Below are 230,686 nucleotides of genomic sequence, written 5' to 3'. Positions count from 1 at the left end.
CGCAGGCCGCCGAGCGGGTCTACGCGATCGCGGCCGGTCTGATCGAGCTGGGCGTGCAGCCCGAGCAGCGCGTGGCACTCGCCTCCTCCACCCGCCTGGAGTGGATCCTGGCCGACCTCGGCATCATGTGCGCCGGCGCCGCGACGACCACCGTCTACCCGCAGACCAACGCCGACGAGTCGGCGTACATCCTCTCCGACTCCGAGAGCCGGGTGCTGATCGCGGAGGACGCCGCGCAGCTGGCCAAGGCGAAGGAGAGGCGGGCCGAGCTGCCCGACCTCACCCACGTCGTGGTGATCGACGCGACCGGCGCCGACACCTCCGAGGACTGGGTCCTCACCGTCGACGAGCTGGAGCGCCGGGGCGCCGCCCGCTTGGAGAAGGACCCCGAGCTGGTCAGGAAGCGGGTCGGCGCACTCACCAAGGACCAGCTCGCCACCCTCATCTACACGTCCGGTACCACCGGCAGGCCCAAGGGCGTCCGCCTCCCGCACGACAACTGGTCGTACATGGCGAAGGCGATCGCGGCGACCGGCCTGGTCACCAAGGACGACGTGCAGTACCTGTGGCTGCCGCTGGCGCACGTCTTCGGCAAGGTGCTCACCTCCGGCCAGATCGAGGCCGGTCACATCACCGCCGTCGACGGCCGCGTCGACAAGATCATCGAGAACCTTCCGGTGGTCCAGCCGACCTACATGGCGGCCGTGCCCCGCATCTTCGAGAAGGTCTACAACGGCGTCGCCGCCAAGGCCCGTGCGGGCGGCGGGGCGAAGTACAAGATCTTCCAGTGGGCGGTCGGCGTGGCCCGTGAGTACGCCAAGGTCACCCAGGACAACTTCAAGCGCACCGGCACCGCGAGCGCCCCCGCCGGCCTGCGCACCAAGCACGCCGTCGCCGACAAGCTCGTCTACGCCAAGATCCGCGAGGCCTTCGGCGGGAACCTGCGTGCCTGCATCTCCGGGTCGGCCGCCCTCGCCCCCGACATCGGCTACTTCTTCGCCGGCGCCGGCATCCACATTCTGGAGGGCTACGGCCTCACCGAGTCCTCCGCGGCCTCCTTCGTCAACCCCGGCGAGGCCTACCGCACCGGCACGGTCGGCAAGCCGCTGCCCGGCACCGAGGTGCGCATCGCCGACGACGGCGAGATCCTGCTGCGCGGCCCCGGCATCATGGAGGGCTACCACAAGCTGCCCGAGAAGACCGCCGAGGTGCTGGAGTCCGACGGCTGGTTCCACACCGGCGACATCGGCGAGCTCTCGCCCGACGGCTACCTGCGCATCACCGACCGCAAGAAGGACCTCATCAAGACCTCGGGCGGCAAGTACATCGCGCCCGCCGAGGTCGAGGGCCAGTTCAAGGCGGTATGCCCGTACGTCTCCAACATTCTGGTCCACGGCGCCGACCGGAACTTCTGCACCGCGCTGATCGCCCTCGACGAGATCGCCATCACGCAGTGGGCGAAGGAGAATGGGCTGGCGGGCAACGCGTACGCGGAGATCGTCGCGGCCCCCGCGACCGTCGAGATGGTCGACGGCTACGTCAAGCAGCTCAACCAGGGCCTCCAGCGCTGGCAGACCATCAAGAAGTTCCGCCTGCTGCCCCGCGACCTGGACGTCGAGCACGGCGAGATCACGCCGAGCCTGAAGCTGAAGCGGCCGGTCGTCGAGCGGGAGTACAAGCACCTGATCGAGGAGATGTACGAGGGGTCGCGGGAAGCGTAGCCCGGGCCCGGACGTCGTGATCCGTACGGCGAATGCCCGAAACCGTCCGGCTTTCGGCCACTTTCGAGTGTTCGCCTACCACGAATCTCACCCATGGCGGTTCACTTCGGTAACTCCGCGCTTATGGGCGGGGCCGGTCTGTCACTCTAGTCGGCACTGACTGCGAAGCATGCGCACGCACTGCCCGGGGAGCCGTCCATGGGGGCCATTCCGACGCAACGGGAGATCGTCTCCCGCGCCACTGGTGCGCCCGCGCGCCCTGCCGGCGCATCCGTCAAGGAAAGCGCGCGGGCGCACGTGACCCTGCTCGGCAGCTCCCTGGCCCCGGGCGCCGCCCGCGCGATGGTGCGGGCCGCACTCGCCGACTGGTCCGCGCTCGGCCTGCCCGGCACGGACCAGCTGACCGAGCATCTCACCGCCGACACCTTGGTGGCCGTCAGCGAACTGGTCACCAACGCCGTCGTGCACGCCGGCACCGACGTCGAGGTGGTCTGCCGGCTGGAGGAGACCGGCACCCTCGTCGTCGAGGCCACGGACCACCACCCCTCCCGGGCGCCGAGGAGCGGCGACCAGGAGACGCCGCAGGAGACTCCCGAGTACGGCAGGGGCCTGCGGCTCGTCGCCGCGCTCGCGGAGGCCTGGGGCATCACCTACCGCCCGGGCACCAAAACGGTCTGGGCGCGGCTGCGCGCCACGGGCGCCGATGCGGAGACGACGGAAGCCGCGGAGGCGGCGTACGCGGTGCGGACCGCCGCGCGGACCGAGGCGTACGAGGAGGAAGACGACCCGCGGTTCACCGGAGCCGCGGCCGGTCCACCGCCGGGGCGGGAGACCGGGACGGGCCGGCGCGGCATCCGCGACCGCGAGTGGCTGGGCCGCGGCGCCCTGTCCTTCCTCGCCGAGGCCTCCGATCTGCTGGCCGGGCAGCTCGACGAGGACCTGGTCGCCTCCCTCGCCGGTCAGCTGATCGTGCCGCGGCTCGCCGACTGGTGCGCGGTGTGGCTGGAGGACGAGTCCTTGGGCCGGGGGGCCTGGAGCGACGCCCCGGGGGCGGTCGTGGGGGCACGGCTGGCCCGCGTCTGGCACGGCAGTGAGAGCCTCATCGAGGAACTGCGCCGCGCCCTGGAGAAGGACCCGCCCCGCCCGCGCGACCCGTGGCGCTCCGGACCCGTCGCCCACCCCTGGCCCGGCGAGGCGCTGGGCCCGGACGGCGTCCACGGCGCCGCGCTCGCCTACCGCCTGATCGCCGGGGGCCGGCCGCTCGGCACCCTGGTGATCGGACGGACCGGTACCGCCGGCTTCCCCGACGAGATCACCGGCCTGGTGGAGGACCTCAGCCGCCGTGTGGCACTCGCCATCGGCGCCGCCCGTCAGTACGCCCGCCAGGCCACCATCAGCGCCGTCCTCCAGCGCGGCCTGCTGCCCGGCGCCGTCGCCGAGATCCCCGGCGTGCGCAGCGCCCTCGTGTACGAACCGTGCGACAAGGGCGGCCCCAGCGGTGACTTCTACGACCTCTTCCCGGCCGGTGACGGCCGCTGGTGCTTCGCCGTCGGAGACGTCCAGGGCAAAGGTCCCGAAGCCGCCGTCGTCATCGGGCTCGCCCGGCCCTGGCTGCGGCTGCTGGCCCGCGAGGAGTACGGCGTCCCCGACGTCCTGGACCGCCTCAACCAGCTCCTCCTCGACGACGCCACCGAGGCCGCCGACGCCGCCGCACGCGCCCTGGTCGCCGTCGGTGGCCCACCGGTTGCCCCGGGCGACGGACCGCAGACCCGTTTCCTGTCCCTGCTCTACGGCGAACTGGTCCCGCACGACGGCGGCGTCCACTGCACCCTCGCCTCCGCCGGGCACCCGCTGCCCCTCCTCCTCGGCCCGGACGGCGCCGTCCGGGCGGTCGCCGAACCGCAGACCCTGCTCGGCGTCGTCGAGGACGTGACGTACACGAGCGAGACCTTCGAGCTGTGCTCCGGCGACACCCTCCTCTGCGTCACGGACGGGGTCACCGAGCGGCGCAGCGGCTCCCGCCAGTTCGACGACGGGGACGGGCTCGCCGCGGCGCTCGCCGACTGCGCGGGCCTGGACGCCGGGCTGGTCGCGGAGCGGATCAGGCGGCTGGTGCACGAGTTCGGGGCGCGGCCCCCGGAGGACGACCTGGCGCTGCTGGTCCTGCAGGCCGAGTAGGCGAGCGGCCGAGCGGGGCGGGCAACCGAACTGCAGCGGCCGTGCGGGACAATGGAACGCATGCCCTCCGCACTCCCCGACGGCGAGCCCGTCCCCGCCGACGGCGCCCTCCCGGCGTCCGCGCTCGCCGGCGCCGCCGACCGCCCCCTCGGCTTCTACCTGCACGTCCCGTACTGCGCGACCCGCTGCGGCTACTGCGACTTCAACACCTACACCGCGACCGAGCTGCGCGGCACCGGCGGCGTCCTCGCCTCCCGCGACAACTACGCCGATACGCTGACCGACGAGATCCGCCTCGCCCGCAAGGTGCTCGGCGACGACCCCCGCGAGGTCCGCACGGTCTTCGTCGGCGGCGGTACGCCCACCTTGCTGGCCGCCGGTGACCTGGTGCGGATGCTGCAGGCGATCCGCGACGAGTTCGGCCTCGCGCCGGACGCGGAGATCACGACGGAGGCCAACCCGGAGTCGGTCGACCCGGCCTACCTCGCCACTCTCCGCGAGGGCGGCTTCAACCGGATCTCCTTCGGCATGCAGAGCGCCGAGCAGCACGTCCTGAAGATCCTGGACCGCACCCACACCCCCGGCCGCCCCGAGGCCTGCGTGGCCGAGGCCCGCGCGGCGGGCTTCGACCACGTCAACCTGGACCTAATCTACGGCACCCCCGGAGAGAGCGACGACGACTGGCGCGCCTCCCTGGACGCGGCCCTCGGCGCCGGACCCGACCACGTCTCGGCGTACGCCCTGATCGTCGAGGAGGGCACCCAGCTCGCCCGCCGCATCCGGCGCGGCGAGGTCCCCATGACCGACGACGACGTCCACGCCGACCGGTACCTGATCGCCGAGGAGACCCTGTCGGCGGCGGGCTTCGACTGGTACGAGGTGTCCAACTGGGCCACCTCCGACGCCGGGCGCTGCCTGCACAACGAGCTGTACTGGCGGGGTGCCGACTGGTGGGGCGCGGGTCCCGGAGCGCACAGCCACGTGGGCGGGGTGCGCTGGTGGAACGTGAAGCACCCGGGGGCGTACGCGGGCGCGCTGGCGGCGGGGAAGTCGCCGGGCGCGGGGCGCGAGATCCTGACGGACGAGGACCGGCGGGTGGAGCGCATCCTGCTGGAGCTGCGCCTGCGGGAAGGCGTCCCGCTGTCCCTGCTGCGGGAGACGGGGCTCACGGCGTCGCGACGGGCGCTGTCGGAGGGACTGCTGCAGGAGGCGCCGTACGGGGAGGGGCGTGCGGTGCTGACGCTGCGCGGGCGGTTGCTGGCCGATGCCGTGGTGCGGGATCTGGTCGACTGATCCCTCGGGCGAGTGAATCGGTGCGCAGGGCCAGGGAGATGCGCGCCGTGGACGAACGCGGGATCACCAAGTACTTCGAGGAACTCGAACCTCCCGAGGGCGTGAAGGTGGAGCATCTCCGGGGGGGGTGATCGTGATGACGGCCGGCCCTGACATCGTGCACCGCAGGATCGTTGCCGATGTGCAGGAGGTCCCGCGGCGGCGCCGGTCCCGTCGGGGACCGCCTGCCACTGGAAGCTGCGAGGTCCGAGCTGGACACCGGCGAACCCGGCACCTTCCCCGGCGTCAGGCCCCACCGCCACCCGTGACGAAATCGATCAACTCCTCCACCCGCCCCGACAACGCCGGCTCCACATCCTTGTACGACCCCACCCGCGCCAGGATGGCCTGCCACACCGCCCCCGTGTTCTCGGCCGGCCACCCCAGCGCCCGGCACACCCCCGTCTTCCAGTCCTGACCGCGCGGCACCCGGGGCCAGCCCTCGATCCCCAGCGACGACGGCTTCACCGCCTCCCAGATGTCGATGTAGGGATGGCCCACGACCAGCGCGTGCTCGCTCGTCACCGCCTGCGCGATCCGCCATTCCTTCGAACCCGGCACCAGGTGGTCCACCAGGACCCCCAGCCGAGCGTCCGGCCCCGGCGCGAAGTCGTCGACGATGGACGGAAGGTCGTCGACGCCCTCCAGGTACTCCACCACCACGCCCTCGATGCGCAGGTCGTCGCCCCAGACCTTCTCGACCAGTTCGGCGTCGTGCCGCCCCTCCACGTAGATGCGCCCGGCGCGCGCCACCCGGGCGCGGGCCCCCGGGACCGCCACCGACCCCGACGCCGTACGGGAGGGCCGCACCGGAGCGGAGGGCGACGGCCGCACCAAGGTCACCACCCGCCCCTCCAGCAGGAAGCCGCGCGGCTCCATCGGGAACACCCGGTGCTTGCCGAAGCGGTCCTCCAGGGTCACCGTGCCGGCCTCGCAGCCGATCACCGCGCCGCAGAACCCGGTCCCGGGCTCCTCGACCACCAGACCGGGGTCGGCCGGAACCTCCGGCACCGGCTGCGATTTCTTCCACGGAGGGGTCAGATCGGCGGAGTACTGGCGCATTCTGATGACGATACGAGGAGCGGGCGCGCCGAGATCAGCACGACACGCCGAAGCGCGCGGCCAGCGCGTCCCGTTGGGCCCGCACGAACGCCGCGTCCACCACCGCGCCGTGACCGGGCACGTACACCGCGTCCTCGCCGCCCAGATCGAGCAGCCGGTCCAGCGCGGCCGGCCAGTGCGCCGGAACGGCGTCGGGGCCCGCCTGCGGCTCGCCGGACTCCTCGACCAGGTCGCCGCAGAAGACCACCTCCGGATCTCCCGGCACCAGCACCGCGAGGTCGTGGCCGGTGTGCCCCGGGCCCACGTCGGCCAGCAGGACCTGCCGGCCGCCGCCCAGGTCGAGCGTCCACTCGCCGCACACCTCGTGCGGGACGCGGACCAGCGCGTCGGCCGCCTCCTCCGCCGCCCGCGCGTCCAGCCCCTCCGCCACCGCGTCCGCGCGGAGCGCCTCCGGCCCGTGTCCGCCCCGCGCGAACAACGTGTCGGTGCCCACCGCCCCGTACACGTCCACGCCCGCGAACGCCGCCGCGCCGAAGACGTGGTCGAAGTGCGGGTGGGTCAGCGCGAGATGCGTCACACGGCGACCGGCGAGCGCCTGCGCCGCCGCGCGCAACCGGGCGCCCTCACCGAGGCTCGACCCGGCGTCCACGAGCAGCGCGGCGCCCGTGCCGACGACCAGCCCCGCCGTGCAGTCCCACACCGGGAGCCGGCACCGGCCCACCCCGGGCGCCAGCCGCTCCCACCCACGGTCCTCCCACATCACGCTCATGACCGCGACGCTATCGGTGGGCACACCCGCGGGCACGGCGGCGGCGAACCGGCCTTGCCGTGGGCGTACCCCACGGCCGTACACTGGGCCGGGGAAGTCTGGCACTCGAACACGGTGAGTGCCAGGGAGAACACCGGGCGGACGACTTCTGGAGGTGTGCGCGATGCTCAGTGAACGCAGGCTGAAGGTGCTGCGCGCCATCGTTCAGGACTACGTCGGCACCGAGGAGCCCGTCGGCTCCAAGGCCCTCACCGAGCGGCACCACCTCGGCGTCTCCCCGGCCACCGTGCGCAACGACATGGCGGCCCTGGAGGACGAGGGGTTCATCGCCCAGCCGCACACCAGCGCGGGACGCATCCCGACCGACAAGGGCTACCGGCTCTTCGTCGACAAGCTGGCCGGCGTCAAGCCCATGACCGCGCCCGAGCGGCGCGCCATCCAGAACTTCCTGGAGGGCGCCGTCGACCTCGACGACGTCGTGGCCCGCACGGTGCGGCTGCTCGCGCAGCTGACCCGGCAGGTCGCCGTCGTGCAGTACCCGTCGCTGACCCGCTCGACCGTGCGCCACGTCGAGCTGCTCTCGCTCGCGCCCGCGCGTGTGATGCTCGTGCTGATCACGGACACCGGGCGGGTCGAGCAGCGTATGGTCGACTGCCCGGCGCCGTTCGGCGAGGCGTCCCTCGCGGACCTGCGGGCGCGGCTCAACAGCCGAGTGGCGGGACGGCGGTTCGCGGACGTGCCGGGCCTGGTCGAGGACCTCCCGGAGGCCTTCGAGGCCGAGGACCGGGGTACGGTCTCCACCGTGCTCTCCACTCTCCTGGAGACGCTGGTCGAGGAGAACGAGGAGCGGCTGATGATCGGCGGCACCGCCAATCTCACCCGCTTCGGGCACGACTTCCCCCTCACGATCCGGCCGGTGCTCGAGGCGCTGGAGGAGCAGGTCGTGCTCCTCAAGCTGCTCGGCGAGGCGAAGGATCCGGGCGTGACCGTCCGTATCGGTCACGAGAACGCCCACGAAGGACTCAACTCCACGTCCGTCGTGTCGGTGGGCTACGGTTCGGGCGGCGAGGCGGTTGCCAAGCTCGGCGTGGTCGGACCGACCCGCATGGACTACCCGGGAACGATGGGAGCGGTACGCGCAGTGGCACGGTACGTCGGACAGATCCTGGCGGAGTCGTAGGTGGCCACGGACTACTACGCCGTACTCGGCGTGCGCCGCGACGCGTCCCAGGACGAGATCAAGAAGGCGTTCCGGAGGCTCGCGCGCGAGCTGCACCCGGACGTCAACCCCGATCCGAAGACCCAGGAGCGGTTCAAGGAGATCAACGCCGCCTACGAGGTGCTGTCGGACCCGCAGAAGAAGCAGGTCTACGACCTCGGCGGCGACCCGCTGTCCCAGGCGGCGGGCGGTGGCGGAGCCGGCGGCTTCGGCGCGGGCGGCTTCGGCAACTTCTCGGACATCATGGACGCGTTCTTCGGCACGGCGTCGCAGCGCGGACCGCGCTCGCGCACCCGCCGCGGCCAGGACGCCATGATCCGCATCGAGGTCGAGCTGGACGAGGCGGCCTTCGGCACGACCAAGGACATCCAGGTCGACACGGCCGTCGTCTGCAACACCTGCAGCGGCGAGGGCGCGGCCCCGGGCACCTCCGCCCAGACGTGTGACATGTGCCGCGGCCGGGGTGAGGTCTCGCAGGTCACCCGGTCCTTCCTGGGCCAGGTCATGACCTCCCGCCCCTGCCCCCAGTGCCAGGGCTTCGGCACCGTGGTCCCCACCCCGTGCCCGGAGTGCGCGGGCGACGGCCGCATCCGCTCCCGTCGCACGCTCACCGTGAAGATCCCGGCCGGTGTCGACAACGGCACCCGCATCCAGCTCGCGGGCGAGGGAGAGGTCGGCCCCGGCGGCGGCCCCGCCGGTGACCTGTACGTCGAGATCCACGAGCTGCCGCACTCGACCTTCCAGCGCCGCGGCGACGACCTGCACTGCACGGTCACCATCCCGATGACGGCGGCGGCCCTCGGCACCAAGGTGCCGCTGGAGACCCTCGACGGCATGGAGGAGGTCGACATCCGTCCGGGCACCCAGTCCGGCCAGTCGATCCCGCTGCACGGCCGGGGCGTCACCCACCTGCGCGGCGGCGGCCGGGGCGACCTGATCGTCCACGTCGAGGTGACCACCCCGACCAAACTCGACCCAGAACAGGAACGCGTGCTGCGCGAGCTCGCCAAGCTGCGCGGCGAGGAGCGTCCGCAGGGGCAGTTCCAGCCTGGTCAGCAGGGCCTCTTCTCGCGTCTGAAGGACGCCTTCAACGGGCGCTGACGGGCACCGGGCACGGCTTGTCGCCAGGGGCTCCGCGACGCGGATGCTCCTGGCGTATGCCAACGGAAGCCCGGATTCGGACTCGTTCCGAGGACGTGACAACATGCGCTCATGTCCTCCGCACTGACCGATCTCTTCCCCTGCCCGATCGTGCAGGCGCCCATGGCGGGCGGCGTCTCCGTGCCGCAGCTCGCCGCCGCGGTCTGCGAGGCGGGTGGGCTGGGATTCCTCGCCGCCGGGTACAAGACCGCGGACGGGATGTACCAGGAGATCAAGCAGCTGCGGGGGCTGACGAACCGCCCCTTCGGCGTCAACCTCTTCATGCCCCAGCCGGAGACGGCCGACCCCTCCGCCGTCGGCGTCTACGCCCACCAGCTGGCCGGCGAGGCCGCCTGGTACGAGACGGAACTCGGCGATCCGGAGTGCGGCCGGGACGACGGCTACGACACCAAGCTCGCGGTGCTGCTGGACAACCCGGTGCCGGTGGTGTCGTTCCACTTCGGCGTCCCGAGCCGCGAGGTCGTCGACTCCCTGCACCGCGTCGGCACCTTCGCGCTGGTCACCGCCACCACCGCGGACGAGGCCCGGGCCGTCGAGCTGTCCGGCGCCGACGCGGTGATCGCGCAGGGCACGGAGGCCGGCGGACACCAGGGCACCCACCGCGACAACCCGGGCACCGGCGGTACCGGCACGGGACTGCTGTCGCTGGTCGCCCAGGTCCGGGAGACGGTGAGCCTGCCGATCGTCGCCGCCGGCGGCATCATGCGCGGCGGGCAGATCGCCGCCGCCCTCGCCGCCGGCGCGAGCGCGGCCCAGCTCGGCACCGCCTTCCTGGCCACCCCCGAGTCCGGCGCGCACGACCTGCACAAGCAGGCCCTGACCAACCCCTTGTTCGTTCGCACCGAACTGACCCGCGCCTTCTCCGGCCGCCCCGCCCGCGGCCTGGTCAACCGCTTCCTGCGCGAGCACGGCCCGTACGCCCCCGCCGCCTACCCCGAGGTGCACCACCTCACCGCACCCCTGCGCAAGGCGGCGGCCAAGTCGGGCGACGCCCAGGGCATGGCCCTGTGGGCGGGACAGGGCCACCGGATGGCGCGGGAGCTGCCCGCCGGGCAGCTGGTGGAGGTGCTGGCCGCCGAACTCGCCGCGGCCGGGACAGCGTTGTCGGGACTCGCGACGGGAGGTACGGGCCGATGACGGCACCGGTGTTCGTGGTCGACGCCCTCGGGCCGGGGGACCTGCCCGGAGGGGAGTACGTCCTCGACGGCCCCGAGGGACGGCACGCGGTCTCCGTGAAGCGGCTCCGGCCCGGCGAGGACGTCGTCCTCACCGACGGACGCGGACGCTGGGCCGAGGGCGTGGTGAAGGCCGCCGAGGGCAAGGACCGGCTGGTCGTCACGGACCTGACCGTCCACGGGGAAACGCCGCAGCAGCCCCGCATCACCGTCGTCCAGGCACTGCCCAAGGGCGACCGGGGCGAGCTGGCCGTCGAGACGATGACCGAGGTCGGCGTCGACGCGATCGTGCCCTGGGCGGCGTCCCGCTGCATCACGCAGTGGAAGGGCGACCGGGGCCTGAAGGCGCTCGGCAAGTGGCGGGCGACGGCCCGCGAGGCCGGCAAGCAGTCCCGCCGGGTCCGCTTCCCCGACGTCGCGGACGCGGCGACGAGCAAGCAGGTTGCCTCCCTTCTGGCCGACGCCGACTTCGCCGCCGTACTCCACGAGAGCGGCGAAGAGCCCCTGGCCGCCGCGGAACTCCCCACCACCGGCGACATCGTGCTCGTGGTCGGTCCCGAAGGCGGCGTGTCCCCCGAGGAGTTGGCGCTCTTCGCCGAGGCCGGTGCCCGGCCCTACCGCCTGGGACGCAGCGTCCTGCGCACCTCCACCGCGGGCACCGCGGCGACCGCCGTCCTGCTGGCCCGCACCGGCCGCTGGTCCTGACGGCCCCGGGTCAGCCGTCCGCCTCGCGGGCGGCGACCACGGCCGGGAACAGCTCCCAGCCGTCGAGGTCCGCGGACCGGTCCAGCAGGCCGCGCCGGGCCGCCTCGTCGACGAAGGCCCGTACGACACCCGGTTCGTGCAGGTTGAGAGCGGCGTCCCCCAGCGCCACACAGCCCGAGGGCAGGAAACCGTCGGGGACGTGCCGTCCCCCGCCGCCCGGGAACAGCAGACGGGTCCGCGTCCCGTCCCGGGACAGGGTGAGCACCTCCTGGCAGGGCTCCGTGACACTGTGCCGGTGACGCACCGACCACACGTAGGCGGTGGCCGCCTCGTCCACCACGAGCCGTCTGAGCCGGCGTCCGTCGCGCATGGGCCCACGGTAGTGAGGAGTGGCCGTATGCGCCCTACCGCCGGCCCCGTACCGGTGGCAGGCTGCCCCGCATGGGGGCATCGAGGCGGATTCGGCGTATTGCTCCGGCGGTCGTCGGTGTGGTCGTCGCCGTCGGCGGAGCGGTCGCGTGCGAGCCGGGCGGGCTCAGTTCCGCGTCGGTGGCGTTCACGACCGACCGGACGGTGACGCGTGAACTGGAGCGGCAGAAGGCGGAGGTGAGGTGGCTGACCTGCACCGCCTCCTACGGCGACGAGGCCACCGGCGCTTCCGAGAACGCCGTCGCGACGGTCGAGTGCGAGGGCAGGACGGACGACGGGAAGGACATCACCGTCGACGGCAAGGTCACCCGCGTCGTCAACGGCGCCTGCGTGCGCGGCGAGTTGACCGCGAAGGTGGACGGCAAGGAGTGGTTCCGGGTCGACGGGCTGGGCAACTGCGAAGCCACCGGCGGCCCTTCCGCGAACGAGCCGTCGCAGCAGCAGCCCCGCCCCACCGTGACCGTCACCCGCACCATCTGGTGCCCGGACGACCCGCACTGCCGGCCGGTGGAGGGCAAGTAGCCGCACCGCGCGCGGGCCGTGGCCGGTATGTGATCCAAACCCCTGTCGGCGGGCCCCGCCCCTGCATAGGGTGAAAGGGTGACACAGCCCGCAGCGCCTGCCTACCTCCGCTTTCCGCACCCACACGGCGAGTTGGTCGCCTTCACCGCCGAGGACGACGTGTGGCTCGCCCCGCTCGACGGCGGCCGGGCCTGGCGGGTCAGCGCCGACAACGTGCCGGTGAACCACCCGCGCATCTCGCCCGACGGCACCACCGTCGCCTGGACCTCCACCCGCGACGGCGCTCCCGAGGTGCACATCGCGCCCGTCGACGGGGGCCCCGCCCGGCGACTCACCCACTGGGGCAGCCTCAGGACCCAGGTCCGCGGCTGGACCAGGGACGGTCGGGTCCTGGCCCTGACCACCCACGGGCAGGCCAGTTCGCGCCGCACCTGGGCCCGCGCCGTCCCCCTCGACGGCGGCCCCGCCGAAACCCTGCCCTACGGGCCCGTCGGCGAGGTCGCGGCCGGCCCGCACACCGTGCTGCTGTCCGCGCCGATGGGCCGCGAGGCCGCCTGGTGGAAGCGCTACCGGGGCGGCACGGCGGGCAAACTGTGGATCGACGCCGAGGACGACGGTGAGTTCGTACGGTTGCACAGCGACCTCGACGGCAACATCGAGTACCCCTTCTGGGTCGGCGACCGCATCGCCTTCCTCTCCGACCACGAGGGCACCGGCGCCCTCTACTCCTCCCTCGCCGACGGCTCCGACCTGCGCCGGCACACCCCCCTCGACGGCTTCTACGCCCGCCACGCCGCGACCGACGGCACCCGCGTCGTCTACTCGTCCGCCGGCGAACTGTGGACGCTGGACGACCTCGACGGCGACGAGCCGCGCCGCCTCGACATCCGCCTCGGCGGCCCGCGCGTCGACCTCCAGGCCTACCCCGTCAACGCCGCCCGCTGGTTCGGGTCGGCGTCCCCCGACCACACCGCGCGCGGCAGCGCCGTCGCCGTGCGCGGCGGCGTCCACTGGGTCACCCACCGCTCCGGCCCCGCCCGCGCCCTCGCGGCGACGCCCGGCGTCCGCACCCGGCTGCCGCGCACCTTCCGTGCCGACGGCGAGGAGTGGGTGGTGTGGGTGACGGACGCCGAGGGCGACGACGCCCTGGAGTTCGCGCCCGCCACCGGACTCGCGCCCGGCAGCAGCCCGCGACGGATCGCCGCCGGGCAGCTCGGCCGGGTGCTCAACCTCGCCATGGCACCCGACGGCAGCCGCGCCGCCGTCGCCTCGCACGACGGACGCGTCCTGCTCGTCGAGCGCGCTACCGGCGAGGTCCGCGAGGTCGACCGCAGCGACGACGGCGACGCCTCCGGCCTGGTCTTCTCGCCCGACTCCGCCTGGCTCGCCTGGTCCCACCCCGGCCCCGACCCGCTGCGCCAGCTCAAGCTCGCCAACACCACCGACCTGTCGGTGAGCGAGGCGACGCCCCTGCGCTTCAAGGACTACGCGCCCGCCTTCACCGTGGACGGCAAGCACCTCGCCTTCCTCTCCACCCGCTCCTTCGACCCGGTCTACGACGAGCACGTCTTCGACCTGGCCTTCGTCGAGGGGGCCCGCCCGTACCTGATCACACTCGCGGCGACCACCCCGTCGCCCTTCGGCCCGCAGCGCCACGGCCGCCCCTTCGAGACCTCGGAGCGGGAGGAGACCCCCGACAGCGAGGGCACCCCCACCACCCGGATCGACATCGAGGGCCTCGCCGACCGCATCGTGCCCTTCCCCGTGGAGGCCGCCCGCTACTCCGGGCTGCGCGCCGCCAAGGACGGTGTGCTGTGGCTGCGCCACCCGGTCACCGGTGTCCTCGGCGCCTCCCGCGCCACGCCGGACGCCCCCGACCCGCACACCGAGCTGGAGCGCTACGACCTGGCCCAGCAGCGCGTCGAGCACCTCGCCGGCGACGCCGACCACTTCGAGGTCAGCGGCGACGGCAAGCGGGTGCTGCTGTGGACGGACGGACGCCTCAAGGTCGTGCCCAGCGACCGGCGGGCCTCCGGCGACGAGGACAGCGACACCAACATCACCGTCGACCTGGCCCGGGTCCGGCAGACCGTCGACCCGGCCGCCGAGTGGCGCCAGATGTTCGACGAGACCGGCCGCATCATGCGGGACCACTTCTGGCGGCCCGACATGAACGGCGTCGACTGGGACGGCGTACTCGACCGCTACCGGCCCGTCCTCGACCGCCTCGCCACCCACGACGACCTGGTCGACCTCCTGTGGGAGGTGCACGGCGAACTCGGGACCTCGCACGCTTACGTCACCCCGCGCGGCGGCCACGGCTCCGGCGCCCGGCAGGGCCTGCTCGGCGCCGACCTGTCCCGCCACGACGACGGCACCTGGCGCGTCGACCGCGTCCTGCCCTCGGAGACCTCCGATCCCGACGCCCGTTCCCCGCTGGCCGCGCCCGGCGTCGCGGTGCGGGCCGGGGACGCGATCGTCGCGGTCGCGGGACAGCCCGTGGACCCGGTCACGGGACCCGGCCCGCTGCTGGTCGGCACGGCGGGCAAGCCGGTCGAGCTGACCGTCTCCCCGGCCGGCGGCGGCGAACCCCGGCACGCCGTCGTCGTCCCCCTCGCCGACGAGGAGCCCCTGCGCTACCACGCCTGGGTCGCCGACCGCCGCGCCTACGTCCACGAGACCTCCGGCGGCCGGCTCGGCTACCTCCACGTGCCCGACATGCAGGCGCCCGGCTGGGCCCAGATCCACCGCGACCTGCGCGTCGAGGTGGCCCGGGAGGGCCTGGTCGTCGACGTCCGCGAGAACCGCGGCGGCCACACCTCCCAGCTGGTCGTGGAGAAACTGGCCCGGCGCATCGTCGGCTGGGACCTGCCGCGCGGCATGCGGCCGTCCAGCTACCCCCTGGACGCGCCCCGCGGCCCGGTCGTCGCCGTCGCCAACGAGTTCTCCGGCTCGGACGGCGACATCGTCAACGCCGCGATCAAGGCGCTCGGCATCGGTCCGGTCGTCGGCACCCGCACCTGGGGCGGCGTCATCGGCATCGACAGCCGCTACCGGCTGGTCGACGGCACGCTGATCACCCAGCCCAAGTACGCCTTCTGGCTGGAGGGCTACGGCTGGGGCGTGGAGAACCACGGCGTAGACCCGGACGTCGAGGTCCCGCAGCGCCCGCAGGACCACGCGGCGGGCCGCGATCCCCAGCTGGACGAGGCGATCAGGCTGGCGCTGGCGGCACTGGAGGAGACCCCGGCGAAGACGCCGCCGAGCCTGCCGTAGTCGGCCGGGGGCGGGTGTCGCGGCCCCCCGCGACGCAGGGCCCCCGTGCCGCCCTCGGCGGCACGGGGGCCACGGCCCGATGGATACGATGCCCGTAGAAGATCACCGGCGTGAGGAGGCCCCCCATGACAGGCGAGCCACAGGACGACTGCCTGTTCTGCAAGATCGTCGCAGGCCAGATCCCCGCGACGATCGTCCGTGAGACCGAGACGACCGTCGCGTTCAGGGACATCAACCCCCAGGCCCCCACCCACGTCCTGGTGATCCCCAAGGCCCACTACCGGGACGGCGCCGCCCTCGCGTCCGGTGCCCCGGAGCTCGCCGCGGACGTCCTGCGCGAGACCCAGGCGGTCGCCGACGAGGAGAAGCTGGACAGCTATCGCATCGTCTTCAACACCGGCACCGGCGCCGGCCAGACGGTCTGGCACACCCACGCCCACGTCCTCGGCGGCCGCGGCCTCGAATGGCCCCCCGGATAACCCGGACGACCCGGATCAACCACGATGTCCGTACGTGAACTCGTCGTCCTCGGCACCGCCAGCCAGGTCCCGACCCGGCACCGCAACCACAACGGCTACCTGCTCCGCTGGGACGGCGAGGGCATCCTGTTCGACCCGGGCGAGGGCACGCAGCGCCAGATGCTGCGCGCCGGGGTCGCCGCCCACGACTTGAACCGGATCTGCGTCACCCACTTCCACGGCGACCACAGCCTGGGCCTGGCCGGCGTCATCCAGCGCATCAACCTCGACCAGGTGCCGCACGAGGTCACCGCCCACTACCCGCGCTCCGGGCAGCGCTTCTTCGACCGCCTGCGCTACGCCACCGCCTACCGCGAGACGGTCGCCCTCACCGAGTCCCCGGTCGCCACGGACGGGCCCCTGGCCGTCACCCCCGCCTACACCCTCGACGCCCGCAAGCTCTCCCACCCCGTCGAGTCCTACGGCTACCGCCTCACCGAACCCGACGGCCGCCGCATGCTCCCCGAACGCCTCGCCGCGCACGGCATCACGGGCCCCGACGTCGGCCGCATCCAACGCGAGGGCTCCCTGAACGGCGTACCGCTGGACGAGGTCAGCGAGGTGCGCCGCGGCCAGCGGTTCGCGTTCGTCATGGACACCCGGCTGTGCGAGGGCGTGCACGCGCTCGCCGAGGGCTGCGACCTGCTGGTCATCGAGTCCACGTTCCTCGACGAGGACGAGACCCTCGCCACCGACCACGGCCACCTCACCGCGGGCCAGGCGGCGCGGGCCGCCCGGGACGCGGGGGTCCGGCACCTGGTCCTGACCCACTTCAGCCAGCGTTACTCCGATCCCGAGGAGTTCGAGCGGCAGGCCCGGGCGGCCGGCTACGACGGCGAGCTGACCGTGGCCCGCGACCTCACCCGCGTCCCGGTTCCGAAACGTCGGTGAAACAGTCGTACGATGCTTCGATGCCCCTGCCCAAAGCTGAACTGCACCTCCATATCGAAGGCACCCTGGAACCGGAGCTGGCCTTCGCGCTGGCCGCCCGCAACGCCGTGTCCCTGTCGTACGCGGACACGGACGCCCTGCGCGAGGCGTACCGCTTCGAGGACCTCCAGTCCTTCCTGAACCTGTACTACGAGCTGATGGCCGTCCTGCGCACCGAGCGGGACTTCGAGGACCTGGCCAACGCCTACCTCGCCCGCGCCGCCGCGCAGGGCGTGCGGCACGCGGAGATCTTCTTCGACCCGCAGGCCCACCTCGCCCGGGGCGTGGAGATGGGCACGGTGGTCGAGGGCCTGTGGCGGGCGCTGAGCACCAGCCGGGAGAACCACGGCGTCTCCACCCGCCTGATCATGTGCTTCCTGCGCGACGAGTCCGCCGAGTCGGCCCTCGCGACGCTGGACGCCGCCAAGCCCTTCCTCGACCGCATCACCGGCGTCGGCCTGGACTCGGCCGAGGTCGGCCACCCGCCGGTGAAGTTCCGCGAGGTGTACGAGGCCGCCGCCGCCCTCGGGCTGCGCCGGGTCGCGCACGCGGGCGAGGAGGGGCCGCCGGAGTACGTCACCGAGGCCCTGGACGTCCTCGGCGTCGAGCGGATCGACCACGGTCTGCGCTCGGTGGAGGACCCGGCGCTGGTCGAGCGGCTGGTGCGCGACCGCGTCCCGCTGACCCTGTGCCCGCTGTCCAACGTCCGGCTGCGCACGGTCGACACCCTCGCCGACCACCCGCTGCCCGCGATGCTCGACGCCGGTCTGATGTGCACGGTCAACTCCGACGACCCGGCCTACTTCGGCGGGTACGCCGGCGACAACTTCGACGCGGTGCGCGAGGCCCTCGGCCTGACCGAGGACCGGCTGCGCGAGCTGGCCCGCAACTCCTTCCTCGCCTCCTTCCTGGAGGACGACGAGGAACTGCGGGCGCGCTACCTCGCCGAGGTGGCGGCGTACGAGTTCCCGACGGCGTAGGGTTCAGCCCGTCCCGGACCCCGGTGTGCCCGCGGCCTGCCGGGGTCCCGCCGTGCCGTAGGCACCTTGGACGGCCACGGCCGGGGCGTCCACGTCGATCTCCACGACCGGCTGCTCCACGGCGCCCACCTCGGGCACCGCACCGCTCGGCGTGCCGGTGGCGGCGGCGACCAGCGCGGCCGGGGTGCCGCCGCGGCGGCGGATGGCGCCGGGCAGCAGCGGACGCCCGCCGGTGTGCAGGGCGACGGCGGTCATCGGCGCGGCCACCAGCAGCAGACCGCCGGCCAGCACCAGGCCCATGCCCGCGTAGCCGGCCTGCTCCGACAGCACGCTGCCGGCCAGCGGCCCGGCGGCCGTCCCCAGCGAGGACGCCGAGCCGACTAGCACCGCCCACCTGCCGCGCGGGTCGAGCGAGGCGGCGAGCCCGATCAGGTACGACAGCACCACCGGGTACAGCGTGTTCCAGGCGATCTCCCCGGTCGCGAAGGTCAGGGGCGTGGTCGCGGACGCGGTGAGGGCGATGCAGACGGCGATGACCGAGGTACCCGCCCCGATGGGCATCGCCCGCCCCAGCCGTGGTCCCAGCGCGCCTGCCACCAGGACACCCACCAGCCCCGCGCCCAGCGCGACGGCCAGGACGACCCCGAGAGCGGCGTCGCCCAGACCGGCCTGCGTCAGCCCGATCCGGCCGCTCACGCCCCACAGGGAGTTCTGCGCGAGGGACCAGCACAGCACCGTGACGGCGAGGACCAGCCCGGAACGGCGGCGGGGGAGCGGGGTGTCGGTGTCGGTGTCGTGCCCGGCCGGTGACATGGCCGTCCCGCCCGGCAGCCGGCCGGTCAGCGGCCACACCGCGAGCGCGGCCAGCGCGATCGCGGCGAGCGGCAGCCCGTGCGACCGCCCGAGGTGCGGCACCGTCAGATACACCGCGCCGGCCAGCGCGGACACGCTCAGCAGCCCGGCGGTGGAGGCTCGGTGGGGATCCTTCTCGGCGGCGATCCGGGTGGCGGCGACCGTGATGGCCGTGCCCGACCCGAAGCCGCCGAGGACCGCGCCGGCGACGACGGCGGGGACGGCGGTGGTCAGCGAGGCGGCGCCGTAGCCGAGGACCGTCAGGGAGAGGCCGAACCGGGCCAGCGCGCGGGCGCCGATCCGCCGCACCCGGGAGGCCAGCAGGAAGCCGGCGGTCGCCGAACTGAGCAGCAGAGCACTGCCGACGGCCCCCGCCTGCGTGGTGGTCAGCGGAAGGCTGGTGTCGAGTCTGCCGACGGTGGTGGGCAGCAGATACGGAGGAAGGTACCCGGCCGTGAAAAGGGCGACGAGGGGCCAGGCAGTGGTGCGGGCGAACACGGGCGTTCCCAGGGCGTGCGAAAGGAGGGTGGGGAAGGCAGGGGGCGACGACCGTCGAATGATCGGAACGCGCGCGCAATTTGTATCAAGCGCGGGGAGCCGGAAAACAGCCAGGCAGATGTGATCTGAGTCACATTCCGGTTTGGAGTTCCGAAGGCTGGGTAACAGTGTTCGCTACCGCCAGTGAACTGCCCCGCCCACGGCCGGAATTGACGCCTCCACCTTCGCCCTGATCTCTCGCATCACCGCGACGATCCGCGCCTCGTGATCCGGCGTCAGCCGGGCCACCGGCACCGAGCAGCTGATCGCGTCAAGCGCCGGATCCTCGTACCGCAGCGCGAAGCCGAAGCCCACGATTCCCCGCACACCCTCCTCACGGTCGACGGAGTAGCCGCGCTCCCGGGTCCGGGCCAGGTCGGCCGCCAGGGACTCCCGGTCGGTGAGGGTGTTCGCGGTCAGCGCCTCGTACGGTCCTTCCGGCAGTTCCGCGTCCGGCCGCTCGGCCAGCAGCGCCTTGCCCAGCGCGCCCACGTGGGCGGGCAGTCGGCGCCCCACCCGGCTGATCGTGCGCAGGTATTCGTGCGACTCGCGTGTCGCCAGGTACGCCACGTCGTGCCCGTCCAGCCGCCCCAGGTGGATCGTCTCGCCCAGTGCCTCGGACGCCTCGTCGAGGTACGGCCGCACCACCCGCACCCGCGGGTCGGAGTCCAGGTAACTGGTGCCGGTGAGCAGGGCGTGGATGCCGATGCCGTACAGCGAGCCGGTGACGTCGGTGCGGACCCAGCCGCGGGAGATCAGGGTCTGGAGCAGCGCGTACATCGAACTGCGCGGCACGCCCAGCTCGTCCGCCAGCTCCTGGAGCCGGGCCGGGCGGTCCCCGCGCGCGGCCAGCACCTCCAGCAGCTCCACCGTGCGCGCCGCGGACTTCACCTCACGGACGCCGCCTGCCGCGCCCCCTGTCTCGGACATGTGCCGATCGTAAGCGGATGCCGCCGACCCATTGACGCCTCCCGGTCATCTCTCTAGCCTCCATCTTCATACGTGGATGCCATCTACATACGGAGACAGGGGACGGTTGAGATGACGAGCGTGGGCCCCGACACCGGCGCCGCACGGACGGCCGTGGTCCGACGGCTGCGCGAGGGAATGGCGCGGAGCGTGCTGTCCTTCCCGCTGACCAGCTTCCGCGACGACGGTTCGCTCGACCCCGGCGGCTACCGCGCCTACGTCGCCGAACGGCTCGCCGCCGACCCCGGTGCCCTGTTCCCGGCCTGCGGCACCGGCGAGTTCTTCTCCCTGGACGAGGACGAGTACCGGCAGGTCGTCACCATCGCCGTCGAGGAGAGCGCCGGCCGCGTGCCGGTCGTCGCCGGGACCGGGTACGGCTGGGCGCAGGCCCTGCGGTTCGCCCGCGTCGCCGAGGAGGCCGGCGCCGACGCCCTGCTCGTCATGCCGCACTACCTCACCGCCGCCCCGCAGGAGGGCCTGGTCGCCCAGCTGGAGCGGATCGCCGCCGGCACCCGGCTCGCGCTCGTCGCCTACCAGCGCGGCCAGGTCGCCTACACCGCCGAGTCCGTCCGGCGCATCGCCCGCGTCCCCGGCGTGATCGGCCTCAAGGACGGCCACAGCGACCTCGACCGGCTCCAGCGCACGGTTCTCGCCGCCCCCGAGGACTTCCTCTTCTTCAACGGTGCCGCCACCGCCGAGGTTCAGGCCCGCGCCTACGCCGCCGTCGGCGTCCCCGCCTACTCCTCCGCCGTGCACGCCTTCGCCCCCGAGATCGCGAACGCCTTCCTCGCCGCCCTGCACGGCGGCGACACCGGCACGGTCGACAAGCTGCTGCGCGACTTCTACGTCCCGCTCGTCGAACTGCGCGACCGCGTCCCCGGATACGCCGTGTCCCTGGTGAAGGCGGCGGCCCGGCTGCGCGGCTGCCCCGTCGGCCCCGTCCGCGCCCCCCTCACCGATCCGTCCCCCGCCGACCTGGCCGAACTCAAGACCCTGCTCGCCACCGGACTCGACCTCGTAGGAGCCGCCCCGTGACCCGCGACCTCACCATCACGGCCGTCCGCCTGACGCCGATCCTGGTCGCCGACCCGCCCCTGCTCAACACCCAGGGCGTGCACCAGCCGTACACCCCCCGTCTGATCGTCGAGGTGGAGACCACCGGCGGTGTCACCGGCGTCGGCGAGACCTACGGCGACGCCAAGTACCTGGAACTGGCCCGCCCCTTCGCCGACAGACTGGTCGGCCGTCAGGTCTGTGACCTCAACGCCCTGTTCACCACCGCCGGCGAGGTCGCCGTCGACTCCTCCCGCGTCTCCGGTCAGGTGGACGTCGGCGGGCTGCGCGGCGTCCAGACCGCCGACAAGCTGCGCCTGTCCGTCGTCTCCGGCTTCGAGGTCGCCTGCCTCGACGCCCTCGGCAAGTCGCTCGGCCTGCCCGTGCACGCGCTGCTGGGCGGCAAAGTGCGCGACGCCGTGGAGTACAGCGCGTACCTCTTCTACAAGTGGGCCGACCACCCCGAGGGCGTGGCCGCGGAGAAGGACGACTGGGGCGCCGCCCTCGATCCGGCCGGCGTGGTCGAGCAGGCACGCGCCTTCACCGAGCGTTACGGCTTCACCTCCTTCAAGCTCAAGGGCGGCGTCTTCCCGCCCGAGGAGGAGGTCGCCGCGATCAAGGCCCTCGCCGAGGCCTTCCCGGGCCACCCCCTGCGCCTGGACCCCAACGGCGCCTGGTCCGTGGAGACCTCACTCGCGGTCGCCGCGGAACTCGGGGAGGTGCTGGAGTACCTGGAGGACCCCGCGCTCGGCACCCCGGCGATGGCCGAGGTGGCCGCGAGGACCGGCGTGCCGCTGGCGACCAACATGTGCGTGACGACGTTCGCCGAGATCCAGGAGGCGTTCACCAAGGGCGCCGTGCAGGTCGTGCTCTCCGACCACCACTACTGGGGCGGGCTGCGCCACACCCAGCAACTGGCCGCCGTCTGCCGCACCTTCGGCGTCGGCGTCTCCATGCACTCCAACACCCACCTGGGCATCAGCCTCGCCGCCATGACCCACGTGGCGGCCACGGTCCCGAACCTCCACCACGCCTGCGACTCCCACTACCCCTGGCAGTCCGAGGACGTCCTCACCGAACGCCTCACTTTCGACGGCGGCAAGGTCGCCGTCTCCGACGCGCCCGGCCTCGGCGTCGAACTCGACCGCGACAAGCTGGCGTTCCTCCACCGTCGCTGGCTCGACGACGACGGCACGCTCCGCGACCGCGACGACGCGGCGGCCATGCGGATCGCCGACCCCGACTGGGTCACCCCGTCCGTCCCCCGTTGGTGAACCGTCCCCGTCGGTGAAACACCCGTGCAGCACCCCTTCCCCCCCCCCTTCCTCTTGCCACGACCGGAGCCGCTCGTGTACGCAGCAGCGAGTCCCGAGGTGCATTCCCCAGCAGTACAGTCGGCCGTCCGCAAGATCTTCCGCCGCGTGGTTCCCCTCTTCTTCGTCATGTTCGTGGCGAACTACATGGACCGCGTCAACCTGGGCTTCGCCCAGGACGAACTCCGCGCCGACGTGGGCCTGTCGGCCGCCGCGTTCGGCCTCGGCGCCGGCGTCTTCTTCATCGCGTACGCCATCTTCGAGGTCCCCTCCAACATGCTGATGGAGCGGTTCGGGGCCAAGGTGTGGCTCACCCGCATCATGATCAGCTGGGGCGTCGTCGCCACCGCGATGGCCTTCGTCGACAGCGTGGAGATGTTCTACGCCCTGCGCTTCCTGCTGGGTGTCGCGGAGGCCGGCTTCTTCCCGGCCGTCATCTACTACTTCAGCCGCTGGCTCCCCGACTCCCACCGGGGCCGCGCCACGTCCGTCTTCCTGATGGGGTCCGGTACCGCGACCGTCATCGTCGGCCCGATCTCGGGCGCGCTGATGGAGATGCACGGTATCTGGGGCCACGCCGGCTGGCAGTGGATGTTCTTCATCGAGGGCATCTTCTCCGTCGTCCTCGGCTTCGTCGTCTACCGCTTCCTCGACTCGGGCGTCGAGCAGGCGACGTGGCTGACCGACGAGGAGAAGACCGGCCTCGTCGCGGCCATCGACGCCGAGCAGGAGGAACGGGACGCGCGACGCGGCGGCAAGGCGGCGAAGGTCTCCCGGTGGAAACTGCTCGCCGACCCCCAGATGCTGCTCTTCCTCTGGATCTACTTCGCGATCAACGTCGCCCTGTACGCGGTGACCTTCTGGCTGCCCTCGATCGTGGACGACATCGGCGGGGTGAGCGACTTCCAGGTGGGACTGCTGACCGCCGTGCCGTGGCTGTGCGCCCTGGTCGCCCTGTTCGTCAGCGGCCGGATCTCGGACCGCATCGGCAGACGCCGGCCCGTCCTGGTCGTCCTGCTCCTGCTCGGCGGCTGCGGCACCCTGCTGGCCGTGTTCGTCTCGCCCTGGGTCGGGCTCGGCGCGCTGTGCCTGGCCGCCATGGGCTTCAAACCGGCCTCCCCGGTCTTCTGGACCATCCCGCAGAGCTACCTCGACGCCCGCGCAGCGGCCCCCGGCATCGCGCTGATCAACTCCATCGGCAACCTCGGCGGGTTCGTCGCCCCCACCGCCTTCGGCATCATCGAGGACACGACCGGCTCGACCAAGGGCGGCCTGGTCGGTCTGACCGTCGTCGGTTTCCTGGCCGCGCTGAGCGTACTGCTGGTGCGCGGCGGCGGGCGCAACGACCGCGTCCGCACTCGCCCGGCGAGGGCGGCGGCGGCCCCGGCCCCGAAGACCACCCCGGGCGCCGCCCGGACCGCGCACCCGGGACCGGCCACGACCTGACGCCGGGCCGGACACCGCCGCACTGGCGGTGGCGTGGTGCACACTGGCGGGGTCCGCACCATGCCAGGGAGCGCACCGTGACAGCGTCCACCGTGTCCACCGACGTGCCCGACGTGCCGTCCTCGCCCGTCGTACCGGCCGACCAGAGACCACACCGCCACGTCCCGCCCGAGGGATCGCAGCGCCACCCCCGGATCGATCCCCTCGCCGCCCTGCGCACCCCGCAGGACCCGCCCTGGGACGTCTACCTGACCGGCACCGTCTTCCTCGACGTCGTCTTCACCGGGCTCGACTCCGCCCCGGTGCGCGGGACCGAGTCCTGGGCCCGGGGCATGGGGTCGAGCCCGGGCGGCATCGCCAACATGGCGACCGCGCTCGCCCGACTCGGCCTGCGCACCTCGCTGGCCGCGGCCTTCGGCGACGACCACTACGGCGACTACTGCTGGGACGTCCTCGCCCGCGGCGAGGGCATCGACCTCACCCCCTCGCGCACCGTGCCCGGCTGGCACTCGCCGGTCACGGTCTCCATGGCGTACGAGGGCGAGCGCACGATGGTCTCCCACGGCCACGAACCGCCGCCCGAAGAGCCGTCCCCCGACTGCCCGCCCGGCGCCCGCGCCGCCGTCGCCTCCCTCACGCCCGGTGTCAGCGCCCCGTGGATCGCCCGGGCCGCCGCTCGCGGCACCCGCGTCTTCGCCGACGTCGGCTGGGACGACACCGGTGCCTGGGACCTGGCCGCGCTGCCGGACCTCGCGCACTGCGAGGCCTTCCTGCCCAACGCGAAGGAGGCCATGCGCTACACCGGCGCCCGCTGCCCCCGCGCCGCCGCGCACGTCCTGACCGACCACGTGCCGCTCGCCGTGGTCACCCTCGGCGCGGACGGCGCGTACGCGGTGGACCGGCGGACGGGGGAGAGCGCCGAGGTCCCGGCCATCGAAGTCGAGGCCCTGGATCCGACCGGCGCCGGGGACGTGTTCGTCGCCGGCTTCGTCACCGGCACCCTCGCCGGCTGGCCGCTCGCGGACCGCCTGGCCTTCGCCGGGCTGACCGCCGCCCTCTCCGTCCAGGAGTTCGGCGGCTCCCTGTCGGCGCCCGGCTGGTGCGAGATCGCGACCTGGTGGCGCAAGGTCCAGTCACTGGAGGACCAGGACCCGGTGGCCCTGAGCCGCTACGCGTTCCTGGCGGACCTGGTTCCGGAGGACCCGTCCGGCTCGTGGCCCCTGCGCCGCGCGGTCCCGACCATCGGCTTCCGCCCCCCGACGGCCTGACCGGAGAGCCTCAGAACCCGAGCCGCCGCAGCTGCTTCGGGTCGCGCTGCCAGTCCTTGGCGACCTTCACGTGCAGGTCCAGGAAGACCGGAGTACCGAGCAGCGCCTCGATCTGCTTGCGGGACTTGATGCCGACGTCCTTCAGGCGCTTGCCCTTGGGGCCGATGATGATGCCCTTCTGGCTGGGCCGCTCGATGAAAACGTTGGCGTGGATGTCCAGGAGCGGCTTGTCGGCGGGACGGTCCTCGCGCGGGAGCATCTCCTCCACGACCACCGCGATGGAGTGCGGCAGCTCGTCCCGTACGCCCTCCAGCGCGGCCTCCCGGATCAACTCGGCGACCATCACCTGCTCGGGCTCGTCGGTCAAGTCGCCCTCGGGGTAGAGCGCGGGGCCCTCGGGCAGCAGCGGGGTCAGCAGGTCGGCGAGCAGGTCCACCTGCTTGTTCCCGGTGGCCGACACCGGGACGATCTCCGCCCACGTGATCCCCAGCTCCTGGCCGAGCTGATCGACGGCGATCAGCTGCTCGGCCAGCGTCTTGCCGTCCACCAGGTCCGTCTTCGTGACGATCGCGACCTTCGGCGTCTTCTTGATCCCGGCGAGCTCCTTGGCGATGAAGCGGTCACCGGGGCCCAGCTTCTCGTCGGCCGGCAGGCAGAAGCCGATGACGTCCACCTCGGCCCACGTCGTGCGCACGACGTCGTTGAGCCGCTCGCCCAGCAGCGTGCGCGGCTTGTGCAGCCCCGGGGTGTCCACCAGGATCAGCTGCGCGTCCTCGCGGTGCACGATGCCCCGCACGGTGTGCCGGGTGGTCTGCGGACGGTTCGAGGTGATCGCCACCTTCTGCCCGACCAGAGCGTTCGTGAGGGTGGACTTGCCCGCGTTGGGGCGGCCCACGAAGCAGGCGAAGCCGGCCCGGTGAACAGCCTCGGCCGGTTCTTCGGATGACTGGGTACGAACGCTCATGGCGCCCATTGTCCCTGATCCCCGGAGCCGCGCCGTACCACCCGCCGTACTGCCCCGGGCGACCGGACGAGGGGGTGAGGAAACGACCGGACCCCGGCCACCCCGCGTGTGAGGGGGGAGGCCGGGGCCCGGAGGTGCCACCGGGGCCGGGAGGTCAGCCGAGGGCCTTCACCTTGCTCCAGTCCGCCGACAGGACGTTCTTCACGGCGGGGTTCGTGTTGGTCCTGGAGGGGTGGTAGATCCGCATCTGGCCGTCGCTGCCGTAGCGGGCCCAGATGTCGGGGATGCCGTCGCCGCTGACGTCGGGGATGCCGAGGGCCGTCGACACGTTGGCCTCGGTCCAGGACGTGCCGTAGGACACGTCGCCGTTGAGCGAGCCGGCGGCCAGCTTGAGCGAGACCAGGTCGACGCTGCCCTTGACCGGACCGGGCTTGCCGTGCCGGACGTACATGTTGCCGTTGTCCAGGTTGCGCCACAGCAGGTCGGGCGTGCTGTCGCCGTTGATGTCGGCGACGTTGACGATGTCGCGGCGGGCCCAGGCGTTGCTGTTCATCAGCGTGGCCTCGCGGAAGGAGGCACCGCTGTAGCCGGACAGGGCCCAGAACTCGGCTCCGGCGCGCAGGACCAGGTCCGGGTGCTTGTCGCCGGTGATGTCGCCGACGGCCTTGATCTGCGTCCAGGTGGCAGGCGCCGGGGTGCCCGACGGCAGCCGGACCTCCAGTCGCTCGCCGACGTCGAAGCTGCCGTAGCCGTCACCGGGGTAGAGCCAGAAGCGGCCGTCCGGGGTGACCGCGAACAGGTCGGTGGCACCGTCGCCGGGGTAGGCGTCCTGGTAGTGGGTGATCAGCGCGGCCTTGCCGGTGCTCGGGTCGTACCAGTGGTCGGCCGGGTGCAGCTTCTTGTCCGGTGTGTACGCAGCTCCGAGACAGCTGTACAGCTCGCCCTCGGGGGCCCCGACGCAGTTGAACAGGTTGCCGCTCTCGTTGACGATCAGCAGGTCGGGGAGGCCGTCGCCTCCCGTGTCACCGGGGCCGTCGGCCGTGTCTCGCGGCGGGACGTAGAAGTTGTAGTCGGAGCGGACGCTCTTGTTGCCGTGCGTGTCGTAGGCGTGGACGCCCAGCCAGTTGGGGCCGGCGTGGGGAGGCTTGAGGGCCGTGACGGTGGCGACGCCGTCGGCGTCGGCCGTCACGTACGTCCAGTTCTGTCCGTCGATGGCGTACTGGAACTTGGTCGCGCCCGCGGAGGTGAAGGTCACCGAGCCGGTCGCCCCGAACTTGACGTTCGCCCAGGTCTGGCCGTCGGACGTGGCCTGTGGGAAGTCCACGCTCTCGATCTCGGGCTGCGGCGGAGCGGTGGCGTCGACGGTGAGCCGGCAGGGTTCGGTGCCCGGCGGGAAGTACGTGGAGACCGCGTCCGAGGTGTCCAGGGAGCGCACGTCCCACGAGTAGGTGGTCTTGTCGGTCAGCGGCAGGGTGGCGGGTATGACCACCCGGGCGGTGCCGACGGAGTCCGGCTTCGCGGTGTAGGTGACCGGAGTCCCGCCGGTCTTCCAGAAGCGGAACTGCAGCGACTCCAGGTTGCCGTCCGGGTCCTTGGCGTTCGCCGACAGGGTGATGTTGGTCTTGCCGATGGTCACGCCCGCGCCCGGACCCGGGGAGCAGGTCCCGCCCGGGGACGACTTGCCGCCGGTCGGCTCGCTCGGCTTGCGGTTGTAGACGACCGTCAGCGTCGCCGACGTCGCCCGGAACTTGCGCCAGGTCTGGGTGTCGGACTCGCTGGTGGCCCGCATCCCGAAGGTGATGTTCGACCAGCCGCTGTCGGCGCCCTGCTGGGCCGCCGCGTCCACCTCGAACGACTCGTACTCGTCGGGGCAGGAGCTGGAGGACCAGCCGTGCGCGAAGGAGTTCTTGTCGAGCGACTTGTTCCAGCCCGGCTGCTTGTTCCACGTGGTGCCGGACGAGATCGACCCGGTCAGCCAGAACTGGAACTCGCGCTTGGTGCAGGACCAGGAGTGGTTGTTCAGCACCTTGAACTTCGCGTCGGTGACCGTCGCCCCCTTCAGGGAGCTGCTGAACCTCATGCGCCAGAACGACCGCGCCGTGCCGTTCGTGTCGTCCTCGTGGCCGACCCGGGCGTCCGAGGTCCCGGAACTGAAGTTGGTCCCGTTCCAGAAGCTGCTGTTCGGGTACGGCTTGTACGCCACCGTCCACGCCTGCCAGGGACCGTTGAGAGTCGGGTCGACGAACACGGGGTAGCGGGTGTCCGCGTCGGTGAGCAGGTCGGTCCCGCCCAGACCGAGGTCCATCCGGGCCGACTTCGTCCGGTCCCCCGCCAGCCGCACCGGCAGCTGCGTCTGCCGCGCCCCGGGCTCGATACCGCTCAACCCGGACAGCTTCAGTACGTCGGCGGAGGTGGCCACGGAGGTGCGGGTTGCGCCTTCGGGCGACTCGGGGTCCCGGCCGCTTGAGTCCCAGGCGAACGGTGTCGGGACGGAGCCGATCTCCTTGCCGTCCGCGTCGAGCACCAGCACCCGGCCGCCGTCCGCGGCGTACTGGAAGACGGCCGTGCGGGAGCGCAGTCCGTAGGAGACCTTCGTCAGCGCCTCGCTGCGCGCCGCCTCGCGGTCCTTGACGATGAGCAGCTGGGCGAATCCGCCCTCCTCGCGCGCCACCAGGAGCAGGTCGACGCCGGGCAGGACCTCCGGATACAGGGCCCGGGGGCCGTCCAGCACCGGCTCGGGCAGCTCGCCCGGCCAGGTGTAGGCGACGGTGTGGCCGTCGATGTCCAGCTCGGCCAGCACGGTCTCCGGCGCGGCGGGTCCGTCGGCCAGCGGCAGCCGCGTGTAGGAGCGGTCGGCGCGGTCCTTCCCGCCGGGGGTGCCGCTGGCGAACCGAACCGGCATCGCGGGGTTGACCGGGCGGACGCCGAGGGTGTCACCGGCCTTCCCGGTCCGCCGCAGCCGGTTGTCGATCGGCGCCCACGCCCCCTCGGCGTTCTTCGCCCGCTGGGGCAGCGCGGTCATCTCGGTGCGCATCCTGCCGTCGGGCAGCGCCCAGGTCCGCGAGGTGGCGGTGGTCGCCGTGTCGACGGGCACCTGCTTGCGGGTGCGCCGGGCCTCGGACGCGGCGGCGGCCTCGTCGCGGGGGCCGGTCGCCGCCGGCTTGGCGTCCGCGGGCCGGTTCGCCCGTGGGGCCGGCGAGTCGTCGGGCAGCCACCACGGCAGGAGGGTGGCGGTCAGGGCGGCCAGGACGAGGCCGAGGGTGAGGGCCAGCCTGGTGCGCGTGCGCACGAGGGGGCTGAGGAAACGGGGCGGCGCGGACACGGCGGTGGTCACTCCCGTGTGGACCAGGCGGATGGGGGCAGCACGGACAGCCCCGGACGGCGGGCCGCGGGGCATGGGCGCGCACACGATCACATGATCCGCATGGGCCGTCCATATATGAAGAATTTATGAACTTGTGATGCCCTTGCTGTGACCGTGTGTGACCGTGTGTGACCGGAATTCGGATGTCGCATGTACGGCTTTTGATCACCTGTTGTGCGGCGATGAGTGCGGTTTTTCGTCATACGGCTGACCGGTCACGAGAAATGACGTTCTGATGCGGCATCAGGCGTGCCGCAGATCACAGGAGTCGCGTCACGGGTCGATCTGCCGATCTTGAAGCCTGTGGCGCTCATGACAGAAGGTGCGGGCACATTCGTTTGCCTGGGTGGGAGTCGACGCGCATGCGTGCTCATAGTCCGCTGTCCTGGCTGGGGCGTAGGCGCCCGGCCCTGACGGAGTCACAACGACGGCGTCGGCGGCACGGCCGCGTGGCGACCGTCCTCCTTTTGTCCTCGACGATGACGGTCACGACCCTCAGCGCGCAGGCATGGGCGGTACCGGGCCCCGGCATGAGCCGAGAAGCGGCGATCGACCTCCCCGACCTGCCCGAGAGCACCTCCCTCGACGGAGACGAGGAGGCGGAGAAGAACCTCACGACCGCCCCCGTCGTCCCCGTCGACCCGTACGCGCCGACCGCCGTGACGCCCTGGACGGAGAGCAGCGGCACCGCCACCCTGGCCGAGGACGCCCCCGCCGGCACCACGGTCCCGGTCTCGGGCGGCCTGCCCGTCGCGATCGGTGTGCCGGAAGGAACCGACGCCGCCGACGTCGCGGGTGAGTGGAAGGTCGACCTGGCCGCGCCGTCCGCCTCCCAGGAAGCCGGCGTCTCCGGCCTGATCATGCAGGTCACCCCGCCGGCCACCGCGGACCCGGCCGCACAGGTCGCGCTCGCCGTCGACACCACCTCCTTCGCGGACCTTTACGGCCCGCAGGCCGCCGACCGCTTCGGCCTCGTGCTGCTGCCCGAGTGCGTGCTGACCTCCCCCGACAGCGGTGACTGCGCCGCCGAGGGCGGCGCGCAGACCATGTCGGGGAAGGCCGGTGACAGGGCCGAGCGGCTGCCCAGCACGGTCGAGGTGGTGCCGGCGAAGGAGGCACCCACCAAGGCGAAGAGCCCGCGCAACGTCACCACCCACAAGGTCCTGACCGGCTCCGTACCGGTCGCCGACCTGCTCGGCGGCGAAGCGACCGCCCGGCAGGTCCCGGAGACCGGCACGGAGCAGACCCCCGAGTCCGCCCCGAAGCCGTCCGGCGCCTCCGCCCGCACCGCCTCCGCCCGCACCGCCGCCCTCCAGGCCGTCGACGCCTCCGGCCCGCAGGTGATCGGCGCCATGGACACCGGCGCCTCGGCCGCCGGCGACTTCACCGCGACACCGCTGCTCACCTCGGGCGCCTGGTCCGCCGGAGCCTCCTCCGGCGCCTTCACCTACGGCTACGAGGTCCAGGTCCCCGAGACCGCCGGCGGCCTGATGCCGAAGATCGCGCTGGGCTACTCCTCGCAGACCGTGGACGGGCGCACCTCCGCCACCAACAACCAGGCCTCCTGGATCGGCGACGGATGGGACTACAACCCGGGCTCCATCACCCGCACCTACGCCAACTGCCGCCAGGACTCCAAGAAGACCGGATCGAACAACGCCACCCACCGCACCGCGGACCTGTGCTGGGGCTCCGACAACGCCACCCTGTCGCTCGGCGGCACGACCACCGAGCTGGTGTGGGACGAGGACCAGGGCAAGTGGATCACGGCCAACGGTGACGGCGCCGAGGTCGAGCGCATCGAGGACCCCGACACCGAGAACGGCGCCCGCAACGGCGAGTACTGGGTCGTCACCACCCGCGACGGCACCCGTTACCACTTCGGCAAGCACCGGCTCCCCGGCTGGGCCGACGGCAAGGCGGTCACCGACTCGGTGCTGACCGTCCCCGTCTACGGCAACCACCCGGGCGAGGACTGCTACAAGGCCGGCGACTGGGCCGGCTCCTGGTGCACGCAGGCCTGGCGCTGGAACCTCGACTACGTCGAGGACGTCCACGGCAACGCCATGTCCCTGTGGTGGAAGACCGAGCAGAACCACTACGCCCGCAACTTCAACTTCAAGGCCCCCGTCGTCTACGACCGCGGCGGCTACCTGTCCCGCATCGACTACGGCCAGCGCAAGGACAGCATCTTCTCGGCGCCCGCCCTGGCCCGCGTCAACTTCACCGTCGACGAGCGCTGCTTCTCCGAGGGCTCGCTGACCTGCTCCGAGGCGAACTTCACCGACAAGGACCCGGGCAAGTACCGCATCTGGTACGACACCCCTGCCGACCTGCGGTGCACGTCCGGCAAGACCTGCTGGAACGCGGGCCCCTCCTTCTGGAGCCGCAAGCGCCTCACCGAGATCCAGACCTCCGCCCAGCGGCGCACCGACACCGACGCCCGCCAGGTCGTCGACCGGTACGCGCTCAAGCAGAGCTTCCCGGTCCTGAAGACCGGCCCGAACACCGCCCTGTGGCTGGAGTCGATCCAGCGCACCGGCTTCGCCCGCAACGGCTCCACCGACGACAGCGTCGAACTCAACGCGGTCCGCTTCGAGTCCAACGCGGACGACATGCCCAACCGGGTCATGCGCCCGAACGACCCGCGCCCCGGCTTCTCCCGCCTGCGCATCGCGCGCGTCATCAACGAGTACGGCGGCGAGACCGTCGTCACGTACAAGCCGGCCACGGGCGACTGCGCCACCGGCACCGGACTGCCCGGCAAGTCGGACACCGCCGCGCTGAAGTCCAACACCCGCCTGTGCTACCCGCAGTTCTGGAGCCCCGACCCCGAGGCGGAGGAGATCGACTGGTTCCACAAGTACGTCGTCGACTCCATCGAGGAACTCCCCAACGTCGACGGCTCCTTCGGCACCCGCACCGCCTACGCGTACGAGAACGCCGGCTGGAAGCTGTCCGAGTCGGAGTTCACCAAGAAGTCCACCCGCACCTACTCCCGATTCGCCGGGTTCGAGCAGACCACGGTCATCACGGGCACGGACGAGCCGAGCATCGGCAGCAAGAAGTCCAAGGCCGTCACCCGCTACTTCCGCGGCATGGGCGACACCGTCCCGGTGAAGGACATCACCGGTGCCGAGATAGCCAAGGACCGCGAACCCTTCGCCGGCCGCATCGCCGAGGAACTGACCTACACCAGCGCCTCCGACGCCGACACCGACTGGCTCTCGCGCAGCGTCACCGTCCCCGCCGCCACCGAACTGGGCCGGCGCGACCGCGACGACGGACTGAGCCCGCTGCGCGCCTGGCGCGTCACGGAGCCCAGGGAGATCGCGTACACCAAGTCCTCCGGCACCGGTGACGACGACCGCACCGAGCGGGTCGTCGAGACGAAGACGGAGTACGACTCGACGTACGGCCTGCCCACCCAGGTCGAGTCGCTCGGCGACACCGGCAAGGCGGGCGACGAGTCCTGCACCCGGTCCGAGTACCTCCACCACCCCGGCAAGAACCTCATCGGCCTCACCAAGCAGGTCCTGGTCTCACCCACCACCTGCGCGAACGCCGACTTCTCCGACCTGTCCACCCTCACCGGCGCCACCCGCACCGCCTACGACGGCACCGGCTACGGCACCGCCCTCGCCGCCGGCACCCGGGGCCTGGCCACCCAGACCTGGTCGCTGAACGGCGCCGGCACCGGCTTCCAGACCAACGGCACCAGCCAGTTCGACGCCGTCGGCCGGGTCGTCAGGCAGACCGACCCGGACGGCAGGTCCGGCACGATCACCTACACCCCGGCCACCGGACAGGTCTTCGAGGTCACCGAGACCAACGCCGCCGGCCACACCCAGAAGCGGGTGCTGGAGCCGGGCCGCTCCACGACCCTGAGGACCACCGACGCCAACGGACACGTCAGCGAGGCCAAGTACGACCCGCTGGGCCGCCTCCTGGAGGCCTGGGGTCCGGGCCGCACCCCGTCCAGCTCGTCCGTCCCGGACTTCAGGGCCGTCTACACCGTCCCGAAGTACGACCCGGAGAACCCTGACCGCAAGCCCCCCTTCGTCACCAGCTACACCCGCGGCCACAACGACCGCGTGGAAGCCTCCGTCACCCTCTACGACGGCCTCGGCCGCGAGCGGCAGACGCAGGAGGAGGCGGACGGCGGCGGCCACCTGATCACCGACACCCTCTACAACAGCTCGGGCGAGATCTGGCAGACCAACAACGCCTACCTCACCCACGAGGCCGAGCCCGGCGAGCTGTTCACCCCGCTCGCCGACACCGCCGTCCCCAACATCACCCGCTACACCTACGACGGCCTCGGCCGGGTGGTGGAGGAGACACCCGTCCTCAAGGTCATGAACCCGGAGACCGAGGAGGCCACCTCCCAGCCGGTGCCGGCCAAGGCGACCCGCTACGAGTACGGCCAGGACTGGTCCAAGGTGATCAACCCGGCCGGCACCTCCTCCTACCGCGTCTACACCGACGCGCTCGGCCGCACCTCCCGCGTCGACACCTTCAACTCGGCGCCCAGCGGCTTCACGTCGATGCGGTACGCGTACGACAACCGCGGCCACCTCGTGAAGGCGACCAACTCCGCCGACCCCACGCACCCGTACACCTGGACGTACGACCACCGCGGCCGGCAGACCAGCGCCACAGACCCGGACACGGGCACCACGCGCACCACGTACGACCACCGCGACCGGACGCTGACCACCACCAACGCCCGCGGCGTCACCGTCTGGAACGGCTACGACGTCCTGTCCCGCCCGACCCAGCAGCGCCTGGACAACGCCACCGGCAAGCTGCTCGCCGACCTGGGCTACGACTCGGCCCCCGGCGGCAAGGGCATGCCGGCCACCGCCACCCGCTACACCGACGGCGAGGCCTACACCCAGCGCATCAACGGCTACACCAAGGACTACGAACCGACCTCGACGACGCTGACCCTGCCGCAGTCGCTGGCCGACACCTGGGGTCTGCAGACCAGCTACACCTACGGCTACACCTACAACGACACCGGCGCCCTCAAGGAAGCCACGCTGCCGGCCGTCGGCCGCTTCGACGCCGAGAAGCTCGTCGTCCGCTACAACAAGTACGGCAAGCCCCTCTCGGTCTCCGGCAAGGAGTGGTACGGCGCCGAGACGGTCTACGACTCCTACGGCCAGGTGCTGCGCTCGACGCTGGGCGCCCAGCCGTACCGGGTGTGGACGCAGAGCACGTACGACGAGTCCACCGGTGAGCTGAAGGACCAGTCGGTCTACCGCGAAGGGACCGGCGACCAGAGCGTGGTCTCCGGCCACCTCGTCTCCAACCGCTCCTACACCTACGACCCCTCCGGCAACGTCACCTCGATCCGCGAGCACTCGGACGGCATCGCCGAGCGCCAGTGCTTCGCCTACGACCCGCTCGGCCAGCTGAAGACGGCCTGGACCGCCAAGGACCAGACCGCCTGCGCCGGCCCGAAGAACGCCGACGGCACCCTTGACGTGGCCGCGGGCAAGGACGGCTCCGGCTACTGGCAGGAGTACGAGTACGACCTCGTCGGCAACCGCACCGAGCTGACCGAGAAGGACCTCACCGGCGCCACCGCAAAGGACGCCACGACCACCTACTCCTACGGCAAGGCCGACGGCACCCAGCCGCACACGCTGACCAGGGTGTCCAAGACCTACACCACGCCGCAGGGCGCCCAGGTCAAGGCCGAGGCGGAGCGCCTGTACGAGCTGACCGGCGAGACGAAGTCGGTCACCTCCGTCGAGAACGGCGACAAGCAGGAGCTGACCTGGACCTACGACGGCAAGATCGACCGCATCAAGGGCCAGGGCAGCGGCGGCAAGACCCCGTACGTGGGTCTGGCCGAGAAGTGCCTCGACCTGAAGGGCGGCACGGCGGCGGCGGGGCAGCCCGTCCAGCTGTACTCCTGCAACGCCTCGGTGGCGCAGAGTTGGCGCTTCGCCCCCACCGCGGCCCAGACCGACCCCGACCGGGGCGCCATGGTCATCCACGACGACTGGTGCGCGCAGCCCGCGGGCAACACGGCCGGCTCGGCCGTCCAGCTCCAGAAGTGCGACGGCTCGGCCGCGCAGGAACTCAAGCGCAACGCCTCCGGTCAGCTGACCCACATCGCGTCGGGCCTGTGCCTGGCGGTCAGGAACGCGGACTCGGCGAACTCGACCCCGATCGTGCTCGCCACCTGCGACGCGACCAAGGCCGAGCAGCAGTGGTCCGCGCAGAACGACACCCGCTACATCTACGGTCCCGACGGCTCCCAACTGCTGCGGATCAAGGACAAGCAGGCCACCCTGTACCTGGGCGAGGCCGAGGTCACCGTCCGCCCGGGCGGCGTCCTCGTCCACACCCAGCGCACCTACGCGGCCCCCGGCGGCGCGGTCATGCGCTACGCCAACGGCAACGGCGGGGAGGCCCTGGTCGCGCTGGCCGGCGACCACCAGGGCAGCACCTACGCGGAGGTCGCCCTCTACGGCGACATGGCGGTACGCATCCGCAAGCAGGACCCGTTCGGCAACCAGCGCGGCACCGACACGGTCGGCCACGACCTGCAGACCCACTCCGGGTTCCTGGGCGCCACCCGCGACGACTCCTCCGGCTACCAGCCGCTGGGCGCCCGGCTGTACGACCCGGTGGTCGGACGCTTCCTGTCCGCCGACCCGGTGCTGGACCTGAACGACCTGCTCCAGTCCAACGGCTATTCCTACGCGCACAACAACCCGGTGACGATGTCCGACCCGACGGGTCTGGCCATCTCCCTGACAGCCTCCGAACGGGCCGCGGCCCTCGCGGGAGCGGGGCTGTCGGCGGCACAGGTCTCGCAGGCGCAGGCCACCATGGGCAAGTCCCTGACCTCGGTGATCCTCGGCGCAGCGTGGAGCACGCTGAAGGACTTCATCGGCATCAGCGACGCCATGGCCTGCTTCGGCGGTGACATGTGGTCCTGCGCGGGCATGGTCCTCGGGGCGATCCCGTGGTTCAAGGCCGGCAAGATCCCGGGCGTCCTCAAGGCCATCGACCGCACCATCGACGCCATCCAGGCCTTCCGCAAGGCCAAGAAGGCGGCCGAGGCCGTGCTCAAGGCCGCGAAGGCGGCCGAGGCGGCGGCGCTGAAGGCCAAGAAGGCGGCGATCGAGAAGGCGAAGAAGGAAGCCGCGCAACGCGCCAAGAAGAAGGCGGCGGAACAGGCCAAGAGAACCGCCGACAAGGCCGCGGCCCAGGCCAAGAAGACCGGCAACGCGGTCCAGAAACGGGCCCAGGCCAAGGCCGCACCGAAGGTGTCGTCGGTCAGCAAGGCCTCCGGCGGCGGCAAGAAGGCGGCCTCCAAGCCGGGCGGCAACTCCGGCGGCTCCTCCCGCAGCAAGGGCGGCAGCAGCGGAAGCGGCGGCTCCGGCAAGGCGGACGGCGGCTCCTGCCCGATCAACAACAGCTTCGTGCCGGGCACCCACGTCCTGATGGCCGATGGCACCACCAAGCCGATCGAGCAGGTCAGGGCCGGCGACAAGGTCGTCGCCACCGATCCCGAGACCGGCGAACGCCGCATCGAGACGGTCACCGCCGAGATCAAGGGCGAGGGCCTGAAGCACCTGGTCAAGGTCACGATCGACACCGACGGCAAGACGGGCACGAAGACGGCCGAGGTCACCGCGACCGACGGCCACCCCTTCTGGGTCCCCGAGCTGGGCAAGTGGCTCGACGCCACCGACCTCAGCGCCGGCCAGTGGCTCCGGACCAGCGCGGGCACGCACGTCCAGATCACCGCGGTGGAGCGCTGGACGAGCCCCGGATCGACGGTCCACAACCTGACGGTCGGCAACGTCCACACGTACTTCGTGGTGGCGGGGGCGGCGCCGGTACTGGTCCACAACTGCGGTACCGGTGGGGCTGACCCCGACCACCTCCAGGACATGGTCGACGACATGACCGACCTGGCCGGGGGAGGCGCGGGCTGGCGCACCATGGGCGCGTTGCACGCGGACACCCCGAGTGGAGGGCTGGACCTCGTCGCGGTTGGTGCGCGCGCTGACCTCACGCAGCGCCAGTGGACGTCTCTCCCGTCGCTCGGCAGTGGCACCCTCGCCATCCGTGTTCCGCAGCCGGCGAGGACTGTCGCCAAGGACGATCTGTGGCACGCCGAGGTCAAGCTGTGGACGGAAGCGGCGGGTATTCTCCAGATCCAGCCGCGTCTGCTCGTGGTCAGCAGACCTATCTGCCCCGCGTGTCAGAACTTCCTGACAAGACGAGGCGCGAGCATCACCTCAGACACCACAGCACAGTGGTGAGCGACTGATGAGGGCTGTGGGGGGAGCGAAGACGATCGCTCCCCCCACAGCCGTAGTGACCGTCCGAGAAGGAGTAAGTACATGCAGGACACGGCCCGCGGCGTTGCCCTGGCCTTCAACGCCTCTGCGGTCCTGCGGATAGGGGGCGCGGTCTTCGCCGCCTGTCCGGACGAACGTCTCCGGTCCCTGTACTACCGGATGGACGCCGGGATGCGAGCCGTCTGGCGCCACCTGCGCGGCTCCGACATCCATCCCCGGGTCGTGGCCGAGGCCGAGGACGCGAATCGTGCATTGGGGGAGCAGTCCCGGGCGCTCGGTCTTCCCGAGGAATTCCTCCGGGGTCACCGCGACCTCGCCGCCACGGCGCTCGCCCATTTCGCGGGGCGGGAGGAGGCGTCACAGGAGGACATGTCCGCACGGGCCGTGGAGACGGCCGGCTTCCTGGAAGCCGGAGTGGGCAGCGCGCGGGGGGCGGTGGACTTCGAGCGCTCGTGCCAGGTGGCCGCCCAGTCGTTGCTCCAAGGCTGGGCCGATGACCCGCTGTCCACGATGAGGGAAGTACGTCGCGAGACCGGCGTGTGGGCCCTGGCCTACCAACGGTTCGTCACCCCGGTGCCCGGAGCCGAACCTGACATCGCGGACTGACCCGCTCCGGACAGCGGGCCGGTCCGACGGCCCGAGAGACAGGCATACGGCCTCGGTCAGCCCGCGCTGACCGCGCCTCGCACCGTCCCGTCAGGCGAAGCCACCAGCACCGGCGTCCCCGCACCCCCCAGGTCCCGTACCGCCGCCCGGTCCTCCTCCGACGCGGACTCAGCCTCCGTCACCACCGCCGCCGCCTCCAGCGACTTCGCGCCGGACGCCACCGCCATCGCCACCGCCGTGCGCAGGGCGCTGAGCTTCAGCGAGTCCAGGGCGACCGTGCCGGCGACGTACGTGCGGCCGGTCTCGTCGCGTACGGCGGCGCCCTCGGGGACGCCGTTGCGGGCCCGGGCGGAGCGGGCCAGGGTGACGATCTTGCGGTCCTCGGGGTCGAGGTCGGGAGTCTCGGTCATGAGGCGAGCATACGCAGCCGAGCCGGCCGCCCGGAGGTCAGGGACGGTCGAGGCGGAGCCGCTCCGCGCGCGGCAGTCCCGCGACCACCAGGTCGTACGAGTCCTCGACCAGCTCCCGGGCGAGACGGTCCGGGAGCGCGCCGTCCGGATCGCCGGCCAACGTCACCGTGTTCCAGTGCCGCTTGTTCATGTGCCAGCCGGGGACGATCAGCCCCGGGTGGTCACCGCGCAGCCGGATCGCGTCGTCCGGGTCGCACTTCAGGTTGACCGTGAGCGGGTCCCCGTCCAGGAAGGACAGCGCGAACATCTTCCCCAGCACCTTGAAGACCGAGATCTCCGGGCCGAAGGGGAAGTCCTCCACGGCGGCGTCGAAGGACAGGCAGAAGTCGCGCAGCTCCCCGGGGGTCATTCGGACGCGGCCTCCTCGGCGGGCCGCGCCGCGTCGACCGGCTCCACCAGCACCGTCACGATCTTGTTCCGGCGGCCCGCCGCGGCCTCCGCCGTCAGGCGCAGCTCACGCCCGTCGGGCAGCTCCACGATCGAGGAGGCGCCGGCGATCGGCACCCGGCCGAGCGCCTTGGCGAGCAGGCCGCCCACCGTCTCCACGTCCTCGTCGTCGAACTCCTCCAGGCCGTACAGCTCGCCCACGTCGCCGATGTCGAGGCGGGCGGTGACCCGGAAGCGGCCCTCGCCCAGCTCCTCGACCGGCGGGAGCTCCCGGTCGTACTCGTCGGTGATCTCGCCGACGATCTCCTCCAGGATGTCCTCGATGGTGACGATGCCGGCCGTGCCGCCGTACTCGTCGATGACGACGGCGACGTGGTTGCGTTCCTTCTGCATCTCGCGCAGCAGGTCACCGGCGTTCTTGGTGTCGGGCACGAAGGACGCGGGACGCATCGCCGTGGAGACCAGGTCGCTCTCCGCCTCCCGGCTGATGTGCGTCCGGCGGACCAGGTCCTTCAGGTACACGATGCCGACGACGTCGTCCTCGCTGTCCCCGGTGACCGGTATCCGCGAGAAGCCGGAGCGCAGGGCCAGGGTGAGCGCCTGGCGGATGGTCTTGTAGCGCTCGATGACGACGAGGTCGGTCCGCGGGACCATGACCTCACGCACCAGCGTGTCACCGAGCTCGAACACCGAGTGCACCATGCGGCGCTCCTCGGCCTCGATCAGGGACTCCTTCTCGGCGTAGTCCACCAGTGCCCGCAGCTCCGCCTCGGAGGCGAAGGGGCCGCGACGGAAGCCCTTGCCGGGCGTGAGCGCGTTGCCGATGAGGATCAGCAGCGACGGGATCGGACCCATGATCCGGTCCAGCGGCACCAGCACGTACGCCGCCGCCGTGGCCGTGTTCATCGGGTGCTGTCGGCCGATGGTGCGCGGTGACACCCCGACGGCGACGTACGAGACGAGCACCATCACCGCGATGGCGATCAGCAGGGCCTCGGTGGTGTTGGCGAACTCCTGCAGGCAGGCATAGGCGACCAGCGCGGCGGCGGCCATCTCGCAGGCGACGCGGACCAGCAGCGCCACGTTGAGATAGCGCGTCGGGTCCGCGGCGACCTTGGCGAGCTTCGCGCTGCCGCGCCGCCCGGACCGCACGGCCTCCTCCGCGCGGAAGCTGGAGACCCGGGCGAGTCCCGCCTCCGCGCACGCCGCGAGCCAGGCGATCACCACCAGGGCGACCGCACCGGCGACGAGGGGGAGGCTCATGAGACGGTCGGGGCCGGGGACGGGCCGGTCAGGCCCTTCTCCGCACGCCAGCCGTCCACGATGGCGGCCTGCAGCGAGAACATCTCAGCCTTCTCGTCCGGCTCCTCGTGGTCGTAGCCGAGCAGGTGAAGCACCCCGTGGACGGTCAGGAGCTGGAGCTCCTCGTCCATGGAGTGCTGCGTCGGCGCCTCGGCGCCCTGCTTGGCGGCGACCTCCGGGCAGAGCACGATGTCGCCGAGCAGCCCCTGCGGCGCCTCGTCCTCGTCCTTGCCCGGCGGACGCAGCTCGTCCATCGGGAAGGACATCACGTCCGTGGGGCCGGGCAGGTCCATCCACTGGATGTGGAGCTGCTCCATGGCGTCGGCGTCCACGACGATCACCGAGAGCTCGGAGAGCGGGTGGATGCGCATCCGCGCGAGCGCGTAGCGGGCGATGTCGAGGATCGCCTGCTCGTCGACCTCGGTTCCGGACTCGTTGTTGACGTCGATCGACATGGTGGTGCTGGTCTACTTCCCCTTGGCCTTGGCACCGCTTCTGGGTGTCCGGCCGCCGTTGTGGCCGCCGTTCTCGGTGCCGTTCCTGCTGTCGTACTGCTCGTAGGCGTCGACGATACGGCCCACGAGCCTGTGCCGGACGACGTCCTGCGACGACAGCCGGGAGAAGTGGACGTCCTCGACACCCTCGAGGATCTCCTGCACCTGCCGCAGACCCGACTTCGTGCCGCCGGGCAGGTCGACCTGCGTCACGTCACCCGTGATCACGATCTTCGAGTCGAAGCCGAGGCGGGTGAGGAACATCTTCATCTGCTCGGGGCTGGTGTTCTGGGCCTCGTCCAGGATGATGAACGCGTCGTTCAGCGTCCGGCCGCGCATGTACGCCAGCGGCGCGACCTCGATCGTCCCGGCCGCCATCAGCCGGGGGATCGAGTCCGGGTCGAGCATGTCGTGCAGCGCGTCGTACAGCGGGCGCAGGTACGGGTCGATCTTCTCGTAGAGCGTGCCCGGCAGGAAGCCGAGCCGCTCGCCGGCCTCGACCGCCGGGCGGGTCAGGATGATGCGGTTGACCTGCTTGGACTGCAGGGCCTGCACCGCCTTGGCCATCGCCAGGTAGGTCTTGCCGGTGCCCGCCGGACCGATGCCGAAGACGATCGTGTGCTTGTCGATCGCGTCGACGTACCGCTTCTGGTTCAGCGTCTTGGGGCGGATCGTGCGGCCGCGCGAGGACAGGATGTTCTGCGTGAGCACCTGGGCCGGGGTCTCCTGGCCGTCGCTCTCCCCGTTCTCGCTCGCCTTGAGCATGGCGATCGAGCGTTCCACTGCGTCCTCCGTCATCGGCTGCCCCGTGCGGAGCACCAGCATCATCTCGTCGAACACGCGCTGGACCAGGGCGACGTCATGGGTGTCGCCGACCGCGCTGATCTCGTTTCCCCGGACGTGGATGTCGGCCGCCGGGAAGGCCTTCTCGATCACGCGCAGGAGGGAGTCGCCGGATCCCAGCACGGTCACCATGGGGTGCTGGGCGGGGACGGTGATCTGTGCTCTGGCCTGCCCCTGCGCGGGGGTGTGAGCTGAGGGTGTCTGAGTCATGGGCCGGCGCTCGAGGCCTGCTCGTCCTCCTCTGCGGCGTGCGCCGCGTGACGGGTGTGTCTGCTGTCTCCAGCGTACGACTCCCCGCCGACAGCACCGAGACCTTTTATCGGACCGGTGTTCCCCGCATCAGCTCCTCGATGCCCTCCGGGTACCGCCCGCTCAGCACCGGGTCGGCGAACATCCGGTTCAGCAGGACGTCGCAGAGCTCCGTCGCCCCCCGGTCGGCCGCCGCCCCGGAGGCCGGACAGGCGGGCCCGTGCGAGTTGGCGATCCCGATGTCCGAGGCGCCGGACGCGCGCAGGGCGCGTACCGCCAGGCCGCGCGCGAGGAGCTGGTGGTGGGGCACCGGGAGGGCGTCGAACGGCAGCCGCTCGCCCGGTGCGTGCACGCCGAGCACGTGATCGAGCAGCGTGTGCTCGGCGGGCTCGTTCGGGGTGCTCCCCTTGCCGACGCGGTCGCCGAGCCGGTCCGCGACCCGGGACACGTACTCCGCGGACCGCGACGCCGTGTCCCGCTGCCGCCAGTCCAGCCCGGCCGACAGGCCCCAGTGGAGGAGCGTCGGCACCGGCCGCACGCCCGCCGCGCAGACCTCGTCGACCAGGCGGTCGTAGAAACCGAGGCCGCCGGGGGAGTCCGCCCGCGGCCAGGAGACCGAGAAGCGGTAGGCGTCCACGCCCAGCCCCGCCAGCAGCGCCACGTCCTCGCGGTAGCGGTGGTAGTGGTCGCAGGCCACCGCCGCCGTCGAGCCGTCCCTCACCCGTCCCGGAGCGGCGGTGAAGACGTCCCACACGGACGGCCCCCGCAGCTCGGCCGCCCCCTCGATCTGGTGGGCCGAGGTAGACACGCCCCACAGGAAGCCGTCCGGGAACCGTGGCATCGCGTTCGTGTCCGTCTCGGTCGCCGTGGGCGGATCCGTACCGCCGGTGAGGGAAGTCAACGCCCGTGCACGGCACCGGCGTCACGCACCCTCCTTCAGCACCCGCGAGATCAGCCTGCGCTGCTCCTCCGTCAGCCGTGGATCGGCGGCGTACACCGTCCTGCCGTCCACGGTGATCTGGTAGCTGAACCCGTCCGGCACCCCGATGGGCGGCGTGCCCCGCCCGTCGGCGACCGCCCGCTCGGCCAGGGTGTGCCACTCGGCCGCGTCGGGGCGTCCGGCGGTCTCGACCTCCGCGTGGCGCTCGATGCCCGCGAAGCCTCCTGTGCGCCTCACCTGAATCCGCATGGACCCGTGTCTAGTACGGAATCACAGCGTCCGCACCCCGACCCGTTCCCAGGCCTTGCGCACCGCCTCCAGCTCCTCCGCGTCCCCGTACCGCTCCCGGGCCGCCTTCACCGTGAGCGTCGCGAAGTCCGCGAACAGCGCGTCCTGGGCCAGCTCGCCGCCGGTCAGCACGTCATACCAGATCAGTCCCGCCCGCTCCCAGGCGTGCCCGCCGAGCGCGGTGGCGACGAGGTAGAAGGCGTGGTTGGGGATGCCGGAGTTGATGTGGACGCCGCCGTTGTCGCGGCCGGTGCGCACGAAGTCGTCCATCGTCGCGGGCTGCGGGTCCTTGCCCAGCACGTCGTCGTCGTACGCCGTGCCCGGCGCCTTCATGGAGCGCAGCGCCACTCCCGTCACGCGCGGGGCGAGCAGCCCGGCGCCGATCAGCCAGTCGGCCTCGGCCGCGGTCTGGCCGAGCGAGTACTGCTTGATGAGGGCGCCGAAGACGTCGGACACCGACTCGTTGAGGGCGCCCGGCTGGCCGTAGTAGGTCAGGTTGGCGGTGTGCTGGGTGACGCCGTGGGTCAGCTCGTGGCCGATGACGTCGAGGGGGATGGTGAAGTCGAGGAAGACTTCCCCGTCCCCGTCGCCGAAGACCATCTGCTCGCCGTTCCAGAAGGCGTTGTTGTACTCCCGGTCGTAGTGGACGGTCGCGTCCAACGGCAGTCCGGCGCCGTCGATGGAGTCGCGCCCGTACACCTTCAGGAAGTGCTCGAAGGTGGCGCCGAGACCGGCGTAGGCCCGGTTCACTGTGGCGTCCTTGCCGGGCTCGTCGCCCTCGCCGCGCACCTTCTTGCCCGGCAGGTCGGTGCCGTGCCGGGCGTCGAAGACCGTGCGCTGCGGCTTCTCGGGCCCGGCGCCGGCGCGCGGGGCGACGGAGGGGGCGCCGATGACCGTGGTGAGCTGCCGGTGGGTGCGCTCGAAGGCGTCGCGCTGGAGGGTCCGGCGGGCGGGCCCGGCGAGCACGGGGTCCTCGTGCTGGGCGAGCTTGTCGAGGACGTGGGGCGGCACGATGGTGCAGAAGACGGGCTGGAAGCCCCCGTATGTCATCATGTCCGGCACCATCGCACTGTGTGACGTCGCTGTCACCACCCGCAACCACGATTGGTGAAAACCGGCACCAAGGCGGCCCCGTGACCGGCGGGGAGTGGTATACGGCACTTTTTGTCCCGGTTATCCCTGCGGTCCCGCATACTGATACACACCCGCGTGACCGGCGTGACTCGGCTAAGGTGCTGGGCATCATGCGATTCGGGCTGCTTCTCCTTAGCTGCCGCGGCGAGGGCCTGTAAATAGGCCGACTCCCTCCCCGCGGTGCTGAGTGGTGCGCGTCGGCCGTCCTTCCGGACACGCGGACACCGCGGACATCACGAGGAGCCCACGCCACCATGGTCAACCGCCAGCAGCCCAGCCCCATGCCGACCGGCAAGTACCGCGGCTACGAGCAGGTCGACATCCCCGACCGCACCTGGCCGAACCAGCGCATCACCACCGCCCCCCGCTGGCTCTCCACCGACCTGCGCGACGGCAACCAGGCGCTGATCGACCCCATGTCGCCCGCCCGCAAGCGCGCGATGTTCGACCTGCTGGTCAAGATGGGCTACAAGGAGATCGAGGTCGGCTTCCCCGCCTCCGGTCAGACCGACTACGACTTCGTGCGCTCCATCATCGAGGAGCCCGGCGCCATCCCGGACGACGTCACCATCTCCGTACTGACCCAGGCCCGCGAGGACCTGATCGAGCGCACGGTGGAGTCCCTGAAGGGCGCCAAGCGGGCCACCGTCCACCTGTACAACGCCACCGCCCCCGTCTTCCGCCGGGTCGTCTTCCGCGGCTCGCGCGACGACATCAAGCAGATCGCGGTCGACGGCACCCGGCTGGTCATGGAGTACGCCGAGAAACTGCTGGGCCCGGAGACGGAGTTCGGCTACCAGTACAGCCCCGAGATCTTCACCGACACCGAGCTGGACTTCGCCCTGGAGGTCTGCGAGGCGGTGATGGACACCTACCAGCCCGGACCCGGCCGCGAGATCATCCTCAATCTGCCCGCCACGGTGGAGCGTTCCACGCCGTCCACGCACGCCGACCGCTTCGAGTGGATGGGCCGCAACCTCTCCCGCCGCGAGTACGTCTGCCTGTCCGTCCACCCGCACAACGACCGCGGCACGGCGGTCGCGGCGGCCGAACTGGCCGTCATGGCCGGCGCCGACCGCGTCGAGGGCTGCCTGTTCGGGCAGGGCGAGCGCACCGGCAACGTCGACCTGGTCACCCTGGGCATGAACCTGTTCTCCCAGGGCGTCGACCCGCAGATCGACTTCTCCGACATCGACGAGATCCGCCGTACGTGGGAGTACTGCAACCAGATGGAGGTCCACCCGCGCCACCCGTACGTGGGCGACCTGGTCTACACGTCCTTCTCCGGCTCCCACCAGGACGCCATCAAGAAGGGCTTCGACGCGATGGAGGCCGACGCGGCCGCCAAGGGCGTCACCGTCGACGACATCGAGTGGGCCGTCCCGTACCTGCCGATCGACCCGAAGGACGTCGGCCGCTCCTACGAGGCGGTCATCCGCGTCAACTCGCAGTCCGGCAAGGGCGGCATCGCCTACGTCCTGAAGAACGACCACAAGCTGGACCTGCCGCGCCGGATGCAGATCGAGTTCTCGAAGATCATCCAGGCCAAGACGGACGCCGAGGGCGGCGAGATCACCCCCACGGCCATCTGGGACGTCTTCCAGGACGAGTACCTGCCCAACCCGGACAACCCCTGGGGCCGCATCCAGGTCGCCAACGGCCAGACCACGACCGACCGCGACGGCGTCGACACCCTCACCGTCGAGGCCGCGGTCGACGGCCAGGAGACCACCCTGGTCGGCACCGGCAACGGCCCGATCTCGGCGTTCTTCCACGCCCTGCAGGGCATCGGCATCGACGTACGGCTGCTGGACTACCAGGAGCACACGATGAGCGAGGGCGCCTCCGCGCAGGCCGCCTCCTACATCGAGTGCGCCATCGGCGACAAGGTGCTGTGGGGCATCGGAATCGACGCGAACACCACACGCGCCTCGCTGAAGGCGGTCGTATCCGCCGTCAACCGTGCTACGCGCTGACCAGTCGAAACGGTGGTTCGAGGCCCCGCCCGCCGGAAAACGGCGGGCGGGGCCCCGTCGTATACCGGCCATTTCCGTGTGCAGGTCACGGAAAGGCCTCTTCCCGGGTACTGACTCCACGTCGGTGATGTGGCTAACATCACGCCAGCGCGACGATGCTGTCACGCGGTTACGGAGGTGCGACGTGCTGCCTGGACGGGGACGAAACGGCCGAGCTGCCCGGCTGCCACACATCCTGGGCACCCGCACCGCGTGGACACCCGTCGGCGACGGCGAGTTCTTCTGCCCCGGCTGCGGGGGCGACCGCAACTACCAGCGCCTGACCGGCCGCCGCCGCTTCACGCTCCTCGGCGTCCCCGTGCTGCCGCGCGGCGAGTCCGCCCCCGCCGTCGAGTGCGCCGCCTGCCGCCGCCACTACGGCACCGACGTCCTCGACCACCCCACCACCACCCGCTTCTCCGCCATGCTCCGCGACGCCGTCCACACCGTCGCCCTCGCGGTCCTCGCCGCGGGCGGCGCCTGCTCCCGCACGGCACTTCAGACGGCGGCCGTCGCGGTGCGCGCGGCCGGCTTCGAGGACTGCACCGAGGACCAGCTGAGCGCGCTGGTGGAGGCGCTGGAGGCGGACACCGGGCGGGTCCACGGTGAGCCCTGCGTGCCCGGTCTGGCCATAGAGCTGCACGAGGCGCTGGACCCGCTGGCCCCGCACCTCGCCGCCGTCGGCCGCGAATCGATCCTGCTCCAGGGTGCCCGCATCGCCCTCGCCGACGGCCCCTACACCCCCGCCGAACGCGACGCCCTGGCGACGATCGGCGCGGCCCTGACCATCTGCTCCGACGACGTGACCCGCCTCTTGGAGTCGGCGGGCACGCCCTCCTAGCCGGGCCTCCCCGCCCGGTCGCCCTCCCGGCCGGCGGCCCTAGTGGTCCAGGTCCAGCCGCATGATCTGCCGGTGCATGCCCGGGCCGAAGTAGTCCGGGCGCAGCCCGCCGTCGGGCTCCTCCGGGCGGAACCCGAGGTCGCGGTAGAGGAAGATGGCCGCGAGGTTGGCGGGCTCCACCGTCAGGCGCACCACCCGTATGCCGTCCCGGCGCAGCCGGTCCAGCACCTCGGTCATCAGCTCCCGTCCCAGCCCGTGACGCCGGCGGTCCTGCGTCACGCACAGGCCGAGTATCCAGCTGTCCGCGCCCAGCGCCCTCGTGGCCGCCAGCACGTAGCCGCGCAGCCGGCCCGTGCCGTCGTCCAGCACCAGGAAGTTCTGTTCGTACATGTCGAAGAGCTGGCGCAGCAGGAAGCCCGGATAGGCGACCTCCTGGAAGACCTCCTCGTCGAGCCGCCGCAGTTCGGGCAGGTCGGATTCCCGGGCCGTCCGCAGGACCAGTGGTTCGTCGGGATGGGGGGTGAGATGCGTGAGCTGGTCGCGGTGGTCGAGGGAACGTTCCAGTGGTTCGGCGGTCATGCAACCCCCCAGTCGGGACGCGCGAGGTCAACTCGACGGATGCGCTGTTCATTCGTCAGGAGTACCGGCCTTCGTGTGGCGGCCGGTGACTCCTTCTGGCTAGAGTGAGCGTCCAACTTCTCCCGTGCAAGGGCGAGTTAGGGTGTGCGACAGTGCGCCTGACGTGCGCCCGGCGGATGAGGGCTGGCGTGTTTCCGGCTGTCTCGACGTGTCCTGGTGGCCTACCGTGCACGGCACTGGGGCTTGTCCGGAACCGAAGGAACGCGGCAGGGTGACTATGGATCGCAACGCCGACGCACCGTGGTCGAAGTTCGATCCAGAGGTGTACGTCGACAACAACTACCGGACGCCGCTCGAAGTCGACCTGCTGATCGTCCGGTTGATGCGCGACTGGTTCAGCCGCTGCTTCACCGGAGCCACCCCCGGCACCGCCCGGGGCATCGACGTCGGAGCCGGCGCCAACCTCTATCCCGCGCTCTCCATGCTCCCCTGGTGCGAGAAGGTGCTGCTGCTGGAGTACGCGCGCCCGAACGTCGAGTACCTGGAGCGGCAGGTCTCCTCCGGCGGGTACGACACGGCCTGGGACGCGTTCTGGAACGAACTCCGCCACGCCCCCGCCTACGCCGCCGCCGATCCCAGGAGCCGGTTCGGCGAGATCGTCAGGGTGGAGCGCGGCAACCTGTTCGACCTGGAGAACGGAAGCCGCCGCTGGGACCTCGGGACGATGTTCTTCGTCGCCGACTCGATGTCCGAGTGCCCCGACGAGTTCCACCGGGGCGTGCGCTGCTTCATGAACGCGCTGGGCGAGGGCGCGCCGTTCGCCACCGCCTTCATGAAGGAATCGGTCGGCTACCGCGTCGGCGACCACGACTACCCGGCCTACCGGGTGAACGAGGACCAGGTCAGGGAGAGCCTGGAGCCGTTCACGGGAGAGCTGGAGATCCACGATCTGCACCACATGGTGCGGCCGGGACACGAGGGAATGATCCTCGCTCTGGGGCGGCGCAACGCGGTGGTTGCCGCCCCGTAGGAACGGGGACCATGCTGGAACACAGGGCAAGCGGATCTGTACGAGGGGTGCGGGGATGCAGATCAAGCCACGCCAGCATCTGCTGGACATCTGGCAGGCCATGGCCCGTCACTCGTTCGACGACGGGAAGCTCGTCCGGGGGGACACCGACGGGCTGAGCAGCGTCGCGGACGCCGAGCGCCTGCTGTGTCTGCTGTATCCGGCGACCGAGGTCCCCGCCTTCCGGCTCGACCAGCCGGACACCACCGAACGCGACGTCCTGCGCGCCCTGGACCGGCTCGGCAGCCGCCTGGAGATCCCGCCCAACCTGATCACCGCGCTGACCCAGTTCATGCGCACCCACACCGGCACGGACGACAGCCCCACCTTCGCCGGCGGGCACTACTTCCGTCCCGCCGAACCCGACGGCCGGATCACGCACGAGCAGGGCCAGCTGGGCGTGGTCGACTCCTACTCCATGTCCGTCACGCTCTGCCTCGCCACCCTCGGCTTCCTCAAGGTCTACGAGACCACCACCACCCGCCCCGAGGTGCACCGGTCGATCGCCGAGCTGCGCGAGGCCACCAACGCCCGGCTGACCGCCGCCATGGTCAGCCTGCTGCGCTCCTTCACCGTCAACGTCTTCGACGCCGAGTCCGAACAGGGCAGGAGACTGATCCAGGTCGTCGGACAGGGCAGGCAGTCCGACCGGGCCGTCCTCCAGCAGTTCTCCCGCCGCTTACGCCCCCTGCGCGCCACCATCATCGAGAGTCTCTCCCGCGGCATCGAGGTCGACGAGGGCATCCGCGACGAGAGCCAGCTCTTCGAGTGCGGCTGGGCCTGGGGCATCGTCCAGGACGCCCCCGAGATCACCGACCTGGACGTCCCGGTCCGCGGCCAGCCCGCCGGGATCGCCGACCGCCTGCCCTACGTGTACTTCACCGTCGTCGCCCTCGACGGCATCCAGGACCTGTTCTCCGACCGCACCCTCACCCTCGGGCTGCTCGACGCCGACCAGCAGAAGCTCGCCGAGGCACTACGCCTGCGCTGGGAGCTCAGCCAGCAGTACTGGTCGGCGATCGCCCGCTTCGGCACCGAGCGCTGGCCCCTGGAGGACCTGCCCTGGCAGACCACGGGCCTGCGCCTTGAGTCCGAGTACTTCTCCCTCACCGTCGCCGCCATCCTCGTCCACGACCTGGTACGCCGGAAGGCCACCGACGACGACCTCACCCGCACCGTCGCCGTCATGGAACGCCTCGCCGACCGCGGCCGGGTCACCAGCCGGATGACGAGGAACGACCCCACCATCGCCCTGCACAACCCCGGCGTCACCATGCCGCTGGCCGGCAGCGACCGCACCGGCGGGCTGCTGCTGTGGCGGATGACGGACTTCTCCGCCCAGCTCCTCAAGCGGATCATCCAGCTCGCCGAACTCTCCCGGAACATCGGCGCGCAGGACCGGCTGCTGCGTCTCGCCGAGCAGGCCTTCGAACACCTGTGGAACCGGCGGATCGACGACGAGGACGGCGCCGGCCTCTGGGACAACGTCCAGGCCGTGTACCCCGAGGCGCACCACGCCGAACTGCGCATGTCGTGGAGCATCACCGAGCGCGTCACCGAATGCCTCGTCGCCGCCCGCAACCTCTACGAGCAGCAGCCCATCCGCAGCCCCGAACTCGCCGAGCTGGCCCGCGAACTGCTCAGCGAGGCCACCCACCTGTTCGGCAAGGAACAGCTGGAGGCGTCCGCCGCCGCCGACGGCAGCAGAGCCCGGGCCATGCGCAGCATCGAGAACCGCCTCGACCACGCCCGCAGCCTGGTCGACGACCGGCCCGCCACCGCCTTCGCCCTGGCCCTGCCCGTCCTCCAGGAACTCGACACTCTGGCCCAGGCCAGGGGCGCCGCCGCACAGGAGGTGTGAGCGTGCTCGTCTTCGCCGCCTCCGACAAAGGAGGCACCGGGCGCTCGGTGACCAGCGCCAACCTGGCGTACCAGCGCGCCCTCACCGGCGACCACGTGGCCTACGTGGACTTCGACTTCGGCTCGCCCACCGCCGCCGCCGTCTTCGACGTGCCCGGCGCGATGCGCGGCACCGAGGAACGCGGCCTGCACTCCTACCTGGAGGGCGAGGTCGCCGAGCCCGCCCGGATCGACGTCTGGCGGCAGACCGAACACCCCCTGCTGCGCGCCCGCCCCAACCAGTCCGGCCGCCTCGTCCTGTTCCCCGGTGACGCGGGCGGCGGCGAGTTCGCCATCGGCGAGGAATCCCTCCAGCGCTGCATCGACCTGTTGCTGCGGCTCAACGGAGAGTTCGACGTCACCGTCGTCGACCTCAGCGCCGGCCGCAGCTACGCCGTCGACATGGTGCTCGCGGCCACCGCCCACCCCCGGATGCGCAACGTCCCCTTCCGCTGGCTCGTCTTCCACCGCTGGACCCGGCAGCACGTCATCGCCGCCTCCGGGCTCGTCCACGCCGACCACGGCATCATCGGCGGCGGCGTCGAACGCGGCCACGACAAGGAGGCGCTGGAGGCCGCGATCCGCTTCGTGCGGGCCGCCGTACCCGACCCCGAGTCGCCGCTGTGGTCCCAGGGCTCACCCGCCCAGGCCGCCTGGATGCAGGCCTGCGACGAGGCGCTGCGCCGGCTCGCGGCCGAACACGCCATCGGCGACAGCGTGGTCCTCGGCATCGTGCCGCTGGAGCCCATACTCCAGTGGCGCGAGCAGCTGATCACCGAGGAGGACGTCCTCGCCACCCAGATCGCCAACAAGGAGACCCTGGAGGCACTGGAGGAGATCGCCCGGCGCCTGACGGACGACGCGCACTGGGGGCGGCCGTGACGGACGCAGTCTTCCGCGAGACCGCCGCCGAGCCGCGCAACCGGTCGGTGCCGCTGGCCCACCTCTCCCTGGAGCTGGGCCACCTCTACATGGAGGACTTCGAGGCCGGCCCGGAACGCCTGCGCAGCCACTTCGCCGAAGTACGCCCCTGGGCGGAGGCGGCCCGCGCCGCCGCCGCCGCCCGCACCGGCGGCACACGCGCCCGGATCAGCACCTGCTTCCTCATCGACGACTACTTCACCCGCTTCTCCACCCCCGCCGAGGTCGTCCCCATGCTCCTCGCGCAGGCCGAGCGGGCCGGGCTGAGCGTCGACTACCTGGCCCGCGAGTCCGGCTGCGCCGTCACCGGGAAGGTGCCCGTCGCCGAGGCGGTCGCCGGACGCATCGTGGAGTCACCGCCGCCCGGCAGCTACGGCCTGCGCCCGCCCGCCGCGCAGACCGGCTGGCTGGCCAACGGCGAGCGCAGCCCCGTCGCCCGCGCCCCGCAGGCCATGAAACGGGCCGTCGAGTGGCAGCCGCCCAAGGAGACCGCCGCCCGCCGCCACTCCGTCTTCCTCGACGTCGAACTGTGGAGCGACGACGCCGACGGGCACCGCACCTGGTCCTGCCCCTTCCTGGCCGCCGTCTGGCAGCTCGCCCGCCTCGGCCTGCTGCGCAACGAGGGCGAGGCCGTCCTCGTACCGCAACCGCACACCACCGCCGGCTTCCCCGACGACTGGGACGAACTGCCCTCGCTGCTCCGGCTCAACGACCGCGCCGACCCGTTCGCCGCCTACCGGACCTGCTCGGTCCTGCCCACCCGCTTCCTCCCGGTCGAACACGCCGTCCGCGTGATCCTCGACCAGATCGAGGTCGACCCCGGCGCCCTGGAACAGGTCGCCGAACGCTCCGGCCGCGAACGCACGCCCGTCCCCGACTCGGTCGCCGACCGCGTCTCCTACGTCTACTACCCGGGGCTCTGACATGGCGCCGCGCGAGAGCACACGCACACCGCGCGCCGTACTCGCCTGCGGTGAGATCCGCACCTGCCTGCTGCCCGCCCGGCAGGCCCTCGACATCCGGGCCGCCGCTCAACTCCTGGCCCTGCGCGCCGACGAACGGGCCCTGACCTCCGAACGCCCCGGCCTCTACGCGCGTTCCTCCGACACCCTCACCGGCGTCGACTGCCCGCTGCCCAGCGCCAACGGTGCCCGCGTCCGCGCGGTCGGCACCGTCGCCGCACGGGCCGCGCTCACCGAGGGCCGCGTCCTGCAGACCTCCGCCCGCTTCCACCTGCCCGCCACCGGCCCCGACCGGCGCCGGCCGTGGGGCGAGTACCTCGTACGGCCCGGCGTGGTCGAGCCGCTCGGGAAACTGCCGCACGAGGCGGTCGCCCAGGGCGTCCTCGGCGGCGGACGCACCGGCGACCTCGACGCCGGACTGATCGCCGAGGGCCTGCTCACCCGGCTGCTGCGCCACCCCCTGCTCGACCAGCGCCCGCCCTTCCGCTCCCGCCCCACCCGGCTGCGCTGGGCCGCGCTGCCCGCGGCGCCGGGCGAGGGATTCCGCCTCGAACGCTTCACCCTCGCCGAGGACGAACTGCGCACCGTCCGCCTCCGGGTGCCCGAGGACACCCCCGCCGCCGGTCTCGCCGCCCTCTGCGAGGACCTCGCCCTGCACGACTGGCTGCTCACCACCGTCGTCCGCATGCTCGACGGCGTCCGCCTGGGCACCGGCGCCGCCCGGGACACCGGCGCCGTCGTCCGGACCCTGCGCCCGGCCGTCGACCACCTGCTGCACCTGTGGATGCCACGCGCCCGGGTGAGCCCGGAACTGGCCGCGCTGTGGGACCCGCTGGAGGAACGCCCCGGCTTCACCCGGCAGTGGCGGACCCTGGTGCAGCGCATCCGCGACCAGCTCACCCTGCACGCCATTCCCACACCTCACCAGGAGGTGGAACCGGTCCCCTGACCGGGCGCCGGCGCCTCCCACGCACATCCCCGCACCTCGATCGACCCGATCCGACGCGTATCCCAACGGGGGGAGAAGCGAGATGAGCACGGCACAGTCACCCCGCCCCGACGACACGAACCACCCGCCCGGCCCGGCCGCCCTGAAAGGGGAGTCGCCCTGGGCACGCATGCTGCTGATCGCCCTGGTCGTCGGCGCCCTCTTCTGGAGCGTCACGGCACTGCTGAGCCCCGACGACGGAACACTGCGGCAGTTAGCGGCCGCCGTGCTCTGCGCCGGCGCCGCGCTGCTCGTCCAGTACGTCATCGGCCTGACCCCGCGCCCGGGGCACGCCCGGCTGGAGGAGCACACCCGCCGGGTGGAGAACGCGCTGGCCGAGAACACCGCCGCCGTCCGGGAGGGGTTGAACCGCTACGACGACGAGCTGAAGACCGGCCTGACCCGGCACACCGAGGACGTGAAGCAGCTGGTCGAGACCCATGTCACCCGGGTCGACCACGGCGCCGCCGAGGCCCGGCCCCAGATGGACCCGGTCCGCATCGACAGCGTGCCCGACCTCGCCAAGGGCTTCGCCGACGTCCTGCTCCCGGAACCCTCGATCCTGCACACCTTCGTCCACCTGGAGATGGCGCGGGTCGTCGGCCACATGGCGGACCTCACCAACCTGAACGCCGAGTGCCCCGGCGAGAACCACGACTGGATGCTCACCCTCACCCGCGCCGCCGAGCACTCCATCTGCGCCACCAGCACCTCCGTCGACCGGGAGTTCTGGAACAGCGAGCCCGCCGGCCGTTATCTCGACGCCCAGCAGCAGGCGATCGACGAACAGGGCTTGACGGTGCGCCGGCTCTTCCTCCTGGAGAGCGCCCGCGAGCTCGACGACCGGCTGCTGCGCCTGTGTGAGGAACAGGAACTGCGACGGATCGACGTACGCGCCGCCGTCCTGCCCGAACTGCCCCCGCACCTCCAGCGCGGCACCACCAACGACTTCATCCTCTACGACGAGGCGGTGTCCTTCGAGATCGAGCAGGACCTGCGCGACGTCAACGTCCGCACCCGGCTCACCGCCCGCCAGGACTACGTCCGGGACCGGCTCAAACGCTTCCGGGAACTGTGGGACGCGGGCATGGGCCTGCGCGAGCTGGAGGTACGGGTCGACGCCGAGGAGGACGGCAACTGGATGGTCGACCGGGCCTGACCGGCCGCCCGCCTAATCCCCGGGGAGTAAGAGCGCCCGGCTGTCACCCGGGGCAGTACCCGGCAACTCGCCCCCGGGCCCGACGCGACGGCGCTCCGCCGCCGGAAGTCTGGAGACACCGAACCAGACTTCCGACCGGAGGAGACCGTCCCATGGGGGCTGCAAGGACACGCGGGGGGACAGACGGAGGGATGCGCTCCGGGCGGCGCCGGGCCGTGCCCTGGCTGGTGCTCGGCCTGTGGGTCGCCGTACTGGCGATCGCCGCGCCGTTCGCGTCGCAACTGTCCGACGTGCAGCGCGACCGCGCCGTCGACTACCTGCCGGCGAGCGCCGACTCGACCCAGGTGGCGAAGATCCAGGACCGGCTGCCCGGCGGCGAGGCCACCGAGATGGTCGTCGTCTACCACCGCGACACCGGACTGACCGCCGCCGACAAGGCCACCGCCGCCGACCAGATCGCCGGGATCGCGTCCGCGCACCCGCTCACCGACCGCCCCTCCGGCATCCCGTCCGAGGACGGCACCACCCTCATGTACCCGGTCGCCAGCACCGAACCCGGCCAGGACGAGGAGGCGCGCGACGCACTCGTGGGCGCCGTTCGGGAGATCGCCGAGGGCGGCGACGGGCTGAGCGTCGACGTCGGCGGCGCGGGCGCCCTCGCCACCGACGCGGGCGAGGTCTACAACTCCCTCGACGGCCCGCTCCTCTACACCACGGCCGCCGTCGTCGCCCTCCTCCTGATCCTCATCTACCGCAGCCCCTTCCTCTGGCTGGTCCCGCTCGCCGTCGCCGGAATGGCCGACTACCTCTCCATGGGCGTCGCCTACGGCCTCAACCAGTGGTTCGGCACCTCGGTCTCCGGTCAGAGCACCGGCATCATGACCATCCTCGTCTTCGGCGTCGGCACCGACTACGCGCTGCTGCTGGTCTCCCGCTACCGCGAGGAGCTGCGCCGCATCGAACGCCCCCGCGACGCCATGCTCGCCGCCCTGCGCGGCTGCGGCCCCGCCGTCCTCGCCTCCTCCGGCACCGTCGCCGCCGGCCTGCTCTGCCTGCTCGCCGCCGACCTCAACTCCAGCCGTGGCATGGGCCCGCTCGGCACCGTCGGCGTGCTCTGCGCGCTGGCCGCCATGCTCACCCTGCTCCCCGCGATCCTGGTCCTGCTGGGCCGCCGCGTCTTCTGGCCCCTCGTACCCCGCTACGGCAGCACGCCCAAGGCCCGCAAGTCGCTCTTCACGGCGATGGGCGGCTCCGCCGAACGACGCCCCCGCGCGGTCCTGGTGGGCGGCGCCCTCCTGCTCGGCGCACTCGCCCTCGGCTCCCTCAACCTCCCCGGCACCCTCAAGCAGGAGGACTCCTTCACCTCCAAGCCCGAGGCGATCGCCGCCATGGAAACCCTCGCCGCCGCCTACCCGGAGCGCGGCACCCAGCCCATCACCGTCATCACCCCGACCGACGGTGCCGACGCCGCCCTCGCCGAGGCCCGCGACACACGGGGTGTGGTGAGCGCCGAGCGGGGCCGCAGCGGCGACGGATGGACCGAGCTGACCCTCCTGGCCTCCGCCCCGCCCCAGTCGGCCGCCGAGACCGCCACCATCGAGGACCTGCGCGACCGCCTCGACGGCTCCTACGTCGGCGGCCCCAGCGCCCAGCAGATCGACCTGGAGGACACCAACGCCCGGGACACCGTCATCGTCGTCCCGCTGGTGCTGCTGTCGGTCCTGCTGATCCTCGTCGTCCTGCTCCGCTCCCTGGTCGCCCCGCTGATCCTGGTCACCGCCGTGGTCGCCGTGTGGGGTGCGGCCCTCGGTATCGGCGGCCTGGTCTTCGGTCCGCTCTTCGGCTTCGAGGGCACCGATCCGGGCCTCGGCCTGCTGTCCTTCGTCTTCCTGGTGGCCCTGGGCGTCGACTACGGCATCTTCCTGATGCACCGGATGCGCGAGGAGTCCCTGCACGGCGCCGAACCGACGCGGGCCGCGCTCACCGCACTGCGCACCACGGGCGGCGTCATCGCCTCCGCCGGGCTGGTCCTCGCGGCCACCTTCGCGGTGCTCACCAGCATGCCGATGGTGCAACTCGTCGAGCTGGGCTTCGTCATCGCCGTCGGCGTCCTCCTCGACACCTTCCTCGTCCGCACCTACCTGGTCACCAGCGCGAGCGTCGCCCTGCGCCGCCGGCTGTGGTGGCCGGGCCGCCTCTCCCGGGGACCCGAGGAGCCGGCACCGGCCGGTGAACGGGAGCCCGTCGGTGTCTGAGCCGGCACCCCCCGACCGGAGTGCGCCCCTCCTCTCCCGGAGGGGCGCGCCCGTCGCGGAGGATGGGCGGGTGCAGGCAATTACCCCCACCCCTCCGCCGGGGCCCGGACCCCGCCTCGGCGAGCGGATCATGGCCGCGATCAACCGCGACCCGTCGGCCGCCCCGCACGCCGACCGCAACGACACCGTCCTCGCCGCGGTCCTCTTCACCGCGGCGGCCTGCATCGCCCTGCTCGCCGACGAGGGCCGTCGCCCCGACGCCCTGGGCTGGGCCCTCCTGCTCGCCGGCCACGCGCCGCTGGCACGGCGCAGGCGCCGCCCCATGCTGAAGTTCTGCCTGGTGGCCGCCCCGGTCGCCGCCTACCACGCCCTCGACCACAACCACTCCGCGCCCGTCCCCGCGACCATGGTGGCGCTCTACACCATCGCCACGACCGGCACCGTGCGCCGCACCCTGGCCACCGGCGGCACCGTCATCGGGGTGGGGCTGGTCATGAACGCCCTCACCAACCCCGAGGGCACGATCGAGCTGCTCCGGATCACCGGCTGGGTCGTCGCCGTCCTGTTCTGCGGCATCGACGTCCGCTACTACCGCCAGTACGTCGCCTCCATCGTCGAACGCGCCGAACGCGCCGAACGCACCCGCGAGGAGGAGGCCCGGCGCCGCGTCGCCGAGGAACGCCTGCGCGTCGCCCGGGACCTGCACGACCTGCTCGCGCACAGCATCACCCTGATCGGCGTGCAGACCTCCGTCGCCGCCCACGTCCTGACCGCCGACCCCGAGCGCCTGGACCGCGCCGCCGTCGCCAAGGCCCTCGACGACATCGCCGAGACCTGCCGGTCGGCGCGCGGCGAACTGCGCACCACCCTGGAGGTCCTGCGTGCCCAGGACACTCCCGACGCCCGAGGCGCGCTGCCCGGCCTGCACGGCCTGCCCGACCTGGCGGAGGCGGCGCGCCTGGCCGGAGCGAGGGTGGACCTGTCGGTACGGGCCGACGACGTCCCGCCCGCGGTCGGCGCCGCCGCCTACCGCATCGTGCAGGAGGCGCTGACCAACGCCGTACGCCACGCGGGACCCGAACCGTCCGTCCAGGTCGAGGTGTGCGCCGAGCGGGGCGCCCTGCGCCTGTCCGTCACCGACGACGGCACCGGCCATGACCCGGCCGGCACCCCGGGATTCGGTCTGGTCGGGATGCGCGAGCGGGCCCGCAGCGTCGGTGGCACACTCGACGCCGGGCCGCGCGGGACGGGCACCGGCTTCGAGGTGACGGCCGTACTGCCGACACCCCCCACACCCATGCCGACGACCACGACGACGATCACCGCGGAGAGAGCCGGATGACCATACGCGTACTGCTCGCGGACGACCAGAACCTCGTCCGAGCCGCGTTCGCCCTGCTCGTCGCGTCGGCCCCCGACATGGAGGTGGTCGGCGAGGCGGGCACCGGCCGCCAGGCCGTCGAACTGGCCCGTACCGAACGCGCCGACCTGGTCGTCATGGACATCCGCATGCCCGACCTCGACGGCATCGAGGCGACCCGGCTCGTCGCGGCCGACGAGGACCTGGCGGGCGTGAAGGTACTCGTCCTCACCACCTACGACACGGACGAGAACATCGTGGAGGCCCTGCGCGCGGGCGCCTCCGGCTTCCTGGTCAAGGACACGAGACCCGCCGACCTCCTCGACGCCATCCGCACGGTGACGGCGGGTGACGCGCTCCTGTCACCCGGCCCGACGGCCCGCCTGATCGAACGCTTCCTGCGCTGCCCTGCGACGCCCGTGGGGGGCGGTGACGGCCCCGACTGCCTGTCCGACCGCGAACGGCAGGTCCTCACCCTGGTCGCCCGGGGCCTCAACAACACCGAGATCGCCGACGCCCTGGGCCTGAGCCCCCTCACCGCCAAGACCCACGTCAGCCGCATCATGGGCAAGCTGGGCACCCGGGACCGGGCCCAACTGGTCATCGTGGCGTACGAGTCGGGCCTGGTGACACCCGGCACCGGTCAGCGGCAGTAGAGGTCCGAGTCCGGACGGTCCCCGGTCGCCAGGAAGCGGGAGACGACGCGGTCGCCGCAGGCGTTGCCGTTGGCGAGGTAGGCGTCGTGGCCGGTGGAGTCCACGGTGACCATGACCGCGCGGCGCCCGAGCGCATCCCGCATCTTCAACGCGCCGGTGAGCGGGGTGGCGACGTCCCGCTCGTTCTGCACCAGCAGGACGTTGGACGGGCCGTGGTCGGTGATCCGCACCGGCGCCTCACGCGGCGGGTACGGCCAGGAGGCGCAGAGCATCGCGTTGCGGGGCATGCCGGCGGTGAGCGGGTACTTGGCGCGGCTCTCGGCGACGCCCTTCTCGTACACGGCCTGGGACTCGGGCCACGCCACGTCGTTGCACAGTGTCCCTGCGCCGACGCCTGCGACGTTCTGCAGCACTTCCTCGGGCGGCGCCTCGGGCGCGGGCGGCACGGTGCCCTGCCGGGCGGCCCGCATCAGCTGGGCGAGCGCCGGGTAGCGGCCGGGCCGGTAGAGGCCGTCCAGCAACGCCTGGCGCAGCACGTTGCCGTTCAGCTCCTCCGGATTGGCGCCGGGCCACGGGATCGGCTCACGGTCGAGCCGCGCGGCGAGCCGCAGGAACATCGGCCGGACATCGGCGGCCCGGCGCGCCAGGCGGTCCGGGTTGCCCGGCCTCGAGGCCCATGCGGCGAAGTGCGGGAAGGTGTCCTCGACGCCCTGCTCGTGCCCGGCGAGCCAGGCCCGGTTGACGCGGTCGGGGTCGGGGTTGTCGACGCTGTCCAGCACGATGCGATCGGTGCGGTGGGGGAAGAGCTGCGAGTAGACCGCGCCGACGTACGTCCCGTACGAGACACCCCACGCGGAGATCTTCCGCTCGCCGAGCGCGGCCCGGATGCGGTCGATGTCGCGGGCCTCGTTGGCGGTGCTGAGGTGCTTGATCAGTTCACCACCGTTGCGTGCGCACGAGTCGGCCATACGGCGGGCGGTGGCCATGTTCCCGTCCACCGAGCCGTCGGGAGCGGGCCAGGGGCGGAGCTTTGAGGTGGCGAGGTCGCCGTACTCCAGCCCGCAGGAGACGGGGGAGGACGGTGCGAGCCCGCGCGGGGCGAACCCGATGAGGTCGTGGGTGTCGCGGACGCCCTGCGGCAGTTTCTGCCCCTTCCCCGACGGGTCGTTCAGGCTGGAGCCGCCCGGCCCGCCGGCGATGAGCAGCAGGGCGCCGCGCCGGGCGTCCGGATCCTCGGCGGGGATGCGCGAGACGGTGATGTCGATCCGTGGGCTGTCGGGGTCGGAGTGATCCACGGGGACCTGGAGGGCGGCGCACTGCTGACGGGGGTCGACGGTGGCGCCCTCGCAGGCGGTCCAGGACAGGGGCTCGGTCCCGGGCGGGCCGCCGGTGGCCGCGGAGGCGGTCACGGGCGCGGTGGCGGCGAGGAGGGCGGTGGACACGCCGACGAGGGCGGCGTTACGGAGGATGCGCGTGCGCTGCGTCATGCGACGAGCCTCGCGGATGCGCGGGGGGCTCCCCATCCGGACAACGCCCCGAAACGCCGGGGGGCTTACCCCAGTGTGCGGCTCAGGGTCGCCGCAGGCGTCGGCCCTGGGGCCGCCTGCTGGTGGAGTGCCCCGACGGTACGTACGAACTCCGTCCAGGCCACCGACCCGACGACGACCACCGGCCCACCGGCCACCTTGCTGTCCCGGACGGGCACGACGCCGGGGACTCCGTCGGCCACTTCGACGCAGTTGTCTCCGTCACCGTTGCTGTAGGTGCTCTTCGTCCAGCGGGCGTTGCTCAAGTCGAACGCGCGCATCGTCTGAAGGCCTCCGCCGCCGATTCGATCAGGGCCAGGGACGCCTCCGGCGACAGTGCGGCGGCCCTGAGCAGATCGTATGTGCGCTGCGCGTGCATCACCACGGCCGGATCGTCGATGAGTGTGCCCGAATACTCCGTCTCCGTACATGCCACCGGCGGGGCCTCTTCGAAGTCCATGAGCTTCAACATCCCGCCCATGGCCGCATGCGCCCCTGCGTCGTACGGGAGCACTGTCACCACCGCAGTGCGGTCACGCATCAGCCGTGCGATGTGACCCGACTGCGCCGCCATGGCCTGCGGACCGCCCACGCCAATCCGCAGCACGTTCTCATGCAAGGTCACCCAATACTCGGGCCGTGCAGCGTCGTCGAGGATGAGCGATCGCTCCGAGCGGGCGGTGACGATCTCGTCGACGTAGGAGTCCGGCTCGAACGGATTCGCGGCGATCGTGACCGCTCGTGCGTACTCCTTCGTCTGCAGCAGGCCCGGAACAACCGTCGGCGCGAACTCGCAGATCCGCGTATCGCGGATCGTCAATCAACTTCCGGCACAACCGCCCTCGTCAATCCTCTGCGCCACGTCCAACTGCGGCTTACGAATAGCCTGTTCGAACCGCCCGATGTAGCCCCCCGACACGAAAACCCGAGCCCCGAGCTCGACTTGGGTGATTCCCGCATCCTCGCGCCGCCGTTTCAGTTCCGTTCCGAAGAACTCCCACGCCGCCTGCCGTGAACCATTGGCCATAACCAACCCCTGCGCGCGGAACCCCACTTGTAGTGCGCATATTCCCGCCGAGTGTAGTCATCGCACGGCATTCTGGAGGCGCGAAGAGTGAAACCGTAAAGCGGAGGGGAACACGGTGGAGGCACCACACTCGGCGCTCTGCGTCGAAGAAGCGGAGGACACGGTGAAAGAATTGCGCGCGGCGCTCGCGGAGGCCGGAATTACTCTTCCCTCCCTCGGGCTCGACCCGGTGAGTCTTGCGCGGGAGGCACCCTGTCCCCTCGTCGAATTGGGCCGGTGTTCCGTCGGGACCGCGCGGCGCCTCGCGGCGGTGCTGCGATGACCTACCCCCCGCCCGTCGGCACCTACGCCATCGACATCCGCACCGGGCGCGTCGGCCTCGTCATGGGGCACGAGGGCCCGTACGTCCAGATGCGGCCGTACGGCGGTGGCCGGGAGTGGGACGCCGAGCCGGGTGACGTACGCCACGCCACCCCGGCGGAGCGCCTCAGCGCGGCGACGGCCTACACCAATGCCAGAAGCCGGGGCGAGGTGCCCTGACGCATGCGCGAGAATGGACGGCATGAGTCTGTTCCGCGACGACGGCATCGTGCTGCGCACCCAGAAGCTGGGTGAGGCGGACCGGATCATCACGTTGCTCACACGCGGTCACGGACGCGTACGCGCCGTGGCGCGCGGAGTGCGGCGGACGAAGTCGAAGTTCGGGGCGCGGCTGGAGCCGTTCTCGCACGTCGACGTGCAGTTCTTCTCGAAGGGGAGCGAGCTGGTCGGACGCGGGCTGCCGCTGTGCACGCAGAGCGAGACCATCGCGCCGTACGGCGGTGGCATCGTGACCGACTACGCCCGGTACACCGCCGGGACGGCCATGCTGGAGACGGCCGAGCGGTTCACCGACCACGAGGGCGAGCCGGCGGTGCAGCAGTACCTGCTGCTGGTCGGCGGGCTGCGGACCCTCGCCCGGGGCGAGCACGCGCCGAACCTCGTGCTGGACGCCTTCCTGCTGCGCTCGCTTGCCGTGAACGGGTACGCCCCGACCTTCGGGGACTGCGCGAAGTGCGGGATGCCCGGTCCGAACCGGTTCTTCTCGGTCGGATCGGGCGGTTCCGTCTGCGCCGACTGCCGGGTGCCCGGCAGCGTCGTACCCTCGCCGCAGGCCCTGGAACTGCTCGGGGCGCTGCTCACGGGAGACTGGGGGACCGCGGACGCGTGCGAGCCGCGGTACGTCCGGGAGGGGAGCGGGCTGGTCTCCGCCTACCTGCACTGGCACCTGGAGCGCGGCCTGCGCTCCCTGCGGTACGTAGAGAAAACCTGAAGCCGAAGTCACCTGAAGGAGACGAGAGACACATGGCGGTACGCGGATTCCTGGGGCGTCAGCGCCGGGAGTACAGGACGCCGGAGCCGCACCCGTCCGGCGCGCGGCCTCCTAAGCTCGGTGAGCTGGTTCCGGAGCATGTGGCGATCGTCATGGACGGCAACGGGCGCTGGGCCAAGGAACGCGGGCTGCCGCGCACCGAGGGGCACAAGGTCGGGGCCGAGCGGGTGCTCGACGTGCTCCAGGGCGGCATCGAGATGGGCGTGAAGAACATCTCCCTGTACGCCTTCTCCACCGAGAACTGGAAGCGGTCGCCGGACGAGGTGCGCTTCCTGATGAACTTCAACCGGGACTTCATCCGCAAGACCCGCGACCAGCTCGACGAGCTGGGGATCCGCGTGCGCTGGGTCGGGCGGATGCCGAAGCTGTGGAAGTCGGTCGCCAAGGAGCTCCAGGTCGCCCAGGAGCAGACCAAGGACAACGACCTGCTCACGCTGTACTTCTGCATGAACTACGGCGGGCGGGCCGAGATCGCCGACGCGGCGCAGGCCCTCGCCGAGGACGTGCGGGCCGGGCGGCTCGACCCGTCGAAGGTGAACGAGAAGACGCTCGCCAAGTACCTGTACTACCCGGACATGCCGGACGTGGACCTGTTCCTGCGGCCGAGCGGGGAGCAGCGCACGTCGAACTACCTGCTGTGGCAGAGCGCCTATGCCGAGATGGTCTTCCAGGACGTGCTCTGGCCCGACTTCGACCGGCGCGATCTGTGGCGGGCCTGCCTGGAGTTCGCCTCGCGGGACCGGCGGTTCGGCGGCGCGATCCCCAACGAGGAACTCCTCGCCATGGAGGGCCGGACGGAAGGCTCCAGCCCGTCCGGAGTTTGACGACGAGGCCGTTCAGGCCGGCAACAGGGGCCCGGGGCAAAGCCCCGGCCCCATCGGCTCAGCCGCCGGTGGCACCCGCGCAGTCCGCGCACGTGCCGAAGATCTCCACGGTGTGCGCCACGTTGACGTAGCCGTGCTCGGCGGCGATGGCCTCCGCCCACTTCTCCACGGCCGGTCCCTCGACCTCCACCGCCTTGCCGCAGGTGCGGCAGACCAGGTGGTGGTGGTGGTCGTCGGTGGAGCAGCGGCGGTAGACGGACTCGCCGTCGGCGGTGCGCAGGACGTCGACCTCGCCGGCGTCGGCGAGGGACTGCAGGGTGCGGTAGACGGTGGTGAGACCGACCGAGTCGCCCTTGTGCTTGAGCATGTCGTGGAGCTCCTGCGCGCTGCGGAACTCCTCGACCTCCTGGAGGGCCGCCGACACGGCGGCCCGCTGCCGGGTGGCGCGGCCCTTCACGGGCGGTCCAGCGGTCGTCACCGGATTCCTCCTCACGTCTGCGGCTTGCCGGGCCATTGTGCCAGCCCGGCCCGCCGACGGTCAGACGCCGACCTCGTCGGTGGTCCCCCGGGTGGCCGGAATCTTGCATTCTGCGGGATCGGCGGCGGGCTGCGCCGCCCTGAGCGCCCGCGCGCGCCGCCGGGCCAGCGGTGCGGCCAGCGCGGTCATCAGGACGAACGCCCCGATGGTGAGCAGCACGATCGTCGCGCCGGGCGGCACGTCCTGGTAGTACGACGTGACCGTGCCGCTGATGGTCACCGTGACGCCGATCGCGACGGCCACGGCGAAGGTTGCGGCGAAGGAACGGGTCAGCTGCTGCGCGGCGGCCACCGGGACCACCATCAGCGCCGACACCAGCAGCAGCCCGACGACGCGCATCGCGACCGTCACCGTCACGGCCGCCGTGACGGCCGTCAGCAGGTTCAGAGCGCGCACCGGCAGGCCGGTGACCCGGGCGAACTCCTCGTCCTGGCTGACCGCGAACAGCTGGCGGCGCAGGCCGAGGGTGACGAGGACCACGAAGGCCGCCAGGAGGCAGATCGCGGTGACGTCGGAATCGCTCACCGTCGACAGGGAGCCGAAGAGGTACGAGGTGAGGTTGGCGTTGGAGCCCGTCGGCGAGAGGTTGATGAACATCACGCCGCCGGCCATGCCGCCGTAGAAGAGCATGGCGAGGGCGATGTCGCCGCGGGTCTTGCCGTACCAGCGGATCAGCTCCATGAGGACCGCGCCGAGGACGGAGACCAGGGTCGCCATCCACACCGGGGACCAGGTGAGCAGGAAGCCGAGGCCGACGCCGGTCATCGCCACGTGGCCGATGCCGTCGCCCATGAGGGCCTGGCGGCGCTGGACCAGGTAGATGCCGACGGCGGGGGCGGTGATGCCGACCAGGACGGCCGCCAGCAGCGCACGCTGCATGAAGGCGTAGTTCAGGATTTCCATCAGCTCAGCAGTCCCGTGCGGATCGGTTCGGCGCCCGCCGGTGCGTGCGGGTGTACGTGGTCGTGGCCGGGCAGGGCGTGCTGGCCGACGGCCTTGGGGGGCGGGCCGTCGTGGACGACACAGCCGTCGCGGAGGACGACCGCCCGGTCGATCAGGGGCTCCAGGGGTCCCAGCTCGTGCAGGACGAGGAGGACGGTGGTGCCGGCGGCGACCTGGTCGCGCAGGGTGTCGGCCAGGACCCCCTGGCTGGCCAGGTCGACGCCGGCCATCGGCTCGTCCATGATCAGCAGCTCGGGTTCGGCGGCGAGCGAGCGGGCGATCAGCACCCGCTGGTGCTGGCCGCCGGAGAGGGCGTTGACGGAGTCCTTGGCGCGGTCCGCCATCCCGACCAGGTCGAGGGCGCGGCGGACCGCCTCGCGGTCCGCCTTGCGCAGCACGCCGAAGCGGGCGCGGGAGAGGCGGCCGGAGGAGACGACCTCGGTCACCGTGGCGGGGACGCCGCCCGCGGCCGTCGTGCGCTGCGGGACGTAGCCCACGCGCGCCCAGTCGCGGAAGCGGCGCCGCGGGGTGCCGAACAGCTCGATCTCCCCGGCCGTGACGGGCACCTGGCCGATGACCGTGCGCACGGCCGTGGACTTGCCGGAGCCGTTGGCGCCGAGCAGCGCCACGACCTCACCGCGGCCCACGGTGAGGTCGATGCCGCGCAGGACGGGGCGTGAGCCCAGCTCGGCGCGGACGCCGCGCAGGGAGATGACAGGCTCGTCGCTCACGATGCCCTCCGTAACGATCGGTGCGCTCACTTGGCGCCGAGGGCGGCCTCGAGCGCCTTGAGATTGGACTCCATGACCGCGATGTAGTCGTCGCCCTTCGACTTGTCGGTGATGCCCTCCAGCGGGTCGAGGACGTCGGTCTTCAGGCCCGCGTCCTTGGCGAGGGTCTTCGCGGTCTTGTCGGACACCAGTGTCTCGTAGAAGACGGTGGTGACGCCGTCGGCCTTGGCCTCGTCCTGGAGTTCCTTGATCCGGGCGGGGCTGGGCTCGCTCTCCGGGTCGAGGCCGTTGATGGCCTCCTGGGTCAGTCCGTAGCGCTCGGCGAGGTAGCCGAAGGCGGCGTGGTTGGTGAAGAAGACCTTGGTGTCGGTGTTCGCCAGGCCGTCCTCGTACGCCGTGTTCAGGTCGGCCAGCTTCTTCGTCAGCGCGTCGGCGTTCTTGCGGTAGTCCGCGGCGTTGTCCGGGTCGGCCTTCTCGAAGGCCTTGGCGACGCCCTCGGCGATCTCGGCGTACTTCACCGGGTCCAGCCAGACGTGCGGGTCGAGGGCGTGCTCCTCCTCGGAGTGGGCCTCCTCCTCGGAGTGCGCCTCCGCGGCGTGCTCCTCCTCGGAGTGGCCCTCGGACCCGTGGTCGTGGTCGTGCTCGACGCTCCCGTGGTCCTCGAGCTTCGTCAGCGTGGCCGTGTCGATCTTGGTCTTCACGTCGGCCTGGCCGACGGCCTCGTCCACGGCGGGCTGGAGGGACTTCAGGTAGAGCACCGCGTCCGCCTCGCCCATCTGGGCGGTCTGCTTGGCGCTGAGCTCCAGGTCGTGCGGCTCCTGGCCGGGCTCGGTGAGGGTGGTGACGTTCACGTGGTCACCGCCGATCTGCTCGGCGAGGTACTGCATCGGGTAGAACGACGCGACGACGTCGAACTTGTCCGTGTTGCCCGCCGCCGCGCTGTCGCTGGAGCAGGCCGAGAGGGTCCCGAGGCCGACTGCGGCGGCCGCGGCGACTGCTATGCCGGATATGTGGCGTCGTCGTACGTTCATGGCATTCATTTTCAACAAATATGGAAACCGTTGTCAACTAAGTGGGGCGGTGCAGGGAGGCCCCGATTTGGTCGAGGGGCGGCCCACGCCGGTAACCTGAGGCATTCTCTGGAAGCATCTCGCTTCGTCGCCCGTCGTCGTAATGAAGAGAGCACCGTGGCCGCCGACAAGATCGACACCATCGTCAGCCTGAGCAAGCGCCGTGGCTTCGTATTCCCCTGCAGTGAGATCTACGGCGGTCAGCGCGCCGCCTGGGACTACGGTCCGCTGGGTGTCGAGCTCAAGGAGAACCTCAAGCGCCAGTGGTGGCGCTACATGGTCACCTCACGCGAGGACGTCGTCGGTCTCGACTCGTCCGTGATCCTCGCCCCCGAGGTCTGGGTGGCCTCCGGTCACGTCGCGACCTTCACGGACCCGCTGACCGAGTGCACCTCCTGCCACAAGCGGTTCCGCGCGGACCACCTCGAAGAGGCCTACGAGGAGAAGAAGGGCAAGGCCCCGGAGAACGGCCTCGCCGACCTCAACTGCCCCAACTGCGGCAACAAGGGCACCTTCACCGAGCCCAAGCAGTTCTCCGGCCTGCTCTCCACCCACCTCGGCCCGACCCAGGACAGCGGCTCCGTCGCCTACCTGCGGCCCGAGACCGCGCAGGGCATCTTCACCAACTTCGCCCAGGTGCAGACCACCTCGCGCCGCAAGCCGCCGTTCGGCATCGCCCAGATGGGCAAGTCCTTCCGCAACGAGATCACGCCCGGCAACTTCATCTTCCGCACTCGCGAGTTCGAGCAGATGGAGATGGAGTTCTTCGTCAAGCCGGGCGAGGACGAGAAGTGGCAGGAGTACTGGATGGAGCAGCGCTGGAACTGGTACACCGGCCTCGGCATGCGCGAGGAGAACATGCGGTGGTACGAGCACCCGGCCGAGAAGCTCTCCCACTACTCCAAGCGCACCGCCGACATCGAGTACCGCTTCCAGTTCGGCGGCAGCGAGTGGGGCGAGCTGGAGGGTGTCGCCAACCGGACCGACTACGACCTCTCCTCGCACGCCAAGGCCTCCGGCCAGGACCTCGCCTACTACGACCAGGAGGCCGGCGAGCGCTGGACGCCGTACGTCATCGAGCCGGCGGCCGGTGTCGGCCGGGCGATGCTCGCCTTCCTCCTCGACGCCTACGTCGAGGACGAGGCGCCCAACGCCAAGGGCAAGATGGAGAAGCGCACCGTGCTGCGCCTCGACCCGCGTCTGGCCCCGGTGAAGGTCGCGGTGCTGCCGCTGTCCCGCAACCCGGAGCTGTCGCCGAAGGCGAAGGGGCTCGCGCAGGCGCTGCGGCAGCACTGGAACATCGAGTTCGACGACGCCGGTGCGATCGGGCGCCGGTACCGGCGCCAGGACGAGATCGGTACGCCGTTCTGCGTGACGGTGGACTTCGACACGCTCGACGACAACGCGGTGACCGTGCGGGAACGGGACACGATGAAGCAGGAGCGCGTGTCGCTTGACCAGATCGAGGGGTACCTCGCTTCGAGGCTCGTCGGCTGCTGAACGTCCGCCCCGGTTGACGTACCAGGCGGCTCCGCCTCCTGGACACCCGGACCCGTGCTCGCCCACCGCCCGACTCGGTCGGGGAAGGGGTGAGCGCCCCGGGTCCGTGATTGGCCCCCGACAGAGGATCCCGAGTGGTCCTCCGTCGGGGGCCGTCGTGTTGCCAGGGTGGTGGCCATGAGCCTCGCCTTTCTGCTGACCACCTTCGTGGTCGTCGCGACCCCCGGCACCGGGGTCGTCTACACCCTCGCCGCCGCCCTCTCGCGCGGACGTCGTGCGAGCGTCGTCGCCGCCCTCGGGTGCGCGCTCGGGATCGTGCCGCACCTGCTCGCCACCGTCACGGGCGTCGCGGCGGTGCTGCACGCCAGCGCCACCGCCTTCCAGGTGCTCAAGTACGCCGGCGTGGCCTACCTGCTGTACATGGCGTGGGCCACCCTCCGGGACAAAGATGCGCCAGTGGTGGCCGGCGAACGCGCCGGGCCCGTTCCGGCGGGGCGGGTGATCCTGCGGGGCGTGCTGATCAACATCCTGAACCCGAAGCTGACGCTGTTCTTCTTCGCCTTCCTGCCGCAGTTCGTGAACCCGGGGCAGGCCGGAGCGCTGCCGCGGATGCTGCTGCTCGGCGGTGTGTTCATGCTGGTGACCTTCGTCGTGTTCGCCGGGTACGGCGTCCTGGCCGCGTCCGTGCGCAGCCACGTCATCTCCAGGCCGAGGGTGATGGCGTGGCTGCGGCGGGGCTTCGCGGGGTCGTTCGTCGCGCTGGGGGCGAAGCTGGCTTTCACGGCGCGGTGAGCGCGGGGGCGGGCCGGCTGCCTCCCACCGAAAGACGCGGAGATGCCATGCCGTCGTGGATGAAACCGGTCGCGATAACGCTCGACTGCCCCGATCCCCTGGCTCTGGCGGCGTTCTACCAGCAGGCCACCGGCCTGGGGAACGGCACCCTGACTCGAACGCCGACTTCGCGGGCATCAACGGCGAGCACGGGCTCCTCCTCGGTTTCCAGCGCGTCGACGACTACCGCGCCCCGAACTGGCCCGGCCAGGTCGTTCCCCAGCAGCTGCACGTCTGCTTCCGGGGCGAGGGGGACGTGGACGAAGCCGAGGCCCGGCTGCTGGAGTCGGGCTCCATGAACCGTACGTCCCGGACGCGGCTGCCGAGCCCTCATCGAGCACGGGACCACTTCACCGGGATGAGCGCCCGAAGTGCGGGAACCCGGAGAAATGCGGAAGGTGAGGTTCCCAGGGTTTCCGAGCACGCACAGGGCGAGGACGAACAGTCATGGCTGAGCAGAAGTCGGCGCAGACGCTCCCGCGGCCGTTGCACGCGGCTGCCTCCGCGCTGCGCAAGGTGCCGGGCGCCGGGACGGTCGGGAGGGCCGCCGAGGGCGCCCTGGACAGGATCGGAGCGGTGTCGCCGCGCGGGCGGCGCGCCGTCGTGTACACGGGGGCCGGGGTGCTGGGCATCGCCGGACTGCTGGAGTGGCCGGTCGCGCTGACCGCGGGAGCGGTGGCGTGGTTGACCCGGCCGAGGCCGCAGGAGTCGCCGGGGGCGGAGGCCGCCCGGGCGCTCCGGGACGGGGTGGGAGGCTCCGGCGGGGGCGGGGACAGGGACGGAGGCAAGCGGGAGGGCGGAGCGGCCGGGGCGGCGAGGACGTCCGCGCGGCGGAGTGTTGCCAAGAGAACCTCCGGCACGCAGACCGCTGACCGGAAGAGCCCGGCCGCGAAGACGGGGGCGGCCGGGACGGGTGCCGCGAAGACGAGCGCCGCGAAGGCCAGTACCGCCAAGAAGAGCACGGCGAAGACGATCGCGGCGAGCGCCATCGCCAAGAAGACCGCCGCCAGGAGGAGCACGGCCGTCAAGAGCACCGCCGCCAGGCGGCCCGCCAAGACGAGCATTTCCGCCACCAGCCCCGCCATGTCGGCCGCCAAGAAGACGACGGCCGGGGCCTCCGAGGCCGCGGCCTCCGCCGGTACCGGGGGCAGCCGGAGCCGGAGGGCAACCACGTCCACGCGGAAGGCGGGCTGAGAGACAACGATGGTCAGTGGACTTCTGACGCGGTCCCAGGGTGCCGTCACCGGGTTCGTGCTGGCGGGACCCCGGCTGCTCGCCCGCGGCACCGCCCCAGCGGTGGGTGCCGCGGCCGGCGCCGTGGCGGGCACCGCACGGGCCGGTGTGCGCGGCGCGGACTTCGCGGCGCGGGCGGCACGGGTCGCCCGCGCCGCGCTGCCCGGCGGCGGCACCCGGGACTGGCGGGCCGGCAGCAGGGCGCACCTCGCACTGCGGCCGGCCGCGACCGAGAAGGTGCGCCGGGCGGGCGGCACCGAACACGTCGCGCGGCGCGTGGCGGCGGCCCTGGCCGAGCACCCGGACGTGGCGCTCGCCTACTGGGACACCGGCCTGGCCCGGCTGGTGGTGACCGCCACCGAGGACGCGCTCACCGACCGGGTGGTGGACCGGGCCACCGAACTCGCCGAACGGCACGGACTGACCCGGACGGACCAACCGGGTCCCGGCGATCCGGTGGAGGAGCTCGCCCACCCGGGCGACCCGGCCTCCGTGCGCGTCGCGGCGACCGCCCTCGGCGCCGACGTCCTGGGCATCGCCGCCGCCGTGACCGGCGCCCGCATGGGGCTGCCGCCCACCCCCCGCCTGGTGACGGCCGTGGCGACGCTGCTGCGCGAGAACCCCGCCTTCCGGGCCTGGCTGCGCGAACGGCTCGGCGCCCACGGCATGGACGTGGCACTGGCCGCCGCCAACGCGGCCGTACACGGCGCCGGACAGAGCCCCACCTCGCTCTGGCTCGACGGGGCGCTGCGCACCTGCCAGCTGACGGAGGCGGTGACCCGCGCGGCGGCCTTCGAGGTCGTGCACGACCAGTTGTGCCGCCCGTCACGGGACAGCCTGCCCGCCGACCCCTCCCTGCGCCCGCCGCTGCAGAGTTCCCCGGCCCAGGACTACGCCGCCCACGCCTCGACCGGCAGTGTGGTGGGCGCGGCGGCGACGCTGCTGGTCAAGCACGACGTGGCGGAGGCCGCCGAGGCGGTGCTCGCCGGATCCCCCAAGGCCGCGCGCTACGGTCCCGCCGCCTTCCACGCCGTACTGAGCACCGCTCTGTCGCGCACCGGTGTGCTGGTGCGCGACCCCGAGCGGCTGCGGCAGCTCGAGATGGCCGCCACGGTCGTGCTGCACCCCAGCGCGCTGCGGGCGCCGGAGGCGGGCGCGGACCCGTGGACCGAGGACGTGCTGGACGCGGCGCGCCGCGCGGGCCTGCGCGTGGTGATGGTGGAGGACCCGGCGCTCGCCGACTTCACCGGCCTCGCGGACCAGGTGGTCAGCGGCAAGCGGCCGTTGCGGGAGGTCGTGGACGAACTGCGCGCCGAGGGCGGCGTCATCACCGTCGTACGGCCCCGGCCCGGCGACGACGAGTCGCTGCTGGCCGGGCTGCTCGGCGGGGACGTGGCCGTCGCGCTGGCCGACGGGGACGCCCCGGTGTCCTGGGGCGCGGACGTGCTCGCCCCGCAGGGGCTCGCAGACGTGTGGCGGCTGCTGCGGGCGGTGCCCGCGGCCCGCGGGGTCGGACGCCGGTCGCAGACGCTGGCCCGGTCCGGCGCCGCGCTCTCCGGGCTGCTGGTGGCGGTGGGAGAGGCGCGTGGCAGCGGCAAGAAGGGCGGCGGGGGCGGCGGTTCGGCGCTCCCCGGGTTGCGGCACGCGCCCGTCGACGTGAGCGCGGCGGCGGCCCTGTTCTCCGGTACCCGGGCCGCGCTGGGCGTGGCGATGGCCCGTGCCCCGCATCCCCGCCCGCGGGTGGCCTGGCACACGCTGGACCCCACGGGCGTACGGGAACGCCTGGCGCGGGAGAAGGAGCCGGAGCCGTCTCTCGCCGAACAGCTGACGGCGCGGGTGAAGGCGGCGGCCGACCGGGCGGGCCGTGTGCCCGTCCTAGCGCCCGTGAAGTGGACGTGGCAGCTGGGGCAGGCCGTGCGGGGCGAGCTGGACGACCCGCTGACTCCGGTGCTGGCGGTCGGGTCGGCGGCCGAGGCGATCCTCGGCTCCGTCATGGACGCGCTGCTCGTCGTCGGCGCGCTGGATCTGAACGCGCTGGTCGGCGGCTTCCAGCGGCTGCGGGCCGAGCGGGCGCTGTCCGGGCTGCTCGCGCAGCAGAAGCAGAAGGCGCGGGTCTCCGACGAGGAGACGCACGACCCGTCGGCCGAGCCGCGGGTCGTGGACGCGACCAAGCTCCACCCGGGCCACATCGTCGACCTCAAGGCGGACGACGTCGTGCCGGCCGACGCCCGGCTGCTGTGGGAGGACGGCCTGGAGGTCGACGAGTCCGCGCTCACCGGCGAGTCGCTGCCGGTGGACAAGTGCGTGGACCCGGTGACGAACGCGCCCGTCGCCGAGCGGCACTGCATGGTCTTCGAGGGCACGACCGTGGTCGCCGGACGCGCCCAGGCCGTCGTGGTGGACACCGGCGAGCACACCGAGGCCGCGCGGGCGGTCTCGCTGGCCGCGCGCACGCCGTCGGCGGCCGGTGTGCAGGCCAGGCTCCAGGAGCTGACCCGCAAGGCGCTCCCGCTCACCCTCGCCGGCGGGGCCGCGGTGACCGGCCTCTCGCTGCTGCGGGGGACGCCGATCCGGCAGGCCGTCTCCGGCGGTGTGTCGGTGGCGGTGGCCGCCGTGCCCGAGGGGCTGCCGCTGGTGGCGACCGTGGCCCAGTTGGCGGCGGCCCGCCGGCTCAGCCGGCACGGCGTCCTCGTGCGCACCCCGCGCACGCTGGAGGCGCTGGGCCGCATGGACACCATCTGCTTCGACAAGACCGGCACGCTCACCGAGAACAGACTGCGGCTGACCCGCGTCGCGGGCGCCGACGGCACGGTCCGCAAGTCCGGCGATCCGGAGGCCGCCGACGCCGTACGGATCGCCGCGCGCGCCTGCCCCCGCCTCAACGGTGACGGCGCCCGCCCCACCCACGCCACCGACGAGGCCGTGCTCGACGCCGCCGGTCCGGACCCGGAGTGGACGCAGGAGGAGGGCCTGCCCTTCGAGACATCGCGCGGTTACGCCGCCGCCGTCGGACGGGACGGCGACGGGGCGCCGGTGCTGGTGGTCAAGGGTGCCCCGGAGACCGTCCTGCCCGCCTGCGCCGACCTGCCCGCGCACGCCACCGAGGCGGCGCACGGCCTGGCCCGCGACGGACTGCGCATCATCGCGGTGGCCAGCCGGCCCCTGCGCAAGGGGGAGAATGCCGCCGACGTCCTCGAACAGGAGCCGCAGGAGCTGGAGTTCACGGGGATGCTCGGACTGTCCGACGTCCCGCGCGAGACGTCCCCGGCCCTGGTGCACGGGCTGCGCGAGGCGGGCGTACGGCCCGTGGTGCTGACCGGCGACCATCCGCAGACCGCCCACGCCATCGCCGTCGACCTGGGCTGGCCCGAGGACGCGGTCGTGGTCACCGGCGACGAGATCGCCGCGGCGGACCGTTCGGCGCGGTCCCGGATGCTGCGTGACGCGGACGTCGTCGCCCGGGTGGCGCCTGAGCAGAAGCTCCAGGTCGTCGAGTCGCTGCGGGACGCCGGGCGGGTCGTCGGCATGGTCGGCGACGGCGCCAACGACGCCGCCGCCATCCGCGCCGCCGACATCGGCGTCGGCATCAGCGCCCGCGGCTCAGCCGCCGCCCGCAACGCCGCCGACCTGGTCGTCACCGGCGACGACCTGCTGGTCCTGGTGGAGGCGGTGCGGGAGGGCCGCGCCCTGTGGCACAGCGTCGCCGACGCCATCGCCATCCTGATCGGCGGCAACGCGGGCGAGGTCGGCTTCGGCATCCTCGGCACCGTGCTCGGCGGTTCCGCCCCGCTGTCCACCCGTCAGATGCTGCTGGTCAACCTCTTCACGGACCTGTTCCCCGCGATGGCGGTGGCGGTCACGGAGACCGGCGACCCCGAGCAGGAGGAGGACGACGCGGGCACGCCGCTCGGCACGGCGGTGCTGGGCGAGCCGCTGATCCGCCAGATCCGGCACCGGGCGATGACCACGGCCCTCGGCGCGACCGCGGCCTGGCTCTTCGGCCGCTTCACGCCGGGCACGCGGCGCCGCTCCACGACGATGGCCCTGTGCGCCGTGGTCGGCACCCAGCTCGCCCAGACCCTCGCCGACCGCCGCGGCAGCCGCCTGGTCCAGGTCACCTCCCTGGGCTCCGCCGCCGCCCTGGTCGCCCTGGTGCAGACGCCGGGCGCCAGCCAGCTCTTCGGCTGCACGCCGCTGGGGCCCATGGCCTGGGCGGGCGTGGCGGCGGCGATCGTCCTGGCGCTGGCGGGGCAGCGGGCGCTGCCGGCGGTGGAGGAGGCGGTCGTGAGGTACTGGCCGAAGGTGTCGGAACGGCTGCCGGAGTTCGCGCGCTGAGCCCGGCAGCGCCGGTACGGCGGTGCCATTGGGCTACGGCCCGAGCGGCACCCCGTGCTCGTCGGCGAAAAGCCGCCTCCCGCACCTCCGCCGATCCCAGACGCCCGGCGGTCCGTTCCGCAGCGCGGCGGGCCCAGCGGCCGGTGGTCAGTGCGCCGAGGGCCAGGACCGCGAGGCCGCAGGCGGGTCAGGATCCACCAGCCGGGGCGGGCGGCGGAGACGAAGGTGTCGCGGTACGACGAGGCGCCCACGCACTATTACATGATCCGTGTCCACAGGCGCGGCGGGCACTGCTCCGCGTGCGTGACAATGGAGGAATGTCCACGCCCACCGCGCCCGCCCCCAGCACCACCGCCCGGCCGTTGCAGGTCGGCCCGCACACCGTCGCGCCGCCCGTCGTGCTGGCGCCGATGGCCGGGATCACCAACGCGCCGTTCCGCACGTTGTGCAGGGAGTTCAGCGGCGGCAAGGGCCTGTTCGTGAGCGAGATGATCACGACCCGGGCGCTGGTCGAGCGCAACGAGAAGACCATGCAGCTGATCCACTTCGACGCGACCGAGACACCGCGCTCGATCCAGCTGTACGGTGTCGACCCGGTGACCGTCGGCAAGGCCGTCCGCATGATCGCGGAGGAGGACCTCGCCGACCACATCGACCTGAACTTCGGCTGCCCCGTGCCCAAGGTGACCCGCAAGGGCGGCGGCTCCGCCCTCCCGTACAAGCGGAACCTGCTGCGGGCCATCGTCCGCGAGGCCGTGACCGGCGCCGGCGACCTGCCCGTCACCATGAAGATGCGCAAGGGCATCGACGACGACCACCTCACCTACCTCGACGCCGGCCGGATCGCCGTCGAGGAGGGCGTCACCGCCATCGCCCTGCACGGCCGCACCACCGCCCAGCACTACGGCGGCACCGCCGACTGGGACGCCATCGCCCGCCTCAAGGAGCACGTTCCGGAGATCCCCGTGCTGGGCAACGGCGACATCTGGTCCGCCGAGGACGCGCTGCGCATGGTGCGGGAGACCGGCTGCGACGGTGTCGTGGTCGGGCGCGGGTGCCTGGGGCGGCCGTGGCTCTTCGCCGATCTCGTCGCCGCCTTCGAGGGACGTACCGACGCGTACGTACGGCCCACCCTGCGCGAGGTCGCCGACGTGATGGTGCGGCACGCCGCCCTGCTCGGGGAGTGGATCGGCGACGAGGCACGCGGCGTCATCGACTTCCGCAAGCACGTCGCCTGGTACCTCAAGGGCTTCGCGGTGGGTTCCGAGATGCGCAAGCGGCTCGCGGTCACCTCCTCCCTGGAGGCACTGCGTGCCGGGCTGGACGAGCTGGACCTCGACCAGCCCTGGCCCACCGGCGCCGACGGCCCCCGCGGCCGCACGTCCGGCAACAACCGGGTGGTCCTGCCGGACGGCTGGCTGAAGGACCCGTACGACTGCGCGGGCGTCGGCGAGGACGCGGAGCTGGACACCTCCGGCGGCTGATTCAGTCGCCGGCCCCGGTGGGGCGCGGGACGGAGCCGTAGGCCGTCAGGAAGCGGTCGCGGAACGAGCTCATCTTCCACACCGGCGCGTCCTGGGCGGGCTCCAGGCCCTCCGTGCAGTTCCAGTCGTCGACCGCGTCGAGCACCTTCGGGTCCTTGGCCACGATCGAGACGGGCACGTCCCGGCTCGCCCTGTCGCCGCTGACCCGGGCGAGCGGCTGGTGGTCGCCGAGGAGGACGAGGACGGTGTCGTCGGTGCCGTAGCGCTCCAGCCACTGGGTGGGGCAGGTGACCCAGTACTCGACCGACTTGCCGTACTCCTGCTTCGACCGGGTGGAGTCGGCGATGATGTCGGCCGCCTCCACGCCCGACGCCTCGGTGCCCTCGTACACCGAGCCGTCGCCGATCTCGTCCCAGCCGACCGTCCTCGGCAGCGGCGCCCAGGGCTGGTGGCTGGAGGTCAGGATGACCTCCGCCATCAGCGGCCGGTCCCGCTCCCTGCCGTGCTCCCCTGGTGTCTCGGGTGTGTCGGGATCGTCGGCGGTCCGCTGTGGCCGGCGAGAAGGCGTGATGACAGGCACCCGGAGGTCCTTCCGTGCGTGACCCGGTGGTCGGCGGACCCGGCGAGGGGGCCGGTCCGCCGCACTCTCGTACGTCCGGCGCCGGCGGTCCGTTCACCGGTCCGCATGGTGAAATCCGACGGCCTGTGGCAGCGTGATTCTCGCCACCTCTGATAGAGGTCACGCTCAGATGAGCAGATCTTGGGCGGTTCCACTTCTCCAAGGGGTGGCACTGAGTGCCATGCCATGATCATTCATCGATCGAACTCAAACGTGGTGTACGTCGCTCAGATGAGCGTCGATCGCGAGCTCTGAGGATTCATTCGTTCAAGAAGTGAAAACACAAGCCGTCGGTCGCTTGCCAAGCCTTGACTTTCGATCCGCTGGCGGACGAGTGGTTACAGGCGCATGACGCGCAAGTGGACGTACCCAGGTGCCTTTGATCTGGGTACATTCCTCGCCGTCAGGGCAGCCACCGCGTCCTCGAGGAGTCGAGACCCGTGTCGGAAAACAAAGATCCCCAGGTAGCGAAGTTCGTTTACGACTTCACCGAGGGCAACAAGGACCTCAAGGACCTCCTCGGCGGCAAGGGCGCCAACCTCGCCGAGATGACCAACCTGGGCCTTCCGGTCCCTCCCGGCTTCACCATCACCACCGAGGCCTGCAAGACCTACCTCGACAGCGGTGAGGAGCCGACGGCACTGCGTGACGAGGTGAGTGCGCACCTCGACGCCCTCGAAGAGAAGATGGGCAAGAAGCTCGGCCAGGCCGACAACCCCCTCCTCGTGTCGGTCCGCTCCGGTGCCAAGTTCTCCATGCCCGGCATGATGGACACGGTCCTCAACATCGGCCTCTCCGACAAGTCGGTGCAGGGCCTGGCCAAGCAGGCCGGCGACGACCGCTTCGCCTGGGACTCCTACCGCCGCCTGATCCAGATGTTCGGCAAGACCGTCCTCGGCGTCGACGGCGACCTCTTCGAGGAGGCGCTGGAGGCGGCGAAGGCGGCCAAGAAGGTCACGGTCGACACCGAGCTGGAGGCCGCCGACCTCAAGAAGCTCGTCACCAAGTTCAAGAAGATCGTCAAGACCGAGGCCGGCCGGGACTTCCCGCAGGACCCGCGCGAGCAGATGGACCTCGCCATCAAGGCCGTCTTCGACTCCTGGAACGGCGAGCGCGCCAAGCTCTACCGTCGCCAGGCGCGCATTCCGCACGACCTCGGCACCGCCGTCAACGTCTGCTCCATGGTCTTCGGCAACCTCGGCCCCGACTCCGGCACCGGCGTCGCCTTCACGCGCGACCCCGCCTCCGGCCACCAGGGCGTCTACGGCGACTACCTGCAGAACGCCCAGGGCGAGGACGTCGTCGCCGGCATCCGCAACACCGTCCCGCTGGCGGAACTGGAGAAGATCGACAAGAAGTCGTACGACCAGCTGTTGCAGATCATGGAGACGCTGGAGAACCACTACCTGGACCTCTGCGACATCGAGTTCACCATCGAGCGCGGCCAGCTGTGGATGCTCCAGACCCGCGTCGGCAAGCGCACGGCGGGGGCGGCCTTCCGCATCGCCACCCAGCTCGTCGACCAGGGCCTGATCGACGAGGCCGAGGCCCTCCAGCGCGTCAACGGCGCCCAGCTCGCGCAGCTGATGTTCCCGCGCTTCGACGAGGACGCCAAGGTCGAGAAGGTCGGCCGGGGCATCGCGGCCTCGCCGGGCGCCGCGGTCGGCAAGGCGGTCTTCGACTCGTACACCGCGGTGAAGTGGTCCCGCTCGGGCGAGAAGGTCATCCTGGTGCGCCGCGAGACCAACCCCGACGACCTGGACGGCATGATCGCCGCCGAGGGCATCCTGACCTCACGCGGCGGCAAGACCTCCCACGCGGCCGTCGTCGCGCGCGGCATGGGCAAGACCTGTGTCTGCGGCGCCGAGGAGCTGGAGGTCGACACCAAGCGCCGCCGGATGACCGTGCCCGGCGGGCACGTCGTCGAGGAGGGCGACGTCATCTCCATCGACGGCTCCTCCGGGAAGGTGTACCTGGGCGAGGTCCCGGTCGTGCCGTCGCCCGTCGTCGAGTACTTCGAGGGCCGCATGCACGCCGGTGCCGAGGACGCCGACGAGCTGGTCGAAGCGGTGCACCGCATCATGGCCTTCGCCGACCGCAAGCGCCGGCTGCGGGTGCGCGCCAACGCCGACAACGCCGAGGACGCGCTGCGCGCCCGCCGCTTCGGCGCCCAGGGCATCGGCCTGTGCCGCACCGAGCACATGTTCCTCGGCGACCGGCGCGAGCTGGTGGAGCGGCTGATCCTGGCCGACACCGAGACCGAGCGGGAGGAGAGCCTGAAGGAACTCCTCCCGCTCCAGAAGCAGGACTTCGTCGAGCTGTTCGAGGCGATGGACGGCCTCCCGGTCACCGTCCGCCTCCTGGACCCGCCGCTGCACGAGTTCCTGCCCGACATCACCGAGCTGTCGGTGCGCGTCGCGCTCGCCGAGTCCCGCCAGGAGCCGCACGAGAACGAGCTGCGCCTGCTCCAGGCCGTACACCGCCTGCACGAGCAGAACCCGATGCTGGGCCTGCGCGGCGTCCGTCTCGGCCTGGTCATCCCCGGCCTGTTCATGATGCAGGTGCGGGCGATCGCCGAGGCGGCGGCCGAGCGCAAGGCCGCCAAGGGCGACCCGCGGGCGGAGATCATGATTCCGCTCGTCGGCACCGTCCAGGAGCTGGAACTCGTCCGCGACGAGGCCGACCAGGTCATCGCCGAGGTCGAGGCGGCCACCGGCGCCAAGCTCAAGCTGTCCATCGGCACGATGATCGAGCTGCCGCGCGCCGCGCTGACCGCCGGTCAGATCGCCGAGGCCGCCGAATTCTTCTCCTTCGGCACCAACGACCTCACCCAGACCGTGTGGGGCTTCAGCCGCGACGACGTGGAGGCCAGCTTCTTCACGGCCTACCTGGAGAAGGGCATCTTCGGCGTCTCCCCGTTCGAGACCATTGACAAGGACGGCGTCGGCTCGCTGGTGGCCGCCGCCGCGAAGGCCGGCCGCGAGACCCGCCCCGACCTGAAGCTCGGCGTCTGCGGTGAGCACGGCGGCGACCCGGAGTCGGTGCACTTCTTCCACGAGGTGGGCCTGGACTACGTCTCCTGCTCCCCGTTCCGCATCCCGGTGGCGCGCCTGGAGGCGGGCCGGGCGGCGTCGCAGTCGAAGGGCAGCGACCACCGATAGCCCGCTGAGCGGGGCCCAGGCCCCGGAGCCGCCGTCTGTCACCCGACCACCCTCACCGATCGGCGGCGGCTCCGGTCCACGAGAAGAGGCGGCACCCTTGTGCGGGGGTGCCGCCTTCTCGTCAGCCGGTGCTTGCGCGCGCGTCAGCCGGCGCCGTTGCCCCGGCGCCGACGCGCGGCCAGCAGCAGTCCGCCGCCGGCCAGTACGACGGCCGCGCCGCCCGCCGCGATGTACGGCGTCGTGTCGTCGCCGCCGGTCTCGGCGAGGTCGGTGCCCTGCTGCCCGGCGGCCTCCTCGCCGCCGGAGTTCTCCGCGTTCCCGGATTCCCCGGAGCCGGCCGCGTCGTCGGAGTCCTTGTCGCCGGAGTCCTCGTCGTCGGCGGGCACGAAGCCCGCGGGCGGCTTGTCGCAGCCGACGCCGTCCTTGTCGCGGTCGAGGTGGTCGCCGTAGTGCTCGTCGCCCTCCTTGATGTTGGAGTACCCGGCGTCGTAGGCCTCGGTGCAGTTCTCGAACGGGTGGTTGCCGTCGTGCGCCTGGGCGGCGGCGGGCAGGGCGGCCAGGGCCACCGCGGCCAGGGCGACGGCGGCGGGCTTGCGGAGCAGCTTCATCAGGAGTCCCGGAAATGGTGTGGTGGAGCGGATGTGAGGTGACGAAGCTATTGAGGTGCGCGGGATGTGGTGGAGATATGAAGGAGTCGTGATGGGAACGTTATGTGACCGGACGGTAGCCCTCCGCTGCCTCTCCGCTGCCTCTCGGCTGCCGGTGGCGGGCTAGGTCCGGAACGGTCCGCGCACCTCGTAGGTGATCCCGCCGGAGGAGCTCCCGCTCGTCCCCCGCTGGCTGGAGAAGTACAGCCGGGTGCCGTCGGGCGAGAAGGCCGGGCCCGTGATCTCCGAGCCGGACTGGCCGTCGATGCGCAGGAAGGGGGCGATCACGTCGCTCGGTGTGATCACGCAGATCTCCATGTTGCCGCCGTCCTCCGCCACGAACAGGTCGCCGGAGGAGCTGCCGGTGACGTTGTCCACGCCGGTCAGCGGGGCCGTGCCGGACGTCACCAGGGAGTCGTCGTAGGCCAGCTCGATGGTCTGCGCGGCCGCGTCGTACTGCCAGACGCGGTTGTCGCCCTTGGTGGTGAACCAGCAGGTGTCGTCCGCGTAGTAGCAGCCCTCGCCGCCGTTGAACCGCTTGGCGCCGGAGACCTGGCGGCGGGTGGCCGTCGCGCCGGACGGGTCGGGGACCCTCGCCCACGACACCGGGCCGCTGGTGGCCGAGCCCGCGACCAGCACCTCCAGCGTGCCGGAGGACAGGTCGCCCCAGGTCGTGGGGCGGAAGCGGTAGAAGCAGCCGTCGCTGACGTCCTCCGTCAAGTAGACGACCTCGCGGACCGGATCGGCCGCCGCCGCCTCGTGCTTGAAGCGGCCCATGGCGTCCCGCCGCACCGCGGCCTTCACGCCCCACGGGTCGGTCTCGTAGACGTAGCCGCGGTCCACCTCCTCACAGGACAGCCAGGTGTTCCACGGCGTCCTGCCGCCCGCGCAGTTCTGCCGGGTGCCCGAGAGCACCCGGTACGCCGACGTGATCGTCCCCGTGGCCGAGAACTTCACCGCGCTCGCCCCGCCGGAGGGGTTGATCTCCGAGTTGGACACGTAGATCCAGCCCGGGCCGTCCGCGTAACAGGCGCCGCCGTCCGGGGCGTTGTGCCAGGTGTACGAGGTGCCCGCGACCCTCTGGCCGGAACGGGCGATCACCCTGCTGGTGAAGCCGGCGGGCAGCCGGATGCCGTTGGCGTCGGGTGCTCCGAGCGCCCCGTACGGGCCGCCGCCGGGCTGGGCGGGGGCGGCGTGCGCGGCACCGCGCCACAGGGCTCCGCCGAGCACGGCCGAGCCGCCGACGACGGCCGTGCGCAGGAGGGTACGACGTTCCACTGCTGCCTCCGGGTGTCCTGACCGGGGCCCGCCGCCGGTCGGCGGCGGGAGCGTACGGCCACGGACCCTAGAGCGGCTCGGTTGACGGTGCATGGACAATCTGTGACGGCCGGGCGGCGCGCTCCCTCATTCGGGCGGCGTGCTCCCTCAGCGGTCCACGGCCACCGCCGTGAACGTCGTCTCGGGCGTCTGCGGGCTGGTGAAACGCGCGTTGACGAGGTAGAGCCGGTCGCCGAAGCGGGCGGCGGTGGCGGGGACGTCGAAGCGGGGATCGGTGATCGTACGGCGCAGGGTCGCCCGGCCGGCCCGCGCGTCCAGGTCCCACACGCTGACCAGATTGCGCCGGTTCTGGACGACGTACAGCGTGCGGCCGACGCGGACCAGGCCGTCGCCGTTGACGACGTCGTCCGCGCCGTCCAGCCCGATCCGGGTGGCGCGGCCGGTCCGGAGGCTGACGCGGTGCAGCTCGCCCGGGGTGCTCCGGACGAGGATCAGGCCACGTCCGTCTGGGGTGGTGACGATCCCGTTGGCGTTGATGACGTCCGGCGTCTGCTCCCAGTCGCCGGTCAGCTCCAGGGTGCGCACCTCGCCGCGCCGGCCGCGCGGGACGCCGTACAGGACGGGCCCGTACGAGTCGGTGAACCAGGCGCGGTCGCCGTGCAGGACCACGTCGTTGACGAAGTGGCCGGTGGCCTCGGTGAGCCGGTGGGTGCGCAGCAGCCTGCCGGTGCGGGCGTCCACGATCCGTGCCGTCCCGCCGCCGCCCCCGGCGACGTACAGCAGCCCGTCGTCGTCCAGCTTCAGGCCGATGGCCGCGAGGCCGGTGCCGCCCTCGTGGACGATGCGGCCCTCGCCGGTGCGCAGGTCGGTGCGGTAGACGGCGCCGTTCGCGCGCGAGCCCAGGTAGGCGTACGGCCGCGCCCCGATGGTGATGCCCTCGGGCAGCCAGCCGTCGGGCAGCGGGAACTCCGTGGGCCAGGCGTGCCCCGGGGCGGCGGCCTGTACCGGCCCGGGGCCCGCGGCCACCGTGAGCGCGGCCAGGGCGGCACCGCCGAGCACCGTGCGCCGGGACGGGCGGGGACGGTTGCGAGTCATGGTGCGACCTCCGTGGGAGAGGGGCGGGGACTCGATGAAACCCGATCGCCCCGCCGAACTCGACCGGGCGGGCGGGTTCGACAGGAACCGACAGCCCGGCGCGGCCTACGCCGCCTTCACCTCGTACGTCGCCACCCGCACCGCCTCGTCGTCCAGGCACACCCCGGTCGCCAGGTCGAAGCGCTGCTTGAGCAGCGGGGAGGCGACGAAAGGGCGGCCCCGGTGGGTGCCGGTCAGGCCGCGGGAGAGGACCGCCGCGCCGGTGAACGGGTCCCGGTTGTCGATGGCGTACAGCTCGCCTCCCCGGTCGCGGAACAGGGCCACCTGGCCGCCGTCCGGCAGCAGGGCCGCCACGCCCCGGCCCGGGAGCAGCGCGCCGAGGTCGCAGGCGGTGAACCAGTCGTCCGTCAGCCGCAGCAGGACCTTGAGGTCGGTCGTCTCGGGTGCCAGGGTCATCGCCGGGTGCTTCCTTCCAGAAGGTCGTCTCGCGAGGGGCGCCGCAGGCCGATGTCCAGCAGCGGCAGGTCGGGCTTGATCTGGTCGCGCTCGGGCACGAAGCCCACGACCGGGTCGGGGGTGTCGGGCGCGTTCACGAAGGACACGAACCGGGCCAGCTTCTCCGGGTCGTTGATGGTCTCGGCCCACTCGTCGCGGTAGTGCGAGACGTGGGCCCGCATCAGGGACTCCAGCTCGTCGCAGATGCCGAGCGAGTCGTGTACGACGACGTCCCGTACGTGGTCGAGGCCGCCCGGAACGCGCTCCAGCCAGGTGGAGGTGCGCTCCAGCTTGTCGGCGGTGCGGATGTAGAACATCAGGAACCGGTCGATCAGGCGGACCAGTTCGGCGTCGGACAGGTCCTGCGCGAGCAGGTCCGCGTGGCGCGGGGTGGCGCCGCCGTTGCCGCCGACGTAGAGGTTCCAGCCGTTGGACGTGGCGATCACGCCGAAGTCCTTCGACTGGGCCTCGGCGCACTCGCGGGCGCACCCGGAGACCGCCGACTTGAGCTTGTGCGGGGACCTGAGCCCCCGGTAGCGCAGCTCCAGGTCGATCGCCATGCGCACCGAGTCCTGGACGCCGTAGCGGCACCAGGTCTGCCCGACGCAGGACTTCACCGTGCGCAGCGACTTGCCGTACGCGTGCCCGGACTCGAAGCCGGCGTCCACCAGCCGGGCCCAGATCACCGGCAGCTGCTCGACGCGGGCGCCGAACATGTCGATGCGCTGACCGCCGGTGATCTTCGTGTAGAGCCCGAAGTCCCGGGCGATCTCGCCGATGACGATCAGCTTCTCCGGGGCGATCTCACCGCCGGGGATGCGCGGGACGACGGAGTACGAGCCGTTCTTCTGGAGGTTGGCCAAAAAGTGGTCGTTGGTGTCCTGGAGGGCCGCCTGCTCGCCGTCCAGGACGTAGCCGCTGGCGCCGATGCTCGGGGCGAGGGAGGCGATGATCGAGCCGACCGCCGGCTTGCAGACCTCGCAGCCGTCGCCGCCCCGGGCGTCCTCGCGGCCGTGCCGGTCCAGCAGTTCCCAGTAGGAGGTGATCCGCAGGGCGAGGACGATCTCGTACAGCTCCTCGCGGGTCTGCGCGAAGCAGCCGCACAGGCCCTTGTCGACCTCGACGCCGCTCGCCTCCAGCTCGGCGGTGACCAGCTGGCCGAGCACCTTGACGCAGGAGCCGCAGCCGGTGCCGGCCTTGGTGCACTTCTTCACCTCGGGCACGGTGGTGCAGGAGTGCTCCGTCACCGCGCCGCGGATCGTGCCCTTGGTGACGTTGTGGCAGGAGCAGATCACCGCGTCGTCGGGGAGGGCGGACGGGCCGAGCTGGGCGGGCGCTCCGGATCCGGCGGGCAGCACCAGGGACTCGGGGGAGACCGGCGGTACCGAGCCGGTGAAGGCGCGCAGCGTGCCGTACGCCTCGGCGTCGCCGACGAGGATGCCGCCGAGCAGCGTGCCGTCGCGGCCGATGACCAGCTTCTTGTACAGGCCCGCACGGGAGTCCGAGTAGACGACGTCCAGGCAGTTCTCGGCGGTGCCGTGCGCGTCGCCGAAGGAGGCCACGTCCACGCCGAGCAGCTTCAGCTTGGTGGACAGGTCGGCGCCGGTGAAGGAGGCCTCGTCGGAGGCGATCGTCGCGGCGGCCGTCTCGGCCTGCTCGTACCCGGGCGCCACCAGCCCGTACACCCGGCCGTCGGCGGCCAGCGCGCACTCGCCGATCGCGAACACCCGCTCGTCGGTGACCGTGCGGCACTGCTCGTCGACGCTGATGCCGCCGCGCTCGCCGACCGCGAGACCGCAGTCGCGGGCCAGCTGGTCCCGGGGGCGGACACCGGCGCTGAACACCACCAGGTCGGTGGCGAGTTCGGAGCCGTCGGACAGCTTCATGCCGGTGACGGCGCCCGATGCGTCGTCGACCACGATCTCCTGCGTGCCGACGCCCGTGTGGACGGACAGGCCCATGTCCTCGATGGTGCGCAGCAGCGCCGCGCCGCCGCCCTCGTCGACCTGGACCGGCATCAGGCGGGGTGCGAACTCCACGATGTGCGAGGTGAGTCCGAGCCCCTTGAGCGCGCCGGCCGCCTCCAGCCCGAGCAGCCCGCCCCCGACCACGGCGCCGGTGGTCGCGGTCTTCGCGTACGCCTCGATGGCGAGCAGGTCCTCGATCGTCCGGTAGACGAAGCAGCCCTCGGCGTCCTTGCCGGGGACCGGCGGGACGAACGGGTAGGAGCCGGTGGCCAGGACGAGCACGTCGTAGCCGACGACCAGTCCGGAGCGGGCGGTCACCGTGCGCGCGTCCCGGTCGACGGTCACCGCCGGGTCGCCGACGCGCAGTTCGATGCCGTGCTCGGCGATGAAGGCCGGGTCGGTCATCGACAGGTCCTCGGGGGTCCGCCCCGAGAAGTACGAGGTGAGCTGGACGCGGTCGTAGGCGGGTCGCGGCTCCTCGCACAGCACCACCACGCGGTGCGTGGCGGTCAGGCCGCGCTCGGCGAGGGCTTCCAGGAAACGCTGGCCGACCATGCCGTGGCCGACGAGGACGATGGTGGGGGTGGGCCCCGGGTCGGTGGTCATCAGGAGCCTCCGTCGTGGGTGAGCAGGTGGAGCAGGGGGCCGCCGTCGGACGGGAGCGGCTCCGCTCCCTCCCAGGCGCGCGCGAGCGCGCCGACGGTGCCGAGTTCGCCGACCAGGACCCCGCCGACCAGCCGGTCGTCACGGACGACGACCTTGCGGTAGGTGCCCCGCGTGGCGTCGGCGAGCTGCACGACGTCGTCGCCGGGGCGCGGGTCGGTCTCGCCGAACGCGGCGAGGTCGAAGGGGCTGCCGGGCCCGGAGGGGCGGTCCGGACCGGCGAGGGTGAGCCGGGTCAGCGAGCGGGTGCCGGTGTAGCGGGCGGCGGTGCCGTCCCCGGCGAGCAGTCCGGCGAGCGCGCCCGCCTGTTCCAGAGCCGGGGCGGCCAGTCCGTACACCCGCCCCGCGTGCTCGGCGCAGTCGCCGATCGCGCGGATGTGCGGGTCGGCCGTGCGCAGCTCGTCGTCGACCACCACGCCCGTGCGGACCTTCAGGCCCGCCTCCCGCGCCAGGCCGACGCGCGGGCGGACCCCGCAGGCGAGGACGACGAGGTCGGCGCCGAGGGCGTACCCGTCGGCCATCTCCACCGACCGCACCGCCCCGCCCACGCTCCGCACGTCCCGCACCCGGCACTCGGTGTGCACCTCGACACCGAGGTCCTCCAGATGGCGCCGGACGAGCGCGGAGGCGGCCGGGTCGAGCCGGCACTCCATGAGCCGCTCGGACTGCTGGGCGAGGACGACCTGCGCGCCGCGCACGGCCAGCGCGCGGGCGGCGGACACCCCGAGCAGCCCGCCCCCGACGACGACCGCCCGCACCCCCGGCCGCAGCGCCTTGGACAGCGCCAGGCAGTCGTCCATCGTCCGGAACGCGTGCACGCCCTCCGGCAGCTCCCGGTCCGGGGTGAACAGGCCGCGCAGCGGCGGCAGTACGGCGTTGGAGCCGGTGGCCAGGACCAGCGTGTCGTATGCGATCACGGAGCCGTCGGCGCAGCGGACGGTCCGCCCGGCCCGGTCGATGCCGGTGACCCGGCCGCGCAGCAGTCCGGCCGGCGCGGGCAGGGCGACCACCTCGGGGCCGTACCGTCCGGCCAGCACCTCGGCGAGCAGCACCCGGTTGTACGGGCGGTGCTCCTCGTCGCCGACGACCAGCGCGGGCGTGCCTAGCTCACCGAGCCGCCGGGCGAGCGTGACGCCCGCGAGGCCGGCGCCGATCACCACCACACGCGTATTCGAGGTCATGGCACCGAGCGTGCGGTGCGGGTGTTACCCGGTGGCATCGCGACTGTTTCCCACCGGGAACGCTGCGCTCAGCGGGGGCGGGGAGCGGGTGTGAGGGCTTTTGGGAGGGGCGGTGGCGCCCAGGAACCTCAGAAGACCCTCATCTCGATGGACGGCACATCCACTCCCTCCATAAGGTCGCGATCATGCCCGACATAGCGCTGACCACGGTCGTCCTGCTCTGCCTCGCCGCGCTCGCGGCCGGCTGGATCGATGCCGTGGTCGGCGGTGGCGGGCTCCTGCTGCTGCCCGCGCTGCTGCTCGGCCTGCCCGCCGGTACGCCGGCCGCGCACGCGCTGGGCACCAACAAGGCGGTCGCCATCGTCGGCACCACGGGCGCGGCGGTCACGTACGCGCGCAAGGCGCCGGTGGACGTCCGCACGGCCGTCCGTATCGGGCTGGCGGCACTCGCCGGATCGTCCGGCGGCGCCTTCTTCGCGGCCGGGATGAGCACCGAGGTGCTCAAGCCGGTGATCATGGTGGTGCTGCTGGCGGTGGCGGCCTTCGTGATCCTGCGCCCCGCCTTCGGCACCGCCCCCGCCACCGGCCCCGCCACCCGTCGCCGGGTCCTCGCCGCGATCGGCCTCGCGGGCCTCGGCATCGGCTTCTACGACGGTCTCATCGGCCCCGGCACCGGCACCTTCCTGGTGCTGGCCCTCACCGGCATCCTCCACCTGGACCTGGTCACGGCCTCCGCCACCGCCAAGATCGTCAACTGCTGCACCAACGCCGGCGCCCTCGCGATGTTCGCCTGGCAGGGCGCGGTGCTGTGGCAGCTGGCCGCCCTGATGGCCGTCTTCAACCTCGCGGGCGGCACCCTCGGCGCCCGCACGGCCCTGAAGCGGGGCAGCGGCTTCGTGCGGATCGTGCTGCTGACGGTGGTGTTCGCGCTGGTGGCGAACCTGGCGTACGAGCAGTGGATCGCATAACCCGGGCCTCAGCGGCGTCTCAGCGGCTGCCGGTCAGGTGCGCGAAGACGACCACGTTCCCCTGGTAGCCGGTGCCGCGCGAGTAGTCGCCGCCGCAGGTGATCACGCGCAGCTCGGGCCGGTCGGCCGCGCCGTACACCTTCTCGTCGGGGAAGTCCTTGGCGGCGTACACCTCGACCGCGTCCACGGTGAACACCGCGACGCCGCCGTCGCGCCGGTCGACCTCGACCACCGAGCCCTTCTCCAGCGCCCCGAGCCGGTAGAAGACGGCGGGGCCCTCGGTGTTGTCGACGTGCCCGGCGACGATCGCGGTGCCCGTCTCGCCGGGGGTGGTGCCGGCCTCGTACCAGCCGGCCAGGTTCTCCTTCTCGGCGGGCGGCACTTCGAGGCTGCCGGACGGCGTCAGCCCGAGGCCCGTCATCGGGGCGTCCACGCCGATCGCCGGGATGCGGACGCGGTCGGGCGGGGAGGGCGGCAGCGCCGGTGCGGCGGGCGCCTGCGCGGCCTGCCCGGTGCCGGTGCGGGCCTGGGCGGCCGACGGCTGCGGCGGGGCCTCGGTGCCGGCGGAGTCGAGCAGCAGCCACACCCCGGAACAGAGGGCGACCGCGGTGACCGCCGCTATCGCGGAGTCGCCGATCCTGCGCATGACGCGGCCCCTCTCCCTCGGGTCCCTCGGGGGGTTCCCCTGCCCCCTCCGGGCCGCGAGGGGCATCGGACCCGGAGGGGGTGGGGAAGTGCGGTACCGGCGGACGGGCAGCGGAGGGTGCCCGTCAGATCCCGTCGCCTCTCGCCCGGCGATGCAGGAGCCAGGTACCGCCCGCGGCGGCGACGGCGAGAGCCGCCACACCGGCCGCGGTCTGCACGGGATCGGGGCCAAGAGCGCCGCCGACCCCCGTCTTCACGCTTCCTCTGGGGTACACCTGCTCACGGGCCGCGGTCAGCGTGACCACCAGGTCACCCGTCACCCGCTTGCCGCTCCCGCCACAGGTCGCGACGATCTCGTACGTCCCCGGCTGCGCGCTCGGCGGCACCTGGAAGCCGCCGGTCGTCTCGCCCTCCCGAGCGCCCGGCGCCAGCGGGAACTCACCCGCGCCGACCGCGCTGGCGTCCCCCGCCGCAGCGCCGTCCTCGCCGCACGCCGCCGTGCGCACCGTGGCCCGTTCGCCCGGCACCACCGAGGACGGGGACACCTCCAGACCACCGGTGGCTCGGGCGTCCCCGGCATACGCGGGCGCCGGGGAGGCGAGGCCGGCGGCCGCGACGGCGAGCACGGTGCCGGTCAGCAGGCGGGCGGTACGTCGCATCGGTGCTCCTTTGAGCTCTTGGGTGGCCCCTGCCCTACCGAGGAAATCGGCACCGGGCGCGGCCCGCTCCCCGAGAGCGCGCCGGGAATGGGATGAACGGGTGTCGCCGGTACCCCCGGCGTCCGCCGGCGGGACCCCATTCGGGCAGGTCACAGGCGTGCGGCGGGTCGCTTCGGAAAAGTTGCCGCGGTGCGCGGGACGCGCGTGTGAACGGGTGACCGGTGCCTCCGAACGGACCCGCCCCGGCTTCCCGGCGTCAAACCTCGCCGGGAAGCCGGGGCGGGCCGTCGGCCCACGCTCGGTCAGTCCACGTTCACCGCGCTCCACGCCGCGCCCACCGCTGCGTACTCGGTGCTGTCGGCGCCGTACAGGTCCTTCGCCGCGTCGAGGGTGGCTTTGCGGGCGCCCGCGTAGTCGGTGGAGGAGGTCATGTAGACCGTCAGCGCCCGGTACCAGATGTCGCCCAGCTTCTCCCGGCCGATCCCGGAGACGGTGGAGCCGTCGCAGGTGGGGGAGTCGTAGCTCACGCCGCCCACGTTCTTCGCGCCGCTGCCCTCGGCCAGCAGGTAGGCGAAGTGGTTGGCGATCCCGGAGGAGTAGTGGACGTCGAGGTCGCCCGCCGCGGTGCTCCAGCAGTCGGCCGAACTGCCGTCCCGGCTCGGCCTGTCCATGTGGCGCAGGGCGTCGCGGCCGAAGCCGGATCGGACGACCTTCTCGCCGATCAGGTAGTCACCGGGGTCGGTGGAGTTGTCCGCGTGCCACTCCACCAGCGCACCGAAGATGTCGGACGTCGCCTCGTTCAGGCCGCCGGACTCGCCCGAGTACGTCAGCGCCGCCGTCGACGACGTCACCCCGTGCGTCATCTCGTGCGCGGCGACGTCCAGCGAGACCAGCGGACCGAAGGTCGTCCCGTCACCGTCGCCGTACGTCATGCAGAAACAGCCGTCGTCCCAGAAGGCGTTGTTGTACCGGGTGCCGTAGTGCACGCGGCTGTACGAGCCCTTGCCGTCGCCGGCGATGCCGCTGCGGCCGTGGACGTCCTCGTAGTAGTCCCAGGTGACGTCCGTGCCGTACTGCGCGTCCACGGCGGCCGAGGCGCGGTCGTCCGCCGTCCCCGAGCCCCAGTGGTTGTCGGCGTCGGTGAACACCGTGGAGGGGGCCCGGACCAGGCAGACCCCGAGGAAGCACAGGTCGGTACGGTTCCCGGCGTCACCGGTGTAGGTGTCGCCGCGCGTCGGGTCCTTCAGCTGGTACGACGACCCGGACTGCGTGGTCGACAGCGGCACCGTCCCGCCGTACAGCGACTTGCCGTCGCCCTCGGCCGCCGACTCGAGGGCGTCCCAGGCGTCGATCCGGGCGCCCGTGCCCGCGTCGGTCAGCACCGTGCGCGCGACCGGGTTGCCGAGGGAGTCCAGCGCGACCGCGTTCGTCCGCCAGGCCAGCTTCGGGGCGCCGTGCAGGGCGTCGACGACCAGCTCGGGCTCGGCGGTGAGCCGCTTCAGCAACTCGCCCGGGTTGGCGGCGCGCAGTGCGTTCGCGGCGAGGTCGGCGGCCCTGGGGGCCGGCAGCTTCGGGGTGACGGTGGGCAGGGAGACGGCCGCCCTCGTCGCGCGGTCGGCTCCCCGGTACTCGCCGTCGGGGGTGAGGTGGACGACGAAGTCGCCGCCCAGCACGGGCAGTCCACGGTAGGTGCGGTCGTAGCGGACGTGCTGGGTGCCGTCCGCGTCGACGATGACGTCACGGACCTCCGTGTCCTGGGCCGGGGACAGGCCCAGGACGGAGGCACGGTCCGTGAGGACCGCCGCCGCGTTGTCGACGGCGGCGGAGGGGGTGGGGCGGTCCGCGGCGTCGGCGGTGGGGGAGAGGGCGGCGACCAGCAGGGTGGCCGCGATGCCGGCCGTGGTGAGGCGGGGACCACGGACGTGCCGTATTCGGCTCATCGATCTCCTCGGGGAGGGGCCCACGAGCGCGTGGGGCGCACGGGGGCCTGTGGGGACGTGGGGGTGCGTGGGGGTGGGGGTGTGGGGAGTGCTGACTCGGATTCAATGGCCCCGGACGTGTCATGTCCATAGCGCTGGCGTGGAGATCGTGAGGGGAGAGAATGACCTTCGTGGATGCCGCCCCGAACGCCTCGGCGGATGCCGAGAGACTGCCGTTCTTCGTCTACGGCACGCTCCGCCCCGGCGCCCCCAACCACACCCGCTTCCTCAGCGGCCGCACCCGCTCCGGGGAACCGGCCCACCTCACCGGCGCCACCCTGTACCCCGGCCCCGGCTACCCCTACGCCGTCGAGGGCCCCGACGGAGTGGTGACCGGCGACCTCGTCACCGCCCGGCCCGAGGCGTACGCCGACCTGCTCGCCACCCTCGACCGGCTGGAGGAGTACACGCCGGGGGACCCGCGCAACCTCTACGACCGGGTCGCGAGGAACGTCGTACGGACCGCCGACGGCACGCTCGTCCGCGCCTGGGTCTACGTCGCCGCCCCGGCCGTCGCCGCCCGGCTGCGTGCCCGGGCGACGCCGATCGCGGGCGGGGAGTGGCGGATCGCGAGCCGGTGAGCCCGGCGGGCGGCCCTAAGGCGTCACCGGCTCCACCCGCACCGCGCACACCTTGAACTCCGGCATCCGCGAGGTCGGGTCCAGCGCCGGGTTGGTCAGCGTGTTGGCGCGGCCCTCGCCCGGCCAGTGGAAGGGCATGAAGACCGTGTCGGGGCGGATGGCGGTGGTGATGCGGGCCGGAGCCACGGCCCGGCCGCGCCGGGAGACGACGGCCACCGGATCGCCCTCGGCCGCCCCGAGCCGCGCCGCCAGCCGCGGGTGCAGTTCCACGAAGGGGCCGGGCGCGGCGGCGTTCAGCTCGTCCACCCGCCGGGTCTGCGCGCCGGACTGGTACTGCGCCACGACCCGCCCGGTGGTCAGCAGCACCGGGTACGCGTCGTCCGGCTCCTCGGCGCTCGGCCGGTGCGAGACGGGGGCGAACCTGGCCCGGCCGTCGTCGGTGGCGAAACGGTCGAGGAAGAGGCGGGGGGTGCCCGGATGCCGGTCGGCCCCGCCGCAGTCGGTCTCCTCGGGCGCCGGGCACGGCCAGAACACCCCGTTCTCCTCCGCGAGCCGCCGGTAGTCGATCCCGGAGTAGTCGGCGGGCCCGCCCGCGCTCGCCCGGCGCAGTTCCTCGAACACCTCCTCCGGCTCGGTCGGGAAGCCCTTCTCCACCCCGAGCCGGCCGGCCAGTTCGTGCAGCACCTCCAGGTCGCTGCGGATCCCGTCGGGCGGCGTGATCGCGCGCCGCCGCAGCAGCACCCGCCCCTCCAGGCTGGTCGTCGTCCCCGTCTCCTCCGCCCACTGCGTCACCGGCAGCACCACGTCCGCCAGCGCCGCCGTCTCGGAGAGCACCACGTCGCACACGGCCAGGAAGTCCAGCGACCGCAGCCGCCCCTCGACGTGCGCGGCCCGCGGCGCCGACACCACCGGGTTGGACCCCATCACCAGCAGCGACCTGATGTCCGTTCCCAGCGCGTCCAGCAGCTCGTACGCACTGCGCCCCGGACCCGGCAACGAGTCGGGGTCGACACCCCACACCCGGGCCACGTGCCGCCGCGCCGCCGGGTCGGTCAGCTTCCGGTAACCCGGCAACTGGTCGGCCTTCTGCCCGTGCTCGCGCCCGCCCTGCCCGTTGCCCTGCCCTGTCAGGCAGCCGTACCCGGACAGGGGCCGGCCGGCCCGCCCGGTCGCCAGGCACAGGTTGATCCACGCGCCCACCGTGTCCGTCCCCTTGGCCTGCTGCTCGGGCCCCCGCGCGGTCAGCACCATCGCCGCGTCCGGCGCGCAGAACAGCCGCACCGCCTCCCGCAGTTCGGGAACGGAGACTCCCGTGATCCGCTCCACGTACTCCGGCCAGTGCGCCATCGCCGCCGCCCGCGCGTCCTCCCAGCCCGAGGTGCGCTCCTCGACGTACTCCGCGTCCACCCGCCCCTCGGCGACGACCAGGTGCAGCATCCCCAGCGCGAGCGCGAGGTCCGTGCCGGGCCGGGGCGCGAGATGCAGGTCGGCCTGTTCCGCGGTCCTGGTGCGCCGCGGGTCGACGACGATCAGCGTGCCGCCGTTCTCGCGCAGCTCGGTGAAGTACCGCAGGGACGGCGGCATCGTCTCCGCCGGGTTCGACCCGACGAGGATCACGCAGCCCGTCCTCGGGATGTCCTCCAGCGGGAACGGCAGCCCCCGGTCGAGCCCGAACGCCTTCGTGCCGGCCGCCGCCGCCGACGACATGCAGAACCGCCCGTTGTAGTCGATCTGCGAGGTCCCCAGCACCACCCGCGCGAACTTCCCCAGCGCGTACGCCTTCTCGTTGGTCAGCCCGCCCCCGCCGAACACCCCGAGCGCGTCCGCGCCGTGCTCGGCACGCGTACCGGAGAGGTTCGCGGCGATTCGCCCCAGCGCCTCCTCCCAGCTCGCCGGCACGAGCACCCCCTCGCCCGACCGCACCAGCGGCGACGTCAGGCGGACCCCGGACGAGAGCACCGCCGGCGCCGTCCGCCCCTTGCCGCACAGCGCGCCCCGGTTGACGGGGAAGTCCGTGCGTTCGGAGACCTCGACGGTCCCGCCCTCCACGGGCGTCAGGTTCATCCCGCACTGCAGGGCGCAGTACGGGCAGTGCGTGGGCGTGGCGGTGTTCTGCATGCCACCAGCGTGCGACGCGCGTGTTACACGTCCGGGCCGCCGTTTGTTACACCGCCGGGACGGTGACCTCCCCGGCGCTCCCCGGCCGCCGTGAGGGCCGCGTCACCGGTTCAGCGCGCACGGGCCAGGGCCCGCTCCACCCCCGGCTCCCTCGGCCCCAGGAAGCGCGGGTCCGGCTCGAAGACCGCGTCCAGCGCCGCCTTGCCCGCCGCGAGGATCTCCCGCGCGCCCCCGTAGTACCAGGTGAGGTCGTGCCGGTCGTCGACCCCGACGCCGTACGACGCCACCCCGGCCTCCTGGCACAGCGCCACCGCCCGCCGGATGTGGAAGCCCTGGCTGATCAGCACCGCCCGGTCGACCCCGAAGATCTTCTTCGCGCGGACGCAGGAGTCCCAGGTGTCGAAGCCCGCGTAGTCGCTGACGATCCGCCAGTCGGGCACCCCGTGCCGGACCAGGTAGGCGCGCATGGCGTCCGGCTCGTCGTACTCCTCGCGGCTGTTGTCCCCGGTGACGAGCAGCACCTCGACCCGCCCCGCGCGGTACAGCTCGGCCGCCGCGTCCAGGCGGTGCGCGAGATACGGAGACGGCTCCCCGTCCCACAGTCCCGCGCCGAACACGACCGCGACCTCGGTGCGGGGCACGTCGGCGGTGGTGTGCAGCCGGTCGCCCGTGACGACGTACAGCCACGCCATCGGCAGCAGCGCCGGCACGCACCCGGCCATCACCGCCTGTACCAGCCGCCGCCGGCCCTTCCGGGTGCGCGGAAGGCGCGGTCTTCGAGGTCTCCAGCGGCGCATCGTGTCGGTCCCCTCCCGGTCGTGTCCCGGTCGTCCCCTGACCCCAGGGACGCCCGGGCGCGCGGTCCGGTTCACCGGCCGCTCACACGGGGTGCCCGGCGCCGTGTGAACCGACGGAAAATTTCCGTGACACCCGCGCAACGGGGAGGCAACGTCCGGCCGCCACCCTCGACGCATGACGGCGACGACACTGATGGGCAGGACGACGAGCACGGCGACCCCCGGCGGCACCCCCGCCCTGGTCGTCGTCGCCCACGGCAGCCGCGACCCGCGCGCCTCGCGGACCGTCCGCGCCCTGCTCGACCGGGTCCGCGCCCTGCGCCCCGACCTTCCGGTGCACCTCGGCCACATCGAGCTGAACGCCCCGCTCCTGCCCGACACGCTGGCCGCCCTCGGCGACAGGGAGGCGGTGCTCGTCCCGCTCCTCCTCAGCCGGGGCCACCACGTCAAGCGGGACGTCCCCGAGGCGGCCGCGGCCTCCCCGGCCCGCACCCGCGTGGCCGCGCCCCTCGGCCCGCACCCCCTCCTCGTCGACGCCCTGCACGACCGCCTCCTGGAGGCCGACTGGCCCGCCCACGCGGGCCCGGAGCACGCCGTCGTCCTCGCCGCCGCGGGCTCCAGGGCCCCGGAGTCCCGGACCGACACCGCCCGCACCGCGGCCGCCCTTTCCGCCCGCCTCGGAGTCCCGGTCCTCCCGGCGTACGCCTCGGCGGCGACCCCGACGGTCCCGGAGGCCGTGCGCGCGCTGACCGCCCGGGGCCACCGCCGGGTGGCCGTCGCCGCCTGCTTCACGGCCCCGGGCCGCTTCGCGACGGAATGCGCGACAGCGGCCCCGTGGATCGCCTCGGCCCCGCTCGGCACCCACCCGGCGATCGCCCACCTCCTGCTCCACCGCTACGACCAGGCACTTGGCGCAGAAGGTGAGGGCGACGCACCTGAAGGGACGCGGGGAACGGCGCGACGAGGGGCGTGGGGAACGGCGCGATCGGCCACGACGCACGCCGCACACGCGAGCGGACCCCACCCGGCACACGCATAGGCGACCCAACTGTCACACCTTCCGCTTAATGTTCAGGGCATGGAAGGCACCGCACCCCCACTCCCGTACGACCCCACGTCAGTGGCCCGCTACGCCCCCGAACCCGACAAACGCCCCGGCCGCACCGCCTTCCAGCGCGACCGCGCCCGCATCCTGCACTCCGCCGCCCTGCGCCGCCTCGCCGGCAAGACGCAGGTCGTCGCGCCGGGGGAGGGCAGCCCCGTCTGGGACGCCAGCCCCCGCACCCGCCTCACGCACTCCCTCGAATGCGCCCAGGTGGGCCGCGAACTCGGCGCCGCCCTCGGCTGCGACCCCGACCTGGTCGAGGCCGCCTGTCTCGCCCACGACCTGGGCCACCCGCCCTTCGGCCACAACGGCGAACAGGCACTGAACGAGTTCGCCGAGGACTGCGGCGGCTTCGAGGGCAACGCCCAGTCGCTGCGGCTCCTCACCCGCATCGAGCCCAAACGGTTCACCGAGGACGGCCCCGTCGGCCTCAACCTCACCCGCGCCACCCTCGACGCCGCCACCAAGTACCCCTGGCCCCGGGGCGCCCACCCCACCGACCCGGCGTCACCCAAGTTCGGCGTCTACGACGACGACCGGCCCGTCTTCGCCTGGCTGCGCGAGGACGCCCCCGGCGCCCGCACCTGCTTCGAGGCCCAGGTCATGGACTGGGCGGACGACGTGGCGTACTCCGTGCACGACGTCGAGGACGGCCTGCACGCCGGCCACATCGACCCGAACTGCCTGCTCGCCGACCCCGAGCGCGAGGCCGTCTTCCGGGTCGCCGTCGGCCGCTACGTCCCCGCCGGCACCGACCACGCCGAACTGGCCGCCGCCCTCGACCGCCTCCTCGCCCAGGACTGGTGGCCGCACGGCTACGACGGCTCGGCGACCGCCCAGGCCCGCCTCAAGGACGCGACCAGCCAGCTCATCGGCCGCTTCTGCCTCGCCGCCGAGGCCGCCACCCGGGGGGCGTACGCGGGCGGCCGGCTCACCCGGTACACGGCCGAACTGGTCGTGCCCCGCGAGACCCGCATGGAGTGCGCCGTCCTCAAGGCGGTCGCCGTCCGCTACGTCATGCAGCGCACCGAGCAGGAGCGGCTCCGCGCCGACCAGCGCGTCGTCGTCGCCGAACTGGCCGAGGCGCTCACCGCCCGCGCCCCGGACGGGCTCGACCCGCAGTTCCGCGCCCTGTTCGACGCGGCCGCCGACGACCGTGCCCGCAAACGGGTGATCGTCGACCAGATCGCCTCCCTCACCGACGCCTCGGCCCGCTCGCTTCACGCCCGCTTGACGGGGCATCCATGAGACTGACGGGACAGGAGTGACCCGAGCAGAACCGGAAGGCGCCGGAACAGCGTCCTTAGTGGCCTGATCGGGTCACTCCCTCTTCCCGCGCCACGCCGCTTGCGGGACGCTCGCACGTGGCGGCACCCTGACGAGGAGGCAGACAAGTGGTCGACGCGGATCAGACATTCGTCATCGTCGGAGGCGGCCTGGCCGGAGCGAAGGCGGCCGAGACGCTCCGCACGGAGGGGTTCAGCGGCCGGGTGATCCTCATCTGCGACGAGCGCGACCACCCCTACGAGCGCCCGCCGCTGTCCAAGGGCTACCTCCTCGGCAAGGAGGCACGCGACAGCGTCTTCGTCCACGAGCCCGCCTGGTACGCGCAGCACGACATCGAGCTGCACCTCGGCCAGACCGTCGTCGAGATCGACCGCGCCGCCAGGACCGTCCACTACGGCGACGACGGCACCCACGTCAGGTACGACAAGCTGCTCATCGCGACCGGCGCCGAGCCCCGCCGCCTCGACGTCCCCGGCACCGGCCTCGCGGGCGTCCACCACCTGCGCCGCCTCGCCCACGCCGAGCGCCTCAAGGGCGTCCTCGCCTCCCTCGGCCGGGACAACGGCCACCTCGTGATCGCCGGCGCCGGCTGGATCGGCCTGGAGGTCGCGGCGGCGGCCCGCGAGTACGGGGCGGAGGTCACCGTCGTCGAACCCGCCCCGACCCCGCTGCACGGCGTCCTCGGCCCCGAACTGGGCTCCGTCTTCGCCGAGCTGCACGAGGCGCACGGCGTCCGCTTCCGCTTCGGCGTGCGGCTGACCGAGATCATCGGCCAGGACGGCATGGTGCTGGCCGCCCGCACCGACGACGGCGAGGAGCACCCCGCGCACGACGTGCTCGCCGCGATCGGCGTCGCCCCGCGCACCGCGCTCGCCCAGGCGGCCGGACTGGAGATCGCCGACCGCGCCGCCGGCGGCGGCATCGTCGTCGACGCGAACCTGCGCACCTCCGACCCCGACGTCTACGCGGCCGGCGACGTCGCCTCCTTCCACCACGCCCTCTTCGACACCCGCCTGCGCGTCGAGCACTGGGCCAACGCCCTGAACGGCGGCCCCGCCGCGGCCCGCGCGATGCTCGGCAAGGGCCTCGCCCACGACCGCGTGCCGTACTTCTTCACCGACCAGTACGACCTGGGCATGGAGTACTCGGGCTGGGCCCCGCCGGGGTCGTACGACCAGGTGGTGATCCGCGGCGACGCGGCCAAGCGCGAGTTCATCGCCTTCTGGGTGAAGGAGGGCCGGGTGCTGGCCGGGATGAACGTGAACGTGTGGGACGTCACGGAGCCGATCCAGCAGCTGATCCGCTCGAAGGCCCAGGTGAACACGGAGGCGCTGGCCGACCCGCACGTTTCGCTCGAAAGCCTGGTCGCATAGCCGTCGTACCTCCGCCGTGCCGCGATTCCCGGGGGCAAGACCCGGACCCCCGGCCGGGGGCCGATCACCGCGGCGGAGGAGTGTCGGCGCCGCCCCGTAGAATCGCCACGTGGCGGGACGGATCAACGACGAGGACGTGAAGGCGGTACGGGACGCGGTCCCGATCGACGCCGTCGTCTCGGAGTACCTCCAGCTGCGGAACGCGGGCGGCGGCAACCTGAAGGGACTGTGCCCGTTCCACGACGAGAAGTCCCCGTCCTTCCAGGTCAGCCCGAGCAAGGGTCTCTTCCACTGCTTCGGGTGCCAGGAGGGCGGCGACACCATCACGTTCGTGATGAAGATCGACCACCTCACCTTCTCGGAGGCGGTCGAGCGCCTGGCCGGCCAGGCCGGCATCACCCTGCGCTACGAGGAGGGCGGGTACAACCCGACCCACCAGCGCGGCGAGCGCATCCGCCTGGTCGAGGCCCACAAGATCGCCGCCGACTGGTACGCGGAGCAGCTGGCGACCAGCCCCGAGGCGGACACCGGCCGCGCCTTCCTCGCCGACCGCGGCTTCGACCAGGCCGCCGCCCAGCACTTCTCCGTCGGCTACAGCCCCCAGGGCTGGGACCACCTCACCCGCTACCTGCGCGGCAAGGGCTTCAGCGACAAGGAGCTGCTGCTCTCCGGCCTCGCCCAGGAGGGCCGCCGCGGCCCCATCGACCGCTTCCGCGGCCGGCTGATGTGGCCCATCCGCGACGTCGGCGGCGACGTCGTCGGCTTCGGCGCCCGCAAGCTCTACGAGGCGGACAACGGCCCGAAGTACCTGAACACCCCCGAGACCCCGATCTATCGCAAGTCCCAGGTCCTCTACGGCATCGACCTGGCGAAGAAGGACATCGCGAAGGCGTCCCGCGCGGTCGTCGTCGAGGGCTACACCGACGTCATGGCCTGCCACCTCGCGGGTGTGACGACCGCGATCGCGACCTGCGGCACCGCCTTCGGCGGCGACCACATCAAGATCCTGCGCCGCCTGCTGATGGACAACGGCTCGGCCCGCGTGATCTTCACCTTCGACGGCGACGCGGCCGGCCAGAAGGCGGCCCTGCGCGCCTTCGAGGACGACCAGAAATTCGCCGCCGAGACCTACATCGCCATCGCCCCCGACGGCATGGACCCCTGCGACCTGCGCCTGGCCAAGGGCGACGAGGCGGTCGCCGACCTGGTGGAGCCGCGCACCCCGCTCTTCGAGTTCGCGCTCCGCCAGATCGTGAGCCGCTACGACCTGGACACCCCGGCCGGCCGCGCCGCCGCCCTGGACGAGGCCGCCCCGGTCGTCGCCCGCATCAAGAACAGCGGCGCCCAGCACGAGGTCGCCGTGCAGCTCGCCGGGATGCTCGGCATCCTCGACACCCAGTTCGTGGTCAAGCGGATCGCCCAGCTGGCCCGCTGGGCCCGCGACCGCGGCGGCAAGGGCCCCGCCCCGGACCGGCAGCAGCGCGGCGGAGCACGGCAGCACGCGGCCCCGGACGCCCCGGGCTCCCGCGGCGGCGGCCCGGCCCTCAACCTCCGCAACCCCGTCTTCGCCACCGAACGCGAACTGCTCAAGCTCGCCCTCCAGCGCCCCGAGCTGGTCTCCCCGGCCTTCGACGCGTACGGCGTCGACGAGTTCACCGCCGCGCCCTACGCCGCCGTGCGCCAGGCCATCCTGGAGGCGGGCGGCGCCGAGTTCGGCGTCCAGGACCCGCAGGACTACCTGGTCCGCGTCCGCGACGCCGCCCCCGACGACACCGTCCGCGCCATGGTCACCGAACTCGCCGTCGAGGCGATCATGCTGCACCGGGGTGTCAAGGACGTCGACGAGGTCTACGCGGGCGCCCAGCTCGTCACCGTCCGCCGCCGCGCCGTCGAGCGCCGCATCCGCGACATCACGGGCCGCCTGGCCCGCCTCACCGGCCACGGCGACCCCGCCGAACTGGCCGCCGTGCAGAACGAACTCTGGGTCCTCCAGCAGTACGACCAGACCCTGCGCGAACACGGCGCCGCCGCGCTCTGAGCGTCCGCGGGTAACGGCCCGGACGCAAAAAGTCACCGCACGCCCCTCGTGGCGGTGATGTGTCGTACTCCACACTGGGGGCGGTGCCTGAGTCCTCGGAGCGCGGCCGGGTCCCCGACCCCCGCGGTTCCGTTCCACGCGTACGGGCGGACAGCGGCGAGCGAGCCGACTCCGTTCCCGAAGTACCGCCGTCGGTCCCCGTCGGCCGCGTCCATCCTGGAGGTCGCCCCCGTGCAGACCCAGACCCTCACCCAGACCGACACCGGTACCGACGGCGCGGAGCCGGACGCGGAGAGCGGCGTCCTCGTCGCGATGCCGCCGCAGCACCGTGCCGTGCACCACCCCGAGAACCGGTCGGACGGCCGGCCCGCCGACGCCCCGGAGCCCGCCGGGGCTCCCGGGGAGCCCGAAGGCCCCGAGGGTCCCGAACCCGCCGAACCGCCGCCGCCCACCCGCACGGAGAGCGGGGGTCCCTCCTCCGACCTGTTCCGCCAGTACCTGCGGGAGATCGGCCGGATCCCGCTGCTCAGCGCCGCGGAGGAGGTCGACCTGGCCCGGCGCGTGGAGGCCGGGCTGTTCGCCGAGGAGAAGCTGCGGCTCACCCCCGACCTGGACAGCCGGCTCGCCCTGGACCTCGACCGGCTCGTCGTCATGGGCCGCGTCGCCAAACGCCGCTTGATCGAGGCGAACCTGCGGCTCGTGGTCTCGGTGGCCAAGCGGTACGTCGGACGCGGCCTGACCATGCTGGACCTGGTCCAGGAGGGGAACCTCGGGCTGATCCGGGCCGTCGAGAAGTTCGACTACGCCCGCGGCTACAAGTTCTCCACCTACGCCACCTGGTGGATCCGCCAGGCCATGTCCCGGGCCCTGGCCGACCAGGCGCGCACCATCCGGGTCCCCGTCCACGTCGTGGAACTGATCAATCGGGTGGTGCGCGTCCAGCGCCGCATGCTCCAGGAGCGCGGCTACGAGCCGACCCCGCGAGAGGTCGCCGCCCATCTGGACCTGGCCCCCGAGCGGGTCGGCGAGGTACTGCGCCTCGCCCAGGAGCCGGTCTCCCTGCACGCCCCCGTGGGCGAGGAGGACGACGTGGCCCTCGGTGACCTGATCGAGGACGGTGACGCCACCAGCCCCGTGGAGTCGGCCGCGTTCCTGCTGCTGCGCCAGCACCTGGAGGCGGTGCTCTCCACCCTCGGCGAACGCGAGCGCAAGGTCGTCCAGCTCCGCTACGGCCTGGTCGACGGCCGCCCCCGGACGCTGGAGGAGATAGGCCGCATCTTCGGGGTGACCCGCGAGCGGATCCGACAGATCGAGTCCAAGACGCTCAACAGGCTCCGGGACCACGCCTACGCGGACCAGCTGCGCGGGTACCTCGACTGAGGTCGACGGCAGGCCGGTCAGGCGTTCGGGACCGCCGCCTCCCGACGCTTCTTGGCGTCGATGCCGGCGCCGACCGCCACGCCGCATCCGATACCGAGAGCGAGGCCCGTGCCCAGGTTGCCGCCGACCTGCCCGAGGCTGAGACCCAGGGCGACGCCGATGGGCAGCCATAGCCGAAGGGCGGTGTCCGACCGGCGGCGCGTGCCGTCGTGGGCCCCGGCCGATGTCGCGTTCCGCTCCGGCTGCCCCGGCTCCCGCTCCGGGTTCCCGCCGTCAGTCTCCGTCATGTCCTCGTCCCCCCCATGTGTCCGGCCGCGGTCAGTCGACCTCGGCGACCGCCTGCGCGAACTGCGCCGCGTACAGGCGGGCGTACCCGCCGTCGGCCGCCAGCAGCTCGCCGTGCGTACCCTGCTCGATGATGGAGCCATTCTCCATCACCAAGATCACGTCGGCGTCGCGGATCGTCGACAGCCGGTGCGCGATGACGAAGGACGTCCGCCCGTGCGCCAGCTTGGCCATCGCCTTCTGGATCAGCACCTCGGTACGGGTGTCCACGGACGATGTCGCCTCGTCCAGGACCAGGATCACCGGGTCGGCCAGGAACGCCCGCGCGATCGTGATCAGCTGCTTCTCGCCCGCGCTCACCCCCGTGCCCTCGTCGTCGATCACCGTGTCGTAGCCGTCGGGCAGCGTCCGCACGAACCGGTCGGCGTGCGCGGCCCGCGCCGCCTCCTCGATCTCCCCGCGCGTGACCTCCCGCGCCGCCCCGTACGCGATGTTCTCCGCGATGGTCCCGCCGAACAGCCAGGTGTCCTGGAGCACCATGCCGATGCCGGAGCGCAGCTCGTCCCGGGACATCTTGGCGATGTCCACGCCGTCCAGGGTGATCCGGCCGCCGGAGACCTCGTAGAACCGCATCAGCAGGTTGACCAGCGTGGTCTTGCCGGCGCCCGTAGGGCCGACGATGGCGACGGTGTGGCCCGGCTCCACCTTCAGCGACAGGTCCTCGATCAGCGGCCTCTCCGGGTCGTAGCGGAACGACACGTGCTCCAGCTCCACCCGTCCGCGCAGGTCCTCCGGCCGCGCCCCCGGGATCGGGTCCGCGGACTGCTCCTCGGCGTCCAGCAGCTCGAAGACCCGCTCCGCCGACGCCACGCCCGACTGCACCAGGTTCGCCATCGACGCGACCTGCGTCAGCGGCATCGAGAACTGCCGGGAGTACTGGATGAAAGCCTGCACGTCACCGATGGAGAGGGAACCCGAGGCCACCCGCAGACCGCCCACGACCGCGACCAGCACGTAGTTCAGGTTGGACACGAACATCATCAACGGTTGCATGATCCCGCTGTTGAACTGCGCCTTGAACCCGGCCTCGTACAGCGCCTCGTTCTGCTCGGCGAACTGCTTCGCCGACTCCTCCTGCCGCCCGAACACCTTCACCAGCGTGTGCCCGGTGTACATCTCCTCGATGTGGGCGTTCAGCGCGCCCGTCGAGCGCCACTGCTGCACGAACTGCGGCTGCGACCGCTTGCCCACCCGCGTGGCCACCACGAACGACAGCGGCACGGTCACCAGCGCCACCAGCGCCAGGATCCAGGAGACGTAGAACATCATCGCCAGCACGCCGATGATCGTCAGCAGCGAGTTGATCAGCTGCCCCATCGACTGCTGCAGCGTCTGCTGGATGTTGTCGATGTCGTTGGTGGCCCGGCTCAGCACCTCGCCGCGCTGCCGCTTGTCGAAGTACGACAGCGGCAGCCGGGACAGCTTCGTCTGCACGTCCTCGCGCAGCCGGAACACCGTGCGGTTCACCGCCCGGTTCACCAGCCGCGTCGCCACCGCCATCAGCAGCCCGGCCGCGCCGAACACCGCCAGCGCCAGCAGCAGCACCTCGCCCACCGCGCCGAAGTCGATGCCCTGCCCGGGCGTGAAGTCCGTGCTGCGGAGCATGTCGGCGACGTTGCCGTCGCCGCGCTGCCGCATCGACTCCAGGACCTGCTCCTTCGTGGCCCCGGACGGCATGTCCCGACCGACGATGCCCGCGAAGACCAGGTCGGTGGCCCGGCCGAGGATCTTCGGTCCGACCACGCTGAGGCCGACGCTGACCACCACGCACGCCAGCAGCGTGAACAGGGTCACCCGCTCCGGCCGGAACTGGCCGATGAGCCGTTTGCCCGACCCCTTGAAGTCCATCGAACGCTGGTCGGGGCCGCCCCCGGCCATCATGCGACCCGCAGGCCCGGCCATCAGGCAGCCTCCGCTTCCGTGAGCTGGGAGAGCACGATCTCCCGGTAGGTCTCGTTGTCCGCCATCAGCTCGTGGTGCCGGCCCTCGCCGACCACCCGCCCCTCGTCCAGCACGATGATCCGGTCCGCGTCCCGGATGGTCGCCACCCGCTGCGCCACGATCACTACGGTCGCCTCGGCCGTCTCCCGGCCCAGCTCGGCCCGCAGCGCGGCGTCGGTCGCGTAGTCCAGGGCGGAGAAGGAGTCGTCGAAGAGGTAAATCTCGGGGCGCTGCACCAGGGTCCGGGCGATGGCGAGCCGCTGCCGCTGACCGCCCGACACGTTCGTGCCGCCCTGCGAGATCGGCGCGTCCAGCCCGCCGTCCAGCGCGGAGACGAACCCCTTGGCCTGCGCCACCTCCAGCGCGTGCCACAGCTCCTCGTCGGTGGCGTCCGGATTGCCGTAGCGCAGGTTGGTCGCGACGGTTCCCGCGAAGAGGTACGGCTTCTGCGGCACCAGCCCCACGACCTCGGCCAGCACCTTCGGATCGAGGGTCCGTACGTCCACCCCGCCGACCAGCACCTCGCCCTCGGTGGCGTCGACCAGCCGGGGGACCAGGCTCAGCAGGGTGGACTTGCCGCTGCCGGTCGAGCCGATCACGGCGGTCGTCTCGCCCGGCCGCGCCACCAGCCCGATGTTCCTGAGCACCGGCTCCTCGGCACCGGGGTAGCGGAAACCGGCCCCCCGGACCTCCAGGTGCCCGTGCCGTCGCAGCTCGGTGACCGGCGCCGACGGCGGCACCACACTGCTCTCCGTCCCCAGCACCTCCTGGATGCGCTCGGCGCACACCTCGGCGCGCGGCACCATCATGAACATGAAGGTGGCCATCATCACGGACATGACGATCTGCATCAGGTAGGCGAGGAACGCGGTCAGGTCGCCGATCTGCATCCCGCCGCTGTCGATCCGGTGGGCGCCGAACCACACCACGGCGATCGACGACAGGTTCACCACCGTCATGACCACGGGGAACATCAGCGCGAGCAGATTGCCGGTGCCGAGGGCCACCTCGGTGAGATCGGCGTTGGCCTTCCGGAAGCGCTGCTGCTCGTACTCGTCACGCACGAAGGCCCGGATCACGCGGTTGCCGGTGATCTGCTCGCGCAGCACCCGGTTCACCGTGTCCAGCCGCTCCTGCATCGCCCGGAACAGCGGCCGCAGCCTGCGCACGATCAGCGTCACGCAGATCGCCAGCACCGGTACGACCCCGACCAGCACCCCGGACAGCGGCACGTCCAGACCGAGCGCCATCACGATGCCGCCCACGCACATGATCGGCGCCGACACCATCAGGGTGAACGTCATCAGGGCCAGCATCTGGACCTGCTGCACGTCGTTGGTGGTACGAGTGATCAGCGAGGGCGCGCCGAAGCCGCCGACCTCGCGGGCCGAGAAGGACTGCACCCGGTCGAAGACGGCACCGCGCAGGTCCCGGCCGAGCGCGGCGGCGGTGCGGGCGCCGTAGTAGACGGCGCCGACGTTGCCCACCACCTGCACCAGCGAGATCGCGATCATGAGGGCGCCGTGGCCCAGGATGTAACCGGTGTCGCCCTTGACGACACCGTTGTCGATGACGTCGGCGTTCAGCGTCGGCAGGTAGAGGCTGGCGCAGGTCTGCACGAACTGCAGCGCCACCAGCAGGGTGATGGGTTTTCGATGGGGCCTGAGACAGGCACGCAGGAGTCGTATGAGCACGCTGGGTCTCTCGGAGTCGGTGACGGGGCCGGTTGGTTGCCCCTGGCCCCTATCGTCGAACACTCCACCCGCGTTGCCTCAACCGAATTGACCCAAGAGCGCGGCGAATTCCGGCCTACGAGCGGTACGGACCCCCGGACGGGACCGCCCCGGGTCACGCGCGAAGTGCCCCCGGATGCGTCTGCTCCCGCACCGACACGAACTGCTGCCGCACCGCCTGGCCCACCGCCAGTTCCTCGCCCGGCTCCAGCACCTGGGCGACGGCGCCCTGCCAGACCGGGGGAGTGCGCGGGTCCAGCGTGCCCTGGGACACGCCCAGCGCCCACGCCGCCTGCCTGGCGGAGCCGATCGCCGCGTAGTCCGAGGGCTGCGGCACGACGACCTGTGTCCCGAACAGCGCGGGCGCCGCCGCCTGCACGGCCGGCAGCTCGGCAGCCGCGCCCAGCAGGAAGACCCGCCGCACGTCCACGCCCCGGCCGCGCAGCACGTCCAGGGCGTCGGCGAGACCGCACAGCATTCCCTCGAACGCGGCCCGCGCCAGGTGCTCGGGCTTCATCGACTCGCGCCGCAGGCCGGCCAGCGTCCCGGCGGTGTGCGGCAGGTTCGGCGTTCGCTCACCCTCCAGGTAGGGGAGCAGCACCAGCCCGTGCGCGCCCGGCGTCGACTTCATCGCCAGCTCGGACAGGCTCTCCAGGTCGGGCAGGCCGAGCAGTTCGGCGGTGCCGCGCAGGGTGCGCACGGCGTTCAGGGTGGTGACGACGGGCAGGTGCATGCCGGTGGCGTCGGCCAGTGAGGTGATCATGCCGTGCTGGTCGACCAGCGCCTCGTGGTGCACGGCCATCACGGACCCGGACGCCCCCAGCGACACCACCGCGTCGCCCAGCCCGATGCCGAGCCCGAAGGCGGCGGCCTGGGTCTCGCCGGTCCCGGCGGAGATAAGCAGCCCTTCCGGCGTCGTACCGGCCGCGTCGGCGGGGCCGATCACCTCGGGCAGCAGCGCCTGGTGGCCGAGCGCCAGCTCGACCAGATCGGGCCGGTAGCCGCCGGTCGCCGCCGACCAGTACCCGGTGCCGGACGCCCCGCCCCGGTCGGTGGTCCGCAGCGCCGGCCGCCCGAGCAGCTGCCACACCAGCCAGTCGTGGGCCTGGAGCAGTACGGCGGTCCGCGCGGCGGCCTCCGGCTCGGTCCGGGCCAGCCAGCGCAGCTTGGTCACCGGCTGCGCGGCCTGGGGGACGCAGCCAACGGCCTGCGCCCACGCCTCGCGCCCGCCGAGCGCGTCGATCAGGTCGGCCGCCGCCACCTGGGAGCGCTTGTCGCCGCCCACCATGGCCGGGCGGACGGTGTTGCCCTGCGCGTCCAGCGGCACGACCGAGTTGGCCTGCGCGGACACGCCGATGGCCTGCACGCCCTCCAGCAGTCCGCCGCCGGCCGCCTCCCCCAGGGACAGCAGCCAGGCCTGCGGGTCGACGTCGGAGGGACGGCCCCCGCCCTCGGGGCTCTCCACCGGATGCGGCGCGAAGCCCTGCCGCAGTACGGCACCGGTGTCCGAATCGCAGACGACGATACGAGTGAAATCGGGCGAACTGTCCAACCCGGCGACTATCCCCATGCTCGAAATTCTGCCGTACCGGGAGAGGGGTCCGTACCCGGTTGGGGCACGCGATCCGGTCGGGACGCGCGGTCCGGCGTGGGCGCGGGCGTCAGGTGTTGCTGGTGCCCCAGTCGTCCGCGCCGCTGCCGTTGGTGTTGCGTTCGCGCAGGGAGCGGACCCGCTGGGCCACCGAGTCGGGCATCCGGTCGCCGACCTTGTCGCTCACCACGTGGTACGCCTTGTCGGCGAACTGCCTGCCCTGCTGGGCCGCGGACTCGGCGGTGTTGCGCACGGCCGGGTTCTGCGCGACCTGTCGGGCGGACTTCCGCAACTGCTCGTAACGTTCCCGCCCGGCCTTCGTGCCCAGCACGTAACCCACGGCGAGTCCGACGACGAACGTGAGCCGGTAACGCATGGCGGCCACCCTTCCCTTGCTCTGGCTCCGAGGTGTCGGGGAGTACCGATTGGCGGAGCACCCCCCTGCTTGCGCTAATGTATGTGTCGCAGCGAGCGCGCGCCCCCTGGCGAATACCCAGGCAGACGCGTTCGATGCGATACGAGACCTTCCTCGGTAGCTCAATTGGCAGAGCAGCCGGCTGTTAACCGGCAGGTTACTGGTTCGAGTCCAGTCCGGGGAGCTCGGTCCTCCGTAGCTCAATTGGCAGAGCAGCCGGCTGTTAACCGGCAGGTTACTGGTTCGAGTCCAGTCGGGGGAGCACGGTGAACGAGGGCCCCGCGAGGGGTCCTTTTTCATGTCCTCGCCCTCGTCCTCGCCCTGGCCGGGAACCACGCGGCACGCTGCGGAGTCCTCAAGGTCATGGAGGCGTCGCGGTAGCCGACCAGCCGAGGCAGGAGATCGTATGAGCGGCTATGCTGCGGCAGACGGCGCGCACAGATGTACGCGACACGCCGCTATGGGGCGGTAGCTCAGCCGGTTAGAGCAGCGGACTCATAATCCGTCGGCCGTGGGTTCGAGTCCCACCCGCCCCACCACCAACTACGCGGGCAGAACCGTTTCTACCTGCGAAAACGTAGGAACGGGGGTCGCCACTCCAGGGTGGCGACCCCCGTTCACTCGCCCGAACCAAGATCCAGGGACCCTACAGGGGCCCGGAGGGCACCGTTCGGGTCACGAGGGGCTACGCGGCTTCCTGAGATGGTTCTCGATCTTCCTCGCCGACCTCGGAGTCGCCCGGGGCAACAGGGACCGGCGCCCACGCTTCGGGTCCCATCTCCATCCCGCCGTCGATGACGAAGCGGGCAAGGTGATGCTGACGCCTCCCTGGCTCTGGAAGGTGTGCGGTGATCTTGTCCGCCGACAAGATCCTCAGGCCGGCTTCCCTGCAGTGGTCTCGCACCCAGTGGATCGCGGCCTGCGTCGCGTTCTCCTGGCTGGCGGCGGCCGTCCTGATCTTGCCGAGCGAGCGGCTGTTGTGCCGAGCCTTTACGCTGATCGTCCAGGCCCCCTCGGCGCTGCGGGCGGCGTCGGCATAGACGACGGCCATGCCGTCGCTGAAGAGCTTCTTGGGAAGGGTGAGCGGACGGAGCACGTCGTAGGGCACGCTGCGCGGGATCACGGACGTCATGGACTCGGCCTCGCGGCGTGCCAGTTCGGGGAGGACGCTGGTGTAGGTGTCCGAAGTGATCTGGCGGGAGCTGTGCCCCAGCCGCTCCTGGACGACCTTGATGTCGTTCCCCTGGAGCAGCGACAGGCTGGCGGAGATGTGCCGGAGATCATGAAGGCGGACCGGCGGAAGCCCGGACAGTTCCACCAGGCGCTTGAAGCGTCGGCTCACCCAGTCGGGATGGAGCGGCTCGCCGTTCTCGTGGGTGAAGAACCGGTCCGACTCGACCCAGGCTTCTGCGGCGGACCACTCTTCGCGCGCCTTCTCCCGCCGGGCTCGTCCCTGCCCTAGGACCTCGGCGGACTCCTCGCTCAGGTTCAGGGTGCGGACGCTGTCGGCTTTGGGAGCTTCGCCGTACAGCCGGTAGGCCACCTCCACGATCTGAGCCGAGATGCGCAGCCAGAGATCGGCGAGGTTGACCTCGTGCACCGGCAGGGCGCACATCTCGCCCCGGCGGGGGCCGAGAAAGATGAAGGAGTGCCATAGGTCGTACAGCCAGTCATCCCCGACGAAGTCCAGGAAGGCGCCGGTCTGTTCGGGCGTCCAGACCATGACCGGACCTGGCTTCTCGCCGGTTCGCTTCCAGTGCTCGACCCGTTCGGACGTCCATACCAGGGGTTTGGGGCGAGTGACGGCCGGCAGCTCGACCAGCCGGGCCCAGTTCTTGCTGAACGCGTCCTCGCGCTTCATCCCCCAGGTGATGGCGGAGCTGAGGGTGTCGTTGATGCGGTGCATGGTCGCTGCGGACGTGACCTTCCGCAGGCCCTTGCGGGCCTCGCGCAGGGCGGCGTTGGCGTCGAGGTAGGCGCGCCGGGTAAGGCGGCGCTCCTCCTTCTTCCCTGCGGCGCGAACCCAGGCTTGGTGCGCGGCGTCGCGGGCCCTGGTTAGCTCCTCGACACGCAGGTGGTGGAGTATTCGCTCTGCGTTCTCGCGCTCGATGGCGTTGTGCATGGCGTCGAGGTGGCGGACCCGGAGGTCTCGGCGCTTGATGTGCCCGAGGTGAGGCACCAGGTAGTTGTCGATGTGTTCCTGGTAGCCGTGTCGGGTGGTGCGGGCGAGCTTCTTCTTCGCCTCGATCCAGCGCCGCAGATACTCGGCCATGGTCTCGGTGGACATGACGTCGGCGCCGCCTGCCACCTCGTTGTAGAACTTCTCGGCCGCCTCCTCGGCCTTCTCCTTGGTGGGGAAGCCACCGCGCTTGGGGCGGCGCCGCTTGCCGTTCTCGCCGCGCTCCAGCTCCAGGGCGAAGTACCACGTTCCGTGGCCCTTCCGTCCGAGCTTCGGGCACGTCAGCCCGATGTCACCGATCTTCGGTGTGCCGTCATCGTTCAGTATGGGTTTGCCGTTCTTGTCGGTGAGCGGCCCCTTGCACTGGCATCGCCGGTAGAAGTTCGGCGAGTACATCCGACCCCCTGCTGTCGGCTGGCTCTCGGCCAGCCAAGGTTGTGCGTACGTGTCCGTACGTGTCTGGCGTGATCTCTCTTGATCTTGCTGGGGGTGTCGGACAGCGTTGTAAAGTTGCTGACAAGTTGGCGCGGGGGAGATTGCGACCAACGAGATGACTGCTCAGGAAGCGGGCGGACAGGCTTCGGCCGGAGCGATGGGCCTGGAGGAGCTGCTGGCTCTTCCGGCGACCGTCAACGTGACAACTGCCGGACGAGCTCTGGGCATTGGCCGTGACAAGGCGTACGAGTTGGTGCGGGCGGGCAAGTTCCCGGTTCGTACGCTCCCGCTCGGGGGCACCGTGCGTGTGCCGACGGCCGAGCTGTGGAAGGTGCTCGGCGTCGAACCTCGACGCGGGGTGGGGGCGGGAACGTGATAAGCGGAGGGCAATGTACGACTTTGAGGTGTTCGTGCGTTTCATCAAGACTGTGACCTATCTTCGGTAAACTAGTTCACGTAAGGGGGTCGGTAGGAGGGGCGAGATCATGCCAAGGCTGTACGGCTTCGAGGACATGGCGTACCGCCGTGTGCGCGAGAGCGAGGCGGAAGGAATTAGGCGCGCTGCCTCGCGCCGCCTGCTCAGGCAGAGCTGGCCCGCCATCTGTGAGGCGATCAATGCCGAGGGGTACCGCACGACGCGCGGCAACCTGTTCAAGCCCGACGTTCTCGCGAACATCCTCGACCATCCGGCCATCGCCGGCCTGATGGAGAACGAGGACGGCGAACTGGTGGACTCGGGCGGCCCGCGGATCATCCCCGTCCAGGACTTCCTGGCCATCCGCGCCATGCGCCCCTCCAACGACCCCGACACTCAGCGGGCACCCGACCGTGAGTACCTGGTCAGCGGCCCGCTGGGCGTCTGCGGCCTGTGCGCCCACACCCTGGGGGCTTCACCGTCGAATGCGGGGAGCCGCGGTTACCGCTGCATGCCGAGTACGGCCCAGCACCCTGGGGGGTGCGGCAAGGTCCGCATCAACGCCGACCTGTTGGAGAACTACCTGGGCGAACACGTCCTGGCGGAGCTGGCCAAGCCCGAGGTCGCTGCGCTGATCGGCGAGGTGCGTGACGAACTGCTCGCTACCGCCCAGGACCTGCGAGATGAGGCCGCCGCCGCCCGCCGCAGGCAGAAGGAGCTTGGCGAGAGCTACGGGCGGAGTCCGGAGCTGTCCCTGAAGGCGTTCAAGGCGGCCGACAAGAAGCTGACCGAGCTGATTCGGGAGAAGACCACGCAGGCTCGTGTCCTGGAGCAGGTCAAACACGTCCCTGTCGGCGACATCCCCGATCTGGTCCGGTGGTGGAAGCACGCTCCGATGGCCGCGAAGAGGGGGGTTCTCGTGCTCTTCTTGGAGCAGATCGCGGTCTACCCGGCCGCATCCAGGGGCTCGCGCACCGTAGACGCGGACCGGGTGGCACTGCGGTGGCGCCAGTGGGGGGTTGAAGAGGCGCCCGCAGAGTCCGCTTAGGTACAGCGACCGGCTCTCTTGAGGCCGAGGCTGCTCAGCACGGCCAGAGTCAGGCCCCCAATCAGGCAGATGACGCTCATCCCCGCCAGTATGGGGCTGAGCGTGTTCTCGATGGCCAGTGGCCATGTGTGCCCGCCCTCGAAGGCGAGCACGTAGCCGCCCCGGCTGATGGCGTAGAGGATGCCGAAGGCTGCTCCTGCCGTCGTTATGGAGAGCCCTGTCGCCGACGGTCGTCCCTGCCGCCGGACTGCACGGGCGATCTTCGCCGAGCGCATGGTGACCTCCAGGCCAGCTGCCGCGAAGAAGCCCAGGTAGGTGAGGAGGTACGTCCGTACCTCGGAGTTCCGAACGTATGTGGTGGACAGGTCGAGATGGACTCTGTCGGCGCGGCGGAACTCCAGGATGAGCAGCGCGGCCACCACGAAGACGAAGCCGATGCGCAGGGCAATGCCGGCGTGGTGTGGCGCGTTGTACTCCCAGTCGATGATCAGGACTTGCAGGCTGGCGCAGAAGATCACTGCCGCGATGTCCGAGATAAGGAACGACACGTCGTCAGATCCAGCGACGCTGTCGACGGCGTCAGCGACGTCGGGGACCGCAAGTAGCGTGCCGACGAAGCAGCAGACCAGCGATGTGAAGTGTGCGCGCTGCGAGACGCGGTAGGCGAGCAAGCTGCTACGACGCTCTTGGGTGAAGTGCAGGTATACGAGTATCGCCGCACTGATCAGTGCTACCACCGCGCACAGGCCGAAGACCGGGCCGTCCAAGGGGTCAGCGTCCTTCCAGGTAGTCCGCTGCCCTCTCAGCGGCTTCTTCGGTGCTCAGTCGGCGACGTGGCCGCCCCTCGCGGGGCTGGTCGACGCCAGGGGGAGGTGGGGGGATCGGGGGGACGTCTTCAGACAGTCCTGCGCGCCGACGCATCTCCCGGAGCTTCTTGCTGATTTCAAGAATGTCCTGCACCTCAAGGCCCTGCATTAAACGCAGAGCTTGACGGGCTTCAGGGCGTTCCGCGTACACGGTGAGCGCCGTGAGGTCGTCCCACTCCGGGCCTGGCAGCAGGAACGCGGCCGGAGCGCCGAGGGCCTGAGCGAGGGCGGCGACGGTAGCTGTCGTGGGGTTGCTACTCGTGCCGTTCATCAGGCTGTTGCACTGGCCGTGGGACAGATCGGGCTTGCGTCTCCCTTCCTGCCTAGTGGCTTCCGAGACGTCCCGGGCGCTGGGGATGAAGCCGTCTGAGTCGCGGCGCAGACGGAGCAGCGCGAGCAACTTGGCGCTCAGGCCCAGCGGTTGGGCATCGTCGTGCGTGTCTGCCATGTCCGTCTTCTCTGGCCGTGTCGTATGCTCGCCGCAGGTGACTGGCCGGTAACAATCGTCCGTGCTCTAACAATACCTCGCAGGTCGGAGGGGTTATAGGGTTTGTCGGACAGTTTCTCGGCGAGCGCGCGACCGGTGAGCGGCGGACATCGGTGTGCTCTGCGCCTGCCTGGCGGCGGGCGCGCCGGGAGGGTCGTTTCTGGGCGGGCGAAGGCGGCGGCGCATACGCCGTTCACGGGAGGAATCGCATGTCCGAGTTTGACGAGCGGCGGATCAAGGAGTGGGCGAAGCAACCCTCACGGGTGCTTCGCGGCAAAGGCGGGCCGGCGGCTCGGGAGGAAGCGCGCAAGGTCCTGGAGTGGCAGGCCCTCATGCGAGGCGAGCCACAGGACCCGCGCAGTTCGGCGGACGGGGGTGGTTGACGTAGCTGGGCGGTGCCGCGCCCTTCGGTGGCATAGATAGGTGACATTCTTGAAGAGCTGCTGTACGTTCTGACGTGCCGGGCGGGTACAGCAGCCGCAGGAGCCCCGCACGGCAGCGTCGCGTGAGCGGCATCCTTCCCTACTCCTCGCCGGGCGGCCGACCCCCCCGCGCCCCGCCCGGCGAGGAGTCGGCCGCCCGGTGCGGCCGTCGGGGTGCGTGACGGGAGCTGGCCCGCCGTGACCGCTTGGTCGTGGCGGGCTCTCTTGTGTCCGCATCCGGGAAGGGAAATTGAGGAATGCGACGAATTCCCCTTTCTGAATTCCCTTGAATTAAAAGAGTTCTGAACTTGCTTTGGCGGTATTCGCCATTAAGATATAAGTGTAAGAACAAAGGGAAACACTCCGAACGGAATTCACGAAAGGCGCGGGAAAATGGCTGACAGCAAGGTCGAGTTCATCAACATCAAGGTCAGCGAGATCGTCCCTAACCCGGAGCAGCCGAGGAAGTTCTTCTCGGAGGAGGCGCAGGAGGAGCTGACCAACAGCATCAAGGAGAACGGCCTCCTTCAGCCGGTCGTCGTCCGGCCGGTCGAGGGCGCCAAGGTCCCCTACATGCTGATCGCGGGTGAGCGGCGCTGGCGGTCATGCCAGGCGGCCGGCCTGGAGGTCATCCCGGCGAAGGTCGTCGAGGGCGCCACCGAGGAAGAGGCGTACGTCCTCAGCATCGCCGAGAACGTCAACCGCGCGGACATGACGATCATGGAGGAGGCCGGTGCGTACGCCGACCTCAAGGCCGCCGGATGGACCCCAGCGAAGATCGCCAAGCAGTTCGGCAAGACCGAGACTCACATCACCTGGCGGCTGGGCCTGCTCACCCTGCGCCCCGAGGTGGCCGAGATGGTAGACCAGGGGCAGATCAAGAACAACCTTGCCTGGCACATCGCCCAGCTCAACCCGGCGAACCAGATGGTGGCGGCCATGCGGTACGTGCGCGGCGACTTCGACAGCGAGGCCGAGGCGCAGCACTTCGCCAACGGCCTCAAGATGATGGAGCAGCAGACCTCCCTCACCAACGAGAAGGCGCCGACGGCCGAGGAGCAGGAGAAGCAGAAGAAGGCCAAGGCCAAGGCGAAGGACGGGCTCGGCAAGGCCGAGGAGGTCCTGATCCCGCTGCTGGAGGAGCTGGCCGAGAAGAAGCCGGAGGATCTTGCGGTCATCCTCGGTGACGACCTCGCCCGCCACCTGCGAGTCGTCGGCCGCCTGTACGCCAAGGTGCAGATGGTGCGGAACCTGCTAAGCAAGGCGCAGGGCGTCCAGCGGGCCATGGCTGAGGAGTTCAACAAGGCGGCCGTCGAGGTCCAGCAGGAGGCGGCGGCTGCGAAGAAGACCGCGGCCGGGGCCAAGCCCGAGGCGAAGGCCGAGAAGTCGGAGGCGAAGACAGCGGGCAAGCCGCAGTCCACGGCGAAGAAGGCGGCGCCCAAGCCCGCCACGAAGCCCGAGGCGCGCACGGCCACGGGCACCAGGGCCCCGGCGCGCCGGACGCCCGCCAAGAAGGCTGAAGCGGCAGTGAAGTAGAACGGAGGGGCGCGGCAGCGGTCGCGCCCCTCCTCTCCTGCGAGTTTGGGTGAGTGGGCGCGGCCAGAATTCCGGTCGCGCCCGTTTCCGCTTGAATCCCTCTCCAAATTTCAACCCGTTTCGGCCCGGGCCGGGCACGCAGGGAGGCGCTTTCCCTACGTGCCCGGTGCCGCTCAGGCCCCTACAGGTCCGAGCGGGCGGCATCATCGGTCACCGGGGCCGCCGGCGGGGCCGCCGACGCGCCCTGGTATCTGAGCACCACGAAAGGAATGGCCACGTGCTCACCCTGTTCACCAACCGGTTCCAGGCGTTCCAGCCCCCGCAAGGGGTGCCGGTGCGCATCACTCTGGGCGCTCCCCGCTTCAAACTCCCCTACTCCCTCACCCACTCGGTGCGGGAGCTCGCCCCGCGTCGGGACTACCTCTCCCAGCCCCAGCCCGAGTTCACGACGGCGTATCGGGCCGACCTCAACCAGCTCGGCCCCGAGCGGATCGCCGCGCGCCTGCGGCAGATCACGCAGGCCGAGGGCGATCACCGCCTGGTGCTGCTCTGCTTCGAGGACCTGGCCAAGCCGGGCCTGTGGTGCCACCGCCGCGTGTTCGCGGCCTGGTGGAAGGAGGTTACGGGAGACGAGGTGCGGGAGCTGTCCCCGATGGATCAGCAGGGCACCTTGATCTGAGCGTCGGAACCACGCTCCAAAGATAGGTGACATGATTCCAAGGGGCTGCGTGCTCCTTGTCTAAGGTTCCAGCGCAGCGCCCGGCCCGGCACCCGCCGAGGCCGGGCGTTGTCGTTCGTCGGGAGGCGAGAGATGTTCCAGGGCACCATCCCGGGCCCCATGCGCTCCATCGTGCGCGAGACCGCCGGTGGGTGGCCGCGCGGTCCGGTGTACGTCCCGTGCTGCGGGAACTTCACCATCGAGCGCAGTGTGGCCGGCATGGGCTTTGCCCTGCACTCATCGGACGTGTCCATCTACACCAGCGCGGTTGGCCGGTGGCTCACCCGCCAGCCGGTCGGCATCCAGCTCCGCGAGGAGAGCTGTGACGAACTCGGCTGGCTCGCGGACTCCTTGGACGACGGTGTCGGCACCGTCGCCACGCTCATGCTTGGCACTCGGTTCCTCGCCAGCGTTGGCCGCGAGGGGCTGTGGCACGAACGGGTGCTGCGCTCCTACCGGGAGCAGTGGGAGGTCAAGCACGCGGAGACGGTCGAGCGGCTGTCCGGCTCTGACGTCGAACTGGCTTCGTACGAGGTGGAGGACGTGCGTTCCTGGCTCCAGAAGGTACCCCGTGACGCCCCGGTGTGCTCCTTCCCTCCCTTCTACGGCGGCGGCTACGAGAAGCTGTACGAGCCGCTGGAGGCGCACTTCACCTGGGACGCGCCCGAGTACGAGCCGCTGTCCGACGACGACGTGGTCAGCGTGCTCGGCGCGATCACGGACCGGCCGTACTGGCTGACGGCCTCCAACCACGACGTGCCCGAGCTGCACCCCTACCTGCGCGGCGTGATCAAGGCGACCCCGCGTGCCGCTCCCTTCTACGTGTACGCCAGTCAAGCCCGGACGAGGATCGTCGCCCCGCGCCAGCCGATCGAGCCGGTGAAGGTCCCCCGCCTGCGCGAGGGTGACGAACTGGTCGGCCCGCTCACGCTGTCGCTGCTGAAACCCGGCCAGTTCAACGCGCTGCGTTCCCGATACCTCAACCCGAAGATCGCGCCGGGTGCGGCGAACCTGGCCGTCGCGGTGAAGGACGGCGGCGGACGGATCTTGGGCGTGTTCGCGATGGCCCCGAGCACGTTCACGCCGGACGAGGCGTACGTGCTCTCGGACTTCGCGGTCGCGCCAACCGACTACCCGCGGTTGTCGAAGCTGATCGTGCTCGTGGCCACGAGCGCCGAGGCGCAGTTGCTGTGCCAGCGGGCATTCTCGCGGCGGATCCGGCGGGTGGCGACGACGGCGTTCAGCAACAACCCGGTGTCGATGAAGTACCGCGGGCTGCTGCGGCTGCACAAGCGCAGCCCATCGAACGAGGACGGCTGGAAGTTCCAGCTCCAGTACCAGGGGGCTATGGGCCAGCACACGCTGGCCGAGGCCCTTGAGATGTGGGCGAAGCGGTGGGGCGCCCCGATGACGAAGACGGGAGTCTGACCATGGAGGAGACCACTCGCCTCGCCCCGCCGCAGATGGTGCAGGGCGACCCGCGCACGCTGACGCTGCTCGACGTCAACGCGCGGTTCCTGCCGCACGAGCAGTTCCGGCAGCTCGTGGCGAACATCGAGCGAGACGGCTGCCTGACCTCGACACCGCTGGTGTGGAACGAGCGCGACACAGGGCGGCTAGTCGTCCTGTCCGGCAACCACCGCACGCTCGCCGCGATCGAGGCCGGCCTGTCGCAGATCTGGTGGATGCAGATAGACGAGCCGCTGCCCCGCCAGCGGCAGATCGCTCTCCAGCTCTCGCACAACGCCATCGCGGGCCAGGACGATCCGGCAATCCTCAAGGAGCTGTACGACGAGCTGGAGTCGGTGGAGTGGCGGCAGTACACGGGCCTGGACGATAAGGCTCTGGACCTGCTGGAGAAGGTGGACGTCGCCTCCCTGGGCGAGGCGAACCTCGACTTCGCCAGCGTGCAGTTCATGTTCCTGCCCGATGAGCTGGAGCGAGCCGAGGCCGCGTTCGATGCGGCCCGGTCCGCAGCGGCGGCGGACCAGCGGTGGGTGGCCGGGCTGGAGCAGTACGAGCCGGTGCTCGATGCGCTGGAGACCTCTCGGGCCGCGTACAAGATCGGCAACAGCGCGACGGCGCTCGGCGTGATCCTCGAGGTGTTCGAGCGGCACCTCGGGGAGCTGGCCGAAGGCTGGTTCGACACGGCCACCGGAGAGGCGACGAGGGCGGGGACGGCACCGCTGGAGACAGTGTTCGGCGTTCGGGACGTGCCGGTGGAGACAGCCGCCGTCGTGCGGGCGGCCATCGACCGAATGGTGCAGGACGGCACCGTGCCGGCGGACCAGCCGTGGCGGGTGCTGGAAGTCCTGGCCGAACAGAGCAACTAGAGGGCCGTTGGCCAGGAGGTGAGCGGTGGCCGAGGGCACCGTGGAGTCCTGGGAGCGGCAGAGCGGGGAGTCGGTCCAGGCGTTCGAGGCGTTCGCCGTGTACCGCGATCTTGGCCCGGCGCGGAGTGTCACAAAGGCAGCACGGGAGTTGGATAAGTCTCGGTCTCTGCTGGGCCGGTGGTCGCGGCAGTTCGCATGGGTGATGCGGGCTGCGGCCTACGACCGGGAGCAGGACCGGCTGTTCCTCGCGGAGCAGGCGCAGGCGCGGCGGGACATCGCCCGCAGGCACGCGAAGTTGGCGCAGGCCGTGCAGAGCAAGGCGGTGGCCCGGCTCCAGACGCTCGACCCGCGGGAGCTGTCGCCGTCGGAGCTGCTGCGCTACATCCAGGTCGCGGCGGAGATCGAGCGGCGGGCCGTGGGTGAGGCACCGGCGGCCGGGATGGTTGAGGACCGTGACCAGGGCATGGACGTGGCCTCTCTGTCGGATGAGGAACGCCGGGCTCGGATGGATCAGCTCCGCCGGGAGCTGGAGCGCCGGTTGTCGGAGGGCGCGCAGTGAGCCGCGGCCGGGCCAAGCGCCGCATGGTCGGGGGGTTCGCGGACCCGTCGGTGATGAGCGACGAGCAGTTGAAGGCCGAGGTCGCGGTACTGCTTCGGGCCGACGAGCTGTCGGCGCGCAGGTGGGCGTGCGAGGTCCCAAACTGCGACGGGCTGCCCCACGCGGGGTGGCTGCATCACCATGCCCGTGCGGCGCAGCGTCAGCCGCTGTGGCTGTGGACGGTGTGGATGCTGCTCACCGGTCGTGGCTGGGGGAAGTCGCGGACGGCGGCGGAGACGGTGAGGGATTGGGCGCAGACACCGGGGCTGCAGATCGCGGTGGTGGCGAAGAACGCGACGCTGGTGCGGGACATCTGCTTCGAGTCCCCGAAGTCGGGACTGCTGTCGGTGTTCCCGCCGGAGGAGGTGGCGAAGTACAACTCGTCGCTCGGTGAGACGACGCTCCGGCTGACGAACGGCACGCTGATCCGCGGGTTCGGTGCGGAGACGCCGGACAACCTGCGCGGCTGGGCGTTCGACAAGGCGTGGTGCGACGAGTACGCGGCTTGGTCTCGGCACACCGCGCAAGAGGTCTACGACATGCTGTGGTTCTGCCTGCGTGAGGCGGACACCCCGCAGGTCGTCATCTCCACGACGCCCAAGCCGCTCCCGCACGTCAAACGGCTCGTCGAGCGCGGCCGGGAGCAGGAGAAGGCGCATCAGAAGGGAGGGGCGCCGCCGCGGGTGGTGTTGACTCGCGGGCACATGCGGGAGAACGACGCGAACCTGTCGGCGGCGGCCCGCGAGGAGCTGGAGGAGGAGTACGCCGGCACCCGGCTGGGCCGTCAGGAGCTGTCCGGGGAGCTACTCGAGGACGTGGAGGGCGCGCTGTGGAAGGGCTGGATGCTGGAGGTCGAGGGCTTCCGGTCCCGGCCCGAGCATCTGCCGGACCTCCAGCGGGTGGTGGTATCCGTTGACCCGGCCACGAAGTCCCACGAGAACGCGGACATGACCGCGTTCACGGTGGCGGGGCGCGGGTTCCCGGTGGAGACGATGTTCGGGGACGACCGGCCCCGCGGGTATCTGCTGCACTGCGAGCAGGACCGGTACACGCCGACGCAGGCGATGAAGCGGGCCGCCACGCTCTACCACGAGCACCGGGCGGACTGCGTGGTCATCGAGGCGAACAACGGCGGCGACTACCTGCCCGCTCTCCTGGAGCAGGTGGATCCGACGGTGAACTGGCGCATCGTTCACGCCACGAGAGGCAAGCGGGCGCGGGCGGCCCCGGCAGCGCAGCTGTACGAGCAGGCTCGGGTGTCGCATGTCGGCCCCGCTCGGCGGTTCGCGGAGCTGGAGGAACAGATGACCACGTTCGTTGGCCAGGGGGAGACGGAGGACTCGCCTGACCTGCTGGACTCGGCGGTGTGGGCGCTGTGGGACCTGTTCCTGGATCCAACGATGCCGCCTCCACGTGGCGGGGATGACCAGCGGCTGAGCGGTCGACGGTAACCGAGTGTCATCCCTGCGCGGCATACCGTCATGCGCAGGGATTGAGGTCATTAGCCTTGACTAATGCAATTAGCTATGGCTAATATCTTCTCCTGAATCAATCATGCCGGTGCAGGAGGTGAAGACATGGAGCCGGGCGTCCGAGCTCTACCCGAGGACGGCTATGAGGAGCGGCTGACTGCGGAGCTGGCCCGACTGCCTCGCGACGTCACAGTTGAGATCAGCCGACTCCAGCGCGCATCCGGACTGACTCAGTCAGCCCTAGCTGCCCGTATGGGCGTAACGCAGGGTCGCGTCAGTCAGGTCCTCTCTGGTGATGCGAACGCCACACTCCGCACGTTGGCATCGGCGGCAGCGGCGCTCGACGCACACTTTGTTATTCGGCTTGAGCCGAACCCTCCCAAGGCTGACGAGTAAGGGCCTCCCTCTGTGGGGCGTGGGCGGTGCCTATTGAGGCTACAGAGGCGGCCGCGGGTTCTGCACTCTCGGGACTAGTGAATCTCTGCCATTCACATATGCCCGTACGAGCATGATCCGATACTGGTCCCATGCTTCGTCCAGCGAGCGCCGATATTCGAACGCCTGGCCGGTGCTTTCCCAATGGCGTGCATCGGCGCAGTGCTGCCGGATGCCCTGCATCCAGACCTGTTCCTCCCTGGTCTTCACGAGGTCTTGCTCGCGCAACTCTTTCGCAAGGTCACGAGCTTTGGTCTCCACCTCGTCGGGTGTCCAGGTCAGGTCCCAGCGCAGGCGGCACCAGTCGTTCCGATGTTGAAACATTCGGGCATCCAGACGCTGCAATCCGTAGACGAGTGCCGCCTTTTGTATCGCGCGGAACCATCCTGGAGTACTCTTGCTCGTTCCACCCTCACTCTCGTGTCTCCTGCTCTTGACTGCGCCAGTCAGTCGCTCTGCGTCCAGAATGCTCGGACCTACGCCTCCTGCAAGCAGGGCTGCGTATGGTGACGCTATGAGGGCGCCCAGCAGCGCAGCCAGCCCAGCTGTCAACAGGATGACCTGAAGAGAAGTGATGATGCTGGCTCGTGTGAAGGGGCGTAGACCCTTCCCTTGGCCGCGAGCCCAGAGCCATGCCCAGCCGCTAGGCAAAGCGACGATGAAGGCGATCAAGGCCCTCGCCCATGTGGACTGCTCCCCGACGATGGGAATCGCCAAGGACTCGTGGAGCATCTGCCATGCCGTAGTTGCCACGACAACCACCTTGATCCGCAGGCGCTACTACCTTTCTACGCGCAAGGGCAGTTTTCTTCCTGTTGTAGGCCCTGCGATCGCCGACGCCGACGCCGACGGGACGGCGCACTAAGCTGGCATGCGGCGCGGGGCCAATCACCGGAGGACTGCCCCCGATGAGCCTGCGCCAATTTGTGATCGACGCTTGGTCGTGGCTGAACTACAAGCCGGTGATGGCCGACGCTGGCCGTCCGAGCAGCCGGGCGTTTCCGGAGCTGGCCAAAACGTGGGTGCCGCCGCACGAGTTGCGGCGGCTGGCCGCGTACAAGGTGCTGGCCTCGTACGACAACAACCAGGCCGGGCAGCTTGCGGCGGCCGGTGGCGACGCGAGCGCGCTGGAGCGGCGGGAGCTGGGGGACGCGGCGAACCTGGTAGACACCGCCCTTGGCTACCTCCTCGGTTCGGAGCAGAAGGTCACGGTCGAGGGCGCGGAGCACGCCGATGCGGAGATGCCGACGCCCGGTGCAGCGGAGGCCGCCGCGGTGCAGGACCGGTTGCGGAAGTGGGCGGACAAGGAGCTGCTGACCTTCCGCGTCCAGCAGGCTGAGCGAGCTGCGGTGCTGCTCGGGGACAGCGTGATGGTGCTCGCGTGGAACCCGGAGAAGCAGCGGCCGACGCTGAGGGTCTACGATCCAGGGTTTTTCTTCCCGCAGTGGGACGACGAAGACGAGGATTTCCCCAGGCGGGTGCATCTGGCGTGGGAGCTGCCGGCGGACGACGACGCCGGCTTGAAGGCCAGGGTGCGGCGGGTGACGTACGAGCTCGGTCCGATCTCCGAGGACGGCGAGCCCGGCGAGGGTGCGGCGGCTGGCGGGCGGCAGTACCCGTGGGAGCCGGGCCGGACGTCCTACGTGACGTGCTACCTCACGGACGCGGAGTGGCTGCTGGAGGACCTGAAGAACGGCGAGACGCTGGACCGGCTGCCGATGGACAAGGCGAGCTTCCGGGTGCGGCCGGACGGCACGGAGCTGAACCGGCTGGACCTGATGATCGACTTCGTGCCGGTGGTGCACATCGCGAACACGATCCCTGACGGTGGAGAGCACTGGGGACGCTCGATTCTGCCGCGGGTTCTGCAGGCGCTCGACGAACTCGCGGCCACGGACTCGGACAGCTCAGCGGCCTCGGCGACGACGGGCACGCCGATCATCGGGCTCGCGGGTGCGCGGCTGCCGGTGGACCGGGCGACGGGCAAGCCGCAGGAGCTTCAGGTGAAGGCCGGTGCGGTGTGGCAGCTCGGTGAAACGGGGCGCATGGATGCCCTGGACACGTCGCCGCAGTTGGCCGAACTGCGGGCGCGGGTGGATCACCTGCTGGAGCGGATCGCGGCGAACAGCCGGGTGACGGCGGCCGGTCTCGGGACGCTGGAGGCCACGGAGGTGCCGTCGGGCTACGCGCTGAAGCTGGCGCTGGGGCCGCTGGATGCGTTGATCGGGATGATGCGGTTGGCGAGGGAGCACAAGTACCGGCTGCTGTTCAAGATGGTGCAGCGGCTGTACCAGGCCGGGCGTGCGGCGGGCTGGACGGCCGGAGAGACGCTGCCGGCGCGGCTGGCATGGGCGCCGCACACGCCGACGGACCGCGGCGCGGTGCTGGAGGAGGTCGTCAAGGCGTACGGGGCGGGGGTGCTGTCGCTGGAGACGGCGGTGGCGATGCTGCTGGAGGCCGGGTATCCGATCAAGGACGCGTCGCAGGAGGTGGAGCGGATCCGGGCGAAGGCGGAGCAGGAGGCCGCGGTGCGGATGGCGGAGGCCGCTGCTCGGCGCGGGCGTGGAGAGGACCACGAGGACCAGGAGGAGGATGACGGGTCCGGGTCGGCCGGGGGGAGGAAGCCGGTGGGGAAGGTGAGCGAGCGGGAGCCGGTTGAGGCGGGCCGATAGTGCGGCCTCGGGGTGCGTGAAGCAGGGGTCAGCGCCAGATGCCGCGGGCGCGCATCAGGTCGATCTGGGGTTCGGTGACGTGCTCGCGGTACTCGGCGTGGTTGTACGGCGGGCGGTCGGCGTAGAGGTTGGCCGGGTAGATCGGCTGTTTGGACAGGGTGGCGAACAGCTCGGTGCGCAGGTCCTTGGTCCAGTTGGTCCACGTGGCGGTTGTGCGCTGGCGCCGGAGGGCGGGCAGGTCGATGGTGGCGGTGACGAAGGTGGCGACGCCGCCGTGGTCGAGGTGACCGACGGTGCGGCCGGTGTAGTCGGTGATGGTGGAATGGCCACCGAAGAAGTCGACGCGCGGCACGTTGGCTCCGGTGTAGGAGGCCGGGTTGGGGGCGAGGACGTACATGGTGTTGTCGAGAGCGCGGGCGCGGTTCTGGATGTCGTAGGCGTCGGAGGCGACGCCCGGCAGCGGGTAGCTGGTGCGGTAGGCGATCTCGCATCCGCCGAGGGCAAGGCCGCGGGCGTTCTCCGGGTAGGACGCCTCGTTGGCCATCATGACGCCGAGACGACCGATGGCGGTGTCGGCAACGGGCCAGTACGCCTCGGGGCTCCGGCCGTAGAGACGGGTCCACTGGTCGAGCACGTCGTGTGGGCTGACGCTGTGTTCCATGGGTGGCAGCGGGGCGAGCTTGTGGTGCCGCAGGACGATCTCGCCGTCGGGGTCGATGACGAATCCGACGTTGAAGTACCGGTCAGGGAAGGCCGGGTGGAGGGCCTTGGCCTGGGCCATGATGTGAATGTTGGACTCGCGGGCCCAGCGGCCGAGTTCTTGCGTTTCCGCGCCGGGAAGGCTGATGGCGCAGGTGCGCGCGTATGTGGCGTGGTCGAGGTCGTGGATCTCGTCGGTGAAGCCCTGGAGCGCGCCTTCGGGCAGGGCGACCAGCCGGACGGGGTGGTCGAGGCCGCCGAGAGAGACAGCGGTGCGGGTGAGGGCGTAGAGGTGGTCGAGGTTGGCGGCGATGTCGTCGCGCTGCTGGATCTCGGTGATCTCCGGGATGAGCCCGACAGCGGTGTAGGGGTCGAGTGTCATGGGTGGTGCGCCTCCTTGTTCGAGGCCATCCTGCGGGGGTGGTCGGACAAGGGTTCGTGGCCGTGTCGGTGCAGGTGGCTACACTGGCCGACAGCGCGGGGGCGCGCTCTGGAGGAGATGTATGGTCCGGCCCCTGCCGCCTCGCCGTCCTGTCGGCCACCGCCGGGACGGGCGGCCGATCTACCCGATTCTCGGTGCTTCGTCGGAGGACGAGACGAACGACCAGCTCGATGAGGCCCCGGACGACGGCGGCCAGGAGCAGCAGGTCACGGTCACCCAGGACCGGTTGGGCAAGATGCTCACCCGCGAAAAGGCGCAGGGCGAACGGGCTGCGATCAAGCGGCTGTTGTCCACGCTCGGGTTCGACTCCCCGAAGGCGCTCACCGAGTTCGTCACCGCGCAGAGGGAGGCCGAGCAGGCCGCGCTGTCGGAGGTGGAGCGCCGGGAACAGGCTGCTACCGAGCGGGAGTTGCAGGCCGCGCGCCGGGAGGAGCTGGCCGCCGAGCGGGAACGGGCGGCACTTCGCCGGGCCGCGCTGGTGGCGCTCGGCGCGGAGGGCGACGATCTGGTGGACGCTGAGCGTCTGCTGGCCGTGGACGACGAGGACGCGGACGAGGCGCAGATCCAGTCGGCGGCCGAGGCCCTGCGAGCCAGGCGTCCGGAGCTGTTCGGTGAGGTCCGCACCCTGATGCCGGCCGCCCCCGCGGGCGCACCGGCAGGGCGCGGCCCGACCCGTACGGCCCCGGTGTCCAAGCCCGGTTCGGCCGGACTGGAGATGGCCAAGCGCCGTGGCCTGATCCCGGAGTTCAGCGACTCCGCAGCCCGATAATCCAGGCCTCAGACCTTGGGGGACCACGCCCCCTGAACTTCGTGGACGGCATCGCCTCCGTGGGCGGTGTGCGGAATCTGACCGCAGCGTCCATGGAGACCAAGCACATGACCATCCAGCCCGTCTCGACGTCCGAGTACACGACCGCCAACCGCGAGTGGCTGGCGTCCCTGCACGGCACCGACTCCGTCGACACGATCACCCTCGACCTGAACCTGTTCTGCGAGGGCACGCACTACGTGTGCGGCGACGGCTGCGAACCGTACGGCCGGGTGCTGTCCGGTGTGCCGGTCGGCAGGGTCGCGGAGTCTGGCCTGTACGGCCCGTACGACCCGGAGGCGCACTGCGGCCGCCAGATCCTGCGCGGTTTCCTGATCGCCGAGGCCCCATTCGCGCCGGGCCAGACCCGTGTTCCGGCCGCGCTGCTGTGGCACGGCGCGGTGAAGGCGTCCAAGGTGCCGGGCGGCATCGACGTGTCCCAGCTCGTGTGGCACCCGCGTGCCGCGCAGATCCGCTTCGTGTGAGCGGGGGCTGAGCTGTGACGATTCAGGACCTGCTCAAGGACGTCTCGGTCATGGACCTGACGGCGTTCGCCAGGGCGATCCCGTCCCCGAAGGACTTCCTGCTCACGCAGATGATCTTCCCGACCGTGGAGATGCGCGAGGTGAAGTGGCGTACGAAGGACTCCGGCCGGTACGTCAACGTCGCCAAGTACCGGGCGTTCAACGCCTCGGTGCCGTTCGCGACCCGTGAGGCGTGGCAGACGTCCCGCGAGGGTGCGCTGCCCGCGCTGGGCCAGAAGCTCGTCGTCTCCGAGCAGGAGCAGATCCTGCTGGAGGCGTCGCACGGCTCGGATCAGGACCGGCTGATCGAGCTGCTGTACGACGACGTGGAACGGCACGTCGAGGCCATCCGGTCCCGGCTGGAGCTGGCCGCCGGCGACGTGCTCGTGGACGGGCGGTTCACGCTGGAGCAGGAGAACGGCCTGACGCTGGAGGTGGACTGGAACGTCCCCGCCGAGAACATGCCGGTCGCCCGGATCCCGTGGTCGGACCCGGCCTCCGACCCGATCGCAGACGAGCTGCGATGGATTCAGCACCTGGACGACATCGGCGCACCGGAGCCGGAGCTGGTGATCACCTCCCGGAAGGCGTTCAGCTACCTGGCGGCGAACAACGCCTACAGGGCGGCTTACTACGGCAGCGTGAACCCGTCGACCACCCCGACGGCGACACTCACGCCGCAGCAGATCAACGTGGTGCGCGACAACTACAGCCTGCCGCCCATCCAGTTCTACAAGGCCCAGGTGCGGGTGGACGGCAAGCCCCGCAAGGTGCTGCCCGAGGACCTGTGGATTCTGGTGCCGCCGGAGCGGGAGAAGTGGGCGCAGACCATGTACGGGGTGACCGCGGAGGCCCTGGTGCTGTCGCGCGGGTCGAACCCGGAGATCATCCGGGAGGACGCCCCCGGCCTGATCATCACGCGAGGTGTTCAGGACGACCCCGTGCAGATCTGGACCAAGGGCGCCGCGGTCGGGATGCCGGTCATGCACACCCCGGACGCGCACATCGTGGCGAAGGTTCTGTGATGGCGAGCCGCGGGCGGCTGAAGGCCGCGGTGTACGTACAGGACCCGACCACGAGGGAGGAGCTGATCCTGCTCCCCGGCAACTGCCCGGACCCGGAGGTGGCTGTGCTAATCACCAACCCGGACGCGTGGGATGAGCCACCGGAGGACTGCGACGAGCCGGACGAGGCTGTCGCCGTGGAGAAGGTGGAGCCGTCCGGGAACAAGGCCGGCGGCCAGGCGGAGACGGCCGACGTTGGCGCGATCAAGAAGCCGCAAACCCGGCGCTCCCGTTCGTCCGGGTCGTAGGATGACGCTCGTACGGCCCGTCACCAGCATCCCCCGTCTGGTGACGGGCCGTACCTCGTTCGTTGGAGGGGTCCCTTGTGGATGAGTTCCAGAGGTCATGGCTGTTGGCGCAGCTCGGGCCGGATACTGACGCGGCCGACCTGGAGCGCCGGTTCTTCCGGCTGCGGTCGGTACGCGCGGTTGCACTCGAGGTACTGGGCGAGCGGCGTGCGAAGCTGCTCGCCGACCCGCTGAAGGTAACCGTCGACGGCGTGGTGACGATGGACCTGCAGGAGAACCTTCGAGGGGTCGAGCGGCAGATCGAGCAGGTCCGCCAGGTCCCCGCCCCGGATGGCCCCGAAGACGAGGACGACGCAGATGAGGCGATGGCGACGACATGGCTGACGCCTGCGAGCCGCTACCGCTAGGTCCCGGGAACGAGCTTGGGCTGCTCCATGGCCGGTTGGCGAGGGCGGCCCGTCATCTGAGGTGACTCGGACGCCGAACGTTTCTAGCTGGTGATGGACGCAGCAAGTCGCTTGGGACCGATCCACCTGTCGAGACGCCAAGGATCGTGATGCTCACAGAATACGGCTAGATTGACCGGAGTGAGCGCACCGTTGGGATTCCGGGGCCCGGCGAAGAGTTCACTGTCCTCGATCTTGGCGGTGCAACCATCGGGGAATTCGCACCTTCTACGAGTAGCCACGGTCCGCAACACCCAAAGTGGCTGGGGCTGCGTAACAGGACCCAGAGCTTGATGGTCGAATATGCCGGCAGACCACGGAATCGTGTCGTATATGTTCGTGTATCTGTTCTTTACGGAGTTGCACCAGCCGCAGGCAAGGCGCAGATTCTCAACAGACGTCTTCCCGCCCTCTGCAACCGGGATTACATGATCCACCTCGATGCACAGCTGACTCGCGCGCATGCCTCGGGGGCGCGTGAAGTCAACTAGTGGTGGGGTGGGCGGCTCATCTTGGGCGATGCCGAGGAACTTATCTCGGGCATGGTCTCCGAACAGGTAACCGCAAAGGTAGCAGCGAGGTTCTGGCTGCCCCATGGCCCACAGTTCTTCGCGCGTGGCGAGTCCGACCGCCGACCGCTTCCGCCTCCTCCGGGCTGAGACCAGCTGCCAAGCAAACTTCGTCAGCACGCGTGCATACTTCTTTCGCTCGTCCAAGGGGACTTGCGGGCTGACGGTGTTGAAGTAGTCGAGTATGGGGGCGTGGAGGTGTCCGATACTCAGTTCGGCGTCCAGTTCGTACGGAGCCAGGTCAACGAGACTTTCGATGAACCAGCGACCCCAGACTGTTGACAGGTCTCCGCGCAGGAGCCAGCCATGATTTCCAGATATGACCTCTGGCACTGTGTATTTCGAGAGAGACTTCAGGGCCTCGTCCGACCAGTTACTGTCCAGGGCCTTTTTGATCTCGGCGAAGAACTCGCCGACCTCCTGTGGCTGCATCACGCCCCGGCAGCGGGGTTGTACTCGCCCTCCTTGGGCAGGGACTCGGGGTTCCTTTGGTAGTCGTACCAGAGGCGACTCCAAGTCCTGCGGATGAGTGGGGTGTCCTTCTTCTCGACGTTCCAAAGTCGGTTGAAATATGCAGGGTTGACGTCAGTGAGCCACGCCTCCATGGTGGAGTCGACATCGTCGAGGCTGTTGAGCGTCTTCTTCTGCATGCGCAGGAATTCGAAGTAGTCAGCCGCCAGAATCGTGAGGCTGATCTTGTTGTACAGGTTGCTGCGGGTGGTTCCCCAGGCGTTCTTCGCCTCCGGATCGTCGGCGCCGAACTTGTCCCTGATGTTCGAGTAGAACCTGATGAAGACGTCCCGCCAGGGGCCGTCAGGCCTGGCCCATGCCGCGACCTTCTCGTCGTGAGTGTCGAAGTCTGCGACGAACGCACTTTCGTCAAGGTGGTACTTGCCCCAGACCCGGGCCCAGTCGGTCTTCTGTCCGTAGAGCTTGCCCCCGGACAGCTCTCGGAAGATTCCTACGAGTCCCTTGAGGACCGGCCACTGCAGCAGGGTCCTGTTGTCTCCCGCGATACCGGTCTGTACGAAGTTCTTGAACGGGCTCTCTTCCGCCCGCGTGAGGTAGGCGATGGCCTGAGAGTCGTCCAGCTTGATGCCGGCGTCCTTGAGTCGCTGTGCCACCGGGTCCAGTTCGTCCTTGCTCAAGCTCGTCGACACGATCGTGCCCAGAAGGGCTTTGCCCATCGGCGTGGCCTTCTGGTTCACGACCACGAACTGGAAGACGTGTTCGCTTGGGCTGGGGTCGAGCAAGAGGGAGACGGGCAGCCGCCGAGCGTGTGCCGAGATGAAGTCGGCCTTGGCCTGAGCAGGGTCCAGGCCGTTCTCTGCTGCCTCAAGGAGGAAGGCCTCCCCGTCCTGGCTCTCAGCCAGGCTCGCCGCGGCCAACACTGCGCCCTTCAGGCGGTGCTGTCCATCGACGAGCATGATCGGCTTGAGGTAGCTGATCATCGCTTCCCGGTCGAAGCCGAGGATCTTCTTCGGCTTCACGTCCGCGTCGAGGGCTTCGAGGACCTTGATTCGACCTTTGAGCTCGGTGTAGAAGTCGATCAGGTGGGTCTCGTCGGTGAGGAGCACGCTCGCTGCATCTGCCTCGTCTCCGTTCCCCGCGTCCTCCGCTGCCACTTCCTCGTCTTCGTCGTCTTCGTCTCCGACGGCATCGAGCCCGTGCTCCTTTCGAGCCCGATCTATGATCGAGGAAAGTCGCTCCTGATCCAGAGCGGTCTTCTTCAGTTCCGGCATGCGCGCCTCGAGGCGTGCAACTACCCGCGACATCAGCTCCAGCAAGGACGTGTCGCTGAAGTCCTCGCTCACGATCTCCAGCGTGCCGAACTCGGGAGTGCCGTCCAGAGGCTTGAAGCTGACGGAGGTCTCGCTCTGCGGAGCAGCCAGGAGTGGGTTCTGCACGATGTTGCGCTCATCGTGATAGAAGCTAGACAACTCCCTGATCCTGGACCTGCTCTCCTGCCGCTGGAAACCAATGGTTTCCTCGTCATCGAGACGACTGCGCTGAGGCACGCCGACCCACTGGTCAATTTGCGTAGCCGGCGCTGCGAAGAAGACCAGGGGCTTGCCCGACGGGGTCTGCTGCGTGATGTGGGCTGGGTACGTGTAGGTGATCGTCTTAGCGTTCACGCAGGGGCCTCCAGAGAGCATGATCCAAGATGCCTCCAACGCTACCTGCTGGGGGTCGATCTCCACCGCAAGTCTCACAAAGCCTGCTCCCCGACCTGCCCTTGACCTGCGTCGACCGCGAACACACGATCGACCCAGCAACTGCCGTGAGGGGATGTGCTGTTGGGCTGTCCCCTAGGTGATGTGAGCGTTCCACCGCCGACTGTCGGTGGGGGGCTCTACAGTTTCAACACCTGCTCATGCCGAAGTCGACCGAACGGCGACGACGGCCAAAGGGCGAGCGGGTCACAACTGAGTGGGTCCGGCATATAGCAGCCGGGCACCCGGGGAGGGGCATGATGCTCCAGATCAACGACGTGCGTGTCGAGACGATGTGCCGTCTGTACAGGAAGAACAAGGCGAGGGCGTGGGACGGCGAGTACCTCGACGTTCTCGACACCGCTCTGAACCTCACACTTGGCCACAGGCGTGCGGCCGAAGACCCCGACCTTCTGTGCCGGAACGTCATCCGGGACGCACGTCGGACGATCCGCCGCTCGGAGGCCAATGCCCGCCGGAGTGCCGCTTGCCGGCCGCTGGCCGACGCTGCTCGCCGCCGCGTATCCACTACCGCAGCGGACGGTTCGCCCGTCATCGAGATGGTCACGTACGACACCCCCGAAGAGCGTGCACTCGCAACCGAAACCATCCGGGAGCTGACCGCCTTCGCCGCGACGCTTGGTCCTCACGGCCCCGCCTGCCTCCAGGGCATGCTCGACATGGAGACCGTCCCTGACTCCGCCAGGAAGACTGGCGTGTCTGTGGCCACGGTTGAGCGTGCCCGACGCGCCCTCCGTATCCACGCCAAGGCGCTGATCAGCGACGCCGCATGACGACGTTCACCAACGTTCACGTCCGGGTGGCTGAGCCGTACGAAGGCACATCTCGTGTCGCTCTCCGGTTCACGCGGAGCGTCGTGAACATGCAGATCCCGACCGGGACCATCGGGGCCTATCTACTGATGGAGCACGAGCAGGAAGGTGCCCGCCCGCTGTACGTGGGACGGTCGGACACCTGTCTCCGCCGGAGGTTATCCCGTCATCCACTCCGCGGGCGTGCAACCCACTTCGTCGTGGCCCCGGCCCGCAACTCCCACCAGGCCTATGCGATCGAGTCCTACTGGTACCACCAATACCGGTCCGCGGGCAGCGCCATCCGGAACCAGATACACCCCGCCAGCCCTGCCGGAACAGGCCGCCGCTGCCCGTTCTGCCCTGAAACGGCTATCGAACGCGCCTTGAGCCGAGCTCTACCTCGACCACGTCTTTCTGACACCAGGAGCACATCATGACCACCGCCGACATGGACATCATCCCGGTCGTCCTCTCCGGACAGGCCCTTCTCAGCCTCCGCGAGTCCGGCCACAACTTCCCGTCTGCTGTCGGGGAGGTGATCGACAACAGCATCGAAGCCCGCGCGAACCACATCCAGATCATCACCGAAGAAGCGATGAAGAGCCGCAAGAAGACCCTCACACAGGTCTCCTTCATCGATGACGGTGAGGGCATGGACGACGAGACGCTGCAGCACTACCTTCAGCTCGGCTTCTCCAAGAGGTTCATGTCCGAGAAGACCATCGGGAAGTTCGGTGTCGGTGCGAAGCTCGCCGGTCTCAGCGTCGGCATGCGCATCGACGCCTGGTCCCGCGTCGAGGGCAGCGAGCAGATCAGGCACGTGTTCTTCGACCTCGAAGAGGGCATCGAGGCCGAGAAGCGCGGCGACAAGGTCGGGATCTACCCCCCCGATGACGAGCCTCTGCCCGCCCACCTTGAGGTCTACTTCCCGGAGGGCTCGGGCACCATGGTGACGTGGTCGAAGATCGACAGGGTCTCCGACGGCCATGGTCGGAGCACTCCGGACCACATTCGCAACGAGATGAACAAGGAACTCGCCCGGGTCTTCCGGGAGTTCCTGAGCGGTGGCATCCGGATCACCGTCGACCACACGGACTTGAAGCCCCACGACCCGACCTTTCTCCGGAAGGGCACCTGGGCCGACCAGGTGCTCACCGAGGAACTCGCACGCACCAGCGGCGAATCACGCGCTGAGGCACGGCACTTCCACGGTCAGGTCTTCTTCAACGAAGAGGTCAAGGTGCAGGGTACAGATCACAAGATCCGCGTCGTCATCGCTCTGGCACCGCCCGAGATCCTGCGCTTCAAGGGCGCCGGCGGCGACGCGTTCGCCAAGCGGCTGCGGATCCCGGACAACGAGGGCGCCATCAGCTTCATGCGGCTTGACCGCGAGATCAGCTACACCCCGGTAGCCAAGCTCTTTCCCTCGGGGATCCAAACCAAGGACCGGTACATCGGCTTCGAGGTCTACTTCACCCCGGAGCTCGACCGCATGATGGGCGTTCGCAACGTGAAGCGCGGGGCGGTCCCCGCTGATGAGCTTCGCAGGACCCTGCGGACCATCGCGGAGAGCGTCATCCCGAAGGCTCGTGACGAGATCGACCGCGTATGGGGTGAGGTCAACCGCGACGACGCAGTGAAGTCCGGCGAGCACGCCCCGATCACGAAGGCCCTCAAGGACGCGGACCGCACCATGCCGAAGGCCCGGGTCAAGCAGGTTCCCACGCCGGCCCAGCAGGAGAGGGAGTACGAAAATCTGGCCAAGGACGCTGGGCGGAACACGACGGAGGAGGAGAAGGCCGCCTACGTGCAGGAGATCAAGGAGCTTCCGTTCGTCATCGAGACGGTGGACGTGCCCGGAGATGATCTCTTTCAGCTCACGCACCTCAAGGATCAGACGATCATCCGGCTGAACCAGCGCCACGTGTTCTACCAGGAGATGTACGAGCCCTTGCAGCTGCTGTCGAATGAGGGCGGCACGGGCACAGGCCCCAACGTGTCCGCAACGGCTCGCCGAGCCATCGAAGCCATCACCCTGCTCCTGGTGGCGTACGCGAAGGCCGAGTCCATGCACGAGACGCCGGTCGACCAGTACAAGGAGCTGCGGAAGTGGTGGGGCAGCTTCACCGAGCAGTACCTGACGAAGATCAAGGACGTCCTCTGAGGTCAGCTGACGGCTCGCGGACAGCATGAAGGGCCGGCGGAGACAAGTAGTTGTCGCCGCCGGCCCCTCGTCTGTCAAGCCACCGCGAGCGACACGAAGTCGCTGATGCTTCTCAGATCGCGTCGCCCGTGGAGGAAACCGACGCCGCGGTGAATGTGGATGATCAATGCGCGGGAAACGGCTTCGTCCGTGGGCTCTTCGCCGTCAGCGAGGCACCGTTGCTTCAGCAAGGCGAGGTATACGTCCCCGTACGCTCCAGCGAACGTCTTCCAGCTCATCTCGACGTTCGAGTCGGTGACGATGTCCTTAACCAGCGGAGTCGAAGCGTCACGCAGGGACAGTGCGAGGGCCCAGCGGCACAGGACGTTCCAGTGCGTGATGCCGGTATGGCGCTTGAGCCAGACGAGCTGGTCCTTGGCCGTCTGCGAGAGGCGGATGGTCTCAAGCGACATGCGCTGCTCCTGCGGTCCACCAGTAGCCCGGTTCGACGGTGGTGGTGAAGGTCTTGTCGTCGTGGACGAGGGTGTATGTGTGGGAGAGATAGGGCTTGAGGCGACCGAGCAGCTTCTCGTCGATTTCCTCGTCCGTGGACAGGAGCAGCACCTGGCGGCCAGCCTTGGGGAAGTAGCGGTCCACGAGGTGCTCCCGGTGCTTGCTGTCCAGACGGCCGAGCGGGGTGTCAATGACGCTCGGCAGCCGGTTGCCGGCGGTCTTGGCCAGGCCCCACAGGAGGGAGACGGCAAGCAGCTGCCGTTCGCCGGCGCTCAACCGGCCGGGGTCGATGGTTTCGCCATCCGGGCCGGTGAGGACAAGGGCGAACTTGTCGTCCGTGTTGATTTGGATGTCACGGATGAGGCCCTGCTTGCGCATGAGCGTGTTGAAGCTGTGCAACACGGCGGCTTCGACGTTCTCGATGTGGTGAGCGAGGAGATCGTCCCCGAGCTGTTCAAGGGTGCCGCGTGTCTTCTCTGAGTACTTGACCACTCGTTCCAGCCACGCAGAGCGCCACTCGGCCGCACGGCGGGATCGATGAGCACGGTCAAGCTCATCGTCTAGCCGTTGGCGGCGTGCGACAGCTTCAGCGTGCAGGCTTTCTCCTCGCTGGAACTGCGCCTGTGCAACCGCCATCCTCTCGATAGCGGTCCGGCGCTCCTCAACGAGCCCGCCGATGAACTCGTCGTCAGGCACGGCGTCTACCTGCTGTTGGGCGGCCTCGAGATGCTCCGCGATGTCGGCAGCTTCCTTCAGGAGATCGCGGGCCCGGGCGGAGTCACTGGCCAGTGCCTGGTCGAGTGCCGACAACTGCAGCAAGGCGTCGTGAGGGAGCCCGAGGTTGTACTCAAGGTCAGCGGCCCTCTCACGCTTCTTTCGATCGCTGGTGAGCTTCCTCTTCAGCGCGGAGCGGGCATTAGCGGGCAGCTCGTCTGCGACTTGCATGAGCAGCCACTCGTCGCGTTCTTCTAGGACTCCGAGGAAGCGCGAGGCATCATCGGCTTCCTTTTCCAGCTCCGCCTGCTTCCTGACCCCGGCGAGTTGATCCTGCAGGAGTAGAAGCGGAAGCGGTCCTTCGGCTAGAGAGATCAAAGCCTTGTTCGTAGCCACCGCTTGATTCTTGACGCGGTTACGCTCGGCCTCCAGTTCCTTCCTGCGCTCGTACTCCTTGCCACCAGCACGCTCGAACTTGTACTCAACGTCATCCAATTCCTTTTGGCGAACGAGGAGTTCTGAGCGGGCTGCCGCCATTAGCTGATGGGCATCAGATGCGGCCTGGGTGGCCTGCGCCAACTCCAGTTCTTGCTTCCGGATCTTGTCCAGAACGTCTTGATCGGCGTCGGACAGCCGCTGACGGTTCTGGAGGGTCTTGAGGAGTTGCCGCAGACGTTCTACGGCGCTGACGCCGAGGAGCGAGTGAATGGCCGACTCGATGACCTTGGCTGCGCTTCGTGGATCGGCAAGCTCCTCAATCTTCTCTCCGTCGAAGAAGAAGAGCGTGGCTACGTCGAGCGGAAGGATCGTCTCAACGTGATCGGCCCAGCCCTCAGTCAGTGGGCGACTGAACTCGCCATCGACCAAGACAGTCAGGAATTCACGCAGCGTCTTACTGCCGGTGAAGTACCAGTTCCTGACGACACGGTAGTAGTGTTCTTCCCCCTCCACGGTGATGGAGAATTCCAAGGCGATGGATGCGCCCTCGGCGGGATCTGCCTCTCGGTTGATGCACTGCTGAAGGTAGTCGTTGTAAGGGCGGCTGCCGCGGCCGCTGCAGTCAGCTTTGGGGCCGTAGAGTACGAGCTGGATGGCATCGAGAAGCGTGGTCTTGCCACAGCCGTTCAGTCCGCCGATGAGGACGATGGGGCGCCCGGGCTCTGTGCGGAGGTCGAGCCGCTGCTCGCCTTGGTACGCCCCAAAGTCGCGCAGCGTGATGTTATGCAGGAGCATCGTTCTACTCTTCGTCCAATGTCGGGGCCTGGGGCTGGTCTGTGGTCTCAGGTCGGACGCCGCTCTCGTGCATAGCTTGCTTAAGCTGCGCGAACTCCAGCGCGTCTTCTTTGCTCTCGTAGAACCCCTTTTCGATCACTTTCTCAAGCGCCTCGTAGAGACCCTTGCGCCGTGTCTTGGTCCTGTATTCACGTTCAACAGCCAGTAGTTCACGGACCATGGTGAAGTGGATTTCGTCGTCGCCGCAGATCTTGCGGAGGAGGTCGATCTCGTTCGCGCGGATGACCAGGCTTTCCTCAAGGTCTTGCCCGGGGAACTTCTCGCCGGTCTCTTCCTCGTAGATCCGCGGGAGGATGTCTTCTACCTCGTGCTTCTTGAACACCCAGATCCGACGGATTTCGTGCAGCTCTTCCATCGTGATCAGCTCGATGTTGCGGGCCTCCTCGGGACCTTCCCTACGGACGTGCGCCTGGGCGCGAAGCAGCTTCCGCAGCCAGTCCTCGCGAGCCTTCTGGGTGTACGGGCCCTGGATGATGCGGTCGTTGAACAGCTGCACTCGACCGTTCATCCGCCGGAAGTCCCGTGTCTCCTTCTCCTTCGACACGTCGTCCAGCTCGTTGCGAAGAGAGAGGAGTGGACGCATCCACTTCTTCTGCTCCGGGTCGTTTTGGATCATGGCAGTCATGGACTTGTCCTGGTCCACAAGCGTGCATGTCCAGCAGCCGAACCGGCTGTCACCGCAGGACGGGGTGGTGTCGTCCACAACCAGCGGACATTCGGAGTCGCTGGATGCCCCCTGATACATGGTGAGCAGGTCCTTGTTCTTGTAACCCCATGGATTGGCCTGCTGCATGAGGAACGCCCACACCTCGTCGTTGGTCCAGTCCTCGATGGGGCTGTACACGAGCGAGTTTGGGAGGTTGCCGTTAGGGGACAGGCGGTCGCGCACGCGCCGCTTCTCGTGCTTTGCCATGGCTCGGGCGCGGGCCTGACTTTCAGCCTTGCGGATACCGAGGACGAGAATGGCTTCGCCATGACGACGCACAACCTGGCGGATGAAGCGGTTCGATGGCTTGATCTTCATGCGCTCAGTGCACCAACGGAACTTCGGCCGAGGGGCCGGGTATCCGCGGCCAATCAAGTTGACCCAGAAGGTGTCCTCCACCTTGGGGGTGAGCCGGTGCGGTTCGATCGGCAGGTTCTGCTCGGCCGCGGCCTTCTTCATTGTCTCAAGTGATTGCGACACCCAGGCAGCAACGATGGGGTTTTCTACCAGGGTGTCAGTACTGATCACATGTACTGGCTTGGTGCGTTGCTCGGCCGGCAGTCCTTGCAGAGCAAGCCATACGAGTTGAAGGACGGCGGTGGAATCCTTTCCGCCGCTATAGCCGATGACCCAAGGCACCTCGTCCGCGGTGTAGAGCTCACGCACTTCATCGGTCAGCTCGTTCACGACCTCGGAAAGGCCCCGGCCCTGGAAGGCCACGGGACGTGCCACGGTGCTCATGCATCTCCTCGTGCGTATGCGTCCTCTACACGCTGTTCTTCGGGGCTGAGCCGAAGGTCCATGTGGTGTCGGAGGTAGTTCACAGTCAAAGTCAGGTTCTGGTGGCTCTTCGACACGCGGCCACCCACGAGTGCTCGGCCTTCCCAGTCGGTGTTGCTGCGCGTCCAGTCCACGGACTTCAAGCGGGCCAACTTCGGCTTCCACGCCTTGGGAGAGTGTGCGTTCCTCAGGAGGGTGTTACCGATCCTGCCTAGGGCATGCAGTGCGATGCCATGGCTATGGATGAAGTCACGGCGAACCTCGGGGGCCGTCAACTCGCGGCGGCGGACCAGAGACCATTCTGGGATGACCGTGTCAATGGCCTCCCAGTACTGCTCAGCGAGTGTCTGCGCTTGTTCCTTTTTAACCTCAAGTCCCTGAAGGAGAGACTGAGTTGCGTAATAGACAGCACTGAGAGTGAACAGCTTGCGGGACCGTTGGGAGAGGGTGCTGTTCTCCATCTCCACGTGTCCCTTGAAGACGGGCGACTTCATGGCAAGCAGTCGGGTGATGATGGCCAGGTCGTCTCGGTGGTCGTAGAGCACGCCGATGGACCGGGCCGGGCGAACGGCATGACGGTTGAGGTCGGCGAACATCTGCTGGCAGCGGGCGAGGCCGGCATCGTGGAAGAAGACGACGGCGATGGTCTCTTCGCCGAGATCCGGGTTCTCCTTCAGCGCCTGTTCGATCGCAGCTCGACGGTGCTGGCCGTCGTTGATGAGGAAGCGAGCGGCCATGGGGATGCGGATCTGCCCTGCGCGCATCCCCACCCCGGAGTCAGAGATGCTCTCGAAGTGCATCTCGCCATCCACGGACGCCGTCAGCGCACTAAAGACATAATCGTCCGGATTGTCCACGATGTACCGAGTGAGGGCTGGGAGTCTCCCCTTGTTCAGCACCCGTTGCGCGCGGACTTCAGGGGCCAGCTCGTCTTCGTCGAACAGGAAGATCTTCGGAATGAGACGAAGCGGACACATGGAGACGTAGAACTCGCGCCCCGCCTGGACCCCTCGGATGGCTGGAAAGATGTACTCGAAGCCTGACGAGGTAGCGGCGTCTGCGAGCTGCGAAGGTGACTGTGATCCCACCTACGCAACGGTATCGTACTCGTACGTCAGAGATTAGACGTACAGGGCATGCAGGAATAACGCACAGAGGTGTGGTGGGGCTAGTGGTGACGTATCTCGACGCGGCAGCGACCACGCGCGTGGACCCGCGCGTGGCCGAGGTTGTCCTGCACTGGATGACTGAGGAGTTCGGTAACGCAGGCAGTCGCACCCACGAGTACGGCTCCCGGGCGAAACGTGCCGTGCAGCAGGCGCGTCAGTACTTGGCCGGCACGTTCGATGCCGAGGTGGACGAGCTGATCTTCACCAGCGGAGCGACTGAGAGCAACAACATCGCCCTGCTGGGTCTGGCCCCCCATGGCGAAGAGACTGGCCGACGTCACATCATCACCTCGGCAATTGAACACAAAGCGGTCATCGAGCCTCTTGAGTACCTGCAGACACGGGGCTTCGAGGTCGACTTCATCGAACCCGGCCCGTCAGGACGCGTCAGCGTCGACGCCGTGATGGAACGCCTGCGTCCGGACACCCTGCTGGTATCGCTCATGCACGTCAACAATGAGACAGGGGTCGTGCAGCCTGTTGCCGAGCTCGCGCACAAGCTGCGTGAGACCTCCACATACATGCACGTGGATGCGGCACAGGGCTACGGGAAACTGACACAGGACCTCACGGCGCCGATCGACATGATCAGCGTCAGCGGGCACAAGATCGGCGGACCCAAGGGCGTCGGGATGCTCTTGGCCCGCCACCGCGGCTGGGACACTCTGCCCCTCAAGCCGATCATGTTCGGCGGCGGTCAGGAGCGGAAACTGCGGCCGGGTACCCTCCCGGTCCCGTTGATCATGGGGTTGGCTGAAGCGGCAAAGATCTTCCACAAGGAACATGCCCAGTGGAACAAGGAAGCGGCTGCTTTCCGTGCTCGCCTTCTGGACGCACTCGCGAAGACGCGCTTCCGTATCAACGGCGACCAAGACCACACGGTCCCTCACATCCTCAACCTGACCTTCGACGGCGTGGACGCCGAGGCGCTCATCGTGATGCTGAAGGACCAGGTCGCCGTAGCGACGGGCTCCGCCTGCACGAGCGCCTCCTACACCCCCAGCCACGTCCTGACCGCCATGGGCCTGCCTGAAGAAGTGGCGTCCAACGGGCTCCGCCTGTCGTGGTTCCCCAGCCAGACGACGGACCTGGACCCCACCGAGCTGGCAAATGCGATCATGCGCTTGCAGCCCGACTCAGCTTGATCGGTCATGCGGTGCCCGTCGGACCAGACGATGCCCCCGCAACTCGCGCCCACAGCGTAGGAGCTCCGCTTCCCAGCCGTTCTCCGTACCGATGAGGTGAGGGTGCTCGTACAGCCCCGCCTTCACCTCTGCTGCCGTGAGTCGTTTGTAACGCTCGACGTCTGGATCGTCGGGAGCCAGGAACTCGTGCTTGCGGTGCAGTAGAGGCCGGTTCATGGATTCGGCGTATGAGGTGTGGGAGGTCTCAAGCGTTTTGAGATCTACCTGGTACGACGACAGGATCCGCGGGTGCGGGTCGCTGTCGAAGTCGGGGTAGTCCAGCCAGCTCACCGCCCGTCCCTGATGACGCAGCTTGGCCACGGTCCAATCCTGTGGGCGGCCGGCCGCGATCGAGGCGCAGTGCTCGTACAGGCGCAGGACCGTGGGCATGCGGTCGAGGGCGCGCTGATGCACGTACAACGCGGTCGGGGTCAGCTTCCCGACCGCGGAGGCGTTCATGGCTCCGCGGAGGTACGCGTCGTCGCGGAGTTTCAGGAGAAGACGGTCGGATCGCTGGCATGCCTCCTTGTAGGAGGTGAAGAAGGCACGGACGTCGAGCTGGACACTCAGGGGGAGGCTGCTGAAAGGGCCGCGGCCGTTGAAGAGTTCGACGGCCAGGAAGAGCAGGGTATTGAGGGTGGTCCGCTTGCGGCCCTCCTCGACCTTGGCTTGCTCGGCGGAGTCCCGGACAAGGCGGCGCAGTTCATTGGGGCGTAGGTGGCCTAGAAGCTCAGCCATCGGCTGGGGCACTTCCTCCATACGGGGAAGGCGCCCGCGCCGTTCCACGTGGTCGACCACGGCGGCGATCGCCGAGGTCGTGTCTTCGGAAGCGAGCCACTCCGCGTCGGGAACGATCCGTTGAGCGAGGTAGCTCAGCCGCGCCTTCTCATCCTTGAAGGCATAGACAATCCCTGGCGCCGCGGAGACAGTCCGTACGCCCGTTACTTGTTCGACGTAGTTGCGCAGTTCGCTTGCCCCGAAGAGGTGCTGGAACGTTTGCCGGCTGGTGAGCAGGCCGTCACCGAACGCCTCACCGCGCACCTTCGACTTCTCCCAGGTAAGTCGTGCTGAGGCGACCAGGACTGTTCCCGCCAGTTCCCACGCTGCCTTCAGCGTCTTTCGACGTTCCTGCGGATCTTCGATGACGTTGAGGACGTAGGTAAGAAGAACAACGTCCGCGGGCTGCAGCGTCGTCTCGGGTAGGTAGAACGGATCCCAGCCAACGGCGCGGTAGTCCAGCTGCTGAAGGGTGTGCACGTCACCACCGCGGCCGCAACCGTAGTCAAGGACGGTACGTCCGGGGAGTACTTGCCTGTCGATCACAGCCTGTCGGGCAGGCACGGAGAGGCTTCTGCGGCTGATCGCGGTGAGTCTGCGGTCGCTGCTCCATGCCTGCTGCTCCATGTTCACGCCCTTGCATAACTGGGGGGACACGGGGAGGGTAACGTCGGGCGCTCCTGGGCTTGGGGGTAACTCGGGAAGGCGACCGGCTGCCGGCGACGGGCATCGACGTCTACATGCCTGGGCAGGTCCGGCAGGTTCGCCACCCACAGCCTGGCGCGATGTACTTCTCTGTGGCCTAGCGGTGTCACGTCGCCCCCGTGCTCAGACGGAGTCCAGGTCGTCGAAGATGCTCCGGCTCTCTGTGCCGTCGCCGCTTGCCTCTTCGCTCTCCTCCTCTTCGAAGCCCCCACCGCACAGGGGAGACGTGTACAGGTAGGTGCTGAGTACGTCTTCCGTGTACGAGAGCTCAGCGGAAGCATCGGGGTGGTCCTCGTAGGCGACGCGGTAGGCGACCACAGCCGCCTCGTAGTGTCGCGCAATGTGGAGCCAGTCTTCCTCAGATTCCCATTCGATGGTGCTTCCCGGGTCCTCGATCACGTCCGCTAGTTCGGGGATGACGTCGCGGAAGACTCGCTCTCGGAGTTCTTGGTACTCATCTGGAGTGGTGAGTTCAGTAGTTGCGGACGTTTTTGCCCAGTCGAAGTCGACCTCAAGATGGATAGGGAGGGATGTGGCGTTCTCTGTGATCTTGGCAACGGCAGACCTCCGTTCCCTTTCCGGGAGGAGCCCGGCTTGCCACAGGCGAGCCAAGAGCTTTATGCCAGTTACCCCGAAGCGAAGCGTGTCTACATGGATGAACATTCCGATGATGTCTCCTCTCAACTCTGCAAGCCTCAGTAGGAAGGTGGGGCTGCAACACGAGGAGAGGAACTCAGTGAACTCCGGCGACTCGCAGAGAAGACGAGTGTCCTGAAGTTCCGAGATTCGGTTGATGAGGAGGTCGTAGCACACCTCCGGGATGATGACTGTCTCGCGTGAAACGTCTTGTTGGCCGCCACAGTCGACCATGGTGAACAGTGCTCTTTCGGTCAATCCGGAGATAAAGATCTCGACCAACTCGCTGTTCTGGCCGATGTGTTTCGCCAGGGCGTGCGCCAAACTGGGATGGTAGAACTTCCATCGTGGGCTGGTCTGAGTGTCGACCCTAAGGAGGAACGACCCGCTCAAGCGACCAAGGGCCTGAGTCACTCCGGCCTTGGTTCCCCCTATGAGATCCAGTGCTTCCCCCTCCCGAGAGGTGAAGGCGATAGGTGACTTCAAGCCTTCACCGGCCATGTACACCAGGCACAGTGCCGAAAGTGAATCTTGATCCAGCCCTCTGAGTACCTCACAGAGGTGGTCGATGGGGTTTTCGAAGAAGTCCAGCAGCTGCTGCTCCGATCCACTCTCAAGCCCGGATGACAAGTAGGTACTTCCCAGTCGCCTGGCTTGCTCGGGCGTGAAGGATGTAGATCGAGCCGCGATGTGTAGATGGTCCTTAATTTCTGTGAGGAAGCTCTTGGGCTGGTCTCCGTGCCGTAGGTGATTGTAGAGAATCTGCTCCCTTTCTCCGACTGTCAGGCAGTGGGGAGACAGATCCACCCGGCGATCGAGGAGTTCCCTTGCGGCTCCCTTGAACTCACCTCGTGCGGCTTCAAGGATGTAATCGCGACTAGTGAAGACAAAACGCGCCCCGTTCTTGATCGCAGTTCGCATCAGCCCCGAGTTGCGAACCCACTTCTCGGTAGACCGGGCATCGAACCTAAAGACGCCGAACGCGTCGTCAACCCAGAATAGCTGGTGTGGCTCGTGCGGATTCCACGCCTCCCGGAATTCCTCAGGTGCGTCAACCCTAATGACGGCACTCCCATAAGCATCCACCGCACCGATGGCTAGAGCGGCCGCCGTGATGGACTTCCCAGAACCCGCCCCACCGACCAGGATGGCGAACCCGTGATTATCCAGATACTCCATGGCCTGTGCGTAGAATTTGGTTCGCACGAACGTGGCCAGGCTCTCGTCGCCGAGGTGCGATAGGAAAGCGTGGGCTTGACTGTACCGTCTTTCGTCAAGAATCTGAGTCAGATCACCGAGCCCGTACATCCGAGGAAGTTTCCTGCGCAGGCTCACACTGCTGGTGATCATTTCCTGAATCCAAGTCCCGCTCAACACGAGGACGTCCTTGGCCCCAGCAGCCTGGAACATGTCGCGCATCACTCTCTCGCTGTCTGCTGTGACGCGCGCGTTAGTCATGAGCACATAAGTTGAGCAGATTTGTTCTGCCGCCAGTCTGCTGACCTTCTTTACTTCGCCGGTGACGTCTGAGGGTTTGAGTGTGTCTGACTCGTTCTGGACAAACTTGCACTGGATGACAAAAGGTCCTTTGAGCCTGCTGGCACCCGGGCCCCCGAACGGAGCCGGCGCCTTGGGATCCGGCTCCCAGTCCCCATAGAAGGCGCCATCACGTCCACCGTCGCTGCCTTCAGCGAAGCTCACCACTGTCGGCCCTAGGATCTCTCTTATGATGGCCAAGGCGAGATCCTCGAACGCTCGCCATCCAAGGGTGTGCAGCCGATAGCTTGGACGAGCGAACGCCTCTCCTGGATACCGGCCGGAGTGTGAACTGGTCATGAGACAAAGGCTACTTGCGACGGCTCAGGTGGCGGCGGGAGACAGCCAGTGCTGTTGGGCCAGCGAGTGGCTGCTGCGTAGCACACTAGGTCCTGTCGCCGCGCCCAGCGGAAAACCACGGGCGCACGCCGACAGCACGCGGCATCATGAGGCATGAGTTCGGATGACTGGCACCTCACCGAAGACATCGACGACTTTCTCGCTCGCGCCGGAGACTTCCTGCACGCACGCCCCGCCCTGCACACCGTCCCACTGACGGTGACCGAGGCACTGCGTACGCGCGGGACGGACGCGTACGGCTCCGAAGCCCCCATCTTCGGCTTGCTGGAGCGGGCGGGCGAGGTCCGCGCGACCTTCTTCCGTACCCCGCCCCGCCGCCTGACCGTCACCCCCCTTAGCCCCGAAGAGGCCGACAGCCTCGCCGCCCACCTAGCCGGCCTCGGCCACCGCCTCCCCGGCGTCAACGCGGACCACGACACCGCCGCCTCCTTCGCCGAGGCTTGGCAGCGGCACACGGGCGCGAGACCGACGTTGCACGAGCAGGAGCGTCTGTACCGCCTGGGCACGCTCACACCGCCGGAGCCGTTCCCTGAGGGCCGGGGGCGAGTCGCGGGCGAGGAGGACCGCGAACAACTCATGCTCTGGCACCGGGAGTTCGTCACCGCCATCGGAGGAACCCCGTCTGCGGACAACAGCTCATGGGCGGACTCGCGCATCGCCGACGAACGCGTCACGCTGTGGGAAACCCCGGACGGTTCCCCCGTCTCCATGGCAGGCAGGACCCCCATGGTCGCGGGCAAGATCCGGGTGGCCCCCGTCTATACCCCGGCTCACCTGCGTGGTCGCGGTTATGCGGGCGCCGTGACAGCCGAGGTGAGCCGAGCCGCACTATCCGCGGGCGCGGCGGAGGTCCTGCTGTTCGCGGACCTGGCCAACCCCACCAGCAACGGCCTCTACCAGCGGATCGGGTACCGCCCGATCGCCGACTTCGCGGTGTACGACGTTTAGCGTGCCGCGCCGGAGATCCGTCGAAGAACTCCAGAGGGCTGCGGGCAGCGCAGCGAACACGTGGCTGGCGCGCAGCCTCGACGCCACAGCACCCAGACTCAATGCCTGCCTGCACCACGCGGTCCGTGGGGCATTAGATGGGCAGACCGAAGCCCTTGTCGGTGTGGTTGATGATGTTCTGGCTAGGGCTGGCGGAGGCTTGTGGGTCGTGTGTCGGCGTGGCGGCACTCCGTGACTGGCGGTAACGCTGCGGCCCGCGTGCCGATCGCCACCTTGAGGGACCCATCGGCACGCGGGCCGTAGGGATAGATCCAGCCATTGGTCCGCATTAGCAACAGGGCCCGGGTCCTCAGCAGATCCACAGATAAGAGGTGGCACGGTGGTGAGCCGAGGGTGGCATGACTTCGAACGCTTGCCGCGCCTGTGAACCGCAGCCTACTCACAGAGAAGGCTGGCGCTACTGCGGACACCGTGCGTTTCTCGATTGCGGCCGACGTCGCAGCATCCATATTCTTCCGAGCAACGCGTTGACGGAGACGAGTAGCCAGGAATCACGCGAGTAGAGAGAGCCGCCAGCAGCTGGGAAGGCGGTCTCGCGCTCCGAGGTGAAGACCCTCCTGAGCGCGGGGAGGAACGGCCCCGCCGTGGGCTCCAATGCCCCGCCGGCCGGCCCCCGTCACCGGGCCCGAATGAGGCCGCCACCTGTGGCGGCGAAAGTGCGGTGGCACCGCGAGTTGCCCTTCTCGCCCGCACTCCCAAGGGATCATGACGATGTCCTTCGGAGGACCGAAATGATCCACAGCCGCGTACACGTCTCCGAGCTGCGAGAACACGTTGGCCGTACCGTATCCGTCTGCGGGTGGGTGAACACGCTCCGCCTGCAGCGCAAGATGCAGTTCGTCATCGTGCGGGACAGCACCGGCATGGCGCAGGTGACCCACAAGCGCGACGACGGGCCGCTGGAAGCCCAGCTCGAAGCACTCACCCCCGAGTCCGCCGTCAGAATCACCGGCCGCGTCGTCGACGCCGCCCAGGTCAAGCTCGGCGGCCTGGAGATCGTCCCCGAAGCGGTCGAGGTCCTCAACCTGGCCGCCACGTCGCTACCGATCGACGAGCACACCGGCCTGGAGCAGCGCCTGGACTGGCGCTTCCTGGACGTGCGCCGCCGTCCCGCCACCCAGCTGATGTTCGCCGTGCAGACCACCCTGGAACAGGGCATGCGCGAGTACGCCTACGCCCAGGGCGCCACCGAGATGCACACCCCCAAGCTCATGGGTACCGCCTCGGAGTCCGGCGCGGAGGTCTTCAAGCTGGGCTACTTCGGCCGCAGCGCCTACCTGGCGCAGTCGCCGCAGTTCTTCAAGCAGATGGCGATCGCGGCCGGCGTCGACAAGGTCTTCGAGATCGGCCCCGTCTTCCGCGCCGAGCCGTCGTTCACCTCCCGGCACGCCACCGAGTTCACCGGCGTCGACGTGGAGCTGGCCTGGATCGACGGTGTGGAGGACGTCATGGCGTTCGAGGAGCAGATGCTCACCCACGCGATCGCCAAGGTCGCCAACACCCACGGCGAGGCGATCGCCGAGCACTTCGGCGTCGAGGTCACCGTCCCCGCCACGCCCTTCCCCCGCATCACCATGGCCGAGGCGCACGAGATCCTGCGCAAGGGCGGCTGGGACCCGGCAGGGGTCAAGGAGGACCTGGACCCGGAGGGCGAGCGCAGCATCAGCGCCCACATCCAGGAGGCCACCGGGCACGAGTTCGTGTTCATCACGCACTACCCGGTCGGCATCCGGCCCTTCTACCACATGCGGCCGGCTGACGACCCGAGTGTGACCTTGAGCTTCGACCTGCTCTGCAAGGGGCTGGAGGTCACCACCGGCGCCCAGCGCGAGCACCGGTACGACGTGCTGCTGAAGCAAGCCGCCGAAAAGGGCATGAGCACCGAGCCCATGCAGGACTACCTGAATACGTTCAGGTACGGCTGCCCACCGCACGGTGGCCTGGGCATGGGCCTCGGGCGGGTGCTGATGGTGCTGCTCGGTCTGGAGTCGATCCGCGAGGCCACCTTCCTGTTCCGCGGACCGAACCGTCTTACGCCGTAGCTGCACGCCGCCTCTTACGCTGACATGCCTCGGGTTTCAGCCTCACGGTGTACTCGACGAAACCGGCTTCCGATCGTCCGGTGAGGTGGAGAAGTATGACTGGTTGATCTCGCGCACTACAGTGCGGGATGTGCCGCGCCTATTTGTTCTTTTCGACCTGGACAACACCCTCGTGGACCGACGGGGAACGCTGGCCGACTGGTCTGCCGAGTTCACCGCTCGGCACGGCCTGGCTGACGAGGAGCAGGCGCACGTGCTGGGCATGGTCGCCGAGCGTGCTTACCCGTCCACATTCGAAGTGATCCGCGCCCGATATCGGCTGCCCATGCCGCCCGACGAGTTGTGGCGCGCGTACTGCGTCGACATCGCGGCCTCGGTGTCGTGCCCGGCCGAGATCCTCGATGGCTTGGACGAGCTGCGTGGAGCCGGCTGGCGGGTGGGGGTAGCGACCAACGGTGCGGTGGACATCCAGCATGCCAAGTTGAGGACCACCGGTATCGCCGAGCGTGTGGACGGCGTCTTCGTCTCCGAGGAGGCTGACGCGCGCAAGCCGCAGCGCGAGCACTTCGCCCTGGCTGCGGCCCGCTGTGGCGTCATGCTGGGCGATGGCGGCTGGATGGTCGGAGACAACCCGGTCAACGACATCGGCGGCGGAAGCTCCGCGGGACTGCGCACCATCTGGGTCGGTCATAGTCGCTCATGGCCACTTGCCGACCCCGCGCCCGACCACACGGTGCCGCACGCACGCGCCGCCATCGACTACCTGCTTCTGCATGGCGCCTACCACGCGAGGGCCACGGCATGACGTACACCGTCGGACTGCTGCACCCCGGCAGCATGGGATCCGCCTTCGGCTCCCAGATGCGCGACTGCGGCCACACCGTTTTGTGGTGTCCAGACGGACGCAGCGACGCTACCCGCCGCAGAGCTGAGCACGCGGGTCTCGAACCCGAGGCACTGCCCGAGCTCGTCTCCCGCTCCAACGTGTTGCTCTCCCTATGCCCACCGGCCGCTGCGGAGGAGGTTGCCGCCCAGGTGGCCGACCTCGGCATGGTCGGCACGGATACGATCTATGTCGAAGCGAACGCCGTCGCTCCGCGGCGCGTGCAGCGTATCGGCGACTGCCTGGGCCCCGTGCCGGTCATCGATGCCGCGGTGGTCGGATCGCCTCCGGTGGGCGGCAAGACCCCGATGCTCTATCTGTCTGGCCCCGGTAAGCAGACTGACCGGATCGTTGAACTCTTCGCGGGAACCGGTGTGCGGACCCACGTCCTCGGTGACACGATCGGCCAAGCATCCGCACTCAAGCTCGCGTACTCCAGCTACCAGAAGGTCTCTCGTGTCCTCGCTGCCGTGGCGTACGGAGCCGCTGCGTCGTACGGCGTCGCGGACGAACTGCTGGTGATTGCGGCCAAGCGCACCCGCAGCTACCTCGTGGAGACCGACTACATCCCCAAGACCGCAGCCCGTGCCTGGCGCTGGGGCCCGGAACTCGAGGACGCGGCAGCTCTGCTCTCTGACGTCGGCTTGCCGGACTCCCTGATGCACGCCGCTGCCGCGACGCTCGCCCGGTGGGACGGCAAGAGGGACGAGCAACTGGACATTGCCGAGGCCCTGGAAGCCCTGCACGATTAGCAAGGCCTGGACGACCCGAGTTGAGCTGCACCAACCGGGTCGCCGGCATCCTGGCTGTCAGGCGTCCGATGACGCGGTGCGGACGATGACGTCGATTCTCTTGGCTGCCTCCCGGGGCGCCGTCGCATCTGTGTCCACACGCAGATGCCACTGAGTCTGCGGATGAGCCGCAAGGTCGGCCTCTGTGGCGTCCCATGCAGTCAGCCGAGCCGCCGTGTCCTTGTCGCCCCGCTGCGGTGAGCGTAGGGCGGTGGTCTCCTTGGAGCACCACAGCAGCACGCGCACCCAGTGCGCAGTGAATAGGGAGGAGACCTGCCCCATGCCCGTCATTTGCCCGAGGTGGATGACGGGGATCCGGCCCCCCTCCATGACGTTCTCGAGGCCAGGCCGGTCGACAACGTAGACGTTGCCGTACCGTTCGTTGCGGTAGATGACGTCGCCGCGTGCCTCCAGGGCGGCCAGCTGTTCCGGTGTGCCCATTCGGTAGCCCTTGGTGTTCCCCTCCCCGATCTTGAGTCGGGCGAACCGGACGTACCGCGCGTCGAGTTCGGTGAGTATGTCCGTGATCGTGTCCTTGCCTGCCGCCGGTGGCCCGTACAGCAGGATGCCCCTCCTCATTGGAACACCGTCCCGAAGACCTGACGTACCTGGTCCGTGAGCGATATCGCGGCGCCAAGCCGGTTGTCGACAACCAAGTGCGGTACGACGGGCCGCAGCTCGGGATCGATTCCGACGGCGTACGCATCCCAGTTCTGCAGCTTCCAGCTGTCCCGTGCGGCGGAACGGAAGCTGATGTACTCGTACATGGTGTCGATGTCGCACTGGATCCAGACGACAGCGACGGTGACGCCACGTGCTTCGCAGCGATTGATCAGGCGCCGCATCCACCGAGGATCGGTGATCTCGGCGATGAACGGTGCGGTGAGTACCGTGCTGATCGCGCAGTCGATGTTCGCGTAGGCGGTCTCCAGCAGGCACTGGTATTCCAGCGGGCGGACTTTCTCCCGGTAGAGGTCGGTGTGCCGGTCATTCGGGTCGCTGCCCATTTCTACGAGGAGGCGCTCGACGAGGGGGCGCGTGATCGGGTCCTTGTCGAGGACGGGCCAGCCGGTGAGCTGGGATATGAAGCGAGCGAACTCCGACTTCCCGCTGCCTGCGTACCCCCCGACCATCATCAGCGTCGGCTTGTTCGGGTCGCCGCCGGTGTGGCGGCGCTTCCAGGCATCGAGGATGCGCTGCTGTATGCCTCGTCCGTCGGTGTCCTCCGTACCGGGCGAGAGCTGAAGCAACGCCCGCTCCACAGCCAGCACGTGGGCCCCGTTGTGCGGTTCGCTCGACTCGGTGAACTTGAGCTTCCTAGCCTCGTCAGGCAGGGCGTTGCGGAAGCCGAGCTCAGGCTCGGTCGCGCGGTACAACAGGCAATACGCGCGGCGATAGTGCGGTCCGGGATAGACCTCACCCTGCTCGTGCTGCCACAGCGTCTGGAAGTTGGCGGCCGGCACCGCGAGTCCCGCAGCCCGGGCAACCTCGCGCAGCTGCTCGCCCGCGCCTTCGAGCGTCAGGCCGTGGGCTTCGCGTTGCTGCCTCAGCCTGTCCGGGCGCCACCCCGGCCGACTCTTCCCCACTGCGCCTACCGCCTGCCCATCCCTGGTCATGATCCGGAGCCTAGGTCAGCCTCTCATGAACGCATGTGAAAGCGGATGTTGAAAAGTCAGGCCCTTCGGCCATGAACGGCTGATGAGCAGCTTCGGTAACCGCTCGTGATACTTCGCACGCCTCCGGACCGCTGTCATGGTCACACCGACGTGACCGTTGCAAGCCCCTCGCCCTCCAATGGCGATTAACCGATGGAGCCTCACCATGCGCTGCTCGAGGACGTGCGTCCCCTCATCGACGAGTTCGTCCGCGCCCCCGTCCCAAGCGCAGCGCCCGCCTCGTCACTACGCTGCTGCGGTGAGCTCCCTGGCCCGCTCGTTGAAGTCGGCCACGAGCCGATGACTGCCGAAGGGTCGCATGCGTCGTTGAAGGTCATGCACGGCCTCTACGGCACGCGAGGACCTCACCTGCTGGGTCAAGTTCAAAGTGCGAACACCGGCCGCGTAGGCCGCTTCGAGGTCGTTCCTCTGCAAGTGAGAGACGGCAAGAGCGGCTTGCGACATGGCCCCACGTCGAGCGCGTTTCTGGCTCCTGGCATGGTCAATGGACCTGCGGGCGTGCTCGTCCGCGGAAGCCGCGTCCCCAAGGTCCCGGAACGTATTGGCGTGCTCGCCGTGCAGGTAGGCCGGATCGATGAACGCCGCCCACTCCGGCTCCTCATTCAGCCGCGCGTTCGCGTACGCCTTCTCCGACTCGACCACGGCCCGAGTCGCCGCGGTCTTGTCTCCGAGCAGTGCGAGCGCGCGCGCCTCCAGGCACCAGAGGTCCGCGAGGCAGGCCGGCGAGTTCGCGTGGGTCAGGCCGAGACGCCCCGCCTGGGCCAGGCGCCGTCCTTCGGCGGGATCTCCGAGAAGGGTTGCCTGGTCGGCCATACCCGCGAGCACGTGGGAGCCCAAGGCCGCGTTGCCGGATTCCTCCGCGAGACGCAAGGACTGGATCAGATACCTCTGGGCTACGCCGTGTTCGCCGTTGTCGTAGGCCATCCACCCGAGAAGGTACGTCTGCTCGGCCGCCGCTTCGCAGAGTGCCCGCCGCACGTCATCGCTGTAGGTGCGACGGAGCAGAGGGTAGACGTGCTGGTTCATGTACTCGGCGAGGATCAGGCGACCGGAACCGCCTCCTTGAAGTACGTCCATCTTCTGGAACTCGCCGAACATGTTCCTCACCGCCGTCACGTCCTCAAGACGTACGCGGGGGCCGGGCTCTGGACTCTGGTCGAGGGTGTTCATCAGCCAGTCGCGCGATGGCCCTACACCGGCAAGGGCTGCGAACGGCACGCCTGCAAGGAAGTTACGTCGATCCACGTCAGCTCTCCCGAGGTCTGCGACAACCTCCACGGTAGCCGCGTAGGAAGAGTTGTACACGAGCGCGCGTTCAGCGCCTGCGCCTTCCCCGAGCCCGAGATCATACGTTGTGACCCGGTATCCGAAGTGATCCGAGAAGACCGCCGCGATGATGTCGGGCAACGGCTGGCGCGGAATCTGTCCTTCGATCCAGAAGCGGACCCGCGTCGTGCTGGTGGCGACATGGGGCTCGTTCCACAGCAACGCCTTGGCCTTCACGCGTCGCGCCAACTCGCCACGACTCAGTCCTGAGCGGTCGAGCCAACTCGCAAGCCGATCGTTCGTCATGCAGCGCCCCCTGGCCGAGGTAACGGAAACGACACCCTTCGACACCCCTGATCACGGTACCGCGCAACTCCCTTCTGAAGTTGCCTAGTTGTCAGCCAAGCCAGCCGCTGGGAGGGCCAGACCATGATGAGTAGTGCAGGGCAGAGCGCGGAGACAGAGCAGCAGCCTGTGTCGGATGGGCAAGAGCACACGCCGTTCCGCCCTCCGCGCCTCGGAGTCCTGCAGCGTCAGCTCGGGGGTTACGGCCCGGCGAAGGTCAAGCCCAACTCGATCACGCGCCGGGCCATCGACGGCCGGTCCGTGCTCAAGATCTACCGTTGTGTCTCCCCGCACGAGAGGCGGCGCCGGGAGGTCGAGGCTCTGACTCTCGCCGCCGACTGGGGGTTCTCTGTGCCCCGCGTCCTGGCGACTGGTGAACAGAAGACCCATGCCTGGACCGTGCTGTCGACCGTGCCCGGCAAGCCTTGTTCATTCGACACGGCCAAGGGGATTCAGCATTACCTCTGTCACGTTGTCTCGACGACCGAGCGGTTACATAGTCAAGTCGTCGCACTGCCTCCCGGAGCCGGCTGGACCCAGCAGAAGGGTGACGCGAACAGAGGCAACAGTCGCTTCCTTCTCGACCAGATGTCTCTCGCCTGCCGACGACTGCCATGGTGGGGGTCGCTGGAGGCTTCTCTGAAGCCTTGCGACGCCCTGCCAACGGTTTACCTTCACGGTGACCTCAAACCGGACCATCTCCTGTTCGACGGCAGCCGGCGTCACGTTCTCGACTGGGAGGCCAGCGGACGAGGGCCAGCGTCCAGCGATCACGCCGACGCGATCTTCCACCTCATACGCGACCTGATCTATTCGTCGGTTCCAGTCCACCGAATCCCCGTCGGGCTCATCAGCCAACTTCCTGTTCCTGGCGCGGTGTTGGCCTGGCGTCTTGCCCTATGGCTCGACCGACGGAGAGCCGGAGACATCCTGCTCCTGCCATCGCATGACCTTTATCAGCTCGTCGCGGAGGACGATCCCGCGGCAGCCTGCGCGGAACTCGCTCGAACGATCGCCCACCTGCGCGCGGCTGGTGTCCCGCGCTGAGAACGGCGCTAACTCGGCCCAACGAGGCCCGCGAGACCGCACGTCCCTTTCCAACCCTTCGAAATCGGAGTAGGCCATGCAACGAACCACCGCGACCTTCGGCAACAGCCACGTAGTGATCGAGGCGGGGGTGATCCCTCCCGACGCGACGACCATCGTCGAGCGCAAGGGCCTCGGCCACCCGGACACGCTCGCCGACCACCTCGCGGAGCGATTGTCCCGCGCGTACAGCCGGTACACGGTGGAGCACTTCGGCGCCGTGCTGCACCACAACTTCGACAAGCTGGCGCTCCTCGGCGGTGCGAGTGAAGTCCGGTACAGCGGCGGTCGGATGACCTCTCCCGTGCGTGTTCTGGTCAACGGGCGGGCGGCTCCCATGTGCGGCGGAGAGACCATCCCCGTCACCGAGATCGTCGAGGCGGAGGTAAGGGCGTTCTTCGCCGAGCGCCTGCCGGAGGTGGCTGACCACCTCGACATCGCCTACAACATCACGAGTAACTCAAGCCCGGGTGCGGTGCTCACCGGAGACGCCGTTCCGGATCGGACTCGCTGGTTCAACCCCCGGTCGATCGACGACCTCCGCGAACGTCGGGTGCGTCTCTCGAACGACACGTCGCTCGGCACGGGTTGGGCCCCTGAGAGCCCATTCGAGACCTTCGTTCGCGACCTGGTGGATCACTTCTCGGGACAGAGTGACTTCACGCGGGCCCATCCGTGGTGCGGCTCGGACGTCAAGCTCATGGGCTACTGGGACGGCCAACACGCGGACATCGTGCTGTGCGTGCCCCAGAAGTCCCGCCATGTCGCGAGTCGGGCCGAGTACGTCCAGAACACGGAGGCGGTCCTCGCGGAGTGCCATCGCCTCGCCGACAGCAGGCTGCCCGGCGCGGACGCGGACTTCCGCCTCAACGCCCGCGACATGCCCGAGAAGGACGAGCTCTACCTGACGTACACCGGCAGCTCGATCGAGTCCGGGGATGAGGGCGTCGTCGGCCGAGGGAACCGCGTCAACGGACTCATCACGCCTCTGCGGCCGATGAACCTGGAGGGAGCCAGCGGTAAGAACCCCGTCTACCACGTTGGCAAGCTCTACAACATCGCCGCCCTCCGGCTCGCCCGCCGGCTCAACGAGGCCACGGGAGAGCACGCGGAGGTGCACCTGGTGAGCACCACCGGGCAGAGGCTCGACCAGCCCTGGCGCGTCCTGGTCCGTCTCGCCGCGGGGGAGGTCGAGATCGACAAGGTGCAGGCGCTCGTCACCGAGGCCCTGGACGAGTTCCCGGCCCTAACCGACGAGCTCGTTCACGATGGGGTCGTGCTGAGCTGATGACGACGCGGACGCTCGGCGAGGTGCCCCCGGGATGTCGACGGCGGCTACTCGCTCACTATGGACCGAAGGCTCAGGAATGGCTCGATGCCGTTCCGTGCGTGCTGAGGCAGGTAGCGGAATGCTGGCAGCTCTCCCTCGGCGGGTACCACGACGCCGGACACGCCTCGGTGATCGTGACGGCCACGGCCCTCGACGGGCGTCCGCTGATCGTCAAGGCTTGGGTGGACCCGGCCCGCTACCGCCACGAGATTCGAGCGTTGCGGTTGTGGGCCGGCGGGCCGACGGCGGACGTCGTTGAGGCCGACGACGACATGGCGGTGGCCGTTCTGGAAATGGTGGGCGGTCGTCCGGGAGGTTCCAGTTGGCGCCAGCGGGAGACACAAGTCGTGGCTGCCGCACTGCAAGGGCTGCACACTCTCGGACGGGTCAGACCCCTCACCGGTCACCTCCCCCTCCTCGGTGACTACCTGCGTTTCGAGGTCTTCCCGAGGATCGAGAAACGGGTGCGAAGTCTCGATCTCGGTTCCTGGCAGCCGTTCGCCGACCACGAGTTCCGAGCGATTCACAGACTCGTGGAAGGCACAGGTCAGCCCACCGTGCTGCACGGGGACATGTATCGCGAGAACGTGGCGTTCGACAGCACCGGGCATCCGCGGCTGATCGACCCGGTGCCCATGGTCGGAGACGCGGTGTTCGATTGGGCCTTTTGGACCGTCTACTACGACCTCGGTCGTGAGACGAACGTACGGCTCGCGACGGCGTCCAGAGTCTCCCGCATCCCGGTGCCGGTGATCGCCCCATGGTGCAGGTTGCTGTCCTTGGACGGCCTCCTCTACTACGTGGACACCGATGATCCGCGAGCACCCCAGATGTTGGAGCTTCTCTCCTTCTTATCCGCCCGAGGCTCAGGGAGCGACGGATGAGGACGCACATCGTCCGCCACGGTCAGACCGAGTACAGCATGAAGTACCTCGTCAATGGGGACCCCTCCGTTCCGGTCGAGCTCAGCGCAGAGGGAATCCGATCGTGCCAGCGAGCCTGGGCCGTGCTTCCGCTTCACAGCACGAAAACATGGATCGCCAGCGGCTTCCCGCGAGCCCAGCAGACCGCGGTCCTGCTCACCGGTGTCCCCGCCGCCGAGCTGGTTGTCGAGGCCAGGCTGAACGAACTGGATTACGGCGACTTCGAAGGCGGTCCTTGGCTCACATACGGTGATTGGCTTGATCACCATGGTGCATGGAGGCGTCCGTCAGGCGCTGCAGAATCCCAGCGGGAAGGGATCCGCAGGATGCTCCTCGGGCTGCGGGACTGCCTAGCTGTCCCTGGGCCTCGCCTCGTGGTGTGCCACGGTCTGCTGCTGTCCGTGCTGCTCTGGCAGCGTGACCGGTCCGGGGGCGAGGCGATGCCTCTGCACTTCTCTGAGGCCCCGTGCGTCCAGCCGCTCGACGTTGCGGACGACACGCTCACCGTCTGGATCGAGGATCTTCTATCTGATCTTGCTATGGAGTCTCGCAGAGACCTCGGGGAAGGGGGTGACGCGGCTATATAAGCGGGGCAGCGCCATCTCGGCAGTTGCTACCGTCGGAGCAATAGCTCACTTCCCGGAGGAGAAGGACCCCTCATGCATGATGCCCGCGCCCTGATCGACATGGGTGCCGAAGCGGTTCGTCGGCTCGCTCGTCGCGGCTACACCCTGGACCTGTCCGAGCTGGAGTCCCTCCACTCTCGGCGCAACCAGAACATCCGCTCGGCCGACGAGCTGCGGGCAGAGTCCAAGCGGGTGGCGAGCGAGGTCCAGCAGACGGCCAAGCAGGGCGGCGACATCACCAAGCTCAAGGAGCGCGCCCGCGAGATCAAGGAGCAAATCCGAGAGATCGAGGCCGACCAAGAGCAAATCGAGGCCCAGCTCCGTGACCTGCTCCTGAGCATCCCGAACCTGCCGGACGACTCGGCCCCCGATGGCGACTCCGAGGAGTTCGCGGTCGAGATCCGGCGCGTCGGCACGCCCCCCGCGTTCGCGTTCGAACCGAAGGACCACGTTGATCTGGGCGAGGCCACCGGCATCCTCGACTTCGGCCGGGCCACGAAGCTGTCCGGACCGCGCTTCGCGGTCTCTCGTGGCGCTGGTGCCGCTCTGGAGCGTGCCCTGGCTACGCTCTTCCTCGACCTCCACACGCGTCGGCATGGCTACGTCGAATACGCGGTGCCCTATCTCGTCACTCGCAAGACCATGACCGGGACCGGCCAGCTCCCGAAGTTCGAGGAGGACCTGTTCAAGACCGGTGTCGCCGATCGCGAACTGTTCCTCATCCCGACGGCCGAGGTTCCGCTGACCAACCTCTACGCCGATGAGATCATCCCCCCGGCAGAGCTGCCGCTCGCATTCACCGCGCACACCCCGTGCTTCCGGTCGGAGGCGGGCTCGTATGGCCGCGATACCCGTGGACTGATCCGCCAGCACCAGTTCGCCAAGGTCGAGATCGTTCGCATCGTCGACCCGGCGGACGCCGACGCCGAGCTGGAGAAGATGATCGGCCATGCCGAGGCGTGCCTGAAGGAACTCGGCCTCGCCTACCGCGTCATCAAGCTGGCCGCCGGCGACACGGGCTTCTCAGCCCAGCTCACCTACGACATCGAGGTCTGGATCCCGAGCCAGAACACGTACCGCGAAATCTCGTCGGTCTCGAACTTCGGCACCTTCCAAGCCCGCCGGGCGAACATCCGGACACGCGGCGAGGACGGCAAGCCCAAGCTCGTCGCCACCCTCAACGGCTCCGGACTGCCTATCGGCCGCACCCTGGCTGCTCTCCTCGAGCAGTGCCAGCAGCAGGACGGCTCCATCCTCCTGCCCGAATCCCTCGTCCCATACCTCGGCTTCCGCCGGATTTCGGCGGACGGAACACCGGAGGCATAGTGCTCGTCGGCGTCTGCGACTTTCCTGGTAGCTACGCTTTTCCCCCTGCCGGATACGGCGGGATCGAACGATGGCTGTGGGCGGTCGCGGTAGGCGCCCGTGCCGCAGGCGCCGACGTACACCTCCTTGGTCCGGGCTGGCTCCCGGACCTCGAATCCGAATGGGTCCGTAAGCCGGTCCGTCTCGAAGACGTCACCGCCGGATCTCTGGCCGAGCGCGACCTCCGAGACACCGGCTACGACCTCCTCGTCGTCGGCCACGAATACCCCTCGCTGGCTACGTGGACTCGCACCTGGGACGAGTTGGACTGCGATGTGGCCACGTTCCAGCACTCTCCCGTCTTCCAGCACACCGCCACCGCGTTCGACGGCAAGCGGTCACGGCTGTACTGCTACTCGTCCGAAATGATCGAGCGGTACGCCGCACACCAACCGATCCCCGAACTCGCCGTTCACTTGGGGCTCCAGGAGGACGAACCGCGAGCCGTTCGGGGTCGGGACCTCGTGTGGCTCGGACGAATAGATGAGGAGAAGGCTCCGCACCTCGCCGTGAGGGCGGCGGAGATTCTCGGCCGCCGCATCCGAATCGTCGGACCGGTCTTCGACGAGGAATATGTTCGTCGGAACAAGCTCTTCGCTGCAGATCACGTCGAGTGGGTGGGTGAACTCGGCGGCCCCGCCAAGACCGCCGCCATCCGCGACGCGTCGGTGTTCGTCTACACATACGCGCGGAACTATGTGGAGGCGGGAGCGGCGGTGTTCGGTGAGTCCCTACGAGCCGGCACGCCCATCGCCGCACTGGTTTGGCGCGAAGGGACTTGTGCCGAGGCAGCATTGTGCGGTGATACCGGCGTGGTCGCGGTCGTCAGTCCCGAAGAGGACGACGAGACCGCAGCCCGCCGACTGGCCGAGGCTATCGAAGAGACTGAGCCGCGCGATCACAGTCGGGTGCAGGCGATCGGACAACAGCGATTCGATCCCGCGCGGCACTTCGAGGCCATGGCGGCTCGGCCATGTTGAGTAGGGAGCTTGGCCTACGGATTCCAGGGGTGCTTCGCCGAGCGTTAGGCGCTCATTGGGAGTTCTACCAGGATGGGGACACGCTGGAGGTCAAGCATCCCCATCGCGACTCCCCGTACCGCCCGCCTCGCGGGCCACTGTCCTGGGAGCAACTGCTCGGCACTCTCGAACACGCCTTCGCCGCTCAAGGCTTCCTCCGGGACGCATGCCTCCCCCTCCGATGGGGCCGCGAAACCGAACTGACCATCTCTGCCGTCCAAGCACTTGACCCGCTCCTCAAGGAGGGGCGTCCTATAACCTATAGACGCGGCTTCATTCCTCAACCAGTGGTCCGATTCACCGGGCAACGCTCTGCGTCCGGAGAGCTCTGCGACGGATTTCTCACATCATTCGTCAACGTCTCGTGCGTCCAGCCCGTAGGGCATATTGACGAGTACGGGCAAGTTTTGGACGCCTGGCTGTCGGTGCTCTCTCAACTCGGTTTCCACGCTCGGCATATAAGCGTCTACGGGCACTTGCGGGTGTGGAGGCGAAGTCAAGTCGAAGGAATAACCCTGCGGTTCCGGCACTTGGACCTGACCTTGGGTGACATTGTCCTCCTCTGGAACGCCAAGGACCCTCGGTGCATGGCCGTAGATCTAGGAACAGGCCTTGAGCGGTTGGCCTGGGCCCGAACTCGTCGAAAGTGGCATGAGCTTGTCTTCGGTCCCCTTGTTGATGCAGCGCCTCCCGCAACCCTTGACGCTCTGCGTACGGCGACACTCCTCCTTGGAAACGGCATCATGCCCGCCCCGAGGGGCGCAGGAGGGATAACCCGACGCGTCCTTGCGGCGCTCAAGCCAGAGACGGTTCGCCTGGGAGTGAGCGTCGCAGTTCGATCGTCCCACCGCTACTGGACGGCCGTTGCGGGGCTTCCCGTGCAGTGGCCCGCAGTCGCCGCTCGCATCGAGCAAGAAGTGGTGAGTCGCCACGAAATAGGAAACAGTCCTTTCGGGCAGTGACCAGATGGTGCGCCCACCACGTCCGACAGCGGCGTTAGCGTCGGCTGAATGGATCAGACGAACGACACGGCCACCGTCCGGCGCGTGGAGATCAGGGCACGGGGCGATCAGGCCGGCATCGAGATTGACGGCACGCGAATCGATCCGAGCGCCGTCAAGGCGTACTCGGTCAGCCACTTCGCCGGGGAACGGCCGGAGGTTCTGCTGCACGTCGCGGACCGTGGCGACACCCAGTGGTCTGGGCTGGCCCGCGTCGCGGTGGCCGACCTCCCTGACCCCGGCCCCGCGGCGGCCGTGTTCCTCGACGCGATCGACCCGGAGGCGCTGGAGCGCGCCGCGCTGGCCCGGCCCGACCTGGGCACCGAGCCTTACTCGCTGACGAAGGCGATGCTCACCCAGCTCGTGGAGTGGGCTCATGGCCTTTGATGTGGACGGTGCGCGTCGGGTCGTCGGTCGCATCCTGGACGACAAGCTGGAGGTGTGGCGGGACAGCGCGGGCCGTACGGATGACGTGCTGGACGAGACCACGGGGCGGCTCGTGCCGGCCGCGCCGGACGAGGAGCTGGTCTGGGATGGGCTCGGCGCGGTGATGCCGATCGGCCGCCCGGCCATCACCCAGCCCCTTGGCGGGTCGGTCGCCGTCGAGCCGCCGACCACCGACTACCAGGCCGTGCTTCCGGTCGACGCTCCGGTACTGGGGCGCGACGACGTGATCCGCGTGGCTGGATCAGTCCGTCCGGATGGTCCTCGCGACCCGCAGTTGGTGGGCCGCCGGTTCCGCGTCTCCGACGAAGCGGTGGGCAGCTACAGCGTGGTGCGCATCGTCAGGGTGCAGGTGATCGACTGATGGCCACGGCGAACCCGCACCCCAACGCTCACCCGGACGCGACCGCCTTCCGTGATCCGATCGCGCTGGCTGCCACGCTGGCCCGGATGGGTCCGGCCGCCCGCGCTCGCACGCGGACGATCACACGGCACCACGCCATGCTGCTGCGGGTCCGCATCCAGCGGAACGCGAGCGGTAGGCCGGGCCCGAACGTGATCACCGGCCAGTACCGCGCCTCCTGGGACGTGCGGATGCGCGCCAGCGGCGGCGAGGTGACCGCCGAGGTGTTCTCCGACGCCCCGCAGGCGCGACGACTGGAGTACGGCTTCGTCGGCGTGGACAGCCTCGGGCGGCACTACCGGCAGCCGCCGTTCCCGCACGTCGAGCCCGCCTTCCGGCAGACCGAACCGGCGTTCATCCAGGCCCTGGCCGATGGGGTGCTGCCGTGACCGCTCGTCTTCCGGTGACCCGCGCGCTCGCCGCCCTCCTGGAGCACGCCACGGGCCGCCCGTGCGGTCTCGGCGAACTCCCACGTGTCCAGAGCAAGTCCGGCTGGGAGCCCGCGCCCGTCCCGTACACGATCCTCGACTCGCTGCCCGCCGAGTTCGCAGGCCCGCCCCTTTGGGACTGGCATGCCGATGTCGCCTGGGCCTACCAGGTCACCTCGGTCGGGGAACGAGCCGATCAGGTCGAGTGGCTGGCCGACCGCGTACGCGCCGGCGTCGTCGGCCGGACCGACGGCCGCTGGACCCATGACCTGCATGTTCCCGAAGTCCGCGTTATCGACAGGGAGTTGACCTACGACGCCGGAGGGGAACCCTCGGTGTCGGCGGCAGGCGCTATCGTGTCCTACGTGCAGCGGGTCACGATCACCGTGACCCCAGCATGAAGGAACGTTTCTTCTGATCCTCACCGCGGAGGCCCGCGCGGACGCTAGGCCCCAGGCCAGGCGAACCCCCTTTGAACCTCAAGGGGCAGGGCCTCGGCACGGGACGCTGCCCCAGAAGTGGGAGCGGACCTGTGTCCACGAGCACGAAGAAGACCCAGACCCGATTTCTGCGGCGCGGCATCTCCAAGATCCTCTGGTCGAAGGATCTCAACGACCCGAAGTACCCCAGCCGCCGGGAGATCACCAACGCCTTCGGCCTGACCGACGCCGTTTCGGACATCGAGGGCTGGGCGCTGGAGAACGACCCCATCGAGACCCCCGACATGGGCTCGACCTTCAACTCCTCGATCCCGGGCAACGACAAGGCCGAGAACTCCAGCCTGACGTTCTACGAGGACCGCTTCTCCGACGAGATCGAGCAGCAGCTCCCCAAGGGCGCGAAGGGCTACGTCATCCTGCTCCGCAAGGGCGACCTGCCCGGCTCACGCTCGGTGGACGTCTTCCCCGTGCAGGTCGCCACCCGCGCCGCGACGTACAGCACTGGCAACGAGGCCGCGAAGTTCAAGGTGGACTTCACGATCACCGACGAGCCGTCGCTCGACCGCCCCGTGCCGCAGGCCCATCCCCGTCCGCTGCCGGACGAGGACTGCGACGACGACCACGGGCACGGCCACCACGACGGTGACCACGTCGACGTGACCGTGGTCAGCACCACGAAGACCAAGACCGAGGCGACGGTCCGCGAGCACGACGCTGACGAGGGCTGATCGTGTCGCGCCCCGCACAGGCCAAGCGCCTGTCCCCCTCCACCACTGCGGCGGAGGGGGCGTGGTCGGCCAAGATGGAACGGCTCCGCCGCCGAGCCCGCCCGCAGAACCGGCTGCGCATATGCGATGACGCCGAGCTGCGCCAGCGGTACGACGAAGCTGAGCAGGCCGCCCGCCGTGCACGGTTCGTCGCCGAGGCCAACCCGGGTGACGAGCTGGCCACGCGCCAGGCAACCGACGCAGATGCGGCGCGGGACCAGGCCCTCCACGCACTCGACGCCGCCTCGGAGTTCCTGACCTTCCGCGCGCTGCCGCGCCCGGTGCTGGAGGAGCTGATCAGTGAGCACCCGCCCACCGAACAGCAAGCGGAGGAGGGGGCGATCTTCAACGCCGACACCTTCCCCGCCGCGCTGGTGGCCGCGGCCTCCGTGGACGGCATGAGCCGCGAGGAGGCCGAAGAGCTGCTGAACGGCTGGTCGGCACCGGACGCGAATGCCCTGTGGGACGCCGCCTGGCAGATCCAGCAGGAGAGCCGGGTCGAGCTGGGAAAAGGCTGAGCCGTGACGCCGGCCTGCGCGCCGAACTGGAGCTGTGCGAGCGGTACGGCATCCCGCACTCTCAGTTCTTCGGCGGCGACGGCCGCTGGACCGACCTCGACCGGGCCAAGGCGCTGGCCTGGGCGGAGTGGCAGCGGTCGGTATGCCCGGAGTGCCACACCCGGCTGGAGGAGTGGGACCGCGAACGCGGCGGCGACCCCCACGCCTACGTCACCGACACCCTGCGCTGCCCCGGCTGCGAGCTGATCGAGCAGGAACGCGACCACGTCCCCCAAGACCGCTCCGGCTACGGCGTGAAGATCCAGCTTCTGCCGCGCGAGCAGTACCAGCCGCGCCCCTGATCCACCCCCGCACCATGTAAGGAGGCCGCCCGCGGTGGCCGGGTTCACCCTCACGGTCGCGATGCGCGCCGAGGTCCGCGACCTGATCGCGGGAACCCGTGCTGCCTCCGCACAGATGCGGACCCTGGGAGAGCGGACCGATGCCGCGAACCGGTCCCTGGCACGGCTGGACACCAACGGGGCCCGGCTCGCTTCGCAGTTCGCCGCGCTGAATCGTTCCTCCCGCGCGGCCGTCGGCGAACTGAACCGGATCACCGCCCGGGCCGCCGCAGCGCGCACGGCCCTGCGCACGGCCGGGGACGACGGCGCACGGTCGATGTCCCGGCTCCAGCGGGCCACCGCCGGGGCCGGGCGGCGCGGCCTGTCCGCCACGAACATGCTCGCCGGCGGCGCCCTCATCCTCGGCACCGGGCAGATCATCGAGGAGGGCAACCGCTACCAGCGGCAGATGAACCTCTTCCGTGCGGTGACCGGCGCGACCGCCGCACAGATGAAGAGGGCGGCCGTCGTCGCCCAGGAACTCGGCAACGACCTGTCGCTGCCCACCACGACGTCGGCGGACGCCGCCGAGGGCATGGTCGAGCTGAGCAAGGCGGGCTTCCGCGCGGATCAGTCGATCGACGCCGTACGCGCCTCCCTCCAACTCGCTGCGGCGGCCGACGTCAACGCCGCCACGTCGGCCAAGTATTTGGGCGACATCATGGATCAGTACGGTCTTGGTGCTGATCAGGCGGCCAAGGCGTCCGACACCCTCGCCGCCACGGCCAACAGCGCCTCCGGGTCCATCACCGACATCTACTACTCGATGCGGTACGCGGGCCCGGTCGCGCACGCGCTCGGCGTCAGCCTGCAGGACACCGCCGCGGCGGTCGGCATGCTCGGCAAGAGCGGCATCCTCGGCCAGACCGCCGGCACGAGCTTGCGTGGGATCTTCGCCAACCTAGCGGCGCCCACACCCCAGATGCGGGGTGCCCTGAAGGACCTGGGGATCGAAGCATTCGACACCCAGGGGCGTTTCCGGGGCCTGCGCACGGTGATCGACGGCTTGTCGAAGGCCGAACGCACCATGTCCCAGAAGGACTTCGCGGCCGGGGTGACCCGCGCGTTCGGTAAGCCGGCGCTCAGCGGCGCGGTGGCGCTCGCCCACCAGGGAACCGAGAGCTTCGACGCCCTGTCGATGGCTGTACGGCAGACCGGGGCCGCGGCGTCCATCACCGCGTCCCGCGGCCAGGGACTGACCGGTGCGATGACGCAGTTGCGCACCCAGGCCCGGCAGACGGGCATCGCACTGTACGAGGGGATGGCGCCCGGCCTGGAGTGGGTGACCCGTCTGCTCACCCGCGGGATGGCCGGGGCCACGCCGTACCTGACCACGGCCCTCAGTTACGGCCGCGACCTCGCCACGCTGTACGGGCCGGACCTGAAGGCGAGGACTGAGGCCGGACTGGGTGGGCTCATCGATGAGGCCCGACAACTGGTCGGCCCGCTTAAGGAGATCGGCGAGCACTCTCTGGCCACCGGTCTCAATCTGCTGATCAACGCGGGAAGCACCCTCGGCGATGTCCTGTCCAACGCCGCCGACGGTGCCGAGCCGCTCCTGAAGGCCGTCGCGGGCCTGGGCCAGGAGGGCGGCGCGGCGGCCGGCACGCTCGACATCGTCGCGACCGTCGCCAACGCGGCCATGGACGCGGTCTCCGGCCTGTCCCTCGTTCTCGTGCCGGTCGGTCACGTCGTCGGTGGCCTCGTGACGGCGTTCGGCGCCCTCCCCGCCCCTATCCAGTCGGCCGCCCTGGCGATGCTGCTGTTCCGCCGCGCGCAGCCCGCCCTGACGAACCTGGCCACCACCGTCAGCGGGCCGGTCCGCTCCGGTATCCGGGCGTTCAACGACGAGATGCGGGTGCAGCAGTCCTTGGCCGCCGCGTCCGGCGTCGCCCTGTCCAGGTACGGCGCCGCCTGGGCAGCGGTCCAGGCCCGCGTCGGGTTCCTCGGCAACATGACGGCCGCGTTCCGCAGCGCGAACGGCGCCGGAGTCACCTTCACCGGCACGCTCAACGGGATAGGCCGGGCGGCCGGGTCGGGGCTGCGCTCTGCGCTCGGCGGCGTGACCAACGCCCTCGGCGGCCCGTTCGGTGTCGTCATGGCGGGCGTGTCGGTCGGCCTGGGGCTGCTCGCGGCCCCCCAGCAGAAGGCCGCGCAAGCCGCCGCTGAACACCAGCAGCGCATCTCCTCTCTCACCTCCGCGCTGCGCGAGTCCGGCGGCCAGATCGACAGCAACGTCCGCCAGCAGGCGGCCCAGGCCCTCCTGGACACCAAGACCGAGCAAGGCCAGCTCACGAAGGTCATGGAGCAGGCCGGCGTGCCGCTGGCCACCCTGACCGACGCCTACCTCGGGCAGGGCATGTCCCTGGACGCCCTGCAAAAGCAGCTGCAGGCGACGGCTGATAAGCACAAGATCTGGAAGGACGTGGCGGGCGGCAAGGCGACCGTCCGGGACTACTCGGACGTCGGGCAGCGGTACAAGGACGCGGCTGACGCGCTCGGCAGCGTCAAGGGCGAGATGGCCGATGCAGTGAAGAACGCCAAGGAGCTCGCCAACGCCACGAAGGGCGCCGGGGACGGCACGTCCGCGTACGACCGGCTGAAGGCGGCCGTCGGTGGCCTGGCCGACGAGACGGCGGACGCTGACACCCGCACGCGTTCGCTGAAGTCGGCGATCGATCTGCTGTCGGGCGGACAGATCTCCCTTCAGGCAGCCAAGGCCAAGGTGAACAGCGCCGTCCTGGATCTGCAGGAGGGAAGCAGGAACGTCAACCGCGGGCAGGGCTACGGCGGCAAGCAGCTCGTCAACGAGGACAAGACCCTCAACACGACCACGCGCAACGGCCAGCAGCTGTACACCCAGCTCACCGCCCTGTCCGACGCGGCGGCCGACGCGTCGGTGGCGACGTTCGACCTGGCCAAGCGCAACGGCGAGACGCTGCCGGCGGCGCTCGCGAAGGCACGCGAGCAGATGAGCCGCGCCCGCGCGGAGGCGATCAAGGCCGCCCAAGGCTTCGGCCTGACCAAGGCCCAGGCCGAAGGCGTCGCAGACAGCCTCGGCCTGCTGCCGTCCAAGGTGTCCCTGCTGCTTCAGACCAAGGGCATGGACTCCACCCTGGCGAACCTGATCGCCGTCCAGGCCGAGTTCCACCGTCTGCCGAAGCAGCGGACGATCAAGGTCGACTCCCTCAGCGACGGCGCGCAGAAGAAGCTGCGTGACCTCGGGTTCACCGTGAAGACCGTGCCGGGCACCCGCCAGATCAAGATCACGGCGCCGACCGCGGGGGCGAAGAAGAACCTGGACACCCTGATCGACAAGCTGGGCCGCACCCCGAGCAGCAAGAAGGTCACCGTATCCGCGCCGACCGCCGCGGCGATCAAGAGCCTGGAGGCCGTCCAGGCCAAGATCCGCGCCACGCCGGGCGCGAAGTACGTCGTCGTGCAGGCGCCGACGGCCGAGGCACGCAAGCAGCTGCAGGCGCTCGGCTTCCGGATCGAGAAGGTACCCGGGTCGAAGAACGTCAAGGTCATCGTGCCGACCAGCGGCCCACGCAAGGCCGCGGACGCCATCCAGCAGCGCATCAACGCCTTGCGCGGCAAGGAGGTGACAGTCACCACCCGGCACGTCTCGATCTTCAGCCAGCTCGCCGAGCAGAACACCAACATCGCGGACGCCATCGAGAAGCAGGCCGAGGCACAGGCCCGCGCCGCCAAGCGGCATGCCGACGGCGCGGTGGTCGACTACTTCGCCGACGGCGGGGTCACCAGCGGCCAGCGCCGCGAGCGGCACGTGGCACAGATCGCCCCGGCCGGCAGCTACCGCATATGGGGTGAGCGGGAGACCGGCGGGGAGGCCTACGTGCCTTTGGCCGCCTCCAAGCGCGACCGCAGCAAGGCGATCGTGGAGGAAGTCGTTGACCGCTTCGGCGGACAGGTCGAGTGGTACGCCAACGGCGGCGTCCGCGGCACCCGTAGCCGCGACTACACGCCCACGCTCGCCAGCTCCTTCAAACAGGCGCGCAGCGTCGAGGCCATCGCCGGTGTCGTGCGCTCCTTCGACATCCGCACCAGCAGCGACCGCGCCCGCACCCGCGTGGTCGACGCCCGCGCCGGCGGCCGGGTCCAGGTCGTCGTCGTGCGCGAGCAGCAGCCGCTGATCGGCTCCATGCCCATCAGCGTCACCGACAGCGCCGCCACCCCTGAGCAGATCGGCAACGAGATGATGCGCACCCTGCGCAACGCGCAGCGGGGCGGGAGAGTGTGATGACCACAGCACCGAACAAGCACAGCCGCCCCGAATTGGCCCCGTGGCAGTACGAGATTGGCGGCGTCGTCCTTGGCACCGGCACCTACGTCCCGGTCGGTAACGTCGAAGGGCTCGGGTCGCCCGCTACCCGGCCGCAGGACGCCGACAACGCCAACAGTGACGGCACCACGCCGGGCCGGGACTTCTACGGCCCGCGCTCCCTGCGATTCGAGGCTGGCATCAAGACCCCCGGCGACCCGGTGAAGGCCGCGGACCTCCTCGCCCGGCTGGAGCGGGCCCTGGACACCCCCGACGCCCGCACCAGCCCCGACGGCCGCCACATTCTGCGCGGACGGTGGCCAGGGCACCCCACTCGCCGCATGTACGGGCGACTTCGCCGTATGGAAGCGACCAGCACGGCCAACGCCGTGCACGGCTGGATCCCCTTGGATATTGAGTTCGTCGGCCTGGACGACCCGCGCTGGTACGACGACGAGCTGTCGACGCTGACGCTCGGCCTCGACCAGGCGGTCCGCACCGACCGCGCGGACCGCACCGTCGACGAGGCGATGGGCCGCCCTGCCGCGTGCCGCCGGCCACCCGAGTCGGAGCATCACCCGGCCGAAGGGAGGCCCGGATGGGTCACCAATCACGGCGACGTGCCCACGCACCCGAGCCTGCGCGTACACGGCCCGGTCACCAACCCGCGGATCTGGAACACCGCCACCCGCCGCGTCCTCGAACTCGGCCTGTCCCTGCGCGAGGGCGAGTGGGTGGAGATGGAGACCCGACCCGGGACCTGCTGGGCGCTGCGCAACGGCACCGTCAACGTCGCGAACGACCTCAGCCCCGCCTCCCGTCTCGACCTGTTCGCCCTCCCGCCCGGACGGTCCGAGATCGCCTGGAGCGCGAACGACCCGTCCGGCACCGCGCGCCTCGAGGTGGCGTGGCGGTCCGCGTACACCACCTTGTGAACGGAGAGACTCGTGACGCTGCAACCCCCGATGATGGTGCGCGGGGCCGACCACTCCGCCCGCGCGATGCGCCTGATGATCCGCGACCTGGCCCGAGGCCGGCAGGGTGTCGCGGGCGGTGAGGACCTGAAGGTCCGCCCCCTGGAGACCCCGGGCCCCGGTGTCCGTGTCGGCGACGGCTCCGCTCTCATCCACGGTGCCCGGCCGTGGCAAGGGGCCTACACCCAGTCCAACATTGGCGACACCGTGGTCGACGTGCCGCCGACCGGACCGGTCGCCCGCACCGACCTGCTCGTGCTGCGCATCGAGGACCCGGAGTTCGAAGGCGACCGCGACCCGCGCCGCCAGGAGATCGGCTACTTCCACCTCATCCAGAACATCGCCTCACAGGCCACCGCCGCGCTGCGGGAGATGACGGCGATCCCGCTGGCCCGCCTCACCATCCCCCGGAACACCGCGACGATCACCGCCGAGATGATCACCGACCTGCGGCGGCTGGCCAACCCGCGCACCGAGCGCACGCTGCGCACCGTGCATCCCGTGACCACAGAGAAGGTGCCTGGCAAGCACGGCCAGTGGGCGGCCTGGCCAAAGGAAGCTGCCTGGGACGTGGACATCCCCGCCTGGGCGACGGAGGCCACCATCGTCGTCACCCTCTCCGGCCTGCGTGCCGAGGCGGGCTCCGTGTACGTCGAGCTGCGCACGCGGCTCGGAGAGCGCGCCGCGAAGCCGACCGTCGTGGACGACGACGGCACCACCACCCACCGCTCCTCCGTCACCCTGGCCGACACGCTCGCCGTACCGCCCGCCTACCGGGGCACCCGCCAGCACCTGGCCGTTGAGATCAACCAGAACGACAAGTACGGCGACGGTGACTTGAGCGTGGCCAAGGGCACGACGGTCACGCTCGACGTCGCGTTCACGGAAGGGCCTGCGTGACGATGGCCGACTACCGCTACATCGTCGCGCGGGCCACGACCGGCGACGTTCTGCACTGGAACCTGCCGCTGAACGAGGTCGAATACGGCCCGGAGATATCCGGGCCCGGCTCACTGAAGGCCACCTTGCCGACCGCGTTCCGACGCTCCGTTGGTGACGCGCTCGACGCCGGCGACACGATGCTCCTCGTCGAGCGCAACGCCCGCCTCGACTGGGGCGGGCTGCTCTGGCGCGCCGAACCGGAGGGCAACACCCTGCCCGTCGAAGCCTCCGGGTTCACGAGCTACCTCCACCGCCGCTTCGATCTGCACGGCAACCTTGACGGCCGCGGCCCCTACATCGAAGCGGACCCGTGCGAAGTGATCCGCGATGTGTGGGCCTACGCGCAGGTGCAGCCGGACGGCGACCTCGGTGTGGTCGTGGACGACACGAAGTCGAAGGCGAAGACCGGCACCGCGAAGGATCCGTACACCACCTCCAAAACCGACCCGCGCAACCTCGGCGAGATCGTCGACGAGATGGCCAAGATCGATGACGGCCTGGAGTGGTCGGAGACCGTGGCATGGCGCGGGCGCCGCGCCGAGCGCCGCATCATCCTCGGTGCACCACGACTTGGTCGACGCCGCGAGGACCTGACGTTCACCACCGGTGCCAACGTGGTCGGCACCCCGCACGTCATCAAGGACGCCGACTCCTACGCCCAGTGGGTCATCGGGCTCGGCGCGGGCGAGGGCAAGAAGCGCAAGGTCGTCGTGGACGGCGTGCGCAACGGCCGTCTGCGCCTGGAGCACCGGCTGGAGACGAAGGAGAAGGACGAGGCGAAGCTGAAGCAGCGGGCCCGCCGCGAACGGCTGGCCCGCCAGGTTCTGCCCTCGCTGACCGAGCTGGAGATCATCGATCACCCGGCGGCCCCGATCCACGCGTTGCGCATCGGGGACGACGTACGGATTCGCCTGTTCGAGCCGCACACCGAGTACGACGGCTGGTGCCGGATCGTCGGCTGGACGGTGCGGCCCGGCGAGGGTGAGACGGCCGAGCGCGTGACGTTGAAGCTGGAGCGCACCAACAAGCCCGAGGACGAGACGGGCGAAGGAGAGGAGCAGTAGGTGCCGGACACGATCGCAGACCTCGGCCGCCGACTGGCCAAGCTGGAGAAGCGGGTCGTCACCTTGGAGCGCGCCCGCCGCGCGCCGTATCCGGAGTGGCGCGACCTTCCGCTGACCGGCGGCACCACCGTCCCGGACGAGGAGCAGCCGCCGCAGTTCCGCGCCAACCCCTGGGATACGACCGAGTTCTGCGGCCGTATCGGACTGGCGGGCGGCCGGGCCGCCGACGAGCAGCTGGTCGCGCTGCTGCCCGAGGGGTACTGGCCGGAAGCGCCGCGCACGGTCGATGTCGCCTCCGACGCGGCACGCCGCAGCCTCCAGCTCGACATCGACCCGAAGGGCCTTGTGCGGCTGCGCGTGCAGGGCGGCGGCAGCGTCCGCGCGTCATGGATCAGCCTCGACAGCACGTCGTTCCGGACTGACCGCGCCGACACCTGACCAGCTGCGCGCCCCGACAATCGGCCGGTGCGCCGCCGGTAGCATGACGCCCTGGGTGACCCTCCACCCGCTTCGCGCTCCCGAGGGACCGGACCGCCGCGGCGGCCACGGCCGACTGCCATCCGGCGCAGGGGAGAAGGACGAAGCGCGTGGCTACACCGCTGAGCGCGGACAGGTTCCTGTCCGTGCTGAAGGGCGCCGGGCTCGGCGTGGTCGAGCACGGCAAATGGCGCACCCACAACCGGAACACCCACGGCAACTGGGGCCCCGCGAATGGGGTCATGATCCATCACACCGGGCCGTACACGTCCGAGCAGGACATGGTGGAGCTCTGCCGCGTCGGCTACCAGGATCTTCCAGGTCCCCTCTGCCATGGCGTCATCGACCGGTCCGGGACAATCCACCTGGTCGGCTACGGCCGGACCAATCACGCAGGCATGGGGGACACAGACGTCCTGCTCGCGGTCATCGCCGAGAAGACGAGTCTGCCGCGCGACAACGAAGCGGACACCGACGGCAACCGGCACTTCTACGGCTTCGAGTGCATCAACACAGGAAGCCAGCTGTGGCCGGCGGCGCAGCTCGACGCGATGGCGCGGGCGGCGGCGGCGATCTGCCGCGCGCACGGCTGGAACGAGCATTCCGTCATTGGCCACAAGGAGTGGCAGCCAGGGAAGCCGGACCCGGGCGGCATCGACATGGACGACTTCCGCGCCCGGGTCGCCCGGCACCTCAAGGACGGCGGCAAGCCGAAGCCCCACCCGAAGCCGAAGCCCAAGCCGGACCCGAAGCCCAAGCCGAAACCGAAGTACGCGGCGTACCCGGGCAAGCAGTTCTTCCGCGAAGGGCGCTCGTCCCCGGTGATCGCCGCGATGGCGAAGCGGCTGATCGCCGAAGGCTGCGACTCCTACGACACGCCGCTCGGTCCGGTGTGGAACGACGCGCACCGCCGCTCGTACGCGGCCTACCAGATCAAGCGCGGCCACCACGGTGCCGACGCCGACGGCATTCCTGGCCCGCAGACCTGGGCGGACCTCCGCGTCCCGCACCAGGCCGGTGCCGCCGACCCTACCCCCACCACCCCGAACCAGGAGCAAGACCCGATGCCGCAGGCCCTTGCCGACGTTGCCGAGCGCACGATTGCCACCTACCTCCAGTCGCTGCTGGGCCTGATGGCAGCCTCCAGCACGACGGACATGGTGTCCCTGTCGGCGTGGCAGGCCGCGGCGGTCTCCTCGATACCCGCCGCGCTCAGCGCGCTGAAGTCCACCCTCGGCACCGTCCTGGGCAGGCCCGGAACGGCCTCGTGGCTCCCGCTCAAGCGCGACCCGGCCACGCCCAAGCACTGACCGCCGGGCAGCGAGAGGAGAGGAGGAAGGCCGTGCCCGAAGGGCAGGTCGCGCTCGCCCTGGCAGAGCTGCGTCAGGCGCTGGAGGTCGGATTCGCGCGCATAGACGGACAGTTGGCGTTGCTCGTCCAGCGTAGCGACCAAACGGACAAGGCCCTGGAGGACCTGGAGGAACGGGTGAGCGCGCTGGAGAAGACCAGGTGGCCGTTGCCGACCGTCGCCGTACTGGCCAGCATCACCGCGGTGGTGCTCACCGTCTTCAGCCTGGCCCGCGCCTGAGACGAACGCCCCTGCTGTCAAGCGGTGTTGTCCGACAGCGCGCATAGCGTGAGGGCGCACTTGTTCCTGCGGCCTGGGGGTCATCATGCATACGACAAGCCTGCTCATCACCGACCTGGAGGTGGACACTGCGCTCGCGAACCCGGCGGTCCCGGCCGCCATCCGGTCGGTGTGGCAGCTGCTCTGGGAGTCGGAGGTCCGGATGGACGAGGTCCTGGCGTTCGACGTGCCGGACGCGGAGCTGGATGATCGTCTGGTTGTCATCCGCCATGCAAAGGAGGCCGGCGTCTACGAGGCCGGGATCACCGTGTCAGCGGCCAACGCGCTGCGCGAGCTGATCGGGGCCCGTACGGACGGACCGCTGTTCACGCTGGGAGGGCGGCGGCTGACCAAGGCCGAGGTGGCGACCGCCTTCCGCGAGGTGACCGGCGGGCGCACCATCCACGCCCTGCGGTTCACGCGACAGAGGAAGGAGCAGGGCTCGACCCGGCTCAGCTCCACCGCCGACCAGCCCGAGGGCAAGAGCGCGTAGAGCGCGCGGCAACGCACACGGCCCCCGCCGAAGCGGGGGCCTTTGGCCTCTTGGAGAAAAGACCGCCGACACCATAGCAGCGACCGCCGCGCATGCCGGCGTGCGCGTACGGCTACGCTGCCCTCTGCATCCAGGGCAGACACCGGAGGACGGGGATGAGTCGGGGCAAGCCGTATCTGGTCGGGCACCAGGAGTTCGCCGCGCTGTACCGCGTCGATCCGAAGCAGGTCGCGCAGTGGCTGGCGCCGAGCCGTGGCAGCGTGCTGGATCCGGGGACCGCCATCATCGTCAGTGGGGTGCGGTATTGGCCGCTCGGCTTCGCTGCCCGGTGGGGAGCGACCACGGCGCGGTTCCGCCAGGTCGACCTGAATGTAAAGTCGCGGATCATCGCGGAGCAGGGCGAGGGTTGGGAGCCGGATCTGGGGGATGAGCTGCCACCGATCGTCGGCCAGCAGGAGATCATCGAGCTGTTCCATCTGCCCGCACAGGGCAACTTGGCGACGACCGTCGCGACTGGGCGGTTCCCGGAGCACGACTGGCTGCTGTCCGGGTCGATGCTCTGGATGCTGGACATCGTCCTCGATGCTGTTCCGAAGCTCCGCGAGAGCGCGCGGGGCCTGCCCTGGGACGTGGACGAAGCGGTCGTCTCCGCCCTGCGCGACGGCACGTACGACGGGCCCGGCAGTCGCGTACTGACCCGAGGCCGCCACGCCCGAAAGGCCCTCTGACCTGCGCAATTACTGTACTTAGCCTCGAACTGCCATTAAGGTATAAGTAATCCCTCGTCATGAGGGTCCGCAGTTCACCAAGGAGGCAGTAGTGCAGTTCATCGTCACGCCGGGCGGCGACGAGATCGCGGTCATGGATGCCCGCGAGGCCCTGGTTGTCGAAGGGGCCCTCTCGCTCTACCTGCTCAAGCACCCCGAGTCCAACGTCGCCATCGACGCCCTGCAGGCCGCATCGGCGGCCAACGAGGCTCGTGAAGCGCGCATGGAGGAGGCGGCCGAGCGAGCCTCCGCCTGACTCGGGTTGAGTATGTGAAGTCGCGTCTGTAGCTGGTGGGGTTGATCATCTGTCCGCCGACCCGCAAGATAGGTGACATTCTTGAAAGAAGGTCATCGGGGGGTGGGTATGGCAGCCGTCCAGGACGAGATACCGGGCCTGGTCATCCACACCGTGAGGCAGCCGGACGGCCAGCCGGCGTCGATCCAGGCCCAGTTCGAGACATTCCACGAGCTCAACCCCTGGGTGCTGCGCGCGTTGGAGGCCCTGACTGCCGACTACCTCAAGCGCGGCGCGAGCCGTGTCGGCATCGGGATGCTCTTCGAGGTCCTGCGCTGGCGCTACGTCACGGCGACCGAGGGCGACGAGTTCCGCCTCAACAACAACTTCCGCAGCCGGTACGTCCGGCTTCTCATCGAGCGCCACCCCGAGTGGGCGGGCGCGTTCGAGGTCCGCGCCTTGCGGACCGACTGACCCAGTTCTCTTGGAGACGAACGACCCATGAATCAACCGACCGAGCAGCAGGGTGACGACGCTCCATCCAGCGCCCCGCCCCTGACCGCCACCGAGGTGCTGCCCGAACGCAGCGTGTCCCAGAGCGCCGTTGTGCTGCGCGCCGACCAAGTGGAGTTCGACGCGCGTCAGGTGGCCGCGCTGTCGCTGATCAGCCCCGGACTCGCCCAGGCGCCGCGTGCCCAGCTGGCCTTGTTCTTCCACTTCTGCGTGCGGTCCGGCCTCGACCCGTTCGCGCGGCAGATCTACATGATCGGCCGTACCAACTGGAAGGCCGCCGACAACCCCGACGAGCCGGAGAAGACCTGGACCATCCAGACCGGTATCGACGGCTTCCGCACGGTCGCCCACCGCGCGGCTATCAAGGCAGGGGAGTCCATCTCGTACGAGGACACCGTCTACTACGACTCCGAGGGCAACGCCCACGAAGTCTGGCTGTCGAAGGCGTACCCGGCCGCAGTCAAGGTCACCGTCCTGCGCAGCAACGCCCGGTTCCCGTTCATCGCCCGCTGGGATGAGTTCGCCCCGACGTACTACGACCGCAAGCAGGGCGCGTACGTCGTGGCGAAGATGTGGCAGCAGATGCCCGCCCACATGCTCCGCAAGTGCGCCGAGGCCGGCGCGCTGCGCATGGCCGCACCGCAGGACCTGTCCGGCGTGTACGTGGATGAGGAGATGGCGCGGGCCGACGCTGAAGCCGTCGTCCGCGAGGCGGAAGAGGCGACCCGGCGCCTGCGCGAGGCAGCCGGACTCGAAACAGGGACCGACAAGGGCGGCGACGCGAAGGACGAGTCCACCGAGGACTCCCAGGGCGGGGGCCAGGACGAGAGCACGGACAAGCCCGCGCCGAGGAAGCGGCCGCGTGCCGCGAAGAAGGCCGCCCCGGAGGCCAAGCCGGACACCGCCGCGGAGTCCGACGAGGCTCCGGCCCCGGCGAAGCGCACCCCGCGTAAGCGGGCCTCCGCACCCCGCCGCGCCTCCTGACGCCTGACCCCTGACGACACCGGGTGCCGCCTGCTGTCTGCGGGCGGCACCCATCCTCTTGGAGATCAACGTGACCACTATGGCCATCGCGCCGGAGCGGCCCGTCAGCCTGTGGCCCGCCGCTCACGCGGCGGACGCACGCCGCCCCCGCTCCCAGCAGACCAAGCTCGGTGCCAGCGACACCGTGTGCGCCCGCCGAGCCGGATACCTCCTGCACGGCCGCACCCCGACTGATGTCGGCGAGAAGCGGAAAGCGATCCTCGGGACCTGGCTGCACGCCGGGATTCTCGAAGCCGCCCGCGAGGAGTACGGCTGGCTCGTCGAGCGCCGCGTCGAGGACCAGACCCTCCGGGGCCACATCGACGCGGTCCAGCTCGACAGCGCCACCGCCGCCCGGCTCCCAAAGCGGCTGCGTCCCACGCTCCCGGCAGAGGAGACGACCGTCGAGGACGTGAAGACCAAGAGCACGTACCAGTGGGACAGCGTCCTGCGGTACGGCGCGAGCGAGGCCGAGCTGCGGCAGGTGTACCTGTACGCCGACCTGCTCGGCACGGAAGGCTTCGCCAGCGTTCGGGGCCAGCGGCAGCTCGCCCACCTCGGGCCGGTGCCGGTCGCCCGTATCCGCTTCCGGTTCATCAACCGCGACTCGGGCGACGACCACGTTCAGGAGATCGCCTACGAGGCCGACCGTGCCCGCCGTGCCCGCTGGTGGGTGCAGCAGGTGCGGGCCGCCGCCTCCCCGGAGGAGCTGCCGCGCACCTTCCAGGGGCCGGGCATCTCCGCGATCTGCGACCACTGCCCGTTCCGCACCGCGTGCTGGGGGCCGCTCGTAGCCGGGCGCTCACCGCAGAGCCAGCTGATTCACGACGACGAGGACCGCGCGAAGGTGCTGGCCGAGTACGCCGAGGTCTCCGAGCAGATCAAGCCGCTCAAGGACCGGCAGAAGTTCCTGCGCGCCCAGCTCGAAGGCTCCGAACCCGGCGTCTACGGCGACAACGTCCTGAAGTGGAGCGGCGGCAACCCGACCAAGGTCGATGACGTCGAGGCGATGGTCGCGCTGTATCGCCGTGCGGGGATTCAGGTGCCGATGGTGCCGGACGCGGCGTCGATGAAGGCGACGCTGAAGGAGGTGGGCATCCCCGTGCCCACGCGCCTCGACCACGACCGGCGGACCGCGGTGAGCATCAACGTCACCGCGCGCAAGAAGCCCTGATCGCGCCACCCGGCGGGGGCGGAGCCGGCGTGCTCCGCCCCCGCCCCGGCGTGGCGGGGACCGGACGGAACACGGAGAGGTGCCGGTGAGCATCCAACTGATGGTGGTGGCCGCCTACCTGCCGAAGGAGGTGATCAATACCACGCAGAAGCTGGTCCTCATGAAGATCGCGGACTCGGCCGACGACCAGACCAGGCTGGCCCGGCCGGGCCTGGAGCGGCTGATGGCCTGGGCCGGCGTAGGGGAGAAGCAGGTCATCACGGTGGTGACGCAGCTCGTCGGCCTCGGCCTGGTCGAGCGGGTCACGGTCGGACGTGTCGGCCGTCGCGCCGAGTACCGGGTGTTCCCGCACGGCGTGCCGCCCATCCCGTCGACGGAGGAGCTGATCGAGCGGCGCCGGGCGGCGCAGCGTGCCCCGACCAATCCCCGGCTGGCCCGCAAGACCGCGCGCCGCAAGCCGTCGTCGGCGGCCCGGACCCAGCAGGACGTCGCCGCACGGGAAGAGGCACGGGCAGCCGCCGAGGCCGCCTCGGAGCCAGGGTTGCCCCAGGGGAACCCTGACGATGCTCCGGGCAGGGCTTCCCCAGGGGAACCCAGTGGGTTGCCCTCGGGAAACCGGGCGGGTTCCCCTGGGGAAACCCTTTCTCTTCCTCCTTCTTCCTCTTCTCTTCCTCACCCCCCTACCCCCACGGCTGACGCAGCAGGGGAGCCGGAGGCGGAGCGCGGAGAGCAGCAGCGGGCGGGCTGCCCGAAGCACGCCGAGCCGGTGGGGAACTGCCGCGGGTGCGGGACGAACCCGCGTGCCGGGAGGGAGCAGGCGCGGCGCGAAGCGGCCGACCGCGAGCACCGCCAGCAGCAGGACTGGCTACGGCAGTTCTTCGCCGAGCAGGAGCGGCGCGTTGCGCAGACGGACCCGCAGGCCCTGGAGATGGCCCGCCAACGAGTGCGAGACCTGGCCCGGATGGGGCGCGAGAAGGGTGCCAACTCTCAGCAGAGACAAGGGCGTTCACAAGATCGGCAACATTGACGCCCCGGTGTACGCCATTAAGATATAAGTATGAGTTCGGAACTGGCCGAACTCGCCAACCTCTTGGAGGCCACCTTGACCGACACACTCACCCCGGCCCCCGACGCCTACGTCGTGGTCGCCGAAGTGATCCACGGCGCGCCGGTCGCACCCCGCCTCGGCGACCACCTCTACTGCTCGGCCGAGTGCGCCGAACACGGCGTCCGCGAGCTCGTCAGCGACCTGAGCAAGGAGGAAGGCGGCAGTGGCTTCGTCCTGCCCCACGAGGGGCGCGCGATCGGCTGCGTCGTCACCCCCGGCGGCCGGATGTGGTCGGTGAAGATCCTCGCCCGCAGCGAACTGCCCACCGTCTGACAACCGCTTTCACCTGAGATAGGTGACATTTTTCAACGGTGGGCGTGCTTTCTTCGCGCCCGCCGTGCACACCCTCTTGGAGACCAGCACATGACCACCACCATCGCGGCTCTGCCCGACCACAACCGCACCACCGACCCGCTGTGGCAGCGGCTCTTCCACAGCTACGGCCACGTCATCACCCCGCTGCGCTACGCGGGCTGGGTCACCGACATCGAGACCGCCGGAGGAGGCGAGTTCTTCGTCCGCGCCGACCTGCGGGACGGCACTGAGCTGATCATCGCCTCCGAGCACAGCCTGCCCGCCGATCCCGCCGAGGTGAACGGCTGGACGGCCGTCCGCCAGGACGTGGAGAACGCGGACAGGCACACCGTCCTGTACGACTCCACCCCCAACGGCCCGCAGCGCCACCACCGCAACAGCCTCATCCCGCTGCTCGCCCGCATCGACGCCCTCGACGTTCCCCGCCGCGCACCCCGGCTGATCGTCTCGGCCACGCACACCGCGCCGTACGGCGCGAGCCACAACCAAACCGCCGGGATCGAGGGCGCGGCCACCGCCATCGCCCGCTTCTCGGAGTGGTCCCAGCGGCTCACCGACCACGAGGGCTACCGCCGCGTCTGGCAGCGGGCGGTCCCAGGCGGACGGCTACCCGCTGGCGCTGTTCGAGTGCGCCGGACACATCACGACCGTCCGCGTCACCCGCAGCGATGACTGACCGGCCGCGCCGCGCACCGCGCCCCATCGGGGGCGCGGACCGGTGATCTGGCTGCTGATCGTGTGCGCCCTCGGCCTGCTGGGGTTCACCGCCCTCGGCATCGAGGACAGCCGCCACCACCGCGCGTTACGCGCCTCCGACGAGTCCTGACAACGGCCGCCCGGCCCACCATCCGGGCCGGGCGGCCCCTGCCTCTTGGAGACCTAAGACCGTGCCCCGATCCATCCACCTGCTCTGCGGAGCGGGCGGAGATGCCACCGGCCTGTTGGAAGCCGGTTTCGACCCCATCCTCGGCATCAACCACTGGCAGACCGCCATCGACACGTTCGGGCTCAACCACCCGAATGCGGCGGCGCGCTGCGCCGACATCCAGAACTACCCCATGCGCTGGCTCCCCAAGGCCCTCGTGCTGTGGGCCTCAGTGATCTGCACCGAGGTCAGCCCCGCCGGCGGGAAGAAGCGGCCCGACCCGGCGCAGAACGCGCTGTTCGAGGAAGAGGAGCAGTGGCGCGAACTGCCCCCGGAAGCCTTCGAGATGACCCGGGTAACCGCCTGGTGCGTGCTGCGCGCCGCCGAGGCGAAGCGGTTCCCGTGCGTCGTCGTGGAAAACGTCGTCGAGTTCATCACCGACTGGCTGCTGTTCCCCGAGTGGATCCGCGCCGTGAAGAAACTCGGCTACCGCGTCCAGATCGTCTCCGTGTCCTCCGCGCACATCGGGTCGGAGACCAATCCGTACGCCCCGCAGTGGCGCGACCGCGTGTACTTGGTCTTCACCCTCACCGGCATCCGCCGACCCGACCTCGCGCCGCGCCCGCTGGCGTACTGCTTCGAGTGCGGGCGGGACGTCAAAGCACGCCAGAGCTGGCGTGACCCGCGGGTGAAGGTCGGCAAGTACCAGCAGCAGTACGACTATCGCTGCCCGAACAGCCGCTGTGGCCACGCGCTGGTGGAGCCGTACGTCCGGCCCGCCTCCGACGTGATCATGTGGGACGACATCGGCCAGCGCATCGGGGACCGCGCCCGCCCGCTGGTGCCCAACACCATGCGCCGCATCGCGGCCGGACTGGCGAAGTTCCCCTACGAGCCGTCCGTCGTCACCCTCACGCACGGCAAGGACGGCACCGACCGCGCGTTCGCCCCGCACACCCGGCCGCTGCCCACCCGCACGGCCAAGCTCGGTGAAGCCCTGCTGGTGCCGGTCGGCGGCTCGTGGAACGACACGGCCTCGCCCGTCGGGGAGCCGATGCGCACCCGCACCACCCGGGAGAGCGAGGCCCTCGTCACGGTGGACCCGTTCATCGTGGAGTTCCGCAACAACTGCAACGCCGCGCCGATCGCCGCCCCGCTGAGCACCATCGCCACGGCCCGCCACCACGGCCTGGTCGTGCCCGACGGCGATGTCCGCACCAGGGCGCGCAACACGTTGGTGATCCCGTACCGCAAGGCCGCTCCGAAGACCGCGGTCGAGCCCCTGCACACGCTGTCGACCCGCGACTCTGCGGCCGTCGTGCGCAGCGCGCCCGCCATTGAGGACTGCCACTTCCGCATGCTCCAGCCCCGTGAGCAGCTGCGCGGCCAGCGGTTCCCCGACACCTACGAGGTGGTCGGCTCCAAGGCCGCCCAGACCCAGCAGGCCGGCAACGCGGTGAGCGTCAACGTCGCCCGGTGGATCGGCGAACGCCTCAAGCCCGTCCTCGCCTGACCCCATCCCCCAAGAAGAAGGGACACCCCTGCCATGACACCGTCAGCACACGACGAGGTGGCCATCCTGGCTCAGCAGCGGGGCGAGCTGTCGCTCGCGCTCCGCCGAGCCGAGCAAGCCCACTGCCTGGCCATCATCGATCACCTCGCGGCCAAGATCCGTGCCCGCTGCCCCGAGGCCGTTTACGTGGCCTTCGACCGCAGCTGCGAAGACCGCGCCGTCACCGTCCACGGCGTGCTCGGCGAGCAGCCGAGCCCGCTGGGAGCGTGCCCCTGGCTGTGGGACGGCACCGAGACCGGCCATCCTCTCAACGAGATCGGCTCGGACATCACCCTGGACGTCGAGTACGCGCTCCTGCCACCGACCTCACCCGTGTGGGCGCTCGTGCACCGCAACACGGGCATGGATGGCAGTTGGCTTCTGGAGCTGCCCCCGGTCGACCGCGCGGCCCGCGTGGCCGAGCTGATACGCGGGCACCACCCGGCGGCGACGGCGGTCGTCGTGGACGGCCGCGCAGGCGGGGGCCGTGTCGTCGGGGTCATCGAGGAGCAGGCGGACGGCGACGCCCCCGTCCCCGTGGCCCGGCCACGCCTCAGCCGCGCATGCGACGACGCCCTCACACGCCTCGTCGCGCAGGTCTTCCTCCTCCCGCCGCTGGCCGACCGTCACCTGATGCCGGTACCGCGCGGCTTCGCCCATCCCCACGGCTCCAGCGTCAGCGATCAGGTCCGCCTGATGCCGCTGCCGCCGACCGCTTAGCCGACGGGAGGAGGAGCAGATGAGCGGCAACGGGTGGGTCGGTGAGGCCCCCTGCGCCGGGGACGCCCGCTTCACGTCCGAGGAGACGGCGGCCGAAGCCCCGACGGAGCCGCTGGTCCTCTCCCTCCTCGCGGCCTGCCAGGGCTGCCCGTTCCGGTCGCAGTGCATCGACCTGGTCATGCCGAGCACGAGCCTGTTCGACGGCGTGTGCGGCGGACGGCTCTGGCACAACGGGCAGGTCCTCGCGACCTGCGAGGGCGCTCAGCCCGCCGAACTACGCGAGCGCGGCCTACGCCCGATCACCCACGGCACCGAAGCCGGTGCCCGTGCCCACAACCGGCGCGGGGAGCGCGCGTGCCTCCTGTGCCTGGAGGCCGGACGGCTCGCCCAGCAAGCCCGCCGGGCCCGCAAACGCGCCTCCGGCTCCTGATCACCACCCCTACAACTCCTGCGGAGACACACCATGTTCACCATCAAGGCCCGCGACCTGGCGGCCATCCTCGACCAGGCCGCCCTGCACCGGTTCCAGGCGGACGAGGACGCAGGCGACCTCGACGCCCTGATCCTCGACTGCACCCCCGGCCACCTCCACGTCGTCGCGTGCAGCGACCGGACACTCGCCGTCGCCCGCACCCCCGTCGCGGGCGACGTGTGGACGGCCCCCGTCGGCTACGACGACGCCACCGCCCTGCGCGGCTGGCTGGAGTCGTCCGACACCGTCACCGTCGAGCACGTCACCAGCGGCGGCCATCAGCTGCTCCGCTTCACCGAGGGCGTCGCGCAGCTCACCGTCCCCGCCGCACCCCACGTCGGCCGCCTGCCGTGGCGCTCCCTGCTGCGCCTGGTGCTCGACGCCCGCGAACACCCGCTGGCGCAGGGGCGCCCCGTGCAGCTCAGCGCCGACGACCTGTCCCGGTGGCTGAACGCCGGCGGCAACGGCGAGGTGATCGAGTTCCGCTCCCTGGGACCGGCGGGCACCCTGGTGACCGCCGGACCCGACTTCCTCGGCCTCCAGACCCCGCACGGCTGGGACGGCCCGGAGCCCGGTCGGGGATGGTCCTCGTCGCTGCGCACCCGCCTGTTCCTCTTCGCCGGGCAGTTTCTCGAGGTCGGGGCGTGCTACGCGGACTGGACGGGTACGGCATGGATCGTGCCCGCCCGGCCCCGCTCCGGCGAGGAGCCGTGGTTGATCTCGGCCGACTACGCGGCCGTCACCCTGCCCATCTCCCAGGTGCTCGCGGTCGGCAAGTTCCTCGTCCGCCTGCCCGACTGAATCGAGATAGGTGACATTCATGAAACATGATATGCGCTCCGGTGCTCCGTTGTGCGGCCAGCTCGCGGACCCCGGCTACGGACTGAACCCGTGGCCCGCCGCGTGGCGCGCCCGTCCCTCGACTCCTGCGGCCCAGTCGAATCGAAAGGAAACCCCTGTGAACAAGGCCCAGCTCATCCAGGCCGTGGCGAAGACGACCGGCAACCGCGCTCAGGCGGCCGACGCCGTGGAGGCCGCGCTCGACGCGATAGTCCGCGCCGTCACCGCCGGTGAAGTCGTCTCCGTCACCGGCTTCGGCAGCCTCGCCTCCGAGGTGCGCCCGGCCCGTACCGCTCGCAACCCGCAGACCGGTGAGCCGGTGGAGGTGGCCGAGCGCCGGGTCGTGAAGTTCCGCCCCGGCATCCGGTTCCAGGACCTCGTGGCGGGCCGCCGGGCCATGCCTGAGTCCGGCAACTGCATCCAGAAGGACCCCAAGTCCCCCAAGGTCGCCCGCCCGTAACCCGCTGCACACCAGAGGCCGTCCCGGAGCGCGCTGGGACGGCCCCGCTGAAGGAGTTCGAGATGAACGACCGTTCCGTGGGCGTCGAGATCGAGGCCACGGCGAAGTGGCTGGAGGAGCGGGGCCTGGTCGGCGCGGCCCGTCTGCTACGGCGCGTCGCGCGCCAGAGGGACGAGGCCGTGCGGCAGCTCGGCCTTCGCCCCTCCTCACCCGGGCATCAGGCGGGGGGTGACGAGTGCACCGCTCCGCGCGACCTGGACGCCGCCGCCGAAGCGGCGATGCTGCGCACCGACGTGGCGCGTTTCCAGGCCCTGGCCGAGCGTGCCGGCTGGGTGTCCGACCCGGACGCGAAGCGCCTGTGGCGCTGGCGCGATGGCTGGTGGGAACTGAGCTACCGCCGCAGGAATCCGAAGGACGGCTACCACGACACCGGCTGGTATTTGTGGGGGCCGCCCGGCAGTTATGACGGCGAGTGGACGGCCCGCGCCAAGACCGCGGCCATGGCTGAGGCCAACCGGCTTATCACCGACCATCGCGCGGCAACCGGCGAGGGTGATCGGTGACCGCCGAACTTCAAAGCGCCCCGGTGACCCTGCCGAGCGTGCAGGAGAAAGGGGAATGGCAGCCGCGTGTTGTCGGTCTCGACCTGTCGCTGACCTCGACCGGCATCGCGGGCACGGACTGGGCGCGGGCGTACCGGCCCGGCCGGCGCCGCAGCCACGAGCGGCTGGACTGGCTGGTCGCGGCTGTCGCGCTGAGCGTGAAGGACGGCGCGGACCTGGTGGTAGTCGAGGGCGCCGCGTATGCCCAGGGTGGGCAGGCCGGGCACCACGAGCTGGCCGGGCTGTGGTGGCTGGTCACGCAGTACCTGTGGCGCCACCGCATCCCGTACGCCGTGGTGACCCCGCACGGGCGCACGATCTACGCGACCGGCCGGGCCAACCCGGCCCAGGACTTCCCGCGCAAGGACCGGGCCCGGATCGCGAAGGGCATGGTGCGCTCGGTGGCCGTCGAGCGGTACGGCGTCCCGTGCGAAGGGCCGGGCCGCTACGACCAGGCGGACGCCACGATCCTCGCCGCGATGGGGCTCGACTGGCTCGGCTACCCGACCGTGCCCGTGCCCGACTCGCACCGCCGTGCGCTGGAGGCCGTCCGCTGGCCCGATCTCATTCCGGCTGCCGCGAATTAGGGAATTGAATTGCGGAAATTAAATGCGCATTCAGTCGGCCATACCTTGCTTCTGGGGTATTTGCCATTAAGATATAAGTAAGGAATTCGGGAAATGCTCGAATGGGAAGGGGAATTGGAATGGAAACCCAGAACCACGGATGCGGCTGCGAATGCAACAGCGGCGGCTTCTGTGGCGGCTGCGGCCACGCCGGATGCGGCGGACGCCGCTAACCATCCCCCAACCCCAACAGCACCCCGCGCCCCCGGCCAAACGCCGGGGGCGCACCCATACGCGCAAGCGCCTCTTGGAGACCCAATGACCGACTACTCGCCCGGAGTCCGCGAACTCGCCCACCAGATAGGGCTCGACCCCGAACACGTCGCATACGCCGTCCGCTTCGCCTCACGCACCTTCGCCCGCGTACAGGTGACCACCGGCATGACCCTCGACCAATTCCGCCGCCTGTTCACCCAGGACCGGCACTCCATCGCCATCGTCGCGAACATCGCCATGCGCCACGCCGGCCGCCGCGACGACGCCCAACTCCTCATGACCATCTACAAGGCCGCCGTCGGCCGCCTCCCGTACGAGCGGCCCTTGCACACCGGCGTCGGCACCCTGCCCGAGTACCACGGCCACAAGCAGGTCCAAGAGGCCGTACGCATCCTGACCGCCGCCGGAATGCCGCCCATCCACACCGACGGCGTCCACGAACTGCGCCCCGGCTTCCAGGTCATGCCCGACGACACCGGAGACCTGCCCGGCTGGGTGTTCATCGCACCCGACCCCGGCGCCAAGCGCCGCACCGGCTTCGCGGGCGGAGACCTCGGCTACCTCGCCGTCATGCGCTGGGCCGGATGGGGCGTCATCACCGAACGCCTCCCCGGCGGCCTGTACGCCGCCTGCCACCCCGACCACCGGCACAACCCCTTCCCCACCGCCCCCACCTCCTGACCCCGCCCGTGCCCGGCCGCCCAGCGCGGCCGGGCACGGCCCACCAGAAAGGCATCAGCCCGTGAAGCTCCCCGTTGACGACGCCACCCTGGCGGCCTGGTCCACCCTGCTCGGCCTCACCGACAAGCAGACCGCCGCAACCCTCGCCGAGATCGAGAACACCCTGCGCATCGGCTACGAGCACCGCCCCGACGAGCTGCGCGACACCAGCTTCGACCAGCTCATCAGCGACATGGACACGGACGAAGCGGCCCTGATGTTCCTCATCAACGGCCTGCGCCAGGCCGGCTACCCCGCCGCTGCCTACGACGTCGAGATCCGCGGCATCTTCGCCACCCTCCGGGACCTCCAGCAGACCAGCTGACCCCGCTCCCCACCCCATCCACACGCCGCCCCGGCCGCGCCCTGCGCACCGGGGCGGCCCCACGCGCGCCCGCAGAAAGGAACCCGCAGTCATGTCCGACGACTTCTTGCCCCGCGCGGCAGCCCCGGCCACCGCCGCGCGGCCCGCGCCGTCGTGGGCGAAGAAGCCCCCGCCCACGTCCAAGGCCCGCCCCACCGGCAAGATCACCGCCCGCCGCTACGCCGCCCCGCACGACCCGCACGAGCACGCCCGCAAGATCGCGGAGAACGTCCTCGACGCCTGGTACCAGTCCTTCGGCGGCAGCAACATCGACGTCCCCCTCGGCACCGTCGCCGGGCTCTCCCTGCTGCGCAACGTGCCCGGACTGGCGGACTGGGTGCTCAACCTCCAGCCCGAACAACTCCCGCAGCTTCTCAAGGAGATCTACCTCGGCCACTGGATCAAGCGCCCGGACCTGATCAACCGCGCAATACGCCTCCACGACTGGGCCTGGAACCCCAACCCCGACAAGCAGCAGCTCCGCGCCGTCCACGCCGTCACCCGCGCCGCCATCAACACCGGCCTGATGGAACTCACCGGCCACGACGACCCCTGGCAACGCTCCGAAGCCGACGTCCTCAGCCCCCTGCTCACCGGCCTGCGCCACAAGAGCGACAAGAAGTGGCGCGGCGAATACCACACGCCGGCGTGCGTCACCGACCTGATGGCCAACATGACCGTGGACAAGGACTTCGCCAAGCCAGGCATGTCCTTCCGCGAACCCGCCGTCGGCTCCGGCACCATGTTCCGCTCCGTCGCCCAACGCCTGCGCGACCTCGGCCTCAACCCGCACGACTTCCACTGGTACGGCAACGACATCGACTCGCTGTCCGCCGGGTGCGCCGCCGTCAACGCGATCATCTGGGACCTCGGCCCGCGCTGCCTCATCGGCTGCGCCGACTCCCTCGCACCGGAAGACGACTACGCCAAGACCCGCGCCGAAGCCAAAGAAGCCTTCGAGCAGCGCGACCGGTACATGGACACGGCCCGCACGATCATCGCTCACCGCCGCGCCCTCGCCCTCCTCGACGAACTCATGCCCAGCAAAGAGAACGCCGCGTGACCGAACCCGACCCCTTCGACCGACCCGGCACCACCCCGGCACCGCGCCGCCGACGCCCGGCCTTCGCCGGACCCCGCGACGAGATCGACCTGCCGCCCCTCGACCAGATCGCCCCCACCCTCGACCCGCCGTGGAGCAAGGAGGACACCGACACCCCCGACCGCACCGCCGCCTACCACCACCCCGACGGCCACCGCATCGGCCTCCGCGTCCAAGCCCGCGGCCTCGCCATCCAGACCTGGATCACCGCAGGCCCCCGCCTGCCGCCGATCCCCGACGGCACCGACATCGAGCAAGCCGAAGCACAAGCCGCCAACGACGCCCGGCTCCAGCCCGGCCGCACCTGGCACGCCGTCCTGACCACCCGCACCAGCAAAGCCCTGGCAGCCGACCTCGCCGCGCTCGTCCGCGAACGGCTGCTCCCCGCCCTCACGAACAAGCCACGCGGCATGCCCGCCCCCGCGCCGCCCGCCCGTATCGGGCAGCCCGACACCGCATCGCAGAAGGAAGGACCCCAGAAGTGAGCACGCCCGACAACACCGTGCAGGTCACCAGCCTGCCCAACCTCGCCCAGATCCTGCCGTACCTCCTCGGGCACTACCCGGACGACAGCATCGCCCTCCACGCCCCCGGCCCGAACTTCCACGACGGGCCGACCATGACGTGCCCCCTCCCCGACGACAGCGCCGAGTGGCAGGCCACCGCCGAGCACGCCGCCCGCCAGTTCGTGGCCTACGCCCACGACCGCGGCCATGACCTCGCTGAGGGCGTCATCATCTACCTCTGCCGCGAACCGCGCCCCGACCAGAGCCCCGAGGAGACCGCCGCGCTCCTCGCCCCCGTCGGCACCTGGCTCACGAACGAGTTCGTGGAGCACCGCGCCACCGTCCTCCAGACGATCGGGCTCGTCGCGAACCGGTGGTGGGCCTACGAGTGCGACATCGACGGGTGCTGCGAGGGCGAGCTGCTCCCGTCGCCCGACGACCCCAACAGCGTCGTCGCGCAGATGACCCGCCTTGGTCGCACCCCGGGCCCACGCACCCGCGACATCATCAAGGAGTTCCGGGCCACGGCGGACCCCGCCTTCTTCAAGGACCTGCACATCGCCGCAGACCACTTCAACTCGCGGTCCGCGACTAACGCTGGACGAGACGCGACGCTCGCGTTGACGTTGGAGCAGATCGACGCCGCCATGAGCCGGTTCCGTGACGGCGCGACCGTCCTCAGCCGCGCGCTAACCACGCAGCTCATCGTCGGCCTGCAGGACGACGCCGCCGTGGAGGCCGGCATGGCGCACGCGGAGGACGGCGACCTTCCCCACGCCCGACGCCTCTGGGCCTACCTCGCCCGGCACTGCGCCGAACCGTGCAAACCGGAGGGCGTGCCCATACTGACGCTGTTCGCGTTCGTCGCCTGGCGGCAAGGCGACCTCATCGCCGCGCGGCTCGCCTTGCGCGACGCCATCACCACCGACCCCGACTACGAGCTGGCCACCGGCATACACCTCGGCGCCATCGACGGCGAAGACCCCCGAGACTGGCTCGCCTCCGCCCGCGAGGGCCATGCCCACCGCGCGGCACACCTCCGGCACGCCGTCGAGGTCGCCAGCGAGTACCGCCCCGTCACCGACACCACCGCGGTGTGCTTCCGCGAAGCCCTCGACGCAGCCACCAGCCACCACTACGACCAGGTCCTGACCGAAGACGAGCGTCTCCTCGCCCGCCACAGCACTATCGACATCACCAACGGAGCCTTGGCCGACTTCCGCAACGGCCGTCCCCAGCTCAAGGATGAGATCGCCGCCCGCATCATTCTCGGCCTGCAAGACCCGCACACCAGGGACGCCGCACTGTCCACCGGCGAGGAGAGCGACCTTCCCTACGAGCGGCAACTGTGGGGCTACCTCGTCCGGCGCTGCGTGCCGCCGCACACCGGAAAGGCACCGCCCCTCCTCACCCTCCTCGGATGGGTCGCCTGGCGACAGGGCGACACCGTCACCGCGAGCCATGCCTTCACCGAAGCCCTCGACATCTACCCCGGCTACACGATGGCCAAGCTGCTGCTAGACGGCATCCGCATGCAGTGCGACCCGGCCCGGCTTCTGGCGACGTACCGCGACGCGGCGGCGGAGTTCGCCGCAAGCCGCCCGGACATTGACACCCTTTGACCGACACCGTGGCCCCGGCAACTGCCGGGGCCACCCGCCTGGAGACCCCATGGCTGCTCACCGCCGACAGGGGCGCGCTCTCGGGTGCAGACGGCGCGGCCCTCTCGCATCGGTCAGGAGTGCGACTAGCGATGCTCGCACTATACAAAGGCGAGGCACGCCTCCCCTCAGAAAGTGCTCCAAGCCGATGCGTGCGCCTCCGGACCGTAGGGATTCCACCCGTTGAGGTGCGGCTTGAGATCTTCCGGCTCGAACGTCAGCCCGTACGGCATGGTCGGTAGTTGTGTCAGCGGGTCGAGGGTCTCCGCGTAGTCGCGCGCCCACCGCAACCAGACACGAGCCGATTCGACGTCGACGTCCTCGTCCGCCGCTACATTGATCCTGCGCTCCAGAGCGTCGCAGTACTGGCGGAGCGCGTGTGCATCCTGCCACTGCCTTGCCTGCTCACGGAGAATCGTTGCGAAGCGAGCCTGCGCAGCCTTCTCTCTGGCGGTAGCCATGGCCGCTTCCCAGCTGATGCGGCGCTCTTCCTTCGCGCGTTCCTCATCCAGCTTCCTCTGCTGCTCCTCGACCGCGCGAGTCTCCAGTTCCTGGAGCACGATCCCGAGGACGTCCTCGAGTTTCGACCGCTTGCGGTCGCCCCAGTGGTGCTGCCTCTTGGACCGGCTGTACCCGATGTCCAGAGCGAGCTGCTGAGAGCGGTCTGGATCGGCAGACTGGGGAAACTCCTGCTTGATAGTGACGCAGCTGGTGAAGCCGTCGATAACGATCTCCAGCACCCCTTCCCGACAACTCGCGGGGAAGTACCGGCCGTTGTAATAGTGCGCTGAACGGTGGTCACGCTCAGGGACCCGCTGCTCGCGTACCCTGTATCCCCGGCGTTCCGCCTCTGCTGCGAGCCCTTGCAGCAGAAGCAAAGCACGGCGACGCAGAGAGGGCGGCATAAGAAGCCGGCGCTCGCTGTCTCGCAAGGCCGCCACGACGCGGTGCGGTGAGCGCAACTGCGCGGGGACTGAAACCCGCGGGTTCTCCTCTGGGGACCTCCGCCCAGAGTTGGCATGTGGGCCGTCTACCAACGAGATTTGCAGATCACGGCCCGCGTTCCACAGTCGCTGCTTCTCGATGCGTTTGCCCGCCGGCGCGAGTTTGTGCCGCTTAGCGAAGTCGATGACACGTCGCCACTCGGTGATCTCATTCTCGTCAGGCTCTGATATGACCACATGGCGCTCGGCGACCAATCGCTCCATGAGCTTGGTCGCTTTTGCGCGGCGTGCGACGGGGATGGGCCTTTCGCTGTACGGCGTTGGCTGCTTCTTGTGTGTCGTCGTCGGCTTACTCCCATGAGCTGTCGCCGTTGTCGTGGAGCCGCGGACCCTGCCCTTCGCCACGGCCACCGGGGCCTTCGACTCGCCAGCAGCAGTGCGCCCACGCGCCGGATGCTCCGGATGATGACCGTGCTCCAGATAGAACCGACCCGCCTCAGTGACGTCCGCCCGCCAGCTGCCACCCCGGCGGCTGACCGTCACGAGACCCCGATCGCGCAGCGCGTAGGTTGACCGCCGCATGCCCGGATCCTGGGCGCCGGGATCCTCGCCGGCAGCAATCTTCCTGAGGAGCGTGAGTTGTCGATCGTTCAACGCTTTCCAGCGGTACATGCGACAAGTTCACAAGGGATCAAGGCGGACCACAATAGGGGCGGTCGTGATGCCCTCACAGTGGTACCGGTGACAGCCGTGCATGGGAACGCACTGGACAGCAAGGTGACCCCCGTGAGTGGCCGAATTCACGAAGAGATCGAGCCTCCCATGAGGCCACGGCGCAGCAGTAACCTGGGTCCAAGCGACTGACCTGCACAAAGTCGCGCGGCTCTACCCCGGGCGAAGGGGGCGGGGCCTTTTTCATCAGCCCATGCTTGCGAGCGCGGCGAGTCGACGAGCCCCCAGCAGAATCGCTGCTTGTCGCAGCGTTTCTCTGTCTGGGCTCTCTCCGCCTGTAGCGCGGACTTCCTTCTTAATGTGAGCCTCAACCGCCTTGCGGAGGTCCATGCAGGCTTCTCGTATGATTGCCGCCATCACTCCGCCAGCTACTCGTCCTGGAGAGATTCTGCTGAACTGCTCTGCCAGCCATTGGTAGGCAGCCATTCGTAGTTCGGGAGTTCCAGCATCGGTGTAGGCCCGGTCAGACTCAAGGTAAGGGATGCTCGTAGCTCTGACGAGTTCCCATGCTGGCGCATCCTCCTCGGTGCGAGGAAGTCCGCTGGCCCAGGCTGATGCTTCCTTTTTCAGCTCTTCCAGGGGGCAAAGGGTAGCCAGAAGGGCTAGGCCCTTGATGCCTTTGGTTCCAACTTTAGTGAAGTTGATGTTTCGATCTGGGCCGATACCTGTGCCAATCCAGAAGTCTGGATCCTTCAATTTCGGAACGATTCGCTGGTTCGTGCGATTGATCCACTCGTTGAGCACTGAGAAGCGTTCTGAATCCACCGACCAGATCTCTTTTAGATCCTCGCGAGCCTGGTCGGCCCCGAAGGCTGACAAGAGGAGGCCTCGTTGAAATACCACGAGGAACGCTAGATTGTCGGCCTTAACGCTCTCCGAGATTTCGTTTGCCTTAGTGTTGGGATTCTCGCCAGTTCTGGTTTCGATGGCCTTCTTCGTGTCGTTGTCAGAGCCCAGCCACAGTTCGTGGTCACCGCCAATAAACCCAGCCGCCGCGTAGCGTTCGCGGAGTTCTGCATAGGGCTTCAACTGAAGCAGGGGGCGCACTAGATTTTGGCCGATTCCATCGGCGAATGCTTCACTGATCGCGGCAACTTCTTCAGGTGCGAACGCAAACGGACGTTCCTCTAGCCGCGCTGCACGGATCTTCTTCTTGAGTTCGATCTCGTCCCAGCGTAGACCCGCAGGAGGGTCGACCCGTGCAGTTACGTCTCTGACGAACTCTTCCAGTTTCTCGTAATCGGTGTCGTCGCAGCGAGGTGGATAGATCGTCTTGACGGTCTCATAAAGGGAAAGCACTGTCGTCAAGTAGAGACTCTGGTCAAATTTGGCTTGATCTGAATGCCAGTCGACCAGGGCGAGGGGGATTCGCTTCAACGATGCTTCACTGTCGGCGTCTCCACCAAGCTCTGAGGCAATCAAGCGCCGTACGGTAACGGACACCAGATCTTGATCATCGAGAAGGTAAGTCCGAGCTTTCGATACGGAAACCGCGTGCTTGTTCAGCGCGACGAAGATGCTGCGGCAAGCGAGTAGCACATTGCTGGATTGCTCGGTGGGAGGAGTGAATCCTGCTCTGGGATCCAGTACCAGAACAAGAACTGGGATTCTGGTCTCGTTCGGGCTGAGTAGTCCGCGCTGTGCCGAGTCGAGAATCTTCCGTAGTGCAAGGAATCGATGTTGTCCATCGAGGATTACGGCATGCGCTCGCTCGGTATTCCAGCGGAGGTATCCAACTTCTTGGTTCGGTAGTGAATCAATCAGCACTGGACCGATCGTATTGCGCTCCATTCCCTCGTATGGAGCGTCATCAGGGCCTGATGGATCATCCTCATACGTCTCCATCACCGCATTGCGGTTGCCTGGATCGACTGGGAGGAGAACTACTGTGAACGAGTTGAAGAATTTAAGGGAACCAGGCTGAAGCAGGTAAGTCCTGATCGGACCCGCAGCACGTTCGTCGTCAACCGCCCGTTGGAATAGTTCTTCGAAGTTGACCGGCTGACGATCGGTGATTGCCAGATCACGCGCCAGCTGTAGGTATCGAGTGGCTTCAGTTACGGTCATGGAGATGGCGTAGTACGGCACTCGCTCATCTCCGATGGCGTATTCTCCCCGCACGAAGGCGTACTGGCCCGTGTAGGCTTGCCGTCGGCGACTCATCGCTGAGAGGCTCATTCTCAGTCCATCTTTTCATTCAGCAGCGGGTGGGCGAGGCGGATAGTCAGCGATTCAGCAAGGCGTACCAACTGATCAGCTTGCCTCAGCTCGACAGGAGCATCGGGCGGCAGTTCCTCTTCTGCATCGAATTCGTCAAAGTCATCCTCGTCGCTTCCATCATCTAGAAAATCTTCAATGTCGGCGTCGAGGTCTTCTTCATCTGCGTCCGGAGAGTCTGTGCGCTGCCGCAGGGATGCGGCGAGTTCGAATACATCGTCTGGGGGCTGGACGGGTAGTAGGACTACGGTGCAGTCGCCGGGTGTGAGATTGAGCTGCTCAAGCCCACGGCTGAGTTTAGAGCCCGACCGCAAGTGTTGCCGGATCCGTGTTGACAGGTTGACTGCCTTGCCGACATAGAGGGGCCGCTGGAAAACAGTCGCACAGAGCAAGGCCCATTCAAGATGGATGTTCTTCTCCATTATCATCTCGCTCAACCGAGATGACGAAGCACCAGTTAGCGCCGGCGGGCGATCTTGAATTGCAATGTGTCTGTACTTACCCACCATGCCAGCTTCGAGGGGCGGCCCGTCTTGCGGAGCGATTCGGGTTTGAAGGTCCTCGAACACATCGTTGGCGTCGCGCTCGAAGGCACTCAGCGCCAGATCTCGGAGGTCAGCTGTCCAGATGTAGATGCCAGGTTGTGCCGGAATCATTCCTCGGCGGGCAGTCCGTGACAGCGAGAGGTATTGCCGCACGCTCAACAAGTCCAACTTGAACGACGCGTACAATCAGGCCTCCTGTGCCAACTTAGCCGCTCCACGGGCCAGTTGCTGGTTGTTGGCACTGTAGCAGCCAGTTCTTGGCCGCTGTATCTGCTTGTGAGCAACTGATTACCGGCGCCTTGAGAGGCGCTGGTCGTGTTACGGAGTGTGGGACGCCCCGCTCAGCTGAGACTCGGGGAGCTATGTCAACGCGTGCACGGCGGCGTCCATGCGGTCTGGGCTGTCCATGCCAGCAACCCACGTCACCATCTGCTGCTCCAGCACAGGCCATTCGCCGACATGATGGACGCGCCCCTGCTCGTAGAGCTGAGCAACCGGCTCCTCGCGCAGCCGCTTGCCGTGCTTCGCGGTGACCGGCAGCACGCCGGCCATCAGCATGTTCTTGGATTACGCTGCTGTATCGCGCTGACCTGCGGAGAAGCACAGGCCTCCCCGGGTGGAGGCAGCGCCTTTACATCGGTAAGGCACTCCGCTGCGCTCAAGATCGATCGGGCCGCCTCTCGCAGCGGCGACCAGCACCTTCGCAAACCAGACGGGGCCGCAGCTCTCTCACCGCTCGTTCAGGGGCCCGGCAAAGGGACCTCCCAGGGACCCGCACGGTGCCCAGGAACCCGCGAGGGACCGGAAGGGCACGGAAGGATCAGGAAGGACAAGGGGCTCAGGCGTACGAGACCACGGCTCTGACCTGCGAAAACAGGTAGCGCACGGCAGGATCAGGAAGATCGCGGACGATCCTCAAAGGACTCATAATCCGTCGGCCGTGGGTTCGAGTCCCACCCGCCCCACTTCGCGCCACCTTCCGCAGAAACCTTTTCCGGACGGTGGCGCCGCGCCGGGCTACCGGTCCCGCACGTTCTCCGTGGCGTCCTCCTCGTCGCGCTCGCCCTCCGCCTGGGAGGGAGTGGTCTGCGCCGGGTCGGGGCCCTCCTGGCGGTTCTGCTCGTCGTCGCGTTCGCCTTCTGCCTGGGACGGGGTCTGCTCGCTCATCGTGGTGCCTCCTCGTGCCGGACGGATACCGGGCGGGTCCGTGGCCGGGTACCCCTCCGACACGCCCGGCATCACACCGGGCCCGGTCTCAGCGGCGCAAGCGGGCCAGCGCCGTCCGCAGGGCCGTGCGCACCTCGGGCGGTGGGGGCGGGCCGTCGCTCTCGGCGCCGGCGGTGACCGCCGCGGCCACCGTGCGCAGCTTGGTGTTGGACAGCTGGGAGGCCTCCCGCAGGATGTGCCACGCCTCGTCCGAGGTGCAGGCGTGCAGCGCCATGAGTACGCCCCGGGCCTGGTCGATGACCGGGCGGGAGGCGATCGCCCGGCGCAGCTGCTCCACCTCCTCCTGGAGGACGTGCAGCTGTTCGGCGGGGGGCGAGGGGGCGGCGGGAGGCCCGGTTTCCGGCTCCTGCTCCGGCTTCCGCTCGGGCTCCGGCCGGTGGGCCGTGGCGCGCAGGGGGTCGGAGGTGTCCAGGCCGGCCAGTTCCAGGATGCGCAGCGGCTGGCCGTGCCAGTTCGTCGCCGTCACGGGCACCGCCTGCCGGTGGCTGTAACCGCCGAGCAGGTCCAGGAACTGGAGCCCGGCCGTGTCCATGAACGTCACGTCGCCCATGTCCAGGTCCACCCGGCCGATACCGGCCGGCAGCGCGGCCAGGACCTCGGCCAGGATGTCCGCGCAGCCGTGAACGAGTTCTCCCCGTGGGGCGAGCAGCGCCCGGTCGGTGTCCACCCGGCCGTCGATGACCAGGGTGGCGGGACTACCCGCCAGACGTGGAGGTGCCGCTGAGGTCATGTCACCGCCTTGTCCGTCCATGTCGGTCCCCGGCAGACGTTCGCAACGTCACGCAGCCCCCGTCGGCCGACGGACCGTAGCGAGGGACCGGGTCCCGGTCCGGCCGCGGTGGTCCGGCGGCCCTGTTGGTGCACCTGCCCACCGGACGGGTGACTACACCCGGGTCCGGGCAGTGAACGGTCCGTGGGGGCGAAGGCGCCGGCCGTCGTCGACGCGACCGCCGCCTCGCCCGCCGCTTCGAGCACGCGCGGGGCAGGACCGTGCCGCGCCGGGTCACCCCCGGGCGGCCGGCCGTGTCGGACAGGGCCTGGCGCAGTGCGGTGAGCAGACCGTCCCCGGACCGGTCCGGTACGCGGGTGTCGACCGCGCCGGTGCAGTGCGTGGACGGCGGGAAGCCGAGCCGGGCGGCGGCGGACGCGGTCTCCCGCAGCACCCTGCCGCGCAGCCCGGTGGGCGGGCCGGCCGGGGGCCGGCGCAGCGCCAGGATCGTCGTACGGACCTCCTGGACCGTGGACCGCAGCTCGTCCACCGCCCGGCCGAGGATGTCCCGGACGTCGTCCGCGCCCGGGGCGGCGCCGCGTGGTGGCGAACAGCCGCTGCACCACCAGATCGTCGAGGTCCCGGACGATGCGGTCCCGGTCCTCGTAGACGGCGAGCCGTTCCCGGCCGCGCCCGGCGTCGGCGAGGACCAGGGCGGGCGCCGACGTGCTGCAGGGTGCTGCGCCAATCCAGGTCGGTGCCGACCTGCGGGACCGCTTCGAGGAGGCGGGTCAGTCGGGGCGCGGGCCGGCCGCTCATGCCGTACGGCTTCGTCGGTGTCGTCGGTTCCGGCCCGCGTTCTCCCGCGCCGAGGGTCAGTCGGCCGACGTCGGGTTCAGCGCCAGCGGCTCGATGCGGCCCTCCAGCATGATGCCGAGGCCCTGGACCGCGCACACGTCGGGACGCTCCGCGATGTGCACCGGCATGCCGGTCGCCTGCCGCAGCATCTGGTCGAAGCCGGGGAGCAGCGCGTTGCCCCCGACCATCATGATGCCGCGGTCGGCGAGGTCCGCGACCAGGTCCGGCGGGCAGTCCCGCAGCACCTTGCCGATCCCGTCGAGCACCGCGGTCAGCGGCGTCTGGATGGCGTTGCGCACGGCGGCGGTGTCGACCCGCACGCTGCGCGCCAGCCCGGTCGCCACGTCCCGGCCGTGGATCTCCGTGGACGCGGGCCCCTGCGGGGTCAGGCCGTTGCCGGAGAGGGCGATCTGCAACGGGCGCACGGACTGGCTGGGCAACACCAGTTCGTGGTGGTGGCGCAGGAGCTGCACGATCGCGTGGTCGACGGCCTCCCCGCCGACCGGGATGCGCTCCGCGGCCACGATCGAGCCGAGCGAGAGCACCGCGACCTGCGTGGCGTGCGCCCCACACACCATGATCATGGTCGCCTCGGGCTGCTCCACCGGTAGCCCGCAGCCGACCGCCGCGGCGATCAGCGTGTCGACGAGTTCCACCCGGCGCGCGCCGAGCCCGACCAGCGTCTCGATCGCCGCCCGCCGGGAGAGGGGATCCGCGTCGTGCGGGGTGCACACGGCGGCGCGCAGCCGGGGCTTGCGGCGCAGGGCGCGGCGGATCTTGTCGCCGAGCAGGTGCCGCAGCATGCGCTGGGCCATCTCGATGTCGACGACCGTGCCGCCGGAGACGGGCCGTACGACGCGGATGTAGCCGGGGGTGCGACCCGTCATCTTCTCCGCGAACTCACCGACCGCGATGAGCGCGCCGGTGCGGGTGTTGACCGCGGCGGCGGACGGCTGGTCGACGACGAGCCCGACGCCCTTGACGTACACGCGCGTCCGCGCCGCGCCCAGGTCGACGGCGAAGTGGCAGCGGCGCAGCTGCTCCAGACTGGCGGTACTGGCGGTCATGGCAGATCCTCCCGAGAGCGCGGACCGTGCGGGGCCGGCTGGTGGCCGGCCTCCTTGGCATCGTGCGTGGGGGAGGGGGCGGGCGCGTCTTGGAGGGGGCCGGGCGGGGGGCCGCCGAACGGGGGGGTGCGGTCAGCGGCTCTGGGCAGCGGAGAGCAGCAGGCGCAGGCCGGAGACCAGCGGCACGTCACCCGAGGCGCGCAGGCGCCTGCGGGTCTCTTCGTCGCGTGCGTGTCCGATGAATCGCATACCGGTCGTACGGGCCGCGGTCAACTCGGCCACGGTGGAGCCGACCAGCACGCACGTGGCGGCCGGGACCCCCAGCCGGTCGAGGACCGGATGGAGGCCCCGCGGGTCGGGCAGCAACCGGGTGAGGTCGGAGGCCCGTCCGTGCAGCCCTCCCCGCAGGCAATGAGTCAGTCCTCGGCGCTCCAGGTAGCCGGCCACCGGGCCGAGCGCCCGATCGGTCACCACGGCCACCGGAGCCTGCCGCGCGTGCAGCGTACGCACCAGTTGCTCGGCGGTCCGGCTGGGATGGGCCGTCAGCGCCGCCCGCTCGTCGTGCCGGTCGACCAGACGGCGAAGATCCTCGGCCAGCGGGTGCCGGGCGAAGGCCCGGAGCAGGTCGAGGGTGCTCGGGTGTCCCTCCAGCGCCGGCACGGGCCCGCCCGCGTCGAGCAGTGGATGCCCGGCCAGCGCGTCCTGCGGGGCGCGCCGGTCAGCGATCAGTCGTGCCGCGTCCAGCAACACCTCCCGCTCGACACCCGGCCGGTAAAACCGGGCCAGCACTCCGTCGAAGCCCAGGATCACGCAACGGGAGTTGGCGATGAGGTCTGACGGAGATTCGGCTGCGCGTGGATCGGGGCCGCGGAGGAAGGCCAGGCGGCTGCGGTAGGGGGCGGGACGGACCCACCGGGTGCGGTGGCCCGGCATGTCCGGCGCGCGGCCGGGATCGTACGGAAGCCAGTGGATGCCGTCGAAGCCCTTCGCCCCCGGTTCGCGGCTCTCCCTGGCCTCCACGGCCCTGACCGGGTCGTCCACACGCCACGCCAGCTCGACACCGGGGATGTCGGTGGCGATTCGGTGCTCGCTCAGGTCGACGTCGAAGTAGTGCGTCGCCGGGCCGCCGCCGGACCGGTGCGCCGACCAGGAGTCAGCCGGGACGAAACGGCCGTCGCGCAGGCGCACGACGACGGCCGCCGAGTCGTCAGGCGGCAGCGGGAGCCGACCGCCGGCCGGCAGGGGGAAGGGCCCCCTGACCGTGCCGGTGCGCGGCCTCCCGACGCCGGAACCGGCCTGCCCGACCACGTGATACCAGCCCGTGCCGTCGTCCAGGGGGCGGAAGAGGCCCGGGGCGTAGGCAGGGCCGTCCTGGCCCTCCTCGTCCACCTCGTCGTGGTAGAGGGGAGCCGAGAGCACGACGATCGCCTGCGCGGCGGCGGCGGTGTCCAGCGCGGTGCCGACCGACCGGGCGTCGGCGCGGAAGACCTGCACCTCGCCGCCGTCCGGGCGGGACTCCTCCTGCCAGAACTCCGACACCAGCCGCAGGCTGCCCACGTGGGCCAGCCGCTCGGGCAGCTTCTCCACGGTCGCTCGCAGGAGGCGGGTGGCCTGCACCCCGGGCGCCAGTCGTACGAGGAACCCCGCCCGGCCCGAGAAGGGGTCGTACGCATGCTCCTCCAGCCCGCTGTCCGCCAGCAGGCCGGTGACGAGGTGGGACAGGGCCGCGAGGGCCTCGTCGCCGCTGAGACCCTCGGCGAACGTGAAGCGGGCGCAGACGCGGAGGTCGGTGTCGACGCCGTCGTCCGCCTCCGCCTCTTGCGCCGCGACCTCCGCGAGGATCTCCGCCCGCTCCATGGCCGTCGCGGGATCCAGGTCCGGGTCGTCGTCCGGGCCGTCTCCCCAGGCACCACTGCCCACGAGCGTGTCAGGTCGCTGCTCCTCTTCCTCCGGGTCCCCCAGCAGGGGTGTCCAGAGGTCGTCCTCCGTGGGGAAGGGGCCCTCGGGCAGCTCGTCGGGCGGGGACAGGAGGTCGTGCCGGGTGTGCTGGGCCGTCGACTGCCCGGATTCCTCGCGCTGGGCTTCGTCCGCCTGCCCGTGCTCCTCGCGCAGTTCCCGGCCCAGCGCCACCAGTGCCGGGCTCCGCCCGCCGGACAGTTCGTACTCCTCGTACACCTCCAGCGCCTCCTCGCCCCGGCCCTGGCGGCGCAGCGCGAGCAGGTACAGGCGGCGGAAGTCCTCGCGGTGCGGGTGCGCGCGCAGCAGACCGGCCAGATCGGTGGCGGCCCGGTCGTAGTCGCCGAGAGTCAGGTCGAGTTCGGCCCGCTTGGTGTGCAGGGCGAGGCGCAGGCGGGCCAGGCGGGTGCGGGCGGTGCGGGCAGCGGGGCCCGGCACGTCCGCCAGGGGCTCCGGGCCGTGCCACAGCGCCAGCGCCTGTGTGACAAGGTCGCGGGCCTCGGCCGGCGAGCCCTCCAGAGCCGCCGCGTCGGCGCGGCGCACCAGTTCGTCGCAGTGCACCACGTCCACGTGGTCGGCGCTGGTGTGCAGGGCGTAGCCGTGGGCCGACGTCACCAGTACGCCCGGCCCCAGGAGGGCCGCCAGTTCCCCGGCCGCCCCGGTCACCTCGGCCCGCGGGTCGCGCGGCTCGTCACCCGGGTCCCACAGCCCCCACCGCAGCTCCTCGTGCGTCACCGTGCGGCCGGGCTTGAGCAGCAGAGTGGCGAGCAGCGCGCGGACGGCGGGCGGCAGCGTGGGGGAGCCGTCCGGGAGGTCGACCCGCAGCGGGCCCAGGGCGCGGTACCGGCGCGGCTCGTACGCCTCCCGGGCCCGCGTGAGCAGGCCGGGATGCGTGAGCAGGTCCCGGCCCCGGGTCTGGGTCTCCAGCGACGGGAACATCAGCTGGTCGAAGGCGTGCGCGTAGTCGATGCGCAGGGCCTCGGGCAGCCGGTCCAGCCGACGGGACTCGATCGGGACGGTCAGGCGCGAGGTTCCCGACGTCAGCAGCAGCATGACGTCGCACAGGGCCCGCAGGTCCTCGGAGTGCCCTGCCGGGCCGGAGGTGCGCCCCGGTTCGAAGAGGCTGAGCCGGGCCGTGCCGTCCGGCAGCAGGACGACCCGGGACGCCTCCAGATGGCCGTGCGTGGTACCCGCCGCGTGCAGGGCGCCGAGCGCGCGGGCGAGCTGCGCCCCCACCGACACCGTGAGCGGCGGCGGCAGCCGCCGGCCGTTCGAGCGGACGAGCGCGTTCAGCGCGATGCCGTCCAGGTACTCCATGACGACGTACGGGACGTCCTCCTCGACACCGCCGTCGAGGACGGTCACCACGTTGGGGTGGTCGATCCGCGTCAGGCGCCGGACACCGCGCACGAACGCCCGGCGCGCCGCGGGTCCGGGGAGCGGGTCGTGCAGCCGGACCGTCACCGTCCGGTTGGTCTCGGTGTCCTCCGCCAGCCACATCCTCCCGGCCGGCGAGAGCCGACGCACCGGCCGGTAGCGCGCGGCCGGCGCGGGCGGGAAGGGCGACGCGGCCGGCGGCCGGGCGCGCGCGGCGAGCTGTCGTGCGCTTTCCTGGCTGATCGCCGCGAACGTCTCGTTCCCGTTGGCGCGTTCGGTCCCGTCCCGGGAGGGGATCAGCGCGCTGAACTCGCCTGGCGAGCGTCCCGCGCGCTCGTCGATCAGGCCCCCGGTGCGCAGCAGCAGCTCGTGGGTGCGGTCGCGGGCGGTGCGGGGCAGCCCGCGCAGGAGCAGTTCGCGGACGCCGGGTCGGAACGCGTACGAACCGGGTGGCCCGGGGACGGTGGAGAGCAGGCCGCTGAGGATGACCTCGGCGAGGTGACTCGGGAGCGGGTCGGGTTCGACGGCGGCCTGCACCAGCCGCATCACCGGCAGGTCGGGGCGCCCCAGCGCGAGGTGGCCGGCCAGCCGGAAGGCCGGCGGGGAGGCGTTCGCCCGAAAACGCAGGACCAGTTCCCGCGCGGACAGCCGCGAGAGGTCGGTGCGGTCCTCGGCGTCGGCCGGCAGCGGGTGGTGCAGGACGGCTGCCGCGCCCGCGTACTCGGTGCCGCCCGGGCTCGCGACCAGGGACGCCCAGTTCGCCAGCCACTCGGGGCCCGGCTCCAGCACCGGGACGTGCGTGGCCCCCCTGGGGGCCCGGGGGACGGTGGTGTCGTACGGCGTGAAGTCGAGCGCCGCGCTGGGCGCCGCCCGGTGCGGGGCGGACAGTCGGCCGGCGACGGGCGGCAGCGCGGTGTCCCGCCACAGCTGCTCGGGCAGCGGCTGGAGGACGGCGAGGGGCGTGTGCCGGGCCCAGCGGCGCAGCGTGGCGAACCACCGCGTGCCTGCCGGGCTCTCCCGCCACTGGGGGCCCATGCAGTCGCTGATCAGCAGGGTGACGGTACGGCCGTCGGCGGGTGCCTCGGCTCCGTTGTCGCGGACGGTGCCGTCGGCCTCGGCCCGGTGCAGGGTGACGGTGCGGAAGACGCCCGACTGGGCGAGCGCGGTGTGCAGTTCCCGCACCAGGGGCTGCCACACGGGCATCGTGGGTCCCGTGTCGTGCACCAAGCTCAAACGCAGCCACCGCTCCCGCACCGGGCGCAGCACCGGCAGCCACCACTCGGGGTCGACGCCCAGCCGGGCGATGCGGTCGGCGGTCGCGGACTCGTCCACTTCCCGGCCCACCGGGGCGTTCGCGCGGCGTTTGAGCGGGCGCAGCGACCGCTGGATCGCCAACGGGTGGGGCAGCATCGGCGGGGCGGGGACGAGCAGGGCACTGTGCGGTTCGGCCGTCGCCGTCCCCGCGGGCGGCGCCTGGGCGGGCAGGCGCAGGGGGCTGCGGGGGCCGGGCGTCCCGGATGCCGCAGGCGCGGGGGCCGGCCGGCCCCGCCCGTTCTCCCGCCGCGGCTCGCGGGGCCGCAGCGCCGCCGGGCCGGTCGCGGGCGGCGGGGCGGGCTCCGGGGGCTGCCGGTCGGCCAGCGGGGCCGGTGGGTGCGGCTCCTCCGACGGGCCCGGCGAGTCTTGGTCCGCGGGCTCCATGTGCCCCGCCAGCCACAACAGTTCCGCCAGTTCCAGCGGTGTGGGGCGGGCACCCGAGGACGCCCGGCCGAGGATGTCGGCCAGGCGGGGCAGGGGGTCCGGTGGGCCGGGCCGGTCGGCGGGCATCAGAAGGCGTCGGGCTGCGGGGACCGGCCCAGGTAGGGCATCAGCTGTTCCGCCAGCTCGTCCAGGGACTCGGTGCCCAGGCCGGAGGAGCGGGCCAGGTAGATGGCGTTGAGGAGCTGGTCGGTGGCCAGTTCTCCGCTGCCCACGCGGGACAGGAACCGGTCGATCAGCTGCCGGGCGTATCCGTCGGGCTCGCCCAGGTGGGCGCGGACGATCTCGGCGAGGTGGTCGTCGTCCGGCTGCCGCAGGCGCAGCGAGACGCAGCGGCGCAGGAAGGCCGGGGGGAACTCGCGCTCGCCGTTGCTGGTGAGGACGACGAACGGGAAGGCGTTGCAGCGGACCCGGCCGCGTTCGACGGGCACCCGCTGGTCGGTGCCGTCGATGAGCACCTCGGCCCGCCCGCCTGGGATGTCCCGCGAGGCGCGCACGAGTTCGGGGATCTCGTACTGGCCCTCCTCCAGGACGTGCAGGAGGTCGTTCGGCAGGTCGAGGTCGCTCTTGTCGATCTCGTCGATGAGCAGGGCGCGGGGGCGGGCGTAGGGCAGCAGGGCGGTGCCGAGCGGGCCGAGGCGCAGGTGGTCCTCGACGCCGGTGCCGCCGGCCGGGTGGCCGGGGTGTTCGGCGGTCCGGCGCGCGGCGTAGAGGCGGGAGAGCGGGTCGTAGGTGTAGAGGCCGTCGTGGAGGGTGCTGCGGCTGGTGATGTTCCACCTGAGGACCGGCCCGAGCCGCAGTTCCCGCGCGACCGCGTAGGCAAGGGACGACTTGCCGGTGCCCGGCGGGCCGGTGACCAGCAGCGGCCGCCGCAGGTAGAGGGCCGCGTTGACCAACTGCACGGTGCGCTCGGTCGCCTGGTAGGTCGTGGCGCGGTGGGCGCGGTCGGGGGAGGCGTGCGCGAAGTCGCCGTCGTCGTCCGGGGGATCCAGCAGCGGGCGGCCGTCGAAGTCACGCCAGGGCGGGGGCGGGGGCAGCCTGGTGATGCCGTCGTGCGGGTCCGGCGCGCCGGTGTAGACGGGCCACAGGGGCATGGTTCTTCTCTCCGAGCGATCGGTGCGGCGGGTGGTTCCTGTGCGGGGCGAGCCGGGTCAGCCGACGGGTGAGTGCAGCAGGGCGGCGGGCTCGGCGAAGCAGCGCGGGTCGTCCCACAGCAGCTGGACGTCCCTCGCCCAGTGCTCGTCCGGGACGTCGGCCGCGTCCGCCGTCTCGCGCAGCTCCATGACCAGACGGGGGAGTTCGGACGGCGGGACCCCAGCCACGGACACGGCGAGTTCGTCGAGGAACGCGGTGCCGGAGCAGGCGCCGTCGTGCCCGTCGCCGGGGCAGCCCCTGCGCGGCCACAGCAGTACCGGGACGGGGAGGTTGAGGCCGACCTCGAAGTGCTCCCGGGCCGCCGGGGGCGGGGCGGCGAAACCGGCCAGCTCCGCCTCGTCCCGCAGCCGCTTGCGCAGCCCGGCCGGCCGCTCCCGGGTCCCGCATTCGACGCGGTGCAGCTTCCCGCCCGGGCTGACGCCGAGTTCGCGCCACCTCTTGCGCAGCTGGTGGCGGAGTCGTCCACTGCGGTGGCGGTACCGGTCGGTGACGACCAGCGGGTAGGCGCAGCCGAGCGGGGTGGGGTCGTCCTCGCTGCACGCCCAGTGCGCGACCGGTTCGTTGAGCCACTCGCGCGGCAGTACGAAGGTGATCAGTTCCTCGGCGCCGGGATCGAGCTGGGTGAACGCCTCGTCGATGCGCTCCTGCACGAAGGCCCGCACCGCGCTCCGGGCCATCCGGCGCGAGCCCACCGGGCGGCGCCGCCCGTCCCGGTAGGCCGACACCTCGACGGTGACCTGGTCGGCGCCGGCCCCGCTGTGGTCGATCTCCACGACGATCGGCGACCACGTCGCGGGCCGCGGCGGGAGGGCGTGCGGCCGTTCCTCCAGCAGTTCCTCCAGCCGGTCGGCGAACCGGGCCACGGCGCCCGGCTCCGTCACCTCCCACTGGACGTAGGCGGCGGCTTCCCGCAGGGAGGCGAAACCGCCTTCGGGCGGCGACGGGGCGAAGTCGTCCATGGCGGAGACGTACAGCCGGTTCGGTTCGCACGCCAGGCCGGCCTCCTCGGCGCGGCGCAGCAGTGCGTACAGCCGCCTGCGCGCGTCCGACCGGTGCCCGGGCGTGGGCACCAGCTCGCCGAGTTCGGGCCAGTAGCGCGCCATGACCTCGACGGGCAGCATCCGGCCGACGCGTACGTCCCTGGCGCCCGCGACCGCCGAGACCATGCCGACGACCGTGCCGTCGGCCAGTGTCACCGCCGCCCCGCTGAACCCGGCCGCCAGCGGCTGCCCGTGCCCCGTCAGTGCCTCCAACTGGACCCACTCGTCCGAGATCAGCGGGCCGGGCACGGCCCGGTAGGAGGCGAGCATGCCCTCGTCGTACCCCTTCGGGAAGCCGTAGGCGACCAACTCGGGTGCGGGTACGGACCGTTCCGCGCCGGGGCGGGCGAATGCGGCCGGGGTGAGCGGCACTGCACGCTCCAGCTCCAGTACGGCCAGGTCGCCGCGGTCGGCGGCGCCGCCCCGCCAGCCGCCGTGCACGGCGACCGCGGCGGACAGCTCGCCCAGCTCCCGGTGGCCGGGAAAGGTCACCGTGACCGTGGCGTCCTCGCTCCACCTGACGACATGCGCGCAGGTGAGCACCCGGCGCCTCGAGACGAGGAACCCGGCGCCGACCTCCGTGCCGCACTCGACGCGGGCGTGCCACGCGGCACCGGTCATGACCGGCCCGCGGCGTCCGGTCCCTCCGGACGCTCCAGGTGCTGGGGCGACCAGCTCAGCCTCACCACCAGATGCCCCTCGGCCGCCCCCTTCGCGATGACCGCGCCGGTCTCCGCGGTCAGTTTCACCCCGAACTCCAGCTCCACCGAGTCGGGTCTGAGCGAGCCGTCCCGGAACACCCGCAGCGCGGACCCGGCCGCCGCCCGCACGCCCTCCAGGGAAGCCTCGAAGGTGCGCGCCGCCCGTGCCGGTCCGTCACCGCGCGAGACCAGTCGCGCGCCGTCCTCGTCCTCGACGCCCTCGACGACCACCCGCGCACCGTCCTCGGTGCTGAACTCGACCAACCGGTCCATGAAGCCGTTCGCTCCCCGTGTGCCGTCCTACCCGTGCGGGACCTCATTGTGACGGACGGTACTCGGCGGTGTCCCGTCTTCCGCCGCCGGTCCCGCGCGGGGCTGGCGGAAACCCGCCAGGGCGCCAAACCGCCACCCCTGGTCAACTCCTCAGCCCGACAGGCCCCGTGAGACTGCTCCCAGCAATCGTCACAGCACTCTACGACGACACGAAGAGAGACGTGGATGACCAGAGGACCAGTCAGACGCGGAGCGACCCTCCTGTCGGCGGGGCTCGTGATCGCGCTGCTGCCGGCCGGTACGGCGGCGGCGCAGGAGCCGCCCGGGGCGGCGACCGGCACCCCGTCCGCGAACGCCCGCGACGCCACCCGCACCGTCACCCTCGTCACCGGCGACCGGGTGGCCGTGGGCGATCTCGGCGGCGGCCGGAGGACCGTCACGGTCGAGCGGCCCGAGGGCGCCACCGGCGCCGTGCACACCCGCAGCACCGGCGGCCGGACCACGGTCGTGCCCGACGAGGCGTTGCCGTACCTGCGCGACGGCAGCCTCGACGCACGGCTCTTCGACATCGGGGAACTGCTGGAGCAGGGGCTCGCCGACAGCGAGACCGGCGAGCTGCCGCTGATCGTGACCTACGGGAAGGGTGCCCGGGCCGCCGCCTTGAAGGGGGCCGAGCGGACGCGGTCGCTGCCCAGCGTGCGCGGGGTCGCCGTCGAGGCGGACAAGGGCCGTACATTCTGGCGGGAATTCACCCGTCGGGGCACCACCATCGACGGCGTGTGGCTCGACGGGCGGGTCAGCGCCGCCATGGCCGAGTCCAACGCGCAGATCGGCACGCCCGAGGCCTGGGAGGCCGGGCTCACCGGCAAGGGCGTCACGGTGGCCGTGCTGGACAGCGGCGTGGACGCCGGCCATCCCGACCTGGACGGCCGCGTCGCGCAGAGCCGCAGCTTCATACCGGGTGAGGAGGTCGCCGACCGGCACGGCCACGGCACGCACGTCGCCTCCACCGTCGGCGGCAGCGGCGCGGCCTCCGACGGCAAGGAGAAGGGCGTCGCGCCCGGCGCGACCCTCGCGGTCGGCAAGGTCCTGTCCGACCAGGGCACGGGCAGCGAGTCCCAGATCATCGCCGGCATGGAGTGGGCCGCCCGGGACGTGGACGCCGACATCGTCTCCATGAGCCTCGGCTCCACCGAGCCCAGCGACGGCACCGACCCCATGGCACAAGCCGTCGACGCCCTGTCCCGCGAGACCGGCGCCCTCTTCGTCATCGCCGCGGGGAACACCGGCTCCCCCTCCTCCATCGGCTCGCCCGGCGCCGCCGACTCCGCCCTGACCGTGGGCGCCGTCGACTCCGCCGACCGGGCCGCCTGGTTCACCAGCGCCGGGCCACGGTACGGGGACGACGCCCTCAAGCCCGACCTGTCGGGCCCGGGCGTCGGCATCCTCGCCGCCCGCTCCCGGCTCGCCGAGGGCAGCGGCGACTACACCTCCATGGACGGTACGTCGATGGCCACGCCGCACGTCTCCGGCGTGGCCGCCCTGCTCGCCGAGCGGCACCCCGACTGGACCGGCGCGCAGTTGAAGGACGCGCTGATGTCCACCTCGAAGCGGCTCGACGACTCCGCCTACCGGCTGGGCGCGGGCCGGGTCAGCGTGCCGGACGCGATCGGCACCGAGGTCACCGCCACCGGAAGCGCCGACCTCGGCCACTACTCCTGGCCGTACGACGCGAACGAGCCGGTGACCCGCACCGTCACCTACTCCAACTTCTCAGCCGACGACGTCGAGTTGAGGCTGTCCGTGCAGGGCGCCCCCGAGGGCGTCGCCACCCTCGCCGACACCACCCTCACCGTGCCCGCGCACGGCACCGCCTCCACCACCGTCACCGGTGACGGTGCCAAGGCTCCCGTCGGGACGACGAGCGGACGGATCGTGGCGTCCGGCGCGGACGGCACGCCCGTCGCGCACACGGCGGTCGGGCTGGTCAAGGAGGAGGAGCGGTACACGCTCACCGTCCACGTCAAGGACCGCGCCGGTGCCGCCACCCCGGCCGACCTGACCGTCCAGCGCCTCGCCGAGGGCGTCGACCCCTTCCCCGCGCACGTCGGCGACACCGGAACCCTGAAGCTGCGGCTCGTGCCGGGGACGTACAGCCTGACCTCCTTCCTCGACGTGCGCGGCAGTCGCGGCGCCGACTCGCTCGGGCTCGGCTTCCTCGCGGCGCCCGAGGTCGTCGTCGACCGGGACCGCGAGATCACCCTCGACGGCACCGAGCTGCGCGAGATCAGCGCCGACGTCGACAAGCGCACCGAGACGCGGCAACTGCTCATGGAGTACGACCGCAGCGCGAACGGCTCCGACCTGTTCGGTGCGGTCCAGGTGCCCCTGACGTACGACAGCGTCTTCGCCGCGCCCACCGGAAAGAAGGTCACCGAGGGCGACTTCGAGTACCGGACGGTGTGGCGGCTCGGCAAGCCGGCACTGGAGGTGAAGGGGATCGGTGAGGCCGTCGTCCAGTCGGGCGGCACCCTGATCGAGGGCCGCCGCCGACTGCCGCTGGTGGACGTCGGGGACGGTCCCTTCCCGGACGGCGCGCGGGGCAAGGCGGTCCTCGCCGAGCTCACCGGGGGTACCGTGCCGACGGACCTCGCGCAGGCCGCGCAGGACGCGGGCGTGAAGGCGCTGTTCGTGACCGACGACGTGCCCGGTCGGCTGATGTCCTGGTGGGGCACGGCCGACAACGCCGACCGGCCGCTGCAGATCGCCACGGTGAGCGCCGCCGACGCACAGCGGCTGCGGGACGCCGGCCGCGTCGACATGACCGGGACGCGCAACAGCCCCTACACGTACGACCTGTCCGAAGGCCATCGCGGCGCCGTGCCCGACCGGGACCTCACCTACGAGCCGGGGCGCCGGGGCCTCGCGGAGCTGCGGACCAGGTACCACGCGGCCGAACCCGCGAGCGGCGGCGAGTTCCGGTACTCGATCACCGACACCTTCCCGATCGGCCTCGGCTTCAAGGAGCGGATCGACTTCCCGGCCGAGCGCACCGAGTACGTGTCGACCGGACCCGGCCAGCTGTGGCACGAGTCCGTGACGACCGTCGACGGCGCGCTGGAACAGCGGTCGGGGACGCTCCGGTACGGGGGAGGCTCGCGCACCGGGCTCGACTGGTTCAAGCCGGTGTGGCACCCCTGCCTCGGCACCGGGCTGGGCTGGGGCCAGCAGCGGGCCGGCGACCGGCTCCAGTTCAACGCCCCCGGCTGGGGCGACTCCGGCCCCGACCACACCGGCTTCGGCGACGTGTGGAGCGAGGGCAGCGGGATGTCGCAGACCACGTCCATGTACCTGGACGGCGAACTGGTCGAGCAGCGGGCGGGTTCCGCCGCGTACGTGGACGACGCGCCGGCCGACGAGCGCACCTACAGGCTCGTCACCGACACCGCGCTCGACGCAGGGCGCTGGGGCCTCGGGACCGAGGGGCGCGCGGAGTGGACCTTCCGTTCGGCCGCCACGCCGGAGAACCGCTGGACCTACCTCCCCCTGATCAACCTCTCCTTCGACGTCGACACCGACCTCGCGGGGAAGGTGCGCGGCGGGAAGAAGCTGCGGGTGGGGATCGGCGCCGAGTACGTGGCCGGTGCCCCGGACACCGGGACGATCGGCGGCGGAGAGCTGGAGGTGTCGTACGACGCCGGGAAGACCTGGCAGGACGTCCGGCTGCGCGGCGGTGACGGGGAGGCGTCCTGGTCCGGGACGCTGAGCGTGCCCCGTGACGCCGGGCACGTCTCGCTGCGGGCCTCGGCGCGAGACGACCGGGGCGGCTCGGTCACGCAGGAGATCGTGCGGGCCGTGGCCGTGCGCTGACAAGCGGACGGCGCCGCCTCCCTGGGACAAGAGGCGGCGCCGCCTGGTTTCCCGGACCGTCAGACCAGCCGGCCGACGAAGTGGACGAGGCCGGCGAGGATGTCGGTGAGAAGGTTCATGATCGTGCAGCTCCTTGCGCTGTGCTGTGTGGGACTCGGTACTGCTTGGGACATGTGCGTCGACTACGGTCTGCAGCCCGTCGCTTGCACACCGTAAGTGTCGTTGGTCTCTGCAGTCACATGCGCTCTTCAGTGCGACGATCACCTGTTCCAGGGAACAACTGCTCGCCTGTTCGGATCACGCCCAGCTCGGCCAAGTCGGTGGGGCGCAGGCGCAGTTGATCCGCCGTCGACTCGACCTCCTGCGGACCCCGCTTCAGGATCGCCGCCGCGAGCTCCGGCGCGATGACGGAGAAGTAGCTGTCCGGCGTGGCCCAGGTGCGCCCCGGCGCGGCCAGCGCCAGCGCCCCGCCCGAGCCGCCCTCGCCGATCACCAGCGTGGTCACCGGCGTGCGCACCGACGCCATCGCGACGAACAGGTCGGCGATGGCCGGGCCCGCACCCCGCCGCTCCGCCTCCGCGTCGCCGGCCGCGCCCGGGGTGTCCACCAGGGTCAGCACCGGAATGCCGAGCCGGTCCGCGAGGCGGAGCAGGCGCGCGGCGGTGCGGTAGCCGGCGGGCCGGGTCGCCTTCCCGGTCTGGGCGGCGTACGCCACCGTCCGGCCCGCGTGCTCGCCGAAGCCGCAGAGCATGCCGTCCGGGTCGGTGCCGCCACAGCGGTCGCCGGACAGGGCGACGCGGTGGGTGAGGTAGGCGTCCAGGTACGCCCCGGCGCGCGGGCGTTCGGGTGCGCGGGCCCGCCGGACCGCGTCCCAGCCGCTCACCGGCAGGTCCCGCGCCCCCAGCGGCTCCGGCACGGGAGCCGGTCCGTCCGACGGCGCGGTCAGCAGCCGCAGCCACCGCCCCAGCGTCGCCCGCAGCTCACCGGCCGGCACCACGGCGTCCGCGCTGCCCGCCGCCACCTGTGCCTCGGCCGTGTACGCCGCCGGGTCGGCGGCCGGCGGCCGGACCCGGGACCCGGCGAAACCGACCTGGGCGCCGGGCAGCGCGAGGACCACGTCGGCGCCCGCGCCCAGGGTCGCCCATCCGCCGCCGGTGGCAGGGTCGCGCAACACGGCGATCTGCGGCAGCCCGGCCTCCCGGGTGAGGGCCGCCTGCCGGGCCACCCGCTGGAGCTGGGTCAGCGCGAGCATCCCCTCCTGCATCCGGCTGCCGCCGGTCGCGACCAACGGCACCACCGGCAGCCGGTGTTCGCGGGCGTACGCGTGAGCGGCCTCCAGCCGGTCACCGGTGTGCCGGCCCAGCGAGCCGCCGAGGAAGCCGAACTCGAAGGCCAGCAGCACCGCCCGGGTCCCCTCGACGCGTCCGGTGCCGCAGACCACGGACTCCGCCTCGCCCGTGCGCTCGGCGGCGCGGGCGCGGGAGGCGCCGTAACCGTCCCAGCCGAGAGGGCCGTCGGGCGGCTCCGGCCGGCCCGGTGGGTGGGGGAGTTCGGAGAAGTCGTCGGTGAGCAGGGCGAGGAAGGCCCGCGCGGACAGGCGGTCAGCCATCGGTCAGCGCCCGCTTCATGATCTTCCCCATGTCGTTGCGCGGCAGCGCGTCCACGTACCGGACCACGCGGGGCCGCTTGTGCGGGGCGAGCCGCCCGGCGACGTGGTCGGCGAGGGTCTCCAGGGCGGGCGGCGAGGCGGGGTCGGCCGGCACGATCCACGCCACGATCCGCTCACCGAGGTCCGGGTCGGGCTCCCCGGTGACGGCCGCCTCCCGCACCTCCGGGTTTTCGAGGAGCGCGTTCTCGATCTCACCGGCCCCGATCTTGTACCCGCCGCTCTTGATCAGGTCGGTGGCCTTGCGGCCGACGATGCGGACGTAGCCGTCGGGGTCGCGCACCGCCATGTCGCCGGTGCGGAAGAAGCCGTCCTCGGTGAAGGCGGCGGCGGTGGCGTCGGGGCGGTTCAGGTACTCGGTGAACAGGTTCGGGCCGCGCACCTGGATCTCGCCCACACTCTCTCCGTCCAGCGCCGCGATCGGGGTGCCGTCCTCCTCCACCAGCCTCAGCTCGACGCCCGGCAGCGGCACGCCCACCGTCCCGGCGCGCGGCTCGCCGTCCGCCCGCACGCTGGTGTTCATCAGCGTCTCCGTCATGCCGTACCGCTCGATCACCCGGCGTCCGGTGGCGGCGGCGATGCGCTCGTGGTCGTGCACGGGCAGCGCCGCCGAGCCCGACACCAGCAGCCGGGCCCCGGCCAGCGCCTTCGCCAGCTCCGGCTCGGCGGGCAGTGCCTCCGCGATGCGGTGGTACATCGTCGGCACCCCGAAGAGCATGGTCGCGCCGTCGTTCAGCTCACGGGCCGCGCCCTCGGTGGTGAACCTGCCCAGGTGCCGCACGGACCCGCCGCGCCGCAGCGGGCCGAGGATGCCCAGCACCAGGCCGTGCACGTGGAACAGCGGCAGCCCCTGCACCAGCACGTCGTCGTCCGTCCACCGCCACGCGTCGGCGAGCGCGTCCAGGGTCGTCGCCAGCGCGCGCCTCGGGAGGACCGCGCCCTTGGGCGGGCCGGTGGTGCCGGAGGTGTAGACGACGAGGGCGGGGGCTCCGTCGTCGGCGCGGTCCTCGGGGACGGGGCCGGTGGCGTGCACGTCGACGTCGATCCGCTCCAGGGCGCCCGGGGCGGGCGGGAGTTCGACGCCGGGGGGAGCCAGGACGAGTGACGGCTCGCTGTCGGACAGGATGTGCCCGAGCTCCTTGTCGCCCGACTTCGGGTTGAGCGGCACGGCGGGGACCCCGGCCAGCAGCGCCGCCACGACGGCGACGGCGGTCTCCATCGCCGGTGTCGCCCAGACGGCGACGCGCCCGGCCCCGCGGATGCGGTCGGCCGTGCCACCCGCCGCCGCGGCCAGTTGCCCGTACGTCAGGGAGCGCTCGCCGAAACGCAGGGCCGGCCGGTCGGCCCCGGCACCGGTCGCGGCCGGGGAGAGGGCGGGGAAGAGAGAGGACACGCGTCGTACTCCTTAGTCGATTCTCTGCTGTTCGCGATGGCCGGTTCCCGACCTGGGCCTATCCGAAGCCGGGGACGACCAGCACCAGCCACGCCAGCGCGGGCACGGCCGCCACCACGATCCCCCCGTACACCATCAGTTGCCTGAAGAACCGCTCGCGGTCGACGTCCGGCGCCGCGGCCAGCACCAGCGCGCCGTTGGTCGAGAACGGGCTGACGTCCACGACCGTCGCGGACACCGCGAGCGCCGCCACCATGCCGACCGCCCCGATCTCGCCCTGCGCGAGGAACGGCACCGCCAGCGGGATCAGCGCACCCATGATGCCCACGGACGAGGCGAAGGCCGACACGATCGCGCCGATGTAGCAGAGCAGCACGGCGGCCAGCAGCGGGACGCCGATCCCGCCGACGCCCTCGCCGGCCCAGGTGATGGTGCCCATCTCCTCCAGCACACCGACGTACGTGAGGACACCGCAGATCAGCAGCACCGTGGACCAGGCGATCTCGCCCACCGCGCGACGGCTGTCGGCCGGCCAGGCGGTGCTCAGCACGACGGCGAGGGTGACCGCGGTCAGCCCCGCGTCCAGGTCGAAGCCGAGGACGGCCACGACGAGGGCGACCAGGGCGCTGAGGGTGGCGATCCGGGCGGGGGTGAGGCGGAGACCGGCGCCGGTGCCGTCGTCGGTGTCCTGGTCGGGGCGGACGGCGACGGCGGTGGGGGCACCGGAACCGGTGCCGACGCCGGGCATTGTGCCGGTGCCCGGAGGTTCCTTGCCCGCGGGCTCCGTGCCCGCCCCGCCGGTGCCGTCCGTCGGTACCGAACCCCGCGCCCACAGCTTCCGCCCGCCGAAGAGCGCGAAGAGCACGCCCGCGATCAGGACGTTGGCGATCAGCGAGGCCAGGAAGAGGGTGACCTCGCTGCCCGGCAGGTCCTCGCGCTCCACGATGCCGTTGACGATCGACCCGTAGATGCTGATCGGCGAGAAGCCGCCGGCCTGGGCGCCGTGCACCACCATCGTGCCCATGAGCAGCGGGCTGATCGAGTACCGGGTGGCGAAGCTCAGCGCGATCGGCGCGACGATCGCGACCGCCGCCGGGCTGACCGCGCCGATCGCCGTGAGCGCGCCGGTGAGCGCGAACATCACCCACGGGATCAGCGCCACACGCCCCCGCACCAGCCGGACGGCGGCGTGCACCAGCCAGTCGGTGGTGCCGTTGGCCCGGGCGATCGCGAACAGGTAGGTGACACCGACGAGGACGACGAACAGGTCGCCGGGGAAACCGGCGAAGATGCCGTCCGCGTCGAGGTCCGCGACGAGCGTGCCCACCCCGAAGGCGGCGGCGAAGGCGAGGGCGCCCATGTTGACGGAGCGGGTGGTGGCGATGACGAACACCACCACGAGGACGAGGATCGAGACGAGTTCGGGGGACATGCGGGGGCTCCCGAGGCTGACCATTGGCAGAGTGGCTGAGCCACTTGGACGGTGCGACTGGTCGGTCAGCGTGGGCCCGCTCCGAGGCCGAGTCAAGGGGTCGCGCACGAATTGGCTCAGCCACTCGGCCACGGTCGGCCCGGTGTTACGCTCCCGGCGAGAGGGGGAACCGTGACCGACGCCCTGCGCCCCATGACCAAGCGGCGCCTGTACGAACAGGTGCTGGAGCGGCTGCGCCAGTACGTCGCCGACGGCGGCCTGCGGACCGGTGACCGCCTGCCGCCCGAACGGGACCTCGCCCAGCGCCTCGGCGTCAGCCGGGCCTCGGTGAAGCAGGCGATCGTGGTCCTGGAGGTCCAGGGCCTGGTGGAGGCGCGGCACGGTGGCGGGACGTACCTGGTGCGCGACAGCCTCGACGTCGAGCCCGTCGAGAAGATGGTCGAACGCCGTCGGCGCCTCCCGGACGTCCTGGAGGCCCGCGAGGCGCTGGAGACCAAGCTCGCCGAACTGGCCGCCGAGCGCCGCACGGAGGACGACCTGGCCGCGATGCGGTCCGCGCTGGCCGTCATGGCCGAGGAGATCGAGCGGGGCGGGCACGGCGTCGAGGGCGACCGCCTGTTCCACGCGGCGGTGACGGCGGCGGCGCACAGCAGCCTGCTCGCGGAGTTCATGCGCTCCATCGCCCGCCAGATCGCCGAGAGCCGCACCGAGTCCCTCCGCCAGCCCGGCCGGCCCGGCCGCTCCCTGGCCCAGCACCGGGCCATCCTCGACGCGATCGCCGACCGCCTGCCCCGGCAGGCCGCCGCCGCGATGCGCCGCCACGTCCGTACGGTCGCCAAGGTCCGCCTGCTGGACTGGGACCCGGGAGAGGAACGATAGAGCCATGCCCCGAATAGCACTCGTCACCTGCCGCCCCGGCCCGCAGGTCAGCGTCGACCGGGACCTGCCGGTGCTGGTGCGGGCCCTGGCGGACGCGGGCGCGACGGCGTCCGCCGAGGTGTGGGACGACGACGGCGTCGACTGGGCGTCCTTCGACCTCGCCGTGATCCGTTCCACCTGGGACTACAGCTGGCGGGCGAACGAGTTCACGGCGTGGGCCGAGGAGTGCGGGAGGCTGACGCGGCTGGCGAACCCGCCGTCCGTCGTGCGCTGGAACACCGACAAGCGCTACCTGGGCGAGCTCGCCGAGGCGGGCGTGCCCACCGTCCCCACCCGGTACACGGCGCCCGGTGAGGCCGTCGACCTGCCGGACGACCACGAGTACGTCGTCAAGCCGACCTCCGGCGCCGGGGCCCGCTTCGCCGCCCGCTACACCCCCGACGAGCACGCCGTCGCCGTACGGCAGGTGGAGCGGATGCACGCCGAGGGCTTCACGGCGATGGTGCAGCCGTACGTGCGCAGCGTCGACACCGCCGGGGAGCGGGCGTTGCAGTTCTTCGGCGGGCGCCTGCTGCACGCCGGCCGCAAGGGCGCCGTCCTCACACCCCGGACGCCCTACGACGAGCGCAAGGTCGCGCACCCGGGCCTGGAGCGCTGGACGCCGACCGCGGCCGAAGTCGCCGTCGCCGAACGCGCCCTGGCCGCCGTACCGGACGCCCCCGAGCTGCTGTACGCCCGCGTGGACCTGGTGGACGGGGACGACGGGCGGCCGCGGGTGATGGAACTGGAGCTGGTGGAGCCGAACCTGTTCCTGTGGCTGCACGAGCGGTCGGTGCCGCGGGTGGTGGAGGCGGTGCTGGACGCGGCCCGCTGAACGCGGCCGGCTATCGGTCGCCGACCGCCGTCCGCTGGAGCAGCTCCCACGCGAACTCGGCGACGACCTCGCGTCGTTGGCCGTGCGCGTCCGGCGCGGTGAAGGCCAGGCCCCACCGGGCCGGGGCCGAGCCCTGGAGCGGGCGGGCCGGTGCGAAGGCGCGGGCCGCCTCGTCGACCGTGCAGGACCAGGGGGTGAGGTCGTTCACGGTGCGCAGCTCCGGTCCCTCGGCGCCCGGGGCGCGGACCAGCCACTCGTTCCAGACGGCGCCCCTGTCGCCGACGAGTACCTCGAAGCGCAGATCGGGCCAGAGCGGCAGGGTCCACTGCCGGGCCTCGCACTCCAGGTCGCCGATCCGGCGGGGTGCCGTCGACTCGGGCTCGCCCAGGACGGAGCGGTACCGGGAGGCCGCCGAACGGGAGCGCGGGGAGCGGAGCATCGCCTGCCAGCGGCGGTTGGCCTCCCTCATGACCGCGATCGATACACCCAGCTCACGGCGGGCGTCCTCCACCAGGTCCGGGTTGTGGTCGGCCATGCGGCGCAGCAGCACGAGCTGGAAGTCGCGCGGGGTGAACGGGCCGGAGGGCCGCTTTCCGGTGGGCATGGATCCATCGTGGCCCATGGGCCGGACGAGCACACGGGCGCAGGCCCATTGCCCCGGCAAACGCGATGTGAGTAGCCTGTGTTCGTCATTCCGATCGCCTGTTGAAATCTCGAACAACTTAGGGAGGGGGCCGGACATGGGGCGCCTCGTACCAGCCGTGACCCGGGCTCTCGACATACTCGAGCTCTTCCTCGACGGGGACGGCACGCTCTCCGCCCCCGACATCGTGCGCCGTCTCCAGCTGCCGCGCACCACCGTGCACGAGCTGGTCACCACGCTCGCCGCCCGCAAGTACATCGTCCCCGTGGCCGGGCAGCCCGGACGGTACCGGCTCGGTGTGCGTCCGTACCAGCTCGGCGCCCGCTACGCCGAGCACCTCGACCTCGCCGCCGAGGGCCAGCAGGTCGCCCGGTCCGTCGCCGAGACCTGCGACGAGACGGTGCACGTGGCGATCCTCGAGGACACGGACGTCATCTACATCGCCAAGGTCGACTCCACGCACGCGGTGCGGATGGTGTCGGCGGCCGGGCGGAAGCTGCCCGCCCACTGCACGTCCGTCGGCAAGATGCTGCTGGCCTCCCTTCCCGAGCCGCAGCTCGCGGCCCGCTTCCCGGACGGCACCGAGCTGACCGCGATGACGCCGAACAGCATCACCGAACCGGCCGCGCTGCGCGAGGCCCTGGCCGATATCCGGGAGCGGGGCATCGCGGTGGAGAACCGCGAGTCCAACCCGGACGTCTCCTGCGTGGCCGCCCCGGTCCGCGACCGCACCGGCCGGGTCGTCGCGGCCCTGTCCATCTCGGTGCCCATGATCCGCTGGAGCGAGGAGCGCCGCGCCGAGCTGGAGGAACTGGCCGTCAAGGGCGCCGCCGACCTGTCCGAGCGCCTCGGTCACCGGAGCGCGTCATGACGGCGACCGGCACGGCGTACGAGGTGGCCGTCCGGGCGGAGGCGGCGCTCGGCGAGGGACCCACCTGGGACCCGGCGACCGGCCGCCTCCTGTGGATCGACATCCTGAACTCCCGCATCCACACCTACGCCCCGGCGACCGGCCGGCGCACGGTGCGCCGCACCGAACAGCACGTGGGCGCGGTCAAGCCCCGCGCGGGCGGCGGGGTCGTCCTCAACCTGCGGGACGGCGTCGGCCTGCTCGATCCCGACGGCACCTTCCGCTGGCTGCACCGGGAGGTCGTCCCCGGCCGACGCGCCAACGACGCCGCCGTCGCCCCCGACGGCACGCTGTGGGCCGGCACGATGCGCTACGACGAGGCACCCGGCGGCGGCACGCTGTCCCGGGTGGCCGGAGACGGCACGGTGACGACGGTGCTGGACGACGTGACGGTCAGCAACGGCACCGGCTGGAGCCCCGACGGGCGGCTGATGTACTACGTCGACACGCCGACCCGCCGCATCGACGTCTTCGACGTCGCCGCCCCCGACGGCCGGATCACGGGCCGCCGCCCGCTGGCCGTGATCGAGGAGGGGGCCGGCTTCCCGGACGGGCTGTGCGTCGATGCCGAGGGGTGCGTGTGGGTCGCGCTGTGGGACGGGGGCGCGGTGCGCCGGTACACACCGTCCGGCGAGCTGGACCGGGTGATCGTGCTTCCGGTGCCCCGGGTGACCGCCTGCGCGTTCGCCGGTCCGGGGCTGACCGACCTGTACATCACCACGGCCCGTGTGGGGCTCAGCGCCCCGCATCCGCTGGCGGGGTCGCTGCTGGTGGTCCCGGGCGCGGGGCGGGGGGTGGCCCAGCCGGCGTTCGCCGGCTGAGACCCGGAGCCGGCGCGCGGTGGCGGGGGGCGGGTCAAGACGCCGGCAGTCGAGCGCGGCGGCCCGTCACCGCCCCGTGCGGTCCAGTGACCGCACGACCTCGCGTTCGCCCGGTGTCAGCGGCGGCTCGGTGAGCCGGGGGAGCGGGGAGCCGGCGAGGGCGGCCAGGACGGCGTCCGGGCGGAACAGGCGGGTCGGGGGCGTACGCATGCTGGTGACGTCCCAGATGGCCGAGGCCGCCGCGTACGAGCCCGTGGCCGCCTTCATCACGCGCCGCGTGTACGCCGTCACGGCGCGGTCGGCGACGCCCGGCCGCCGCCCGCCGCGCACCCCGGGGTAGAGGGCGTCCTGGCCGACGGCCATGGACCACGCCGCGTCCACCGAGCGCGCCGCCCCCCGCACCACCCGCCGGGCCAGACCGGGCGCGGCGAGGCTCCCGGCGCGCTCCAGCTCCCGTCCGAGCACCTGCGCGCCGAACGCGGCCACCGACATGCCCTGCCCGTACGCCGGGTTGAACGTGGCCAGCGCGTCCCCGAGGACCACGAAGCCCTCCGGCCAGCGCGGCGCCTTCTCCAGGTACCGCCGCACGTTGCTGGTGGACCGGCTCAGATGGATGTCGGTGAGCGGCTCCGCGCCGGAGATCAGCCGGCCCACGATCGGGTCCGGCAGCGCGAGCGTGTACCGCAGGAAACCCTCGGGGTCGGCGGGCGGTTCGCCGCCGCGCGAGCCGCCGCAGCTCACCAGCCAGCGGTCCCCTTCGACCGGCATGACCATCGCGCTCCGGGCCGGCCGGCTCACGTACGGGTTGGCCTGCACGATCGTCAGCGGGAACCGTTCCGCCCCCTCGGGCACCCGGTAGACGCGCGAGGCGTTGACCAGCCCCGAGTCCACGGCCTGTTCCCGGACGCCGGACAGTCCGAGGCCGTCCAGCCAGGTGACGACGCGCGTGCCGCGCCCACTCGCGTCGACGACCAGGTCGGCGTCGAGGTCCGTGTCCCCGCCGGGTGCCGCGATCCGCACCCCCCTTGCCCGCCCCGCGGATCCCGTCAGCCCGAGCACCGTCGCCTTGCGGATCTCGACCGCGCAGTGCTCGCGCACCGCCTCCCGTACCGTCCAGTCCAGCAGCGCCCGGGTGCAGGTGAGCATGGCGGGCCCCTCGCGACGCCACCGCCGCAGCCAGCCCTCGGGAGTGCGGGCCAGCATGCCCGAACTGAGGGATATCTCGTGGGCCCCGGCGGCCAGCAGCCGTTTGCGCAGGCTCACGCCCGGCACCAGCTCCTCCATGGCGGCCAGTCCGCCGGCCATCAGCAGGTGCGCGTGCCGTCCCTGCGGCAGCCCGCGCCGGTGTTCCGGCCCTTCGGGCAGCTCGTCGCGGTCCAGCACGATCACCTCGTCCACGCCGGCCGTGGACAGCACGGCCGCGGCCAGCGTTCCGGCCAGGCCGGCACCGACGACGACAGCTCTACGCGACATGGGGCTCCTCGGGTTCAGCCATGGGTGGGGTGGTCCTGGAAGGCGGTACCGCACCACCGGATGCGGTACCGCCGACGGGCGGGCGGTCCAGCGCACGAGCCAGCTCCACCAGCCCGCTCGGGCCCGAGACCTCGGTGGCGTGCAGACGGTACGAACCGGCGGTCTCGGGCGGTTCCTCACGGGCGGCGGCCCGGCGCGCGGCGTCGGTGAGCATGGCCGCCTCCGCAGCCAGCCGGGCCTCATGGGGTGAGCGGCCCGCGCGCAGGGCGGTGTCCCGCACCCGCTCGCGGACCCGGTGGTCGAAGTACGGGGCCAGCGTGAGCAGGGCGTCGTGGATGGACACCTCGCGCCACTGCAGCCGGGCCTGTGGAAGCTGCCACCAGGCGGCCGGGGGCTTCGGGGCGGTGGACACCGACCTCACCAGGGTCCACAGCGGTTCCAGCCGCCGGTAGTCGCCCAGCCCCCGCCAGTGCGCGACCACGGGAGGCAGCAGCCTCGGCAGCAGGAACCCCGCCGAGCACAGCAGCGCGGCCAGCGAGGCCATCGGCGGGGCCACCGTGGTGGACAGGAAGTCGAGGTCGTGGCCCGACCAACGCGCCACCACCGCCGTGTACTTGGTCAGCTGGAACCCCACCACGTCCAGCAGCGCCCCCAGCAGGATCAGCCGCAGCCCGGCCCGCAGCAGCCCGCCCACCTCACGGCCCCACTTGACGCAGACCGCGCACATCACCAGCATCGCCGCACTGTGCCCGAGCAGGTACAGCAGGATCATCTCCCGCATGAACGGGGTGCCGGCGTAGTAGGTGTCGAGGTCGGTCAGGCGCTCGGTGGGCGCGTCGGCGAGGGCGAACAGCACCACGATCGCGACCGCCAGCAGCCCGTAGGCGGCCATGCTGCGCAGCACCAGCCGCCGTACCCGCTCCCGCGGGCCGCCCCGCCAGTTGATCAGCAGCACGAGCACGGCGCAGCTGTACGCGCAGAGCATGCCGTAGGTCAGCGGGGCGCCGAAGTTGGGGACGCCGGTGAGGTCGTTGACGGTGGCGAGGGTGGCCGGGGCGGCGCACACGAGGACCAGGGCGCCCAGCACGATCGCCGCGCAGGTGGACAGGGTCAGCGGGTTGCGCATGGCCGTGCGCGGACGGCGGAACAGCAGCACGGACGTCGTCCCGAACACCAGGGCCGCGAGGTACACGACGAGACTCATACCGTTCGGCTCCTCTCGCGCCGGGCCCGGATCACGCGGCCCCCGCCGTGCTCGTCCCGCTCGGCACGGCGGCCTTCCGCGGTACCGGGGCGGTGGCGGCCAGCACGTCGGCGATCCGGCCGAGGGCGGCCGGGCCCGGCACCCGGCCGGGGAGGCGTCCGGCGTCGGCGGCCGGCGGGGCCTTGCCCTCGGGGTCCGCCTCGTGCCGCACCGCGGCGCCGATGACCGCGGCCCAGGCGGCGGCGTCGGCCCGTTCCGGGTCGCCCGTCGCCGCCAGCGCGACGGCGCGGGTCCGGTCGTACAGGTCACCGTCGAAGTACGCCTGGAGGTGGCTCAGCGCGTTGTGGACGCTGGTCTGGCGCCACACAAGCCGGGTGGTGGGCGAGGCGAACCGGGGTTGGGGCAGCCGCAGCGCCCGACGGGTCAGCAGGTCCTCCAGCGCGCGCTCCAGGGGCGCGAGCCGGACGTACGTCCGCCGGGCCCGCCGCCACTCGTCAGCCCGGGGCGCCACCAGTGGGACCAGCACCCCGACGACCGTCAGCAGCGCGCCGAGCCCCGCCGCGGCAGGGGAGACGAGGGTGCCCAGCGCCGACCAGTCGCGCCCGGACCAGCGGGCGCCCACCGCGACCAGCTTGGCCAGGCTGTAGCCGGCGCCGCACAGCGAACCGGTGCCGAGCAGGACCAGCCCCGCCCGCAGCGCGCCCCGCACCCGGCGCGCCCAGCGCAGCGCGGACACCGTGGTGACGGTCACCGCGGTCAGGTGCGCCAGCAGGTACAGCACGATCATCTGGGCGAGGAACGGGGTCGTCGCGTAGTACGTGTCCAGGTCGGTCCGGCGTTCCACGGGCGCCTCGCCGAGGGCGAAGGTGACCGCGATGCCCAGCAGTACCGCGGCGTAGGCGAGCAACCAGCGGCGGGCGGTGCGGCGCACCCGGGGCCCGCCGCGCCAGTGGACGACGAGGACCTGGGAGGCGGCGCAGTATCCGGTGAGCGCCGCGTAGGTGAGCGGAGCCGCGAGGTTCGGCACCCCGCTGACCCGGTTGACGGCGCCGACCGTCGGGGGCGCCCCGAGCAGGAAGCAGAGCCCGGCCAGTCCCAGCACCGCGCAGATGGCCCACAGATACGGATCGCGGCGGTGCCGCAGCAGGTCGGGGGCCTTGACCAGCAGGCCGAGCCACAGCACGCCGCAGCTCACGTAGTTGATCACGCCGTTCATCTGGTCGTCCCGCGGTAGTTGAGCGCGGCTCCGATGCGCCCGGCGAGGTCCTTCGGGTCGTCGGGATCGCCGCCCTGCGCGGCGAACACCGAGTCGGTGGAGGCCTCCAGCCAGGTCCGCAGCCGACGGCCCATCAGCATGCCGAAGCGGTCCGCCTCCTGCTCCTCGGCCAGCGAGAAGTCGGTGCGCGCGGCGACCGGCCGGGGTAGGCCGACGCTCGCGCCCGTCGCCGCCTCCGCCTGTCGGCGGCTCATGTGCCACACCTCGTGGCAGAGGATCACGATCTGGTGCCACACGGCGGCGCGCTCGTCCACCACCACGTCGTCGTGGCTCTCGCGCTCCAGCCACAGCCCGCTCGCGGTGTGCGGGGGGAACGCCGCGCGGTGGACGACCACCTCGCGTCCCCGCCAGGCGCTGACGGAGGCGACCAGCGCCTCGAAGAGGACCTCGGGGTCCGCCGGGACCGGCACCCGGATGGGGTCGATGAGGGCGTCAGCGAGACGACGCATCTCCTTCCTGGTACGCACCGCTGTCTCCCTGTTCCCCTGGGTGTGGCTCGGTCACCAGTGCAATATGCCAAGACAGGTGACGTCCCGGCCAGTTGCCCCGCGCTGCGCGGTCACTCGGTGACCGCCGCGGTGTCCCCGGGGGCCACGGCGCGGGCGCGGACCTCGCGGATGACGTCGGGGTGGCGCAGGGCGCGCGAGACGGCCCCGATCTCGCGCAGCAGTTCCGTGGTGTCGGGGCCGTTGCCGCCGTAGCCGTCGTCCGTACGGCCGGCGTCGACCGCGTCGAGGATCACCACGGCCGCGGCGAGCGCCCTGGCCCACTCCGGTGCGCAGCCCAGGCCGAGGGCGGCGACGTAGGACCGCTCGCGCAGCCGTTCGTCGGTGCGCCGGGCCAGCGGCAGCAGGACGTCGCGGATGAAGGTCTCGCGGCGGGTCAGACGCAGTTCGGGGCTGGCGCGCAGGACGAACGGGACCCCGGAGCCGTGCACGGCCCGCATCAGCCGGTACAGCGGCCGCAGCCGCCGGTGGGCCCGTCGGATGCGGCGCCGCTCGTACAGGTACTGGCCGGCGTGCGGCAGGATGAAGCCGACCGCGATCGAGACCGCGGACAGGCAGGCCGCCGCCGGTGCCACGTCCAGGCTGAGCCGGTCCAGGTCGCCCCCGGCCCAGCGGGCGGCCACGGCGGTGAGCTTGGCGGCGTCGAAGGCCAGGTTCAGCGCGTAGCCGACGCCCAGGAACTTCAGTCCCCATCGCAGCCAGGCGTCGAATCCGCCGGTGCGGATCCAGTTCCAGATCAGCCGCGCCGTGATGAGGACGGCGGTGGTGTGCGCGAGGAGGTACAGCAGGATCAACTCACGCATGAACGGCGTGGTCGCATAATACGTGTCCAGGTCCCGGGTGCGTTCCACGGGCACGTCGGCGAGGGCGAACAGCACCCAGAGCAGGACGATCACGCCGCCGTAGGCGGAGACGACCCACCGGGTGGCCCTGCGGGTCGAGGGGGAGTGCTCGGACAGCCCGTCGCGCCAGGCGATGATCAGCAGCAGGCAGGAGGCGCAGAACGCGGTGAGCAGCGAGTACACCCAGGGTGCCGAGATGTTCGGTACGCCGGTGACGCGATTGACCCACACGATGGTCGAGGGCGCGACGAACACGAAAACCGCACAGGCGAGCAGCAGCAGACCGCCGACCGCGCGCAGCAGCGGGTCCTTCCAGAGCCGGACGATGGTCGGCAGTTTGATCGCCAGGGCGGCGGCCAGGACCCCGGCCGGAACCCACCAGAAGGACGTGTAGAACTCGCTGAGGAACGAGGCCGGACCCATGGCCGCGTCCGCGAACCCCATGGCGTCCTCCGCTCTCCCTGGCCGCCGAGACCGCTTCCGTTCCCAAGGCCGTTCGAGCCTACGCGGCCGAACGCGTCCGCATCGAGTTCTTGTCCGAACCATTGACGTGCCGCGCTCACCGCTCTACGGTCCCGTTCGAAGTTACGAGCGATATTCGATATATCGAACAATCCATGAGCAGATAGGGCAGGGCATGGGACGACCTGACCTGAATCGCAGGCACTTTCTGGCCGCGGCGGGGGGCCTGACGGTCGCGGGAAGCTTCGGCTTCGCGGCCCTCGGTACGGGCGCCGACGCCCTGGCCTCCGACGCGGACACCCGAGTGCGCTACTGGAACCTCTTCAGTGGCGGCGACGGATACAACATGATCGCGATGCTGGACGCCTTCCGTAAGGACAACCCCGGCATCGACGTGAAGGACTCCACCCTCCAGTGGGGCAGCCCCTTCTACACCAAGCTCGCCATGGCGGCCGCCGGCAACCGCGCGCCGGACATCGGCGTGATGCACCTGGGCCGCGTCACCGGCTTCTCGCCGGGCCGCCTCCTGGACCCCTGGGACGTCGGCCTGCTCGCCAAGTACGGCGTCAAGGAAGCCGACTTCAACCCCGAGCTGTGGCGGCGCGCCGTCATCGACGGCAAGCTCTACGCCCTCCCCCTCGACATCCACGTCCAGCTCTGCTTCTACCGCAGGGACGTGCTGAAGAAGGCGGGCCTGCTCGGCGCCGACGGCCGGATGGTGCCGGTCACCTCCGTCGACGAGTGGTTCGACGTACTGAAGGAGGCCAAGAAGGCCACCGGCAAGGGCCTGCAGACCATCGGTTTCTGGCACAACGACCAGAACTTCCAGTGGTGGTTCTTCGTCGCCTTCTACACCCAGCTCGGCGGCACCTGGTTCAACGACGACAACACCGAGGTCACCTTCGACACCGACAAGGCCACGCAGGTCCTGGAGTTCCTGCGCCGGCACATCGCCGACGGGTACGCCGACCCGAGCTTCGGGGGCGGCGCGGGTGCCGAACAGTTCGTCAACGGCGCGCCCTTCGCGTGGGAGGGCAACTGGTCGGTGCCGGTCTTCTCGGGCGCGAAGCTGGACTACGGCGCGGCCCCGCTGCCGCCCGTTTTCGGCAAGCAGGCCACCCACGCCGAGTCGCACTCCTTCGTGCTCCCGCACCAAGCCGGCCGCGGCGGCGCCACCAACGAGGCCGCGCACCGACTGGCCGCCTACGTCGTCAAGCACGCCCAGCAGTGGGCGGCCGGCGGACACATCCCCGCCTACACGCCGACCCTGTCCACGGCCGCGTACAAGGAGCTGAAGCCGCAGAGCGAGTACGCCGGCGCGATGGACCACCAGGCCACCGAGCCCAAGGTGTGGTTCGCCGGGTCCACCGGCATCCTCGCCCAGCGCATCGGCCCGATCGTCGTCTCCTCGACGATGGGCTCGGCGAAGCCGGAAGCCGTCGCCCGCCGCATGAAGGGCGCGCTCACCGACCTGCTCGGCACGAAGAACCCGATGGACGGCAGGACCGCCGCGCAGGGAGGTGCTGTCGCATGACGACGACCAGCGCTGAAACGATCGTCCGCCCGACGCGCGCGAAGACCGCCGCGGCCGGCGCCACCCTCCGACGCAGGCAGGGCTTCCAGCACGGCGGCTGGTTCGTCGCCCCGTTCCTCGCCCTGTTCACGCTCTTCGTCGTCTGGCCCCTGCTGCGCGGCCTCTACCTCAGCTTCACCGACGCCAACATCTCCGGCGACGGCGCCAGCTTCATCGGCCTGGACAACTACCGTGAGGCCCTCCAGGACCCGCTGATGTGGGACGCGTTCGGCCACAGCGCGTACTTCACGCTGCTCGTGGTGCCCTGCATCACGGTCCTGGCCTTCCTCCTCGCGATGCTCGCCCACCACATCGAGCGCGGCAAGTGGCTGTGGCGGCTGTGCTTCTTCATGCCGTTCCTGCTGCCGTCCACCGTCGCCGCCAACCTGTGGCAGTGGCTGTTCAACCCCGGCACCGGCATGATCAACCACGTCTTCGGCCTCGAGACACCCTGGCTGACCGACAAGTCGTACGCGCTGCTCGCGGTCGTCATCACCACGCTGTGGTGGACGGTCGGCTTCAGCTTCCTGCTCTACCTCGCCGCGCTCCAGGGCATCCCGCTGCACCTGTACGAGGCCGCCAAGCTGGACGGCGCGAACGCCTGGCACCGCACGGTCCACATCACGCTGCCGATGCTGCGCAACATCACCGGCCTCGTCGTCGCCCTCCAGATACTCGCCTCGCTCCAGGTCTTCGACCAGGCCGTCGTCATGCAGGACTTCGGCCCGGGACCGGAGGAATCGACCCGCACCTTCGTGCAGTACACCCTCGAACAGGGCTTCACCAGCTACCGCGTGGGCTACGCCTCCGCGATCTCCATCATCTTCTTCCTGCTCATCGCGGCCGTCGCCCTCGCGCGGATGTGGCTGCTCCGCAACCGTGAGGAGGGCGGCCGATGACCACCGCCGCAGCACCGATGCGGACCAAGCCCCGCAAGGCATGGTCGCCCAGCCAGATCGTGCTCACCCTCCTCGGCGCCGCCGTCTCCGCGGTGTTCCTCGCCCCGCTCGCCTGGGCGCTGCTCACCTCCCTGAAGTCGGAGACCGAGGCCGTCGAGGTGCCGACGCACTGGCTGCCCGAGGACTGGACGGGCCAGGCATGGACGGCCCTCTTCGAGACCGGCAACATCACCAACTGGTTCGTCAACTCCCTGGTCGTGTCGGTCTGCGCGACCGCGATCGTGCTGCTGGTGAGCGCGCTGGCCGGCTACGGCTTCGCACGCACCGAGTTCCGCGGCAAGGGCGTCCTCATGGCCCTGGTGATGGCCGGCCTCATGATCTCCCCGGCCGTGCTCGGCGTCCCCCTGTTCACGACCGTCCAGCAGATGGGGATGGTCGACACCTACTGGGGCATGATCCTGCCGCAGTGCGCACCAGCCGCGATGGTCTACATCCTCTACAAGTTCTTCCAGGGCATCCCGCGCGAACTCGAGGAGGCCGCCTTCATCGACGGCGCCGGCCGCTGGCGCGTCTTCTTCACCATCATCGTGCCGCTCTCCCGCCCCTCTCTCGCGGCGGTCGGCATCTTCACCTTCATCAGCTCCTGGAACAACTTCCTGTGGCCGTACATGGTGACCAACAACCCCGACCTGATGACGATGCCGAACGGCATCGCGACCGTCATGAACTCCTACGGCATCCAGTGGGCCCAGCTCATGGCCGGCGGCCTCATGGCCGGCCTGCCCCTGATCATCGTCTTCGTCTTCTTCCAACGGCAGATCGTGGCGGGCGTCGCCCACACGGGATTGGCGGGACAGTGACCCTCCGCAGAACCCTCACCGCCGTGGCGACGGCGGCCCTCATGGCCCTGCTGCCCAACGCGGCCCAAGCGGCGGACACTTACCCCGACCCGCGCCCCATCACCGGCCAGCAGATCATCCACGACCCCACCGTCATGCGCCTGAAGGGCGGCGGCTACGTCGCCTACTCCACCGGCGGCGTCATCGGCGCCCGCCTCTCCGAGGACGGCCGGCACTGGGACGACGCGGGCAACGCCTTCGCCGAGCCCCCGGCCTGGTGGTACGAGTACAACGACACCGGGGACCCGTGGGCCCCCGACCTCTCCTACCGCGCCGGCCGCTACTGGCTCTACTACGCCGTCTCCTCCTGGGGCACCAACCACTCCGCGATCGGCGTCGCCACCTCACGCACGGGCCTGCCCGGCACCTGGACCGACCACGGCAAGGTCTTCTCCTCCGAGACGACGGACACCTGGAACGCCATCGACCCGGCGGTCGTCGAGGCCGACGGCCGGCTGTGGATGTCCTTCGGCTCGTACTGGAGCGGCATCCGCATGGTCGAGCTGGACCGGCGCACGGGCAAGGCCGTCGAGGACGCGAAGGTCCACCACCTCGCCACCCGCCCCGACGAGCCGTACGCCGTCGAGGGCCCGGAGATCGTCAAGCACGGCCGCCACTACTACCTCTTCGCGTCGTACGACGCGTGCTGCTCGGGCGTGAACAGCACGTACAGGATCAAGGTCGGCAGGTCCACGGACATCAAGGGGCCCTACGTCGACAGCAGTGGCACCCCGATGCTGGAAGGCGGCGGCGACCTCCTCCTGGAGGGCCACGGCCGCTACATCGGCACGGGCGGCCAGTCCGTCTTCCGCGACCGGGGCCGGGACTGGCTGGCGTACCACTACTACGACGCTCAGGACGAGGGCACGCCCAAGCTCGGGCTGAACGCCCTGACCTGGACCGCGGACGGCTGGCCGGCAGTCGGCCAGTGACCCGCACACCCACCCCCGGACGACACGGAAACTCCCGAAAGGCAGAGATGCGAACCGCCCGCTTCACCCTCGACCCCGCCTTCACCGTCGGCGAGGTCAACCCCCGGCTCTTCGGCTCCTTCGTGGAACACCTCGGCCGCTGCGTCTACACCGGCATCTTCGAACCCGGCCACCCCGCCGCCGACGACGACGGCATACGGACCGACGTGCTGGACCTCGTCCGCGAACTCGGCGTCACCGCCATCCGCTACCCCGGTGGCAACTTCGTCTCCGGCTACAAGTGGGAGGACTCGGTCGGCCCGGTCGAGGACCGTCCCCGCCGCCTGGACCTGGCCTGGCGCACCACGGAGTCCAACCGCTTCGGCCTGTCCGAGTACATCGCCTTCCTCAAGAAGGTCGGCCCCCAGGCCGAACCGATGATGGCGGTCAACCTCGGCACCCGCGGCGTCGCCGAGGCCCTCGAACTCCAGGAGTACGCCAACCACCCCTCCGGCACCGCCCTCTCCGACCTGCGCGCCGAGCACGGCGACAAGGACCCCTTCGGCATCAGGCTGTGGTGTCTGGGCAACGAGATGGACGGCCCCTGGCAGACCGGCCACAAGACCGCCGAGGAGTACGGCCGCCTCGCCGCCGAGACCGCCCGCGCCATGCGGCAGATCGACCCGGACCTCGAACTCGTCGCCTGCGGCTCCTCCGGCCAGTCCATGGAGACCTTCGCCGCATGGGAGGCGACCGTCCTCCAGGAGACCTACGACCTGGTCGACCACATCTCCCTGCACGCCTACTACGAGCCGCACGACGGAGACGTCGACTCCTTCCTCGCCTCCGCCGTGGACATGGAGTCGTTCATCGAGAACGTCGTCGCCACCTGCGACCATGTCGGCGCCCGCCTCAAGTCCAAGAAGAAGATCAACCTCTCCTTCGACGAGTGGAACGTCTGGTACATGGCCAAGACACAGGCGGAGGTGAGCGCCCTCGACTGGCCCGAGGCCCCCCGCCTGCTGGAGGACAACTACAGCGTCACCGACGCGGTCGTCTTCGGCTCGCTCCTCATCGCCCTGCTCAGGCACGCCGACCGCGTCACCGTCGCCTGCCTCGCCCAGCTCGTCAACGTCATCGCCCCGATCATGACCGAGCCGGGCGGTCCGGCCTGGCGCCAGACCACGTTCTTCCCGTTCGCCCAGGCCTCGAAGTACGGCCGCGGCGAGGTCCTCGACGTCCGGGTGGACTCGCCGACGTACGAGACGAAGAAGTACGGCGAGGCCGACCTGCTGCACGCCACCGCCGTGCGCGCCGAGGACGGCTCGGTCACCGTCTTCGCCGTCAACCGGTCCCGCACCGAGTCGCTGCCGCTGGACGTCGCCCTCAGCGGCCTCGACCTGAGCGAGGTCGTCGAGCACAGCGCCCTCGCGGACGCCGACCCCGACGCCCGCAACACGCTCGCCGAGCCCGAGCGGGTCGTCCCGCACGCGGTGGACGGCACGGCCCTGAGCGACGGCAGGCTGACCGCCGCTCTGGAGCCGCTGTCCTGGAACGTGATCCGGCTGCGCTGAGGCCCGCCCGGGTCAGCGGCGCCGGCCGGGGGAGGCGACCGGTTCCACCGGCACCCCTCCGGCCGCGCCGCCCAGCAGCTCCAGCCGTACCGTCCCGGGTCCCGACTCCGCCACGCCGTCGGCCAGCACGGCGAGGGCCAGGGTGTTGGCGGCGGCGCGGGTGCGCAGGATGCCGTTGGGCAGCACGAAGGTCCGCGGCGCGGCCGTGCGGTCGGCCGCGTACTCGCCCATGTTCCAGCCGTTCAGGAAGAGCTGGGCGCGCGGGAAGCGGCCCGGGGCGCCGTCCAGGACCAGCCCGACCGAGGCGTCGACGTCCGGCGGAACGTCCAGCCGGAAGGTAGTCCGGTACCAGGTCACGCCCTGGCGCCGGTCGCCGCCGGGGGAGGGCACGGGCTCCCAGTCGGCGTCGTCGTACCCGGGCAGGTGCCAGCCGTGCCGTTCCCCGTACAGGCCGCCGTTGTTGAGCGGCCCGCGCACGGGGTCGGGTGCGGCCGCCCCCTGGATCCGCCACCGCACCTTCGGCGCGGCCCCCTCGAAGGCGGCCGAGGTCAGCCCGCGGGCCGCCTTGTAGTCGTCCTGGGCGTGCTGAGTGCGCCGGACCAGTACCGACAGCACGGACGAGGCACCCGCGTCGGGCCGCCTCCGCCGC

192 protein-coding genes, 3 tRNA genes and 8 pseudogenes (2 of these 203 running past the window's edge) are annotated in these 230,686 nt (G+C 70.6%); 124 read left to right on the top strand and 79 right to left on the bottom strand.

What is annotated here, in order from left to right; genetic code table 11:
• The 3 genes from IE142_RS02040 to hemW form a co-directional block, all read left to right on the top strand.
• On the top strand, nt 1–1,721 hold the 3' portion of the coding sequence (locus IE142_RS02040) for an AMP-dependent synthetase/ligase (protein ID WP_191884101.1). The gene continues 157 nt to the left of window position 1, outside the view; 1,721 of the gene's 1,878 nt are visible here — the last part of the coding sequence; the start codon falls outside the window, past its left edge; the stop codon is at nt 1,719–1,721.
• Nucleotides 1,722–1,919: 198 nt separating this feature from the next.
• Nucleotides 1,920–3,899, top strand: coding sequence for a SpoIIE family protein phosphatase (locus IE142_RS02035; protein WP_191884100.1), 1,980 nt, complete (start codon nt 1,920–1,922; stop codon nt 3,897–3,899).
• Between the two features lie 60 nt (nt 3,900–3,959).
• Nucleotides 3,960–5,192, top strand: coding sequence for a radical SAM family heme chaperone HemW (hemW, locus tag IE142_RS02030; protein ID WP_191884099.1), 1,233 nt, complete (start codon nt 3,960–3,962; stop codon nt 5,190–5,192).
• 285 nt (nt 5,193–5,477) lie between these two features.
• Here the strand turns inward: hemW and IE142_RS02025 are convergent, their stop codons facing one another.
• The gene (locus IE142_RS02025) at nt 5,478–6,293 is read right to left on the bottom strand and encodes a DUF3097 domain-containing protein (protein WP_191884098.1); all 816 of its coding nucleotides are present in this window, start codon (nt 6,291–6,293) and stop codon (nt 5,478–5,480) included.
• Between the two features lie 34 nt (nt 6,294–6,327).
• Complete coding sequence (locus IE142_RS02020) at nt 6,328–7,062, bottom strand: MBL fold metallo-hydrolase (protein WP_191884097.1); 735 nt, start codon at nt 7,060–7,062, stop codon at nt 6,328–6,330.
• A 163-nt stretch (nt 7,063–7,225) separates the two neighbouring features.
• On the opposite strand from IE142_RS02020, the gene hrcA reads away from it, so the two are divergent.
• The 4 genes from hrcA (at nt 7,226) to IE142_RS02000 (ending at nt 11,322) form a co-directional block, all read left to right on the top strand.
• Complete coding sequence (hrcA, locus tag IE142_RS02015) at nt 7,226–8,242, top strand: heat-inducible transcriptional repressor HrcA (protein WP_043373066.1); 1,017 nt, start codon at nt 7,226–7,228, stop codon at nt 8,240–8,242.
• Nucleotides 8,243–9,382, top strand: coding sequence for a molecular chaperone DnaJ (gene dnaJ, locus IE142_RS02010; RefSeq protein WP_191884096.1), 1,140 nt, complete (start codon nt 8,243–8,245; stop codon nt 9,380–9,382).
• A gap of 111 nt (nt 9,383–9,493) precedes the next feature.
• The gene (locus IE142_RS02005) at nt 9,494–10,579 is read left to right on the top strand and encodes a nitronate monooxygenase (protein WP_191884095.1); all 1,086 of its coding nucleotides are present in this window, start codon (nt 9,494–9,496) and stop codon (nt 10,577–10,579) included.
• A complete protein-coding gene (locus tag IE142_RS02000; protein WP_191884094.1) occupies nt 10,576–11,322 on the top strand; it encodes a 16S rRNA (uracil(1498)-N(3))-methyltransferase in 747 nt (248 codons plus the stop codon). The genes IE142_RS02005 and IE142_RS02000 overlap by 4 nt, the downstream gene beginning before the upstream one ends.
• Before the next feature lie 10 nt (nt 11,323–11,332).
• Here IE142_RS02000 and IE142_RS01995 read toward each other — a convergent pair whose 3' ends face one another.
• On the bottom strand, nt 11,333–11,692 hold the full coding sequence (locus tag IE142_RS01995) for a hypothetical protein (protein ID WP_191884093.1): 360 nt from the start codon (nt 11,690–11,692) through the stop codon (nt 11,333–11,335).
• A gap of 71 nt (nt 11,693–11,763) precedes the next feature.
• On the opposite strand from IE142_RS01995, the gene IE142_RS01990 reads away from it, so the two are divergent.
• The 5 genes from IE142_RS01990 to IE142_RS01970 all read left to right on the top strand — a co-directional run bounded on the left by IE142_RS01990 (nt 11,764) and on the right by IE142_RS01970 (nt 17,977).
• Nucleotides 11,764–12,273, top strand: a complete 510-nt coding sequence (locus IE142_RS01990) for a hypothetical protein (RefSeq protein ID WP_191884092.1) — start codon at nt 11,764–11,766, stop codon at nt 12,271–12,273.
• 78 nt (nt 12,274–12,351) lie between these two features.
• Nucleotides 12,352–15,549 carry a S41 family peptidase gene (locus IE142_RS01985; protein ID WP_191884091.1) on the top strand — a complete coding sequence of 1,066 codons (3,198 nt, stop codon included), beginning with the start codon at nt 12,352–12,354 and terminating at the stop codon, nt 15,547–15,549.
• Between the two features lie 125 nt (nt 15,550–15,674).
• Nucleotides 15,675–16,028, top strand: coding sequence for a histidine triad nucleotide-binding protein (locus tag IE142_RS01980; RefSeq protein WP_191884090.1), 354 nt, complete (start codon nt 15,675–15,677; stop codon nt 16,026–16,028).
• A gap of 24 nt (nt 16,029–16,052) precedes the next feature.
• Nucleotides 16,053–16,958 carry a ribonuclease Z gene (locus IE142_RS01975; protein WP_043373080.1) on the top strand — a complete coding sequence of 302 codons (906 nt, stop codon included), beginning with the start codon at nt 16,053–16,055 and terminating at the stop codon, nt 16,956–16,958.
• A gap of 20 nt (nt 16,959–16,978) precedes the next feature.
• Nucleotides 16,979–17,977 (top strand): adenosine deaminase, encoded by a 999-nt coding sequence (locus IE142_RS01970; RefSeq protein WP_191884089.1) that lies wholly within the window; start codon nt 16,979–16,981, stop codon nt 17,975–17,977.
• Nucleotides 17,978–17,980: 3 nt separating this feature from the next.
• On the opposite strand, the gene IE142_RS01965 is transcribed toward IE142_RS01970, so the two are convergent.
• Both IE142_RS01965 and IE142_RS01960 read right to left on the bottom strand, forming a co-directional pair.
• Nucleotides 17,981–19,327, bottom strand: coding sequence for an MFS transporter (locus IE142_RS01965; RefSeq protein WP_191884088.1), 1,347 nt, complete (start codon nt 19,325–19,327; stop codon nt 17,981–17,983).
• 174 nt (nt 19,328–19,501) lie between these two features.
• Complete coding sequence (locus tag IE142_RS01960) at nt 19,502–20,296, bottom strand: IclR family transcriptional regulator (protein ID WP_191884087.1); 795 nt, start codon at nt 20,294–20,296, stop codon at nt 19,502–19,504.
• A 111-nt stretch (nt 20,297–20,407) separates the two neighbouring features.
• Between IE142_RS01960 and IE142_RS01955 the strand changes: the two genes are divergently transcribed.
• From IE142_RS01955 to IE142_RS01940, 4 genes are all read left to right on the top strand, one after another.
• Nucleotides 20,408–21,370, top strand: coding sequence for a 5-dehydro-4-deoxyglucarate dehydratase (locus IE142_RS01955; protein WP_191884086.1), 963 nt, complete (start codon nt 20,408–20,410; stop codon nt 21,368–21,370).
• Nucleotides 21,367–22,662, top strand: a complete 1,296-nt coding sequence (locus IE142_RS01950; RefSeq protein ID WP_191884085.1) for a glucarate dehydratase family protein — start codon at nt 21,367–21,369, stop codon at nt 22,660–22,662. Before IE142_RS01955 ends, IE142_RS01950 begins: the two co-directional genes overlap by 4 nt.
• A 99-nt stretch (nt 22,663–22,761) precedes the next feature.
• The gene (locus IE142_RS01945) at nt 22,762–24,147 is read left to right on the top strand and encodes an MFS transporter (protein WP_191884427.1); all 1,386 of its coding nucleotides are present in this window, start codon (nt 22,762–22,764) and stop codon (nt 24,145–24,147) included.
• Nucleotides 24,148–24,224: 77 nt separating this feature from the next.
• Nucleotides 24,225–25,415 carry a carbohydrate kinase family protein gene (locus IE142_RS01940; RefSeq protein ID WP_191884084.1) on the top strand — a complete coding sequence of 397 codons (1,191 nt, stop codon included), beginning with the start codon at nt 24,225–24,227 and terminating at the stop codon, nt 25,413–25,415.
• Nucleotides 25,416–25,425: 10 nt separating this feature from the next.
• Here IE142_RS01940 and era read toward each other — a convergent pair whose 3' ends face one another.
• Together era and IE142_RS01930 are read right to left on the bottom strand one after the other, a co-directional pair.
• Complete coding sequence (era, locus tag IE142_RS01935) at nt 25,426–26,379, bottom strand: GTPase Era (protein WP_043377132.1); 954 nt, start codon at nt 26,377–26,379, stop codon at nt 25,426–25,428.
• A 154-nt stretch (nt 26,380–26,533) separates the two neighbouring features.
• Nucleotides 26,534–29,701: a DNRLRE domain-containing protein gene (locus tag IE142_RS01930; protein ID WP_229830120.1), complete on the bottom strand. Its 3,168-nt coding sequence runs from the start codon at nt 29,699–29,701 to the stop codon at nt 26,534–26,536.
• A 521-nt stretch (nt 29,702–30,222) separates the two neighbouring features.
• Between IE142_RS01930 and IE142_RS01925 the strand changes: the two genes are divergently transcribed.
• Complete coding sequence (locus IE142_RS01925) at nt 30,223–38,040, top strand: ricin-type beta-trefoil lectin domain protein (protein WP_229830119.1); 7,818 nt, start codon at nt 30,223–30,225, stop codon at nt 38,038–38,040.
• A gap of 81 nt (nt 38,041–38,121) precedes the next feature.
• Nucleotides 38,122–38,685, top strand: a complete 564-nt coding sequence (locus IE142_RS01920) for a hypothetical protein (RefSeq protein WP_191884082.1) — start codon at nt 38,122–38,124, stop codon at nt 38,683–38,685.
• A 56-nt stretch (nt 38,686–38,741) separates the two neighbouring features.
• Here the strand turns inward: IE142_RS01920 and IE142_RS01915 are convergent, their stop codons facing one another.
• From IE142_RS01915 to IE142_RS01880, 8 genes and pseudogenes are all read right to left on the bottom strand, one after another.
• The gene (locus tag IE142_RS01915; protein WP_191884081.1) at nt 38,742–39,095 is read right to left on the bottom strand and encodes a cytidine deaminase-like protein; all 354 of its coding nucleotides are present in this window, start codon (nt 39,093–39,095) and stop codon (nt 38,742–38,744) included.
• A 37-nt stretch (nt 39,096–39,132) separates the two neighbouring features.
• A complete protein-coding gene (locus IE142_RS01910) occupies nt 39,133–39,504 on the bottom strand; it encodes an MmcQ/YjbR family DNA-binding protein (protein ID WP_191884080.1) in 372 nt (123 codons plus the stop codon).
• Nucleotides 39,501–40,805, bottom strand: a complete 1,305-nt coding sequence (locus IE142_RS01905; RefSeq protein WP_043373109.1) for a hemolysin family protein — start codon at nt 40,803–40,805, stop codon at nt 39,501–39,503. The genes IE142_RS01910 and IE142_RS01905 overlap by 4 nt, the downstream gene beginning before the upstream one ends.
• Nucleotides 40,802–41,299 (bottom strand): rRNA maturation RNase YbeY, encoded by a 498-nt coding sequence (gene ybeY / locus IE142_RS01900; protein ID WP_100046511.1) that lies wholly within the window; start codon nt 41,297–41,299, stop codon nt 40,802–40,804. The genes IE142_RS01905 and ybeY overlap by 4 nt, the downstream gene beginning before the upstream one ends.
• Nucleotides 41,300–41,311: 12 nt before the next feature.
• The gene (locus IE142_RS01895; protein ID WP_071528735.1) at nt 41,312–42,391 is read right to left on the bottom strand and encodes a PhoH family protein; all 1,080 of its coding nucleotides are present in this window, start codon (nt 42,389–42,391) and stop codon (nt 41,312–41,314) included.
• Nucleotides 42,392–42,512: 121 nt separating this feature from the next.
• Nucleotides 42,513–43,271 (bottom strand): annotated as a pseudogene (locus IE142_RS01890) (family 1 glycosylhydrolase); the annotation flags it as partial.
• A gap of 81 nt (nt 43,272–43,352) precedes the next feature.
• Complete coding sequence (locus tag IE142_RS01885; RefSeq protein WP_043373117.1) at nt 43,353–43,619, bottom strand: protealysin inhibitor emfourin; 267 nt, start codon at nt 43,617–43,619, stop codon at nt 43,353–43,355.
• Between the two features lie 21 nt (nt 43,620–43,640).
• A complete protein-coding gene (locus tag IE142_RS01880) occupies nt 43,641–44,711 on the bottom strand; it encodes a M4 family metallopeptidase (protein WP_191884079.1) in 1,071 nt (356 codons plus the stop codon).
• A 335-nt stretch (nt 44,712–45,046) separates the two neighbouring features.
• Between IE142_RS01880 and leuA the strand changes: the two genes are divergently transcribed.
• Both leuA and IE142_RS01870 read left to right on the top strand, forming a co-directional pair.
• Nucleotides 45,047–46,768: a 2-isopropylmalate synthase gene (leuA, locus tag IE142_RS01875; protein ID WP_191884078.1), complete on the top strand. Its 1,722-nt coding sequence runs from the start codon at nt 45,047–45,049 to the stop codon at nt 46,766–46,768.
• Between the two features lie 184 nt (nt 46,769–46,952).
• Nucleotides 46,953–47,648 carry a TerB family tellurite resistance protein gene (locus IE142_RS01870; protein ID WP_191884077.1) on the top strand — a complete coding sequence of 232 codons (696 nt, stop codon included), beginning with the start codon at nt 46,953–46,955 and terminating at the stop codon, nt 47,646–47,648.
• Nucleotides 47,649–47,687: 39 nt separating this feature from the next.
• Here IE142_RS01870 and IE142_RS01865 read toward each other — a convergent pair whose 3' ends face one another.
• On the bottom strand, nt 47,688–48,227 hold the full coding sequence (locus tag IE142_RS01865; protein ID WP_191884076.1) for a GNAT family N-acetyltransferase: 540 nt from the start codon (nt 48,225–48,227) through the stop codon (nt 47,688–47,690).
• Nucleotides 48,228–48,504: 277 nt separating this feature from the next.
• On the opposite strand from IE142_RS01865, the gene IE142_RS01860 reads away from it, so the two are divergent.
• The 9 genes from IE142_RS01860 to IE142_RS01820 all read left to right on the top strand — a co-directional run bounded on the left by IE142_RS01860 (nt 48,505) and on the right by IE142_RS01820 (nt 59,496).
• Nucleotides 48,505–49,257 carry an SCO2525 family SAM-dependent methyltransferase gene (locus tag IE142_RS01860; RefSeq protein ID WP_191884425.1) on the top strand — a complete coding sequence of 251 codons (753 nt, stop codon included), beginning with the start codon at nt 48,505–48,507 and terminating at the stop codon, nt 49,255–49,257.
• Between the two features lie 55 nt (nt 49,258–49,312).
• A complete protein-coding gene (locus IE142_RS01855; RefSeq protein WP_191884075.1) occupies nt 49,313–51,157 on the top strand; it encodes an SCO2524 family protein in 1,845 nt (614 codons plus the stop codon).
• A 2-nt stretch (nt 51,158–51,159) separates the two neighbouring features.
• Entirely contained in the window at nt 51,160–52,077 is a 918-nt protein-coding gene (locus tag IE142_RS01850; protein WP_043373128.1) for an SCO2523 family variant P-loop protein, read from the top strand.
• Entirely contained in the window at nt 52,074–53,039 is a 966-nt protein-coding gene (locus IE142_RS01845) for an SCO2522 family protein (RefSeq protein WP_191884074.1), read from the top strand. The genes IE142_RS01850 and IE142_RS01845 overlap by 4 nt, the downstream gene beginning before the upstream one ends.
• Before the next feature lies 1 nt (nt 53,040).
• Complete coding sequence (locus IE142_RS01840) at nt 53,041–54,027, top strand: SCO2521 family protein (RefSeq protein ID WP_191884073.1); 987 nt, start codon at nt 53,041–53,043, stop codon at nt 54,025–54,027.
• 82 nt (nt 54,028–54,109) lie between these two features.
• Nucleotides 54,110–55,225, top strand: a complete 1,116-nt coding sequence (locus IE142_RS01835) for a hypothetical protein (RefSeq protein ID WP_191884072.1) — start codon at nt 54,110–54,112, stop codon at nt 55,223–55,225.
• Nucleotides 55,226–55,416: 191 nt separating this feature from the next.
• Nucleotides 55,417–57,480, top strand: coding sequence for an MMPL family transporter (locus tag IE142_RS01830; protein ID WP_191884071.1), 2,064 nt, complete (start codon nt 55,417–55,419; stop codon nt 57,478–57,480).
• 70 nt (nt 57,481–57,550) lie between these two features.
• Nucleotides 57,551–58,822, top strand: coding sequence for a sensor histidine kinase (locus IE142_RS01825; RefSeq protein WP_370466240.1), 1,272 nt, complete (start codon nt 57,551–57,553; stop codon nt 58,820–58,822).
• Nucleotides 58,819–59,496: a response regulator transcription factor gene (locus tag IE142_RS01820; protein WP_191884070.1), complete on the top strand. Its 678-nt coding sequence runs from the start codon at nt 58,819–58,821 to the stop codon at nt 59,494–59,496. Before IE142_RS01825 ends, IE142_RS01820 begins: the two co-directional genes overlap by 4 nt.
• Here IE142_RS01820 and IE142_RS01815 read toward each other — a convergent pair.
• The 3 genes and pseudogenes from IE142_RS01815 to IE142_RS01805 all read right to left on the bottom strand — a co-directional run bounded on the left by IE142_RS01815 (nt 59,484) and on the right by IE142_RS01805 (nt 62,049).
• Nucleotides 59,484–60,983, bottom strand: a complete 1,500-nt coding sequence (locus IE142_RS01815; protein WP_191884069.1) for an alpha/beta hydrolase — start codon at nt 60,981–60,983, stop codon at nt 59,484–59,486. The genes IE142_RS01820 and IE142_RS01815 overlap by 13 nt on opposite strands.
• A 65-nt stretch (nt 60,984–61,048) precedes the next feature.
• A complete protein-coding gene (locus IE142_RS01810) occupies nt 61,049–61,303 on the bottom strand; it encodes a DUF397 domain-containing protein (RefSeq protein ID WP_191884068.1) in 255 nt (84 codons plus the stop codon).
• Nucleotides 61,285–62,049 (bottom strand): annotated as a pseudogene (locus IE142_RS01805) (helix-turn-helix domain-containing protein). The gene IE142_RS01810 and the pseudogene IE142_RS01805 overlap by 19 nt, the downstream one beginning before the upstream one ends.
• A 115-nt stretch (nt 62,050–62,164) precedes the next feature.
• Here IE142_RS01805 and IE142_RS36265 point away from each other — a divergent pair.
• The 4 genes from IE142_RS36265 to IE142_RS01790 are packed head-to-tail and all read left to right on the top strand — an operon-like array spanning nt 62,165 to nt 64,245.
• Nucleotides 62,165–62,371, top strand: coding sequence for a hypothetical protein (locus IE142_RS36265; protein WP_229830118.1), 207 nt, complete (start codon nt 62,165–62,167; stop codon nt 62,369–62,371).
• A complete protein-coding gene (locus IE142_RS01800) occupies nt 62,368–62,589 on the top strand; it encodes a hypothetical protein (RefSeq protein ID WP_043373148.1) in 222 nt (73 codons plus the stop codon). The genes IE142_RS36265 and IE142_RS01800 overlap by 4 nt, the downstream gene beginning before the upstream one ends.
• A 22-nt stretch (nt 62,590–62,611) precedes the next feature.
• The gene (gene recO / locus IE142_RS01795) at nt 62,612–63,361 is read left to right on the top strand and encodes a DNA repair protein RecO (RefSeq protein WP_043377137.1); all 750 of its coding nucleotides are present in this window, start codon (nt 62,612–62,614) and stop codon (nt 63,359–63,361) included.
• A gap of 32 nt (nt 63,362–63,393) precedes the next feature.
• Nucleotides 63,394–64,245, top strand: coding sequence for an isoprenyl transferase (locus IE142_RS01790; protein ID WP_043373150.1), 852 nt, complete (start codon nt 63,394–63,396; stop codon nt 64,243–64,245).
• Nucleotides 64,246–64,303: 58 nt separating this feature from the next.
• On the opposite strand, the gene IE142_RS01785 is transcribed toward IE142_RS01790, so the two are convergent.
• From IE142_RS01785 to IE142_RS01770, 4 genes are read right to left on the bottom strand one after another with little or no spacing between them, the layout of a single operon-like run.
• A complete protein-coding gene (locus tag IE142_RS01785) occupies nt 64,304–64,723 on the bottom strand; it encodes a Fur family transcriptional regulator (protein ID WP_043373152.1) in 420 nt (139 codons plus the stop codon).
• A 60-nt stretch (nt 64,724–64,783) separates the two neighbouring features.
• Nucleotides 64,784–65,686: a metal ABC transporter permease gene (locus tag IE142_RS01780; RefSeq protein ID WP_191884067.1), complete on the bottom strand. Its 903-nt coding sequence runs from the start codon at nt 65,684–65,686 to the stop codon at nt 64,784–64,786.
• A complete protein-coding gene (locus IE142_RS01775) occupies nt 65,686–66,456 on the bottom strand; it encodes a metal ABC transporter ATP-binding protein (RefSeq protein WP_191884066.1) in 771 nt (256 codons plus the stop codon). The genes IE142_RS01780 and IE142_RS01775 overlap by 1 nt, the downstream gene beginning before the upstream one ends.
• 26 nt (nt 66,457–66,482) lie before the next feature.
• The gene (locus tag IE142_RS01770; protein ID WP_191884065.1) at nt 66,483–67,487 is read right to left on the bottom strand and encodes a zinc ABC transporter substrate-binding protein; all 1,005 of its coding nucleotides are present in this window, start codon (nt 67,485–67,487) and stop codon (nt 66,483–66,485) included.
• Nucleotides 67,488–67,643: 156 nt separating this feature from the next.
• Between IE142_RS01770 and IE142_RS01765 the strand changes: the two genes are divergently transcribed.
• The 5 genes and pseudogenes from IE142_RS01765 (at nt 67,644) to IE142_RS01750 (ending at nt 75,425) form a co-directional block, all read left to right on the top strand.
• Nucleotides 67,644–69,026 (top strand): glycine--tRNA ligase, encoded by a 1,383-nt coding sequence (locus IE142_RS01765; protein ID WP_043373159.1) that lies wholly within the window; start codon nt 67,644–67,646, stop codon nt 69,024–69,026.
• A 177-nt stretch (nt 69,027–69,203) separates the two neighbouring features.
• Nucleotides 69,204–69,818, top strand: coding sequence for a LysE family translocator (locus IE142_RS01760; protein ID WP_191884064.1), 615 nt, complete (start codon nt 69,204–69,206; stop codon nt 69,816–69,818).
• 47 nt (nt 69,819–69,865) lie between these two features.
• Nucleotides 69,866–70,152: pseudogene (locus tag IE142_RS36260) on the top strand (VOC family protein); the annotation flags it as partial.
• 152 nt (nt 70,153–70,304) lie between these two features.
• Nucleotides 70,305–71,051: a TrbL/VirB6 family protein gene (locus IE142_RS36255; protein ID WP_229830117.1), complete on the top strand. Its 747-nt coding sequence runs from the start codon at nt 70,305–70,307 to the stop codon at nt 71,049–71,051.
• Nucleotides 71,052–71,060: 9 nt separating this feature from the next.
• Nucleotides 71,061–75,425 carry a cation-translocating P-type ATPase gene (locus tag IE142_RS01750; protein WP_191884063.1) on the top strand — a complete coding sequence of 1,455 codons (4,365 nt, stop codon included), beginning with the start codon at nt 71,061–71,063 and terminating at the stop codon, nt 75,423–75,425.
• Between the two features lie 70 nt (nt 75,426–75,495).
• Here IE142_RS01750 and IE142_RS36250 read toward each other — a convergent pair.
• A pseudogene (locus IE142_RS36250) lies at nt 75,496–75,676 on the bottom strand (MFS transporter); the annotation flags it as partial.
• A 66-nt stretch (nt 75,677–75,742) separates the two neighbouring features.
• Here IE142_RS36250 and dusB point away from each other — a divergent pair.
• Entirely contained in the window at nt 75,743–76,909 is a 1,167-nt protein-coding gene (gene dusB / locus IE142_RS01745; RefSeq protein ID WP_191884062.1) for a tRNA dihydrouridine synthase DusB, read from the top strand.
• A gap of 1 nt (nt 76,910) precedes the next feature.
• Here the strand turns inward: dusB and IE142_RS01740 are convergent.
• Nucleotides 76,911–77,417: pseudogene (locus IE142_RS01740) on the bottom strand (CDP-alcohol phosphatidyltransferase); the annotation flags it as partial.
• Nucleotides 77,418–77,968: 551 nt separating this feature from the next.
• On the opposite strand from IE142_RS01740, the gene ppdK reads away from it, so the two are divergent.
• Nucleotides 77,969–80,689 (top strand): pyruvate, phosphate dikinase, encoded by a 2,721-nt coding sequence (gene ppdK, locus IE142_RS01735; RefSeq protein WP_191884061.1) that lies wholly within the window; start codon nt 77,969–77,971, stop codon nt 80,687–80,689.
• A 143-nt stretch (nt 80,690–80,832) separates the two neighbouring features.
• On the opposite strand, the gene IE142_RS01730 is transcribed toward ppdK, so the two are convergent.
• From IE142_RS01730 to IE142_RS01705, 6 genes are all read right to left on the bottom strand, one after another.
• Nucleotides 80,833–81,297: an excalibur calcium-binding domain-containing protein gene (locus IE142_RS01730; RefSeq protein WP_191884060.1), complete on the bottom strand. Its 465-nt coding sequence runs from the start codon at nt 81,295–81,297 to the stop codon at nt 80,833–80,835.
• A 162-nt stretch (nt 81,298–81,459) separates the two neighbouring features.
• Complete coding sequence (locus IE142_RS01725) at nt 81,460–82,614, bottom strand: alkaline phosphatase PhoX (RefSeq protein WP_191884059.1); 1,155 nt, start codon at nt 82,612–82,614, stop codon at nt 81,460–81,462.
• Nucleotides 82,615–82,761: 147 nt separating this feature from the next.
• Nucleotides 82,762–83,709, bottom strand: coding sequence for an SMP-30/gluconolactonase/LRE family protein (locus IE142_RS01720; protein WP_191884058.1), 948 nt, complete (start codon nt 83,707–83,709; stop codon nt 82,762–82,764).
• A 105-nt stretch (nt 83,710–83,814) separates the two neighbouring features.
• Nucleotides 83,815–84,165, bottom strand: a complete 351-nt coding sequence (gene nirD / locus IE142_RS01715; RefSeq protein WP_043373180.1) for a nitrite reductase small subunit NirD — start codon at nt 84,163–84,165, stop codon at nt 83,815–83,817.
• Complete coding sequence (gene nirB, locus IE142_RS01710) at nt 84,162–86,777, bottom strand: nitrite reductase large subunit NirB (RefSeq protein WP_191884057.1); 2,616 nt, start codon at nt 86,775–86,777, stop codon at nt 84,162–84,164. Before nirB ends, nirD begins: the two co-directional genes overlap by 4 nt.
• Nucleotides 86,777–88,015 carry an NAD(P)/FAD-dependent oxidoreductase gene (locus IE142_RS01705; RefSeq protein ID WP_191884056.1) on the bottom strand — a complete coding sequence of 413 codons (1,239 nt, stop codon included), beginning with the start codon at nt 88,013–88,015 and terminating at the stop codon, nt 86,777–86,779. Before IE142_RS01705 ends, nirB begins: the two co-directional genes overlap by 1 nt.
• Nucleotides 88,016–88,200: 185 nt before the next feature.
• Between IE142_RS01705 and IE142_RS01700 the strand changes: the two genes are divergently transcribed.
• On the top strand, nt 88,201–88,983 hold the full coding sequence (locus IE142_RS01700; protein ID WP_191884055.1) for a sulfite exporter TauE/SafE family protein: 783 nt from the start codon (nt 88,201–88,203) through the stop codon (nt 88,981–88,983).
• A gap of 19 nt (nt 88,984–89,002) precedes the next feature.
• Here IE142_RS01700 and IE142_RS01695 read toward each other — a convergent pair whose 3' ends face one another.
• The 3 genes from IE142_RS01695 to IE142_RS01685 all read right to left on the bottom strand — a co-directional run bounded on the left by IE142_RS01695 (nt 89,003) and on the right by IE142_RS01685 (nt 92,227).
• On the bottom strand, nt 89,003–89,629 hold the full coding sequence (locus IE142_RS01695; RefSeq protein WP_191884054.1) for a class F sortase: 627 nt from the start codon (nt 89,627–89,629) through the stop codon (nt 89,003–89,005).
• Between the two features lie 124 nt (nt 89,630–89,753).
• On the bottom strand, nt 89,754–90,287 hold the full coding sequence (locus IE142_RS01690) for a GVDTG sorting domain-containing protein (RefSeq protein WP_191884053.1): 534 nt from the start codon (nt 90,285–90,287) through the stop codon (nt 89,754–89,756).
• A gap of 302 nt (nt 90,288–90,589) precedes the next feature.
• Entirely contained in the window at nt 90,590–92,227 is a 1,638-nt protein-coding gene (locus IE142_RS01685) for a M4 family metallopeptidase (protein WP_191884052.1), read from the bottom strand.
• A gap of 161 nt (nt 92,228–92,388) precedes the next feature.
• Here IE142_RS01685 and IE142_RS01680 point away from each other — a divergent pair, with 161 nt between their 5' ends.
• Nucleotides 92,389–92,847, top strand: coding sequence for a gamma-glutamylcyclotransferase family protein (locus tag IE142_RS01680; RefSeq protein ID WP_191884051.1), 459 nt, complete (start codon nt 92,389–92,391; stop codon nt 92,845–92,847).
• Between the two features lie 15 nt (nt 92,848–92,862).
• On the opposite strand, the gene IE142_RS01675 is transcribed toward IE142_RS01680, so the two are convergent.
• On the bottom strand, nt 92,863–94,965 hold the full coding sequence (locus tag IE142_RS01675) for a molybdopterin oxidoreductase family protein (protein WP_191884050.1): 2,103 nt from the start codon (nt 94,963–94,965) through the stop codon (nt 92,863–92,865).
• 110 nt (nt 94,966–95,075) lie between these two features.
• The gene (locus tag IE142_RS01670) at nt 95,076–95,762 is read right to left on the bottom strand and encodes a SanA/YdcF family protein (protein ID WP_191884049.1); all 687 of its coding nucleotides are present in this window, start codon (nt 95,760–95,762) and stop codon (nt 95,076–95,078) included.
• A gap of 175 nt (nt 95,763–95,937) precedes the next feature.
• On the opposite strand from IE142_RS01670, the gene IE142_RS01665 reads away from it, so the two are divergent.
• The 5 genes and pseudogenes from IE142_RS01665 to IE142_RS01645 all read left to right on the top strand — a co-directional run.
• Nucleotides 95,938–96,801: a sirohydrochlorin chelatase gene (locus IE142_RS01665; RefSeq protein ID WP_370466233.1), complete on the top strand. Its 864-nt coding sequence runs from the start codon at nt 95,938–95,940 to the stop codon at nt 96,799–96,801.
• Nucleotides 96,802–96,840: 39 nt separating this feature from the next.
• Entirely contained in the window at nt 96,841–98,115 is a 1,275-nt protein-coding gene (locus IE142_RS01660; RefSeq protein ID WP_191884048.1) for a deoxyguanosinetriphosphate triphosphohydrolase, read from the top strand.
• A gap of 146 nt (nt 98,116–98,261) precedes the next feature.
• Nucleotides 98,262–99,527: an NAD(P)/FAD-dependent oxidoreductase gene (locus IE142_RS01655; protein ID WP_191884047.1), complete on the top strand. Its 1,266-nt coding sequence runs from the start codon at nt 98,262–98,264 to the stop codon at nt 99,525–99,527.
• A gap of 109 nt (nt 99,528–99,636) precedes the next feature.
• Nucleotides 99,637–101,565, top strand: coding sequence for a DNA primase (gene dnaG / locus IE142_RS01650; protein WP_191884046.1), 1,929 nt, complete (start codon nt 99,637–99,639; stop codon nt 101,563–101,565).
• 145 nt (nt 101,566–101,710) lie between these two features.
• Nucleotides 101,711–102,945 (top strand): annotated as a pseudogene (locus IE142_RS01645) (RNA polymerase sigma factor); the annotation flags it as partial.
• A gap of 17 nt (nt 102,946–102,962) precedes the next feature.
• Here the strand turns inward: IE142_RS01645 and IE142_RS01640 are convergent.
• The 5 genes from IE142_RS01640 to IE142_RS01620 all read right to left on the bottom strand — a co-directional run bounded on the left by IE142_RS01640 (nt 102,963) and on the right by IE142_RS01620 (nt 108,931).
• Nucleotides 102,963–103,232 carry a hypothetical protein gene (locus IE142_RS01640; protein ID WP_191884044.1) on the bottom strand — a complete coding sequence of 90 codons (270 nt, stop codon included), beginning with the start codon at nt 103,230–103,232 and terminating at the stop codon, nt 102,963–102,965.
• Between the two features lie 31 nt (nt 103,233–103,263).
• On the bottom strand, nt 103,264–105,192 hold the full coding sequence (locus IE142_RS01635; protein WP_191884043.1) for an ABC transporter ATP-binding protein: 1,929 nt from the start codon (nt 105,190–105,192) through the stop codon (nt 103,264–103,266).
• Nucleotides 105,192–106,925, bottom strand: coding sequence for an ABC transporter ATP-binding protein (locus tag IE142_RS01630; protein WP_191884042.1), 1,734 nt, complete (start codon nt 106,923–106,925; stop codon nt 105,192–105,194). Before IE142_RS01630 ends, IE142_RS01635 begins: the two co-directional genes overlap by 1 nt.
• A 154-nt stretch (nt 106,926–107,079) precedes the next feature.
• Nucleotides 107,080–108,534, bottom strand: a complete 1,455-nt coding sequence (locus IE142_RS01625; RefSeq protein ID WP_191884041.1) for a xylulokinase — start codon at nt 108,532–108,534, stop codon at nt 107,080–107,082.
• A gap of 91 nt (nt 108,535–108,625) precedes the next feature.
• A complete protein-coding gene (locus IE142_RS01620) occupies nt 108,626–108,931 on the bottom strand; it encodes a YtxH domain-containing protein (protein ID WP_191884040.1) in 306 nt (101 codons plus the stop codon).
• Between the two features lie 150 nt (nt 108,932–109,081).
• Here IE142_RS01620 and IE142_RS01615 point away from each other — a divergent pair.
• The 3 genes from IE142_RS01615 (at nt 109,082) to IE142_RS01605 (ending at nt 109,509) form a co-directional block, all read left to right on the top strand.
• Nucleotides 109,082–109,154 (top strand) — tRNA-Asn (locus tag IE142_RS01615).
• Nucleotides 109,155–109,159: 5 nt separating this feature from the next.
• Nucleotides 109,160–109,232, top strand: a tRNA-Asn gene (locus IE142_RS01610).
• A gap of 200 nt (nt 109,233–109,432) precedes the next feature.
• A tRNA-Ile gene (locus IE142_RS01605) sits at nt 109,433–109,509 on the top strand.
• A 146-nt stretch (nt 109,510–109,655) separates the two neighbouring features.
• Here the strand turns inward: IE142_RS01605 and IE142_RS01600 are convergent.
• Complete coding sequence (locus IE142_RS01600; RefSeq protein ID WP_191884039.1) at nt 109,656–111,545, bottom strand: site-specific integrase; 1,890 nt, start codon at nt 111,543–111,545, stop codon at nt 109,656–109,658.
• Between the two features lie 154 nt (nt 111,546–111,699).
• Here IE142_RS01600 and IE142_RS01595 point away from each other — a divergent pair, with 154 nt between their 5' ends.
• Together IE142_RS01595 and IE142_RS01590 are read left to right on the top strand one after the other, a co-directional pair.
• A complete protein-coding gene (locus IE142_RS01595) occupies nt 111,700–111,960 on the top strand; it encodes a DNA-binding protein (protein ID WP_229830116.1) in 261 nt (86 codons plus the stop codon).
• Nucleotides 111,961–112,069: 109 nt separating this feature from the next.
• On the top strand, nt 112,070–113,047 hold the full coding sequence (locus IE142_RS01590; RefSeq protein WP_191884038.1) for a recombinase family protein: 978 nt from the start codon (nt 112,070–112,072) through the stop codon (nt 113,045–113,047).
• On the opposite strand, the gene IE142_RS01585 is transcribed toward IE142_RS01590, so the two are convergent.
• Nucleotides 113,044–113,814, bottom strand: a complete 771-nt coding sequence (locus IE142_RS01585; protein ID WP_191884037.1) for a hypothetical protein — start codon at nt 113,812–113,814, stop codon at nt 113,044–113,046. The genes IE142_RS01590 and IE142_RS01585 overlap by 4 nt on opposite strands.
• Nucleotides 113,815–113,818: 4 nt before the next feature.
• Entirely contained in the window at nt 113,819–114,361 is a 543-nt protein-coding gene (locus IE142_RS01580) for a hypothetical protein (protein ID WP_191884036.1), read from the bottom strand.
• 248 nt (nt 114,362–114,609) lie between these two features.
• On the opposite strand from IE142_RS01580, the gene IE142_RS01575 reads away from it, so the two are divergent.
• The 8 genes from IE142_RS01575 to IE142_RS37610 all read left to right on the top strand — a co-directional run bounded on the left by IE142_RS01575 (nt 114,610) and on the right by IE142_RS37610 (nt 121,875).
• On the top strand, nt 114,610–114,783 hold the full coding sequence (locus IE142_RS01575) for a hypothetical protein (protein ID WP_191884035.1): 174 nt from the start codon (nt 114,610–114,612) through the stop codon (nt 114,781–114,783).
• A 432-nt stretch (nt 114,784–115,215) separates the two neighbouring features.
• Nucleotides 115,216–116,358 (top strand): ParB/RepB/Spo0J family partition protein, encoded by a 1,143-nt coding sequence (locus tag IE142_RS01570; protein ID WP_191884034.1) that lies wholly within the window; start codon nt 115,216–115,218, stop codon nt 116,356–116,358.
• A gap of 277 nt (nt 116,359–116,635) precedes the next feature.
• Nucleotides 116,636–117,037: a DUF488 family protein gene (locus IE142_RS01565; protein WP_191884033.1), complete on the top strand. Its 402-nt coding sequence runs from the start codon at nt 116,636–116,638 to the stop codon at nt 117,035–117,037.
• 132 nt (nt 117,038–117,169) lie between these two features.
• On the top strand, nt 117,170–118,504 hold the full coding sequence (locus IE142_RS01560) for a putative antirestriction adenine methyltransferase (protein ID WP_191884032.1): 1,335 nt from the start codon (nt 117,170–117,172) through the stop codon (nt 118,502–118,504).
• Between the two features lie 2 nt (nt 118,505–118,506).
• The gene (locus IE142_RS01555; protein ID WP_191884031.1) at nt 118,507–119,409 is read left to right on the top strand and encodes a ParB N-terminal domain-containing protein; all 903 of its coding nucleotides are present in this window, start codon (nt 118,507–118,509) and stop codon (nt 119,407–119,409) included.
• A 25-nt stretch (nt 119,410–119,434) separates the two neighbouring features.
• Nucleotides 119,435–119,968, top strand: a complete 534-nt coding sequence (locus tag IE142_RS01550) for a hypothetical protein (RefSeq protein ID WP_191884030.1) — start codon at nt 119,435–119,437, stop codon at nt 119,966–119,968.
• Nucleotides 119,965–121,458, top strand: a complete 1,494-nt coding sequence (locus IE142_RS01545; protein ID WP_191884029.1) for a terminase large subunit domain-containing protein — start codon at nt 119,965–119,967, stop codon at nt 121,456–121,458. Before IE142_RS01550 ends, IE142_RS01545 begins: the two co-directional genes overlap by 4 nt.
• Before the next feature lie 126 nt (nt 121,459–121,584).
• A complete protein-coding gene (locus IE142_RS37610) occupies nt 121,585–121,875 on the top strand; it encodes a helix-turn-helix domain-containing protein (protein ID WP_079038370.1) in 291 nt (96 codons plus the stop codon).
• Between the two features lie 39 nt (nt 121,876–121,914).
• On the opposite strand, the gene IE142_RS01535 is transcribed toward IE142_RS37610, so the two are convergent.
• On the bottom strand, nt 121,915–122,667 hold the full coding sequence (locus IE142_RS01535; RefSeq protein WP_191884028.1) for a hypothetical protein: 753 nt from the start codon (nt 122,665–122,667) through the stop codon (nt 121,915–121,917).
• A 155-nt stretch (nt 122,668–122,822) separates the two neighbouring features.
• On the opposite strand from IE142_RS01535, the gene IE142_RS01530 reads away from it, so the two are divergent.
• The gene (locus IE142_RS01530) at nt 122,823–124,586 is read left to right on the top strand and encodes a hypothetical protein (RefSeq protein ID WP_191884027.1); all 1,764 of its coding nucleotides are present in this window, start codon (nt 122,823–122,825) and stop codon (nt 124,584–124,586) included.
• 28 nt (nt 124,587–124,614) lie between these two features.
• Here the strand turns inward: IE142_RS01530 and IE142_RS01525 are convergent, their stop codons facing one another.
• Entirely contained in the window at nt 124,615–125,667 is a 1,053-nt protein-coding gene (locus tag IE142_RS01525) for a nitrilase-related carbon-nitrogen hydrolase (RefSeq protein WP_191884026.1), read from the bottom strand.
• 121 nt (nt 125,668–125,788) lie between these two features.
• Between IE142_RS01525 and IE142_RS01520 the strand changes: the two genes are divergently transcribed.
• The 5 genes from IE142_RS01520 to IE142_RS01500 all read left to right on the top strand — a co-directional run bounded on the left by IE142_RS01520 (nt 125,789) and on the right by IE142_RS01500 (nt 128,778).
• Nucleotides 125,789–126,496 carry a hypothetical protein gene (locus IE142_RS01520; RefSeq protein WP_191884025.1) on the top strand — a complete coding sequence of 236 codons (708 nt, stop codon included), beginning with the start codon at nt 125,789–125,791 and terminating at the stop codon, nt 126,494–126,496.
• 41 nt (nt 126,497–126,537) lie between these two features.
• Nucleotides 126,538–127,020: a head decoration protein gene (locus IE142_RS01515; RefSeq protein WP_229830115.1), complete on the top strand. Its 483-nt coding sequence runs from the start codon at nt 126,538–126,540 to the stop codon at nt 127,018–127,020.
• Nucleotides 127,021–127,034: 14 nt separating this feature from the next.
• Nucleotides 127,035–128,084: a major capsid protein gene (locus IE142_RS01510; protein ID WP_191884024.1), complete on the top strand. Its 1,050-nt coding sequence runs from the start codon at nt 127,035–127,037 to the stop codon at nt 128,082–128,084.
• Complete coding sequence (locus IE142_RS01505) at nt 128,084–128,371, top strand: hypothetical protein (RefSeq protein WP_191884023.1); 288 nt, start codon at nt 128,084–128,086, stop codon at nt 128,369–128,371. Before IE142_RS01510 ends, IE142_RS01505 begins: the two co-directional genes overlap by 1 nt.
• A gap of 77 nt (nt 128,372–128,448) precedes the next feature.
• Nucleotides 128,449–128,778 carry a hypothetical protein gene (locus IE142_RS01500; RefSeq protein ID WP_191884022.1) on the top strand — a complete coding sequence of 110 codons (330 nt, stop codon included), beginning with the start codon at nt 128,449–128,451 and terminating at the stop codon, nt 128,776–128,778.
• A gap of 83 nt (nt 128,779–128,861) precedes the next feature.
• Here the strand turns inward: IE142_RS01500 and IE142_RS01495 are convergent, their stop codons facing one another.
• Nucleotides 128,862–129,818: an HNH endonuclease gene (locus tag IE142_RS01495; protein ID WP_229830143.1), complete on the bottom strand. Its 957-nt coding sequence runs from the start codon at nt 129,816–129,818 to the stop codon at nt 128,862–128,864.
• Nucleotides 129,818–131,599: a ParB N-terminal domain-containing protein gene (locus tag IE142_RS01490; RefSeq protein ID WP_191884020.1), complete on the bottom strand. Its 1,782-nt coding sequence runs from the start codon at nt 131,597–131,599 to the stop codon at nt 129,818–129,820. The genes IE142_RS01495 and IE142_RS01490 overlap by 1 nt, the downstream gene beginning before the upstream one ends.
• A 257-nt stretch (nt 131,600–131,856) precedes the next feature.
• Between IE142_RS01490 and IE142_RS01485 the strand changes: the two genes are divergently transcribed.
• Together IE142_RS01485 and IE142_RS01480 are read left to right on the top strand one after the other, a co-directional pair.
• Nucleotides 131,857–132,393: a hypothetical protein gene (locus tag IE142_RS01485; protein ID WP_229830114.1), complete on the top strand. Its 537-nt coding sequence runs from the start codon at nt 131,857–131,859 to the stop codon at nt 132,391–132,393.
• 454 nt (nt 132,394–132,847) lie between these two features.
• Entirely contained in the window at nt 132,848–134,578 is a 1,731-nt protein-coding gene (locus tag IE142_RS01480; RefSeq protein ID WP_191884019.1) for an ATP-binding protein, read from the top strand.
• A gap of 74 nt (nt 134,579–134,652) precedes the next feature.
• Here IE142_RS01480 and dndE read toward each other — a convergent pair whose 3' ends face one another.
• From dndE to dndB, 4 genes are read right to left on the bottom strand one after another with little or no spacing between them, the layout of a single operon-like run.
• The gene (gene dndE / locus IE142_RS01475) at nt 134,653–135,030 is read right to left on the bottom strand and encodes a DNA sulfur modification protein DndE (protein ID WP_191884018.1); all 378 of its coding nucleotides are present in this window, start codon (nt 135,028–135,030) and stop codon (nt 134,653–134,655) included.
• Nucleotides 135,020–137,017 (bottom strand): DNA sulfur modification protein DndD, encoded by a 1,998-nt coding sequence (gene dndD, locus IE142_RS01470; RefSeq protein WP_191884017.1) that lies wholly within the window; start codon nt 137,015–137,017, stop codon nt 135,020–135,022. Before dndD ends, dndE begins: the two co-directional genes overlap by 11 nt.
• Before the next feature lie 4 nt (nt 137,018–137,021).
• Complete coding sequence (gene dndC, locus IE142_RS01465; RefSeq protein ID WP_191884016.1) at nt 137,022–138,524, bottom strand: DNA phosphorothioation system sulfurtransferase DndC; 1,503 nt, start codon at nt 138,522–138,524, stop codon at nt 137,022–137,024.
• Nucleotides 138,521–139,651 (bottom strand): DNA sulfur modification protein DndB, encoded by a 1,131-nt coding sequence (gene dndB, locus IE142_RS01460; protein WP_229830112.1) that lies wholly within the window; start codon nt 139,649–139,651, stop codon nt 138,521–138,523. Before dndB ends, dndC begins: the two co-directional genes overlap by 4 nt.
• A gap of 83 nt (nt 139,652–139,734) precedes the next feature.
• Between dndB and dndA the strand changes: the two genes are divergently transcribed.
• Nucleotides 139,735–140,877: a cysteine desulfurase DndA gene (dndA, locus tag IE142_RS01455; protein WP_191884015.1), complete on the top strand. Its 1,143-nt coding sequence runs from the start codon at nt 139,735–139,737 to the stop codon at nt 140,875–140,877.
• On the opposite strand, the gene IE142_RS01450 is transcribed toward dndA, so the two are convergent.
• Nucleotides 140,869–142,320, bottom strand: coding sequence for a DNA phosphorothioation-associated putative methyltransferase (locus IE142_RS01450; protein ID WP_191884014.1), 1,452 nt, complete (start codon nt 142,318–142,320; stop codon nt 140,869–140,871). The two genes, dndA and IE142_RS01450, sit on opposite strands and share 9 nt — an antisense overlap.
• Nucleotides 142,321–142,521: 201 nt before the next feature.
• Complete coding sequence (locus tag IE142_RS01445; RefSeq protein ID WP_191884013.1) at nt 142,522–144,870, bottom strand: nSTAND3 domain-containing NTPase; 2,349 nt, start codon at nt 144,868–144,870, stop codon at nt 142,522–142,524.
• A 153-nt stretch (nt 144,871–145,023) separates the two neighbouring features.
• On the opposite strand from IE142_RS01445, the gene IE142_RS01440 reads away from it, so the two are divergent.
• From IE142_RS01440 to IE142_RS01425, 4 genes are all read left to right on the top strand, one after another.
• The gene (locus IE142_RS01440) at nt 145,024–145,878 is read left to right on the top strand and encodes a GNAT family N-acetyltransferase (RefSeq protein WP_191884012.1); all 855 of its coding nucleotides are present in this window, start codon (nt 145,024–145,026) and stop codon (nt 145,876–145,878) included.
• Nucleotides 145,879–146,669: 791 nt separating this feature from the next.
• Entirely contained in the window at nt 146,670–147,980 is a 1,311-nt protein-coding gene (gene aspS / locus IE142_RS01435; RefSeq protein ID WP_191884011.1) for an aspartate--tRNA(Asn) ligase, read from the top strand.
• An 85-nt stretch (nt 147,981–148,065) separates the two neighbouring features.
• The gene (locus IE142_RS01430) at nt 148,066–148,785 is read left to right on the top strand and encodes an HAD family hydrolase (RefSeq protein WP_229830111.1); all 720 of its coding nucleotides are present in this window, start codon (nt 148,066–148,068) and stop codon (nt 148,783–148,785) included.
• Complete coding sequence (locus IE142_RS01425; protein WP_191884010.1) at nt 148,782–149,615, top strand: DUF1932 domain-containing protein; 834 nt, start codon at nt 148,782–148,784, stop codon at nt 149,613–149,615. Before IE142_RS01430 ends, IE142_RS01425 begins: the two co-directional genes overlap by 4 nt.
• 57 nt (nt 149,616–149,672) lie before the next feature.
• Here the strand turns inward: IE142_RS01425 and IE142_RS01420 are convergent, their stop codons facing one another.
• The 3 genes from IE142_RS01420 to IE142_RS01410 form a co-directional block, all read right to left on the bottom strand.
• On the bottom strand, nt 149,673–150,233 hold the full coding sequence (locus IE142_RS01420) for a guanylate kinase (RefSeq protein ID WP_191884009.1): 561 nt from the start codon (nt 150,231–150,233) through the stop codon (nt 149,673–149,675).
• Nucleotides 150,230–151,270: an AAA family ATPase gene (locus IE142_RS01415; RefSeq protein ID WP_191884008.1), complete on the bottom strand. Its 1,041-nt coding sequence runs from the start codon at nt 151,268–151,270 to the stop codon at nt 150,230–150,232. The genes IE142_RS01420 and IE142_RS01415 overlap by 4 nt, the downstream gene beginning before the upstream one ends.
• Nucleotides 151,271–151,555: 285 nt before the next feature.
• Nucleotides 151,556–152,902, bottom strand: coding sequence for an NsdA family TPR-like regulatory protein (locus IE142_RS01410; RefSeq protein ID WP_191884007.1), 1,347 nt, complete (start codon nt 152,900–152,902; stop codon nt 151,556–151,558).
• Between the two features lie 300 nt (nt 152,903–153,202).
• Here IE142_RS01410 and IE142_RS01405 point away from each other — a divergent pair, with 300 nt between their 5' ends.
• The 41 genes and pseudogenes from IE142_RS01405 to IE142_RS01205 all read left to right on the top strand — a co-directional run bounded on the left by IE142_RS01405 (nt 153,203) and on the right by IE142_RS01205 (nt 189,335).
• The gene (locus tag IE142_RS01405) at nt 153,203–153,988 is read left to right on the top strand and encodes an aminoglycoside phosphotransferase family protein (RefSeq protein WP_229830110.1); all 786 of its coding nucleotides are present in this window, start codon (nt 153,203–153,205) and stop codon (nt 153,986–153,988) included.
• A gap of 76 nt (nt 153,989–154,064) precedes the next feature.
• Entirely contained in the window at nt 154,065–155,315 is a 1,251-nt protein-coding gene (locus IE142_RS01400; RefSeq protein WP_191884006.1) for a methionine adenosyltransferase, read from the top strand.
• Nucleotides 155,315–156,241 carry an aminoglycoside phosphotransferase family protein gene (locus IE142_RS01395; RefSeq protein ID WP_191884005.1) on the top strand — a complete coding sequence of 309 codons (927 nt, stop codon included), beginning with the start codon at nt 155,315–155,317 and terminating at the stop codon, nt 156,239–156,241. The genes IE142_RS01400 and IE142_RS01395 overlap by 1 nt, the downstream gene beginning before the upstream one ends.
• The gene (locus tag IE142_RS01390) at nt 156,238–156,867 is read left to right on the top strand and encodes a histidine phosphatase family protein (protein WP_191884004.1); all 630 of its coding nucleotides are present in this window, start codon (nt 156,238–156,240) and stop codon (nt 156,865–156,867) included. The genes IE142_RS01395 and IE142_RS01390 overlap by 4 nt, the downstream gene beginning before the upstream one ends.
• 72 nt (nt 156,868–156,939) lie before the next feature.
• A complete protein-coding gene (gene serS, locus IE142_RS01385; RefSeq protein WP_191884003.1) occupies nt 156,940–158,232 on the top strand; it encodes a serine--tRNA ligase in 1,293 nt (430 codons plus the stop codon).
• Nucleotides 158,232–159,251, top strand: coding sequence for a glycosyltransferase (locus IE142_RS01380; RefSeq protein ID WP_191884002.1), 1,020 nt, complete (start codon nt 158,232–158,234; stop codon nt 159,249–159,251). The genes serS and IE142_RS01380 overlap by 1 nt, the downstream gene beginning before the upstream one ends.
• Before the next feature lie 1,049 nt (nt 159,252–160,300).
• Nucleotides 160,301–160,678, top strand: coding sequence for a hypothetical protein (locus IE142_RS01375; protein ID WP_191884001.1), 378 nt, complete (start codon nt 160,301–160,303; stop codon nt 160,676–160,678).
• Nucleotides 160,668–161,099, top strand: coding sequence for a DUF6093 family protein (locus IE142_RS01370; RefSeq protein WP_191884000.1), 432 nt, complete (start codon nt 160,668–160,670; stop codon nt 161,097–161,099). Before IE142_RS01375 ends, IE142_RS01370 begins: the two co-directional genes overlap by 11 nt.
• Entirely contained in the window at nt 161,099–161,527 is a 429-nt protein-coding gene (locus IE142_RS01365; RefSeq protein ID WP_191883999.1) for an HK97 gp10 family phage protein, read from the top strand. The genes IE142_RS01370 and IE142_RS01365 overlap by 1 nt, the downstream gene beginning before the upstream one ends.
• On the top strand, nt 161,524–161,967 hold the full coding sequence (locus IE142_RS01360; protein ID WP_191883998.1) for a hypothetical protein: 444 nt from the start codon (nt 161,524–161,526) through the stop codon (nt 161,965–161,967). The genes IE142_RS01365 and IE142_RS01360 overlap by 4 nt, the downstream gene beginning before the upstream one ends.
• Nucleotides 161,968–162,098: 131 nt before the next feature.
• A complete protein-coding gene (locus IE142_RS01355) occupies nt 162,099–162,734 on the top strand; it encodes a phage tail tube protein (RefSeq protein WP_191883997.1) in 636 nt (211 codons plus the stop codon).
• A 2-nt stretch (nt 162,735–162,736) separates the two neighbouring features.
• A complete protein-coding gene (locus IE142_RS01350) occupies nt 162,737–163,291 on the top strand; it encodes a hypothetical protein (protein ID WP_191883996.1) in 555 nt (184 codons plus the stop codon).
• The gene (locus IE142_RS01345; protein WP_191883995.1) at nt 163,234–163,632 is read left to right on the top strand and encodes a TFIIB-type zinc ribbon-containing protein; all 399 of its coding nucleotides are present in this window, start codon (nt 163,234–163,236) and stop codon (nt 163,630–163,632) included. The genes IE142_RS01350 and IE142_RS01345 overlap by 58 nt, the downstream gene beginning before the upstream one ends.
• A 34-nt stretch (nt 163,633–163,666) precedes the next feature.
• Nucleotides 163,667–167,935, top strand: coding sequence for a phage tail tape measure protein (locus IE142_RS01340; RefSeq protein ID WP_191883994.1), 4,269 nt, complete (start codon nt 163,667–163,669; stop codon nt 167,933–167,935).
• Nucleotides 167,935–168,891, top strand: coding sequence for a phage tail family protein (locus IE142_RS01335; RefSeq protein ID WP_191883993.1), 957 nt, complete (start codon nt 167,935–167,937; stop codon nt 168,889–168,891). Before IE142_RS01340 ends, IE142_RS01335 begins: the two co-directional genes overlap by 1 nt.
• A 12-nt stretch (nt 168,892–168,903) precedes the next feature.
• Entirely contained in the window at nt 168,904–169,830 is a 927-nt protein-coding gene (locus tag IE142_RS01330; RefSeq protein WP_191883992.1) for a hypothetical protein, read from the top strand.
• Nucleotides 169,827–170,936 (top strand): hypothetical protein, encoded by a 1,110-nt coding sequence (locus IE142_RS01325; protein ID WP_191883991.1) that lies wholly within the window; start codon nt 169,827–169,829, stop codon nt 170,934–170,936. Before IE142_RS01330 ends, IE142_RS01325 begins: the two co-directional genes overlap by 4 nt.
• Complete coding sequence (locus IE142_RS01320; RefSeq protein WP_191883990.1) at nt 170,937–171,374, top strand: hypothetical protein; 438 nt, start codon at nt 170,937–170,939, stop codon at nt 171,372–171,374.
• A 149-nt stretch (nt 171,375–171,523) separates the two neighbouring features.
• Nucleotides 171,524–172,426 (top strand): annotated as a pseudogene (locus tag IE142_RS01315) (N-acetylmuramoyl-L-alanine amidase); the annotation flags it as partial.
• A 329-nt stretch (nt 172,427–172,755) separates the two neighbouring features.
• Nucleotides 172,756–173,001, top strand: a complete 246-nt coding sequence (locus IE142_RS01310; RefSeq protein ID WP_191883988.1) for a hypothetical protein — start codon at nt 172,756–172,758, stop codon at nt 172,999–173,001.
• Nucleotides 173,002–173,086: 85 nt separating this feature from the next.
• On the top strand, nt 173,087–173,533 hold the full coding sequence (locus IE142_RS01305; protein ID WP_191883987.1) for a site-specific integrase: 447 nt from the start codon (nt 173,087–173,089) through the stop codon (nt 173,531–173,533).
• Between the two features lie 155 nt (nt 173,534–173,688).
• Nucleotides 173,689–174,261 carry a hypothetical protein gene (locus IE142_RS01300; RefSeq protein ID WP_191883986.1) on the top strand — a complete coding sequence of 191 codons (573 nt, stop codon included), beginning with the start codon at nt 173,689–173,691 and terminating at the stop codon, nt 174,259–174,261.
• 91 nt (nt 174,262–174,352) lie between these two features.
• Nucleotides 174,353–174,556 (top strand): hypothetical protein, encoded by a 204-nt coding sequence (locus IE142_RS01295; protein ID WP_191883985.1) that lies wholly within the window; start codon nt 174,353–174,355, stop codon nt 174,554–174,556.
• Between the two features lie 108 nt (nt 174,557–174,664).
• On the top strand, nt 174,665–175,009 hold the full coding sequence (locus IE142_RS01290; RefSeq protein WP_051814244.1) for a hypothetical protein: 345 nt from the start codon (nt 174,665–174,667) through the stop codon (nt 175,007–175,009).
• Nucleotides 175,010–175,036: 27 nt separating this feature from the next.
• Nucleotides 175,037–176,032 (top strand): phage recombination protein Bet, encoded by a 996-nt coding sequence (gene bet, locus IE142_RS01285; protein WP_191883984.1) that lies wholly within the window; start codon nt 175,037–175,039, stop codon nt 176,030–176,032.
• A gap of 79 nt (nt 176,033–176,111) precedes the next feature.
• Nucleotides 176,112–177,245 (top strand): PD-(D/E)XK nuclease family protein, encoded by a 1,134-nt coding sequence (locus IE142_RS01280; RefSeq protein WP_191884416.1) that lies wholly within the window; start codon nt 176,112–176,114, stop codon nt 177,243–177,245.
• Nucleotides 177,246–177,330: 85 nt separating this feature from the next.
• Nucleotides 177,331–178,272 carry a helix-turn-helix domain-containing protein gene (locus IE142_RS01275; protein ID WP_191883983.1) on the top strand — a complete coding sequence of 314 codons (942 nt, stop codon included), beginning with the start codon at nt 177,331–177,333 and terminating at the stop codon, nt 178,270–178,272.
• Nucleotides 178,273–178,302: 30 nt separating this feature from the next.
• Nucleotides 178,303–178,626, top strand: coding sequence for a hypothetical protein (locus IE142_RS01270; RefSeq protein ID WP_191883982.1), 324 nt, complete (start codon nt 178,303–178,305; stop codon nt 178,624–178,626).
• 90 nt (nt 178,627–178,716) lie between these two features.
• The gene (locus tag IE142_RS01265) at nt 178,717–179,340 is read left to right on the top strand and encodes a hypothetical protein (protein WP_191883981.1); all 624 of its coding nucleotides are present in this window, start codon (nt 178,717–178,719) and stop codon (nt 179,338–179,340) included.
• A 215-nt stretch (nt 179,341–179,555) separates the two neighbouring features.
• Entirely contained in the window at nt 179,556–181,046 is a 1,491-nt protein-coding gene (locus tag IE142_RS01260) for a DNA cytosine methyltransferase (protein WP_191883980.1), read from the top strand.
• Nucleotides 181,047–181,079: 33 nt separating this feature from the next.
• The gene (locus IE142_RS01255; protein WP_191883979.1) at nt 181,080–181,805 is read left to right on the top strand and encodes a hypothetical protein; all 726 of its coding nucleotides are present in this window, start codon (nt 181,080–181,082) and stop codon (nt 181,803–181,805) included.
• Nucleotides 181,806–181,824: 19 nt separating this feature from the next.
• Nucleotides 181,825–182,235 (top strand): hypothetical protein, encoded by a 411-nt coding sequence (locus IE142_RS01250; RefSeq protein WP_191883978.1) that lies wholly within the window; start codon nt 181,825–181,827, stop codon nt 182,233–182,235.
• A gap of 33 nt (nt 182,236–182,268) precedes the next feature.
• A complete protein-coding gene (locus IE142_RS01245) occupies nt 182,269–183,078 on the top strand; it encodes a hypothetical protein (protein WP_191883977.1) in 810 nt (269 codons plus the stop codon).
• Nucleotides 183,079–183,235: 157 nt separating this feature from the next.
• A complete protein-coding gene (locus IE142_RS01240; RefSeq protein WP_191883976.1) occupies nt 183,236–183,577 on the top strand; it encodes an HU family DNA-binding protein in 342 nt (113 codons plus the stop codon).
• A gap of 62 nt (nt 183,578–183,639) precedes the next feature.
• Complete coding sequence (locus IE142_RS01235) at nt 183,640–184,140, top strand: hypothetical protein (RefSeq protein ID WP_191883975.1); 501 nt, start codon at nt 183,640–183,642, stop codon at nt 184,138–184,140.
• Between the two features lie 38 nt (nt 184,141–184,178).
• Complete coding sequence (locus tag IE142_RS01230; protein WP_191883974.1) at nt 184,179–184,766, top strand: hypothetical protein; 588 nt, start codon at nt 184,179–184,181, stop codon at nt 184,764–184,766.
• Nucleotides 184,767–185,063: 297 nt separating this feature from the next.
• Nucleotides 185,064–185,702, top strand: coding sequence for a hypothetical protein (locus IE142_RS01225; RefSeq protein WP_191883973.1), 639 nt, complete (start codon nt 185,064–185,066; stop codon nt 185,700–185,702).
• A 61-nt stretch (nt 185,703–185,763) separates the two neighbouring features.
• A complete protein-coding gene (locus IE142_RS01220) occupies nt 185,764–186,066 on the top strand; it encodes a hypothetical protein (protein ID WP_191883972.1) in 303 nt (100 codons plus the stop codon).
• A 91-nt stretch (nt 186,067–186,157) separates the two neighbouring features.
• The gene (locus IE142_RS01215; RefSeq protein WP_191883971.1) at nt 186,158–187,168 is read left to right on the top strand and encodes an N-6 DNA methylase; all 1,011 of its coding nucleotides are present in this window, start codon (nt 186,158–186,160) and stop codon (nt 187,166–187,168) included.
• Nucleotides 187,165–187,692 (top strand): hypothetical protein, encoded by a 528-nt coding sequence (locus tag IE142_RS01210; protein WP_191883970.1) that lies wholly within the window; start codon nt 187,165–187,167, stop codon nt 187,690–187,692. The genes IE142_RS01215 and IE142_RS01210 overlap by 4 nt, the downstream gene beginning before the upstream one ends.
• Nucleotides 187,689–189,335 (top strand): DUF4192 family protein, encoded by a 1,647-nt coding sequence (locus IE142_RS01205; RefSeq protein ID WP_191883969.1) that lies wholly within the window; start codon nt 187,689–187,691, stop codon nt 189,333–189,335. Before IE142_RS01210 ends, IE142_RS01205 begins: the two co-directional genes overlap by 4 nt.
• Nucleotides 189,336–189,502: 167 nt before the next feature.
• Here IE142_RS01205 and IE142_RS01200 read toward each other — a convergent pair whose 3' ends face one another.
• The 12 genes and pseudogenes from IE142_RS01200 to IE142_RS01150 all read right to left on the bottom strand — a co-directional run bounded on the left by IE142_RS01200 (nt 189,503) and on the right by IE142_RS01150 (nt 205,930).
• Nucleotides 189,503–190,990, bottom strand: a complete 1,488-nt coding sequence (locus IE142_RS01200; RefSeq protein ID WP_191883968.1) for a hypothetical protein — start codon at nt 190,988–190,990, stop codon at nt 189,503–189,505.
• 246 nt (nt 190,991–191,236) lie between these two features.
• Nucleotides 191,237–193,228: a DNA sulfur modification protein DndB gene (locus IE142_RS01195; protein ID WP_191883967.1), complete on the bottom strand. Its 1,992-nt coding sequence runs from the start codon at nt 193,226–193,228 to the stop codon at nt 191,237–191,239.
• Nucleotides 193,229–193,230: 2 nt separating this feature from the next.
• Nucleotides 193,231–193,998, bottom strand: coding sequence for a GIY-YIG nuclease family protein (locus IE142_RS01190; RefSeq protein WP_191883966.1), 768 nt, complete (start codon nt 193,996–193,998; stop codon nt 193,231–193,233).
• Nucleotides 193,999–194,172: 174 nt separating this feature from the next.
• The gene (locus IE142_RS01185; RefSeq protein ID WP_229830108.1) at nt 194,173–194,370 is read right to left on the bottom strand and encodes a hypothetical protein; all 198 of its coding nucleotides are present in this window, start codon (nt 194,368–194,370) and stop codon (nt 194,173–194,175) included.
• A 459-nt stretch (nt 194,371–194,829) separates the two neighbouring features.
• A complete protein-coding gene (locus IE142_RS01180; RefSeq protein WP_191883965.1) occupies nt 194,830–194,979 on the bottom strand; it encodes a hypothetical protein in 150 nt (49 codons plus the stop codon).
• A gap of 88 nt (nt 194,980–195,067) precedes the next feature.
• Complete coding sequence (locus IE142_RS01175) at nt 195,068–195,769, bottom strand: ANTAR domain-containing protein (protein ID WP_191883964.1); 702 nt, start codon at nt 195,767–195,769, stop codon at nt 195,068–195,070.
• A 268-nt stretch (nt 195,770–196,037) separates the two neighbouring features.
• Nucleotides 196,038–196,479 (bottom strand): annotated as a pseudogene (locus IE142_RS36245) (sensor histidine kinase); the annotation flags it as partial.
• A gap of 144 nt (nt 196,480–196,623) precedes the next feature.
• Nucleotides 196,624–197,673 (bottom strand): rod shape-determining protein, encoded by a 1,050-nt coding sequence (locus tag IE142_RS01170; protein ID WP_191883963.1) that lies wholly within the window; start codon nt 197,671–197,673, stop codon nt 196,624–196,626.
• 132 nt (nt 197,674–197,805) lie between these two features.
• Nucleotides 197,806–202,830 (bottom strand): SAV_2336 N-terminal domain-related protein, encoded by a 5,025-nt coding sequence (locus IE142_RS01165; protein WP_191883962.1) that lies wholly within the window; start codon nt 202,828–202,830, stop codon nt 197,806–197,808.
• Nucleotides 202,830–203,855, bottom strand: coding sequence for an AAA family ATPase (locus IE142_RS01160; RefSeq protein ID WP_191883961.1), 1,026 nt, complete (start codon nt 203,853–203,855; stop codon nt 202,830–202,832). Before IE142_RS01160 ends, IE142_RS01165 begins: the two co-directional genes overlap by 1 nt.
• Before the next feature lie 57 nt (nt 203,856–203,912).
• Nucleotides 203,913–205,577 carry a VMAP-C domain-containing protein gene (locus IE142_RS01155; RefSeq protein WP_191883960.1) on the bottom strand — a complete coding sequence of 555 codons (1,665 nt, stop codon included), beginning with the start codon at nt 205,575–205,577 and terminating at the stop codon, nt 203,913–203,915.
• Nucleotides 205,574–205,930, bottom strand: a complete 357-nt coding sequence (locus IE142_RS01150) for a CU044_2847 family protein (RefSeq protein ID WP_043373300.1) — start codon at nt 205,928–205,930, stop codon at nt 205,574–205,576. Before IE142_RS01150 ends, IE142_RS01155 begins: the two co-directional genes overlap by 4 nt.
• Before the next feature lie 225 nt (nt 205,931–206,155).
• Here IE142_RS01150 and IE142_RS01145 point away from each other — a divergent pair, with 225 nt between their 5' ends.
• The gene (locus tag IE142_RS01145; protein WP_191883959.1) at nt 206,156–209,800 is read left to right on the top strand and encodes a S8 family serine peptidase; all 3,645 of its coding nucleotides are present in this window, start codon (nt 206,156–206,158) and stop codon (nt 209,798–209,800) included.
• Nucleotides 209,801–210,035: 235 nt separating this feature from the next.
• Here IE142_RS01145 and IE142_RS01140 read toward each other — a convergent pair whose 3' ends face one another.
• The 3 genes from IE142_RS01140 to IE142_RS01130 are packed head-to-tail and all read right to left on the bottom strand — an operon-like array spanning nt 210,036 to nt 214,291.
• On the bottom strand, nt 210,036–211,409 hold the full coding sequence (locus tag IE142_RS01140) for a carboxyl transferase domain-containing protein (RefSeq protein WP_191883958.1): 1,374 nt from the start codon (nt 211,407–211,409) through the stop codon (nt 210,036–210,038).
• Nucleotides 211,402–212,859: an acyl-CoA synthetase gene (locus IE142_RS01135; RefSeq protein ID WP_191883957.1), complete on the bottom strand. Its 1,458-nt coding sequence runs from the start codon at nt 212,857–212,859 to the stop codon at nt 211,402–211,404. Before IE142_RS01135 ends, IE142_RS01140 begins: the two co-directional genes overlap by 8 nt.
• 58 nt (nt 212,860–212,917) lie before the next feature.
• Complete coding sequence (locus tag IE142_RS01130) at nt 212,918–214,291, bottom strand: SLC13 family permease (RefSeq protein ID WP_191883956.1); 1,374 nt, start codon at nt 214,289–214,291, stop codon at nt 212,918–212,920.
• Between the two features lie 171 nt (nt 214,292–214,462).
• Between IE142_RS01130 and IE142_RS01125 the strand changes: the two genes are divergently transcribed.
• Both IE142_RS01125 and IE142_RS01120 read left to right on the top strand, forming a co-directional pair.
• On the top strand, nt 214,463–215,170 hold the full coding sequence (locus IE142_RS01125) for a FadR/GntR family transcriptional regulator (RefSeq protein WP_191883955.1): 708 nt from the start codon (nt 214,463–214,465) through the stop codon (nt 215,168–215,170).
• A 4-nt stretch (nt 215,171–215,174) separates the two neighbouring features.
• Nucleotides 215,175–216,044: an ATP-grasp domain-containing protein gene (locus IE142_RS01120; RefSeq protein WP_191883954.1), complete on the top strand. Its 870-nt coding sequence runs from the start codon at nt 215,175–215,177 to the stop codon at nt 216,042–216,044.
• A gap of 10 nt (nt 216,045–216,054) precedes the next feature.
• On the opposite strand, the gene IE142_RS01115 is transcribed toward IE142_RS01120, so the two are convergent.
• A complete protein-coding gene (locus tag IE142_RS01115) occupies nt 216,055–216,648 on the bottom strand; it encodes a hypothetical protein (protein ID WP_191883953.1) in 594 nt (197 codons plus the stop codon).
• A 136-nt stretch (nt 216,649–216,784) separates the two neighbouring features.
• On the opposite strand from IE142_RS01115, the gene IE142_RS01110 reads away from it, so the two are divergent.
• Complete coding sequence (locus IE142_RS01110) at nt 216,785–217,558, top strand: IclR family transcriptional regulator (RefSeq protein WP_043373317.1); 774 nt, start codon at nt 216,785–216,787, stop codon at nt 217,556–217,558.
• Nucleotides 217,555–218,418 (top strand): SMP-30/gluconolactonase/LRE family protein, encoded by an 864-nt coding sequence (locus IE142_RS01105; RefSeq protein WP_191883952.1) that lies wholly within the window; start codon nt 217,555–217,557, stop codon nt 218,416–218,418. Before IE142_RS01110 ends, IE142_RS01105 begins: the two co-directional genes overlap by 4 nt.
• A 66-nt stretch (nt 218,419–218,484) precedes the next feature.
• Here the strand turns inward: IE142_RS01105 and IE142_RS01100 are convergent, their stop codons facing one another.
• From IE142_RS01100 to IE142_RS01080, 5 genes are all read right to left on the bottom strand, one after another.
• Nucleotides 218,485–219,891, bottom strand: coding sequence for an FAD-dependent monooxygenase (locus IE142_RS01100; RefSeq protein ID WP_191883951.1), 1,407 nt, complete (start codon nt 219,889–219,891; stop codon nt 218,485–218,487).
• Complete coding sequence (locus IE142_RS01095) at nt 219,881–221,095, bottom strand: MAB_1171c family putative transporter (protein ID WP_191883950.1); 1,215 nt, start codon at nt 221,093–221,095, stop codon at nt 219,881–219,883. The genes IE142_RS01100 and IE142_RS01095 overlap by 11 nt, the downstream gene beginning before the upstream one ends.
• 31 nt (nt 221,096–221,126) lie before the next feature.
• On the bottom strand, nt 221,127–222,311 hold the full coding sequence (locus IE142_RS01090) for an MAB_1171c family putative transporter (RefSeq protein WP_191883949.1): 1,185 nt from the start codon (nt 222,309–222,311) through the stop codon (nt 221,127–221,129).
• Nucleotides 222,308–222,838: a toxin gene (locus tag IE142_RS01085; protein WP_191883948.1), complete on the bottom strand. Its 531-nt coding sequence runs from the start codon at nt 222,836–222,838 to the stop codon at nt 222,308–222,310. Before IE142_RS01085 ends, IE142_RS01090 begins: the two co-directional genes overlap by 4 nt.
• Nucleotides 222,839–222,930: 92 nt before the next feature.
• Nucleotides 222,931–224,163, bottom strand: coding sequence for an MAB_1171c family putative transporter (locus tag IE142_RS01080; protein WP_191883947.1), 1,233 nt, complete (start codon nt 224,161–224,163; stop codon nt 222,931–222,933).
• Nucleotides 224,164–224,356: 193 nt separating this feature from the next.
• On the opposite strand from IE142_RS01080, the gene IE142_RS01075 reads away from it, so the two are divergent.
• Genes IE142_RS01075 through arfA form a run of 5 tightly spaced genes read left to right on the top strand, consistent with a single transcriptional unit; the run spans nt 224,357 to nt 230,037 of the window.
• A complete protein-coding gene (locus IE142_RS01075) occupies nt 224,357–225,715 on the top strand; it encodes an extracellular solute-binding protein (RefSeq protein WP_191883946.1) in 1,359 nt (452 codons plus the stop codon).
• Nucleotides 225,712–226,653, top strand: a complete 942-nt coding sequence (locus tag IE142_RS01070; protein WP_191883945.1) for a carbohydrate ABC transporter permease — start codon at nt 225,712–225,714, stop codon at nt 226,651–226,653. Before IE142_RS01075 ends, IE142_RS01070 begins: the two co-directional genes overlap by 4 nt.
• Nucleotides 226,650–227,513 carry a carbohydrate ABC transporter permease gene (locus IE142_RS01065; RefSeq protein ID WP_191883944.1) on the top strand — a complete coding sequence of 288 codons (864 nt, stop codon included), beginning with the start codon at nt 226,650–226,652 and terminating at the stop codon, nt 227,511–227,513. The genes IE142_RS01070 and IE142_RS01065 overlap by 4 nt, the downstream gene beginning before the upstream one ends.
• Nucleotides 227,510–228,484 carry an arabinan endo-1,5-alpha-L-arabinosidase gene (locus tag IE142_RS01060; RefSeq protein ID WP_229830107.1) on the top strand — a complete coding sequence of 325 codons (975 nt, stop codon included), beginning with the start codon at nt 227,510–227,512 and terminating at the stop codon, nt 228,482–228,484. Before IE142_RS01065 ends, IE142_RS01060 begins: the two co-directional genes overlap by 4 nt.
• 47 nt (nt 228,485–228,531) lie before the next feature.
• Entirely contained in the window at nt 228,532–230,037 is a 1,506-nt protein-coding gene (gene arfA / locus IE142_RS01055; protein ID WP_043373342.1) for an arabinosylfuranosidase ArfA, read from the top strand.
• 12 nt (nt 230,038–230,049) lie between these two features.
• On the opposite strand, the gene IE142_RS01050 is transcribed toward arfA, so the two are convergent.
• Nucleotides 230,050–230,686: the final stretch of a beta-galactosidase gene (locus tag IE142_RS01050; RefSeq protein ID WP_191883943.1), read on the bottom strand. 2,159 nt of this gene lie beyond the right edge of the window; 637 of the gene's 2,796 nt are visible here — the last part of the coding sequence; its start codon lies beyond the right edge, outside the window; its stop codon occupies nt 230,050–230,052.

Origin of the sequence: Streptomyces mutabilis (genome assembly GCF_014649815.1) — a bacterium.
In the GTDB taxonomy this organism is placed as follows: Bacteria; Actinomycetota; Actinomycetes; order Streptomycetales; family Streptomycetaceae; genus Streptomyces; species Streptomyces mutabilis.
Note: the sequence above shows the minus strand (reverse complement) of the source record. Positions and strands in the feature narration are given on the sequence as shown.

Bases quoted from the DNA above. Each gene is read 5' to 3' on its own strand.
- IE142_RS02035 (WP_191884100.1), top strand. From the start codon at position 1,920: ATGGGGGCCATTCCGACGCAACGGGAGATCGTCTCCCGCGCCACTGGT.
- hemW (WP_191884099.1), top strand. From the start codon at position 3,960: ATGCCCTCCGCACTCCCCGACGGCGAGCCCGTCCCCGCCGACGGCGCC.
- IE142_RS02025 (WP_191884098.1), bottom strand. From the start codon at position 6,293: ATGCGCCAGTACTCCGCCGATCTGACCCCTCCGTGGAAGAAATCGCAG.
- IE142_RS02020 (WP_191884097.1), bottom strand. From the start codon at position 7,062: ATGAGCGTGATGTGGGAGGACCGTGGGTGGGAGCGGCTGGCGCCCGGG.
- hrcA (WP_043373066.1), top strand. From the start codon at position 7,226: ATGCTCAGTGAACGCAGGCTGAAGGTGCTGCGCGCCATCGTTCAGGAC.
- IE142_RS02005 (WP_191884095.1), top strand. From the start codon at position 9,494: ATGTCCTCCGCACTGACCGATCTCTTCCCCTGCCCGATCGTGCAGGCG.
- IE142_RS02000 (WP_191884094.1), top strand. From the start codon at position 10,576: ATGACGGCACCGGTGTTCGTGGTCGACGCCCTCGGGCCGGGGGACCTG.
- IE142_RS01995 (WP_191884093.1), bottom strand. From the start codon at position 11,692: ATGCGCGACGGACGCCGGCTCAGACGGCTCGTGGTGGACGAGGCGGCC.
- IE142_RS01990 (WP_191884092.1), top strand. From the start codon at position 11,764: ATGGGGGCATCGAGGCGGATTCGGCGTATTGCTCCGGCGGTCGTCGGT.
- IE142_RS01980 (WP_191884090.1), top strand. From the start codon at position 15,675: ATGACAGGCGAGCCACAGGACGACTGCCTGTTCTGCAAGATCGTCGCA.
- IE142_RS01975 (WP_043373080.1), top strand. From the start codon at position 16,053: ATGTCCGTACGTGAACTCGTCGTCCTCGGCACCGCCAGCCAGGTCCCG.
- IE142_RS01970 (WP_191884089.1), top strand. From the start codon at position 16,979: ATGCCCCTGCCCAAAGCTGAACTGCACCTCCATATCGAAGGCACCCTG.
- IE142_RS01960 (WP_191884087.1), bottom strand. From the start codon at position 20,296: ATGTCCGAGACAGGGGGCGCGGCAGGCGGCGTCCGTGAGGTGAAGTCC.
- IE142_RS01955 (WP_191884086.1), top strand. From the start codon at position 20,408: ATGACGAGCGTGGGCCCCGACACCGGCGCCGCACGGACGGCCGTGGTC.
- era (WP_043377132.1), bottom strand. From the start codon at position 26,379: ATGAGCGTTCGTACCCAGTCATCCGAAGAACCGGCCGAGGCTGTTCAC.
- IE142_RS01925 (WP_229830119.1), top strand. From the start codon at position 30,223: ATGACGGTCACGACCCTCAGCGCGCAGGCATGGGCGGTACCGGGCCCC.
- IE142_RS01920 (WP_191884082.1), top strand. From the start codon at position 38,122: ATGCAGGACACGGCCCGCGGCGTTGCCCTGGCCTTCAACGCCTCTGCG.
- IE142_RS01915 (WP_191884081.1), bottom strand. From the start codon at position 39,095: ATGACCGAGACTCCCGACCTCGACCCCGAGGACCGCAAGATCGTCACC.
- IE142_RS01910 (WP_191884080.1), bottom strand. From the start codon at position 39,504: ATGACCCCCGGGGAGCTGCGCGACTTCTGCCTGTCCTTCGACGCCGCC.
- IE142_RS01905 (WP_043373109.1), bottom strand. From the start codon at position 40,805: ATGAGCCTCCCCCTCGTCGCCGGTGCGGTCGCCCTGGTGGTGATCGCC.
- ybeY (WP_100046511.1), bottom strand. From the start codon at position 41,299: ATGTCGATCGACGTCAACAACGAGTCCGGAACCGAGGTCGACGAGCAG.
- IE142_RS01895 (WP_071528735.1), bottom strand. From the start codon at position 42,391: ATGACTCAGACACCCTCAGCTCACACCCCCGCGCAGGGGCAGGCCAGA.
- IE142_RS01885 (WP_043373117.1), bottom strand. From the start codon at position 43,619: ATGCGGATTCAGGTGAGGCGCACAGGAGGCTTCGCGGGCATCGAGCGC.
- IE142_RS01880 (WP_191884079.1), bottom strand. From the start codon at position 44,711: ATGATGACATACGGGGGCTTCCAGCCCGTCTTCTGCACCATCGTGCCG.
- leuA (WP_191884078.1), top strand. From the start codon at position 45,047: ATGGTCAACCGCCAGCAGCCCAGCCCCATGCCGACCGGCAAGTACCGC.
- IE142_RS01865 (WP_191884076.1), bottom strand. From the start codon at position 48,227: ATGACCGCCGAACCACTGGAACGTTCCCTCGACCACCGCGACCAGCTC.
- IE142_RS01860 (WP_191884425.1), top strand. From the start codon at position 48,505: ATGGATCGCAACGCCGACGCACCGTGGTCGAAGTTCGATCCAGAGGTG.
- IE142_RS01855 (WP_191884075.1), top strand. From the start codon at position 49,313: ATGCAGATCAAGCCACGCCAGCATCTGCTGGACATCTGGCAGGCCATG.
- IE142_RS01840 (WP_191884073.1), top strand. From the start codon at position 53,041: ATGGCGCCGCGCGAGAGCACACGCACACCGCGCGCCGTACTCGCCTGC.
- IE142_RS01835 (WP_191884072.1), top strand. From the start codon at position 54,110: ATGAGCACGGCACAGTCACCCCGCCCCGACGACACGAACCACCCGCCC.
- IE142_RS01830 (WP_191884071.1), top strand. From the start codon at position 55,417: ATGCGCTCCGGGCGGCGCCGGGCCGTGCCCTGGCTGGTGCTCGGCCTG.
- IE142_RS01820 (WP_191884070.1), top strand. From the start codon at position 58,819: ATGACCATACGCGTACTGCTCGCGGACGACCAGAACCTCGTCCGAGCC.
- IE142_RS01815 (WP_191884069.1), bottom strand. From the start codon at position 60,983: ATGACGCAGCGCACGCGCATCCTCCGTAACGCCGCCCTCGTCGGCGTG.
- IE142_RS01810 (WP_191884068.1), bottom strand. From the start codon at position 61,303: ATGCGCGCGTTCGACTTGAGCAACGCCCGCTGGACGAAGAGCACCTAC.
- IE142_RS01800 (WP_043373148.1), top strand. From the start codon at position 62,368: ATGACCTACCCCCCGCCCGTCGGCACCTACGCCATCGACATCCGCACC.
- recO (WP_043377137.1), top strand. From the start codon at position 62,612: ATGAGTCTGTTCCGCGACGACGGCATCGTGCTGCGCACCCAGAAGCTG.
- IE142_RS01790 (WP_043373150.1), top strand. From the start codon at position 63,394: ATGGCGGTACGCGGATTCCTGGGGCGTCAGCGCCGGGAGTACAGGACG.
- IE142_RS01780 (WP_191884067.1), bottom strand. From the start codon at position 65,686: ATGGAAATCCTGAACTACGCCTTCATGCAGCGTGCGCTGCTGGCGGCC.
- IE142_RS01770 (WP_191884065.1), bottom strand. From the start codon at position 67,487: ATGAACGTACGACGACGCCACATATCCGGCATAGCAGTCGCCGCGGCC.
- IE142_RS01760 (WP_191884064.1), top strand. From the start codon at position 69,204: ATGAGCCTCGCCTTTCTGCTGACCACCTTCGTGGTCGTCGCGACCCCC.
- IE142_RS36255 (WP_229830117.1), top strand. From the start codon at position 70,305: ATGGCTGAGCAGAAGTCGGCGCAGACGCTCCCGCGGCCGTTGCACGCG.
- IE142_RS01750 (WP_191884063.1), top strand. From the start codon at position 71,061: ATGGTCAGTGGACTTCTGACGCGGTCCCAGGGTGCCGTCACCGGGTTC.
- dusB (WP_191884062.1), top strand. From the start codon at position 75,743: ATGTCCACGCCCACCGCGCCCGCCCCCAGCACCACCGCCCGGCCGTTG.
- IE142_RS01730 (WP_191884060.1), bottom strand. From the start codon at position 81,297: ATGAAGCTGCTCCGCAAGCCCGCCGCCGTCGCCCTGGCCGCGGTGGCC.
- IE142_RS01720 (WP_191884058.1), bottom strand. From the start codon at position 83,709: ATGACTCGCAACCGTCCCCGCCCGTCCCGGCGCACGGTGCTCGGCGGT.
- nirD (WP_043373180.1), bottom strand. From the start codon at position 84,165: ATGACCCTGGCACCCGAGACGACCGACCTCAAGGTCCTGCTGCGGCTG.
- nirB (WP_191884057.1), bottom strand. From the start codon at position 86,777: ATGACCACCGACCCGGGGCCCACCCCCACCATCGTCCTCGTCGGCCAC.
- IE142_RS01705 (WP_191884056.1), bottom strand. From the start codon at position 88,015: ATGACCTCGAATACGCGTGTGGTGGTGATCGGCGCCGGCCTCGCGGGC.
- IE142_RS01700 (WP_191884055.1), top strand. From the start codon at position 88,201: ATGCCCGACATAGCGCTGACCACGGTCGTCCTGCTCTGCCTCGCCGCG.
- IE142_RS01695 (WP_191884054.1), bottom strand. From the start codon at position 89,629: ATGCGCAGGATCGGCGACTCCGCGATAGCGGCGGTCACCGCGGTCGCC.
- IE142_RS01690 (WP_191884053.1), bottom strand. From the start codon at position 90,287: ATGCGACGTACCGCCCGCCTGCTGACCGGCACCGTGCTCGCCGTCGCG.
- IE142_RS01685 (WP_191884052.1), bottom strand. From the start codon at position 92,227: ATGAGCCGAATACGGCACGTCCGTGGTCCCCGCCTCACCACGGCCGGC.
- IE142_RS01680 (WP_191884051.1), top strand. From the start codon at position 92,389: ATGACCTTCGTGGATGCCGCCCCGAACGCCTCGGCGGATGCCGAGAGA.
- IE142_RS01675 (WP_191884050.1), bottom strand. From the start codon at position 94,965: ATGCAGAACACCGCCACGCCCACGCACTGCCCGTACTGCGCCCTGCAG.
- IE142_RS01670 (WP_191884049.1), bottom strand. From the start codon at position 95,762: ATGCGCCGCTGGAGACCTCGAAGACCGCGCCTTCCGCGCACCCGGAAG.
- IE142_RS01665 (WP_370466233.1), top strand. From the start codon at position 95,938: ATGACGGCGACGACACTGATGGGCAGGACGACGAGCACGGCGACCCCC.
- IE142_RS01660 (WP_191884048.1), top strand. From the start codon at position 96,841: ATGGAAGGCACCGCACCCCCACTCCCGTACGACCCCACGTCAGTGGCC.
- IE142_RS01640 (WP_191884044.1), bottom strand. From the start codon at position 103,232: ATGACGGAGACTGACGGCGGGAACCCGGAGCGGGAGCCGGGGCAGCCG.
- IE142_RS01635 (WP_191884043.1), bottom strand. From the start codon at position 105,192: ATGGCCGGGCCTGCGGGTCGCATGATGGCCGGGGGCGGCCCCGACCAG.
- IE142_RS01625 (WP_191884041.1), bottom strand. From the start codon at position 108,534: ATGGGGATAGTCGCCGGGTTGGACAGTTCGCCCGATTTCACTCGTATC.
- IE142_RS01620 (WP_191884040.1), bottom strand. From the start codon at position 108,931: ATGCGTTACCGGCTCACGTTCGTCGTCGGACTCGCCGTGGGTTACGTG.
- IE142_RS01600 (WP_191884039.1), bottom strand. From the start codon at position 111,545: ATGTACTCGCCGAACTTCTACCGGCGATGCCAGTGCAAGGGGCCGCTC.
- IE142_RS01595 (WP_229830116.1), top strand. From the start codon at position 111,700: ATGACTGCTCAGGAAGCGGGCGGACAGGCTTCGGCCGGAGCGATGGGC.
- IE142_RS01590 (WP_191884038.1), top strand. From the start codon at position 112,070: ATGCCAAGGCTGTACGGCTTCGAGGACATGGCGTACCGCCGTGTGCGC.
- IE142_RS01580 (WP_191884036.1), bottom strand. From the start codon at position 114,361: ATGGCAGACACGCACGACGATGCCCAACCGCTGGGCCTGAGCGCCAAG.
- IE142_RS01575 (WP_191884035.1), top strand. From the start codon at position 114,610: ATGTCCGAGTTTGACGAGCGGCGGATCAAGGAGTGGGCGAAGCAACCC.
- IE142_RS01570 (WP_191884034.1), top strand. From the start codon at position 115,216: ATGGCTGACAGCAAGGTCGAGTTCATCAACATCAAGGTCAGCGAGATC.
- IE142_RS01560 (WP_191884032.1), top strand. From the start codon at position 117,170: ATGTTCCAGGGCACCATCCCGGGCCCCATGCGCTCCATCGTGCGCGAG.
- IE142_RS01555 (WP_191884031.1), top strand. From the start codon at position 118,507: ATGGAGGAGACCACTCGCCTCGCCCCGCCGCAGATGGTGCAGGGCGAC.
- IE142_RS37610 (WP_079038370.1), top strand. From the start codon at position 121,585: ATGGAGCCGGGCGTCCGAGCTCTACCCGAGGACGGCTATGAGGAGCGG.
- IE142_RS01530 (WP_191884027.1), top strand. From the start codon at position 122,823: ATGAGCCTGCGCCAATTTGTGATCGACGCTTGGTCGTGGCTGAACTAC.
- IE142_RS01525 (WP_191884026.1), bottom strand. From the start codon at position 125,667: ATGACACTCGACCCCTACACCGCTGTCGGGCTCATCCCGGAGATCACC.
- IE142_RS01520 (WP_191884025.1), top strand. From the start codon at position 125,789: ATGGTCCGGCCCCTGCCGCCTCGCCGTCCTGTCGGCCACCGCCGGGAC.
- IE142_RS01505 (WP_191884023.1), top strand. From the start codon at position 128,084: ATGGCGAGCCGCGGGCGGCTGAAGGCCGCGGTGTACGTACAGGACCCG.
- IE142_RS01495 (WP_229830143.1), bottom strand. From the start codon at position 129,818: ATGCAGCCACAGGAGGTCGGCGAGTTCTTCGCCGAGATCAAAAAGGCC.
- IE142_RS01485 (WP_229830114.1), top strand. From the start codon at position 131,857: ATGATGCTCCAGATCAACGACGTGCGTGTCGAGACGATGTGCCGTCTG.
- IE142_RS01480 (WP_191884019.1), top strand. From the start codon at position 132,848: ATGACCACCGCCGACATGGACATCATCCCGGTCGTCCTCTCCGGACAG.
- dndE (WP_191884018.1), bottom strand. From the start codon at position 135,030: ATGTCGCTTGAGACCATCCGCCTCTCGCAGACGGCCAAGGACCAGCTC.
- dndD (WP_191884017.1), bottom strand. From the start codon at position 137,017: ATGCTCCTGCATAACATCACGCTGCGCGACTTTGGGGCGTACCAAGGC.
- dndC (WP_191884016.1), bottom strand. From the start codon at position 138,524: ATGAGCACCGTGGCACGTCCCGTGGCCTTCCAGGGCCGGGGCCTTTCC.
- IE142_RS01450 (WP_191884014.1), bottom strand. From the start codon at position 142,320: ATGGAGCAGCAGGCATGGAGCAGCGACCGCAGACTCACCGCGATCAGC.
- IE142_RS01445 (WP_191884013.1), bottom strand. From the start codon at position 144,870: ATGACCAGTTCACACTCCGGCCGGTATCCAGGAGAGGCGTTCGCTCGT.
- IE142_RS01440 (WP_191884012.1), top strand. From the start codon at position 145,024: ATGAGTTCGGATGACTGGCACCTCACCGAAGACATCGACGACTTTCTC.
- aspS (WP_191884011.1), top strand. From the start codon at position 146,670: ATGATCCACAGCCGCGTACACGTCTCCGAGCTGCGAGAACACGTTGGC.
- IE142_RS01425 (WP_191884010.1), top strand. From the start codon at position 148,782: ATGACGTACACCGTCGGACTGCTGCACCCCGGCAGCATGGGATCCGCC.
- IE142_RS01420 (WP_191884009.1), bottom strand. From the start codon at position 150,233: ATGAGGAGGGGCATCCTGCTGTACGGGCCACCGGCGGCAGGCAAGGAC.
- IE142_RS01415 (WP_191884008.1), bottom strand. From the start codon at position 151,270: ATGACCAGGGATGGGCAGGCGGTAGGCGCAGTGGGGAAGAGTCGGCCG.
- IE142_RS01410 (WP_191884007.1), bottom strand. From the start codon at position 152,902: ATGACGAACGATCGGCTTGCGAGTTGGCTCGACCGCTCAGGACTGAGT.
- IE142_RS01400 (WP_191884006.1), top strand. From the start codon at position 154,065: ATGCAACGAACCACCGCGACCTTCGGCAACAGCCACGTAGTGATCGAG.
- IE142_RS01395 (WP_191884005.1), top strand. From the start codon at position 155,315: ATGACGACGCGGACGCTCGGCGAGGTGCCCCCGGGATGTCGACGGCGG.
- IE142_RS01390 (WP_191884004.1), top strand. From the start codon at position 156,238: ATGAGGACGCACATCGTCCGCCACGGTCAGACCGAGTACAGCATGAAG.
- serS (WP_191884003.1), top strand. From the start codon at position 156,940: ATGCATGATGCCCGCGCCCTGATCGACATGGGTGCCGAAGCGGTTCGT.
- IE142_RS01375 (WP_191884001.1), top strand. From the start codon at position 160,301: ATGGATCAGACGAACGACACGGCCACCGTCCGGCGCGTGGAGATCAGG.
- IE142_RS01370 (WP_191884000.1), top strand. From the start codon at position 160,668: ATGGCCTTTGATGTGGACGGTGCGCGTCGGGTCGTCGGTCGCATCCTG.
- IE142_RS01365 (WP_191883999.1), top strand. From the start codon at position 161,099: ATGGCCACGGCGAACCCGCACCCCAACGCTCACCCGGACGCGACCGCC.
- IE142_RS01335 (WP_191883993.1), top strand. From the start codon at position 167,935: ATGACCACAGCACCGAACAAGCACAGCCGCCCCGAATTGGCCCCGTGG.
- IE142_RS01305 (WP_191883987.1), top strand. From the start codon at position 173,087: ATGCATACGACAAGCCTGCTCATCACCGACCTGGAGGTGGACACTGCG.
- IE142_RS01300 (WP_191883986.1), top strand. From the start codon at position 173,689: ATGAGTCGGGGCAAGCCGTATCTGGTCGGGCACCAGGAGTTCGCCGCG.
- IE142_RS01290 (WP_051814244.1), top strand. From the start codon at position 174,665: ATGGCAGCCGTCCAGGACGAGATACCGGGCCTGGTCATCCACACCGTG.
- bet (WP_191883984.1), top strand. From the start codon at position 175,037: ATGAATCAACCGACCGAGCAGCAGGGTGACGACGCTCCATCCAGCGCC.
- IE142_RS01280 (WP_191884416.1), top strand. From the start codon at position 176,112: ATGGCCATCGCGCCGGAGCGGCCCGTCAGCCTGTGGCCCGCCGCTCAC.
- IE142_RS01270 (WP_191883982.1), top strand. From the start codon at position 178,303: ATGAGTTCGGAACTGGCCGAACTCGCCAACCTCTTGGAGGCCACCTTG.
- IE142_RS01265 (WP_191883981.1), top strand. From the start codon at position 178,717: ATGACCACCACCATCGCGGCTCTGCCCGACCACAACCGCACCACCGAC.
- IE142_RS01255 (WP_191883979.1), top strand. From the start codon at position 181,080: ATGACACCGTCAGCACACGACGAGGTGGCCATCCTGGCTCAGCAGCGG.
- IE142_RS01250 (WP_191883978.1), top strand. From the start codon at position 181,825: ATGAGCGGCAACGGGTGGGTCGGTGAGGCCCCCTGCGCCGGGGACGCC.
- IE142_RS01245 (WP_191883977.1), top strand. From the start codon at position 182,269: ATGTTCACCATCAAGGCCCGCGACCTGGCGGCCATCCTCGACCAGGCC.
- IE142_RS01235 (WP_191883975.1), top strand. From the start codon at position 183,640: ATGAACGACCGTTCCGTGGGCGTCGAGATCGAGGCCACGGCGAAGTGG.
- IE142_RS01225 (WP_191883973.1), top strand. From the start codon at position 185,064: ATGACCGACTACTCGCCCGGAGTCCGCGAACTCGCCCACCAGATAGGG.
- IE142_RS01215 (WP_191883971.1), top strand. From the start codon at position 186,158: ATGTCCGACGACTTCTTGCCCCGCGCGGCAGCCCCGGCCACCGCCGCG.
- IE142_RS01200 (WP_191883968.1), bottom strand. From the start codon at position 190,990: ATGTACCGCTGGAAAGCGTTGAACGATCGACAACTCACGCTCCTCAGG.
- IE142_RS01195 (WP_191883967.1), bottom strand. From the start codon at position 193,228: ATGAGCCTCTCAGCGATGAGTCGCCGACGGCAAGCCTACACGGGCCAG.
- IE142_RS01185 (WP_229830108.1), bottom strand. From the start codon at position 194,370: ATGCTGATGGCCGGCGTGCTGCCGGTCACCGCGAAGCACGGCAAGCGG.
- IE142_RS01180 (WP_191883965.1), bottom strand. From the start codon at position 194,979: ATGAGCGAGCAGACCCCGTCCCAGGCAGAAGGCGAACGCGACGACGAG.
- IE142_RS01175 (WP_191883964.1), bottom strand. From the start codon at position 195,769: ATGACCTCAGCGGCACCTCCACGTCTGGCGGGTAGTCCCGCCACCCTG.
- IE142_RS01170 (WP_191883963.1), bottom strand. From the start codon at position 197,673: ATGACCGCCAGTACCGCCAGTCTGGAGCAGCTGCGCCGCTGCCACTTC.
- IE142_RS01165 (WP_191883962.1), bottom strand. From the start codon at position 202,830: ATGCCCGCCGACCGGCCCGGCCCACCGGACCCCCTGCCCCGCCTGGCC.
- IE142_RS01160 (WP_191883961.1), bottom strand. From the start codon at position 203,855: ATGCCCCTGTGGCCCGTCTACACCGGCGCGCCGGACCCGCACGACGGC.
- IE142_RS01155 (WP_191883960.1), bottom strand. From the start codon at position 205,577: ATGACCGGTGCCGCGTGGCACGCCCGCGTCGAGTGCGGCACGGAGGTC.
- IE142_RS01150 (WP_043373300.1), bottom strand. From the start codon at position 205,930: ATGGACCGGTTGGTCGAGTTCAGCACCGAGGACGGTGCGCGGGTGGTC.
- IE142_RS01145 (WP_191883959.1), top strand. From the start codon at position 206,156: ATGACCAGAGGACCAGTCAGACGCGGAGCGACCCTCCTGTCGGCGGGG.
- IE142_RS01140 (WP_191883958.1), bottom strand. From the start codon at position 211,409: ATGGCTGACCGCCTGTCCGCGCGGGCCTTCCTCGCCCTGCTCACCGAC.
- IE142_RS01130 (WP_191883956.1), bottom strand. From the start codon at position 214,291: ATGTCCCCCGAACTCGTCTCGATCCTCGTCCTCGTGGTGGTGTTCGTC.
- IE142_RS01120 (WP_191883954.1), top strand. From the start codon at position 215,175: ATGCCCCGAATAGCACTCGTCACCTGCCGCCCCGGCCCGCAGGTCAGC.
- IE142_RS01115 (WP_191883953.1), bottom strand. From the start codon at position 216,648: ATGCCCACCGGAAAGCGGCCCTCCGGCCCGTTCACCCCGCGCGACTTC.
- IE142_RS01110 (WP_043373317.1), top strand. From the start codon at position 216,785: ATGGGGCGCCTCGTACCAGCCGTGACCCGGGCTCTCGACATACTCGAG.
- IE142_RS01105 (WP_191883952.1), top strand. From the start codon at position 217,555: ATGACGGCGACCGGCACGGCGTACGAGGTGGCCGTCCGGGCGGAGGCG.
- IE142_RS01100 (WP_191883951.1), bottom strand. From the start codon at position 219,891: ATGTCGCGTAGAGCTGTCGTCGTCGGTGCCGGCCTGGCCGGAACGCTG.
- IE142_RS01095 (WP_191883950.1), bottom strand. From the start codon at position 221,095: ATGAGTCTCGTCGTGTACCTCGCGGCCCTGGTGTTCGGGACGACGTCC.
- IE142_RS01090 (WP_191883949.1), bottom strand. From the start codon at position 222,311: ATGAACGGCGTGATCAACTACGTGAGCTGCGGCGTGCTGTGGCTCGGC.
- IE142_RS01080 (WP_191883947.1), bottom strand. From the start codon at position 224,163: ATGGGGTTCGCGGACGCGGCCATGGGTCCGGCCTCGTTCCTCAGCGAG.
- IE142_RS01075 (WP_191883946.1), top strand. From the start codon at position 224,357: ATGGGACGACCTGACCTGAATCGCAGGCACTTTCTGGCCGCGGCGGGG.
- IE142_RS01070 (WP_191883945.1), top strand. From the start codon at position 225,712: ATGACGACGACCAGCGCTGAAACGATCGTCCGCCCGACGCGCGCGAAG.
- IE142_RS01065 (WP_191883944.1), top strand. From the start codon at position 226,650: ATGACCACCGCCGCAGCACCGATGCGGACCAAGCCCCGCAAGGCATGG.
- arfA (WP_043373342.1), top strand. From the start codon at position 228,532: ATGCGAACCGCCCGCTTCACCCTCGACCCCGCCTTCACCGTCGGCGAG.